This window comes from Tenacibaculum tangerinum, from assembly GCF_029853675.1.
Classification (GTDB): domain Bacteria; phylum Bacteroidota; class Bacteroidia; order Flavobacteriales; family Flavobacteriaceae; genus Polaribacter; species Polaribacter tangerinum_A.
This window is the reverse complement of sequence record NZ_CP122539.1, coordinates 985,001-1,215,686: the sequence shown is the minus strand read 5'-3', so window position 1 is coordinate 1,215,686 and position 230,686 is coordinate 985,001. Positions and strand designations below refer to the sequence as shown.

General features: G+C 32.9%; 191 protein-coding genes, 3 tRNA genes, 2 rRNA genes and 6 pseudogenes (2 of these 202 cut by a window edge). 101 read left to right on the top strand and 101 right to left on the bottom strand.

Annotated features, from left to right (window positions below; genetic code table 11):
- Both P8625_RS05170 and P8625_RS05165 read left to right on the top strand, forming a co-directional pair.
- Positions 1-1,804 carry the 3' portion of a DUF349 domain-containing protein gene (locus P8625_RS05170; RefSeq protein ID WP_279652415.1) on the top strand. 41 nt of this gene lie to the left of the window's left edge, so 1,804 of the gene's 1,845 nt are visible here — the last part of the coding sequence; its start codon lies off the left edge, out of view; its stop codon occupies positions 1,802-1,804.
- Between the two features lie 286 nt (positions 1,805-2,090).
- Complete coding sequence (locus tag P8625_RS05165) at positions 2,091-3,218, top strand: DUF2914 domain-containing protein (RefSeq protein ID WP_279652414.1); 1,128 nt, start codon at positions 2,091-2,093, stop codon at positions 3,216-3,218.
- A gap of 103 nt (positions 3,219-3,321) precedes the next feature.
- Here P8625_RS05165 and P8625_RS05160 read toward each other — a convergent pair whose 3' ends face one another.
- Complete coding sequence (locus P8625_RS05160; RefSeq protein ID WP_279652413.1) at positions 3,322-5,001, bottom strand: helix-turn-helix domain-containing protein; 1,680 nt, start codon at positions 4,999-5,001, stop codon at positions 3,322-3,324.
- A 318-nt stretch (positions 5,002-5,319) separates the two neighbouring features.
- Here P8625_RS05160 and P8625_RS05155 point away from each other — a divergent pair, with 318 nt between their 5' ends.
- The 3 genes from P8625_RS05155 to P8625_RS05145 all read left to right on the top strand — a co-directional run bounded on the left by P8625_RS05155 (position 5,320) and on the right by P8625_RS05145 (position 8,391).
- Complete coding sequence (locus tag P8625_RS05155) at positions 5,320-6,165, top strand: transketolase (RefSeq protein ID WP_279652412.1); 846 nt, start codon at positions 5,320-5,322, stop codon at positions 6,163-6,165.
- A gap of 145 nt (positions 6,166-6,310) precedes the next feature.
- Complete coding sequence (gene bshA / locus P8625_RS05150) at positions 6,311-7,441, top strand: N-acetyl-alpha-D-glucosaminyl L-malate synthase BshA (protein WP_279652411.1); 1,131 nt, start codon at positions 6,311-6,313, stop codon at positions 7,439-7,441.
- A 56-nt stretch (positions 7,442-7,497) separates the two neighbouring features.
- On the top strand, positions 7,498-8,391 hold the full coding sequence (locus P8625_RS05145) for a mechanosensitive ion channel family protein (protein ID WP_279652410.1): 894 nt from the start codon (positions 7,498-7,500) through the stop codon (positions 8,389-8,391).
- Between the two features lie 113 nt (positions 8,392-8,504).
- On the opposite strand, the gene P8625_RS05140 is transcribed toward P8625_RS05145, so the two are convergent.
- The gene (locus tag P8625_RS05140) at positions 8,505-9,761 is read right to left on the bottom strand and encodes an exo-beta-N-acetylmuramidase NamZ family protein (RefSeq protein ID WP_279652409.1); all 1,257 of its coding nucleotides are present in this window, start codon (positions 9,759-9,761) and stop codon (positions 8,505-8,507) included.
- A 135-nt stretch (positions 9,762-9,896) separates the two neighbouring features.
- Here P8625_RS05140 and P8625_RS05135 point away from each other — a divergent pair, with 135 nt between their 5' ends.
- Together P8625_RS05135 and P8625_RS05130 are read left to right on the top strand one after the other, a co-directional pair.
- Complete coding sequence (locus P8625_RS05135; protein WP_279652408.1) at positions 9,897-11,132, top strand: ABC transporter permease; 1,236 nt, start codon at positions 9,897-9,899, stop codon at positions 11,130-11,132.
- Between the two features lie 22 nt (positions 11,133-11,154).
- Positions 11,155-12,513, top strand: coding sequence for a pyridoxal-phosphate dependent enzyme (locus tag P8625_RS05130; protein WP_279652407.1), 1,359 nt, complete (start codon positions 11,155-11,157; stop codon positions 12,511-12,513).
- 233 nt (positions 12,514-12,746) lie between these two features.
- On the opposite strand, the gene lipA is transcribed toward P8625_RS05130, so the two are convergent.
- The 4 genes from lipA to P8625_RS05110 form a co-directional block, all read right to left on the bottom strand.
- Complete coding sequence (gene lipA, locus P8625_RS05125; protein WP_279652406.1) at positions 12,747-13,616, bottom strand: lipoyl synthase; 870 nt, start codon at positions 13,614-13,616, stop codon at positions 12,747-12,749.
- Between the two features lie 37 nt (positions 13,617-13,653).
- Positions 13,654-14,874 carry an Nramp family divalent metal transporter gene (locus P8625_RS05120; protein ID WP_279652405.1) on the bottom strand — a complete coding sequence of 407 codons (1,221 nt, stop codon included), beginning with the start codon at positions 14,872-14,874 and terminating at the stop codon, positions 13,654-13,656.
- 89 nt (positions 14,875-14,963) lie between these two features.
- Complete coding sequence (locus P8625_RS05115; protein ID WP_279652404.1) at positions 14,964-15,524, bottom strand: RNA polymerase sigma factor; 561 nt, start codon at positions 15,522-15,524, stop codon at positions 14,964-14,966.
- A 257-nt stretch (positions 15,525-15,781) separates the two neighbouring features.
- Positions 15,782-15,985 (bottom strand): membrane or secreted protein, encoded by a 204-nt coding sequence (locus P8625_RS05110; protein ID WP_279652403.1) that lies wholly within the window; start codon positions 15,983-15,985, stop codon positions 15,782-15,784.
- A 135-nt stretch (positions 15,986-16,120) separates the two neighbouring features.
- Here P8625_RS05110 and aqpZ point away from each other — a divergent pair, with 135 nt between their 5' ends.
- Complete coding sequence (aqpZ, locus tag P8625_RS05105; protein WP_279652402.1) at positions 16,121-16,807, top strand: aquaporin Z; 687 nt, start codon at positions 16,121-16,123, stop codon at positions 16,805-16,807.
- A 181-nt stretch (positions 16,808-16,988) separates the two neighbouring features.
- Here aqpZ and htpG read toward each other — a convergent pair whose 3' ends face one another.
- Together htpG and P8625_RS05095 are read right to left on the bottom strand one after the other, a co-directional pair.
- Complete coding sequence (htpG, locus tag P8625_RS05100) at positions 16,989-18,905, bottom strand: molecular chaperone HtpG (RefSeq protein ID WP_279652401.1); 1,917 nt, start codon at positions 18,903-18,905, stop codon at positions 16,989-16,991.
- Positions 18,906-19,039: 134 nt separating this feature from the next.
- Positions 19,040-21,459, bottom strand: a pseudogene (locus P8625_RS05095) (prolyl oligopeptidase family serine peptidase).
- 264 nt (positions 21,460-21,723) lie between these two features.
- Here P8625_RS05095 and P8625_RS05090 point away from each other — a divergent pair.
- The gene (locus P8625_RS05090) at positions 21,724-23,526 is read left to right on the top strand and encodes a sodium:solute symporter family protein (protein ID WP_279652400.1); all 1,803 of its coding nucleotides are present in this window, start codon (positions 21,724-21,726) and stop codon (positions 23,524-23,526) included.
- 283 nt (positions 23,527-23,809) lie between these two features.
- Positions 23,810-24,820, top strand: coding sequence for a 3-oxoacyl-ACP synthase III family protein (locus P8625_RS05085; protein ID WP_279652399.1), 1,011 nt, complete (start codon positions 23,810-23,812; stop codon positions 24,818-24,820).
- A 93-nt stretch (positions 24,821-24,913) separates the two neighbouring features.
- Here P8625_RS05085 and P8625_RS05080 read toward each other — a convergent pair whose 3' ends face one another.
- The 3 genes from P8625_RS05080 to P8625_RS05070 form a co-directional block, all read right to left on the bottom strand.
- Positions 24,914-27,283: a TonB-dependent receptor domain-containing protein gene (locus P8625_RS05080; protein ID WP_279652398.1), complete on the bottom strand. Its 2,370-nt coding sequence runs from the start codon at positions 27,281-27,283 to the stop codon at positions 24,914-24,916.
- 86 nt (positions 27,284-27,369) lie between these two features.
- Positions 27,370-28,659 carry an outer membrane beta-barrel family protein gene (locus P8625_RS05075; protein WP_322790516.1) on the bottom strand — a complete coding sequence of 430 codons (1,290 nt, stop codon included), beginning with the start codon at positions 28,657-28,659 and terminating at the stop codon, positions 27,370-27,372.
- Positions 28,656-29,795 carry a TonB-dependent receptor gene (locus tag P8625_RS05070; RefSeq protein ID WP_279652397.1) on the bottom strand — a complete coding sequence of 380 codons (1,140 nt, stop codon included), beginning with the start codon at positions 29,793-29,795 and terminating at the stop codon, positions 28,656-28,658. Before P8625_RS05070 ends, P8625_RS05075 begins: the two co-directional genes overlap by 4 nt.
- 98 nt (positions 29,796-29,893) lie before the next feature.
- On the opposite strand from P8625_RS05070, the gene P8625_RS05065 reads away from it, so the two are divergent.
- Positions 29,894-30,256, top strand: coding sequence for a CoA-binding protein (locus P8625_RS05065; RefSeq protein WP_279652396.1), 363 nt, complete (start codon positions 29,894-29,896; stop codon positions 30,254-30,256).
- Here the strand turns inward: P8625_RS05065 and P8625_RS05060 are convergent.
- Genes P8625_RS05060 through pyrR form a run of 5 tightly spaced genes read right to left on the bottom strand, consistent with a single transcriptional unit; the run spans position 30,253 to position 33,413 of the window.
- Positions 30,253-31,188, bottom strand: coding sequence for a ribonuclease Z (locus P8625_RS05060; RefSeq protein ID WP_279652395.1), 936 nt, complete (start codon positions 31,186-31,188; stop codon positions 30,253-30,255). The two genes, P8625_RS05065 and P8625_RS05060, sit on opposite strands and share 4 nt — an antisense overlap.
- Before the next feature lie 6 nt (positions 31,189-31,194).
- On the bottom strand, positions 31,195-31,515 hold the full coding sequence (locus P8625_RS05055) for a T9SS type A sorting domain-containing protein (RefSeq protein ID WP_279652394.1): 321 nt from the start codon (positions 31,513-31,515) through the stop codon (positions 31,195-31,197).
- 46 nt (positions 31,516-31,561) lie between these two features.
- Positions 31,562-31,894: a hypothetical protein gene (locus P8625_RS05050; protein ID WP_279652393.1), complete on the bottom strand. Its 333-nt coding sequence runs from the start codon at positions 31,892-31,894 to the stop codon at positions 31,562-31,564.
- Between the two features lie 7 nt (positions 31,895-31,901).
- Entirely contained in the window at positions 31,902-32,834 is a 933-nt protein-coding gene (locus tag P8625_RS05045; RefSeq protein WP_279652392.1) for an aspartate carbamoyltransferase catalytic subunit, read from the bottom strand.
- Between the two features lie 24 nt (positions 32,835-32,858).
- Positions 32,859-33,413 carry a bifunctional pyr operon transcriptional regulator/uracil phosphoribosyltransferase PyrR gene (pyrR, locus tag P8625_RS05040; protein WP_279652391.1) on the bottom strand — a complete coding sequence of 185 codons (555 nt, stop codon included), beginning with the start codon at positions 33,411-33,413 and terminating at the stop codon, positions 32,859-32,861.
- Between the two features lie 143 nt (positions 33,414-33,556).
- Here pyrR and P8625_RS05035 point away from each other — a divergent pair, with 143 nt between their 5' ends.
- Entirely contained in the window at positions 33,557-35,431 is a 1,875-nt protein-coding gene (locus P8625_RS05035; RefSeq protein ID WP_279652390.1) for a SulP family inorganic anion transporter, read from the top strand.
- A 296-nt stretch (positions 35,432-35,727) separates the two neighbouring features.
- Here the strand turns inward: P8625_RS05035 and P8625_RS05030 are convergent, their stop codons facing one another.
- Both P8625_RS05030 and P8625_RS05025 read right to left on the bottom strand, forming a co-directional pair.
- Positions 35,728-36,507, bottom strand: a complete 780-nt coding sequence (locus tag P8625_RS05030; protein ID WP_279652389.1) for a hypothetical protein — start codon at positions 36,505-36,507, stop codon at positions 35,728-35,730.
- 166 nt (positions 36,508-36,673) lie between these two features.
- Positions 36,674-37,213, bottom strand: coding sequence for a hypothetical protein (locus P8625_RS05025; protein WP_279652388.1), 540 nt, complete (start codon positions 37,211-37,213; stop codon positions 36,674-36,676).
- A gap of 359 nt (positions 37,214-37,572) precedes the next feature.
- Here P8625_RS05025 and P8625_RS05020 point away from each other — a divergent pair, with 359 nt between their 5' ends.
- From P8625_RS05020 to P8625_RS04980, 9 genes are all read left to right on the top strand, one after another.
- Positions 37,573-38,790, top strand: coding sequence for a site-specific integrase (locus P8625_RS05020; RefSeq protein ID WP_279652387.1), 1,218 nt, complete (start codon positions 37,573-37,575; stop codon positions 38,788-38,790).
- Positions 38,791-38,793: 3 nt separating this feature from the next.
- Positions 38,794-40,137: a hypothetical protein gene (locus P8625_RS05015; protein WP_279652386.1), complete on the top strand. Its 1,344-nt coding sequence runs from the start codon at positions 38,794-38,796 to the stop codon at positions 40,135-40,137.
- An 85-nt stretch (positions 40,138-40,222) separates the two neighbouring features.
- A complete protein-coding gene (locus P8625_RS05010) occupies positions 40,223-40,507 on the top strand; it encodes a helix-turn-helix domain-containing protein (protein ID WP_279652385.1) in 285 nt (94 codons plus the stop codon).
- 5 nt (positions 40,508-40,512) lie between these two features.
- Complete coding sequence (locus tag P8625_RS05005) at positions 40,513-41,328, top strand: hypothetical protein (protein WP_279652384.1); 816 nt, start codon at positions 40,513-40,515, stop codon at positions 41,326-41,328.
- A gap of 179 nt (positions 41,329-41,507) precedes the next feature.
- A complete protein-coding gene (locus P8625_RS05000) occupies positions 41,508-44,819 on the top strand; it encodes a helicase-related protein (RefSeq protein ID WP_279652383.1) in 3,312 nt (1,103 codons plus the stop codon).
- The gene (locus P8625_RS04995) at positions 44,819-48,334 is read left to right on the top strand and encodes an Eco57I restriction-modification methylase domain-containing protein (protein WP_279652382.1); all 3,516 of its coding nucleotides are present in this window, start codon (positions 44,819-44,821) and stop codon (positions 48,332-48,334) included. Before P8625_RS05000 ends, P8625_RS04995 begins: the two co-directional genes overlap by 1 nt.
- Position 48,335: 1 nt before the next feature.
- Positions 48,336-50,054 (top strand): AAA family ATPase, encoded by a 1,719-nt coding sequence (locus P8625_RS04990; protein WP_279652381.1) that lies wholly within the window; start codon positions 48,336-48,338, stop codon positions 50,052-50,054.
- Entirely contained in the window at positions 50,054-50,632 is a 579-nt protein-coding gene (locus tag P8625_RS04985) for a hypothetical protein (RefSeq protein ID WP_279652380.1), read from the top strand. The genes P8625_RS04990 and P8625_RS04985 overlap by 1 nt, the downstream gene beginning before the upstream one ends.
- 6 nt (positions 50,633-50,638) lie before the next feature.
- Positions 50,639-51,100, top strand: a complete 462-nt coding sequence (locus tag P8625_RS04980; protein WP_279652379.1) for a hypothetical protein — start codon at positions 50,639-50,641, stop codon at positions 51,098-51,100.
- Between the two features lie 669 nt (positions 51,101-51,769).
- Here P8625_RS04980 and P8625_RS04975 read toward each other — a convergent pair.
- Positions 51,770-52,102, bottom strand: coding sequence for a helix-turn-helix domain-containing protein (locus P8625_RS04975; protein ID WP_279652378.1), 333 nt, complete (start codon positions 52,100-52,102; stop codon positions 51,770-51,772).
- A 467-nt stretch (positions 52,103-52,569) separates the two neighbouring features.
- Between P8625_RS04975 and P8625_RS04970 the strand changes: the two genes are divergently transcribed.
- The gene (locus P8625_RS04970) at positions 52,570-53,211 is read left to right on the top strand and encodes a DUF6266 family protein (RefSeq protein WP_279652377.1); all 642 of its coding nucleotides are present in this window, start codon (positions 52,570-52,572) and stop codon (positions 53,209-53,211) included.
- Positions 53,212-53,408: 197 nt separating this feature from the next.
- On the opposite strand, the gene P8625_RS04965 is transcribed toward P8625_RS04970, so the two are convergent.
- The 8 genes from P8625_RS04965 to P8625_RS04930 all read right to left on the bottom strand — a co-directional run bounded on the left by P8625_RS04965 (position 53,409) and on the right by P8625_RS04930 (position 60,372).
- Positions 53,409-54,263 carry a hypothetical protein gene (locus tag P8625_RS04965; RefSeq protein WP_279652376.1) on the bottom strand — a complete coding sequence of 285 codons (855 nt, stop codon included), beginning with the start codon at positions 54,261-54,263 and terminating at the stop codon, positions 53,409-53,411.
- A 155-nt stretch (positions 54,264-54,418) separates the two neighbouring features.
- Positions 54,419-55,162 carry a hypothetical protein gene (locus P8625_RS04960; protein WP_279652375.1) on the bottom strand — a complete coding sequence of 248 codons (744 nt, stop codon included), beginning with the start codon at positions 55,160-55,162 and terminating at the stop codon, positions 54,419-54,421.
- A 151-nt stretch (positions 55,163-55,313) separates the two neighbouring features.
- A complete protein-coding gene (locus tag P8625_RS04955) occupies positions 55,314-55,937 on the bottom strand; it encodes a toxin-antitoxin system YwqK family antitoxin (protein WP_279652374.1) in 624 nt (207 codons plus the stop codon).
- A gap of 147 nt (positions 55,938-56,084) precedes the next feature.
- A complete protein-coding gene (locus P8625_RS04950; RefSeq protein WP_279652373.1) occupies positions 56,085-56,765 on the bottom strand; it encodes a hypothetical protein in 681 nt (226 codons plus the stop codon).
- A gap of 158 nt (positions 56,766-56,923) precedes the next feature.
- On the bottom strand, positions 56,924-57,835 hold the full coding sequence (locus P8625_RS04945) for a hypothetical protein (protein WP_279652372.1): 912 nt from the start codon (positions 57,833-57,835) through the stop codon (positions 56,924-56,926).
- Positions 57,836-58,271: 436 nt separating this feature from the next.
- Positions 58,272-59,126 (bottom strand): IS3 family transposase, encoded by an 855-nt coding sequence (locus tag P8625_RS04940; RefSeq protein WP_322790515.1) that lies wholly within the window; start codon positions 59,124-59,126, stop codon positions 58,272-58,274.
- A 41-nt stretch (positions 59,127-59,167) separates the two neighbouring features.
- Complete coding sequence (locus P8625_RS04935) at positions 59,168-59,479, bottom strand: transposase (RefSeq protein WP_279650915.1); 312 nt, start codon at positions 59,477-59,479, stop codon at positions 59,168-59,170.
- Positions 59,480-59,523: 44 nt separating this feature from the next.
- Positions 59,524-60,372, bottom strand: coding sequence for a hypothetical protein (locus P8625_RS04930; protein ID WP_279652371.1), 849 nt, complete (start codon positions 60,370-60,372; stop codon positions 59,524-59,526).
- Between the two features lie 609 nt (positions 60,373-60,981).
- Here P8625_RS04930 and P8625_RS04925 point away from each other — a divergent pair.
- Positions 60,982-61,876, top strand: a pseudogene (locus tag P8625_RS04925) (IS982 family transposase).
- Position 61,877: 1 nt separating this feature from the next.
- Here P8625_RS04925 and P8625_RS04920 read toward each other — a convergent pair.
- The 8 genes from P8625_RS04920 to P8625_RS04885 form a co-directional block, all read right to left on the bottom strand.
- Positions 61,878-62,270, bottom strand: a complete 393-nt coding sequence (locus P8625_RS04920) for a hypothetical protein (RefSeq protein ID WP_279652370.1) — start codon at positions 62,268-62,270, stop codon at positions 61,878-61,880.
- 147 nt (positions 62,271-62,417) lie between these two features.
- Entirely contained in the window at positions 62,418-63,050 is a 633-nt protein-coding gene (locus P8625_RS04915) for a hypothetical protein (protein WP_279652369.1), read from the bottom strand.
- 161 nt (positions 63,051-63,211) lie between these two features.
- Positions 63,212-64,039 (bottom strand): hypothetical protein, encoded by an 828-nt coding sequence (locus P8625_RS04910; protein WP_279652368.1) that lies wholly within the window; start codon positions 64,037-64,039, stop codon positions 63,212-63,214.
- 155 nt (positions 64,040-64,194) lie between these two features.
- Positions 64,195-65,013 (bottom strand): hypothetical protein, encoded by an 819-nt coding sequence (locus tag P8625_RS04905; RefSeq protein ID WP_279651640.1) that lies wholly within the window; start codon positions 65,011-65,013, stop codon positions 64,195-64,197.
- 94 nt (positions 65,014-65,107) lie between these two features.
- Positions 65,108-65,614, bottom strand: coding sequence for a DUF6624 domain-containing protein (locus P8625_RS04900; protein ID WP_407704770.1), 507 nt, complete (start codon positions 65,612-65,614; stop codon positions 65,108-65,110).
- 197 nt (positions 65,615-65,811) lie between these two features.
- The gene (locus P8625_RS04895) at positions 65,812-66,090 is read right to left on the bottom strand and encodes a hypothetical protein (RefSeq protein WP_279652366.1); all 279 of its coding nucleotides are present in this window, start codon (positions 66,088-66,090) and stop codon (positions 65,812-65,814) included.
- A gap of 952 nt (positions 66,091-67,042) precedes the next feature.
- Positions 67,043-67,567 carry a hypothetical protein gene (locus tag P8625_RS04890; RefSeq protein ID WP_279652365.1) on the bottom strand — a complete coding sequence of 175 codons (525 nt, stop codon included), beginning with the start codon at positions 67,565-67,567 and terminating at the stop codon, positions 67,043-67,045.
- 51 nt (positions 67,568-67,618) lie between these two features.
- A complete protein-coding gene (locus tag P8625_RS04885) occupies positions 67,619-68,092 on the bottom strand; it encodes a nucleoside deaminase (RefSeq protein ID WP_279652364.1) in 474 nt (157 codons plus the stop codon).
- A 243-nt stretch (positions 68,093-68,335) separates the two neighbouring features.
- Between P8625_RS04885 and P8625_RS04880 the strand changes: the two genes are divergently transcribed.
- Together P8625_RS04880 and P8625_RS04875 are read left to right on the top strand one after the other, a co-directional pair.
- Positions 68,336-69,841 carry a hypothetical protein gene (locus P8625_RS04880; protein WP_279652363.1) on the top strand — a complete coding sequence of 502 codons (1,506 nt, stop codon included), beginning with the start codon at positions 68,336-68,338 and terminating at the stop codon, positions 69,839-69,841.
- Positions 69,842-70,313: 472 nt separating this feature from the next.
- Positions 70,314-71,237, top strand: coding sequence for an EamA family transporter (locus P8625_RS04875; protein ID WP_279652362.1), 924 nt, complete (start codon positions 70,314-70,316; stop codon positions 71,235-71,237).
- A gap of 60 nt (positions 71,238-71,297) precedes the next feature.
- Here the strand turns inward: P8625_RS04875 and P8625_RS04870 are convergent, their stop codons facing one another.
- Positions 71,298-72,812, bottom strand: coding sequence for a hypothetical protein (locus tag P8625_RS04870; protein WP_279652361.1), 1,515 nt, complete (start codon positions 72,810-72,812; stop codon positions 71,298-71,300).
- A 150-nt stretch (positions 72,813-72,962) separates the two neighbouring features.
- Between P8625_RS04870 and yiaA the strand changes: the two genes are divergently transcribed.
- Positions 72,963-73,454: an inner membrane protein YiaA gene (gene yiaA / locus P8625_RS04865; RefSeq protein ID WP_279652360.1), complete on the top strand. Its 492-nt coding sequence runs from the start codon at positions 72,963-72,965 to the stop codon at positions 73,452-73,454.
- A 74-nt stretch (positions 73,455-73,528) separates the two neighbouring features.
- Here the strand turns inward: yiaA and P8625_RS04860 are convergent, their stop codons facing one another.
- From P8625_RS04860 to P8625_RS04810, 11 genes and pseudogenes are all read right to left on the bottom strand, one after another.
- A complete protein-coding gene (locus P8625_RS04860; RefSeq protein ID WP_279652359.1) occupies positions 73,529-73,912 on the bottom strand; it encodes a hypothetical protein in 384 nt (127 codons plus the stop codon).
- A gap of 35 nt (positions 73,913-73,947) precedes the next feature.
- Complete coding sequence (locus tag P8625_RS04855; RefSeq protein ID WP_279652911.1) at positions 73,948-74,772, bottom strand: DUF1853 family protein; 825 nt, start codon at positions 74,770-74,772, stop codon at positions 73,948-73,950.
- Positions 74,773-74,779: 7 nt separating this feature from the next.
- Positions 74,780-75,283, bottom strand: coding sequence for an OmpH family outer membrane protein (locus P8625_RS04850; protein WP_279652358.1), 504 nt, complete (start codon positions 75,281-75,283; stop codon positions 74,780-74,782).
- Between the two features lie 58 nt (positions 75,284-75,341).
- Positions 75,342-76,244 (bottom strand): tRNA (adenosine(37)-N6)-dimethylallyltransferase MiaA, encoded by a 903-nt coding sequence (gene miaA, locus P8625_RS04845; protein WP_279652357.1) that lies wholly within the window; start codon positions 76,242-76,244, stop codon positions 75,342-75,344.
- A 200-nt stretch (positions 76,245-76,444) separates the two neighbouring features.
- Positions 76,445-77,272, bottom strand: coding sequence for an ion transporter (locus tag P8625_RS04840; RefSeq protein ID WP_279652356.1), 828 nt, complete (start codon positions 77,270-77,272; stop codon positions 76,445-76,447).
- 51 nt (positions 77,273-77,323) lie between these two features.
- Entirely contained in the window at positions 77,324-78,403 is a 1,080-nt protein-coding gene (locus P8625_RS04835; RefSeq protein ID WP_279652355.1) for an exonuclease domain-containing protein, read from the bottom strand.
- Positions 78,404-78,438: 35 nt separating this feature from the next.
- Positions 78,439-79,106, bottom strand: a pseudogene (locus P8625_RS04830) (YggS family pyridoxal phosphate-dependent enzyme).
- A gap of 24 nt (positions 79,107-79,130) precedes the next feature.
- Positions 79,131-80,369, bottom strand: a complete 1,239-nt coding sequence (locus P8625_RS04825) for a DUF1015 domain-containing protein (RefSeq protein ID WP_279652354.1) — start codon at positions 80,367-80,369, stop codon at positions 79,131-79,133.
- A 3-nt stretch (positions 80,370-80,372) separates the two neighbouring features.
- Positions 80,373-81,326, bottom strand: a complete 954-nt coding sequence (locus tag P8625_RS04820) for an NAD(P)-dependent oxidoreductase (RefSeq protein WP_279652353.1) — start codon at positions 81,324-81,326, stop codon at positions 80,373-80,375.
- Positions 81,327-81,420: 94 nt separating this feature from the next.
- Positions 81,421-82,485 (bottom strand): 3-phosphoserine/phosphohydroxythreonine transaminase, encoded by a 1,065-nt coding sequence (gene serC, locus P8625_RS04815; RefSeq protein ID WP_279652352.1) that lies wholly within the window; start codon positions 82,483-82,485, stop codon positions 81,421-81,423.
- A gap of 52 nt (positions 82,486-82,537) precedes the next feature.
- The gene (locus tag P8625_RS04810; RefSeq protein ID WP_279652351.1) at positions 82,538-83,599 is read right to left on the bottom strand and encodes an acyl-CoA reductase; all 1,062 of its coding nucleotides are present in this window, start codon (positions 83,597-83,599) and stop codon (positions 82,538-82,540) included.
- Positions 83,600-83,669: 70 nt separating this feature from the next.
- Here P8625_RS04810 and P8625_RS04805 point away from each other — a divergent pair, with 70 nt between their 5' ends.
- The 3 genes from P8625_RS04805 (at position 83,670) to P8625_RS04795 (ending at position 86,084) form a co-directional block, all read left to right on the top strand.
- Positions 83,670-84,020 (top strand): 4Fe-4S dicluster domain-containing protein, encoded by a 351-nt coding sequence (locus P8625_RS04805; protein ID WP_279652350.1) that lies wholly within the window; start codon positions 83,670-83,672, stop codon positions 84,018-84,020.
- Positions 84,021-84,133: 113 nt separating this feature from the next.
- Entirely contained in the window at positions 84,134-85,225 is a 1,092-nt protein-coding gene (gene ychF / locus P8625_RS04800; RefSeq protein ID WP_279652349.1) for a redox-regulated ATPase YchF, read from the top strand.
- A gap of 184 nt (positions 85,226-85,409) precedes the next feature.
- Positions 85,410-86,084, top strand: coding sequence for a DUF2461 domain-containing protein (locus P8625_RS04795; protein ID WP_279652348.1), 675 nt, complete (start codon positions 85,410-85,412; stop codon positions 86,082-86,084).
- 136 nt (positions 86,085-86,220) lie between these two features.
- Here the strand turns inward: P8625_RS04795 and P8625_RS04790 are convergent, their stop codons facing one another.
- Positions 86,221-88,041: a hypothetical protein gene (locus tag P8625_RS04790; protein ID WP_279652347.1), complete on the bottom strand. Its 1,821-nt coding sequence runs from the start codon at positions 88,039-88,041 to the stop codon at positions 86,221-86,223.
- A 476-nt stretch (positions 88,042-88,517) separates the two neighbouring features.
- Here P8625_RS04790 and P8625_RS04785 point away from each other — a divergent pair, with 476 nt between their 5' ends.
- From P8625_RS04785 to P8625_RS04775, 3 genes are read left to right on the top strand one after another with little or no spacing between them, the layout of a single operon-like run.
- Entirely contained in the window at positions 88,518-89,636 is a 1,119-nt protein-coding gene (locus P8625_RS04785; protein ID WP_279652346.1) for a DEAD/DEAH box helicase, read from the top strand.
- Positions 89,637-90,257, top strand: coding sequence for a trimeric intracellular cation channel family protein (locus P8625_RS04780; RefSeq protein ID WP_279652345.1), 621 nt, complete (start codon positions 89,637-89,639; stop codon positions 90,255-90,257). It abuts the gene before it with no gap.
- A gap of 5 nt (positions 90,258-90,262) precedes the next feature.
- Complete coding sequence (locus P8625_RS04775; RefSeq protein WP_279652344.1) at positions 90,263-90,724, top strand: MaoC family dehydratase; 462 nt, start codon at positions 90,263-90,265, stop codon at positions 90,722-90,724.
- A 413-nt stretch (positions 90,725-91,137) separates the two neighbouring features.
- Here P8625_RS04775 and P8625_RS04770 read toward each other — a convergent pair whose 3' ends face one another.
- The gene (locus P8625_RS04770; protein WP_279652343.1) at positions 91,138-92,349 is read right to left on the bottom strand and encodes an RsmB/NOP family class I SAM-dependent RNA methyltransferase; all 1,212 of its coding nucleotides are present in this window, start codon (positions 92,347-92,349) and stop codon (positions 91,138-91,140) included.
- Between the two features lie 61 nt (positions 92,350-92,410).
- On the opposite strand from P8625_RS04770, the pseudogene recG reads away from it, so the two are divergent.
- Positions 92,411-94,526: pseudogene (gene recG, locus P8625_RS04765) on the top strand (ATP-dependent DNA helicase RecG).
- 443 nt (positions 94,527-94,969) lie between these two features.
- Here recG and P8625_RS04760 read toward each other — a convergent pair.
- The 5 genes from P8625_RS04760 to smpB all read right to left on the bottom strand — a co-directional run bounded on the left by P8625_RS04760 (position 94,970) and on the right by smpB (position 98,623).
- Positions 94,970-95,596, bottom strand: a complete 627-nt coding sequence (locus P8625_RS04760) for a porin family protein (protein WP_279652342.1) — start codon at positions 95,594-95,596, stop codon at positions 94,970-94,972.
- Between the two features lie 98 nt (positions 95,597-95,694).
- Positions 95,695-96,645: a transketolase family protein gene (locus tag P8625_RS04755; protein WP_279652341.1), complete on the bottom strand. Its 951-nt coding sequence runs from the start codon at positions 96,643-96,645 to the stop codon at positions 95,695-95,697.
- Positions 96,646-96,700: 55 nt separating this feature from the next.
- Positions 96,701-97,282, bottom strand: coding sequence for a Maf-like protein (locus P8625_RS04750; protein ID WP_279652340.1), 582 nt, complete (start codon positions 97,280-97,282; stop codon positions 96,701-96,703).
- Positions 97,269-97,910 (bottom strand): UbiA prenyltransferase family protein, encoded by a 642-nt coding sequence (locus P8625_RS04745; protein WP_407704762.1) that lies wholly within the window; start codon positions 97,908-97,910, stop codon positions 97,269-97,271. Before P8625_RS04745 ends, P8625_RS04750 begins: the two co-directional genes overlap by 14 nt.
- Positions 97,911-98,164: 254 nt before the next feature.
- On the bottom strand, positions 98,165-98,623 hold the full coding sequence (smpB, locus tag P8625_RS04740; RefSeq protein ID WP_279652338.1) for an SsrA-binding protein SmpB: 459 nt from the start codon (positions 98,621-98,623) through the stop codon (positions 98,165-98,167).
- Between the two features lie 155 nt (positions 98,624-98,778).
- Here smpB and P8625_RS04735 point away from each other — a divergent pair, with 155 nt between their 5' ends.
- Positions 98,779-99,507, top strand: a complete 729-nt coding sequence (locus P8625_RS04735; RefSeq protein ID WP_279652337.1) for a DUF6503 family protein — start codon at positions 98,779-98,781, stop codon at positions 99,505-99,507.
- 78 nt (positions 99,508-99,585) lie between these two features.
- Here P8625_RS04735 and P8625_RS04730 read toward each other — a convergent pair whose 3' ends face one another.
- Together P8625_RS04730 and clpB are read right to left on the bottom strand one after the other, a co-directional pair.
- Positions 99,586-100,014: an Hsp20/alpha crystallin family protein gene (locus P8625_RS04730; protein WP_279652336.1), complete on the bottom strand. Its 429-nt coding sequence runs from the start codon at positions 100,012-100,014 to the stop codon at positions 99,586-99,588.
- A 140-nt stretch (positions 100,015-100,154) separates the two neighbouring features.
- Positions 100,155-102,758, bottom strand: a complete 2,604-nt coding sequence (gene clpB / locus P8625_RS04725) for an ATP-dependent chaperone ClpB (protein ID WP_279652335.1) — start codon at positions 102,756-102,758, stop codon at positions 100,155-100,157.
- A 155-nt stretch (positions 102,759-102,913) separates the two neighbouring features.
- On the opposite strand from clpB, the gene ytxJ reads away from it, so the two are divergent.
- The gene (gene ytxJ, locus P8625_RS04720; RefSeq protein WP_279652334.1) at positions 102,914-103,306 is read left to right on the top strand and encodes a bacillithiol system redox-active protein YtxJ; all 393 of its coding nucleotides are present in this window, start codon (positions 102,914-102,916) and stop codon (positions 103,304-103,306) included.
- Positions 103,307-103,376: 70 nt separating this feature from the next.
- Entirely contained in the window at positions 103,377-104,933 is a 1,557-nt protein-coding gene (locus tag P8625_RS04715; protein WP_279652333.1) for a DEAD/DEAH box helicase, read from the top strand.
- Positions 104,934-105,012: 79 nt separating this feature from the next.
- Here P8625_RS04715 and fahA read toward each other — a convergent pair whose 3' ends face one another.
- A complete protein-coding gene (gene fahA, locus P8625_RS04710; RefSeq protein ID WP_279652332.1) occupies positions 105,013-106,290 on the bottom strand; it encodes a fumarylacetoacetase in 1,278 nt (425 codons plus the stop codon).
- Positions 106,291-106,458: 168 nt separating this feature from the next.
- Here fahA and P8625_RS04705 point away from each other — a divergent pair, with 168 nt between their 5' ends.
- The 3 genes from P8625_RS04705 (at position 106,459) to P8625_RS04695 (ending at position 110,934) form a co-directional block, all read left to right on the top strand.
- Complete coding sequence (locus P8625_RS04705; RefSeq protein WP_279652331.1) at positions 106,459-107,733, top strand: serine hydroxymethyltransferase; 1,275 nt, start codon at positions 106,459-106,461, stop codon at positions 107,731-107,733.
- Positions 107,734-107,874: 141 nt separating this feature from the next.
- The gene (locus tag P8625_RS04700) at positions 107,875-109,749 is read left to right on the top strand and encodes a CBS domain-containing protein (protein WP_279652330.1); all 1,875 of its coding nucleotides are present in this window, start codon (positions 107,875-107,877) and stop codon (positions 109,747-109,749) included.
- A 12-nt stretch (positions 109,750-109,761) separates the two neighbouring features.
- Positions 109,762-110,934, top strand: a complete 1,173-nt coding sequence (locus P8625_RS04695; protein ID WP_279652329.1) for a succinylglutamate desuccinylase/aspartoacylase family protein — start codon at positions 109,762-109,764, stop codon at positions 110,932-110,934.
- Here the strand turns inward: P8625_RS04695 and rmuC are convergent.
- The gene (gene rmuC / locus P8625_RS04690; protein ID WP_279652328.1) at positions 110,931-112,307 is read right to left on the bottom strand and encodes a DNA recombination protein RmuC; all 1,377 of its coding nucleotides are present in this window, start codon (positions 112,305-112,307) and stop codon (positions 110,931-110,933) included. The genes P8625_RS04695 and rmuC overlap by 4 nt on opposite strands.
- A 105-nt stretch (positions 112,308-112,412) precedes the next feature.
- On the opposite strand from rmuC, the gene P8625_RS04685 reads away from it, so the two are divergent.
- From P8625_RS04685 to P8625_RS04655, 7 genes are all read left to right on the top strand, one after another.
- The gene (locus P8625_RS04685; RefSeq protein WP_279652327.1) at positions 112,413-112,979 is read left to right on the top strand and encodes a 1-acyl-sn-glycerol-3-phosphate acyltransferase; all 567 of its coding nucleotides are present in this window, start codon (positions 112,413-112,415) and stop codon (positions 112,977-112,979) included.
- Between the two features lie 62 nt (positions 112,980-113,041).
- Complete coding sequence (locus P8625_RS04680; protein ID WP_279652326.1) at positions 113,042-113,596, top strand: DUF4251 domain-containing protein; 555 nt, start codon at positions 113,042-113,044, stop codon at positions 113,594-113,596.
- A gap of 45 nt (positions 113,597-113,641) precedes the next feature.
- Entirely contained in the window at positions 113,642-114,241 is a 600-nt protein-coding gene (locus P8625_RS04675; RefSeq protein WP_279652325.1) for a Crp/Fnr family transcriptional regulator, read from the top strand.
- A gap of 121 nt (positions 114,242-114,362) precedes the next feature.
- Entirely contained in the window at positions 114,363-114,704 is a 342-nt protein-coding gene (locus P8625_RS04670) for a hypothetical protein (RefSeq protein ID WP_279652324.1), read from the top strand.
- Positions 114,705-114,725: 21 nt separating this feature from the next.
- Complete coding sequence (locus tag P8625_RS04665; protein WP_279652323.1) at positions 114,726-115,598, top strand: pirin family protein; 873 nt, start codon at positions 114,726-114,728, stop codon at positions 115,596-115,598.
- Between the two features lie 111 nt (positions 115,599-115,709).
- The gene (locus P8625_RS04660) at positions 115,710-115,886 is read left to right on the top strand and encodes a hypothetical protein (protein WP_279652322.1); all 177 of its coding nucleotides are present in this window, start codon (positions 115,710-115,712) and stop codon (positions 115,884-115,886) included.
- Between the two features lie 34 nt (positions 115,887-115,920).
- Positions 115,921-116,079 carry a hypothetical protein gene (locus P8625_RS04655; RefSeq protein ID WP_279652321.1) on the top strand — a complete coding sequence of 53 codons (159 nt, stop codon included), beginning with the start codon at positions 115,921-115,923 and terminating at the stop codon, positions 116,077-116,079.
- Between the two features lie 330 nt (positions 116,080-116,409).
- On the opposite strand, the gene P8625_RS04650 is transcribed toward P8625_RS04655, so the two are convergent.
- Positions 116,410-117,408 (bottom strand): helix-turn-helix transcriptional regulator, encoded by a 999-nt coding sequence (locus P8625_RS04650; protein ID WP_279652320.1) that lies wholly within the window; start codon positions 117,406-117,408, stop codon positions 116,410-116,412.
- 126 nt (positions 117,409-117,534) lie between these two features.
- Between P8625_RS04650 and P8625_RS04645 the strand changes: the two genes are divergently transcribed.
- The 9 genes from P8625_RS04645 to P8625_RS04605 all read left to right on the top strand — a co-directional run bounded on the left by P8625_RS04645 (position 117,535) and on the right by P8625_RS04605 (position 125,339).
- Positions 117,535-118,950, top strand: coding sequence for an RtcB family protein (locus P8625_RS04645; protein WP_279652319.1), 1,416 nt, complete (start codon positions 117,535-117,537; stop codon positions 118,948-118,950).
- A gap of 17 nt (positions 118,951-118,967) precedes the next feature.
- On the top strand, positions 118,968-119,669 hold the full coding sequence (locus tag P8625_RS04640; RefSeq protein ID WP_279652318.1) for a DUF434 domain-containing protein: 702 nt from the start codon (positions 118,968-118,970) through the stop codon (positions 119,667-119,669).
- A 41-nt stretch (positions 119,670-119,710) separates the two neighbouring features.
- Positions 119,711-120,376, top strand: coding sequence for a hypothetical protein (locus P8625_RS04635; RefSeq protein WP_279652317.1), 666 nt, complete (start codon positions 119,711-119,713; stop codon positions 120,374-120,376).
- Positions 120,377-120,417: 41 nt separating this feature from the next.
- Complete coding sequence (locus P8625_RS04630; RefSeq protein ID WP_279652316.1) at positions 120,418-121,779, top strand: SDR family oxidoreductase; 1,362 nt, start codon at positions 120,418-120,420, stop codon at positions 121,777-121,779.
- Positions 121,780-121,788: 9 nt separating this feature from the next.
- Positions 121,789-121,861 (top strand) — tRNA-Gly (locus tag P8625_RS04625).
- Between the two features lie 103 nt (positions 121,862-121,964).
- The gene (locus P8625_RS04620) at positions 121,965-122,189 is read left to right on the top strand and encodes a hypothetical protein (protein ID WP_279652315.1); all 225 of its coding nucleotides are present in this window, start codon (positions 121,965-121,967) and stop codon (positions 122,187-122,189) included.
- Positions 122,190-122,191: 2 nt separating this feature from the next.
- On the top strand, positions 122,192-124,138 hold the full coding sequence (locus tag P8625_RS04615; RefSeq protein WP_279652314.1) for a hypothetical protein: 1,947 nt from the start codon (positions 122,192-122,194) through the stop codon (positions 124,136-124,138).
- Positions 124,139-124,447: 309 nt separating this feature from the next.
- The gene (locus P8625_RS04610) at positions 124,448-124,714 is read left to right on the top strand and encodes a hypothetical protein (protein WP_279652313.1); all 267 of its coding nucleotides are present in this window, start codon (positions 124,448-124,450) and stop codon (positions 124,712-124,714) included.
- A gap of 292 nt (positions 124,715-125,006) precedes the next feature.
- Entirely contained in the window at positions 125,007-125,339 is a 333-nt protein-coding gene (locus P8625_RS04605; protein WP_279652312.1) for a hypothetical protein, read from the top strand.
- Between the two features lie 374 nt (positions 125,340-125,713).
- Here P8625_RS04605 and P8625_RS04600 read toward each other — a convergent pair whose 3' ends face one another.
- The 5 genes from P8625_RS04600 to P8625_RS04580 all read right to left on the bottom strand — a co-directional run bounded on the left by P8625_RS04600 (position 125,714) and on the right by P8625_RS04580 (position 132,527).
- Positions 125,714-127,333: an ArnT family glycosyltransferase gene (locus P8625_RS04600; protein ID WP_279652311.1), complete on the bottom strand. Its 1,620-nt coding sequence runs from the start codon at positions 127,331-127,333 to the stop codon at positions 125,714-125,716.
- A 41-nt stretch (positions 127,334-127,374) separates the two neighbouring features.
- Positions 127,375-128,016 (bottom strand): lipid-A-disaccharide synthase N-terminal domain-containing protein, encoded by a 642-nt coding sequence (locus P8625_RS04595; RefSeq protein ID WP_279652310.1) that lies wholly within the window; start codon positions 128,014-128,016, stop codon positions 127,375-127,377.
- Positions 128,016-128,735, bottom strand: coding sequence for a glycosyltransferase family 2 protein (locus P8625_RS04590; RefSeq protein WP_279652309.1), 720 nt, complete (start codon positions 128,733-128,735; stop codon positions 128,016-128,018). Before P8625_RS04590 ends, P8625_RS04595 begins: the two co-directional genes overlap by 1 nt.
- 100 nt (positions 128,736-128,835) lie before the next feature.
- On the bottom strand, positions 128,836-130,674 hold the full coding sequence (yidC, locus tag P8625_RS04585; RefSeq protein ID WP_407704769.1) for a membrane protein insertase YidC: 1,839 nt from the start codon (positions 130,672-130,674) through the stop codon (positions 128,836-128,838).
- Positions 130,675-130,907: 233 nt separating this feature from the next.
- Positions 130,908-132,527, bottom strand: a complete 1,620-nt coding sequence (locus P8625_RS04580; protein WP_279652308.1) for a CTP synthase — start codon at positions 132,525-132,527, stop codon at positions 130,908-130,910.
- A gap of 228 nt (positions 132,528-132,755) precedes the next feature.
- Between P8625_RS04580 and rpmH the strand changes: the two genes are divergently transcribed.
- The 6 genes and pseudogenes from rpmH (at position 132,756) to P8625_RS04550 (ending at position 142,103) form a co-directional block, all read left to right on the top strand.
- Positions 132,756-132,917 (top strand): 50S ribosomal protein L34, encoded by a 162-nt coding sequence (gene rpmH, locus P8625_RS04575; RefSeq protein ID WP_028891113.1) that lies wholly within the window; start codon positions 132,756-132,758, stop codon positions 132,915-132,917.
- Between the two features lie 103 nt (positions 132,918-133,020).
- The gene (gene carB / locus P8625_RS04570; protein WP_279652307.1) at positions 133,021-135,873 is read left to right on the top strand and encodes a carbamoyl-phosphate synthase large subunit; all 2,853 of its coding nucleotides are present in this window, start codon (positions 133,021-133,023) and stop codon (positions 135,871-135,873) included.
- A gap of 133 nt (positions 135,874-136,006) precedes the next feature.
- Complete coding sequence (locus P8625_RS04565; RefSeq protein WP_279652306.1) at positions 136,007-136,462, top strand: MarR family winged helix-turn-helix transcriptional regulator; 456 nt, start codon at positions 136,007-136,009, stop codon at positions 136,460-136,462.
- 10 nt (positions 136,463-136,472) lie between these two features.
- Positions 136,473-137,603 (top strand): efflux RND transporter periplasmic adaptor subunit, encoded by a 1,131-nt coding sequence (locus P8625_RS04560; RefSeq protein WP_279652305.1) that lies wholly within the window; start codon positions 136,473-136,475, stop codon positions 137,601-137,603.
- Positions 137,604-137,606: 3 nt separating this feature from the next.
- A pseudogene (locus P8625_RS04555) lies at positions 137,607-140,767 on the top strand (efflux RND transporter permease subunit).
- 13 nt (positions 140,768-140,780) lie between these two features.
- Positions 140,781-142,103 carry a TolC family protein gene (locus tag P8625_RS04550; protein ID WP_279652304.1) on the top strand — a complete coding sequence of 441 codons (1,323 nt, stop codon included), beginning with the start codon at positions 140,781-140,783 and terminating at the stop codon, positions 142,101-142,103.
- Positions 142,104-142,276: 173 nt separating this feature from the next.
- On the opposite strand, the gene P8625_RS04545 is transcribed toward P8625_RS04550, so the two are convergent.
- From P8625_RS04545 to P8625_RS04525, 5 genes and pseudogenes are all read right to left on the bottom strand, one after another.
- A complete protein-coding gene (locus P8625_RS04545) occupies positions 142,277-142,615 on the bottom strand; it encodes a hypothetical protein (protein WP_279652303.1) in 339 nt (112 codons plus the stop codon).
- 413 nt (positions 142,616-143,028) lie between these two features.
- Positions 143,029-143,751 (bottom strand): YebC/PmpR family DNA-binding transcriptional regulator, encoded by a 723-nt coding sequence (locus P8625_RS04540; RefSeq protein ID WP_279652302.1) that lies wholly within the window; start codon positions 143,749-143,751, stop codon positions 143,029-143,031.
- Between the two features lie 58 nt (positions 143,752-143,809).
- Positions 143,810-145,801 (bottom strand): DUF3352 domain-containing protein, encoded by a 1,992-nt coding sequence (locus P8625_RS04535; protein WP_279652301.1) that lies wholly within the window; start codon positions 145,799-145,801, stop codon positions 143,810-143,812.
- A 15-nt stretch (positions 145,802-145,816) separates the two neighbouring features.
- Positions 145,817-147,460 (bottom strand): acyl-CoA carboxylase subunit beta, encoded by a 1,644-nt coding sequence (locus P8625_RS04530; protein WP_279652300.1) that lies wholly within the window; start codon positions 147,458-147,460, stop codon positions 145,817-145,819.
- 58 nt (positions 147,461-147,518) lie between these two features.
- Positions 147,519-148,996 (bottom strand): annotated as a pseudogene (locus P8625_RS04525) (helix-turn-helix domain-containing protein).
- 152 nt (positions 148,997-149,148) lie between these two features.
- Here P8625_RS04525 and aceB point away from each other — a divergent pair.
- Entirely contained in the window at positions 149,149-150,744 is a 1,596-nt protein-coding gene (aceB, locus tag P8625_RS04520) for a malate synthase A (protein WP_279652299.1), read from the top strand.
- Between the two features lie 80 nt (positions 150,745-150,824).
- Entirely contained in the window at positions 150,825-152,456 is a 1,632-nt protein-coding gene (locus P8625_RS04515) for an isocitrate lyase (protein ID WP_279652298.1), read from the top strand.
- 317 nt (positions 152,457-152,773) lie between these two features.
- On the opposite strand, the gene hemH is transcribed toward P8625_RS04515, so the two are convergent.
- The 3 genes from hemH to P8625_RS04500 form a co-directional block, all read right to left on the bottom strand.
- Entirely contained in the window at positions 152,774-153,811 is a 1,038-nt protein-coding gene (gene hemH, locus P8625_RS04510; RefSeq protein ID WP_279652297.1) for a ferrochelatase, read from the bottom strand.
- Between the two features lie 13 nt (positions 153,812-153,824).
- The gene (locus P8625_RS04505; protein WP_279652296.1) at positions 153,825-154,340 is read right to left on the bottom strand and encodes a TrmH family RNA methyltransferase; all 516 of its coding nucleotides are present in this window, start codon (positions 154,338-154,340) and stop codon (positions 153,825-153,827) included.
- Positions 154,341-154,468: 128 nt separating this feature from the next.
- Positions 154,469-155,353: a helix-turn-helix transcriptional regulator gene (locus P8625_RS04500; RefSeq protein ID WP_279652295.1), complete on the bottom strand. Its 885-nt coding sequence runs from the start codon at positions 155,351-155,353 to the stop codon at positions 154,469-154,471.
- A gap of 213 nt (positions 155,354-155,566) precedes the next feature.
- Between P8625_RS04500 and hemA the strand changes: the two genes are divergently transcribed.
- The 11 genes from hemA to hemF all read left to right on the top strand — a co-directional run bounded on the left by hemA (position 155,567) and on the right by hemF (position 165,917).
- The gene (gene hemA / locus P8625_RS04495; RefSeq protein WP_279652294.1) at positions 155,567-156,838 is read left to right on the top strand and encodes a glutamyl-tRNA reductase; all 1,272 of its coding nucleotides are present in this window, start codon (positions 155,567-155,569) and stop codon (positions 156,836-156,838) included.
- Positions 156,822-158,408 carry a hydroxymethylbilane synthase gene (gene hemC, locus P8625_RS04490; RefSeq protein ID WP_279652293.1) on the top strand — a complete coding sequence of 529 codons (1,587 nt, stop codon included), beginning with the start codon at positions 156,822-156,824 and terminating at the stop codon, positions 158,406-158,408. Before hemA ends, hemC begins: the two co-directional genes overlap by 17 nt.
- 1 nt (position 158,409) lies before the next feature.
- A complete protein-coding gene (locus P8625_RS04485; protein WP_279652292.1) occupies positions 158,410-158,919 on the top strand; it encodes a hypothetical protein in 510 nt (169 codons plus the stop codon).
- Positions 158,916-159,737: a tetratricopeptide repeat protein gene (locus tag P8625_RS04480; protein WP_279652291.1), complete on the top strand. Its 822-nt coding sequence runs from the start codon at positions 158,916-158,918 to the stop codon at positions 159,735-159,737. The genes P8625_RS04485 and P8625_RS04480 overlap by 4 nt, the downstream gene beginning before the upstream one ends.
- Positions 159,738-159,759: 22 nt before the next feature.
- Entirely contained in the window at positions 159,760-160,722 is a 963-nt protein-coding gene (hemB, locus tag P8625_RS04475; protein WP_279652290.1) for a porphobilinogen synthase, read from the top strand.
- Positions 160,723-160,780: 58 nt separating this feature from the next.
- Positions 160,781-162,073: a glutamate-1-semialdehyde 2,1-aminomutase gene (gene hemL, locus P8625_RS04470; RefSeq protein WP_279652289.1), complete on the top strand. Its 1,293-nt coding sequence runs from the start codon at positions 160,781-160,783 to the stop codon at positions 162,071-162,073.
- Between the two features lie 48 nt (positions 162,074-162,121).
- Positions 162,122-162,481: a four helix bundle protein gene (locus P8625_RS04465; RefSeq protein ID WP_279652288.1), complete on the top strand. Its 360-nt coding sequence runs from the start codon at positions 162,122-162,124 to the stop codon at positions 162,479-162,481.
- 26 nt (positions 162,482-162,507) lie between these two features.
- A complete protein-coding gene (gene hemE / locus P8625_RS04460) occupies positions 162,508-163,539 on the top strand; it encodes a uroporphyrinogen decarboxylase (RefSeq protein ID WP_279652287.1) in 1,032 nt (343 codons plus the stop codon).
- 19 nt (positions 163,540-163,558) lie between these two features.
- Complete coding sequence (locus P8625_RS04455) at positions 163,559-164,161, top strand: TlpA family protein disulfide reductase (RefSeq protein WP_279652286.1); 603 nt, start codon at positions 163,559-163,561, stop codon at positions 164,159-164,161.
- A gap of 79 nt (positions 164,162-164,240) precedes the next feature.
- A complete protein-coding gene (locus P8625_RS04450; RefSeq protein WP_279652285.1) occupies positions 164,241-164,987 on the top strand; it encodes an EI24 domain-containing protein in 747 nt (248 codons plus the stop codon).
- Positions 164,988-165,014: 27 nt separating this feature from the next.
- The gene (hemF, locus tag P8625_RS04445) at positions 165,015-165,917 is read left to right on the top strand and encodes an oxygen-dependent coproporphyrinogen oxidase (RefSeq protein ID WP_279652284.1); all 903 of its coding nucleotides are present in this window, start codon (positions 165,015-165,017) and stop codon (positions 165,915-165,917) included.
- A gap of 643 nt (positions 165,918-166,560) precedes the next feature.
- Here the strand turns inward: hemF and P8625_RS04440 are convergent.
- On the bottom strand, positions 166,561-169,197 hold the full coding sequence (locus P8625_RS04440) for a DEAD/DEAH box helicase family protein (protein ID WP_279652283.1): 2,637 nt from the start codon (positions 169,195-169,197) through the stop codon (positions 166,561-166,563).
- 249 nt (positions 169,198-169,446) lie between these two features.
- On the opposite strand from P8625_RS04440, the gene P8625_RS04435 reads away from it, so the two are divergent.
- From P8625_RS04435 to P8625_RS04410, 6 genes are all read left to right on the top strand, one after another.
- The gene (locus tag P8625_RS04435; protein WP_279652282.1) at positions 169,447-170,754 is read left to right on the top strand and encodes a dihydrolipoamide acetyltransferase family protein; all 1,308 of its coding nucleotides are present in this window, start codon (positions 169,447-169,449) and stop codon (positions 170,752-170,754) included.
- A gap of 98 nt (positions 170,755-170,852) precedes the next feature.
- Positions 170,853-171,617, top strand: coding sequence for a DUF6263 family protein (locus tag P8625_RS04430; protein ID WP_279652281.1), 765 nt, complete (start codon positions 170,853-170,855; stop codon positions 171,615-171,617).
- Positions 171,618-171,815: 198 nt separating this feature from the next.
- Positions 171,816-172,556, top strand: a complete 741-nt coding sequence (locus P8625_RS04425; RefSeq protein ID WP_279652280.1) for a DUF6263 family protein — start codon at positions 171,816-171,818, stop codon at positions 172,554-172,556.
- Between the two features lie 455 nt (positions 172,557-173,011).
- Entirely contained in the window at positions 173,012-173,884 is an 873-nt protein-coding gene (locus P8625_RS04420) for an OmpA/MotB family protein (RefSeq protein ID WP_279652279.1), read from the top strand.
- A gap of 130 nt (positions 173,885-174,014) precedes the next feature.
- A complete protein-coding gene (locus P8625_RS04415) occupies positions 174,015-174,218 on the top strand; it encodes a hypothetical protein (protein ID WP_279652278.1) in 204 nt (67 codons plus the stop codon).
- A gap of 22 nt (positions 174,219-174,240) precedes the next feature.
- A complete protein-coding gene (locus P8625_RS04410) occupies positions 174,241-174,849 on the top strand; it encodes a hypothetical protein (RefSeq protein WP_279652277.1) in 609 nt (202 codons plus the stop codon).
- 145 nt (positions 174,850-174,994) lie between these two features.
- Here the strand turns inward: P8625_RS04410 and P8625_RS04405 are convergent, their stop codons facing one another.
- The 3 genes from P8625_RS04405 to P8625_RS04395 form a co-directional block, all read right to left on the bottom strand.
- Entirely contained in the window at positions 174,995-175,882 is an 888-nt protein-coding gene (locus tag P8625_RS04405; protein WP_279652276.1) for a TIGR01777 family oxidoreductase, read from the bottom strand.
- A gap of 87 nt (positions 175,883-175,969) precedes the next feature.
- On the bottom strand, positions 175,970-177,298 hold the full coding sequence (locus tag P8625_RS04400) for a M28 family peptidase (RefSeq protein WP_279652275.1): 1,329 nt from the start codon (positions 177,296-177,298) through the stop codon (positions 175,970-175,972).
- A 105-nt stretch (positions 177,299-177,403) separates the two neighbouring features.
- Complete coding sequence (locus P8625_RS04395) at positions 177,404-177,787, bottom strand: DUF6249 domain-containing protein (RefSeq protein WP_279652274.1); 384 nt, start codon at positions 177,785-177,787, stop codon at positions 177,404-177,406.
- Between the two features lie 137 nt (positions 177,788-177,924).
- Here P8625_RS04395 and P8625_RS04390 point away from each other — a divergent pair, with 137 nt between their 5' ends.
- Together P8625_RS04390 and P8625_RS04385 are read left to right on the top strand one after the other, a co-directional pair.
- Positions 177,925-178,509, top strand: a complete 585-nt coding sequence (locus P8625_RS04390) for an RNA polymerase sigma factor (protein ID WP_279652273.1) — start codon at positions 177,925-177,927, stop codon at positions 178,507-178,509.
- Positions 178,496-178,909 carry a hypothetical protein gene (locus P8625_RS04385; protein ID WP_279652272.1) on the top strand — a complete coding sequence of 138 codons (414 nt, stop codon included), beginning with the start codon at positions 178,496-178,498 and terminating at the stop codon, positions 178,907-178,909. The genes P8625_RS04390 and P8625_RS04385 overlap by 14 nt, the downstream gene beginning before the upstream one ends.
- Positions 178,910-178,960: 51 nt before the next feature.
- Here the strand turns inward: P8625_RS04385 and P8625_RS04380 are convergent, their stop codons facing one another.
- Positions 178,961-179,404, bottom strand: coding sequence for a type I restriction enzyme HsdR N-terminal domain-containing protein (locus tag P8625_RS04380; protein WP_279652271.1), 444 nt, complete (start codon positions 179,402-179,404; stop codon positions 178,961-178,963).
- 297 nt (positions 179,405-179,701) lie between these two features.
- Between P8625_RS04380 and holA the strand changes: the two genes are divergently transcribed.
- Positions 179,702-180,703: a DNA polymerase III subunit delta gene (gene holA, locus P8625_RS04375; RefSeq protein ID WP_279652270.1), complete on the top strand. Its 1,002-nt coding sequence runs from the start codon at positions 179,702-179,704 to the stop codon at positions 180,701-180,703.
- Between the two features lie 165 nt (positions 180,704-180,868).
- Here the strand turns inward: holA and P8625_RS04370 are convergent, their stop codons facing one another.
- The 15 genes from P8625_RS04370 to P8625_RS04300 form a co-directional block, all read right to left on the bottom strand.
- Positions 180,869-181,762: an ExbD/TolR family protein gene (locus tag P8625_RS04370; protein WP_279652269.1), complete on the bottom strand. Its 894-nt coding sequence runs from the start codon at positions 181,760-181,762 to the stop codon at positions 180,869-180,871.
- A 359-nt stretch (positions 181,763-182,121) separates the two neighbouring features.
- Positions 182,122-182,805 (bottom strand): hypothetical protein, encoded by a 684-nt coding sequence (locus P8625_RS04365; RefSeq protein WP_279652268.1) that lies wholly within the window; start codon positions 182,803-182,805, stop codon positions 182,122-182,124.
- A 131-nt stretch (positions 182,806-182,936) separates the two neighbouring features.
- The gene (locus P8625_RS04360) at positions 182,937-183,452 is read right to left on the bottom strand and encodes a hypothetical protein (protein ID WP_279652267.1); all 516 of its coding nucleotides are present in this window, start codon (positions 183,450-183,452) and stop codon (positions 182,937-182,939) included.
- 144 nt (positions 183,453-183,596) lie between these two features.
- Positions 183,597-183,992 (bottom strand): hypothetical protein, encoded by a 396-nt coding sequence (locus P8625_RS04355; RefSeq protein WP_279652266.1) that lies wholly within the window; start codon positions 183,990-183,992, stop codon positions 183,597-183,599.
- Between the two features lie 240 nt (positions 183,993-184,232).
- Positions 184,233-185,204 carry an alpha/beta fold hydrolase gene (locus tag P8625_RS04350; RefSeq protein ID WP_279652265.1) on the bottom strand — a complete coding sequence of 324 codons (972 nt, stop codon included), beginning with the start codon at positions 185,202-185,204 and terminating at the stop codon, positions 184,233-184,235.
- 143 nt (positions 185,205-185,347) lie between these two features.
- A complete protein-coding gene (locus tag P8625_RS04345) occupies positions 185,348-185,707 on the bottom strand; it encodes a hypothetical protein (protein WP_279652264.1) in 360 nt (119 codons plus the stop codon).
- 598 nt (positions 185,708-186,305) lie between these two features.
- The gene (locus P8625_RS04340) at positions 186,306-187,202 is read right to left on the bottom strand and encodes a hypothetical protein (RefSeq protein ID WP_279652263.1); all 897 of its coding nucleotides are present in this window, start codon (positions 187,200-187,202) and stop codon (positions 186,306-186,308) included.
- A gap of 157 nt (positions 187,203-187,359) precedes the next feature.
- Positions 187,360-188,205, bottom strand: a complete 846-nt coding sequence (locus tag P8625_RS04335; RefSeq protein WP_279652262.1) for an IS3 family transposase — start codon at positions 188,203-188,205, stop codon at positions 187,360-187,362.
- A gap of 34 nt (positions 188,206-188,239) precedes the next feature.
- Positions 188,240-188,566 carry a transposase gene (locus P8625_RS04330; protein WP_279652261.1) on the bottom strand — a complete coding sequence of 109 codons (327 nt, stop codon included), beginning with the start codon at positions 188,564-188,566 and terminating at the stop codon, positions 188,240-188,242.
- 218 nt (positions 188,567-188,784) lie between these two features.
- Positions 188,785-189,884, bottom strand: a protein-coding gene (locus tag P8625_RS04325) for an IS3 family transposase (RefSeq protein ID WP_279651524.1) whose coding sequence is annotated in 2 segments (ribosomal slippage) — positions 188,785-189,623 and positions 189,623-189,884 — 1,101 coding nt in all. Because the reading frame shifts where the segments join, the coding sequence is not laid out codon by codon here.
- 294 nt (positions 189,885-190,178) lie between these two features.
- Positions 190,179-190,895, bottom strand: a complete 717-nt coding sequence (locus P8625_RS04320; RefSeq protein WP_279652260.1) for a hypothetical protein — start codon at positions 190,893-190,895, stop codon at positions 190,179-190,181.
- Positions 190,885-192,057: a DUF262 domain-containing protein gene (locus P8625_RS04315; RefSeq protein WP_279652259.1), complete on the bottom strand. Its 1,173-nt coding sequence runs from the start codon at positions 192,055-192,057 to the stop codon at positions 190,885-190,887. Before P8625_RS04315 ends, P8625_RS04320 begins: the two co-directional genes overlap by 11 nt.
- Positions 192,058-192,479: 422 nt before the next feature.
- Complete coding sequence (locus P8625_RS04310; RefSeq protein ID WP_279652258.1) at positions 192,480-193,613, bottom strand: OmpA family protein; 1,134 nt, start codon at positions 193,611-193,613, stop codon at positions 192,480-192,482.
- 164 nt (positions 193,614-193,777) lie between these two features.
- The gene (locus tag P8625_RS04305; RefSeq protein WP_279652257.1) at positions 193,778-195,508 is read right to left on the bottom strand and encodes a hypothetical protein; all 1,731 of its coding nucleotides are present in this window, start codon (positions 195,506-195,508) and stop codon (positions 193,778-193,780) included.
- A complete protein-coding gene (locus P8625_RS04300; protein ID WP_279652256.1) occupies positions 195,505-196,593 on the bottom strand; it encodes a dsDNA nuclease domain-containing protein in 1,089 nt (362 codons plus the stop codon). The genes P8625_RS04305 and P8625_RS04300 overlap by 4 nt, the downstream gene beginning before the upstream one ends.
- Before the next feature lie 810 nt (positions 196,594-197,403).
- Here P8625_RS04300 and P8625_RS04295 point away from each other — a divergent pair.
- The gene (locus tag P8625_RS04295; protein ID WP_279652255.1) at positions 197,404-198,231 is read left to right on the top strand and encodes a GLPGLI family protein; all 828 of its coding nucleotides are present in this window, start codon (positions 197,404-197,406) and stop codon (positions 198,229-198,231) included.
- A gap of 32 nt (positions 198,232-198,263) precedes the next feature.
- A complete protein-coding gene (locus tag P8625_RS04290) occupies positions 198,264-200,978 on the top strand; it encodes a carboxypeptidase regulatory-like domain-containing protein (RefSeq protein ID WP_279652254.1) in 2,715 nt (904 codons plus the stop codon).
- Positions 200,979-201,184: 206 nt separating this feature from the next.
- On the opposite strand, the gene P8625_RS04285 is transcribed toward P8625_RS04290, so the two are convergent.
- Together P8625_RS04285 and P8625_RS04280 are read right to left on the bottom strand one after the other, a co-directional pair.
- Positions 201,185-201,967, bottom strand: coding sequence for a hypothetical protein (locus tag P8625_RS04285; RefSeq protein WP_279652253.1), 783 nt, complete (start codon positions 201,965-201,967; stop codon positions 201,185-201,187).
- A gap of 31 nt (positions 201,968-201,998) precedes the next feature.
- A complete protein-coding gene (locus P8625_RS04280) occupies positions 201,999-202,760 on the bottom strand; it encodes a DUF4272 domain-containing protein (protein ID WP_279652252.1) in 762 nt (253 codons plus the stop codon).
- Positions 202,761-202,962: 202 nt separating this feature from the next.
- On the opposite strand from P8625_RS04280, the gene P8625_RS04275 reads away from it, so the two are divergent.
- Complete coding sequence (locus P8625_RS04275) at positions 202,963-204,594, top strand: ABC-F family ATP-binding cassette domain-containing protein (protein WP_279652251.1); 1,632 nt, start codon at positions 202,963-202,965, stop codon at positions 204,592-204,594.
- 248 nt (positions 204,595-204,842) lie between these two features.
- Here the strand turns inward: P8625_RS04275 and murB are convergent, their stop codons facing one another.
- Together murB and P8625_RS04265 are read right to left on the bottom strand one after the other, a co-directional pair.
- A complete protein-coding gene (murB, locus tag P8625_RS04270; RefSeq protein WP_279652250.1) occupies positions 204,843-205,850 on the bottom strand; it encodes a UDP-N-acetylmuramate dehydrogenase in 1,008 nt (335 codons plus the stop codon).
- Positions 205,851-207,041, bottom strand: a complete 1,191-nt coding sequence (locus P8625_RS04265; protein WP_279652249.1) for a pyridoxal phosphate-dependent aminotransferase — start codon at positions 207,039-207,041, stop codon at positions 205,851-205,853.
- A 154-nt stretch (positions 207,042-207,195) separates the two neighbouring features.
- On the opposite strand from P8625_RS04265, the gene P8625_RS04260 reads away from it, so the two are divergent.
- Complete coding sequence (locus P8625_RS04260; protein WP_279652248.1) at positions 207,196-208,536, top strand: aspartyl protease family protein; 1,341 nt, start codon at positions 207,196-207,198, stop codon at positions 208,534-208,536.
- Between the two features lie 54 nt (positions 208,537-208,590).
- Here P8625_RS04260 and P8625_RS04255 read toward each other — a convergent pair whose 3' ends face one another.
- Positions 208,591-208,992, bottom strand: a complete 402-nt coding sequence (locus P8625_RS04255) for a DUF1573 domain-containing protein (RefSeq protein ID WP_279652247.1) — start codon at positions 208,990-208,992, stop codon at positions 208,591-208,593.
- Between the two features lie 187 nt (positions 208,993-209,179).
- Between P8625_RS04255 and P8625_RS04250 the strand changes: the two genes are divergently transcribed.
- Entirely contained in the window at positions 209,180-211,819 is a 2,640-nt protein-coding gene (locus P8625_RS04250; RefSeq protein WP_279652246.1) for a valine--tRNA ligase, read from the top strand.
- Between the two features lie 102 nt (positions 211,820-211,921).
- Here P8625_RS04250 and P8625_RS04245 read toward each other — a convergent pair whose 3' ends face one another.
- The 4 genes from P8625_RS04245 to P8625_RS04230 are packed head-to-tail and all read right to left on the bottom strand — an operon-like array spanning position 211,922 to position 214,818.
- Complete coding sequence (locus P8625_RS04245) at positions 211,922-212,650, bottom strand: head GIN domain-containing protein (protein ID WP_279652245.1); 729 nt, start codon at positions 212,648-212,650, stop codon at positions 211,922-211,924.
- A gap of 18 nt (positions 212,651-212,668) precedes the next feature.
- Positions 212,669-213,739, bottom strand: coding sequence for a DUF4097 family beta strand repeat-containing protein (locus tag P8625_RS04240; protein ID WP_279652244.1), 1,071 nt, complete (start codon positions 213,737-213,739; stop codon positions 212,669-212,671).
- Complete coding sequence (locus P8625_RS04235; RefSeq protein ID WP_279652243.1) at positions 213,726-214,259, bottom strand: hypothetical protein; 534 nt, start codon at positions 214,257-214,259, stop codon at positions 213,726-213,728. Before P8625_RS04235 ends, P8625_RS04240 begins: the two co-directional genes overlap by 14 nt.
- On the bottom strand, positions 214,249-214,818 hold the full coding sequence (locus tag P8625_RS04230) for an RNA polymerase sigma factor (RefSeq protein WP_279652242.1): 570 nt from the start codon (positions 214,816-214,818) through the stop codon (positions 214,249-214,251). Before P8625_RS04230 ends, P8625_RS04235 begins: the two co-directional genes overlap by 11 nt.
- 209 nt (positions 214,819-215,027) lie before the next feature.
- Between P8625_RS04230 and P8625_RS04225 the strand changes: the two genes are divergently transcribed.
- The 13 genes from P8625_RS04225 to P8625_RS04165 form a co-directional block, all read left to right on the top strand.
- Positions 215,028-215,885, top strand: coding sequence for a hydroxymethylglutaryl-CoA lyase (locus P8625_RS04225; protein ID WP_407704760.1), 858 nt, complete (start codon positions 215,028-215,030; stop codon positions 215,883-215,885).
- A 3-nt stretch (positions 215,886-215,888) separates the two neighbouring features.
- Positions 215,889-216,695, top strand: coding sequence for a hypothetical protein (locus P8625_RS04220; RefSeq protein ID WP_279652241.1), 807 nt, complete (start codon positions 215,889-215,891; stop codon positions 216,693-216,695).
- Between the two features lie 35 nt (positions 216,696-216,730).
- The gene (locus P8625_RS04215) at positions 216,731-218,281 is read left to right on the top strand and encodes a bifunctional metallophosphatase/5'-nucleotidase (RefSeq protein WP_279652240.1); all 1,551 of its coding nucleotides are present in this window, start codon (positions 216,731-216,733) and stop codon (positions 218,279-218,281) included.
- A 133-nt stretch (positions 218,282-218,414) separates the two neighbouring features.
- Positions 218,415-219,614 carry a DUF4856 domain-containing protein gene (locus P8625_RS04210; RefSeq protein ID WP_279652239.1) on the top strand — a complete coding sequence of 400 codons (1,200 nt, stop codon included), beginning with the start codon at positions 218,415-218,417 and terminating at the stop codon, positions 219,612-219,614.
- A gap of 84 nt (positions 219,615-219,698) precedes the next feature.
- Positions 219,699-220,802 carry an imelysin family protein gene (locus P8625_RS04205; RefSeq protein WP_279652238.1) on the top strand — a complete coding sequence of 368 codons (1,104 nt, stop codon included), beginning with the start codon at positions 219,699-219,701 and terminating at the stop codon, positions 220,800-220,802.
- A gap of 99 nt (positions 220,803-220,901) precedes the next feature.
- Complete coding sequence (locus P8625_RS04200; RefSeq protein WP_279652237.1) at positions 220,902-222,266, top strand: HTTM domain-containing protein; 1,365 nt, start codon at positions 220,902-220,904, stop codon at positions 222,264-222,266.
- Positions 222,256-224,763: a TonB-dependent receptor family protein gene (locus P8625_RS04195; protein ID WP_279652236.1), complete on the top strand. Its 2,508-nt coding sequence runs from the start codon at positions 222,256-222,258 to the stop codon at positions 224,761-224,763. Before P8625_RS04200 ends, P8625_RS04195 begins: the two co-directional genes overlap by 11 nt.
- 457 nt (positions 224,764-225,220) lie before the next feature.
- The gene (locus P8625_RS04190; RefSeq protein WP_279652235.1) at positions 225,221-226,474 is read left to right on the top strand and encodes an aminotransferase class I/II-fold pyridoxal phosphate-dependent enzyme; all 1,254 of its coding nucleotides are present in this window, start codon (positions 225,221-225,223) and stop codon (positions 226,472-226,474) included.
- Between the two features lie 104 nt (positions 226,475-226,578).
- The gene (locus tag P8625_RS04185; RefSeq protein WP_279652234.1) at positions 226,579-227,298 is read left to right on the top strand and encodes a DUF4294 domain-containing protein; all 720 of its coding nucleotides are present in this window, start codon (positions 226,579-226,581) and stop codon (positions 227,296-227,298) included.
- 907 nt (positions 227,299-228,205) lie between these two features.
- Positions 228,206-229,723: ribosomal RNA gene (locus P8625_RS04180) — 16S ribosomal RNA — on the top strand.
- Positions 229,724-229,881: 158 nt separating this feature from the next.
- Positions 229,882-229,955 (top strand) — tRNA-Ile (locus tag P8625_RS04175).
- A 234-nt stretch (positions 229,956-230,189) separates the two neighbouring features.
- Positions 230,190-230,263, top strand: a tRNA-Ala gene (locus P8625_RS04170).
- 268 nt (positions 230,264-230,531) lie between these two features.
- A 23S ribosomal RNA gene (locus P8625_RS04165) occupies positions 230,532-230,686 on the top strand; it runs 2,719 nt beyond the window's last position.
- Together the 16S and 23S rRNA genes with 2 tRNA genes alongside form the textbook arrangement of a ribosomal RNA operon.

Here is a 230,686-nt window from a genome sequence, read left to right as displayed (position 1 = left end):
AGAAGAACAAAAAGTATCAAATAAAGATACCGAAAACGCAGTTAATGAGGTAGAAAATGAGGTAGCCAACGAATCTGAAAAAGCAGATGAAAAACATCAAATACCTATGCTTGATTACGATTCGATGGAGTTGGAAGAATTGGTAGATGAATTAAAAAAGCTATTAAAAAACCATCCAATTCAACAACTGAAATCAAATATAGATGTAATAAAAACAGCATTTAACTCTAAGTTTGGCGCCCTGTTAGCACAAAAAAAAGAAGCATTTTTAGCTGATGGAGGAAATTCTATAGATTTTCAATTTTCTAGTCCAGTAAAAACAGAATATAACAAGTTACTAGGCGAGTATAAAAATAAGAGAGATTCGTACTATTCTCAGTTAGAAAAACAATTAAAAGAAAACTTAGAGCGAAGAAATAATTTAATTGAAGAGCTGAAGTCTTTAATTGAAAATGCTGACCCTAAAACGATGTATAATGATTTTCAAGAAATTCAAAACCGTTGGAAAAGTGTTGGGGCAGTACCAAAAACAAAGTATAACGATACTTGGAGAACATATCATCACCATGTAGAACGTTTTTACGATTTACTACACTTAAACAAAGATTTTAGAGAGTTAGATTTTAAGCATAACTTAGAGGAAAAATTACGATTAATAGAGCGAGCCGAAGCCCTAAATGATATAGAAGATGTTAATGTTGCGTTTAAAGAGTTGCAAGAGTTACATCGTATGTGGAAAGAGGATATAGGTCCTGTATCAAGAGAACATAGAGAAGATGTTTGGGGTAGATTCAGTGAAGCAACTAAAAAAATTCACGACAAGCGTCATCAGCACTACAAAGAATTGAAGTCGAAACATCAAGAAATGATTGAGGCAAAATTAGCGGTTGCTGCAGAAATAAATGCGTACGATACTTCAAATAATAAAACCCATAACGACTGGCAAAAAAGTATTGTAGAAATAGAAAAACTACGTAAAAAATACTTTGACATAGGAAAGCTGCCTTACAGTAAAAGTGAAGCTGTGTGGCAAGAATTTAAAACAGCTACAAAAAAGTTTAACGCAGCAAAAAATGCGTTCTATAAACAAGAAAAAAGTGCTCAAAATGAGAACTTAAAAAAGAAAATGGAATTGGTAGAGTTAGCTGAAAGTATAAAAAATAGCGAAGACTGGAGCGAAACGACCAATACCATGAAGCGTATTCAAGCAGAATGGAAAAAAATAGGACATGTACCTAGGAAGTTTTCTGATGATATTTGGAAACGATTCAAAAATGCTTGTAATCATTATTTTGACAGGTTGCATGACCGTAAAAATGAAGAAAACAAAGAACAACTAGCAGTTGTAGAAGCTAAAAAAGACTTTATAGAGCAAGTAAAAACAGCCGATATCTCAAACGAAGAAGATGTACAAAAAATAGTAAATGACTGGAGAGATTTAGGATCGTTACCAAGGAACGCACGTTACTTAGACGAAAAATTCAACAAAGCAATTGAAACTCATTTAGATACATTAGATATGAGTAAAATTGATATTGAAATGATAAAGTTTAAAGGTATTATAGATACATATTTAACACAAGAAGATTATAGAAAGTTAGATAGTGAGCAGTTTTTTATTAGAAAAAAAATAGATGAAACTGTACGTGAAATGCAACAGCTAGAAAACAACTTGAGTTTTATTTCAAATGCTACAGAAGATAACCCTTTTGTACAAAATGTTCGTAAAGGAATTCAAGAGTTTAAAGATCAATTAGACCTTTGGCAGGAGAAGTTAGACTACTTAAAAAAGTTAGATTATTAATACACTTTCATATACTTATTTAAAAACTCGAACTTCAACAAAGTTCGAGTTTTTTTAGGATCAAAAGAAGTATAGTTAACTCATTATGATTTGTTGTCTTTCTTTCTGTCTTAAACAATATAAATCATATCTTTATATAAAAAGTACTAGACTTTATTGTTTTCAGTTTTTGTGATTCGAAACCTACTACTTTTACTATCTTTAGTCCTTTATTATTATAACTCATGAGGTTAAAAAAAGCAAACGATACACAAACTTTTATGCCTTAGGCTTAGCATTATAAGTTATGAAAAGATTAATCGCAAAATATAGAATAAAATACAGGAACAGTCCATTAAGGTATTTTATCGAAAGGCATCAAAAAGCAGCCTTGATCTTGTTTTTTATAGGAGGTTTTACTTTTGATACCCTTACACTTGCACGAATCGATAGACTTTATGATTTGTCTGTTTTATGCATACACATGATTAGTTTAACCATTACGCTCTATTTATTTAATATGTCTAAAGACGGTAAGTGGAAAGGCACTTTCTTAGAGCGGTTTGAAGACTATTTTCCGTTTGCTATACAATTTTTCTTTGGTGCTCTAACAAGTGCTTATGTTGTTTATTTTTCTAGAAGTGTATCCCTATCTAGAACTGCTTCCTTTTTTGTTATTTTAATCTTTTTGCTTTTTGCCAATGAATTTCTAAAAGAACGTATTTCTAACAAATATTTGCAATTCAGTGTCTACTTTTTTATAAGTCTAACATTCTTTTCGTTCATGATTCCAGTATTCCTTCGAGATATGAACAATAACATATTTATCCTTTCTGGTTTAGTTAGTTTAAGTATCACACTGTTACTCATTATTATCATATACAAGTTAAGTCCGAGCACTCGCACAGAAATACATCTAGGAAAATTATTAGGACTTATTTTTTCTATTTATCTTATAATTAATCTTTTTTATGTGCTTAAGCTTATTCCGCCTGTACCTATGGCTCTACAAGAAGGTATTGTAGCTCATGATGTATCTGTGGTAGATGGCAATTATGAAGTAACGTATGAGGCCAACGATAATTATATGTTTTGGAAAGATTACCGTTCTAAATTTGTTTTTAAACCAGGAGAACGTGTTTACATTTTCTCTTCCGTGTTTGCCCCTACCGCTTTAGAAAAATCTATTATTCATAGATGGGAGTGGTTCAATCCAAAAACTGATGAGTGGCAACATATTGAAGATATTAACTATGAAATCACTGGCGGGAGGGATGACGGTTTCAGGGGCTACAGCTATAAAAGTAATATCATAGAAGGCAAATGGAAAGTAAAAGTCATTACTATTGAAGAACTTATCTTAGGTGTTATTAAATTTGAAATTGTGGTAGATGCCAATAAAGAACCTAAGCATTTAGTAAAAAGGAAATTTTGATTTTTTTGAGTTCTTCAGCATATTAAAAAAAGTAGCCATTTAGACACTTTCTAAAAATTAACAACTATTTTGATGTCATTACATTGATTAGGAGGCTTATTTATTACTGTTTTTCTAATTCTTTGATAAAATAAGAAGGTTTAATCCCTGAAAACTTATAAAAAGCTTTCGAAAAAGCTTCCGCATTTTTAAATCCTACTTCTTCTGCAATGGCTTTGATGGTGTATTTTCTCCATAAAACATCCTTTTTCAATTTCTCTACAGCATAGTCAACTCGAAGTTGATTGATATAATTAGAGAACGAAGCTTTTTTGTACTGATTTACCACTTTAGAGAGGTAACTCGTATTGGTATCTAATCGGTCTGCTAACAATTGTAAGTTGATTTTTGAGTCTAAAAAATCTGTGTTTTTTTCAAAGTCTTGGAGCCCTTTTAACAGTGTTTGAACGAGTTCATCGGCAAGTTCGTGTTTGTTAGTCGTTTGTTGCAGAGGGGGTGTCTCTTCTTTATTGGTAGTTTCCTTTTGATTTACCAATGCCATAAAACGTTTTTTAAAGGTTCTTTTCCGTTGAATTTGGTAACCAATCAATACTAGAGAAAGTAGCAATAAGGAGATATAAATAATTCTGTTTCTTTTAGAATTATGTACTTCGTTTTCGAGTTGTGCTATAATTCGTTTTTTTTCTGAGAGTAAGTTAGGGATGTCGTATTCTTCCGTAAGAGTCTCTTTAATCTTAGTTTTTTCTTGGAGTCTAAATTCTTTTACTTCTAACAACTTATTCAAATACAATAATTGTTTTTCAAGGTTATTATTCTCCTTACTGTTTTTGTATAAGTATTTATAGGTTTCTACTAGGTTTCGATGATACTTTTTTCTTGAATTATATAATGAGTCTGCTTTTAAATGATATAGTAGTGTGTTTTTTGTATCCCTTAAAGAATCGTATTGTACTGCTATAGTGGTATAAATACTTGTTAAGAGGCGATAGTTTTCATCATCGATAATATAGGGGATAGATTTTTTGTAGGATTGAATTGATTTTAAATAGTTTTTTATCTTTTTTTCTATACCTCCTAGTGTAAAAAAAGAATATCCTAACCTGAGGCTATCTCCCATTTTTTTGTACAACTCTACTGCTTTATGACTATAAAAAAGAGCAGAATCAATTTCGTTTAGGCTTATATAAACAGAAGCTATGTTTATTGGAAGAGTTGAAAAATCGTCATGTTTAAAATTAAAATAGCTTTTTTGTTTTGCGAAAGAATACACTTTTTTATTGAGAGCTAATGCTTTTTTAAATTCCCCTATATTATTATAAGCTAAGGCTAAATGATAAAACAACAGATGTTTCAGACTATCATTATCTTTCAAATTCTGTTTACCTAAAGTTAATTCTTTTAATACTTTACTATTTTCACCTCTATGAAAGTAAAACACAGCTTTATTAAGATATATGGCTGTTGGAAAATTTTTAGTAGGTCTTTTTTTAGTTACTTCAATCAACGAATCACAAAAATTTAGATAAATATGTTTATCTTTTAAAATGTCTGCTAATAAATATTTTCCATCTAACATTTCTAGAGTATCTTTTTCTTTTAACGCTTTAGAAAAATACTTCTTAGCATACATAACTGCTTTTAGCGTGTCGGGCTTACTGGCATAAAATAATTCAAATAATTCTTGAAAACTTTTTTGAATTAAGGAGTCTTGCGTTGTATGATTTTGAGAAAAAGTGGTTACACAGCATCCGATAAAAAGGAAGATAAGGACTATTCTTTTCATAAAAATTAATTAGCTAGGCATCAAAAGTACCAAAAAAATGCGATTTACTGTTTTTTTTAAACCGTTAAAAATGAGTTGTCTAATTGTTTTAAGTAGTCCGTTTTTATAAAAACGGACTACAACTAGTTGTAAATAAAGAAAAGATATTGGTTCTTTGAATCACGTAAACAAAGGGTTCGAAACTATAACTTTAATCGAAGGGAAAATTTAGCGAAAAAGAAAACACATCAGATAAAGAACCCTTTTTTCTTTTTTATCAAAAGTAATTGCTCATTTTTTTATAATCAATTACATTTGTGGGTATAAAACAAAACAATAATGCCAACAACACAACAATTAGAAGACTTTACACAACAAGTTCGTAGAGATATCGTGCGTATGGTGCATGCGGTAGATTCAGGACATCCAGGAGGTTCTTTAGGATGTGCCGAATTTTTAACCTGTTTGTACCAAGAAATTATGGACTATTCGACCAATTTCTCTATGGATGGTAAAAACGAAGATTTATTCTTTTTATCGAACGGACATATCTCACCAGTTTATTACAGTGTTTTAGCACGTAGCGGTTTTTTCCCTGTAGCTGAGTTAGCTACTTTTAGAAAATTAAATTCTCGCTTGCAAGGACACCCAACGACACATGAACACCTACCAGGAGTTCGCATTGCATCAGGTTCTTTAGGACAAGGAATGAGTGTTGCTATCGGAGCTGCACAAACAAAAAAGCTGAATAACGATGCAAAAATGGTGTATTCGTTACATGGTGATGGAGAGTTGCAAGAAGGTCAAATCTGGGAAGCTGTGATGTATGCTGCAGCTAAAAAAGTTGACAACTTGATTGCTACGGTAGATGTAAACGAAAAACAAATTGACGGTGCTACCGACGAAGTATTGCCAATGGGAAGTTTAAAAGCGAAGTTTGAAGCTTTTGGATGGGATGTTGTGCAAATCGAAGAAGGAAACAATATAGAAGCCATTTTAACAGGTATCGCTGAAGCAAAATCACGCACAGGAAACGGAAAACCAGTTTGTGTATTGTTACGTACTGAAATGGGTAATGGAGTTGATTTTATGATGCATACACACGCATGGCACGGAAAAGCACCCAACGATGAACAGTTAGAAGAAGCCCTAGCGCAGAATCCTGAAACCTTAGGAGATTACTAAGAAACTCAAAAACAACTGATAATAGTACCAGCGCCATTCCTTTAGTAGGAATGGTGTTTTTTTATGATAATCTTTACAAAAAAGAGTAAGTAATCTCGTAAATTTACGTCTGCAACAATATTTAAAAAATAATCAAACGATACAGATGAGAATAGGAATTGTATGTTATCCTACCTTTGGAGGAAGTGGCGTAGTGGCAACTGAATTAGGAATGGCATTGGCAGATAAAGGACACGAGGTACATTTTATAACTTACAACCAGCCTGTACGATTGGATTTTTTTTCGCACCGCCTGCATTTTCATGAAGTAGTTTTAGAAGAATATCCCTTATTTCAATACCAACCTTACGAATTGGCTTTGTCTAGTAAAATGGTAGAGATAGTGCAAAGATATGAATTAGAGGTACTGCATGTACACTATGCTATTCCGCATGCCTATGCCGCTTATATGGCAAAAAAAATGTTAGAAGAAAAAGGGATTGATATAAAGGTAGTAACAACATTACATGGTACAGATATTACCTTGGTAGGGAGCCATCCAACATATAAAACAGCAGTAGAATTCAGTATTAACAAATCAGATGAAGTTACTGCCGTATCTAACAGTTTAAGAGAAGATACATTACGACTGTTTAATATCGAAAAAGATATTAAAGTAGTATATAATTTTATTGATGGAGAAAAGTACGACAAAGCACATGAAGATGACTGTAAAAGAATTGCTCTAGCGCAGCCAGAGGAGCGGATTTTAACCCATATAAGTAACTTTAGACCCGTAAAACGCACCGATGATGTAATTCGAATTTTTAATAAGGTTCAGAAAAAAATTCCCTCAAAATTATTAATGGTTGGCGATGGTCCTGAGCGATTGAAAGCAGAAAATTTAGTCAATGAACTACAAATAGAAGATAAGGTGTTATTCATGGGGAATAGTACAGAAGTAGCAAAAATTTTATGCTATACAGATGTTTTTTTACTACCCTCTGAGACAGAAAGTTTTGGATTAGCAGCTTTAGAAGCTATGGCGGCAAGTACACCAGTTATTTCTACCAATACAGGAGGCCTGCCTGAAGTAAATATAGAAGGGAAAACAGGTTTTTTGAGCGATTTAGGAGATGTTGATCAAATGGCGGAAAACGCAATTAAAATTTTAAAAGATAAAAATACCTTAGACGAGTTTAAGAAAAATGCAAAGGAGCATATACAACTTTTTTCAATAGATACTATTTTACCTGCGTATGAAAAACTTTATAAAAAATGTTATGTGAACTTATAAAAAGTAGTAAATCATAACTTTATTATATTTTTTAATTAATAAACATATACAATAAAATGAGCTTTCGTGACACAATAGTTAAGTTAAAAGAATCTGCAGAAATACAATGGAATGAGTTTGTAGAACAAATTCCTGAAATAATAGTGGCGATACTTATTATAGTTTTAGGACTGTACATTTCTAAAACCATAGCAACTTTTTTTAGAAAAGTAATTTTCAAAAAAACAAGTGATCCATTAATGACTAATTTTTTGGCAAAAACAATTAAAATTAGCTTAACTATTTTTGTAATAATGATAGCCTTAAAAGTAGCAGGGTTAGGAGGAATAGCAGCAGGGTTATTAACAGCAGCGGGAGCGTCGGCAATTATTTTTGGTTTTGCCTTTAGAGATATTGGCGAGAATTTTATTTCGGGAGTTATTCTCTCATTTAACCGACCTTTTGATGTGAACGATACAGTAATGATAGGAGATATTTTTGGTAGAGTAAAGATGATGGAATTTAGATTTACTAAGTTAAAAACGTTTGATGGTAGAGATGTTTATATACCCAATAGTGACATTATAAAAAAAGCAGTATACAATTATACAGAAGATGGTTATTATCGACTAGATTTTGTTGTAGGTATCGATTATGAAGATGATATAGATATTGCCAAAAAGGTAATTATAGATGCAGTAGTTAGCACAACAGGGGTTATGAACACTGAAGAACATCAATGTTTTGTTACTGTAGATAGTTTGGGAGTTAGTACTGTAAACTTAAAAGTTATTTTTTGGACAAAAACAAAAGAATATAAACGAGGTGCACTAGAAGTTAAAAGTGATGTTATAAAGAATGTTAAAAATGTAATTATTAAAAACGGTTTAAATATGCCAGCAGATATTACAGAAATTAAGCTTTATGGCTCTCAAGATAGCATACCTGTTACTGTAAGTACTACCTCTTAAAAGAAAGGTTTCGTTATAGTTTTAACGTGATTTCAGAATAAGAAAATTCGACGTTGGCTAATAAAAAAAATCAGGGAATTCAGTACATTAAAGTACTTTTTTAAATCTCCCTGTTATTTGTACAACACATACTTTTCGCGCACTTTCTTAAAACTCTCTAAATCCTGCTGCCAACTCGTTTTGATTTCTTTTTCTGATAATCCTTGTTCTATTTGTTGTTGCAGTTTTTTGGTGCCTGCTAATTTGGTAAAAAAAGCATTGAAAAAGTCTTTTTTAGGAGACTGTTTGTAAGCTTTTAACAACCAGCTAAGATTTAGGTTAGCTAAGCGTTGGTGTGTGCTTATATCTTCTCCATAGCACAGTTCTCCCTTATATTTAGGATATTTTGCTCCCTCATTGGGCTGTGGAGTAAAACTAAAATTAGTTTTTTCTAAAAATGGCGAACCATAAATTTGAAATTGCTTGTCAGTGCCCCTCCCAGCAGACACGTTGGTTCCTTCAAAAAAGCACAAACTAGGATATAAATTAATCGAAATATCGTTCGGTAAATTAGGCGATGGTTTTATGGGTAAACTATAAATTGATTGGTGCGTATAATTTTCTAATGGAATTACGGTTAAATCACACTGAACACCATTAGCCAACCATTTTTCTCCGTTAATCATTTGTGCGTATTCACCTATAGTCATTCCATATACCACAGGTACAGGATGCATGCCTACAAAACTTTTGTGTTCAGGCTCTAAAATTGGTCCGTCAATATAGTGCCCATTAGGATTCGGTCTGTCTAGAACAATTACAGGAATAGTTGCCTCGGCACAAGCTTCCATTACATAATGTAGGGTAGAGATATACGTATAAAACCGAGCTCCCACATCCTGAATATCAAAAACAACTACATCTGTGCCTTTCAATTGTTCTGGTGAAGGTTTTTTGTTTTTTCCGTACAAAGAGATAATTGGAATGTTTGTTTTTACATCTTTTCCATCAGCTATGGCTTCACCAGCATCTGCTTTTCCTCTAAAACCATGCTCAGGTGCAAATACTTGTTGCACGTTAATGCCATCGTAATGGTGTAAATAATCTACTAAGTGATGAGTTGTCGTTGCCGACCCCATTACATTAGGTGCGACCTCCGCTCGCTGTAATACGTGTAAAATAGAAGTTTGATTCGCAACAATAGCAATGTTCTTGTTTTTTAAGAAAGGAAGATATTGGTCGATTCTATCAGCCCCTGTTTTAATGGTTTTTGGTTCCTTTGGCTGTATAGTTTCTTTCGTGGTCGATTTTTTTTGCTGGCGTGCACACGAAGAAAGTTGAAAACTGAGTACTAAAAAAAGTAAAAAAACATAAGTAAAGGAAAGCTTCATCTATAAAAAATTAAAAGATAAAGGTACAGATTTCTATTTTTTAAGAACAAAAAAAGTTAATGGTTTAAAACCTGTGTATTCTTCTCTTTCTTTACATAAGAATTGGTTACTTTTGGTTTTGTAAAAATACAACCATTGAACTTCGAATTATTTATAGCAAAACGAATCATTGCTGGCAAGCAATATAAAAGTAGTATTTCTTCACCAATCATTACTATTGCAACGATTGCTATTGCGCTTGGTGTCGCAATTATGTTAATTGCAGTGTCAATTACCTCGGGCTTTCAAAATAAAGTACGTGATAAAATGACGGGGTTTAAAGGGCATATTCAAATTGTTAATTACGATAATAATAATTCCGATGTTTCCACGGTTCCAATAGATATAAATCAAGAGTTTTACCCAGAGTTCAAGAACATTCAAGGAATAAAGAAAGTACAACCTTTTGCAAATGTGGGGGGAATAATTAGAACGCCAACCGATTTTGAAGGAATCATTTTCAAAGGAGTTACTGCCGATTACGATTTTACTTTTTTTAACGAATGCTTAGTCGAAGGGCGTTTACCCAACTTTACGCAAGATAGAAATCGAGAAATTCTAATTTCTGAATCCATAGCAAACCGATTGCATTTTAAACTCAACGATACCATTCAAACCTGGTTTGGATCAGAAAATAGTACCTTAAAGTTTAAATCTCGAAAACCCATTATTGTAGGAATATATAATACTGGTTTTGAGCAGTTTGATAAGATCATGGTGTTAGGTGATTTAAGAGAAGTGCAAAAAATAAACCGTTGGAAAGACAATGAGGTAGGAGGGTTTGAAGTGTTGATTGATGAGTATGACCAACTTCAAGAAAAAGGAAATGAAGTATATACAAACATAGGAGCAACACTAAACAGCATTACAATTGTAAATAACTATCCCACTATTTTTGAGTGGTTAAAATTGTTAGATAACAATGTATGGTTTATCATAGGAATTATGGTGTTGGTGGCAGGAATAAATATGGTAACAGCATTGTTAGTACTCATACTAGAGCGTGTACCAATGATTGGAATACTCAAAGCATTGGGAAGTGTAAACTGGAGTATTCGAAAAATATTTTTATACAATGCCTCTTATTTAATTTTAAAAGGATTGTTTTGGGGAAATCTTATCGGGCTCAGTATACTACTCTTTCAAAAATATACCAAGTTAATAGGTCTCGACCCTGAAACCTATTATGTATCGAAAGTACCTGTAGATATAAATGTATTGGCAATCTTTTTATTAAACCTTGGTACCTTAGTATTGTGCTTTTTAATGCTCGTAGTTCCTTCCTATATCATCACAAAAATCCGCCCTTCAAAATCCATTCGATTTGCTTAGTTTTGCATAACATTTATAAGATATGAAGTACGCAAAAAATATATTAGAAACTATTGGTAATACCCCCTTAGTAAAATTAAATTCAGTAACAAAAGATATAGATGCTTTGGTCTTAGCCAAAGTAGAAACCTTTAACCCTGGTAACTCTGTTAAAGACCGTATGGCATTGAAAATGATTGAAGATGCCGAAGCAGATGGTCGTTTACAACCAGGCGGTACCATTATTGAAGGTACTTCTGGAAATACAGGAATGGGCTTAGCATTGGCAGCAATCGTAAAAGGATACAAATGTATTTTTGTGATTTCAGATAAGCAATCGAAAGAAAAAATGGATATTCTACGGGCAGTAGGAGCAGAGGTAGTAGTATGCCCTACGAATGTAGAACCAGACGACCCTCGTTCGTATTATTCTGTATCGAAGCGTTTAGGAGAAGAAACCCCTAACTCTTGGTATGTAAATCAATACGACAATCCTTCGAATGCACAAGCACATTATGAACAAACAGGACCAGAGATTTGGGAACAGACCGATGGTAAAATTACGCATTTTGTAGTAGGAGTAGGAACAGGAGGAACAGTTTCGGGAACAGCGAAGTTTTTAAAAGAGAAAAATCCAAACATTAAAATTTGGGGAGTTGATACCTACGGTTCGGTATTTAAAAAATACCACGAAACAGGTATTTTTGATGAAAATGAAATCTATCCCTACATTACTGAAGGTATTGGAGAAGATATTCTCCCTAAAAATGTCGATTTTTCTTTGATTGACGGATTTACCAAAGTAACCGATAAAGATGCTGCGATTTATACACGAAAAATAGCGAAAGAAGAAGGTATTTTTGTGGGGAATTCAGCAGGCTCTGCCATTAAAGGATTGTTACAATTAAAAGACGAGTTTACCCCTGATGATGTAATCGTGGTACTATTTCACGACCACGGAAGCCGTTACGTAGGAAAAATGTTTAATGACGATTGGATGCGCGATAGAGGTTTTTTGGAAGAAGAGATTACTACTGCAGAAGATTTGATTAAAGATCATATAGACAAACCTCTGATAACGGTTCAAACAGAAGAACTAGTATCGCATGCCATCGAAAGAATGCGTGCATTTAAAATATCACAAATTCCTGTAAGAGATGCTAACGGATTTGTGGGTTCTGTAGATGAATCGGCGTTATTGCACAGTTACTTAGAGGACAAAAATATAGCAGAAAAGCCTATTAAGGAGGTAATGGGTAAAGCATACCCTACAGTTAAAAAAACAGCTTCTATAGACGAGGTATCGAAGTTAATAACCAAAGAGAATCAAGCAGTTTTAGTAGATTTAGATAACGGAAAGCATCATATTATAACCAAGTACGATATAATTAGAGCTATTTAGCAGCCATACAATGAAAGTATAAAAATCAAAACCCACTCAAACGAGTGGGTTTTGTTAATCAACTAATTCAAATAATTTACACAATGAAAACAATGTTATTTGCTTACAAAATATTCTTTTCAATATCTGTGCCAAAATTATGAATAGTAAGAAATACTTTTCTGCATTTTTAACTATTTGACATTTTTTTAACGTTAAATAGTTAAAAAGTTAAGAATTATCTAATGTTAAAATTAGCTGGCATGCTTATGTGCTTTATAAGAAGAGCGTACCAAAGCCCCGCTTTCTACGTACATAAAGCCCATTTCTAAGCCCAGAGTTTCGTATTTTTTAAATTGTTCTGGTGTTATGAATTCTTTAACAGGTAGGTGTTTTTTACTAGGTTGTAAATATTGACCTATAGTTATAATATCTAATCCTACACCACGTAAATCTTTCATTGTTTGTATGACTTCGTCTTCCGTTTCTCCTAAACCAAGCATAATACCCGATTTGGTACGCATGCCGTTGTCTTTTAAGTATTTTAAAACACCTAAACTGCGATCGTATTTTGCTTGAATACGAACTTCACGAGTTAAACGGCGTACCGTTTCCATATTGTGAGAAACTACTTCTGGAGCTACGTCAATAATACGGTCTAATAATTTTTCATTTCCTTGAAAATCAGGAATTAACGTTTCTAGAGTTGTGTTTGGGTTGGCTCTACGAATTGCTTGAACTGTTTCAGACCAAATAATAGAACCTCCATCTTTTAAGTCATCGCGATCTACCGAAGTAATTACAGCATGTTTAATATTCATTAATTTGATAGAGCGAGCTACTTTTTCGGGTTCATCCCATTCAACCGTGTCGGGTCTACCGGTTTTAACACCGCAAAATCCGCAAGAACGTGTACAGATATTTCCCAAAATCATAAAGGTAGCAGTACCTTCTCCCCAGCATTCACCCATGTTTGGGCAGCTTCCGCTAGTACAAATAGTATTCAACTTATATTTGTCAACAAGACCTCTTAATTCTGTGTATTTTTTACCAACGGGTAATTTTACACGTAACCATTTTGGTTTTTTTGCTCTTTCTGGTGTTGCTAAAGTTTCGTTTGCCATTCCATAAAATTGAACTGCAAATTTACGAAGAAAAGATTTATAAACTAAGTAAAAACCAAATACTAAACCCGAACAAAAAAACAATACCTACAATACTTAAAATACGTAAACCCATATGAGGCCTGTATCTTTTAGGTGTATGTTTTCCTGTAATTAAAACATAATTTAAAATGGCATAAAAAGGTGCTGTTAAGAAAGATAATACAGTAGCTACACGAACGAGAAAAACCATGTCACTCATAAAGAAATATAGAATGATGGTGGTACCTATAAATAGCAAAATTAGCCAAAACCAATACCCTAATTTTCTTTTTTTAGGTAAAAGTAACGTGTACGATTTTGCCATTGCTCTTGGTGAAGCATCTAAAGTTGTAATAGTAGTACTAAACATGGCTGTAAAAGCAGCAGCTCCTATAAATATTGCCGAGAAATCGCCAAGGTTTTTGGTGTATAAATTGATAAGCTGCGAAGCAAAAACAGTCCCTCTGTTAGAGAACGATTCACCAGATTGATACATTACCAAAGCTCCAAGCATCACAAAACAAACACCGAGCGATAGCGCTCCGATATAACCAATATTAAAATCGAAAATAGCTTGTTTAGGTTTTATTCTTTCAAAAGTGGTTTTATCTTTTTCTACCGACCATAACGAATGCCAGATTGAAATATCGAGCGGAGCAGGCATCCATCCAAGAAAAGCAATTAAAAAAGTTACTTGCACAGTTCCGCTAGGTATTATTTGTTGAAAACTAAAGCCTTTGTCTGTTTTAAACAAGGCGATACTCACAGCGACTATAGTACTAATAGTTAAAATAACTATAATATACTTCATTATATTGTCTAAAAACTTGTATTTGCCAACCCCTAAGAATACAGTACTAACAAGCATAATGATAATCGACCACGTAACCAAATCGAAAGAGAGTCCAAAAAGATTAGAAGCTAAGCTAGCAGTAACAATAGTAACTGCTGCCTGTATGGTAAACATGGTGGCAAAATTTAAAATAAAGTAGCTTATTAAAACTCCTTTACCTAGTTTTCTGTAACCATCTAGCAGTGTTTCTCCTGTTGCGCTTGCGTATCGAGGTCCGTATTGAAAAAAAGGATATTTAATAATGTGTACTAATAACAATGCCCAGAGCAGACCAAAACCGAAATCGGCACCAGCTCTGGTAGATTGTACTAAATGAGAAACACCTATGGCTGCTCCGGCAAACAATATTCCAGGACCTAATAGGCTTAAAAAAGATTTTTTCATTGAGGGGAATGGAGTTTAATTGGCTAAGATTAGCTGTTTAAAATATAATTTCAATGCTATAAAAATCTGAATTTTATAGATTTCGCAATTTATGATTTCTTTATTATTTCAGCTAATAATTTTTTTGCTCGTAGTAATTTTACTTTAACATTGTTTATTGGTTCGCCTATCTGCTCAGAAATTTCCTTGTAACTTAACTCTTGAAAATAACGAAGATTGATTACTTCTTGGTATTTTGGTTTTAGTTTTTTAATATCTTTTAAGAGTTTTGCTAAATTTTGTTCGGTAATTATTTTGTCCTCTGGCGAAGGAGCATCGTCAGCAACTGCATAAACCTCTTCTTGCGCCTCTGTTGTTTGAGTGTAAATAGCAGATTTTTTTTTACGAAGTAAATCTATATACACATTTTTTGAAATAGCAATTAACCAAGTTTTAAACTGATAGTTTTCATCGAATGTTTGAATTTTATCAAAAGCTTTAGAAAAAGTTTGAATGGTAATATCTTCAGCATCGTTATCATTTTGAGTTTTCTTTAACTGAAAACCATATACACTTGACCAAAAGGTATCTAACAAATAATTAAAAGATATTTGATTTCCTTTTTTTGCTTGTTGAATATGATAAAGTACTTTTTCTTGATCTATTTCCAATATTAAGGTTTCAAAAGTTTAGTTAAAGATACTAATTTATAATAATTTTGAGTATATCTAAATTAATACAACAACATACGAATATTGATTATAATAACAACTAAAAGTATTTTACCAAAACATACACACTATTGTGTGCCCCAATAAAAAGATGTTTAACATATTGTGTGTACAAAGCAGGAATTCTAAAACTTTCATAACATGTTACTTCTCTGTCAGAATCCCAAGTACAAAAAGTTTACAAGTATAAATATTCCTTATTGGTGTTGAGGTTCGTTACACGTGTCGAACTGGTCTGGAGTTTTGCCACAAAATCCACAAGCCTCACCGCTTTCGTTCAGCATTGGGTTTTGACTAGCACAAGTACCTGCAAATTTACCATCTTTTTTTGCCCAAATTTTAATAGCAATTCCGGCAAATGCTAGTGCTAATAATCCTATGGTAAGAAAAATTAATTTCATGATATAGTGTTTTGTGCTGCAAAGATACAAACTTCCTGTTTTTTCTATATAAAATAAACAGAGAATTGTATGATTGTGACTTTTATAAGTTTAAGTGTCTTAATTGTATAATCAATTAATTTAAAAAACATAGATATGAAAAAATATTTTGCTGAATTATTAGGAACATTTTGGTTAGTTTTTGGAGGTTGTGGTAGCGCTATTTTTGCTGCAGGTTTCCCTGAACTAGGAATTGGTTTTGCAGGCGTTGCATTAGCATTTGGATTAACAGTTTTAACCATGGCGTATGCTGTCGGACATATTTCTGGAGGACATTTTAATCCTGCAGTTACTATTGGTCTATGGATAGGAGGAAAGCACACTGCTAAAGAAGTGGTACCTTACATTATTTCTCAATTAATAGGTGCTTTGTTAGCGGCTTCTTTTTTATATTTAATAGTAAGCAATAGGAGTGGATTCGAATCACTTGGTGGGTTTGCAGCCAATGGTTATGGAGCATTATCGCCAGGAGGTTATACTATAACAGCGGCTTTTGTGACAGAATTTTTATTAACAATGTTTTTCTTGTTAATTATTTTAGGGAGTATACATAAAAATGCACCTAAAGGTTTTGCACCTATTGCAATTGGGTTGGGGTTAACATTAATTCATTTAATTAGTATTCCGATTACCAATACTTCTGTAAACCCTGCACGTTCTATGAGTCAAGCTTTATTTGCTGGTGGTGGATATATATCGCAAGTGTGGTTGTTTTGGGTGGCACCAATTGCAGGAGCAGTTGTAGGAGGTTTTATATATAAAGCGTTGTTTGATAAAGAATAGAATGACATTCAGAAATAGCTAAAGCTTTTAAAAGCTGTATCATTCTCTTTGAATTAAAGGAATTTACACAGTTTTTTGATACTACTTTCTAGCGTTTAATTATTAGTTGTTGCATTGACTAAAAAACAAAACCTCTTTGTTTTTACAAAGAGGTTTTTGCTATGCTTATGGTAATTTACCACTATTTAATTAACTCGTACGAACGTTTAATAAAGTTGGTTAACTCTTCACCGTGTAATAGGTTTTGAGATAGTTTAGCCAAATCAAAAGCTTGTTTTACCAAACGTTGTTGTTTTTTCTCTGTTTTAGTGTTTAAAATCTCAGAAACTAACGTATGATTGGTATTCACTACCAAATTATACATTTCTGGCATGTTGCCCATGCCCATCATACCACCGCCTCCAGTAGCGCTCATTTCTTTCATACGACGCATAAATTCTGGAACAGTAATTAAGAAAGGAGTAGCACTAGAGTCCATCGCTTCTAACTGAACGGTGTAACTAGAATTGTTAACGGCTCCTTCAATAATTGGCTTCAATTTCTCTTTTTCTTCATCAGAAAGTTTAGAAATTACCGTGTCGTCTTTCTTAATCAAGTTGTCAATATGGTCAGCATCTACACGTTTGAACTGTACTTTAGCATCGCCAGACTCCATTTCTAATTTCTGCATTAGATGTGAAACGATAGGAGAGTCTAGTAACAATACTTCGTATCCTTTGGCTTTAGCTTCTTCAATATAACTATGCTGAGCGTCTTTATTGGCAGCGTATAAAACGATGTGGTTTCCGTCCTTATCCGTTTGAACATCTTTGGTTTTTTCAACTAATTCGTCAAACGTAAAGAAGGTATCATCTACAGTTGGATATAAGGCAAATTTCTTTGCTTTCTCAAAGAATTTTTCTTCCGACAACATTCCGTATTCAATAATCATCTTAATATCGTTCCATTTTTGCTCAAAATCTTCACGATTGTTTTTGAATAATGAAGAAAGTTTATCGGCAACCTTTTTCGTGATATAGCCTGAAATTTTCTTAACGGCACCGTCTGCTTGTAGGTACGAACGAGAAACGTTTAACGGAATATCTGGAGAATCGATTACTCCTTTTAACATTTGTAAAAAATCAGGAACAATTCCTTCAACGTTATCTGTTACAAATACTTGGTTTTGGTATAATTGAATCTTATCCTTCTGCATGTCTAAATTCTGCGTTAACTTAGGGAAGTATAAAATTCCTGTTAAGTTGAAGGGATAGTCTACATTCAAATGAATATGAAATAGAGACTCTTCAAATTGCATTGGATATAACTCACGGTAGAAGTTTTTATAATCTTCATCTTCTAAATCTGCTGGCTTTTTAGTCCATGCAGGCTCTGTATTGTTGATGATATCATCTACCTCAATTTGTTTGTGAGGCTCGGTAACTTCTTTACCGTCTTCGTCTTTGGTAGTTTTTGGAGTAAAATCAGGGTCGTTTATTTTCTTCGTTCCAAATTTAATAGGCACTTGGTTAAAACGGTTGTACTTCGTTAGTAATCCGCGGATTTTACTTTCTTCTAAAAACTCGGTAGAATCTTCTGCTATGTGCAGTACAATTTCGGTACCTCTGTCAGCTTTGTCATGCTCTACTAGGGTATATTCAGGAGAACCATCACACGACCAATGCGCTGCTGGTTCATCTTTATACGATTTGGTAAAGATTTCTACTTTGTCGGCTACCATAAAGGCAGAGTAAAAACCTAACCCGAAGTGTCCAATAACACCTGTTTCGTTTTTATCGTCTTTATACTTTTCTAAGAACTCTTCTGCACCTGAAAAAGCAATTTGATTGATGTACTTTTCAACCTCCTCCATAGTCATACCAATACCTTGGTCTTTTATAGTTAAGGTTTTGGCATCTTTATCAATGCTAATTTCAATTTTTGCGTCGCCTAATTCGGTTTTAGCTTCTCCAATAGAGATAAGATGTTTTAATTTTGTAGTGGCATCTGTTCCGTTAGAAATCAGCTCTCGTAAAAAGATTTCGTGGTCAGAATATAAGAATTTCTTAATCAGTGGAAATATATTTTCAACCGATACATTAATGTTTCCTGTACTCATAATGATATATTTTTATTTGATAGTTTTTTCTGTGGATTGAATTGTCAAAAAAAATACCAAAGAAGTATTAATGACAAGATGGCATAAAAAAAACGCCTTCACTAGGAGGTAAAGGCGTTTTGCTTTTTTATGAGTTAGTCTGTTTTTTTGTTTTTCACATACTTTTCTAACCATTCATCTTGTTCCCAAAGCATGTGCATAATAGATTCTTTTGCTCTATATCCATGACTTTCTTTCGGTAGCATAACAAGTCGTACAGGAGCTCCGAGTCCTTTTAGTGCGTTGAAATAACGTTCACTCTGCAAGGGGTAGGTTCCAGAGTTATTATCGGCTTCCCCGTGAATTAACAGAAGAGGGGTTTTCATTTTATCTGCATGCATAAAAGGAGACATACTATAGTATACTTCTGGAGCTTCCCAGTAACTACGTTCTTCACTTTGAAAGCCAAAAGGGGTTAAGGTTCTGTTGTAAGCGCCACTTCTTGCAATTCCAGCGGCAAACAAGTTAGAATGTGACAATAGGTTTGCAGTCATAAATGCGCCATAAGAATGTCCGCCAACAGCAACCTTATTACGATCGATATATCCCAATTCATCAACGGCATCAATCGCTGCCTTAGCATTTGCAACCAACTGCTTTACAAAAGAGTCGTTAGGTTCTTCTTTTCCTTCACCAACTATTGGGAAAGAAGCATCATCTAATACCACATAACCTCTCGTTACCCAGTAAATAGGAGAACCATACCAGGGGTATGTAAACTCATTTGAACTAGATGTGCTTTGCCCTGCACTACTTTTATCTTTAAATTCTCTTGGATACGCCCACATAACCATAGGATATTTTTTTCCTTCTTCATAATTTTTAGGCAGGTATAATGTAGCAGATAATTCTAAGCCATCTTCTCGCTTGTATTTGATAACTTTTTTATAAATATTTTGAAGGCTTTTAAATGGGTTTTCAAAGGTGGTTAACGGAGTAATAGGGTTGGTTTTCTTTTTAATATTCCTTATGAAGTAATTTGGAAATTCATTTTTAGATTCTAGTGCAACTAAAATTTCTCCATTTTTCATATCCAACGAAGTTAAGATACTTTCAACTTTATTGGTTAATTTAGATTGATATAACCTCGATGTTTTTTGAGTTTTTAAGTTTAACTTGTCAACAAAAGGAAACTTTCCTTTTTTGCTATAACCGTCTCCGATTAGAAAAACATCATTATCAATCATTTCTAGCGTCGATTGCCCATACTCATTACGTTTGGTAACAAACGATCCAGGATCACTATACTGATCTTGATAATTTCTGTCATGAAGAATAATAGGTTTTGAGGCACTGCTTGAAGGATTGAATAGATAGGATTTTGTATTTCTAGTATTCCACCAGTAATCTTGTGCTATAGCAAACTTATCGTTACCCCATCGTATAGTACTAAAACGACCAACGGTTTTGAGTAACGATTTTCCTTTACCGTTAAAAGGAGCTTCTAGCTCAAAAACTTCATCTCTGTAAGGTACATTGTTGTCAGGGTTTCCTTCGTCTAAAGCTTCAGCCCAAAAAATAGTCGCTGGTTTATCTCTACGCCAACCCAAACTGCGCTTTCCTTTTCTAACAGCCATAAATCCTTTAGGTAAATCTTCGATTAAAGGAACTTCAAGAACCGGACTAATTAGATTAGCATTGGTATCATAAATATTGGTTTTAGCAGGAAATCTATAATAAGGAACTAAATAAGAAAATGGTTTTTGAATACTGCTAATCATAACATAATTACCATCAGGAGAAAAAGAGATATTTCTGTACATATCATCTTTCATCCAAAGAGTTTGAGTTCCGTTTAAGTCTACTTTTTGCAGTTCAGATAAAGCTAACTGCTCAAAATTATGCTCATCGGTTTTGTTTTTTAGAAGGTCTTGATAGGTTCTGTTTTGTGCTTTTTTTCCTTGTTGATTAACTGAAACAGTTGGTCCATAAGGAATACTGGTTTTTGAATCAATTAATTGTTTTCTTTCTTTAGAAATAGATTTTACTAACAAGGAGTTGCTGTCTTTAAACCAAGAAAAAGGGATTCCCATATTAGCGTTAAGAATAGCCGAGGTAAGCTTTTTAGCTTTTTTTCTTTAATGTTTAAAACCCACAATTCTACACCCGTAGTAGTCGTATTTGTGAAAGCCATTTTTTGTTGGTCTGGAGACCATGAAAAATTAGCAAAGCGACCTTTCGCGGGTAATCCATTTACAACACTTTCAGTTCCGTTTTTACCAATTCTAACTTTTATGTTGTTGTAATAGCTTTGTCTGCTATTAATATTGGTTTTAGGATTAATTCTCAACCCTCCCAAACGCATTTCTGTTTCCGATAAAGTTTCAATACTCTTATAATTGTTAGCGTATAAAAAAACAATATTTTCGGCATCATCACTCATTCTAATTCTAGGAGTCGAAGGAGCGTTAGCGAGTTCTAAAATTTCTTTCGGTGGTTCTTGATATCCTATATTCTCTTGAGAAAAGCTTAAAAATGAGATACCAAGTAACAATAATAAACTGATTTTTTTCATATTAAAGGTAATGTTTAACCCCAAATATAGAACCTTAGTACGTAGACAAAAATTTACACGTGTTAAAATAAACTTAAGGTTTGTAATAGAGGGTTTTGTTCTTTAAATCTTTTCAATTGAAGTAAAGTGGGTGAATGGCTTGTTATAAATTGTGTTGTAAGTTTTGATAAATACACAGAATTAGTAAGGTCATCATATTTATTTTGAAAAGCCTAATATAATTTAATATGATTCATTATTTTGGTCAGCACTAAACTTTATTTCATGAACTTAACAACAATCGATTATACGTTTATCTTTATTTTTTTCAGTATTACCTTAGGAATAGGGATTTGGGTTTCAAAAAAATCGAAGCAAAGTACTTCTGAATATTTTTTATCGGGTAGAAATATGCCTTGGTGGTTGTTAGGAGTTTCGATGGTCGCCACTACTTTTTCTACCGATACACCCAATTTAGTTACCGATATTGTGCGAACAAATGGTGTTTCTGGAAATTGGGTTTGGTGGGCATTTTTGCTCACAGGAATGCTAACGGTGTTTATTTATGCGAAACTATGGAGAAAGAGTGAAGCGACGACAGATTTAGAGTTTTATGAGCTTAGATATGGCGGAAAACCTGCTCGATTTTTAAGAGGTTTTCGTTCGTTGTATCTCGGCATATTTTTTAATGTATTGGCAATGGCGGGTGTAACCTTGGCAGCCATTAAAATAGGAGAGGTGATGTTGGGTTTAACACCCATTCAAACCATTGGTATTGCATCGGTGGTTACGGTAATTTTTAGTGCTATTGGCGGATTTAAAGGAGTGGTATATACCGATTTTTTATTGTTCTTCGTAGCCATGATAGGAGCTATTGGCGCGGCGGTAGTTTCTGTAAATCATCCTGAGGTAGATGGATTGGGAAATTTGTTAACACACCCTAATGTGGTCGATAAATTGTCAATTCTACCAGATTTCAACAATAAAGAATTATTAATTTCAATTTTTATTATTCCGCTAGCGATACAATGGTGGAGTGCATGGTATCCAGGAGCAGAACCTGGAGGCGGAGGCTATATTGCGCAACGAATGTTAGCCTCAAAAAATGAAAATCATGCCATCGGTGCTACTTTCTTCTTTAATATTTTACATTATGCATTGCGGCCTTGGCCATGGATTATCGTAGCGCTGGCATCACTAGTAGTGTTTCCAGATATAGCCAGCATCAAAGAGGCGTTTCCTAATATTTCAGATAGTAAGTTAGGGCATGATTTAGCGTATCCAGCAATGCTCACTTTTTTACCTAGTGGATTGGCAGGTATTGTGCTTACTTCTTTAATAGCAGCATATATGAGTACCATTTCTACGCACCTAAATTGGGGTGCGTCGTACATAGTGAACGATTTTTACAAACAGAATGTAAACCCAAAAGCGAGTGAAAAAGCATTGGTCAATGTAGGAAAAACAGCTACGGTAGTTTTAATGGTGTTGAGCGCTGCGTTGGCGTTGTCTTTTACCAATGCCTTAGAAATTTTTAAATTCATCTTAATGTTTGGTGCAGGTACTGGACTTATTTTTTTGCTACGTTGGTTTTGGTGGCGAATCAATGCTTGGAGTGAAATTTCAGCGATGGTAGCATCGGGAGTTTTTTCTTTAATTTTTCACTTTAATGCTGAATATCTATTCGGTGAAAATGGGGTGTTTGAAAGCTATTGGCAGTTTCCGTTAGTGGTGTTATGTACCACCATTGTTTGGATATTGGTAACTTTGTTAACAAAACCAGAAGACGACGAAGTACTCATTAACTTTTATAAGAAAATTCAGCCTAAAAAAGCAGGTTGGTTGTATGTATTAGAAAAAGCCAAAGAAAAGAACATTGTAATAGATGAGCAAAAAGAAACCGTAAATTTAGGAAATGGTTTATTGGCAACATTTGTGGGCTGTGTGTTGGTATTTAGTTGCTTATTTGCAACGGGTAATTGGATTTATAGAAACTATACTGTTGCCATTGTCTTAACAATTATTTCATTAATATCAGTATACATACTACTTGGATTATGGAAGAGGATTAAAGTTAATTTTTTGTAATTAGCTTTTCAGTGGTATTTGGTATTTTAATTGCGTATGCTCTGTTGTTATTTTTAGTTTTTAATACTTTTCTAAAGTGTAGTAATGAGGCTTCACAAGTAGCCTAATTTATCAGTTATTTTCTAAAAAGAGGTGGATATGAACCAATCAACAAAATAAGAATTACAGCTTTATTGACGAAGCAGTTAAGGTTGGTAGTTTTGGTGTTTTTGTAAAGGTAGTATTTAATTACTACTTTTACAGGCTGGAATTGACAATAATAAAATAATCAACATAAATAAATATGTATAGTTCAAAAATAACAGGATTAGGTTATTATGTTCCTGAGAACGTAGTGACTAACGACGACTTGACTCAGTTTATGGAGACAAGTGATGAATGGATTCAAGAGAGAACTGGTATTAAAGAGCGTCGTTGGATCGATCCAAAAACCTCAGATGATTCTACATCAGTAATGGGCGCCAAAGCGGCAAAAATAGCGATTGAACGTGCTGGTTTAACTAAAGATGATATCGACTTTATTATTTTTGCTACGTTGAGTCCCGATTTGTATTTTCCAGGAGGAGGTGTGCAAATACAAGAGTTATTAGACATGCCCACAATTGGAGCACTAGATGTACGTAATCAATGTTCAGGATTTATTTATTCGCTTTCTGTTGCCGATCAGTTTATTAAAACTGGAATGTATAAGAATGTCCTTGTAATAGGTTCTGAAAATCACTCAGGAGGTCTAGAACGTTCTACGCGCGGTCGTGGAGTAACTGTTATTTTTGGAGATGGAGCAGGGGCAGCAGTATTGTCGAGAAGTGAAGAAAAAGGAAGGGGAATTTTATCGTCTCATTTGCATTCTGAAGGAAAGTATGCCAAAGAATTAATGTTAGAAGGACCTTCAACTGCGCGTTGGGTACCTGAAATTATGGACGCAAACGATCCTGATGATACTTCATACTATCCGTATATGAACGGTCAATTTGTATTCAAACACGCAGTAGTTCGCTTTTCAGAGGCGATTGTAGAAGGTTTACAAGCAAACGGATTGCAAAAAGAAGATATTGATATGTTAATTCCGCATCAAGCGAATTTACGTATTGCACAGTTTATTCAAAAGAAGTTTCAACTGTCTGATGATAAAGTGTATAACAATATTATGAGGTACGGAAATACAACAGCAGCTTCGGTTATCATTGCATTGACAGAAGCTTGGGAAGAAGGAAAAATAAATGATGGTGATTTAGTAGTTTTAGCTGCTTTTGGTAGTGGATTTACTTGGGGGTCGGTAGTGATTCGCTGGTAATAACTATAGATAAAAGAATAAAGACCACTTCTTTGTTAGAAAAAAGAAGTGGTAAAATTAAAAAAATCCGAAGTGCTTGCTTCGGATTTTTTATTAAAATAGACCTCCTTCAGATTCATTACTGTCTCTATATTTTCTGCCTTTACTTTTATTTTTACCGCTTCCGAAGTGGTATGAAAAACCAAGATAAACAGAGTTATTCTCTAAAATATATTTTCCTTTTTGTGGGAACGGATTATTGGAGGTATAGTCTAAGTTTACATTGTTAAAAATATCAATCCCTCTTAAGGTAATAGTTCCTTTACTATTGAAAACTTTTAGTCTAGCTCCTGCGTTAATCATTGTATAGGGTTGTACGGTGTATTGTATGTTTTCACTTTTACCCCTATAAGTTCCAGATAATTGAAAGCTTAACTTTTTAGAAGCTTTAAAGGAATTGCTTATTCTTCCTTTTAAAAGGCGGTTTTCAATAGATTCTAAGTTTCCATTTAAAATTCCTTGAGAATCTTGAATGTAAGTTTCAAAAGAAGTTCCTAGAGTCCACCATTTCATAGGTTTAAAACTTGCTGATAATTCGATACCATAACTATCGGCATAATCGTAATTGGTAAATGAAATAATGGTTCTGTCTGGGTTTTGTTCATCTTGTTGTAATAAACGCCCAATTTTATCGCTTGTTCTTCGGTAAAATGAACCGAAAGAAATGTATCCTTTGGTAAGGTTTCTGGTATAACTCAACTCTATAGAATTGGTAAATTGAGGGGTTAAGTTGATGTTTCCCCTAGATATTGTCAAAGGAGAAAACCATTCTTGAATAGGAGTTACTTGGTATGCAGAAGGTCTGTCAACTCTTCTACTGTAAGCAAATTGTAATTTGTCTTTTTCAGTAACGCTATATAGAACTGACGCTGAAGGATACCAACTAAACAGCGCATCTTTTAAAGCAGTATTTCCTTGCTCGGTGTTTTTAAAAAGAGCGTCCAAATTAAACTGTTCGACCCTAATGCCTGCCTGAATAGAAAATTTGTTAATTTCTTTATTAAAATTAGCGTATCCTGAATAGATAGTACGGTCGTAATTCAAATTTGTATTTCCAACAGGTTGTAAGGTATTAGATTCATTTACGGTTTCTCTATTGGTAAGTATGAGGTTGTAAAAATCTTGTTTTCTAAATTCAACTCCGAATTCTAGTTTTCCAGAGGTTATAGGTTTTACATAATCAATATTTAACAACCAAAGTTTTCGTGTATCTTTAATATCGTTGGTGTAGTTATATTCTTTTGAATTAGGATTGATGAGTTCTTTATTCCTAGTTTTTTCTGGGTTTCTCGTAATCGAGTGATTGAGTTCAATTTCTAAATTCTGTCCCTTGTCATCAAAATTATACACATAGTCAATATTATACGTTTCATCTTTTTGATTATAGTCAGAGAAACTTCTGTTATCGAAGCTTACAGTGTTGTTTTCTTTTACTATGGTGTTCGTTGCTAAACTGTTATCGTCAAAATTTTGAAAAGTATACATTGATAATATACTTTTTGGAGTAATATCTATATCTATCCCAAATTTTATATTGTGATTCATAGAATTATTTAGAAAATAAATATTTTGATCTAAATCCTTATCCAGTCTTTCCAAGTTATTAAACGTTTCATAGTCTCCCCAACTGGTATTGTAGTTAAGGTAAAAATTAGTAATACCAACTTTATAGTTGGTATTTAGGGCAATATCGGGTCTGGTATTTCTACTTCGCTTCACACCAGCAGTCAGATTTCCGTTAAATCCAATGGTAGTATTTTTTTTAAGAATGATGTTGATAATACCACTCATGCCTTCGGGCGTGTGTTTTGCTGAAGGGTTTGTAATAATCTCCACACTTTTTACCGAGTTTGAGGGTATCTGTTTTAATAATTGAGTAGTATTTAAGTTAGACGGTTTTCCGTTCACTAAAACTCTAACATTTTCATTACCGCGCAAACTTACTGTTCCTGAAAGTTGATTGACATCTACAGAAGGAATGTTTTCAAGCATTTCTAAAGAAGTAGCGCCAGTAGCTATTAAATCGTTTCCTACATTGATAATTTTTCTGTCAATTTTTTGAAGGATAATAGAAGTTTCAGCAGTTACTTCAACTTCATCTAACTCGGTAGTATTTTCTTTAAGATAAATTGTACCTATGTGGCTATTCTTTGTTAAGTCTATCTTTTTATCGAGCGTTTTATACCCAATAAATTGAAAGGTTACTGTAGTTTTCCCTTTTGGAAGTTTTTTAACAGTAAACGCACCTTTTTCATCAGAAATACCGCCTGTAAGTATTTTATTGGAATCATTTTTACAAGTAACTGTAACGAAAGGAATTGGTTGATTGTTTTTTTTATCTAAAATAGTTCCTGTAAGCTCTAAATTTTGTGAAATACAAAAATAGGAGCTAAGAAGCAACAAGAAGGTTAGCAATCTTTTCATGTATTCGGGGGATTAAATTTTGCTAAAAATAAAAAAAACGAAGCAGCTAACTTCGTTTTTTTTCAAATAATTAATAAAAACTAATCCTATAGGAAGCCTCCACCTCCTTGTTTCTCATTAGTATCACGTTGTTTTCTAGCACGAGCCTTGTTTTTACCCCCGCCGAATCTGTAGTTAAACCCGATATAAGCCGTTCTACTTTCCCATTTAAAACGCCCATTTTGAACGAAAGGTCTTTCAGAATCAAATTTGAACCTCATTGTATTAAAAATATCGTTTACTCTAAAGTTAAGATCTCCTTTGCCCTTCAATATGCTATAATTAGCACCTAGGTTAACCATTTTCATATGGGCGACATTCCATTGAATATCTTCGTTTGCGCCTCTATACATGGCAAATAATTGTAAACGTAATTTTTTAGATACTGTAAAACTATTGCTAATACGTGCATTGAAAATATTTGTTTCAACTTCGATAGTAGGGGCATTAGGATTACTTAAATCGGTAGTTCCAAATTGTTTTTGAGAGTAGTAATCCATACTAGCATTCGCACGCCACCATTTGGCAATTTTATAGTTTAAAGAAAACTCTAAACCATAGGCATCGGTGTCATCGAAATTAGCAAAAGTTAATATTTGTCTTACATTGTTTTCATCGCTAGGATCTTTATAGGTAGCTCTATTAATTACATCATTAATATTTCTGTAAAAACTACCTAAAGTGAAAGAACCGCCTTTTATTTTTCGAGTGTAATTGAATTCAACCGAATTGGTAAATTGAGGAACAAGATCGGGGTTACCTACCGAAGTAATTAATGGAGTACTCCATTCTCTAATAGGGTTTACTTGTTGTATACCTGGTCTGTCAACACGTTTGCTATAGCTCAACTGAAATTGATTTTTCTCAGAAGGATTAAACGTAAAAAATGCAGATGGATATATGGTGAAAATATCGTCGGTAACAGTTGCAGTAGCTTCACCCTCTTGATTAAATACTCCTTTAATTTTATATTGTTCTAAACGTGCACCCAATTGCATGCTTAACTTGCCAAAGTTGTGGTTGTAGTTCGCATAAGCAGAATAAATATCTCTATCATAGCTAAAAGAAGAGTTGCCTAAATCGGTATAAATATCTGGTTCTTCTACTAAAATTTGTTGATTTGTTAGGTTCGTATTGTCAGAGTCATCAACTCTATATTCCAACCCTAACTCTAATTTTCCATTTTTAGCAATAGGATTTGTATAATCTAAATTTAGCAGTGTACTTTTCCTGTTGTTATGAATGTCATTAAAATAATCTGGTTGAGAACCTTCTTTAAAGCTGTTTTCTAAAAAGATAGGAGTATTATTTTGAGAGAAGTTTCCTTCAAACTCTATCGAATGTCCCTTTTTTCGAAATCGTGTTTATAGTTTATGTTATACGCCTGATTATGACTTTCATTGGTTTGAGTATTTGGTGAGTTCTCAATTAAATCACCATTACTGTCTGTGATAATGGCACGCCCACTAGCATTACTATCGAACCAATTTTGAGTGGTGTAAAGAGATAAGGTGTTTTTATCATCTAAATAAATATCAGCTCCAATTTTGAATAGGTGAGATTCGTTATCATTTACAAAAATAAAATCTTGGTTATTAACTCCAGGTCTATTCACATATCCGAAGTTATAATTATCACCACCTCTAAATCCATAATTACCAAAGAAGTTAACTTTTCCTGTTTTGTAATTCATGTTAGTAGACGCATTGTAACGAACATAATGTCCAGCTTCAATACCAGTATTTACAGAGCCATTGAAGCCCATATTGGCATTTTTATTCAAAATAATATTAATAATACCACTCATTCCTTCAGGATTGTATTTTGCTGATGGATTGGTAATTAACTCTACACTTTTAATAGACGAAGAAGGAATTTGTTTTAACAATTGAGAAGCAGGAATATTAGTAGGTTTACCGTCAACCAATACTCGTACGTTTTCGTTACCACGTAAGCTAATGTTACCTGATTGGCTATCTACACTTACCGATTGTACATTGTTTAACAAGTCAGAAGCGGTAGCTCCTGCCGAAGTTAAATCTTTACCAACATTAATCACTTTTCTGTCTACCTTTTGAGTTACGGAAGAAGTTTCTGCACGAATTTCTACTTCATCTAAGGTGGTGGTATCTTCTTCAAGAGCAATGGTACCAAGATTAATTTTGTTCGTTTTACGATTTACTGAAATAAGCTTGGCAAAGGTTTTATATCCTATAAACTGTATTTCTACAGTGTTTTTTCCTTCAGGAATATTTTTTACCGTAAACAGTCCACTATCGTCGGAAATTCCACCAGTAATAATTTTTTTGGCAGCATCTTTGATAATAATATTTACATAAGGTAATGGTTGTTGCGTTGTTTGGTCGATCACCTTACCAGAAATAACCCCAGTTTTGGGAAGTATGTCTTTAGGCATTTGGGCATGAATATTTGAAGCAAGTAAGACTAAAAATACGAAAATTATGTTTTTCATTTTGTTTTGTTTTTTGAACAGTTTCTATGCCTAAGAGACTATTTATGCTTTATCTTTGTTACCTGGTTTAACAGGGTTTAACGTAATATTAACAGGAAATGAAAAAACGTACTTTGGTTTTAGGGGCTTCTTTAAACCCTAATAAATACTCGAATATCGCTATTAAAAGATTGATAGAAAGAAATATAGAAACCTTAGCCATTGGTATTCGAAAAGGAAGTATTGGTAACGTTATAATTGAAACTGAAAAGAAACCATTTACCAATATCGATACAGTAACTCTTTACCTTAATGCAGAACGACAAAAAGCGTATTACGATTACATTATAAGTTTACAACCTCGTAGAGTTATTTTTAATCCAGGTACTGAAAACCCAACATTCATAAAGTTATTAAAGGAAAATAATATTGATAGTGAAATCGCTTGTACCCTCGTACTTTTATCAACAAAACAATATTAGTTTAGAATTTCAACAGGAAAAGCATCGGTAGTATACCGTTTTCCTACTTCTGCCAATTCGGTATTGTTAAAAACTGTTTGAGCCTCTGCTTTAAAATCGTCTATATTTTTATACCTGTTAGAATAATGACCAATAATTAATTTACCAGCATTTGCTTGACTAGCAATTGAGGCTGCTTGTTCGGCCGTTGAGTGTTTTGTCTTTTCACATAAATCTTCTCTATCTTTTAAAAATGTTGCTTCATGGTATAGCAAATCTACATTTTTAATAATAGGAATAATGGAAGGTTTGTAGGCAGTATCGCTACAAAAAGCAAAACTCAAAGGTTTTGGAGGGTCAATAGTTAATTCATCATTAGAAACAATTTCTCCTGTAGAAAGAACAAAGTCTTTCCCTGCTTTTATATGGTGAAAATCACACGTTTCTATTTCGTCATATTGTTGAATATTTTCAATATGTAATTTTCTTGGTTTTGCCTTTTCGGTAAATAGAAAACCATTTGTATACACTCTGTGGTTTAGAGGAATAGTTCTAACAGATACTTTATTATCTTCAAAAATTAGTTCACTTTCGGTAGAAGTTAATTCATGGAAAACAATAGCATATTTAGTCCAAGTCTTAGAAAATTTTAATTGTAACGTGGTTACTTCTTTAATGCCTTTCGGACCATAAATATGGAGTTCTTTTTCTCTGTTTAAAATTCCGAGAGTAGCAATAAGGCCTACTAAACCAAAAAAGTGGTCACCATGTAAATGAGAAATAAATATATGGTCGATTTTTGAAAAACCAACTTTGTACTTACGCATTTGTCGCTGCGTACCCTCGCCACAGTCGATTAAAAAATGGCGGTTGTTAATTTCTAAATATTGAGAAGTAGGGTAAGCATTAACTCTAGGAGTAGCAGAATGACAACCCAAAACGGTTAATTGCATACTGATTTATTTAATAACAAAGCGTTTAGATATAATTTCTTTATTACTTTGAACAGCATAAATATACATTCCAGACTTTAAATCGTTTCGCTGAAAAGGAAAAGAATTACGTCCTGAAATCACCTTAATTTCTTTGCTAAATACAGTTTTACCCAATACATTTCTAACGGTTAAAAGTACCGTTTGGTTATGCTTGGCATTAAAGTAAATAGTAGTGCTATTTGTAAAGGGGTTTGGAGATGCAGATAGCTTTTCTATTGATTTTTCTTGGGAAAAACCAACCGAAATAACCAAAAAAAATGCTATAAAAAGTAGTTTTTTAATCATGAATTATCTTTTAGGGGATGATGGATAATTGTTTTAAAATACAGGGTTAAAAACCCAAATCTCGCTGAATATCTTCCATTTCAACAACATCTTCTGCTTCTACTAAAGTAGGCACGATGTTAAAGTCTTCAGGAAAATCATCAATCGTAACATCTCTTGAAACAACCACAAAAGATATGCCATTATTTTGATGCTTATGAGCGTATTCCAAAAATAATAAAATATTTTCGTTAGAAACCTTAAAATTTTCTGAAATTTCAATTATCAAGTTTTTATCCTTGTAATTAACGTACGCTTCACGAAAATTTTTTACAAAATCGAAGAAGTTTTCTTCGTTTGAAGTAATTAAAGTATAGGCTGATTTTTCTGTTACATTCATAAGTAAACTATCTCTTAATTTGCTGAGCTAACAAATAGATAACAGCCATACGAACAGCTACTCCGTTTTCAACCTGATTTAAAATTATTGATTGATTGCTGTCGGCTACATCACTTGTTAGTTCTACGCCTCTATTAATAGGTCCTGGATGCATGATAACAATCTTCTTGCCAAGATTGTCTACAATTTCTTTATTAATTCCAAAAAGTTGGGTGTATTCTCTAGTCGATGGAAAATATTTAATATCCATGCGTTCATGTTGTACCCGAAGTACATTGGCAACATCACACCACTCCAACGCTTTTTTAAGATTTGTTTCTACTTCAACTCCTAAGCTAGAAATATATTTAGGAATTAATGTAGTAGGTCCACAAACTTTAACTTTAGCTCCTTGTAATTGTAGAGCAAAAATATTAGATAAGGCTACACGAGAGTGCAATACATCGCCAACAATTACAATTTTCTTACCTTTTAAATTACTATTCAAAGCTTCTCGCATAGAAAAACTATCGAGTAAAGCTTGGGTAGGGTGTTCATGCGTGCCATCACCTGCATTGATAATTTTTGCATCTACATGGTTCGATAAGAAAATTCCTGCTCCTACATTCGAATGGCGCATTACCACAATATCAACTTTCATTGATAGAATGTTGTTCACCGTATCAATAAGTGTTTCTCCTTTTTTTACTGAAGACTGTCCGGCAGAAAAATTAATAACATCTGCCGATAAGCGCTTTTCAGCCAATTCAAAAGAAAGTTTTGTACGGGTACTATTTTCAAAAAATAAATTAGCAATCGTAATATCGCGTAAGGATGGAACCTTTTTTATAGGGCGGTTAATGACTTCTTTAAAATGAGCAGCAGTTTCAAAAATAAGCTCAAGGTCATTTTTGGTAAGGTATTTTATTCCTAATAAATGTTCAACACTTAACTGCTTCATTTTAAGTTGTTTTTTTAATCATAACTAATCAGGCTTTGAGACCTTAGATTCAAGATAAATTGCGTCTTCTTTATGAGTTTCTTGCCAGTAAACAACAACTTTCTCTTCGTTAATGGCATCTACTTGTCTTCCTCGATAATTGGGTTGAATTGGTAAATGACGACTAAAACGACGATCAATCAACACCAACAATTCAATATTATCTGGTCGTCCATACGATTGTAAGGCGGTTAAAGCACTTCGTACGCTTCTTCCTGAATACAAAACATCATCAATAATCACGACATTTTTAGACTCAATTAAAAAATCAATTTGTGTAGAAGTGGCTTCTAAGGGTTCTTCTCTTCTGCGAAAATCATCACGATAAAAGGTAATATCTAACAATCCTAATTGTAAATCTTTAATCCCATAATCGTTTCGTAGTAATTCAGCCAATCTGTTAGCTAAATAAGTACCTCTTGGTTGTAACCCAATTAAAACAGTATTAGAAAAATCGTTGTGATTTTCGATTAACTGACAGGCTAATCGATGCAGAATGATTTCAATTTCTTTCGAGGTAAGTAGTATTTTTCTGCTCATTTGTTGCTACCAAAATTGGTTTGATAGTTCAACGCTCAAAATTAAGGTAAAAATCAATGCGAGCAAAATTAAACTTAAAGAAACCAATAAACTCTAAAATATGGCTATATTTGCCCACTTTTTAGCAAAGATATTAACAAATTATGACTGAGTTTATTAGAAAGAGAATGGGCAATGTAAGAAACGATATTTTATCGGGAATTACCGTTGCTCTAGCGTTGGTGCCAGAGGCAGTAGCCTTTGCTTTTGTGGCAGGTGTAGATCCGTTGGTAGGGTTATATGCCGCTTTTATGATTGGATTGATAACGGCTATCTTTGGTGGAAGACCAGGTATGATTTCTGGAGCTACAGGTGCCTTGGCAGTCGTGATGGTAAGCTTAGTTAGCCAAGGAAACGCAATGGGTGCTGAAGGAGAAAACTTAGGACTGTATTATTTGTTTTTAACAGTAATGTTAATGGGGGTCATACAAATGTTGGCAGGAGTTTTTAAGCTCGGTAAGTTTGTAAGATTGATACCGCATCCTGTAATGATGGGGTTTGTAAATGGGCTGGCGATTGTAATATTTATTTCACAGGTCGGAATGTTTAAAACATTTGATAAAGACCCTTACGGAAATACATTGAAAGAAACCGAGAAAACAACAAAACACTTTGCTATAAAAGATGGAAATGTAATTGATGTTTCAACCAAAATACCCATGTTTAAAAAGGAAGGGAATCAACTTTTTAACATAACAACCAATCAACTCGCTTACGAAATTCACGATGGTAAGGTGTACGATGCGACAACTAAAAATGTACAATTTTCAGTAGAGAATGACTTTATTTACGACATCAACATTAAAGGAGATTCAAAATCTTTTTTACCAACACCAAAACTAGTAACGATGCTATTTTTTGTAGCACTTACCATGTTAATCATGTGGGGACTTCCTCGAATAAAGGCAACTAAAAAATTACCAGAAGCATTAATTGCGATTTTAGTAGTTTCTGCCATTGTAATTTTTTCAGGGTTGAATATTTCAACTGTTGGGTCTTTTATACGAGAAGGTGGAGGAGAAGGATTGAAAGGAGGTTTTCCTGTGCCAGTTTTAGAAACCTTTTCTAAAATACCAATGAATTTCGAAACGCTTCGATTTATTTTTCCGTATGCATTGATATTGGCAGCCATTGGTTTGATAGAATCGTTAATGACTCTAAACTTAGTAGACGATTTAACAGAAACTCGCGGAAATTCTAACAGAGAGTGTTTAGCGCAAGGAGGTGCCAATATTATTACTGGTTTGTTTGGCGGTATGGGAGGTTGTGCTATGATTGGGCAATCTATTATCAACATTAAAGGTGGCGGACGAGGTCGTTTGTCGGGTATTACGGCAGCCGTATTTTTACTTATGTTTATCCTTTTTGCTTCCTCTTTAATAGAGCAAGTTCCTATCGCTGCATTAGTAGGAGTAATGTTTATGGTGGTTATAGGTACTTTTGCATGGTCTAGCTTTAGAATCGCTGATAAAATTCCAAAAACCGATTTGTTTGTACTTATTTTAGTATCGGTATTAACCGTAATATTCGACTTGGCAATAGCTGTAATAGCAGGTGTAATTGTAAGCGCATTAGTGTTTTCTTGGGAAAATGCAAAAAAGATTAGGGCAAGGAAACGATTTAAGGAAGACGGAACAAAAATATATGAAATTTGGGGACCTTTATTCTTCGGAAGTATTGCCGCATTCAATGAAAAATTTGATGTTAAAAACGATCCAGATACCATTGAAATTGACTTTGTAGAATCGCGTGTTTCAGATCATTCAGCCATTGAAGCAATTTTTGCAATAGTTGAAAAATATCAAGCCGTTGGAAAAAAAGTAACCCTAAAACATTTAAGTGAAGATTGTAAGTTGTTGTTATACAAAGCAAGTCCTATTTTTACTGAGGTTATCGAAGAAGCAGTAGACGATCCTCGCTATCATTTAGCAGCAAATCCAGAAGATTTTCCGAGACCGCTATCTGAGTATAATTTATAAACAAAAAGTCTCGCTAAAATCGAGACTTTTTGTTTTTTCTTTCACTCGTAAAATTCAAGAATTTCAACTAAACTGTGTTGACTTCTATAAAACAAGAGTAAATCTACTAAAACTGAGGTCAAAGCTGTTGCTTTTGTGTTTTGGTTAAAAATGTACCTTATTACTTAACATCTTTTGTTTTAAGCTTTCTAAAATAACAAAATCAGAAGTTAAAAATTTTGGCTTCGTTCTAAATAAAGCCTTTACATAGCTTTAAAATGAATTCCTTTTTTTGAAATTTGAGGGTTGTACATCAGCTACCGTTGTTGGCTGTTGTTATTTTTAAACAACTCTTTATTTTCTAACATAAAATCTTCAATATCAGACAATATATTCAATCTGCTTTTATTTATATCTTTTTGGATTTTTTCTATCTCATTTGGAAATAATTCATCTTTCTTATTTACAAACATTTTCATTGGCTCAAAAATATTCATAGTAGTATCTTTTGAAATTTTTAAATAGAGGGTTTCTAATTTTTCAAATAATTCAGTTTCGATATTCATTTTAGATTTACTTACAACTTCTCGATATTTCAATATTGGCAATAATTTTAGTGTTCCAAATTTTTGTAAATCCACATCCATTCCTCTATTGTAATAATCTCTAACTGAATTTAATGAATTCCAAATTATAAGATAAGTCATACTCACTTCTTTATTGCCCAAATTTTTAAGAATTTGTTTGGTGTCAACAATAATCTCATCAACTTTTTCTGATTGCTTCTCAACATTCTTTGAAATTTTAGTAGTTTCATCTTTTATTGCTTTAGTGTTTTCCAATATTTGTTTTTCAGCTCCTGGAAAAATGAAATTCGTAATGTAGTTTGAAATCCATCCCTTAATAATATCTCCAATGAAAGCAATGAAAATAAATATTATAGTAATAATTGTAATATTACTTATTGTCTTATCAATTTTATTGTAGACTAAATTTAAATTATTTGTAAAATATAAAATTGAAAGAATCAAAATAGTTGTTATGAGAAATAGAATTACACTAATTATCCATTTATGTTTAAGTATAAAATTTTTCATTTATTGAATTTAGACTCCCTTTAATAACAGCTAACGTTTTGTGTATAATTTGTGGCGTGTTTCAGCAACTAACTTAGCAAATACAAACCGAATAGAAAATCCGCGAGGATTTTCAGAAGTAGGCAAGAACCAGCAATTACTTATAGCCATTGTTGTGTGTAGTTTTTTAATAACCTAAACGTGAGTCAAATCTTCCGTTGGTTATTGTTATTATATCTCCAAATTCATTTTCAGCTTCAAATTCAAAAGTTCCGCTTATTGTATATTCTTCATCATCATAATGTAAAATGGTTAGAGTTCCATTTCGGACTGAATTTGTTGAGTAATTTCTTCCTTCGACATTAAAGTTACCTTTAGTTACCCTCCCATAGCTCTCTTCATTGTCAGCGGTATCCATTCCAATTAAATCAAAAGTTTGTCCAACAAAATTATCTAAATCAATATCATACGCAATTGCCCTAACACTTGTAAAATCAAATTGGTCAGTAGTAAAACCTACTGCGAAAAACGTTATTTGTTCGTCTGGAATATAATCAATTCTACAAGTCTTGTTTCCGCCTATTCCACCACCACTTGGATTCAATATTGTTCCATTCATAACGCAGGACATTCCACCACTTCCGTCTCCATTGATATTAGTTAGTTCTTCGTCTTTTTCGCAACTAAATATTAAAATTGATAATAATAAAATTAATGCTTTTTTCATACTTTATATTAGTAGATTGGTTTTGTTCAGAATGGTTGCGTTAAATTACACACAACGTTTGGTATAACCGCAGTTACGGTTTTAAAGTTAATGCTTTTCGGCTTAAAAACTGACCTTTAGCAATTCCGAGTGGATTCAGACGTAGTCGAATCCGCCGTAATTGCGGTTATACATTGTTATATAGCATTATCACTCTTTTTCATTAAATTACTCTTAAACCCTTTAAATATACGGGTTATGTGTTTTAGTTCAATGCTAAATAATGCAATAAAATACGACTAAAAGTTAGGTTTGTTATACCTAATGTTGTACCTTAGTATTGCGTTGCGCTAGTTTGCATAGCTTAAAACCAGAGTTTTATGTCATCAATAAAAGTAGTTTTAAGAAAAGATAAAATAGATAAAGCAGGAGAAGCACCTCTTTATTTACGTGTAATCAAAGACCGTAAAACTAAATTTATTTCATTAAGTCTAAAATTACAACTTAATGAATGGGATGAAGATAAACAAAAAGTAAAGAAGAACCATCAAAATTCTACTAGGCTTAATGCGTATCTTTCTAAAAAGGTAGCTGATGCAACAGGAGAGGTTGCAGACCTTGAAAGAAAAAATAAAGCCACATCAGCCAGAAAAATTAAAGAAGCTATTAAAGGGAAGCCTTTAACTAATTTTTTTGACTATGCCTATAATCGTTGTGAGCAGTTAAAAGATACCGTTACGCTATCTACTTACAGAAGTTACAGAAACAATATAGAAAAGTTTGAAAGGTTTATAGGGCATCGTGAATTAATGTTTGATGATATTACAGCTACTACCTTAAAGGATTATGCAGCATATTGCAGTTCAAGGCTAGGTAATAACAATACAACTATTAATTACGCTTTCAGAATCCTAAACCTAATGTTTAGAGAAGCAAAGAAAGAAGATTTAATCTCCAATGAACTTGTACCTTTTACAAAGTTTAAAGTAAAGAAAAACAAGACTACAAAGCGTTATTTAAACACAGAACAGTTTGAAGCCTTTATCAATTTAGAAGTACCACAAGAACATAAAGCACAGGTTATTAAAGATATGTTTATCTTTTCTGTTTTTTCTGGTGGGTTACGATTTGGAGATATTATTGAGCTACAATGGAAACATTATGATAGCAAAAACCATAGAATTACAAAAACGATAAGAAAAACGAAAAGACAGCACAGTATTAGAATAGGTCAAAAAGCGGTTGATATTTTAGAGAAATACAGAACCCAAGACCAAAAGCAAAACGATATAATTTTTCCTTTTGCTAAAGTTGAAGAGTTGTATTTTAAAGATAGAGAATACAGAAGCTTAATAACTAGCAGAGCAATTTCATTAAGTAATATGTATTTAAGTAGAATGGGGAAAGAATTAGAATTGCCCTTTAATTTATCGTTTCATATAAGCCGACACACCTTTGCTACTAGAGCTTTAAATAATGGTATGCGAATAGAACACGTTTCAAAACTAATGGATCATTCCGATATAGGTATAACCCAAGTATATGCAAAAATAATTAGTAGTGAATTAGATAACGCAGTAGATAAATACATAAACTAAATTATGGAAAGGAAGTTAAATTTTTTTATAGACAATATCAAAAAAGTACAAGCATGTGGTAGTGAAATAACAGTGTATCAAGGCTCAACTTATGCACCACCTTTTGAGATAGAGCATACAAAAAGTGAAACACATAATTTAGATAATTGTGAAAATTGTCGTTTCTCACACGAACAGATTATAATTCAAATTCAAAAATACCATACAACTTTCCCTTATTGTTGTGATCATCATGTTAAACTAATAAATAAGTCTTGGTTTGATATTAGAGTTTTTAAAGACTTACCAAAAATGGTAGCTGATAAAACACTTTACTCACATCACCATATATTAAACAATTTAGATAAAGAAAACTGGAAAGATGAAATTATTGATTATTTAGAATATGTTATTGAAAGTTTTGGTATGTTTCCTAATGATTGTGGAGAACCTGTTGCTTTAAGTAAATACATATCTTTTTTAATTAAATTACAAGAAGGATTTAAGCTGCCTAAAGAGGTAAGGAAATATGAATTCAGAAAAAAATATGTAATGAATTATATTAAAAGTTATCTTGAACCTCCTGCTAGAGTAGAAAAAGACCTAGGTTTATTAATTAGTATCTATGATAGATGGTATACTACATTTCCGTTTGATATACCTTTGTTTTCAAATTTGAAGAATCGTTTTTCAAAAAGTATTTCCATTTTAGAAGAAAAATTTAAATATAATCCCTATTTAAAAATATCAAGAGCTAAATTATTAACCACCGATAGGCTTTGTGAGCAATTGAGCAATATTACACATCAAATTTTAAATACAGTAGATACTACTAAGTTATTGGATGAAGAATATATAAATGATAAAACAAAATATAAAATAGATTTAATAAAAGAATCTCATAAAGTAAAGCAAAAAGTGTTAGTTAAAGTTTTTACAAAAAGGGAAAAAAAGTATATAAAAACAATAAAAGAGTGGTTGGTAAATGAAGAGAAGTTTATAACCGAAATACTGCCTTTAATCAAGAGTGTTAAAATACCTTTTGAAGAAGAGATAACTTTTAAAACAATCCTTTCAACGCCCCAAAAACAAACCTACGTACTACAATTACTAGAAGATTTAAGTATTACAGTAAATGGTAAGTATGCATTAAGCTCAAAACGTAAAGGAGCTATAAGAGGAGTGGTAGAAGTACTTAGGGAAAAAAATATTGTGCCAAACTTGAGCTTAGAAGAGCTAAACAACGCAATAGCTTCTAAAATAAATCTAGAGTTAAAATCTAAACTAGACTGGTCTAAAACTTCAGATGATTACAAAATGAAAACATTCAAATACATAGAAAATAAATCATTTCAAAAAGAAACATAAGGTCTTAAAAGGCTAAATAAGGTCAACCTTATAATAACTAAAAACAGGTGCAATCTTGCGGTATAATTTCAAAATATATCAGTAAATGAGCGCAATTATTTTAACAGAACAACAGTACAAAGACCTTGTAAGTCGTTTAGACGAACTAAACAAAAAACTAGAAACACAAAACCAAAAACCTCAAAATACTTTTTTAGATAACCAAGAGTTTATCCAGCTAATGAATATTAGCAAAAGAACAGCGCAGACTTGGAGAGACGAAGGTAAAATATCATTCTCTCAAATAGGTAGTAAAATTTACTATCAAATGAGCGATGTACAAAAGCTATTAGATAAAAACTACAACAAAGCATTTAATAGTAGAAGGTAATTAAGTTGTACGATACATTAAAAATAAAGTATCAAGTAACCCATTTACCTAAAGAAGTTATAGAAAGTACTGAACAATCTTTTATATGGAAAGGATTAACTTGGAATCCTACTTTTAACGATGCAACTCAAAAAGTAAACGGTTACAAAACCAGAGTAAACAATTTAGATTTACGCTTAAAAGGAAATACTATATTTTGTAATAACTCATTACAAAAATGGTATATGGATAATAATTACGAGCCTTTTACCTACACAGAAGTAGTAAAAGCTATAGAAAAATTAAACCAAACGCTACCTTTTAATGTGTACGAAGCTAAAGTGATTCTTTTAGCAGTTGGTATAGTTATAGAAGCAGAAGCAAAACCAATTCTAGATACTTGGTTAAGCTTAAACGGTAAACAACCAATACCAATGCTAGGCGCAAATAAACAATACGGTAAAAAATTCTATCTTACAGATTATAACGTAAAAGGCTATGATAAAACGTATGAGGTTAAAACGCATGACCGTATAAAATTAAACAGGCAACTATTTCGATTCGAGTTAGAAATCTATACACGTAACTTAAATAAGCGTAAAAACGCTATAGGTATTTATAGTGTTAAAGACTTGACAGATAAATACAAATATCAAATGTTACTCGATGAGTTACTGAATAAGTATGAAAAAATAGATAAACAACAAGCTATTCCATTGTCAAGGCTCAATAATAAAGAAAAAGAAATACTAGCCTTGTTTCAAAATAAAGAAATATTACAACAATATAAAGTAGATCATTACGAGAGTTATCGAAAAAAAGAAACACTTACAATAAAATAAATAAACAATCTAATAGTCAGTTTTTAAGTTATATAAAGCAAAAATTAAAAGCAAGCGTACAAGCTCTTTTTTAATACTTGTAATATAACCTAAAACAGGGGTATAAATACTTATTATTATTCATAATTTTAAGTCAATTAATATTTATATTTTTATGGTTTTATAATACCAGCGATTGAATGTCAACAAAGTTTTTTACTAATAAATCAAATAACAGTCTTTTAAAAAAATTCGAAGGAGTTTTTAAGAACTTACCTAACATACATAATTTCGATGCTTTAGTAGGTTATTTCAGAGCCACAGGTTATTTCAAGTTGAGACCTTATTTAGAGAATATACCTGAAATAAGAATTTTAGTAGGTATTAATGTAGATGTAATTTTAGAGAAATACCACTCATTAGGTCAGCAACACATCATTGATCCAAAAGAAACTAAAGATGAGTTTATAAAAAAACTTAAAGAAGATATTCAAAGTGCTGATTACTCAAAAGATATTGAAGAAGGGATCATGCAGTTTATTAAAGATATTGTAGACAAAAAGATAACTATCAAGGCACATCCAGAAAAAAACCTGCACGCTAAAATATACATATTCAAACCCAAAGACTTTAATGAATATTCAACAGGAAGTGTTATTACAGGATCATCAAACCTTACCGAAAACGGTTTAGGCTCTCGAGAAAAATCAAATTATGAATTTAATGTTGAGTTACGAGATTATGATGATATTCGATTTGCTTCCGAAGAGTTTGAATTGTTATGGAGTGAATCAGTAGATATTTTACCTGTTGATATTTCGGGACTAAAAGAAGATACTTATCTAAATGATAAATTTACCCCGTTTGAGTTATACATCAAATTGCTTATAGAATATTTTGGAAAGCGTATTGAATATGACCCAACCAATATCGATTTACTCTTACCAGACAAATACAAAAGATTGACATACCAATCAGAAGCTGCGATTGAAGGGTATGAAAAACTAATGAAATACAACGGTTTCTTTTTAGCCGATGTAGTAGGTTTAGGTAAAACTATCGTAGCCTCAATTATTGCCAAAAAGTTTGTTTTTGAAAATGGTTACCATTCAAAAATATTAATTGTTTATCCACCTGCATTAGAAGATAACTGGAAAAAGACCATTAAAGATTTTCATATTGATAACAATACCTATTTTGTTTCAACTGGAAGTTTACACAAGGTATTAGATGGTACAAATAGAAACTACCCAAACCCTAATGAATATGATTTAATTGTAATAGATGAAGCTCATAAGTTTAGAAACGACACATCTAATATGTATGAGAAACTACAAACTATTACTAAAACAGATAGAAGAATACCAGGATCTAATGGCGACACTCGAAAAAAAGTGATGTTGCTTTCTGCGACACCACTAAATAATCATCCTGCTGATATTGAGAATCAAATCTATTTATTTCAAGATAAAAGAAATGCTAATCTACCAAGTGTGAAAGATTTACAAGCCTTTTTTCAACCTCTGAAAGATGAATATGATGAGTTAAAAAAAGATGATATTCTTGATATAGATAAAGTAAAAGCAATATTCGATAAAATTAGGGATAAAGTCATTGAGCCTCTAGTAATTCGTCGTAGTCGTACAGATATTGTAAACAATGAAGACTTTAAAAAAGACATTGAGGAACAAGGTATTGTATTCCCTAAAATTAATCCACCTAATGAAGTAAAGTATAAATTTGATGACGCATTAAGTGTTTTGTTCGATAGTACAATTACAATGCTTACTTCAATGGATGAAAACAGAAATCCAGTTGATGGTTTAGGGTTTTATAGATATAGAGCTATAGAATATCTTATTAATGAAGAGGACAGAAAGAGATATGGTGATGTTACTTCTATTTCCAACAGGCTATCTGCTATTATGAAAACCTTATTGGTTAAGCGTTTAGAAAGTAGTTTTTATGCTTTTAAAATGTCACTTTCAAGGCTACATAGAAACACCAAACATATGATTAAAATGTTTGAAGATAACAAAGTCTATGTTGCACCAGATATTGACGTCAATAAATACTTAAATGAGGGTAACGAAGAAGCATTAGAGGAAAAGATAAATGAAAAAGGTGGGAATAATCAAATATATGTAGCCGAAGACTTTAAAGAAGATTTTATTGAGTTACTAAAGGATGATGAAAAGAAAATTAAACAATTAGTTGAAGATTGGAAAAAAATCGATTACGACCCTAAATTAGACAAGTTCATAGCCGATTTAAAATCTAAATTCCTAAATAAGAAAAACAATCATTCTGGTAAATTAGTAGTATTCTCTGAATCAAAAGAAACTATTGAATATGTTAGTGATACGCTACACGATATAGGCATAAATAAAATATTGACCATTAGTGCAGACAACCGTAAAGATAAGTTTCCAATTATATTAGAAAACTTTGATGCTAATCAAGAAAAGGCAGATTGGAAAAACGATTATAATATCATTTTTACTACCGAAGTATTGGCAGAGGGTATCAACCTACACCGCTCAAATGTTATTGTTAACTATGATGTACCTTGGAACTCTACTCGTTTAATGCAACGTATAGGGCGTGTTAATCGTATTGGTACGGAAGCCGATGAGATACACGTATTTAATTTCTATCCATCAGACAAATCAGATAACCAAATTAAATTAACCAATACTGCAATTAAAAAGTTACAGGCGTTTCACTCTGCTTTTGGAGAGGACAGTCAAATTTATTCGCAATTAGAAGAAGTTGGTGAAGCTGGTTTATATGGCTCTAAATTAAAAGAAGATATTAACGAGACTTTATTGTTTTTACAGGAATTAAGAGATTTTAAAAAGAATAACATCACAAAGTTCAACCAAATCAAAAACATTCCTAAAAAGTCTCGTATTGCACGTAAAACAAGTAATATAGATTCATTTATCAATGTAGATAACGCATCCATCACCTATATAAAAAGCGAAGGTCACCCAGGTGTTTTCTATAAAACAGATGAAAACAATATAGTTCACGAACTCACCTTTGTTAATGCGGCTAAAATTTTCAAAGCAACCACAAAAGAAAAAGCAGTTAAACTACCAGAGTATCATCATAAACAAGTATCAAAAGCCTTAACGCATTTTAAAACGATTGCCAAAAACATCGAAACTAAAAATGTGACCAAGGCACAACTATCGGCTACCGAAAAGAAAGTAATAACACAATTAGAGTTTTTTATTGGTGTAGCCGAAAACGAATTTATAAAACATCAATTACAAAGAGCATTAGACGAAATTTATAAAGGTTCTCACAGACAACTACCTAACAAATTAAACAAGTTCTTTAAATCTAATACAGAAAACGACCCTCAAAAGGTTGTTGAGAATGTATTTAACGATGTTTTAAAATCAATGAACTTTAGCGATACAGCAAGAATAAAACAACAAAGAGCTTCACTATTTAGTAAACCTCAAATTGTCATTTCAGAATCTTATATCGAAGCTAAATAATGGAAAGCACACTATATCAAATATTCAAAAAAAGTTATAATAGAGATTCATTTGAGAAAAATGTACTAACGCCTATTTTCAACAAATCTGTAAAAGATTATATAATTTATAACAAAGAAGGTGAACAAGAAGTAGCATTAACCGATACCGAAAAACGTACAGCTAAAAAAGTGGTAAAGTATGGTGAGTTCAAAACGCACGACAACCGCAAAATAGAATTGTATGAGGTAACCGTTGAAGACTTCGGACAAGTTAAAATTGCTCGTGTAGGTTTAGGCGCATTAGTAAAAAAACTAATTATTGGTAACAACGCAGTATTTGCAACTTTTAAATATGAAGATGTTATAGACAAACATTGGCGTTTCTCTTTTATAGCGTATGATAGTTTTTTTGAAGATGGTCAAGTACAAACCAAAGAAACCAATCCAAAACGTTATACTTATGTGTTTGGTGATACAGAGGAAACCTACCGTACAGCAATAGACCGATTTCAAGAGTTAGATAGCAAGTTTCAAATAAAAGTTAAAGACATACAAGAGGCATTTGCTGTTGAGGCAATGTCTAAAGAGTTTTTTGATGAGTATCGAGAAACCCACTATGCGAAGTTCGTTAAGTATCTTACTGGAGAAGAATTTCAGAAAAAAGGTGGCAAATATGAGTTAGTTAAAGCACATAAACCACCGAAATTTTTGAAGGAAGTTTTTAATGAGAATAAAGACTTTGTAAATGATAATGAATTAACGATTGCAAAGAAATATGCGAGAGATTTTTGTAAGAAACTTTTAGGACAAATTGTATTTCTTTATTTTTTGCAGAAGAAAGGTTGGATGGCATCACCAACTGGTGATTATGAAAAAGCTGATGGTGATAAAAACTTTTTAGAAAATTACTTCATTGAATCTGGTAGTAGCAATAATTTTTACAAAGATTGGCTTTCGAAGTTGTTTTATGAAACTTTGAACAAACCTCGTAAAAATGATGACTTTGAAATGCCAAAAGGGGAAATAGTTAAAATACCATATTTGAATGGTGGTCTATTTGAAAAAGATTATGAGAATTTAAACCTGTTAGAATTTCCAAATGAATACTTTTCAAAACTATTTGAGTTTTTTAATCGCTTTAATTTCACGATTTACGAAAACAGCCCAGAGGAGCATACTATAGCGGTTGACCCTGAAATGTTAGGTCATATTTTTGAAAACCTACTGGAAGATAATAAAGACAAAGGTGCTTTCTATACGCCAAAGGAAATTGTGCAGTATATGACTCAAGAATCCTTAATTGAGTATTTAGTAACACATTTAGGAGATAACGTTAAAGACGGAATCAGTCTATTTGTAAAGCAAAAAAATAAAGAAGGATTAAGAGACACTCAACTTAAAGAAATAGACAATCTTTTAGATAAAGTAAAAATATGCGACCCTGCTATTGGCTCTGGAGCATTCCCAATGGGGTTACTTCACGAAATATTTACTTTAAAAGAGCGTATTGCTTTCGATTTAGGCTTTAAAGTATGGAGTCCAGCTACAGTAAAAGAAAATATCATACAAAATTCTATTTATGGAGTAGACATAGAAAAAGGTGCTGTAGATATTGCGCAATTACGCTTTTGGTTAAGCCTAATTGTAGATGAAGAAAAACCGAAACCATTACCTAATCTGGTTTATAAAATAGTTGTAGGTGATTCATTAGTAAGTAAGTTTGGTGATGAAATTATAGAAATTGATTGGGAAGTTGAAGAAGGAACACAAAGTAATTTATTTGGAAACCCTCATCAAGAAAGAATACAAGACTTATTGAAACAAATTTCCGAAAAACAAAAGGAATACTTCAAGGCTAACAATAAAACTAAACCAAGGTTAGCTAAAGAAATTCGCTTACTCAAACTAAATATTTTAAGTGAGCAGTTAGAGTTAATGATTAGCTCAAATCCATTTCATAAACAAGACGGTAAAAAGCTAACAAAAGCGCAAAATGAGAGAATTAATGAAATCAAAAGTTGGAAAAAAACTTTAGAGGAAGTTGATACATTAAAAAATAATGAAGAACCTTTTAATCATTTTGATTGGCGATTAGATTTTCCTGAAATATTGAATCCTATAGTTAATGAAAACACTGGTTTTGATATTGTAATAGGTAATCCACCTTACGGTGTATCAATCAAAGGCAACTATAGAGAATCTGTCTTAAAGTCATTGGGTAAAGTACCAGACTTTGAAATTTACTATTATTTTACGGAAAAAGCGCACGAATTAGTAAAAGATAACGGTGTTTTGTCGTATATAATACCTAACACTTATTTATTTAATACGTTCGCTGCTTCTTATAGAATAGAACTCTTTAATAAATGGGAATTGACTGAAATTTTAGACTGTACGAAATTTAATATTTTTCAAACAGCTACTGTAAAAAATACAATTAATACGTGGAAAAAAGGCTCAAGTCAATTTGTAGGTTATAGAAAAACTAAAGACCAAGAAAATTTTTCCGAATTAATTCAAAAACAAAGAACTTCTCTATCAATTAATGATTTAATAGAGATGAATCAAAACTGGGGTTTAGCATTTATGCTTGATTCAAAAATCATTGATATTGTTTCTACTATAAATGAAGGCAAAAATGAACTTCAAGAATTTTATGAAATTTCTCAAGGTTATATTCCATATAGAAGAAGTGATTTAATAAAAGTTTATGGGAAAGAGGAAGGTAATCAGATTGTAAATGAAAGATTATGGCATTCAGATTATCAAGTAAATTCTGATTATTTGCCTGAAATATTTGGAAGGGAATTAGATAAATATGGAAATATCAATAAATCCAAAATATCTTATATTAAATATGGTAAGCATTTAGCAGGTTATATTGATTTAAAATTCTTTAATCAAAAAAGAATACTTGTTAGGGAAATAACCAATCCAAGAATAATAGCAACACTTATAACTGAAACATTTGTTAATGACCCCCAATTAATTTCAATAATTGAAAAAGAGGATTTGTTTACTTTAGAGTTTTTATGGGCAATCTTAAATTCAAAATTAGCCACATTCTATCATTTCAATTATTCACCCAAAGCTACGAAAGGGGCATTCCCAAAAATTTTAGTAAAAGATATTCGTGAATTTCCATTGGTTTATCCAAATGGAAATAGATTGTTGGAGACATTGGTCGCAATAGTATTCCAAACAAACAAAAGACTTTCTTTATCAATAAATAAAGAAGTTAAAAATGAAATTATAGCAAAGCATTTTGAAGAGATTATAGACGGCTGTGTTTTTGAACTCTACTTCAAAGAACATATGGAATCTAACGATATTGCGATTACACAATTAGTTGAGAAAGAAATTAATAATGTTTTTGGTGATAGTACTTTTGATAGTTTAGATGATGATAAAAAAGGGAAACTCATTTGGGAGCTATACGAAGTTTTAACACATCCAGACCATCCTGTTAGAAATAAAATACTAAAATTCCCTATTGTTAGCCCTAATATTCTTAAACCTATTTTACAAAGTTAGTATGGCAAATAAAACTATCGAAAAAATAACATTTAAGAACTTCAAGGCATTTAGAGAGGAACAAACTATAGATTTCAAAAATAAAAATGTATTAATCTATGGTAATAATGGAGCTGGTAAGTCATCAATATTTTGGGGTATTTATACCTTTTTGCAAAGCAGTATAAAAACAAAGCCAGAAGTAGAAAAATACTTTAGGTTTTTTGATAGTGCAGATGCTACAACGCACCAATCTTTACGTAACATTTTTGAGGCACAAGCCGAAGATGCTTATATAGATTTAACAATAGCACAAGGCACTCAAAAAACAACAATGCGTATCTCGGAAGCCAGTATAAACACAACTGGTAATACAGACATAAAACTTTTAAATACAACAAGTGATTTCATTAATTACAAACTGTTAAGCAATTTCTACAGAGATTCTCATAAATACGATGTAAATCTTTGGCAAGTATTTGAAAGGGATATTTTTCCTTATTTAACAGATAACGTTACAGATGAAACCATTTTAGACAAAATAAAAAGAATCACAAAAGACGTTCCGAGGTCTAATAATGGTCATCCTACAAGGAATAATAGTGCAAGAAAAAATAATTATGTTGCTTCTGTAAATACTCTTAATCAAGAATTAGAAGTCTTAATTTCAGATATTCAAAGATTTGCTAATGCCATAATCAAAGAACATTTTTTTAACAATGAAGATGTAGTTCGAGTTAATTTAAATTTTGACAAACAGTTCAATTTTGATTTAATCAAAAATAAAATATGGGAAGAGGATAAAATAGCTGAAAGACAAAGTAAACTTCGCATTAAATTAGTAGTTGAGCAATTCAACCCTGATACTTCAGATTGGATTTCAATTCAAAGAGTACAATCGCTATTAAATGAAGCGCAATTAACAAGAATAGCTATAGCAATTCGTATAGGTGCATTAAGAACTCGTATTCAGGATTCAGATTGTAAACTATTGGTGTTAGATGATATGCTTATTAGTTTAGATATGGCAAATAGAATTGAGGTAATAAAAATGATTCTAAACAAACATAATAAACCAAGTTTGAGGTTTTTTGATAAATTCCAAAAAGTAATACTAACACACGATAAAGGTTTCTATAACATTTTAAAAAATTATACCAATGCTAACAGTTGGCAATATTACAATTTAAGCAAAAAAGAAAACACTAACGAAGCACCCAAATTGCGTAATGACAGGTCGCATATAGAAAAAGCTCAAAAGTTTTTAGCAGATGGTGAGTTTGATTCTTGTGGCAATGAATTAAGAAAAGAATTAGAAGCGATTTTAAAAAATTACACAGATCCTGATTTTAGTAAAGATTTTAGACCTCTATCAGAAAGGTTGGAAAGTGCTTATAAAAAGTTCACTCAAAATGAAAGACGTAATTTTGAAAAGCTATTTGTAAACAAAGATATTTCTGTTGAAACACTAAAAAAGATAGAAACAGACTATCAAGCTGATGGTACTTTATCTGATGATGATAAAAGAAAGTTAGATATTATAAAACGAGAATTAAACAGATACATCATCTCACAATACGAAATTCAGGAAAGCAAAGATGCTCTGTTTGCAGATTTGAAAACAATAATGGATAGAATTTTAAATCCATCTTCTCATTCGTCAACGACACCATTGTATGAGCGTGAATTAGAAGAAGCTATAGTTACAATTGGTAGAATTAAAGCTCTATTAAAAACGTAATGAAGTTGCCAATTATAAATAACGCTATTGCTAATAATTTTAAGGGTTTCGTAGATAGTTGGTCAAAATTATATTCTTTCTCAAACGAGCCTATTTATAGAGCATCAATTAGTAAAAAAACATTAACCAAAACAGATATTCAAAACTTATATGAATGGAAAAACGGTATGCGTTTAAGTGTTCAAAAGCAAAAGTCTTTAGATACTAAAATTATAACCAAACTAACAATAATTAATAAGTTAAAGAATAATGATGTTTTAGATATTAAAGTATTTAAAAAGGAATTTATAAACCTATCTGCTGTTTGGAAGATATTTTTACTACACATCATAAAACCAACTAAATACCCTATCTATGACCAGCACATACACAGAACATTTTTATTTATCCATAAAGAAGATTGGTTAAATATTTCAAACACCTCAATAAATAACAAAGCTAAAGAACAATTCTATTTTGAACGGTATTTACCACTTATAGCCTCACAAAACATAAAAGACATAAAAAAATTAGATGAAGCCTTTTTTGCATTCGGTCAATTTTTAAACACACGTAACTACGCATCATTATTACAATAAAATATTATGGTAGAAAAGTTTACAAATTGGGTGAAATGGGAAGATAGAAATAGTTTAGATGGTATTAAGTATCCTGGTATTTATTTTATTGCTGTTTCATCTAAACTTCTTAATACTTTTGACTTTATTCCAGAATTGGAATATATTGGAATGACTAACTCAAAAGGTGGTTTAAGAAGTCGTTTACGTCAATTTGATGCGACTATTAAAAAGATTAGAACACATCACGGTGGTGCGGATAGATTCTTATATGCTTATCAAGACTATGATGAGGTAAAGAGCAATATCTATGTTGCAATAAGACCTTTTGAATGTAACATTAAAAACCCATTACCTAAAGATTTAAGAATAATGGGCGAAGTAGCAAAGTGTGAATATGATTGTTGGGCAATTTACATTGAGAAAAATGGTAAATATCCAAAGTTCAATGATATGAGTAACGCACCAAAATTTAGTAAGATAAAGTAGTAATTAAAAGTCCGCACAACCCAAAACCCAGTTTTTTGCGAAAAAGCAAAAACCCTCTGTCTTTTGTGTTGTTCCGCTCACCCCTACAAGTTTAGCGTTTTTTTGTCTTTAAGGTAATAGCATATTACGGCTTTGGTTTTTCATAAAATCAAACCAAACTGCAATAAGCTATAAAGTATTATTTTATCATAAAAACCCTAAACTCACCCAAGCTATATATACATAACAGGTAGTTATAGCCCTCTTTCGTAAACTACAGGGTCTATAACCTAATTATGTAAAATAGCCGCTATTCCAACGCTCAATTTACAACTACAAAGAATAATTAGTTATCTCATTCAAGCTGCACAAAACCATCGTTAAGTCCATGTATTCCTTATCTCAAGTCTTTGTTTGTTTCATTTCGTTAACAAATATCATAGTCCACTTTTCCCCACCACCCCAGTCAGCGGTTATAAAAAAATAGGTTTATAAAGTGTAGTAATACGCCATAGCACATTACTTTTTATCGTACCTCAAAAAAGCAATAAGCTATTGTCTAAAAATCCTGTATAAGTAGCTCGTTTAAATGCTGTTTTATCAAACAACTATTTAAAACGCTACCCATACAAATGCTTCATCCTACGCTCAATACGGTACTAAAACCTGTTTTTTTAAGTGTTAATTCCCCTAAAAGTGTTTCCCTTTTTTAATCAAATAATCAGCAGCTTGTTTTTTAATGTCATCTTGTGTCCAAATTTTATGCTCTAACACCCAAGTATTAATAGTTTCTTTATCAAAATAAAGTCTTTTACCTCTTTTGGAATGAGGAATATTATGAGAACTCGTTAATTTGTAAATATGTGATTTCGATAAACCTAAATAATCAGATAATTGTTCAATATCCATAATTTTAGAAGTGATAATATTAGTTTCACTTCTTCCAATATTAGAATAGATGTTTTCAAGTAAATTTTCAATGTTTTTTAATCTCTCGTTAATAATTTCAAAAGGGTTTTCCATAGTATATAAGTATTAAAATAAAAAAAGGCAGCAAATATATGTGGCTACCACAGCCAACGCGTTAGGCTATAAAGGTCAAGCCCTACGGGTTTTGAATAAAACTTTTTTTGACAAACTTTTTTTGACAAACTTTTTTCTTTTTTATTAAACATATTAACTCAAAAAACTTTTATCCAAAAACCTTGACAGCCTCATCCACGCCACAATAATAGAAGCTCTCATTTTTTTCTTTTCAAAAAATAAATAGAAGAAAGAAGACTAACAAAAGGTAATTGAAAAATAAATGATTTGAAGGTGTTTTATATTGAAGATAACGCAAACAAAAGAAGTCTAAAGCAAAGGCAACGTAAACTTAAGAATACTAGTAGAATGGTGCTATTTTCGTTATATTAATAGTAATAAAAGTTTAAAGTAGTGCCAAGTCCGTACCAAATCCGAAGGAGTATTAATTTTAAATAGTAATAAAAATGGGAAAGATTTCACAAGGTATTTTAGGAGGATTATCAGGTAAAGTAGGTAATATTATAGGTGGTAATTGGAAAGGTATTGACTATATAAGAATAAAACCATCTAGTGTAGCAAACCCTAGAACTGAAGGGCAAGTAAATCAACGTAATAAATTTACTATCACGCTGGAATATTTACAAGCAAACAAAGATTTTGTAAAAATTGGTTACAAGTCTTTTGCAACAAAAAAAACAGAGTTTAATGCAGCGATGTCTTATGTGTTAAATAATGCGGTAGGAGGTACGGCACCTAACTTTACGATAGATTATTCATTAGCTCTTTTAAGTAGGGGTTCTTTATCAGGTGTTTTAAATGGCACTACAGATTTAGCAACACCAGGACAAGTGGATTTTGGTTGGGGAGATAACTCGGCAGAGGGTAACGCAAATGCAACAGATAAAGTAATGGTGTTGGTTTACAATCCAAGTAAAAAAGAATCTGTCTATATTTTAGATGGTGCAGACAGAACAGCAGGTTCTCAATCGGTAACAATTCCAAATACCTATGCAGGGGACACAGTAGAGCTATTTATGGCGTTTGTTTCTGCAGATGGTAGTCAAGTATCAAATAGTGTGTATTTAGGCTCTGGTACGGCTGCTTAATAACTTTAAGTTTAAATACAATTTGAAAACTGTTTCTATTAATTTAGAAGCGGTTTTTTTATGCCTTTAGATCACTTCTAATTATAGGTTAAAATGTTATACCTATGTTGTACCTTTTTTAAATTAATCTTTTTAATCCCTTTATTTATAAGGTTTTTTTAAGTAATTAATATAATACATTGTTGTGCATAGTGCTTTTATTTCCATTTTGTTCTTAACTCAGTTCCGATTGGGAATTTTTTTGGTGTAAAATCATACATATAGGTCATTCCAAAACTTCTGTTAGTCAAAACAGAATCGACTTCGATAAAAAACTCGCCATCTTTTGTTTCCAAGGTCAGCCTATTATTCATTCTGTCATTTTTTCCTTTGTCCAATTCTATTAACCAAGAGATATTTTCTTCATCGTTTGGGTCAATAACTTTTTTGATGTATTTAATTTTCGCAGATACAGGTTCTTTTAAAAAATAACTTTGCCATTTTTCAGGTATTTGTTTTAAATCAAATTCAGACGTAATTGAATCCTTGGTTTTTCGAACTAAATACATTCCACTCGTTTCTGGTTCTAAACCACTGTTTATATAGTCCGCAAATCGGATATAGTCATTTTCTTTTTCCAAGCTCCAACCAAAATCAAAGTATTCTGAAAACAGATATTCATTATTTTCCCATTTTACAACTTGAAATTCCGTTTTAATTTTTAATGAGTCAATCCCATAATTTATTTTGGTTGTTTTCGGTTTTAATTCCATATCCTCAGGATATTCAATAAATTCAATTCTTTCGGGATTCAAGGTCAGTTTCAGGCTGTCCATTTTATATGTTCCGAATACTCTTTTCCTTTCTCCGCCACCAAAGCAACTGAATAGATAATTTTCGTTAATAAAACGTCCATCACTTAATAAGTCCAGTTGTAGCCCATTATTAAATCCGTTATATCCATATCTCAGTGTGTCTATTTTCTGCGAATCAAATTCTTGGTCATTCGAATTGGTTTTATTATTCGAACAACTAAAAATGAAAATTAATATGAGAATTTGAATATATTTCACGGTTTTTATCAAATGTTTGCTAACGTCTCGGCTATGAGTAGTTGCGTGGGTTATCACTCAACTTTGTAAGTACGCACCGAGTTGGAAATTCCTGCGGAATTTCCAAAGTAGGCGAGAAAAAGCAATTACTTATAGCCATGGTTGTGTTTAGTTTTTTATATAAAATTTAAAATCATTTTTACTATTGCATTTACATTGTCACGTAAATAAATAGCAAGCCATTTTTCGGCTCTATTTCCACTGTGTGAATCACTAAAATTATTTCGAGCATTACAGACAGCATTTGTTACTGTAGAAATCAAAATAACTGTTTGTTCGGGATATGCGATTCCATTAGCATCCAATTGAGTTCTAATATAATTTCTAATTTGAACAGCCATTTGTGTTAAGTCATTCAAATGTGCTTGAGCAGGAATTTTTTCCCTTATAAATGATTTATAAAACCCCTCTAAACAAGTATATGCCAATGTTAAAGTGTATTCATAATTTTCTTCATTAATGGAAGTGTCTAAATTATCTAAATATTCCATTAGCCTTTCTGCATTCCATAAGTCAGCAGGAATTACAGCCTCTGGTCCAACTATAGTTTGTGCAGGGTTTACAATTGCTCGAATTGCTTCCGTTTTCTCTGTTTCGATATGTTCAATTGAATCCAGAATACTATTGACAACTTGAATTCTTTCATTTTCTGGCTGTTCCATTAATAATTCAAAATAGTAATCTCTCCGACTTGTACTTTTTCCTTCCGCTCTTCTTTGCTCTATATAATTCATATATGAAGGCGTTCCATAATTAACTTCTCGTATTGCAGTTAAGAATCGAGTTCCGCCATAATAAGCGTCATTTCCTTGATTATTAATTATTTCAAATAATCTATTAAATATTACTATCCAATTCATTTTTTTCAAATTAAACACAACGTGTTTGGCTATGGTTTCGTTGCGTGAAAATCCGCGAGGATTTTCCGCCGTAAACCGAAGATAGCAAATTTGCGAGGACTTTCCGAAAGGAAAGTTGGAAGCAATGAACTATAGCCGGTGTTGTGCATAGTTATTTATTCCGTTCAATATATTTTTTTTCGGTTTCCGTTTCAGTTAATTGTCCGTTTTTATCAAATGTTTTGATTATCGTTTTCCTCTTTTTATTCTCATAAATTTGATATTCTTCCAAATCGCCATTTTCATCGTAGTAATCAACACGACTATAGTTAAGAGTCAGATTTTCATAAAAGTATTGAGCTCTTAAAGTTCCGTTTTCTCGGTACTCTTTGATTTCTATCGGTTTCCCATTTTTATACGTTCCTTCAGTCCGCTTATTTCCGTTTTCATAAAAATCTGTTTCTTTTCCATCGCAAACCTTCTCGCAATTCAAATAAGTCCAAAGTTTTGAATGTAATTCGTTTCCACCTGCAAAAAGAATTTTTGGAATTCTAATGGTGTCATTTTTGGTTTTTATTGATGTTGTGTATTGAAGTACCCAATCGTCGATTTCCTTATAGACTGTAATGTAATCATAATTCAATTCCGACATTGAGAAAACTTCAAATTCAGGTTCAATTATTTTATCAGAACAGACATCATAAAATACTAAATTCAAGTTTTTATTTCCGCTGTTTTGGCTAAAACACGAGAAGCTTATAATTAGCAGAAAGATTGATTTTAGTACTGTTTTCATAATTATGCACAACGGTCTCGTATAACCGTCAGTTACGGGATTAAAGTTAATGATTTTCGGTTAAGCACTGACGTTAGCAATTCCGAGTGGATTCGCACGTAGTCGAATCCGCCGTAATTGCGGTTATGCATTGTTACCTGCAGTTTTTTATCCACCCATTATTAATTTTTTAGCTAATTCAGTTGTAAATTCAATTAGCAATTTTTGTCCAATTTCAAGTCCAGCCTTAAAACCCTTTGCAATAATCTTTCGGATATTCTTAACTACTTTTTTCTTTGTAGATTTAGAAATATTAGCTTTAGTTTCCTTTATTAATTCCGAAGCTTCTTTTATTTCTGGGTCATTTTTTCTCTTTTGACGGTTTAATATTTTTTGTGCTTTATCAAGGAATTCAACTATTCTTTGTTGTTGTTCAATTGAGTATGGTTTTATTTCCGCATCTTCATCTAATATCTCAAATTTTGGCTCTAATTCATCATAGTAAGATTGTGTAAATACATCATCGAATAATGGACTTTCTTTATTGGCTTCAATTAATAATTTTTTCCACTTGTCGAAATGACCTCTGAAATTAGAAAGGTTAACACTCGTGTGATGTGGTGATAAAGTTTCCTCATTAGAAGGTTTATATCTTATGGTATACGAAACTATATTATTTCCTTGAGCTGCGTTAATTTTCTGAATTTCGAAGAAAAAATCACTTTCAGAATCAGAATCCTTGAATCTTATAACGCAATCTTCTGTAAATTCAGCTTCGAAAAGCCCATTGTTGCCAGATGATACTTGGTCAAGAATTTTTCTTGATCCGATTGGTATTTTTTTCTTCATTGTCTTTTTTTAAATTGCAGGTAACGGTCTTGTATATGAAAAGTAGCGGATTTTTAAGTACTAACTTTTCGGTTTTATATTGACCTTAAATTTATAAAATTACTTTGTGTTAGGCAATTAAGCCGCTATTTTTTATATACGTTGTTACCACACGTATTTTATCTCAAGTAGCCTAATTCTCTCAATTCCTCATGTCTTTTTGGAATTTCAGAAATAGCTTGCTCGCTTAACAATTCGGAAGTGTTATTATCATAAATTTTAAACGACCCTGTTCCGCTTTTACAAGTACTTACTTTTTGGTTACTATCTCTTAATTCATATATTTTTTCCCATTCTGCTTTGGTCAACAATTCGTCTTTCAGATACTTTATCATTTCACGAGCAGTTTTGTATTTCCTATTTTCTTTATATTCCTCTATCATTTGTTTGTCCCTAAAATCAGAATAAATTAATGCATCCGCAACATAAAGTTGAACGTGTACGTTTGGATATTCCAGAAGTTGCCACAATAATTCTTCTCGACCTAATAATTCGATAACAGCCATTCTTCGGTCAGTTGCTCTTCCAACTGTTGAATATTCGCAAATCCAGCCATATTCATCATAAGTTCCAACTACTAGTAGTTCGTAATAGGCTTTTAAAATTCTTTTAGGTTCGTTAATACTCAACTTCAAACCATCTGTAAGATTTGGTAAATAAGTATGAGCATATTCTAACCACAGTTTTTTGTCAAAATAATTTGTGTTAGTTTCTTTAGACGTATTCGATATTTGAGATCTATATTCTAATACTTTATCGTTAAAACTTATTATTTTAAAATCAGCTACTCGACCTTGCTGAACATATTCATACTTTATTAATAAGCTGTCTTTCCTTTCATAAGTGTAATGACCTTCGTTTGATTTACTAAATTCTTTTAATTTTTCCCAATTTAATGACTTTAGTAAGTCAGAAGTTAGAATAGGTTTCTCATCATTGTTTTCGGATGGAAAATTTCCAAAATCTATATTTTGAGCATTCAACATTAAATTGAAAGCTAAAGTTAAAATGATGAAACTGGTTTTTCTCATATGTGTGGTAACGTCTCGTATAAGAAACGTAGGGCAGGTGATAAGCACTTTCGTTTCGGTTTGTTACTTAGCTAAATATAAATATTTTGCTTTTATCTTTTCTACTATAAACGCCAAATTTTATATTTAGCGGACTTGGTTAATAAGCAAAAACCTTTCAGTTTAGCACAAATGCCCTATGTTTTTTATACATTGTTGGCATTAGTACTTTATTCAGGAAAGTTTCCAATGGATTCTTTTATTTTCTTGCTAAAGAACTCTAAGGTTACTTTTTTCAGTTTGTTAGTAGTTCTGTTCAATATTAGATTCTCAACTTTTTCATTTAGATTCTCTAAAAATTGTTTTTCAGGGTAAATACCTTCGAAAACATTTATTCGATACCTTCCTGTTTTGACCCCTATAAAACAAGAGTAATCTTTCAAATTTCGATTATTAGTTAAGCTGTTAATTTTTTCATAGTAATTAGATGTTCATCTGCATTCCATTTTTCCATTGGAGTTATGCGTCCCAATAGGCCGTGAAGTCTTCTATTGTTATAAAATTTCAGGTAACGCTTTAGTATCTGTTCTATTTCACCAAAGTATTGATAATCGAACCTTTTAAAAACTTCTTTTTTTAATATGCCGTGATAGGCTTCAATATGTGCGTTCTCTTCTGGTGTGGCAATATGTGTAAACTCTTGTTGGACTCCGATTAAACCTAAATATTCACGTACTTTTTTTGCTATAAATTGACTGCCATTATCACTTCTAATGACCACGTTATTAGGATATTCATAATCTTCAAATAACTCTGATAGCAGTGCTATTACATTGTTTTGTTTAATAGTAAATGAAAAATAATCCTTTAATATTCTGCGTGTGTGAACGTCAATTACAGAGAGTAAGTAAGCGTTTTTGCCTTCACTAGGTATCCAAACCATCTTTATATCCATTTCTAAGCATTCTAATGGTCTATTGGTTTGAACCTTTCTGAATTTTACAAATTTACGTCCAGAACCACTTCTATCTATTCTGTTGCAAAGCTTTAACAATCCTTCTTCTTTCATAATTCTGTATAGCTTTTTATGGTTGATAGTGTAACCATCTCTATTCAAATAGCTAGTCATTAATCGATATCCACAATCTATAAACTCGTGCTGTAAGATCTCCTTTATAGAAGTTACTAGGACATCTTGTGACACAAAACCTTTTGTATTGTGAAAGGTTTTTCTAGATGGCTTATTTCCTTTTTTGCCACCGCTAGGAACTCTATAATAACTACTCTCAACAATACCCACCATTTTTATAATTTTTGTCTTGCTACACTTGTGCTTTTCATAGGTTACATCTACTAAATCTTTCTTGGATCTGATGTCCCAAACTTTTTTTTTAAGAGTTCTCGCTGTACCTCTAGTTCTATTTCTTTATCACTAAGTAACTTTCGCAATACACGATTTTCTTCCTCTGCAGCTTTAAGCTCTTTACTTTTGGTATCGTAGGTAACCTTCAATCCAGCTTCTCCTTTATACTCAAACTTCTTTTTCCAACTATAGAAAGTGCCAGTACTAACACTATATTTACGACAGGCTTCTACTATACCTATCTCTTCAGAACTAGCTAATATTTCTAACTTCTGTTCTAAGGTCCATTTCTTATATCTCATAATTTCAAATGTATTAATTTGAAATTTAAAATAGTACTCCGAACTTATTGGGGGCTAAAATACCTTCCCTCAAAATAGAAACCGAAATTTACAATTTGTGTATTATCCAGCTTTTTAATTACTCTCCAAATTTTGTTGAAATCATATTTTGTGAAATAAGGTGTAAACATAAACTCGTTATTCATCTCTTCAACTTTTTCTAAATAAGCGTTGAAGTCAGATGAAAATAAATCAAATATATCAGTCAATTCTTTTAATTCTTGACCTTCTTTAATGCCTTTGTTTATCTCCACACAGTATTCAACAATTTCTGTCAAATCATCATAAAATTCACTTGTTCTATCAACTGATAGTCGAAAATGAATACTTCTGACATATTGGTAATTATTCTTACCCTTAAGTATTCCTTTTTTAAATCTTTTTTTGAGGTTTTCAATATTGTAATTAAGTAGATTATTAAATCTAGTCGTATAGTGAAATATAGTAGGGTATTGTTCTAAAGAAAACTCTCCTTTGTCTACATATTTTAAAAGAGAAGATGTGAATGAGCGATATTCAGAGTGCTTTAAATCCACACAATCCCAATAATTTAATTTTGAAATTAACTTTTCTCTTTCGGGAATTGTGTTGTCTTCAAACTTGTATAATAAATTTAATTCATCTGATAATTGTACAATTTTAAATGATGTTTTTCCCGTTATGTAATTGAATATGGATTCAAAATATATTCTTTGGACGTTGTCGTCTGGCGAATACTTTTCTTTAAATAATTCAGCGTAAGTTTTAGGTGCTTCTTCTTTATTAGAATTTCCAATTAACTGCGAAAGTTTAAACGAAAAACCTTGATAAATTTCCTTTATTTCAGAAAAATTCGAGGTGTTTAATTTTCCCATCTTGTACTCGATTGATATTGGCAAAGTGAAATTTAAAATACCTTCTAGTACATCTTTTTTTATTGTATCAAATTTGCTTTCTGTTGAAAGATAATTACTTGTTTCGTTAAAGACTATTTTGAAATGTTCTAAGAAGAATAATAAATTTCTAAGGTTGTCTTTATTTTGAGAAATTCTATTGACTATGTTTTTCTTATGCTCAGTTAAAAAATCAAAATATGATTTATTTTCAGTTTTATATTTTGCTTCAATAATTCTGTCGAATGTTGAAGAAACATTAGTGTTAAAACTTACAGAAATACCAATTACCTTTTCTCTTAATAATGAGTAATGGTCTATGTCGTCAGTATTTATTTCCTTTCTGAGTTCATCTTCATTAGCGATAAGTAAGATTTTTGCATTAAGATTTTCTACAAGATTATTTACAAAACCAAATACTTCTTTTAAATCAAGTTCGGAACTTTTTCGGTCTATATCATCAATGCAAATTAGAATTTTACTGTAATCACGTGAGTTCGGGATAAAAAAGTTTTTTAATTACACGAAAAAAAGCGAAAAATTTAGTAAATTAAAGTACTGATTTTTAATTGTGTAACTAAATTTTCCACTATGATTTCTGATTTTAAAATTACTGAATTTTTCTGTTTAATTGATGATTTTTGTACCGAAATTAATCAAGTTATTGATAAAAATGCTTTAGAAACCTGTTCAAAGATAGTTAGACGAAGAAAGCCTAAACTCACCCAAAGTGAAATAATCACAATTATGGTGCTTTTCCATTTTAGTGGTTTTAGGTGTTTTAAACACTTTTATATCGAATATGTTAGCAAACACTTGTCAAAAGAATTTCCAGATTTAGTTTCCTATAACCGATTTGTTGAATTGAAAAAGCGTTGTTCAGTGCCTATGATACTGTTTCTTCAAATGCACTGTTTAGGTCAATGTACAGGGATCTCCTTTTTAGATTCTACCACTATTAAAGTATGTCATTATAAAAGAGAAAAGCAGAACAAAGTTTTTAAAAACACCGCAAAAAAAGGGGAAAGGAACCATGGGGTGGTTCTTTGGTTTTAAACTTCATATTATTATCAATGAAAAGGGCGATATCGTTGACTTTTTAATTACGCAAGGTAATATAGATGACAGGCAACCACTTAAAGATAAAGCCTTTCATAATCGTGTGTTCGGAAAAATATTTGCCGACAGAGGGTATGTAGGTAAAGAACTGTTTGAACAGCTTTTTGTAGATGGAATACATTTGGTTACAAAAATTAGAAAGAATATGAAAAATACTCTTATGCATATCTATGATAAAATTATGCTTAGAAAAAGGGCTGTTATTGAAAGTGTGAATGATATTTTGAAAAACGTATGTCAAATAGAGCATACAAGACACAGAAGCTTCGATAACTTTATCTTAAATTTAGTCGCAGGGTTAATCGCTTATTCGTTTTATCCAACTAAACCTAATATCAATATCGATAACTTACAAAGAATAGGATAAACTATCCCGAACTCACGTTGTAATCAGTTAAACTTTCGCTTGATGTTCCTGTTTCAGATAATAAATCTTTAAGATTGCTTCCAAAATATTTCAAAACAGTATTACCTAAACCTGCTACTATTTTTATACCTCTTTTTTTTAATATTGGATATAACTCAACAAATATTTGATTTTGAATATCTTCTATAGATTTAGCTCCAAATAGAGAAATTAGAATGGGAATATAGGTTTCGTCCTTTTCTGAATTAGGGATTTTTAATTTGGCAATTTTAGGAAAAAGTTGATTCTTTATATAATGAGTCTTTCCAATTCCATAATCGCCATTAATTATGATGGCATAATTTGTATCTAATTCAAGATATTGTTCAATTCTGTCTGTTATTTCCTCGTTCATTTCGTATTAATGCCAACGTGTAGTGTATGGTTAGTTGCGTGTTTCAGCAACTAATTTAGCAAATACAAACCGAATAGAAAATCCGCGAGGATTTTCGTAAGTAGGCGAGTACTAGCAATGAATTATACACGGTGTTGTACGCTGGCTTTATCTTTCTTTTATAATATCAAATGGTGTTCCGAACATGCCGATTTTTTTTAATCGCTCCTTTTGGGATTCAGTCAATTCATTTGTTCCCAAAGCAATATCTTCTGTTGCTTCTCCATTTACTTTTTTAAGAGCAAACTCTATTGATTCGATTTTCGGTTTGCAATTCATTCCGAGCATTGTTAAATCGATAAAGTTTCCAATTTCTATATTTCCGTTTCTTATTTCTCCAAGCAAATAAAATTGTTTTCCTGTTAGCTGAAAAGAACTATTTAGCTTAAAATCCGCAACTTTAATATTGTGCCAATTATTTCCGCAATTTCTGCATTGCCTAGATTGAGGCGTTCTAGCTAGAAATTCGCAATTTGGGCATTTATTTAGAAATAAATCAGCTCCACGTTCCTCCAATATTCTTTTCGCAACATTTAATCGGAAGCTTTCAGAACCCTTTTTAATCAATTCCAATCCGTTTTCACTAATCGATAAATCCCCTTTACTCTTTAGAATTTTTTCCATTTTCGGATTCCCTTGAGTTTTGGATTTTAGCCTTAAATATCTCAAAGCATTCCATTCCTCATTAGTCATAAGATTTGGAAAATAGTCAATTATATATTTTGCAGTTTCTAAATTCACGTAATGTTTTTTCAGCTTGCGTACAACGTCTCGGCTATGGGTAGTTGCGTGGGTTAGCACTAAACTTTGCAAGTACACACTAAACTGAAAATCCGCTAGGATTTTCAGAAGTAGGCGAGAACAAGCAATTACTTATAGCCATTGTTGTGCAACGTATTTTTTTATTCGTAATATTCAATTTGTCTTTCCCAAACCATTCCTAATTCTCCATTAGAACTTCTCCTTTTAGAAATCCAATTTCCATTTTCGTCATATACATATTCGAAAGAAGTTTGGTGTGTTCGTTCGTCTTGTTCGTTAAACCAGTTCTGAATAGTCATATTATTCATTTCGTCATATTCGGAAACAAACTTCATAAAACTTCCATCAGGATTGAATTTGAACTGTAAATTCTCATTTCCGTCTTTACCGTAAGAATATGTTCTTCGGTCTTTTAAACTTCCATCTGGTTTATATCTAAATCTCTCAACTAATTTATTGTCAAAATTATATTTATAGAGATATTTCCAGCCGTTTTCACTTTCAGGACTTTTTAATATCATCTCTACATTATTACCTTTTTCATCGTATTTGTTTGATTGTATTTTAACCAAATTATCGTTTGAGTCATAGGTTTTAACTTCAATCATATTATCGTTGTCATCATATGTATAAGTCCAATAACCTTTTAATTCTCCAGAAGAATTCTTTTGCATAGCTTTTAATGCCTTGCCATTTTCATCTCTCTCATAAAAATTCGTTTCGTAAATAGAGCCATCTATTTCATATTGTCCCAATTCGATTATCTTCTCATTTTTATCATAAACCTTATAAGAGCTTAAATCAGTTTCAAATAGATTTTCTCGGCTTTTTAATTCGCCATTTTCAGGTTTATACAAAACTTCTTTTACCATTTTCATTTTTGGTTTCAGACTGTCAGAAGTCGATTGAGCGATAAGATTTGTTCCGGAAAATGAAATCAGAATTCCGAGTAATAATATGTATTTCATAGGTTTGCTTTAATGACTTACAACGTATTTGTGTATGATTTTTTGCGAGAAAAAGACGCGAGTCGTTTTCCGATGTTGCGGAAAGATAATTAATAAGATTGAATTTCGGGCGAGGAAATTCAGCCGCAATTAATTATACACCTTGTTATAGCCAGTTATTTATTTTTCATCAATTTTGAGATCGCTCTCATAAGTCTACAAGATTTATCTTTCAGACAGTAAATTGTATTAGTTCCTTTTATTCTAAAAACATAATCATCTTCGGAAGAGCATAAGTTTTCATCGTTTTCATCTAGCTCTTTAAGACTATTGATAAAATTATTAAGATTTTCTTTATAGTCTGAGTTTTCAGAATATAACCAAGTTTGAAATCTAGATTCATCAATAATTCTTTCCTTGTAAACTATTTCATTTTTTTTGTTGAAAAAAAACTCTATTAAAGTAGGAGGAGATCCACCAAAACAACCTTTGTTTAAAAAAAGAAATTGTAATGTGTCATTTTTTGAGAACATACCCATTTCAAAATCTTTGATTTTCTTTTTCTTATAATATTTTTCTAGCTTAGCTGGAAATTCTAGTCTTATACTTTGATTAAAATCTATTATTTGTTCAATAGTATCATTCAATTCAGACAAATATTTAACATTATATAAACCAACAGTTAATGAATCGTATATGTAACTATGATTTACCCTATCTTCATGAAAGAATATGTCAGGTTCTATATTTTTTTCGGTATTATTGATTTGTAGTCTTTGCCAAATTCCATATTCTGGCTTTATAGCTTGTATATAATATCCATTTGGAGAATATTTTGTGGGAGAAGAGTTTTCTCCGATATAAAGATCTCCATATAATGTGTCACTTGGTGATATGACTTTGATGTTTTGGTTCGAATAATTATTACATGAAATCAATAAGGTCAAAATAGAAAGCAGAAATATTGAATTCAATAAGTTTTTTTCTTTTTTCATATTTATAATTGTCTGTAATTGGCTATAACGTTTAGTATAAGCGTAGTAGCTGACGATAGGAAGCAATTATCGCTTATACAGTGTTAGCATTTCGTTATTCTTTTTTCTCTGATTCTATTTCTTTCGTTCTTTGTTTGTGTTTCTCTAAATCCCAAGTCATATTCCAATTCTTGATATAATCTTCAATCGTTCCAAGCCCAACTTCTGCACGTCTTTCATTTACTTTTTCAGGCTCAATAAGTGGTGACACATAATATTCACCTGTTTCTTGGTCTCTTCCTATTTGACTACCATAAATTTGTCTTTTCCCTTGTCGTAGAGCAACTCTATCTTCCAATAGTGCCAGGCTACTTGCACTTGCATTCCCAATCTTAACTGCTTCACGCATCATTGGTAAATATTTGAGTTGGGTTTCCAAATCAGAATGTTGAATTACTAAAAATAATGTGCTGTTTCCCTGATTACCTATAACTTTTTGACCTAACCAACCACGTTCGTCCAATATTTTTTTGATTTTTATAAGGTTAATTGAATCGGTTTCATTGATTAACTTCCAATGTTCTTTCATCTCAGCAGATTCTCGGCCATACTTTTCTTCGATATCTCTTATTTGCCTTCTATATCCTTGGTCAGATTGATAAATTGTATCAAGAATTGCGACTAAAGGCTTATCTAAATCTTTCTCATATTCATCTTTGTTTGCCTTAATTTCAGAAATTAGCTTTTCCCATAAAACATTCTCGTGAAGTGAATTTAAGTCAGGGTCAGTTGTTATATGACCATAATTTTTATATTTTATTAATGGTGAGTTGAAGAATACAACAAATGATAAAATGCCTTTTCAGTTTCTCCTGCTAATGCAAATGAACAAGTAGCGTTATATCTATCATTTGGAAATGCTTTGCCATTATTTGAATCAAATGCCTTTTGATACTCGATTGCCGAGTTTTTGTAATCTTTTGCGTCATACAAAGAATCCGCTTTTTGAACATATAATTTGTATTCGGTCATATCTTTTTGACCAAAAGCAGAGCCTGATATTATTCCTATTAGAGCGATTAAAATTATTTTTTTCATAGGTTTCGTTTTTTAATGAATGCTAACTTGTTTATATAAATACCTTTAGCACTCTTATACAACCTATTTGGAGGTATAAAGATACTTTTTGTTAATTTTTAGTGCTTTTATTTTTTAATAAATATACTGTTCTTTCTAAACTATTACAAGGGTTTTTAATTTCTGAGTTCTAATAGTTTTTAACTCGTTATAGTTAAACGTTCATGCTTTTATTTCAACAAAAGCATGCGATATTATAAAGTTCTTAAAACAAGTTACTATTAATTATACTGTTCCTACAAACTTACTACATAACGTGCATACATTCTTACGGAATCCCATAAGCTCAGTTATATAAGTAATAAAAGTAGTTTTTTTGTCATAAACGATTTTATATCGCTGTGCAGGTTGCAGCTATTTGAGCATGTTTAGTTGTTGTCACTTTCGCATCAACTACTTCTTTAAGTAGCATAAGCCGACGGTTTTACGACCGTATATCCTTCCAAATATAAAAAATAAACATAAAAAGTAACACATTTTTTATCGGGATAATGCCCCAAGCCTCATTATAACGACACACGAAGCCTAATTGGAGTGACACCCTAACGGTAAGGGGAGCGGCACTCCTATAGTAAGGGGAACGATACTCCCATTATAGGGGAGTGATACTCCCTCGGTAAGGGGAGTGGTATTCACTACCTAAAGGGAGTAATAGCAAACCATAAAAAAGATAAAAGTATGTATCTGTATAGAAAAATGTTTGTTGGGTACGGTGAAGTATGGATGCACGAGTAAAAAACGCTGTTGCTATAATGCAACAGCGTTTTTAGGTTTTTATAACGTATTTGTGTATGATTTTTTGCGGGAAAAGGACGCAAGTTCTTTTCCGATGTTGCGGAAAGATAATTAATAAGATTGAATTTCCGACGAGGAAATTCAGCCGCAATTAATTATACACCCTGTTGTAAAACGTTTAATATATTCTTACGTTAGATTTAATTTCATTAACACCATGAATTTCATTGATCTCTAAATCAATCTCATACTTCTTTCCATATTTGTTTAGAGTGTCATTAAGAATTTTAATTTTCTGATCAGCCACCTCTTTTTTAGCTCTGTAAGTTTTTAATGCTCCAAAAGCTTTAGGCAATGCTAATAATCCAATTCCCATTAGGACTAGAGTAGCTGTATGAAAGATTCCAAATCCAAATATTTTATTTGTCAAGAGCGCTCCACCAACAATAAAAGTTAGACTTATAATCAGGAACATAATAAAAGTACCTATATAATTAAATCTTGCCTTGTTAACTAATTCTTTTTCTACAGATATCTCAGTAATGTAGTTCTCAGCTTTGTCTCCAAAGTCTATTTTTCCACAACGAATTTCAAAGTCTGGTCGCTCATTAGTCAATCCACATCTTGTTCCATAGCTTATATCAAAATCTAAATTTTGACATATTTTACAATGTCTTGATAATTCCAATAAATTTTTATTCATTCCTTTCTATAGTAGTTTTTTGTATGTTTTACAACTGAGAATAATCCTATTTTAATACTCGATTTTATCTTCTTTCTCAGACCATTTCTCAAAAGGTTCTAAGGCAATATCACGCCCTATTTGTTCAAAAGGAATGCTTCTTTTTTCGTAAGGGAGTGGAATTTCTTTATAAATAAAGGCATCATCAAAACCAATATTGGCTGCATCTTGTTGGTTGCTACCATAAAAAACTTTATCAGGACGTGCCCAATAAATAGCACCCAAACACATAGGGCAAGGTTCGCAAGAAGTATACACAACACAACCTTCTAACTGAAAAGAACCAATGTTTTTACAGGCATCACGAATGGCAGTTACCTCTGCGTGAGCTGTTGGGTCGTTGGTAGAAGTAACCTTATTGTTTCCTCGACCAATAATTTTTCCATCTTTTACTACAATACAACCAAAAGGACCTCCTTCGTTATTTTGCATTCCTTTTAAAGCCGCTTTAACAGCTTCACTCATATATTCTTCGTGTGTATTCATTGTTTCATTTTTTATCAAAAAAAGGGATACAAAACTAAGTCTTTTCTTCGGTATACATTGCTAAATAAGTTACTATTTTAAAAATAGTATACTTAGCTATTTATGAAAAGTTGGAAAATGAAACTACACTTGGTCTCAAAAAACAGCTTTTTGTAACTGCAATTTAAGAGCTTGTGACATTATTTTAAAAACTTTTGTGCAAAAGGATCTAATTTGTAGGATACTATTAAAAATAAATCAACCATGAAATTAGCAACCAAACTAATGTTAAATACAATGCTTGTAATGAGTGTTGTGTTTTTTAATTCTTGTAAAAAGAAAGAAAAAGAAAATACAAAAGCAGAAGAAGTGGCTGAGACGGCCTACAACAAAACAACAACCCAAAGTTTATGTGAAAGCGATTGGTTTCCTCACACACAAACCCCAGCTCCAGCAGAAGGAAAAGGAAGTCCGTTTGATGTATCGAGTACGACCAATGCAATTTTTCACCAATGGTCATGGCAAAAGTTTTTATGGCTAACCAAACCCGAATATCAAATAGAAAAATTAGTTGTAAAACAAGAAGGGAAAGAAGTTCCTTTATATGTAGGTGAAATATTACCATTATTTCTAAACCCTAAGAAAATGTACCAAGTAACATCACACATGGAAGATGTAGCACCCCAACCAGGAGCTGCTGTAGTATTAGAAGATACAGCCCAAGCAGGATCAGGAGGAATATTAAAAACAAACCCTAGCTACAACAAAGCAGGCGTGTCTGAAACCGTATTTTATTCAATTCACGTAAGCCCTACAATGAAAGAAGCATCAGAAAAGTATAGAGATTCCATAATAAACGGAACATTAGGTAAAGATAATCAAGCATCGTTTCCTGTAGGCTCGTTAGAATTAAAAGTATCATGGACACCAGTAACTGCTATCGCAGAAGAAGAGATTGATAACTATTACACAACAGTAGCGGCCTTGAGCACAGACGGAACAACATACACCAATACCGAAGTAGCGTTATTAGGAATTCACGTTGTAGGAATTGTAGAAAATCACCCAGAATTTATTTGGGCTACTTTTGAGCATGATGATTTAGCACCAAATTATAATTGGAAAGAAAACAAAGCAACTTCAGCTACCAGTAAAGTATTATTTGCTGAAGGAACTACCACTGGAATTGACGGAATTAAATGGGGTAAAGACAGTGCGAAGTTACCGTATAAAGCATACGATTTATTTCAATATGGAATTCCAAGAGACAGTGTAGGAAACTTCATGCAAACAAGTCAGCCAGAACCTATAAACTTTAATAATATAGAGAACCTAAATACCTGTGTAAAAGAAAATTTAACCGATGTATGGAAAAATTATTTTTACAATGGCTCTCTTTGGATTGATACAGACGGATTGACTCCTGAACAACAAACAGCAACAATAAATAGTTTAGGAGAAAATATAGGGAAAGCTACACCTGAACCTACTTCGCTAGCAAGAGGCTCAGTAAACTGTGCTAATGTGACCATGGAAACATACACACAAACTTTTAAAAGTAGTTTAAAAGATATCAAAGCAGACAATTTGGCGAGCTGCTTTAGCTGTCATAACGCAGTAAACTTTTCAACAAATAAGAAATCACCACTATACTTAAGTCACGTGTTTAATGCTTACCTATTAAGAGGAGCAGGAAAAACATTTAATGAAGTAGAAGCCTTAAAGGCAAAGCAAGAAGTAGATGACTTTATGAAAAACAGTTTAAAGTAACGTTTTAAGATTGACTTTACTTAAAATCCTCTCTAGTTTATTTATTACTGGGGAGGTTTTATTTTATTAGTTATTGCACGTTTTACTCAAAGTGAAAGCATTCGAATGATATAGGGGGAATCTTTTAAAAGGTTTAACAAGCAATTTTAAGACCACTCTCATACGTTCGAGGTGACAGAATAGAAGATTAAAGGCTAATAGAAATGTTTCTATTCCAAAAGTAAAAGTGATCTTTTCTTGGTTCTAAAACAATTAACTATCGATTCCGACGAGGTAGGGAGGACGCACATAAATTAAAAACCAACACTTTAAGATGCTTTATTTTCTCATTTTTATAACTGTTTTTTACCCCAAACTCATGTGAAAGAATGATGATTAATCAAAATTGCTTCAAATAGTTTAAATGATTTTGATTTTTTAAGAATAGGCAAAGAGGTTTTACCGTACTTTTGGCTCATTACAATACAAAAAGATGAAAGAATCTAAACCGCTGATTATAGCTGCTTTTATAGCCATTTATATTATCTGGGGCTCTACTTATTTACTTAATAAAATTGTGGTGACAGAAGTACCACCATTATTATTAGCGGCTACTCGATTTTCTTTATCGGGTATTTTAATTATGCTCATTGCTATATTTTTAAAAGTACCTATTAAAGCAACTAAAAAACAATTAGTAAACGCTGCCATAGCAGCTTTTCTTTTTTTAATATACGGAAACGGTGTATTTGTTTGGGCTTTGAAGTATGTTGATAGTGGTTTTGCGGCTTTGTTAGCAGCGACGCAACCTTTATTTGTATTGCTGCTATTGCGTTTGGTTGATGGAAAAAAAATGCAAGCACAATCAATTATTGGGGTTGTTTTAGGAATTACAGGAATGTATTTATTAGTGAGTCAAAATGAAATAACAACTTCAAAAGATACGCTAAGAGGTGTTTTAATGATTTTTTCGTGTATTTTGAGTTGGAGTTACGGAAGTATTTTCGTAGCAAAAGCGAGGCTTCCAAAAAACTTTTTTGTAAGTACTAGCTATCAAATGCTCATAGCAGGAATATTTCTTTTTATAGCATCACTTTTGTTAAATGAACCATGGTCTTCACCAATAGATTGGTCGTTAAAAGCGCAGGGTTCGATGGTATTATTAATTGTTTTTGGAAGTATCGTAGCCTTTACCTCATTTAATTATTTGCTAAAAGTGGTTTCTGCCGAAAAAGTATCAACATCAGCTTATGTAAACCCTGTTGTAGCCTTGTTTTTGGGGTGGTGGTTCTTAGATGAAACCTTAACAACACAATCTATCATAGCATCTATAGTGTTGTTGTCGGGAGTGTATTTTATTACTTCTAGAAAACGAATTTCTAAGTTGAAAGTTAATTCAAAACCACAAAAGGTGTAAGGAGTTTAGTTTCTTTTTTACAAAAGACTAACAAGTATATCATTTTGCAAACACTATTTTTTAATGTGTACTTTGAAGTTGTACTTTTTCTATCAATGCCAAAGTAACCTCATAAATGGGTTGTTGTATCATTTTACTTTTTAACCAAGCGTAAAAACTCATCACAAAAATATCTTCTTGTTTGGCTTCAACAAAAACAAATGAACGCTCTACCAAATCAAAAAAATCAGAAGTAGTTGCACTAGCTGGATTTTTATAGTATTGTTCTACTAATTTTAAAAATGTGATTACTCTCTTTTGATTAATTTCTAATAAGAACTGAATATGTTTTCGTTTAAAACTCAATAATCTAGATTCAAATAAATCTATATTTTGTAGTTCTAAGTGTAATAGAATTTCGATTAGATTCTTTTTTATCGTCCACTCAACCCCAGCTTTATCAATATACCATTGGTCTGAGTGGTAAAACTTGCTATACAATTGCATGGCTTTCTTAAATTCATTGCTTTGAAAGTAAAAAGTAATTAAACTTAATTTTATTTCAAGAATAGTTTTAATGTCAGAATGCTTTTTTTGCAAAACAGTTTCTAACAACTTAATAGCGGTTTCTTGCTTATTGGTATAGTTATAATTTAAGGCCAATAATAAATTGTAGTTCAAATAAAAGCGATTAAAGTACTTTTTTTTATGCTGTAACATATACCCATGCATACTATCTAAGTACGTCAACGACTCGTTGAATTTCTTATTTCTAAAAAAGGTATTGGCTATTACAAACAAAACCCTAATATGGTAAAACACTTGTTTTTCTTTTCCTTTCTTTTTAGTAAGAATGTTATACGTCTCAGTTAAAAACACTTCTGTTTTTAAATAATCATTATGAATAAAAGCAGAAATGTTAACAATAGCAATGAGTTGATAAAGAGATTTGAATGATAAGTCTTGTTGTATATTAATTCGGTGTTCTTTAAAGAGCTTGTTAATAAGTGATTCAAAATCTAACGTATGTTTATGTGTGTTTATTTTTAAAGCATGCCTAACTTTTGCATATACAATGTTCAGTTCTTCTTCTAAAAAAAGAGCTCTTTGGTTTTCTTTAAAATACGCAACTGTTTTATTAAAATCAATTGATGGAATAGTGTGTGCGTATTGAATTTTTGTGTGGTATATTTCATTTAAAATAGGAAACAGTTGATGTTCTTTTGCAATTATTTCAGCTTTGTCTAAAATTTTATAACCCGCTTTGTTATTTTTATGAAGCAAAAAGTCTCTGGCAGCCAAAACATACTTAATCAAAAGCATGTCTACTGAATTTTCTCCTTGAATTTTATTATTGGCTACAAAATCAATTAACGATTCATACAAACGTTGTTTAAGTGTATAAAAAGCTTCTCTTTTTTGAGCACCGTATAGCGCTTCACAAATAAGCTTGGTAGAAGTTTCTCCTTTTTGAGCTAATTTGAATAATTGAATATTTTTGGTGTCTACTCGTTTGTTTCGCTTTTCTAAAAACACGATAAAACGCTGTTGCTCTTCCGCAGAAAAAGAAGAAATAATACTGTTCAGTCCATTCATTTAATCGTTAAATTTATGTATGATTTTAGTAGTAAATATAAAGATAATTAAAATTGTAATCTTAATTATATCGTTAGGTTTTTGTTGATAATGTTTTGAACAATCACTCAAGAAGAAGCATTTTTGGAGCATAATTAAAAATCAAAGCTTATGAATACTCAATCAGAATGTTCGTTAGAACAAATTAAGAAAGCTCAAAAAGAAACAAAGAATACACTAAAAGAATACAATCAAAAGCCAACTTCAGCCTATGTAGGTGCTTCGTGGGTAGCTTTATTAATAGGAATTTCTTCTTACTGTATTGGTTTATGGAATGTAAACATGGAACTTAATGAAAAAGGGTACTATTTTACGGTTTTACTTTTTGCCTTATTCTCAGTAATATCGGTACAAAAATCTGTTAGAGATCGGTTGGAAGGAATAAAAGTAACTGAGATTTACTACAGTATAAGCTGGTTTACAACCATTATTTCGATACTTTTATTAATAGTTGGTTTGTGGAATGCAGACTTATTATTAAGTGAAAAAGGGTTTTATGCAATGTCTTTTGCATTAAGTATTTATGCCGCAATTTCTGTGCAAAAAAACACGCGCGATATAGAATTTATAAACAAAAGAGAAGAAAAAGTAGATGAGGAATAATAGTTGTTTAAAGTAAAAAGAACGCTTGGAAAATTATTTCTAAGCGTTTTTGTTTTAAAAGAAGCACATGTAAATCATACTCCTTCTGCGGAAAGATTGATGACAATTTCTCCTACATCGTGTATGATTGAAATAATTACGTTCCTGGTACCGAGTTGAGTAGGTGTAAAAACAATAGTAAAATCCGTGTTTTTTGTAATGTTTGTTCCTACTGATAGTCCTTGTACTTTAAAGTCTTCAGCATGCTGTCCGCCAACACTTATTTTTGTAACTGTTACGGCAGTATCGCATTCATTTGAAAGTGTTGCTTCGATAGACTTACTTGTGTAAATTTCTGCTTCCGAATTATTACTTATGTTAGGACTTACACAAGAAAAGGTGTTGTCTTCATCTTGAAAGCACGAGGTAAGGGTAATGAATGCAAATAATAATAACAAAGAAATCTTGCTGATTTTCATGGATTTTTTGTTTCAAATATACTATTTTTTGGTTGTTATTTGTTATTCCACCAAACTACAAAAAACTTATAAAGCTCGCCATTGGGTTTCTTTAACCAACAAAGTGGAGCATTTTCTTCCTCTAAAAATTGTTGAAGTTTGGTTGTGTACTGCTCGAAGTTTAACCAGTCAACGTTAGTATGTGGATTTATCAACCAGCCATGCTTGTTTGGAATATAGAATTTACTATCAGAAAATTGTGCTAATTCCTTTGGATAGATATAAAATCCATAAATACACTCATTATTTACTTGTTTAACACTTTTACCGTAGCTTTTTAAAGGAACAAATAGCTGTGCCTTAAAATATACTTGCTGTACGATGTTAGAAACATCTAAGCCTACTTCTTCTAAATAGGTTTTGGTATGATTGGAGTAGAGTAGTGGCAGTTGTTTTTCTTGAAGTTTTGTTATTTTATGAATGAGAGAATCACGGCGATTAGGTCCGATCCAATGGGCTATTTCAGTAGCTCCAACTGTGGCATCGTACAAGTAAAACTTATATATAATTTCTAAGTGAATGGGTGTTTCATTGTGCAAGAGTAAACAATCTAACTCACCAACCGTTATTTTTCCTTGCTGAATTTGAATGTTTTCAGCGAGAATTGAAATGGAGCTTTCTTGATTCAATTCAAAAGAAACAAAACGCTCTACCAGTTTTCCCAGACGTAGTTTTTGGGTAATTTCTTGGTTATATGAAGCGGATTGAGTTGTTAAAGCAGGAAATTGCTCTAAATTAAAAACACCTTTTCCATACCATAGAAAAGGTGTTTTTAAAAATCCTTCGTATTGTAACTGTATCTCTTTTTGTTTTTGATACATCAAAGAATTACTCTTTAATTCCTAATTTGTCTAGTACTAATTGCGTAATGTCAAAACGTTCATCTATGTACGCAAATTCGTTTCCGGTAGTTGTTAAAATTTGTGTATATCCGTTTTCTTTCGCAACTTCTGCGATAACTTCACTCAATTTTTTATATAAAGGGCGTAAATTTTCTTCTTTTTGTAATTGCATCATGGTTGCCCCATTTTGACGAAATTTTCCCATCTCTTGCTCAAGTGCTCTTAATTCTTGTATCCTCGCTTTCTTATCGTCTTCTGTCATAAGCTTTTCTTCTGCTTTAAAAGAGTCTACTTTTGCTTTGTATTGAGTGGTTTTTATTTGAAAACTAGAATCTAGTCTTTTACCATAATTTTCTACTCGCTGTAAAACACCTTTCATTTGCGGCATTTTACTAATTATGAATTCGCTGTTTACCGTTCCGACTTTGGTTTGTGCATTAGAAAATCCGATACAAAATAAAGCAAGTATAAAAGTGATTTTTAGTTTCATGTATTTTTGTTTTTTGACAAATATAAAAAAGTGATGTATGTGATGTTCTTAAAAAGCGTTAAAGTTTACTTTCAATCGTTTTTATAATATGTTGAACGTCTTCTTGAAAGTCAAACCATATTATAGTAGGGTCTTTACGAAACCATGTTCCTTGTCGTTTGGCAAATCTTCTTGAGTTTTTCTTAATTTCTTCAATGGCAAAATCTTTGGTAAAATTACCTTCAAAATAGTCAAACAATTCTCTGTATCCTACGGTTTGTAGTGCGTTTAGGTTTTTATGTGGGTGTAGCTTTTTAGCTTCTTCTAACAAACCATTTTCAATCATTATATCTACACGACGATTAATGCGGTTGTACATAAGGGGTCTATCAGCTTTTAAACCGATTTTTATTGTTTGAAAATTACGAGGTGTTTTCGGTTTGTTTTTAAATGAACTGTATGTTTTTCCGCTGCCTATACAAACTTCTAGTGCACGTATTAGTCGATGCGGATTGTCGATGGCAATCGTATTGTAAGCTTCAATATCAAGTTCTTTTAATTGGTTTTGCAGGTATTCTATTCCTTTATTTTCTAATTCTTCGGTTAAATTGCTTCGTATTTGTGAATCTACCTCAGGAAATTCATCCAATCCTTTTAAAACGGCATCTACATACAAACCGCTTCCGCCTACCATGATTTGAATTGGATTTTTAGTAAACAGTTTATCTAATGTTTTTAAGGCATCTTTTTCAAATTGCCCAACTGAATATTCTTCAAAAATACTTCTGTTTTGAATAAAATGGTGGGGTGCCGAAGCTAGTTCTTCAGCATCAGGAACAGCGGTACCTATGGTCATTTCTTTGTAAAACTGACGAGAGTCGCACGAAATAATATCACATTTAAAATGTTGCGCTAGTTTTATGCTTAAGGCTGTTTTTCCGATGGCGGTAGCCCCAACTATGGTTATTAGCGTGTTTTTCAAGTTACTGTAGTTTAAAAAGTGTAAAAGTTTGTAAAGTTTGAAAGTTTGTGAATTAATTTGTGTTTTAAAAGTAAAAAACGAACTTTCCTTATTCCTTATTCCTTATTCCTTATTCCTTATTCCTTATTCCTTATTCCTTATTCCTTATTCCTTATTCCTTATTCCTTATTCCTTATTCCTTATTCCTTATTCCTTATTCCTTATTCCTTATTCCCCTTCAATTTATTTCCGCAATTATAGCAAAATTCTGCATCGTCTTTGTGCCCACTATAAGAGCAATTAGAACAAGATTGGGTATTTAGGTGTACTTCTTTTTTAGTCATTTCAGAACTTACGATCCCTGTAGGAATTGCGATAATAGCGTAACCGATAATTACTGTAATACTTGCAATAAATTGACCTAAAGCAGTTTGAGGAGCAATATCTCCATATCCAACAGTGGTTAGTGTTACGATAGACCAATAAATACTTCTGGGGATACTAGTAAAGCCATTTTCTGCTCCTTCGACAAAATACATTACAGAGCCTAAAATAATACAGATTATCAATACAAAATAAAGGAATACTCCAATTTTAGCCTTGCTAGCATTTAAAGCTTTTATTAACTGATTAGACTCCCCAATATATCTTGATACTTTTAAAATTCTAAAAACTCTTAATAAACGCAATGCTCTTAGTGCAATTAAACTACTATGGCTCCCCACAAAAAAGAAAGTTAAGTACATGGGTATCGTAGAAAGCAAGTCTATAATACCATAAAAGCTAAAAATATATTTTGAGGGTGTTTTTATTGATATAATTCTCAGGATATATTCAATAGAAAAAAAGATGGTAATGATCCATTCTGATACGTATAAAATATGGTGATATTTATTATCAATTGTTTCTACACTTTCGAGCATTACCAATACAATACTCATCAAAATAGCAAAAAGCAGTGCTATGTCAAATAATTTGCCGGCTGGGGTATCGGCTTCATAAATTACTTCATGTAGTTTATCTCTCCAATTTAGTGTTTTATTATCCAAGAAAACAGGTTTTTGAATGCTTTATAGCAATATTACAAATTATTTTTCAACTTATAATCGTACTATTTTAGACACTTTGTTTTTTAATAAATAGTTTTTAATAATGGTTTTAGCTAATTCTTTATTTTCAATAGGGGTAAGCATTGATTTTAGAATAGATAACTGATTTTCTTGAAAAGCAAGGTTGGTATACGTATAGCCTATTACTTCATTTTCTTCGATTAAAATCACAGCATGTTCTCCAGAATCTCTTCCTTTATCTACAATTAGCATGTGGTCGTTATTAAAATCTCTATCTGTAGTTCTTCTTTTTCTAATAACATTATATTTAGGCTGTAATTTTTCTAATTCTAAATGGTATTTTAAGCGTGTAAAAAGCAGATTTCCAGTTTCTTCATAGCTTACTTTGGCTACTCTTTTTGTTACTTTTAACGCTTTTTTGGTTTCTTTTAAAAAGAGTTTGTTGGTTTCATGCTTTATATTTTTACCTCTACCAATAAAAATAATAGTACCCTCGTTATTGTGTACATAAAAAACTCCTTGCTTTTCAGGCAAACTATCTAAAATTTTTTGAATGTGGAATTTAACATGCCTGTTGTCAAAATATTTTATAGATTGTTGAATAATCTTCTTCTCAACGTCTTTGTCTATCAACAATTTAAAAAGTTGTACTGTGGCTAGAGCATCACCATTCGCTCTGTGACGGTCTGCCATAGGAATACCTAAAAACCTGCATAATTTACCAAGGCTATGAGAGGGGGCTTCGGGAATTAATTTTTTACTCAAAGTAACGGTACACAGGGTGTTGCGTTTGTAGGTGTATCCCAATCGATTAAATTCGGTACGAAGAATACGATAATCAAAATTAGCGTTGTGTGCTACGATAAAGCAATCTTTAGTGATTTCGACAACTCTTTTCGCTATTTCGTAAAACTTGGGGGCATTTCGCAACATTTTATTGTTAATACCTGTAAGTTTTACCACAAACTCCTGAATTTCTCTTTCTGGATTTACCAGACTAATAAACTGATCTACAATTTGATGTCCGTCGTATTTGTAGATGGCAATCTCAGTAATTCCCTCTTCGTTATATTTTCCTCCTGTAGTTTCAATGTCTAAAATTGCGTACAAATCTATCTTTTTAAAAGCCTCCTACTTATGTAAATCTAAACAATATAATTTCTATCTCCAAAAATAGCGCTTCCTATTCGTACCATAGTACTGCCATTTTTGATAGCCAACTCATAATCACCACTCATGCCCATGGAAAGGATTGATAAGTTGGAATATTTTTCCTGATTTTTTTAAAAAAGGTAGCTAGTGATGAAAATTCTTCTTGTAGTTGTTCTTGGTTATCTGTAAAAGTTGCCATTCCCATCAAACCGACAATCTGCACATTTTTGAGTTCTTTTAATTCTTCTGAAGCTAAAATCGCTTCAATATCTTTAAAATGCAATCCAAATTTAGTGTCTTCTTTGGCAATGCGTGCCTGTAATAAACACTTGATGGTTCTATCGTGTTTTTTAGCTTGCTTGTCTATTTCTTTTAATGTTTTAAAACTATCTACACCATGAATTAAATCAACAAAATGCGCCATGTATTTTACCTTATTCCGCTGTAAATGACCTATCATGTGCCATTGTATGTCTTTGGGTAATGCATCATATTTAGCCACCATTTCTTGTATTTTATTCTCGCCAAATACTCGTTGACCAGCGTCGTAGGCTTCTTGTAAATCGGCAATAGGTTTGGTTTTAGAAACAGCTACTAGGGTTACATTTTCTGGTAGGTTTGCTATTATTTTTTGAAGATTTTCTTTAATTCCTGTAATCATAATACTTGTTTATCAGCTCTTAAACTAAAACTCGTAAATAGTTAAAGCACTTCTTAGTTTAGGTTCTATATACGTTGTTTTTGGTGGCATCATTAAACCAGCATCAACAATAGTTTTTAGTTCTTGAATATTGGTAGGTAGCATTCCGAAAGAAACTTTAAACTCACCACTATCTACCTTTGTTTTTAGTTCTAATCCGTCAGATTTATCTTGAGAATATACAATTTTAGAAGCATTTCTAATATCTTTAATTCCTAAAATGGGTTCTAAAACGGTTGTGTATAAAATATACGCGTCTAATTCGCTTAAACTATCGGTAAACTTATAAGCTGATTTACGCAAGTACAACGCATAAAACTCCCCATTCAAATACATACTAAAGTGATGCTTTTCTTTGGGTCTGTACAACTCTTGTCCACGGTTTTCAATTCTAAAGTGGGTGTCTAATTCTATTAAAAGCTCATCTGGAGTTAATCCGTTTAAATCTCTTATGAACCTATTGAATTCATAAATTTTTACTTGACTTTCTGGTAACAAATAACTCATAAAAAAATTATAGTCTTCTTTCCCAGTATGTTCAGGGTTCTCCTTGGCTAAATCTTGTGCCAATAAACATGAAGATGTTGAACGATGATGTCCGTCAGCAATGTATAGCGTATTCACTTCCTTGAAAGCTAGTGCTATTTGCGCCACATCCTTCTCATCGTTTATAATCCATAAAAAATGTAAATTCTTATCAGAGGTAGTAAACTCGTATTCAGCTCTTTCTTTCTGATATTTTGCCACAATAGCATTAATCACATCATTGTCAGGATAGGTAAGAAGTACAGGTTCTGCATTGAACCCTGTGTTTTTTAAGTAATTTTCAAATAGTAATTCGCGTTCTTTTAACGTGTCTTCGTGTTTTTTAATTACTTCATTATGGTAATCATCAGCAGAGGTAGCAGCAATGATTCCGCAGAAATTATCACTTGGAGTTCTCTTTTGATATATATAATAGGCTGGAATTTCATCTTGTTTAAAGATTTCATTTTCCTTAAATTCTAAATAGCGATTGTGTACCAACTTAAAGCGTTGTTCTCCTGTTACATCTTGTTTATGGTATTTATAGCCTGGGTTGATTACGTGTAAAAAAGTATAGGGATTGAAATCGAGTTTTGCTCCGATTTCTGCAGGAGTATAAATTTCATACGATTTAGAAGATACTAAAGCAACTTTGTCTCGGGTGGCTCTAACAGCTTTAAATGGTTTTACAATTGCCATAGATTATTCGCTTAGAAATTCAATAATTTTGTTAGCAAGCTCAACCCCGGCTCTTTCTTGGGCTTCAATTGTTAGGCTTGCAATGTTAGGTGTCATTGATATTTCAGGGTTCATTAATAGTTGAATTTCTGGTGTTGGCTGACTTTCAAAGACGTCTAATCCTGCGTATTTTACCTTTTCGTTTTCAATAGCTTTCACCAAATCAACTTCATTTAAAACGCTTCCATGTGAAGTGTTTATAATTCCGACACCTGTTTTCATTTTATCAAATAAAGAGGCTTCTATGATATATGCTTCTTGAGCGGGAAGGTGTATGGTTATAAAGTCTGATTTAGACACTATGGCATCTATGGTTTCTGTTTCGATAAAGAAATCTACCGATTGTCCATCGAAAAAAGGAATGGTAATGGTGGCACTATCTATTTCAGCATCTGTAGCTATTACTTCCATACCTAAAGCGATTGCCGTTTTTGCCACTTCTTGCCCTACGGTGTTAAATCCAATAATTCCTAGTGTTTTGCCTCTCAACTCAGTTCCTTGTGAGTACTGCTTTTTTAAGGCATTAAAACGCATTTCTCCTTCTAAAGGCATTTCACGATTTGACTGATGTAAAAAGCGAACCATTCCGAATAAGTGTGCAAACACGAGTTCTGCAATGGATGTTGCAGAAGCATCTTCACTATTCACAACGTGCACTCCATTATCAATAGCATAGGCAACATCAATAGTATCCATCTCGGTTCCTAAGCAAGCAATAAGTTTAATACTCGGACAGGCATCTATTAATTCTTGTTGTATTTGTGTTGTATTCCCCACTACAATCGCATCGATAGTATGCTCATTTATATAGTTTTCTAGTTGTTCTTGGGCAACTTTTGTGTGTATCACTTCAAAGCCTTTGTTTTCTAAAGCTTGTATTCCGCTGGCGGAAATTCCATCATTCACTAATATTTTCATCTTTATATTGTACTAGTTGTGTCATTATAAGAAATGAAATGACGTGATAATCTATTGAACAGATTCGTTCATTTCGTTCAGAATGACGTTGTATCTAACTTGTTCTTTCTAATTCTTGCATTACATCTACCAAAGCCTGCACGCTGTATAGGGGTAGGGCATTGTACATACTTGCACGGTAACCGCCTACACTTCTATGCCCATCCAATCCGTTGATATTGGCTTCTTTCCATAGTCTATCAAACTTAGCTTGTAGGTTTTTATCGGTTAGAGTAAAGGTTGCGTTCATATGACTACGGTCTTCTATAGCTGCGACTCCTTTAAATAAAGGGTTTCTGTCTATTTCACTATATAATAGGTTTGATTTTTTCTCGTTTACCTTTTCGATAAATTCGATACCGCCTAAATCTTTCAACCATTCTAATGTTAGCATAGAGGTATATACTGCAAATACAGGTGGAGTATTGAACATGCTATCTTTATCAATCATTACTTGATAATTAAGCAAAGATGGTATTTGGCGCTCTACCTTTCCTAAAATTTCTTCTTTTACCACAACAAGTGTCGTACCTGCTGGTCCCATATTTTTTTGAGCACCTGCATAAATTAAATCAAATTGTGAAAAATCTAACTGACGAGAAAAAATGTCAGAGCTCATATCGCATACCATTGGAACTGAAGTTTTAGGAAAACTTTTTAGTTGTGTTCCGTAAATGGTGTTATTGCTCGTACAGTGAAAATAATCTACATCGGTAGGTATTTCATATCCTTTAGGAATGTAACTAAAGTTTTGATCTTTTGAAGAAGCGACTTCTACCAATTCGCCAAATAACTTGGCTTCTTTTATAGCTTTATCACTCCAAGTTCCTGTGTTTAAGTAAGCAGCTTTTTTATGTAATAAATTGTAGGCAACCATTAAGAATTGCATACTAGCTCCACCTTGTAAAAACAATGCTTTGTAGCCTTTATTCTCCAAACCTAATAATTCTAAGGCTAAACTTCTTGCTTTTTCAATGACCTCTTCAAAAGGTTGGCTTCTGTGTGATATTTCTAGTAAAGACAGGTTGTCATTATTAAAATCAATGACTGCTTCTGATGCTTTTTTAAGCACCTCTTCAGGTAGAATACAAGGACCTGCACTAAAGTTATGTTTTTTCATGTGTGTTGTTGTGTTTTGCTACACAAAGGTGCAAATTTATCTAGAGACTCTTTTATATTTTAGCTAAAAATTCTAGGGTGTTTACACCATCGGCATAGTCCCATAAGGTTGGGTGTTGCGTTTGTCCGAATGCTACTTCATTTTCAATAAAATTATTGGCGACTATACACTGAATTTGCGCTCTATCTTCCCACAGTTTTATTTTTAAATCATCAGTATTGTCATAATACTCGTAAAAAACCGAAGCGATAGGAGAGGCGTAGCTTTCATCTTCTTTAATCATTAAAAAACCGTTTTCTAAAATATCAAACTCGCTCATTAAATACACTGCTTTGTTGTAATCGTAATTATTAGCGTATTTCGTATTGTGTATAATTTCGTGTTGTTGATACATTCCTTTAAAGAACGCATTGAAATCGTAGTTCTGAGGAACAAAAATTTTTGAAACCGAACGGCACCCCAATCCGAAATAACGAAAAACATCTTCGCTCAAATCTTGTAATTGTTCTTCAGATTCGTTTCCTGTTAACACAGCAACAGAGTTTCTGTTTTTTCTTATAATACTAGGTTTGTCTTTAAAATAGTATTCAAAATAACGTGCGGTATTGTTACTTCCTGTAGCTATGACTGCATCAAAATCGGTAAGTTTTTCTTCTGTGAAGGTTATTTTTCCTTTTAATTCGGGTGCCACATATTCTAAATACTTGGCTAAAAAAGGAAGCAAATGTTTGTCATTAGACGATTGTTTGACTACTACCGAATGCCCTAAAATAAGAACGGATAAAAAGTCGTGAAATCCTACTAGCGGAATATTTCCTGCCATGATAACGGCGACTACTTTGGGTTGATTGTTACCTAAATTTTCTTTAGAAACCCACTGAGTTAAATTAGCTACGGTTAGTGCTTTTGCCCAATTTTCTACAGAAAACAGCAGATTTTCTTTGGTAAACCAAGTATTGTGTTCACCAGCTATTTTGAGTTGGTGTTTAAATCCGTCAAAAAATAACTCATTGTGTGCTATGTGTTCTTTTTTCTCAATTTTTTCTTGAGAAAACTGGCTTAAAAATTCTCCTAGTTTATGAAAAGCGTTAATTCTACTTTTTATACTATCCATTTATTTGGTTCTAAATTAAATTGGAACTATTTTTGCGATTGCAAAGTTACAAAACAGAAAGAGATTAATTATGGCAATTATAATAACTGATGAATGTATAAACTGCGGGGCTTGCGAACCTGAATGTCCGAATACAGCAATTTATGAAGGTGCAGACGACTGGAAATATGCTGATGGAACCGATTTAACAGGTAATATTGTTTTACCTAATGGAAAATCTGCCAATGCAGATGAAGATCAAGAGCCAGTTTCAGATGAAATTTATTACATCGTTGTAGATAAATGTACAGAGTGTAAAGGTTTTCATGAAGAACCACAATGTGCTGCTGTTTGTCCTGTTGATTGTTGTGTTCCTGATGAAGATAATGTAGAAACAGAAGAAGAGCTATTGGCAAAACAACGTTTTATGCACAACGAATAGTAACTGTAGTAGTACTATAAGTATAAGAAATAATAGAACCTCGATATATTTCGAGGTTTTTTTATGAATAATAATCTATATTTGCACTCGCAAAATTTCAATAAAATAAAAGAATGAAAGCTGGAATTGTAGGATTACCAAACGTAGGGAAATCAACCTTGTTTAACTGTTTGTCAAATGCAAAAGCGCAGAGTGCAAACTTTCCGTTTTGTACCATTGAACCTAACTTAGGGGTGGTAAACGTACCAGATGCTCGTTTAGAAAAGCTAGAAGAACTAGTAAACCCTGAAAGAGTTTTACCTGCAACTGTTGAGATTGTGGATATCGCAGGATTGGTAAAAGGAGCGAGTAAAGGAGAAGGTTTGGGAAATCAGTTCTTAGCAAACATTCGTGAAACAGATGCTATTTTGCATGTGTTGCGTTGTTTTGATAATGATAATATTGTGCATGTAGATGGTTCTGTAGATCCTATTCGTGACAAAGAAACTATTGATATTGAGCTTCAGTTAAAGGATTTGGAAACTGTTCAAAAACGATTAGAGCGTGTAAAAAGAACGGCTAAAACGGGTAACAAAGAAGCCCAGGTAGAATTAGAAGTGCTATTGAAAGTAGAAGCGACTTTGTTAGAAGGTAAATCGGTACGCTCTATTGAGTTTACAGAAAAGGAAGAAGAGTTTGTGAAACCATTACAATTCATTACTGCAAAACCAGTTTTATATGTGTGTAATGTTGATGAAGATGCAGCAGTTTCAGGAAATGCGTATGTTGATAAAGTAAAGGAAGCAGTGGCACATGAAAATGCTGAAGTTATTGTATTGGCTGTTGGCACTGAAGCTGATATTACAGAATTAGATGACTACGAAGAGCGTCAAATGTTTTTGGCTGATATCGGATTAGAGGAAGCGGGAGTTTCTCGTTTAATTCGTTCAGCTTATACATTATTAAACTTACAAACCTATTTTACTGCTGGTGAAAAAGAAGTAAGAGCTTGGACGATTCCTATAGGAGCGACGGCACCGCAAGCTGCAGGGGTTATTCATACAGATTTTGAAAAAGGATTTATCCGTGCTGAGACTATTAGTTACGATGATTATGTAGCGTATGGTAGTGAAGCTAAGGTAAAAGAAGCGGGTAAAATGAGAGTAGAAGGGAAGGAGTATATTGTTAAAGATGGCGATATTATGCACTTTAGATTTAACGTGTAACTTTCTTCAATATTAAAACATAATATACACTCCACTAAAATTTGGTGGAGTTTTTTTGTGCCTTAGAATTCTGAGATGCTGTCTTATACTAGTCAATTTTAGTTCAATAAATCGTATTTTTAAAATCAATAACGTATTTTCAGTTTTTTAAAATTTATACTTAACAATTTAAAACTGTCGTACTATGCAAGTAGACAAACAAACATTTCAGTTTTTAAAAGACTTAAAAGAAAACAACAACCGTGAATGGTTTACAGCGCATAAATCTCGATTTATAGAAGCTCAAAATAATGCGAAAGCAGTTTATAAAACCATTCAAGATAACTTAAATAAACACGATGAAATAGATAAGCTAAAATTGTTTAGAATATACAGGGACGTCCGTTTTTCAAAAGATAAAACTCCTTATAAAACACATTTTGGAGGTTCTTTTCATAGAAAAAAGCCCGAACTAAGAGGTGGATATTATTTGCATATTTCTCCTGGAGATAGTTTTGTAGCTGGTGGTTTTTGGCAACCTGATGCAAAAGATCTTTTGCGTATTCGGAAAGAGTTTGAAGCCGATGCTTCTGAAATTAGAGAAATTTTAGAAGAAAAAAAATACGTACAACATTTTGGAGGTAAGTTAGAGGGAGAAGAGCTTAAAACTGCTCCTAAAGGGTTTGATAAACAGCATCCAGATATTGATTTAATTCGTAAAAAAGGCTATGTAGCTATGCAACGTTTCACAGATGAAGAAGTATTGGCTCCCGATTTTTTAACAAAAGTGGATGCTGCTTTTAAAGCACTACGCCCGTTTTTTAATTATATGAGTGAGGTACTTACTACAAATCTAAACGGAGAAAGTATGTTGGATTGATAAAATAGATCTCGAAATTACGGTAAAAAAATATAGTGAGTGATGCGTTCTAATTTTATCTTTCAGAGTCATCGTTAGAAATTACTACCGAATCTAAAAAACAAAAATAGCTTAGGAATTCGCCGAAATTACGGTATTATAATTTATTTAAAAATTCCGATAAATTATCTTCCGTACCCAAATTAAGCTTCCGTTTTAATCGATATCGAGCTGTTTCAACACTTCTTGGAGAGATGTTAATTAAAGTAGCTACTTCTTTAGTTTTGAGATTCAGTGATATATAAGCACAATGTTTTAAGTCGTTTACAGAAAGGTTAGGAGATATGTCTAATAATTTCTTAAAAAAACTAGGACGCGTTCTTTCAAATTGTAATTTAAAGTCTTGCCAAATTTCATCCTCATTCAAAATAGTTTTTAGCTGCGTTTTCACACCTCTAAGTTGTTTGGCACTCATAGAGGTGTCTTCCTCCAGTGCGTTAGAAATTTCTTTTACTACATTATCGATCGCATCTTTGTAAGTAGATACTTTAAAAGTTTTTGTAAATAGAGACCGCTGATTTATTTCTAGTAATTTTAAATTCTCTTCATTCTTTTGAGTGAGTTCTTCGTTTCTAGTTTCAATAGTAGTAATACTTTCTTTAAGTTTTACATTTAACTTTTTGATAGTTTTATAGTTTTTAGCGTTTTTGTAAGAAAGCATTAAAATCACAAGCATTAGTAAGGTAAAAACAACCAACGCTATAATAGCAAATCGTTGTCTTTCAATTTGAACCGCATTTAATTCGCTTTTTTGCTGAAGTTTTTCCAAGCGATTGTTCTTCGATTTTAAACTTAATAAATAGTTTATTTTAAAATCTTCAAATCGTTTTTTACTGCTTTTGTTTTCGACGTTTGCTCTTGCTTCCAGGACTTTTACTTTCATGGCAGCAGCTTTCTCTTTTTCTCCAATCGCATCTAAAGTCCACATTTTTCTCTCAAGAATAAGTTTATATCCTATATGATTTTCATTATTGTAGGTTAAACCTTTGTTATAATACTCCATAGCTTTGGGAGCATTTTTCTTCTTGTCAATATGAAAATATGCCCAACCCAAATAGGCGTAATCTACACTTTTAGAAGCGATATCACTTCCCTCGCTTTCAACCGCCAATTGATAGTACTTAAAAGCATCTTCATAAAGTTCTTTGTTAAAGTATCGATGACCAATTGTACGATAATTTATAGATAAGTATTGGTTTCCATATTCTTTTTTGTAGTCTGCACTCAGTAGTTCATAAGCAATATACTTCTCAAAATCGCCACTCAATTGAGATTCGACAACAGATAAAAGTGTGTAATTTCTAGATAATTCTAAGTTAAACGATAATGCTTTATTTTTTTCAATGGTTTCTAAAAGTATTGTTTTGGCAGTTTCATACTCTCCCGAGTAATAGTACGTAATTGCTAAACTCGAAGCTATTCTAGAATGATAAATACTCCATGGGTATTTTCTAGTTATACGCTCTAAAGTATAGGTTATTTCCTCTTTCTTTTCTTGAGGTGTATTTACAAGTACGGTTGGAGAAATACCATATATGAGAGCCTCACGCTCTAATTCTAACGAAGGCTTAAAACAATATTCTTCACTTCGCTTTACTTTTTTAGCTGCTTTATCAAAGGCGTTGTAGGTGTAATGAAAATAAGTTGTTAGTAAATCTATTTCAGCCATTAACGAATAACACTCCATGGCTTCTAAGGTTTTATAAAAACTCTCAAAAGCTTCCATTTTTTCGTAAGTATAATATTTTAAAAACTCTCCTTTTGCCATGTAATAGTCACTGAGATGTTTTGATAGGCTATCGGTTTGCTCTTGTAATTTTTTAGCCTCACTAATTAGTAAATCGCCGTTTGTGTATTCTACTTCTTTGATAGCCTTTACGAGAGTTGTTGTTTTTTTAGGAAGAGGAATACCTAACAAGTGCTTAGTAGATTTATCTGTTTTATTACAAGATAAAAACGTAATAATTATATAAAAAAAACAACAAATTAAAAACTTGCTGCCAATTGTTTTTCGATCGTACATAACATTGAGAAGTACTAAATAAGGTATACTAGTAATTTTGCATGTAATATAGACAATAATAGTAAAACTTGAAAATATTTTTATAGGAATAGCAGCACAAAATCATAGTTTTTGCTTACTAATTTTTCTCAGATAATTACTATAAGCTATTTTAAGTGTTTTAGCTTTAACTAAATTCAACACAATTTTCATTATAATAGCCTAGTTTCGGACAGTATTTCTAGTTCTTTTTTAAAATTATGATTGAAAGTAGCGAAGTTGTTGTGTACAATGACGTATTTTTGATACTACCACAACATCATAAAAGAAACTGAAACTACCTATCAACACATTAAAAGAAACAATATCTTTGCACTTCATAAATTTATAGAATGACAACATTTACCGCATTAGGAGTACGAAAAGAATATGTTAAGGGATTGAAAGAGTTAGGAATAATAACTCCTACTGAAGTACAAAAAGAAACCATCCCGTATTTACTAGAAAACAATTCAGATTTTATTGGATTGGCGCAAACAGGAACAGGTAAAACTGCTGCTTACGGCTTACCAATGCTCGATAAAATAGATGCCTCAAAAGCTACTGTTCAAGCCTTAATTTTATCACCAACAAGAGAACTGGTGCAACAGATAAAGAAGCAACTATTCAAATTTACGAAATATGTTGACGATAAAATTTTTATCGAAGCGGTGTATGGTGGAGAAAAGATTGAACGTCAAATTAATAATTTAAAAAGAACTACCCACATTATTGTGGCTACACCCGGACGCTTGATTGATTTAATTGAAAGAGGCGAAGTAGATTTGAAAAATATTAAAACCTTAGTACTTGACGAAGCTGATGAAATGCTGAGTATGGGTTTTAAACTAGAACTGAATCGAATTTTAAAGTACACTTCAGGTACTCGTAAAACATGGTTGTTTTCTGCTACCATGCCCGATGAAATACGAAGTATTATTAAAAAATACATGAATGCATCAGCAAAACAAGTTGAGGTAAACAAAAATGTATTGGTAAATGCCAATATTACACATCAGTTTGTAACCACAACGATTCCTGAAAAAACAGGTATTGTTGTTGCGTTTTTAGAAAAAAGACCTGCTGAAAGAGGTATTATTTTTTCAAGAACCAAAGCAGGAGCCCAAAAACTAACAAAAGAGTTAAAAGAAGAAGGTTTTTCGGTTGAAGCGTTGGAAGGAGATATGCAACAAAAAGAGCGTGATAAAGTAATGCGCGCTTTTAAAAACGGAAACCTTCAAGTATTGGTATCTACCGATGTTTCTGCCAGAGGTATCGATGTGCAAAACTTAGCGTTCGTGATTCATCATCAATTACCAGAGCAATTAGAATATTACACACACCGTAGCGGTAGAACAGCAAGAGCAGGAAAAAGAGGTGTTTCTTTAGCGTTAATTCTTCAAAATGAAAGAAATCGTTTAGCTGAAGTAGAAAGAACCTTGCAAATACAATTTTCTGAAATATCCATATAAATGGAAGTAATTTACGCCATAGACATTGCCGGAACCTTTGCTTTTGCCATTAGTGGAGCATTGGTAGCGATTCGAAAAAAGTTTGATGTTTTTGGAGTCATCATCATTGCTTTCGTGACCGCAGTAGGTGGTGGAATGATGCGAGATGTACTAATCAACGCACATCCTATTAACTGGATTGGAGATATTAATTATATCTGGACAATATTAACAGCCGTTGTGGTAACTTTCTTATTTAGAAGCAAGATAGCCCCTTTAAGAAAAACGATGTTTTTATTCGATACCATTGGTATCAGTGTATTTACTCTATTAGGTGTTCAAAAAGGACTTAATTTTAACCTACATCCATTCATAGCATTGGTAATGGGAATGTCCTCTGCAGTTATGGGAGGTGTAATTAGAGATGTGCTCACCAACGAAATTCCGTTGATTTTTCATAGAGAGATTTATGCCTCTGCCTGTTTAACAGGAGGGGTTGTATATTTACTTTTACATTCACTTAATATAAATGAAGATGCAGTGTTTGTAATTTCTGCAAGTATTATTATTCTTGTAAGAACGATAGCCGTACAATATAAATTAGAACTTCCGCGAATTAAAAAGGATATTTTTGGTAAATAATAACGATGGAAAAATTAGTTTTTGAAAATTTAGAACAACTTTCTAACATAGAAGGAAAACAATTGCCAGTAGGAGCGTGGTATACTGTAACCCAACAAATGATTAATGATTTTGCCAATGCTACACTCGATAAACAGTGGATTCATATTGATGAGGAAAAGGCAGCTAAATATTCTCCGACAAAAACAACCATAGCACATGGATTCATGTCTGTTTCTATGTTATCAGAACTAATCTCTAAACAATTTGAAGTTAAAAGTGTAACCATGGGCTTAAACTACGGATTGAATAAAGTTCGTTTTCCAAATCCGGTACCTGTAAATAGTGAATTGCGTCTAATGAGTTCTGTTAAACAAGTACAAGATTTTCACAGCGGTAAAAAGCTAACTTTTGATTGCACGATAGAAATAAAAGGACAAGAAAAACCAGCTTGCGTTGCAGAGTTTATTTTTGTGCTATTTGAGTAAAAAATGCTGCCTTGAAAAGACAGCATCAAATTGTATCGTTCTTAGTACTAAGACAGCTAACTTTTGGCTATTGCCTTTTTCGAATGTATTAATAAAAATACTCCAATAATGAGTACCATTATAGGTAAAAGAACGTTTCCTGGCCCGTATACTTCAGCCGCTTTACTTATAAATAAGTTACACAACATTTGAACAACAATAGTTGTTAAAGAGGTGAAAAAGTAGTTATACTTTCATCTTAAAATAATGTTAAATACAGGTAGTCGCTGTAACAACATTGGTAAACAATCGTCGTATATATACAAATTACTTAACAAGTATTGTTTAGTGATTCGTTAGTTTTTAATAGTTGATTGAAAGGAAAGGCTCGAGATATTATCCCGAGCCTTTTTTACTATAGTTACTTTTATAGCCTACTTTCTTTCTAGAAGAGCCATGTAAAAACCGTCGTAACCAGATACATGCGATAGTACTTTTTTATCTTTTACAAAGGCAAAATCTTTACCTGCATCAGAAGCTAAAAAGAAGGCTACTTGTTGTTGGTTTTCAGAAGGCAATACCGAGCAAGTGGCATACACCATTTTACCCCCTGGTTTTACCATTTTCGAGTACTGTTGTAATACCTCTTGTTGTGTACCACGAATCTCATCTAAAAACTCAGGTTGTAATTTCCATTTGCTATCAGGGTTTCTTCGGATGACTCCTAAACCAGAACACGGAGCGTCAATTAAAACTCTATCTACTTTTTCGTGTAGCTTCTTAATTACTTTCGTAGAATCAATTACACGAGTATCGATATTATGAGCACCATTTCTTCGAGCACGCACTTTTAGCTTTTTCAATTTACTTTCGTAAATATCCATGGCTATAATTTGTCCTTTATTTTTCATTAACGAGGCTAAGTGCAAGGTTTTACCACCCGCACCTGCACAGGTATCGACTACTTTCATTCCTGGTTCTACCTCTAAATAAGGTGCTACCAACTGCGATGAGGCATCTTGTACTTCAAACAACCCTTTTTTAAAAGCTTCCGTTTTAAAAACATTGGCCCTTTCTACTAATTTTAAAGCATCGTCATAGCCTTTGATAGTTTCAGTGTCAATTCCTTCAGAAGCTAATTGTTTTTGTAAATGAGTTTTTGTAGTATTTAACGTGTTTGTACGTAAAATAACCTCTGCTTGCTTATTCAATGCAGCTATTTCTTTCGTCCAAACTTCTTCTCCTAATTCTTGTACGCCTACTTCGTCCATCCAATCAGGAATAGACTCTCTGAACTTTCTTATTTTTAGTAGCTCATCAAATTTTCCTTTGATTCGTCTGGTAGGGGTAGGCTCAATTTGATTCCAATCAGGTAATTGAATTCCTTTTAACACGCACCAAACAGCAAACATTCTCCATAAATCAGGACGAGAATAGGGTGCTTTTACGTTGGCTATTTCAGCATACAAACGTTTCCAACGAACGATTTCGTAAATCGTTTCAGCAACGAACTTTCTATCACGTGCTCCCCAGCGTTTATCTCTCTTCAATGCTTTTTCAACAGCTTTATCGGCATACACATCTTCATTAAAAATATCGCGTAAGCTATCAATAACCGCGAAAACCAAGTTTCTATGTAATCTCATTTGATGAATTTAAGAGTGCAAAGATAGTTGATTTTAATGGCTTTTTGTATTTTCGTTCTTAATGAATTTAAACCATCCTGTAACATATATAAAAGGAGTCAGTACAGCTAGAGCAGCGTTGTTACATACCGAACTAGGAATTAAAACGTGTAATGACTTGTTGCATCTTTTTCCGTTTAGGTATATTGATAAAACACAGTTTTATACGATTAATCAGTTGCAACAAAATTCTGCCGAAGTACAAATTGTAGGAAAAATAACAGGTGTAAAAACTGTAAAGCAAAAAAGAGGCAGTAGGTTAGTGGCTACTTTTTCAGATGCTACAGGTACTATGGACTTGGTTTGGTTTAAAGGTGTAAAATGGATTAAAGATAGTTTACAGGTTAATGTTCCGTATGTAATTTATGGAAAACTCAATTGGTATAATGGTATTCCTAATATGCCACACCCAGAAATGGAAACAGTCAAAGAGTACAAAAGCAAGCTGCAAATGGCGATGCAACCCGTGTATCCTTCTACTGAAAAATTAAGTACAAAAGGAATAACTAATAAAGTCATGCGTACGATGATTCAGAGACTTGTTTCAGCAAGCGTATAATCAAATTGAAGAAACTTTTCCAGCTTATTTTATAGAGGAACATCAGTTTTTGGGTAAAAAGGAATCGCTATTAAACATTCACTTTCCGAAAAATCAAGAATTACTAGCCAAAGCACAATACCGATTGAAGTTTGAGGAGTTATTCTTTATTCAGTTGCAATTGCTACAGAAAAAACTCATTCGAAAATCAAAGCTCAAAGGTTTTGTTTTTGAACAGGTAGGAGATGAGTTTACCAACTTTTATAACCATCATTTACCTTTTGATTTAACCGAAGCTCAAAAAAGAGTATTGAAAGAAATTCGTAAAGACGTAGGGTCTGGTGCACACATGAATCGCTTGCTACAAGGTGATGTAGGTTCTGGTAAAACGATTGTAGCATTGTTAACGATGCTGTTAGCGATTGATAACGGTTATCAGGCGACAATCATGGCTCCCACCGAAATTTTAGCCATACAGCACTATAACGGAATAGTAGAATTATTAGAAAATACCGCTATTAAAGTTGAATTGCTTACAGGTTCTTCAAAAGTTAAAAAACGTAGAGAAATACATGAAGGCTTAGAAGATGGTTCGTTACACATTCTTATAGGAACGCATGCTATTTTAGAAGATAAAGTACAATTTAAAAACCTTGGTATTGCGATTATTGATGAGCAACATCGGTTTGGAGTAGCACAGAGACGAAAGTTATGGGAAAAAGGAAGCCCATCGCATGCAGGGGCTATTCCTCCACATATTTTGGTAATGACTGCGACACCGATACCGAGAACCTTGGCAATGTCGGTTTATGGCGATTTGGATATTTCTGTAATTGATGAACTGCCTCCTGGTCGTAAAGAAATTAAAACAGTACACCGTTATGATAGCAATCGGTTAGGTGTTTTTAAGTTTTTAAAAGATGAAATCGCTAAAGGACGGCAAGCCTATGTGGTATATCCTTTAATTCAAGAATCAGAAGCGATGGATTATAAGGATTTAATGGATGGTTACGAAAGTATTTCTCGGGAGTTTCCTCCTCCGAACTATCAAATAAGTATTGTTCATGGGCAAATGAAACCTGCTGATAAAGATTATGAAATGGAACGCTTTGCCAAAGGTGATACTCAAATTATGGTAGCCACTACGGTTATTGAAGTAGGGGTAAATGTACCCAATGCTTCTGTTATGGTAATTGAAAGTGCTGAACGTTTCGGATTAAGTCAATTGCATCAATTACGAGGTAGAGTGGGGCGTGGAGCAGAGCAGAGCTATTGTATTTTATTATCGAGTTATAAATTATCTTCTGATGGAAAAACGCGCTTACAAACCATGGTAGAAACTACCGACGGATTTAAAATAGCAGAAGTGGATTTAAAACTTCGAGGTCCTGGAAATATTATGGGAACGCAACAAAGTGGGGTGTTAAATCTTAAAATAGCAGATGTAGTTAAAGATAGTCCGATATTGCATAAAGCGCGTAAAGTGGCGATAGGCATACTACAAGAAGACCCTAACTTGTCAGAAACAAAAAACTCTAGTCTGCGAAAAGCTTATGAAAAACTTCGGAAAACAAGTGGGATTTGGAGTAATATTAGTTAGAGATATTGTTTTCTTTTAGTGCGTCTTATAACTAAAATAATATATAAAAGAAATACAACCTATCTGATTACTATTTATGTTTGTAATGTATGCGTAGTAACGCAGGTATCTATTCACTAACCTTCTAGTTTTTCAATTATACTATTTCAAAAGCAAAGGTCAAGATCATTCTAAAAGCTAGATAGTGCTTCAAACCTATACAACCATCTTAATTTTTTAAGTAATACCCAGTTTTCAATTTAAAAAATGTGCAGCAAAGTATTGTTATTCACAATATTCAAAATACTACACACTTCTTGTAGAATATTAGCATTTGAGCAAATACGAAAACAATAAGAAATCACAATAAAAAAAAGTCTCTCAACAAACAACTGTATTTTGAGAGACTTTTATAGCTTTACTTCTAATAAAAACTGTAGTGGTTATTTGATACCATTCATGCTTTAAAACCTGTAAGAGAGTCCTAAAATAATCTGATCTACTCGGGTGTCAAAATTAACAGTTCCAAATGTTGAGTCTACAAATTCAGCTTCGGTATCTGACAAAGCTCTTTCCCAGCGAACATCAATCCCTAGTTTACCAAACTCTACACCAGCACCAAGCTGTAAACCAACAGAAAATCCGTCAGAATTTATTTGTTTTAACTGTTCTATATCAAAATCAGAGTCTAAAATATACTGAAAGGAAGGACCAGCAAAAGCGTGTCCTACTTCTAAAAAATTAATTCCTAATAAGACAGGAATATCTATTTTTTGAACTTCATAAGTTACCTTTTGATTGTTTAAAGAGTTAACTAGTTTACCTTCAGGATAATATATTACTTCATTGTTTAATTGTGTGTATACTAACTCAGGTCTAACATACAGACCAGTAGTAGGAATTTTTATTCGCATCCATGCTCCTGCATGAAAACCGGTTTTACTTTTTGCTCCATCAAACACATCATCTTTTACATCAGAAAAAGAATCGGAGTTATAATTGATACCTCCTTTAATACCTCCTTGTAGTTGACTTTGTGCTAATTGTAAACCTCCTATTAGAAGGCACAATATAAAAATTGTTTTTTTCATTTATTATTATTTATACTTAGGTTAAACATTTTTTCTTATACAAAAACACATCACTTTTAACCAAAAAAGTGATGCATTTATTGTTTTGTGAGTGGTATTTATTTTCTTGAAATTACTTTTTCTACTGCTTTAATAATGGCTGCATCATCTAAACCATATTTTTCCATCAACTGATCTGGTGTAGCAGATTCACCAAAACTATCATTTACAGCGACAAACTCTTGCGGAGTAGGGTTGTTAGTGGCTAAACAACGAGCAACACTTTCACCTAAACCTCCATATTTATTATGTTCTTCGGCAGTAACGATACATTTTGTTTTAGCAACAGATTTCAAAATTGCTTCTTCATCTAAAGGTTTTATGGTGTGAATGTTTATCACTTCTGCGGTAATGCCTTTAGCTTCTAGTGCTTCGGCAGCCTCTAAAGCTTTCCATACCAAATGTCCTGTAGCTACAATAGTTACATCGTTTCCTTCTGTTAGTTGAATAGCTTTTCCTATTTCAAAAGGTTGATCGGTCATGAATACAGGTACTTTTGGTCTTCCAAAACGTAAGTAAACAGGCCCCTTATGTTCAGCAATTGCTAATGTTGCTGCTTTGGTTTGGCTGTAATCACAAGTATTAATTACGGTCATTCCTGGTAGCATTTTCATCAATCCAATATCTTCTAAAATTTGATGAGTTGCACCGTCTTCTCCTAGAGTTAATCCTGCATGAGAGGCACAAATTTTCACATTTTTGTCAGAATAAGCGACTGATTGACGAATTTGATCATAAACTCTACCAGTTGAAAAGTTAGCAAATGTACCCGTAAATGGAATTTTACCTCCAATGGTCAACCCAGCAGCAATTCCTATCATGTTTGCCTCTGCTATTCCTACTTGAAAAAAGCGTTCAGGATGATTTTCAGCAAATTCATTCATTTTTAAAGACCCTGTTAAGTCAGCACATAAAGCTACCACGTCAGGATTTTTTTGTCCTAACTCTGTTAAACCATCACCAAACCCAGAGCGGGTATCTTTTTTTTCTGTGTAAGTATATTTTTTCATTTAGTTTGTGTTGTGTAAATACGTGTCAAAAATAGTATTTTATAAAAAGGTAAAGTTACAATTTTGATAATTCTTTATAAAGTTTATGAACAGGAAATCCCATCACATTAAAATAACTTCCTTCAATTTTAGTAATTCCAATTTTTCCTATCCATTCTTGTATACCATAAGCACCAGCTTTATCGAAGGGTTTGTATGTTTGTATATAATAATCAATTTCTTCATCTAACAACTTTCTAAAGTGAACAATAGTGGTATCGTTCAAAGTATGTTGAAAAAAACTGCTAGTTATGCATATAGAAGTAATTACTTCATGAGTTGTTCCAGACAATTTTTTAAGCATTTGATAGGCTTCTTCATAGTTTTTTGGTTTTCCAAGTGCTTTGTTATCTATCCAAACAATGGTGTCAGATGTGATTAATAAATCATTTGATTTGAGTTCTTTTTTAAAAGGAATCGCTTTTAAATCTGCTAAATAATCAGTTATCTCGCTGTGCTTCAATTTATCTGGATACAGTTCTTCTACCTCTTTAGTATCAACTGTAAAGGAAATATCTAAACTTTTAAGCAGTGTTTGTCTTCTGGGTGATTTAGAAGCAAGAATCACATTGTATTTATGTAACTTAGCTGATAACATACTTAAAGTAATAAGCTATTATAGGAATACTTAATAATGCCAAAAATAAAAGAACTTTACCTGTAGCATATAGTTTTTTATAATCTTTTAGTTCTGAAGCATTCATAAGGCGGTAAATAAAATAAAGTTCTGGCAAGGTGCCCAGAAAAATAATAGTTTTTAAAATAAATTTATTTTCCATACAAGCAATAGCAATAGAAAGCACAAAAACAAAAACTATAATAGAAAGCATAAGTGCTATGTTTTTTGCTCTTTTTCGACCCAATACGATGGGTAATGTGTTTTGTTTGTTAAAGTTATCTTCATTAATATTAATAATATCTGTAATGATGCCTAAAACAATATTACTCAAAAAAGATATAATAGCATAGATGATGGTAATTAATTGGAGGTAATAAAGCAAATCCCATTGTTCTTTAGATAAATTAACAGGAGAATCAAACCACCACAAAGTAATAATAGCAAAAGGTTTTAAAAAAGAGGTAACGATATTGCTAAAAAAACTTTTTTTAGTATTATTTGTAGAGTACAGATATACTAAAATAGGACAAATAATAAATATAAGGCTATAGTGTATTTTATCTATTTTAAAAGATAATAAGACACCTATTAAAATACCGATAAGCATCAAGTAAATAGAAACCTTCTTTACTTTTTGTAAAGAAAGATTTGTTTTTTTCTGCGGAGTTCTAAATAGAAATCGTGTTAAGTAGCCAGAAGCTAAAAAGAAGATACTTGATAATGATAATAAGCCTAAGTCAAAAAATGAAAGTGTTGTTTCAAAACCATAACCATATAAAAAACAAAACTTAAATAAAAAGAGGATAAAAACAAAGTATACTATTTTTTTCCACTGAATTATATTTAGAATAGAGTCACTCATTAATTAAAAGACTTTTTTATTCTAGCTAAATCTCGTTTGTTATCACGATCTTTAATAGTTTGTCTTTTATCATGAGTTTTCTTTCCTTTGGCAAGAGCGATGTCTAATTTAGCCCATCCGTTTTCGTTTATAAATAAGCGTAAAGGCACAATAGTACTTCCTTTAGCTTCAACTTCTTTCTCAAGTTTTTTTAATTCTCGTTTGTTTAATAACAAACGGCGCTCACTCTTAGGTTTATGGTTATAATGGTTTCCGAAAGCATATTCTTCAATATACATGTTTACTACAAAAAGTTCTCCGCGATCATTAAATTCACAAAAACTTTCGGTAATTCGAGCTTTGCTTTGCCGAATAGATTTAATCTCTGTACCTGTAAGTTGAATACCCGCAGTATATTTATCTAGTATCTCGTATTCAAATCGAGCTTTTTTATTCTGTATGTTGATCTTTTTTTGCATAAATAGAACACAAATATAACTATATTTTTAAGTTGTTAAATAAAATTATTAAGCTATGATTTTAATACTATTTTTTGTGTTAAACTTAACAAGTTAAGTTCATAAATACTCCTAAATTTGTTTGCTAAACTAAAGATGAATACAAACCAAAATCTATGCGATATTTATATATTTTACTACTTTTACTAATAGTTTCATGCAAACCAAAATTCACTGCTCAAGAAATCATAGATAAGTCAATAGAGTATTCAAAATTGAATACCATAGAAAATGCGACAATTTCTTTTAACTTCAGGAAAAATCATTACATAGCTACTAGAAACAGAGGTGTATTTGAATTGATTAGAGTGATAAAGAATGATTCTTCAGAGATAAGAGATATAGTATCGAATGATGGTTTTAAACGTTTTGTAAACGATAGCTTGGTAGAATTATTGGAAAAAGATAAAAACCGTTATAGCAATTCGGTAAATTCAGTTCATTATTTTTCAGTAGTACCATTTGGACTAAATGATAAAGCGGTTCAAAAGAAGTTGCTAGAACCTGTTACAATTAAAGGAAAAGAATATTATAAAGTTAAAATTACCTTTACAGAAGAGGGTGGAGGAGAAGACTTTGACGATGTATTTATCTATTGGTTTGCTAAAGATAACTTTCAGTTAGATTATGTAGCATATAAATACCATACGAATGGAGGCGGAGTGCGTTTTAGAGATATAAAAGAAGAAAAAGTAGTGAATGGAATCCGTTTTGTAGATTATAATAATTACAAACCTTTAAATAAGAATGTAGATTTTTATGCGATTGATAAGTTGTATGAAGAAGATAAACTGAAAAAGCTTTCTGAAATCATTTTAGAAGAAATTGCAGTTACTGGCTCGTAGTTATTTATAACGATAGAAATATAAAATATCGAGTGTTTTAAATAAAAACACTCGGTATTATTGTTTAACTGTCTCAGTTTACTCAACCGTAATTAGTTTTGCTGGCTTGGGTTTTACTACTTCTAATTTAGGAATGCTAATTTTTAGCTCCCCATTTTTGTAGGTAGCTGTAATTTTTTCACTATCAACAATTCCTTTAGGTAATGTAAAACTTCTTTTAAACGACATGTAACTGTATTCTTTTCGAGTATAGTTATCGTTTGTATCTTCTTTATTCTCTTGTTTTTCAGAAGAAATAGTTAATACATCATTTTCAAGATTTACTTGAAAATCTTCCTTGTTCATGCCAGGGGCAGCTACATCAACTGTAAATTCATTTTCATTTTCTTTTATGTTTACAGCTGGTAAGGTAGTATTTGTATCTGAGAAATTTAAAGTTGACCAGTCTCTAAAAAAATCATTAAAGACATTTGGTAACGTTGGAAAATCAGTTCTTTTTAATAACATAACTTTACATTTTTTAAATTAAACATTAATTTGAATGCTATAGTTCAAAAAAAATACCAATTCAAAAAAGTGACATTTTTTCACTAATTCTAATGAAAAAATGTCACTTTACTTATTGATTAACAATTATTTAAGTGTTTTTAATTGTTAACTAAATCAGATTGATTTCTAAATACCAGTTCGTCATCAAAAGCATCGAGTAAAATAATGCTATCGGTAGTTACTCTTCCTGATAGAATTTCTTTAGACAATTGATTTAAAACCTCTTTTTGAATAACCCGTTTTACAGGGCGTGCACCAAACTCTGGTTGATACCCTTTTGCCGCTAAGTAATCTATAGCTTCATCGGTCGCATCAAATGTAATATTTTGCTGCGCAATCATCTTTTTAACACTATTCAGTTGTAGTTTTACAATTTCTTTAATGTTATCTTCTGATAATGGAGTGAACATGATAATATCGTCAATTCTATTCAAGAATTCAGGTCTTACCGATTGTTTCAATAGCCCTAAAACTTCTGTTTTTGCTAAATCAAGGGTCGTATAAATATCTCCTTTCATATTATCGAACTTCTCTTGAATAATATGGCTTCCCATATTAGAGGTCATGATAATAATAGTGTTTTTAAAATCGGCAACACGTCCTTTATTATCAGTCAATCTACCTTCATCTAATACTTGCAATAAGATATTAAATGTATCGGGATGTGCCTTTTCAATCTCATCTAATAACACTACTGAATAGGGTTTTCTTCTAACAGCCTCTGTTAATTGTCCACCTTCATCATAACCAACATATCCTGGAGGTGCTCCCACCAATCTACTTACTGAGTGACGCTCTTGATATTCACTCATGTCAATACGCGTCATGGCATTTTCATCGTCAAATAAATACTCAGCAAGCGCTTTCGCTAATTCTGTTTTACCAACTCCTGTTGTTCCCAAGAACAAGAACGAACCAATAGGCTTATTAGGATTTTGCAAACCAGATCTTGAACGACGAACGGCATCTGAAACCGCTTCAATAGCTTCTTCTTGACCAACGACACGTTTGTGTAGTTCGTCTTCTAATTTTAATAACTTTTCACGCTCTGATTGTAACATTTTAGTCACAGGAACCCCGGTCCATTTTGCTACAACTTCAGCAATATCGTCATAGGTAACTTCTTCTTTAATTAAAGAGTTTTCTTGTTGACTTGCTAAAATTTCTTGTTGTTTGTCAAGTGCTTCTTGCGCTTCTTTTATTTTTCCGTAGCGCAATTCAGCTACTTTACCATAATCACCATTACGTTCCGCTTTTTCAGCTTCGTGTTTGTAGTTTTCAATATCCGTTTTTAAGTTCTGAATCGTATCTACTACACTTTTCTCAGATTGCCATTTTGCATTGATTTCATTACGCTCTTCTTTTAAATTAGCTAAATCAGCATTTAAAGATTTTAACTTAGTTTCATCATTTTCACGTTTAATTGCTTCAATTTCAATCTCTAGCTGCATAATTTTACGGTCAAGTACGTCTAATTCTTCTGGTTTAGAATTAATTTCCATACGTAATTTAGAAGCAGCTTCGTCCATTAAATCAATCGCCTTGTCTGGCAAAAAACGGTTGGTAATATAGCGTTGTGATAATTCTACGGCGCCAATAATAGCTTCGTCTTTTATACGAACTTTATGGTGTGTTTCATATTTATCTTTAATACCACGTAAAATAGAAATAGCACTTTCTGTATCCGGTTCATCTACCAGTACTTTTTGAAAACGACGCTCTAAAGCCTTATCCTTTTCAAAATACTTTTGGTACTCATCTAAGGTAGTAGCTCCAATAGCTCTCAATTCTCCACGAGCTAAAGCTGGCTTTAAGATATTCGCAGCATCCATGGCTCCTTGCCCGCCTCCAGCACCTACTAGCGTGTGAATCTCATCAATAAATAATACGATGTCTCCTTCGGATGTTGTAACTTCTTTTACGACAGATTTCAAACGCTCTTCAAATTCACCTTTATATTTTGCACCTGCAATCAATGCCCCCATATCTAAAGAAAAAATTTGTTTATCCTTTAGATTTTCAGGAACATCACCACGGATAATTCGATGAGCCAAACCTTCAGCAATCGCCGTTTTACCTGTACCAGGTTCACCAACTAGAATTGGATTGTTCTTGGTTCTACGAGATAAAATTTGTAATAAACGTCTAATTTCTTCGTCGCGACCAATTACGGGGTCTAATTTTCCGTCTTGTGCTAATTGGTTTAAGTTTTTAGCATACTTGTTTAAAGAGTTGTACGTTTCTTCGGCACTTTGCGATGTTACACGGTTTCCTTTGCGCAACTCTTCAATGGCTGCTTGCAAATTTTTCTCAGAAACTCCTTGATCTTTTAATACCTGTGCTATTTGACTTTTCGATTTGAAAATAGCCAAGATTAGGTGTTCAATAGATACGTATTCATCGTTCATTTTTTTGGCGATGATAGCGGCTTCATTCAGTGTTTTATTTGCTTCACGAGAAAGCATTAAATCAGCACCCGTAACTTTAGGAAAACTCTCTAATTGCTTATCTACTACTTGTTGTATAACCTCAATATTAATATTGAGTTTCTTTAAAATGAAAGGAAGCACATTTTCATCGACTAAAAATAAAGCTTTAAAAATGTGTTCATTTTCTATAAGGTTGTGACCATAACTTTGCGCTAATTGTTGCGCTTGTTGTATGGTTTCTTGTGATTTTATTGTATAATTGTTAAAATTCATATCGTTTTTATTTTTTTATCTCTAAAAGTCAAATTCAATACCAATTGATTTTTTTTCTAAATAAGCGACATTTTGTCTTTAAAATTTAAAAATAAGTGACTTTTTGACTGTTTTGGAGTGGTTAAAAATAATAGTGCTATTAAATTAAGTAATTTATGGGAGTTTTTGATAGTTTTTTTGGAAAGAAAAATACTAGTAAAAAAGAGGAGGAATCATTTATTAATTGGATTCCATTAACCTCGTTGGAGCAGATAGAAGAGATAAAAAAAATATCTGAGAAAGAACCAGTTGCTATTTTTAAACATTCAACAAGATGCGGTATAAGCAGTATGGTAATTAAACGTTTTATAAGTAGTTTTGATGAGGAGCTTAAAGATTTTAAAGTATATTATCTCGACTTGCTTAATTATAGAGATATTTCTAATGAAATCGGGTATACATTTCAGGTTTTACACCAATCTCCTCAGTTGTTGGTAATTAAAAACAGAGAAGTAATTTCGCATGCTTCTCATTATGATATTGCCCGTATTGATCTGAAAAAAATCTAAAAAAGATGCCAATTTTAATGGAATTTCCTTAAATACCTCGTATTTTTGCGCATTTCAAAATTATAGAGATTTGAGTAACGACACAACCACTTCACAACAAAAGAAAGGGAAAAATCTATACGATTATCAAAAAGAAGCATTGCACAAAATTTTTAAAAGTTTTGAGAATGCCCCCGAAAATTACCACCTACTTTATCAACTACCTACAGGAGGAGGAAAGACAGTTATTTTCTCTGAAATCACCCGTCAATATTTAAAACATTATCAGAAAAAAGTGTTGATAATGACGCACCGAATAGAACTGTGTAAACAAACGGCAAAAATGTTGAAGGAGTTTAATGTGGTGAATAAAATTATCGATAGTAAGGCAAGCCTAGACGATCAAGATGAATTTGATTGCTTCGTAGCGATGGTAGAAACCTTAAACAATCGCTTGAATGACGATATGTTAGATATATCTGACGTAGGTTTGGTAATTATTGACGAGGCTCACTACAATTCGTTTACGAAACTGTTTAAGTTTTTCGATAGTTCTTTTATACTTGGAGTTACAGCTACCCCTTTAAGTTCAAATATTAAGCTTCCTATGAAGGATAACTACGATGAACTTATTGATGGAGAAAGTATTGGAGCCTTAATTAAAAATGAATATTTAGCTAAGGCAAATATTTACTCTTATAATGTAGGGTTAACTTCGTTAGAAGTAGGAGCAAATGGAGATTATACCGTAAAATCTTCAGAAGATTTATATACAAATACAGATATGCTTTCTAAGCTTTTACAGGCTTATGAAGAACGAGCAAAAGGAACTAAAACGCTAATTTTTAACAACGGTATCAATACCTCATTGCACGTATTTGATACGTTTAAGAGAGCAGGATACCCAATTGCACACTTAGATAACACAAACACTAAAAAAGAACGTGATTTTATTTTAAAATGGTTTCATAAAACGCCAAATGCCATTATTACGTCGGTTAGTATTTTAACAACAGGGTTCGACGAGCCAACTGTAGAGTCGATTATACTGAATCGAGCTACGAAATCGCTAACACTTTATTATCAGATGATTGGTAGAGGTTCTCGTATTTTACCTGGAAAATCTGAATTTAATGTAATTGATTTAGGAAATAACTTCCATCGTTTTGGTCCTTGGGGAGCTGATTTAGACTGGCAAAAAATGTTTAGATCCCCGAATTTTTACTTAGATAGTTTGTTATCGGATGAAGAAATTGAGAGTGACTTTAGATATGAGTTGCCAGCAGAAATAAAGGCTGAATTTTCGAATACTGAAGATTTGTATTTCGATATTAAAAAAGTATACAGAGATACGATTCAAAGTGGTGAATCTTCAAAAAGAGTCTTAGAAAAATCAATTGAGCATCATGCTAAGATGTGTGTTGAAAACAGTGAAGATGTTTTTGATGCATTGATTTTAGCAAAAAAACTAGGAGGGGAGATTGACGATAGGATTTTTAGGTATTCTAAATGTATCGCGAAAAGTACACACAACTTCATTGAGTGGTTGCAAGACGATTATCGTAAAAAGTTGAATAGTTATTTACGTAGTAATTTTGATGAAGTGTATGAGCAGATTCATGGACATCCACCTCCAGAAGAAGATTAAAATGGCTATGATGCCAAAAATAAGTATAATAAAAAACCAGTTCTCGAGAACTGGTTTTTTATTATACTATACTTAGTGCTTATTTGGCGGGTAATATTTTACCAGAACATTCACCAAAACCAATACGAACTTTTTCGTTTTTACAGTAACCACGCATAATAACGGTATCGTAATCATTGATGAATTTACGCTCACTACCGTCATTCATTTTGATAGGGTTCTGACCTCTCCAAGTTAATTCTAACATTGACCCAAAGCTATCTTGAGTGGGTCCAGAAATAGTACCACTACCCATCATATCGCCTGCATTTACAGGACATCCATTTACCGTATGATGCGTTAATTGTTGTACCATAGTCCAATACATATACTTAAAGTTAGAGTTACAAACCACAGTTTCTTCTTTTCCTTCTGGTTGAATAGCCATTTGTAAATTAATATCGTAACTGTCTTTTCCTTCTTTTTTCAAGTAAGGTAATGGTTCATAAACTTGCTTAGGGTTGTCAACTCTAAAAGGCTCAAGTGCGTCTAAAGTTACAATCCAAGGAGAAATTGTTGAAGCGAAACTCTTCCCTAAAAAGGGGCCTAAAGGCACGTATTCCCAAGCCTGAATATCGCGAGCAGACCAATCATTAAACAATACCAATCCGAAGATATATTCTTCAGCTTCCTCAATAGGAATTCGTTCTCCTAAATCGTTAGCAACGGTAGTGATAAATGCCATTTCTAATTCAAAATCTAATAATTTTGAAGGACCAAAGTTTGGGGTAGTTTCTCCTTCGTTAGGGCGTTGTTGCCCCATTGGGCGGCGAATAGGAGTCCCAGACGGTATGATTGAAGAACTTCTTCCGTGGTATCCAATAGGAATTTGTAACCAGTTTGGCAGCAAGGCATTTTCAGGGTCTCTAAACAAGCTTCCTACATTAGTTGCATGCTCTTTACTAGCATAAAAATCGGTATAATCTCCTACAGAAACAGGAAGTTGCATTTCAACTTCATCCATTCTAAAGATTATCTTTTCTTTATGTTCGGCATTATCTCGTAGCTTACTATTTTTTACATCAAAAATATCGGCGATTCTATTACGAACCAAGCGCCATGTTTTGCGACCATCAGCAATAAAATCGTTTAAGGTATCTTGTAAGAAAATATCATCGGTTAACGGAATTCCATCAAAATATCCTAATTGATGTAAGGCGCCTAAATCAATCGCATAATCACCAATTCTTGTACCAATCGTTACAATATGGTCTTTAGTAAGAAAAACCCCAAAAGGTATATTTTGAATAGGGAAATCTGAGTTTTCAGCTACGGTTAACCAAGACTTTCTATTCGGGTTATTAGCAGTTATTTCCATTTATCGTTTTTGTTATATTTTCATCAAACCTACATATTTTTTTCAATTTACCCCAAAAAGATGAGTAAAAAAAATGCTAAAGTATTTTTGTAGGTACTTCTTGTAAAATACATATAATTTCAATAATAAAATTAGTACTTTTGGCTACTTTATGTAACAACACACAACATGCAAAAAGATCATCAAATATTTGATTTAATTCAAGAGGAAAAAGAACGTCAACTACACGGTTTAGAGTTGATTGCTTCTGAAAATTTTGTTAGCGACCAAGTAATGGAAGCACAAGGATCCGTTTTAACTAATAAATATGCCGAAGGATACCCAGGTAAACGCTATTACGGTGGTTGTGAGATAGTTGATATCGTTGAGCAAATAGCTATTGATAGAGCTAAAGAATTATTTGGAGCTGAGTATGTAAACGTACAACCACACTCTGGTAGCCAGGCAAATACAGCAGTTTTTGCGGCTTGTTTACAGCCTGGAGATACTATTTTAGGATTCGACTTATCTCACGGGGGACATTTAACCCACGGTTCACCAGTAAATTTTTCAGGTAAATTATACAATCCCGTATTTTATGGAGTACATAAAGAAACAGGATATATCGATTATAACCACTTAGAGCAGCAGGCCAAAACGCATAAACCTAAGCTAATCATTGCAGGAGCTTCAGCGTATTCACGTGATATAGATTTTAAAAAGTTTAGAGAGATTGCCGATAGCGTAGGAGCTATTTTAATGGCTGATATTTCTCATCCAGCAGGTTTAATAGCAAAAGGAATTTTGTCTGACCCGTTACCACACTGTCATATTGTAACTACAACAACGCACAAAACCTTGCGTGGACCTCGTGGTGGTATGATTATGATAGGAAAAGATTTTGAAAATCCATTCGGAGAAAAATTAAAATCAGGAAAATTAAAGAAAATGTCAACCTTGATTAATTCTGCGGTATTCCCAGGAAACCAAGGCGGTCCTTTAGAGCATGTTATTGCAGCTAAAGCGATTGCTTTTGGAGAAGCGTTGACTGATGAATTTCTAGAATATCAAATTCAAGTAAAGGAGAATGCACAGGCAATGGCAAAAGCTTTTGTAGCTAAAGGATATGAAATAATCTCTGGAGGTACAGACAACCATTGTATGTTAATTGATTTACGCAATAAAAAGATTACGGGTAAAGCTGCTGAAGAAGCTTTAGGAAAAGCAGAAATTACCGTAAACAAAAATATGGTTCCGTTTGATACAGAATCGCCATTTGTAACTTCTGGTATTCGTGTGGGTACTGCAGCAGTTACTACACGTGGTTTAAAAGAAGACGATATGGAAACAATCGTTAATTTAATCGATGAAGCATTGCTAAACGCAGAGAACGAAGAAGCATTAGAAGCAGTAGGAGAGAAAGTATACGATTTAATGCATAACAGACGTTTATTCGTAATGTAAATAAATATTCACATAGTATTGCATGAGGCTGAATTCGTTGTTAAAAACTAGGTAATTCAGCCTCTTTTTTTGGAATGATTTATATCATTTTTAACAGGTAATAAATTTGTTTATCTTAGTGAGGTCTAAAAAATAACACTTATGGGATCACAGTCTGTTAAAGCTATTACTACACAAAAAGAAAGAAAAAAATTTGTTTATCATTTATTAAAAGATGTAGATGCTTTTGAAAGAATGATTAGAGACGATTTGTTTGAAAAAGGAATACAACGAGTCGGAGCAGAACAAGAACTTTGTTTAGTAGATCAATACTTTAGACCCTCATTAAATGCACTAAAAATACTAGAGAATGTCAATGATCCACATATAACTACAGAATTAGCGTTATTTAATTTAGAAATAAATTTAGACCCATTTGAACTAAAAGAAGACTGTTTTGTTAAGCTCGAAAAGCAACTAGAAGAATTGTTAAATAAAGTAAACAAAGAGGCGAACAATATAGAACAAAATCAAGTTATTTTAACAGGAATTTTACCCACTTTAAAAAGAAAAGATTTAGTATTTAAAAATATGACACCTTTTCGGAGGTACAAAACCCTAAATAAAGTTATAAAAGATTTAAGAAAAGACGATTTTAAGTTACATATTCAAGGAGTAGAAGATTTAATTTTAAAACACAATTCGATACTTTTTGAAGCCTGCAATACTAGCTTTCAAGTACACTTACAAATTGATGTTGACAACGCTATCGATATGTACAATTGGTCACAAGCCATTGCTGGCCCTATGCTTTCTGTAATGTGTAATTCACCTTTGCTTTTGGGGAGAGAATTATGGAAAGAAACGCGAATAGCTCTTTTTCAACAAAGTGTAGATTTAAGAAATCCGTCTTATTTATTGCGAGAACAAAAACCTAGAGTATCTTTTGGCAACAAATGGGTAAAACATTCGGTGTTAGAATTATTTACCGATGATATTTCCAGACATGCTCCGTTGGTTACCTCTGACTTTGAAGAAGACTCTTTAGCATTGTTAGAAAAAGGAATTATGCCAAAACTCCAAGCATTGAATTTACACAACGGAACCTTGTATAAGTGGAACCGTTTGTGTTATGGGGTTCATAACAATGTGGCACATTTAAGAATAGAAAACAGGTATATTCCGTCTGGTCCTAGTATAAAAGACGAAATAGCGAATGCTGTTTTTTGGGTAGGAGTAATGCAAGGTATGCCTAAGGAATACAAGAAAATTTGGAAAAAAATGGCTTTTGAAGATGCAAGAAGCAACTTTATGAATGCTGCCAAAACAGGAATAGATACCTATTTTAATTGGTGTGGAAAAGGAATCCCTGCTAAAAAACTCATCAAAAAGTTCTTTCTTCCCATTGCCAGAAAAGGTTTAGAAAAATCGAAAATAGCTACCAATGATATTGATTATTTTTTAGGAATTATTGAAGAAAGAATTGATAAAAATACCACTGGCGCAAGTTGGCTGATAAAAAATAAGCGACTGTTAAATCGAAAATTACCAAAATTTGATACTAAAATAGTGTTGACTGAAACCATTTGTAAAAATCAACAACAAAACATTCCTGTAGCTCAATGGGAAGATGTCGATTTATCAAAATCTCGTATTTCAACCCAAAAAAATAAACTCTACAAAGCGATGTCAACGGAATTATTTGTAGCAAACGAACACGATTTGGTAGAGTTGGTATTGAGAGTGATGAAGTGGAACAAGGTAAGCCACATTCCAGTAGTTAACAATCTTAATAAAATTGTAGGGGTAATCTCTAAAAAACAACTCTCAAATTTTGATTTTTCAAAACCCATAAACAAACAAAAAACCGCAAAAAGAATGATGGACACTGGTTTTATTTCTTTAACACCAGAAACGTCTATAGATACTGCTAAAAAGCTAATGAATAGAGGGGAAAAAACCTGTGTTTTAATTATTGAGGCAGACGAATTGGTGGGAATTTTTACACAAAACGATTTATCTTCAATTCAAAGTTAATTAGAAATTTACATGAAAGAAAATAAAATTTATAGTTCACATTTTAATAAAACGATTACCATAAAACGTGTATTAGGTAGCATTAAAGGAGCTCATGAAACTCCAACTGTTATTTTTTTTGCAGGAATTCATGGTAACGAAATAGCAGGAGTTATTGCATTAAATAGCATAATTTCTCATGTAGAAAAAGAAGCGATTCACTTTCGCGGAAATATGTACGCCATTTGTGGTAATATTGCTGCTATTAAAAAAAATGTACGCTATAATAAGGTAGATTTAAATCGCATTTGGTCACAAGAACTTATGCATCAACAGCAAGGTGAAGATATTCCAGAATTTGAAGAACAAACAGCAATTTATAACGCAATAAAAGACATCGTAAATCATAATCAAGGTCCTTTTTACTTTATAGATTTACACACCACATCATCAGACTCCATTCCTTTTATTACCATAAGTGACTCGCTGAACAATAGAAAATTTTCATCCAATTTTAAAATTCCCACTATTTTGGGAATTGAAGAGTTTTTAGAAGGTCCTTTATTAACGTTTATTAATGAATTTGGTCATGTGTCAATAGGTTTTGAAGCGGGGCAACATTTTAAAGAATCTTCCGTAGATAATTGTATCGCTTTTGTATGGCTTGCTTTGGTCGCTTCGGGTTGTGTTGCAAAAAAAGACGTAGAAAAAATGGCTTTTTATGAACATTACCTTTCTATGTATAATGAAAACCAAGAATTTTACGAAATTAAATACCGATATGTGATCAAAGAGGGAGAGCTATTTAATATGTTAGAAGGTTTTTCAAACTTTGATAGAATTAGTGTAGGAGACGCTTTGGCAATGAGTGAGTCAAAAACGATTACAGCTGAATTTGATGGTAAGATATTTATGCCTTTATATCAAAAACAAGGCGAAGATGGTTTTTTTATTATCAGAAAAATCTCAACATTTTGGTTATCCCTTTCTAGAATAGTGAGAAACTTACACTTACATACCCTCTTAAAAATATTACCTGGAGTAAAAAGTGATCAGAATAACTCGTATACCTTAATTGTAAACCCTAAAACAGCAAGGTTTTTAGCTACAGAAATATTTCACTTATTCGGGTACAGAAAAACCGTTAAAAAGAACGGAAAATTATATTTCTTTAAACGTGATAGAAAAGTAACCATGATAGCCTAGTCTTCTTCTTTGGCGCGCTGCAAAATATTTTCAGGAAGTGCTTTTTTAGTTTTAGCTCCCATTTTTTTCAACTTTTCTACGCTGTTAATTAAGTTGCCACGACCTTCTACTAACTTGTTCATAGCGGCGAGATAATCGCTTTTCGTTCCCTCTATTTTTTTGCCAATATTTACCAAATCGATTAGCAAGCCGTTAAACTTATCGTATAAAGCACCAGCTTGACGTGCAATTTCTATGGCATTACGTTGTTGCTTTTCGTTATTCCACATAGTATCAATGGTACGGAGTGTGGCTAAAAGCGTCGTTGGAGTTACGATTACAATATTTTTCTCAAAAGCTTTGTTATATAGCGTATGGTCTTCATTTAGAGCCACCGCAAAAGCAGGTTCAATAGGTACGAACAACAATACAAAATCGGGCGATTCGATTTTATAAATATCTTCGTACTTTTTTTCTGAAAGTTGCTCCACATGTCGTTTTAAAGAACTTACGTGTTCTTTTAAAAAACGTTCTTTTTCAACATCCTCATCACTGTTAACAAACTGCTCATACGCTGTTAAAGACACTTTAGCGTCGACGACCATTTTTTTATTGTTGGGTAGGTGAATTACCACGTCAGGCAGTAGTCGTTTGCCCTCATTATTTACAAAAGATTGTTGCACAAAATATTCTCGATCTTTTTCTAATCCAGATTTTTCCAAAACACGCTCTAATACTAATTCTCCCCAATTACCTTGTGTTTTGCTGTCTCCTTTTAGCGCTTTAGTAAGATTGAGAGTTTCTTTGCTCATTTGTGCGTTTAACTCTTTTAACCCTAGCAATTGCTCTTTTAAGGCAGAGTGCATTGAAATGCTCTCCTTTTGTGTGTCTTCTACCTTTTTTTCAAAAGTTTGAATTTTTTCTTGAAGCGGATTTAAAATATCCTTGATATTTTTCTTATTTTGTTCTGTAAACTTATTTGATTTCTCTTCTAAAATTTTATTAGCTAAGTTTTCAAACTCTTTGGTAAACTTATCTTGTAGTTTTGTTACTTCCTCTTTATTCTCATTCAGTTTTACCTGTAAATTTTTTAACTCTTCATTTTTGCGTGCCAATTCAAGAGCATTGAACTCTTTTTCACGACGTAGTTCGCTATTTTCTTTAGTTTTTTCGTCTAATCGCGTTAAAAAATCTTCTTTTTGTTGAATAAACGACTCTTCTTTTTCTCTTTTTTGAATTTCAAAATTAGCTTGATGGTTTTGTAAAACTGAAATTTCTTTCTCTAAATCAGCAGTTTGTTGCTTGAATTTTAATTTAGATAAAAGATTTCCAATAATAAAGCCAATAATTAAGGTACTAACAGCAGCTAAAATGATTAAAAGAGTGGTGTTCATTAGAATTAACAAAAATTTATTAGGGAAACAAATATAGGACAAGATAGGTTAAATTTATTTGTTTTTTATAAGGAAAACCGTATCATTGACCTTTATACCTAGTAAATGATATCTAAATTTATATTTCAAAAAATTTTAGGCTGGAAGATTGTTGGAGATTTCCCTAAAGAATTAAAAAAGTATGTGGTTATAGGCGCACCGCATACAAGCTGGAAAGATTTTCCGATTGCTATTTTAGCCAGAAATACGATTGGTGTAAAAATCAATTTTATAGGAAAAGCCTCGTTGTTTAAACCACCTTTTGGATTTCTTTTTAAAGCCTTAGGAGGTGCACCAGTAGATAGAAGTAAAAGTTCTAATAAGGTCGATGCAATTGTAGCACTTTTTAATGAACACGATGAATTTCGTTTGGCATTATCACCTGAAGGAACTCGTGACAAAGTGACTGAATGGAAAACAGGGTTTTACTACATCGCTAAAGGAGCGAATGTGCCTGTGGTAATGTTTGCCTTTGATTTTAAAAATAAACGAATTATAATAGCACCTCCGTATTATTTAACGGAAGACATGAATGCCGATATGAATCATTTTTATGATTTTTACAGAGATATTCAAGGAGCAAAACCTGAGCTGTTTTCTGTGCCAGAAAAGAGTAAAACAAGTGTTAAATAGCGTTGTTTTCTTGAAACTTTCACTTGATTTCAGTAACTTGTCGTACATAAAAAAGGTACAAAATGAAAAGATATGTTATTTTAATTAGTGTAGTTTTTATCTTATTTGGCTGTGCCGCTTCAAAAAAAGTAACGCAGGCAGAAATAAATTATTTAGATACGCTTATTAAAAGCAAATCTTTCACCATAGACTCAGAATGGGCAGAACCCCAAGTTACCAATGCAATAATGCAAATAGCCAATGCAGGGATGTTACCTGTTGGGAGTAATGCAGGAAGCATCAATCTAGTAGGGAACAGTAATTTTTTTAAAATGAAAAAAGATACCGTTGCTGCCTATTTGCCGTATTTTGGTGAGCGCCATATGGGAGGCTCGTATGGAGGTCGTAATACAGGCATCGAATTTGAGGGAATTCCTGAAGAATTAACCATATCTGAGGGGAAAGAAAATAGTTATAGAATTCGATTTAGAATAAGCGATAAAAACACACCGACTGAAGCTTATACTGTTTTAGTACAGGTATTTCCTAGTTTATCAAGTACAATTTACATAAATAGTTCGCAAAAAAACTCAATTCGATATCGAGGAAAAGTCATAAAAACATCGGAAGAAAAGTAAAATACCGTGTAGAATATTGTATTTTACAAATGTTTAACACACTATATGGAGCTGCCCAATTTAAAAAAACACCTAATAGAAAAAGGTGGACTGTCTGAAAGCGATTATCTTCAAATACAACCGTTTATCCGTGTAAAAAAGATACCTAAAAACAATTTTTTATTAAAGCAAGGAGAGGTGTGTTCGCATTTCTTTTTTGTAGAAAAAGGATTGTTGCGCTTCTATGCTTTAAATGAAGAAGGAAAAGAAAATATTTTGCAGTTTGCTACCGAAAATTGGATAGTAAGTGATCGAGGAAGTCTGTATTTTAAAGAACCTTCTACTTATTATATTGATGGAGTAGAAGATACACTTGTAGTGATGTTAGATGAGAACTTCATCAATCAAGTATCAAAAATAAATACTGATTTTAGAAAAAATAACGAACAATTATTGCAAAATCATATTCGTCAACTTTACAAACGCATTAGTCAGTTGCTCGGTGCTTCAGCAAAAAATCGTTATTTAGATTTTGTGAGTATGTACCCAGATATCATGTTGCGCGTTCCACAGTGGATGATAGCCTCTTACCTAGGAATTACACCCGAAAGCTTAAGCCGAGTTCGCAAAGCTTTAGCTGCAGAAAACTTCAAACCCAATAATTAATGTACGAGTTATAATTGTTTACTTACGATGGTTGAGTAATAGCAAATCGTTCTTACCATAGGTCAATGCACAGCTTTTTTTGTTGTCGTAATTTTGTAGCAATCAAAGAAAGGAAACTATCATGAAACATTTAAAAACATTAGTTGTAACTAAAAGTAGCGCAGTGCCTAAAATTTTAAATTGGCAGGTTTCAACAGTTGTTACTATAGAAACTGCCATTGAAAAATTATATGAGCAGACATATAGTGTCGTAGCTATTTCAAAAGAAACAAATGAAATAGATAAAAATAAATTACAGAAAATTGGTACCCTGCTATTTCCAGATGTTACCATAGTAGAGTTTGCCAATGAGTCTAAACTTTCTGAAAGTGTTAAAAATGGATATTGGTCTAAACACAAACCGTTATTACAACGCAGTTATCTCGACAATTCATTTGAGATAGAGTTAGCCAATAGTTTATAAGAAATCAAAAAAGAAGTAACAATGAAAACAAGAAGTATAGAAAAAATAGTAAAACCAGGAAATCCACATTTTGTAGGAGACGGATTTAGAGTACACAATTTTATACCCGGAGCATCTACTATGCAACGAATGGACCCATTTATTATGTTAGATTACAATTCTAAATATAATTTTCCTCCTACCGACAAACCAAAAGGAGTGGGTGTACATCCACACAGAGGTTTTGAAACCGTTACCATAGCTTATAAAGGTCGTATAGAGCACGGTGATAGTGCAGGTGGTGGTGGAGTTATAGGAGAAGGAGACGTACAATGGATGACAGCAGCATCGGGTGTATTGCATAAAGAATTTCACGAAACGGAATGGAGTAAAACAGGAGGGGAGTTTCAAATGGTGCAATTGTGGGTGAACCTTCCTGCAAAAGATAAAATGAATTCGCCTAGATATCAAGCAATACCTAATACTGAAATAACTAAAGTACCATTACAAGACGGGGGAGGAGAAGTAGAAGTGATTGCAGGAGAATACCAAGGAAATAAAGGACCCGCTTTAACATTTTCGCCTATTAATATGTTTAATGTAAGGTTAAAAAAAGGAGCCAAAACCCAGTTAACCTTTCCAGAAAACTATACTACCGCCATTTTAGCCGTTGAAGGTGGTGTGAATGTGAATGAATCAAATAATGTTTTACAAGATTGCTTTGCTTTGTTTAAAAATGATGGAGCTACTTTTACTCTAGAAGCCTTAGAAGATGCGGTAATTCTCGTATTAAGTGGTAAGCCTTTAAATGAACCCATTGCAGCACACGGTCCGTTCGTTATGAATACTCGACAAGAATTAATCGAGGCTTTTCAAGATTTTAACACAGGAAAGTTTGGATACTTAGAAGATTAAAATTACGGTTTTTCCTTACTTAAATTATGGTTTTTAAGTTAGTTAAGTGTTTGTTTTAAACTATTTTGGGTACGTTAAAAACAAATAACAATTAATTTAAAAACTTTAAAGATGAAAAAAGTAGTATTAAATGTAAATGGAGCACAAGAATTGCCAAAAACAACCTTACAAAAGATTAATGGAGGTGGTAAATTTATTGAAGAATGTGGAGGCGACGGCTCTTTTATTTATCAAAATGGAAGAAGAGTGTGTTGTTATCAACCGTCAACTGGATATTATATCTGTTAATATTTAAAAACTTATTAAATTAAAATTTATTCTTATGGTAAAAAATATTCACAACATTGGTTCTATACTAAGTAAAACAGAACAAAAATCGGTACACGGGGGAGATATAATTTTAGGAGACCCAGATTGCCCATTCGGACAATGTAGAAACTTTTTTGGACGATGCTCTACACTGGCTTGTAACAGAGTCTAAATAGATAACTTATTAAAGTATCTTAAGAGGCTGTATAAAAGGTAAAACAGCCTCTTTTTTTATTAAGAAATATTCAATAAGCATTTACAAACCCTAAAATTTATTAGTATGATAAAAAGAATTTCAAATTTTGGCAAAGCGTTGAGCAAAGTAGCACAACGCTCTATTCATGGAGGCTTACCATTATGTACCGACCAGTGCACTGGATGTTGCAAAGGTCCTACATGCATTCCTAAAGGGCATGAATGGTATCCTTTTTATTGTGGAATCTAATTTAAATAACTCTAGAAAAGAGTCATGTTTTGGTTAAAATTAAGGAGTTAAATACCTTTAAAGGTAAGAATCATAAGCTTCTTTTAGTTGATTTTTAATTCTATTTTGTAAGCTCAGAGGTTTGGTTACTTTTATAGAATTCCCATAGCTGAGCAATAAACGTTCTAATTCAAAATTAATTTGAACTAAAATATGAAAAACTATCCAATTGTCCGTTTCCCTAATAAGGCGTTGCGTATGGTGGAAAGGTTTAGTAATTACATAAGGAGCCAATCTTTTTTCTATCCAAAATTCTACTTTTCTAACTCGTGAGTTTGATACGGTAACCCCAATTACATTTTTAAAGTACTCGTCTCCATTTATATTTTTATCTACATAATTAAATTCAGTTTTTTCTTTAATGGTAACAATTCTATCTAGAGCCAAATTCATAAACTCTGTTTTATGATAGACAATTAAAAACCATCGGTTATTAAATTCTTTTAATAATTGAGGGTGTACAATTAAAAGACTTTCTTTTCGAGCTTTAAAAGATTTATAGGTGATTTCAAGAACTTGCTTTTTCTGAATAGCGTTATACAAAGAATCAATAAAATGTAATCCTTTTAGTTGTTCATTTTTATCTAAATGTATAATAGCTCTTTTGTTTTTTTGCTTAGAATATACAGAATCTTCCAAACGCTGTAAAACACCGTCCATTTCTTTAAAAAGAGAAAAGTCTTTAAACTGCCGTAGTACTTGTATGGCATCATTCATTACCCGAACATCATTTTCAGTTACAGGTATATTCATAATCGAATATCCCTCTTCAGTATAGTGATAATATTTACGTTGATATACTTCTATAGGTGCATTGTACCCCAATTTATCACTACGCATCATTTGAATATCTAGTTGAACAGTTCGTTTACTTACATACACATCTTTTCCTTCGTATTCATACAAGGCATCAGAACAAGCATCAATCAAATCCTGTAAAGTCCATTTTCGCATGGTATTGCGTAAACACAAATCAATGGTTTTATAGCGAATAAGTGCATTTTTATTAGAAGCCATTATATTTATTGAATTATTTTCATAAAAATAGAAAATAAATTAAACTACGCAAAAACATTGCGTAATACTACAGCACATTTGCATTGTAATTAAGAAAAAGAAAACGCCGTAAGTGGGAAAAATGCTATGAAAAAACAAAACAATTTAAAACAAAAGAAAGTGGAAATTACAGGAAAAGATTTAATTGAAATGGGTTTTAAACCCGGGAGATGGTTTTCAAAAGCAATTGAGTATGTGAATTCGAACGAATTTACAAATCAGGAGATAGTAGAATATTTAGAACAATTTAAACCAGCTCCTGAAATACCATTATTAGAAGAACCAGCAAACTTTAGTATAAATATTAAAGCTGAAAATGAGTTGGAAGAAACCAATGTAAATGCTGTAGTTAACTCGATGGAAGTGCTAATGAAAACACCAACACTGGTAAACGGAGCTGTGATGCCAGATGCTTGTCCAACAGGTCCAGCAGGAAATATTCCAGTAGGTGGAGTTGCAGTAGCAAAAAATGCAATTCATCCAGGAATGCACAGTGCAGACATTTGTTGTTCAGTAATGTTAACAGATTTCGGAAAAGCAAATCCTAAAGAAGTTTTAGATGCTGCACATAGTGTTACGCATTTTGGTTTCGGAGGAAGAACAAGAGAAGAGCAGTTTAGATTTCCATCTGATTTATTAGAAGAGATTGAAAATAATAGCTTCTTAAATAGTCAAAAAAGTATTGCAGCAGCACGCTCACATTTAGGAACACAAGGAGACGGAAACCATTTCTTGTTTGTAGGGATATCTAAGAAAACAGGAAACACAATGTTAGTGACCCATCATGGAAGTAGAGGTTTTGGAGCTGGATTATATAAAGAAGGTATGAAAGTGGCTGAACGTTTTAGAAAAGAGTTATCGCCACAAACATTGAAACAAAATGCGTGGATTCCTTTTGAAACACAAGAAGGTTTAGCATATTGGGAAGCATTACAAATTATAAGAAAATGGACTAAAAAGAATCATGAGGTTTTACACGATGCTACTTTAGAAAAAGTAGGAATCGAAAAAGAAAACAGATTTTGGAACGAGCATAATTTTGTATTTAAAGATGGTGATTTGTTTTATCATGCAAAAGGAGCTACACCGTTAGACCCTAAGTTTATGCCAGATATAACTGGGCCAAGATTAATTCCGTTAAACATGAGTGAGCCAGTATTAATCGTTGAAGGAAAAACAACGGATTCTAATTTAGGATTTGCTCCCCATGGTGCTGGTAGAAATGTGAGTAGAACACAACATAGAAAAAGTAAAACAGGAACTTTTGAAGAGATTTTCGCAGAAGAAACAAAAGGTTTAGATGTGCGTTTTTTCTCAAATGAAATTGATATTACTGAATTACCATCTGCTTATAAAAATGCTGAAACTGTTCGTAACCAAATGGAAGAATTTAGCTTAGGAGAAGTAATTGATAAAGTGATGCCCTATGGTTGTATTATGGCAGGAGACTGGCAAAAAAATGCACCATGGAAGCGTAGAAAGAGAAGTAAAGAAAATAGTTAGATTAAAAAAGGATACAAATGCCTAAAAACAGAGGAAAAGAAGGAAGAGACAGTTATTTATTTGGAAAAAACTTTATGCAGGATAAAATTAAAGAGGCAGTCTTCGATATGTCTTTTTTATTGGAACGCGGTTATGGAGAATCTTCTTCTTGTGAGTTGGTTGGAAATCGCCATAAATTAAATAAGCGTCAACAACAAGCTATAAAAGGAATGTCTGCTGCCAAAACAGCAGTTATAAGAAGAAAAGAAAAGGCGTTATTAAAAGAAAGTCTATCTGGCAAAGAAATAATTGTAGATGGTTTTAATCAAATTATACTGTTAGAAAGTATGCTATCAAATGCGTATTTATTTGAAGGAAAAGATGGTGCTATTAGAGATTTATCCTCATTACATGGAACGTATAAAAGTGTTAATCAAACCGAAGAAGCAATATCTTTAATTGGAGATTTTTTCAAGAATCATAACTCTGAAAAAATAATATGGATATTTGACAAACCTGTTTCGAATAGTGGAAGAATGAAAGCCAAATTACTTTTAATAGCTAAAGAGTATGGCTATAATTGGGAGGTTATTTTAGAAAACAACCCCGATAAGTTAATTGCTAAGAGTAACTTGGTAGCCATAACGTCAGATGCATGGATTTTAGATAGGGTAGAGAGCTGGTTTAATTTAATGAAAGAATTAATGCCTGATGATTATGAGTTTGTAGTAACTTCTTAATTTTCAGTTTGGTTTATTTATAAAAAATACTTTGTAAAAAAATGAAAAAAGAAGAGTTATATAGCAAGCTATTGTTTATTAGAGAAGAATTAAATAAAGGTAAAAGCGAACATTATTTAGTAAAATGTAAAAATGAACATTTAAAAAAGTTTACCAAAAATTTATATGAATATCATTTGAATGAAACAGTTTTAAATAAATACACTTTACCAAACTTTGAAGAAGAAGTAAAAGTCGATAGAAATAAGACTTATAGAAAGTTTTTATTCATGCTAGAAGAGGAAGAATTGTGTAATAGTCATCATAAATTCGACAAAACGAAGATTGAAGATTTTTTAGTTGTGCTAGGACAACGTTTAACTTCAGCGAGTGCTAGAAGCGAAGAAGCAATTCCACCGCTAGATAGCGATTTGTTAATAGCGAGTTTTCAATCATACAATACACAAATTAGTAAAGCAGCAAGAGCCTTAGAAAAACATTCAGAGAGATCCACTCAGAACTTCTGGGGAATAGTGAAAGGAAAACCAAAAGAAAAGGAAGAAAAAGTCAGAGAAATATTGAATTACATTTTTAAAAATAAAACATGGTGGAATGTTTATTGCCACTTTCAACATGAGCTTGTTTATGAAATTAGAATTCCGTCTGGTCATGGTATTCGATGGAAAATGAAAAATTTTGATTTTATTGGTTTCGTAGAGCCGTTTTAAAATTCAAAAAAATAGAAACGTAAAAATAAATTGATTACCCTATGGAGGCATATGATTTTACAAAAGAAGAATGGGAACATTGTATAAAGGTTTTAAAGGCTTTAAAAGAGAATCCCTATAACAACCCAAACAATCAGTTATTTTCGGGGCTGATAACTAAAGTGTATAAAAAAGCCAAAAAGCTGAAATCACGAGAACTTTATGAGAATAAGAGAGAAGAAGATTTAGAAACATTAAAGTCCTCCATAATCACAAAGAATGCTCTAAACAATAAAACGCTATTTTCAGATGAAAGTATTGATTTCAATCATAAATACCAAGAGTTAAAAATTCCAAAGAACTGTTATTCTTGTAATGAGAGTTACACCAAAGTACATTTTTTTTATAACAGAATGTGTCCTAAATGTTCCGAAGAGAACTATCGATTTAGGTTTAGTACGGTTAATTTAAAAGGAAGAAATGTTATTCTTACAGGAGGTAGGGTAAAGGTAGGCTATGCAACAGCTCTTAAAGTTTTGAGAAATAAAGGTAATTTGTTAGTAACTACTAGATTTCCTGCACTGGCCTTAGAACAGTTAAAGAAAGAAAAAGACTATAAAGAATGGAAAGATCGGTTAACCATATACGGGCTAGATTTAAAAAACCTTAAAGCGGTTGAAGAATTTATAAGTTATTGTAAATTAAAATATACATCCTTAGATATTTTAATAAATAATGCGGCTCAAACCATCAAGTATAATGATTCGTATTATCAACCCTTGATACAAAATGAAACTAAATTGTTAGCTGAATCAGCAGATTTAAAATTAGTTCCCAATCACACTCCGATAGTGCAAGAGAGGCTCATGATAGAAAAGAATGAAGAATATCAATCGTTTGCCATGAACAGATTTGGACAGCCAATTGATCAACGAATTAAAACTAGCTGGAACTCAACTTTAGAAGAAGTATCTATGTATGAACTTTTAGAAGTAAACATTATTAACCAAATAGCCCCTTATTTCTTAATAAAAGAGCTAACACCTCTATTTAAAGAATCTAGTTTTAAGGAACAGTTCATTATTAATGTAACTTCTTCAGAAGGAATTTTCAGTTATTATAACAAAACAAAATTTCATCCACATACTAATATGACCAAAGCAGCTTTAAACATGATGACAAGAACGTCTGGCGAACAATACGCAACTGAATATGGCATTTATATGTATGCGGTGGATGTGGGTTGGATATCGACAGGGGCAAAAGAATCTTTGAGGGAAAAACAATTTGAAAAGGCATATGTACCTCCTTTAGATTCTGTAGATGGTGCTGCAAGAATTTTACACCCCATTGTTGAAGGAATCAAAGAAACTCCTATATTAGCAGGAACATTGCTAAAAAATTATAAAATAGAGAACTGGTAAAAACAAAATAGAGTAGTAGCTCAATTGGAAGAGCATATGCCTACCACGCATAGGGTTACCAGTTCGAGTCTGGTCTGCTCTATATACAAACATATAAGAAAAGGGTAGCTAATAGGAAGGCAACGAAATGCCAATTCGTAGGTGTTGGTTCGAGTCCAACCCCTTTTCTTTAAAATATAAAAAATATGAAACATTTTTTAGAAGAAACAACCAATACTCATGTATTAGAAGCATCAAAAATTAGGGTTCTAAAAACCATAGATAGTACTCAAGTCTTAAAAATTGAGGGAGAGGCTGTATTATCTCATGGAGAACACGGTTGTATTAAAATTGAAGGTGAGAATGTAATAAAATATGTACAACAAGAATTTAACCCTATTACAAGAGCCGTTGAAAATGCATATGATTAAGAATGGAAATACCTACACTAAAAATAAGGAAGAAAGAAGATCTTAAATTGCTTAATGAACAAGATGCGTTTCATTTAGAAGTTTATATACATAACAGTACTATAGAGATACAAGAGGTTAAAGGAAGCTTAATCGTAAGAGCTAAAAATTGCACTTTCCCTAATTTAACAGAAGTCAACGGCAATTTATCGGTTGATGCAAAAGAGAACGTTTTTAGAAAATTAAAAATAGTAAAAGGGAATTTAAACATTCATGAAAAAGCAATTAATTTACCAGAGTTAGAGGTAGTTTTAGGTAAATTGAAAATGCTTCATAAAACACCTTTAAACAACTTGTCCATTGTAAATGGAATTAAAATAAATGATGCACAAGAAGGCTGGATAGAAATTCAAAAACCTTCAGAATTAAATAAAATACCAAACTACCAATATTGTAATATTAGAATAAAAAATCTTTCCTTATTTAAATCGAGGGAATTAGTTTTTGAAATAGAAGAACATTTTGGTTCTATAGAAATTATAAATACCAATTGTTATTTTCCAAATTTAAGAAAAATATGGGGTGATTTTTTTATTGAAGAAAATACTAATCGAAAAGTCAGAACACCCAAGCTAGAAGTCATTTATAAAAAATGTGTAATTAATTCAAGTAACCAAGTAATCAATGTATCTCATATCAAAGGGAAGCTCTTTATAAAAAAAGGAACAAACAATTTATTTCCCATATTAAAAGAAGTAGAAAAACTTACACTTAGTAGAGATGGTTCAGAATTGATAGCTCCTCAATTAAAGAGCATAAGAAAACAATCGGTGCTGCTAGGATCTTTTAAAGCCGTGTCTCTAGAGGTATTAAACGTAGATTATGATTATAAATACAATCATTACTTGCCTAATTTAAAACAGATTAATGGAACCTTGAAAAAACCAGGTTCTGTAGAGAAACTGTATTTTAAAAAATTAGAAATTATTAATGGAGATTTTGAACTTAGCAAAGCTATAGAAACTCCAAACATACAGCACGTGTATGGTAGATTGATATTGAAAGAAGGAGTTTCTAAGAAATTTAACCAACTAAAAACTATAGGAGAGCTAGTTGGAACAAGAGCATTAAAAGAAGTATTCGTCGATAGCAACCCTACCATTGTTCAAATTAAAAAATCAGAATATTTTAATATAGAAAATTCACAAATAGTACAAAATTTCTATCATACAATAAGTGAAAATAATCGATTGTCAAAAACACACTTTTATATAGGTTCTAGGTGGAGTTCTCAATATGTACCAGTTCCTATTGAAGAGTTTATTCGTATAATAAAAATGAGACATCAATCATTTCAAAATTTTTATACCAGAGAAGTATTGAGAGAATGGGATTGTGAGTTAAATGAACATTTTGTTTTCATTTTACATAAAATAGAGAAGCAATGGAAACAGATAGTTTCCTATAGTTATGAGCAACTTTTTAGTATTAATAACCTGAACATTCGAAGATTTTCGTTTAACTATGTTGGAGTTGCACAGATGATGAAAGCACTAAATGCAAGAAGGGTTGCGACTAAGGGAATTTTAGTTGATTATTACAAATACGATTTAGGAGGAAAGAAAGCTAAGTGCCAAAAACATAACATATTTGAAACTTATCAAGTTGACTTTAACGAAATTGAAGATTTAAAAACGTGGAATTCTCAAAAAGCGTACGCCGTTAAATGTTGGTGTACTTCAACCAATAAAGAACATTGGCTTTGGATAGAAGAACAATATAAAGATAAACCTTTAGAAGCCATAGCATCAACTTTTAGAGTGCACGAGAATGTAATTCCGTATATCAAATGTTTAAAAAGACAAGGAGATATATTGATTTGTGAAATGAAAAACGAAGTAATTCCACAAGGGAGTGTACGTCCTTTAACCAAAGAGGAATATTTTGGATTATTAGTAGCTGAATCATAACATAGTTAAAAATTTATTTTACCTAATTTAAAATCAGATAATGCGGACATGTAATCCGTGCAATAAGTTTACTATATTTCTTAATATTGTTCTATATTTAAGAGCTATTAAATTAGCTCTACAAAACATTTTGTATTGTAGTTTTATAGATTATGCAGAAGAAAAAAGATCAGTTAGATACTGTTATTGTATGTAGGTTGTATTAACCAATACATGTACCACACGATGCAATCGTGCGTTAGCTCGGGAAGTGGGTAAGATATAATTAATCATATTACTATAATTATAATGGGTATAAAAAGGAAAGAATTGGAAATTAAGGTAGATAATATTTTGAATAGTTTTTATAATGTAAAATATTCACCAGAACAGATAGCCCGAAAGGAAACAGATTATTATGTTTTAGTTGATGCTTTAAAAAAATATAAAAATACTGGAGGTGATTTAGACGCATTCAAGAGTGAATTTTTATTTCCTCTATTTAGGGAAAGAGTGTTGAAAGAAGAACAAGAAGATTTTATATTTGATTTAATTAATATAATAGAAGGTATTTGTTCGGTTGATGAAAAAATTTAAAATCCCCAGCTCCCGCTAGTTTGCAACTAGTGGCGAGTTAGATAGAGTAAGAAAAACAGGAATGAATATAAAAGCTACTTTACATTAAATTGTGAGGTGGTTTCGCCCGATGGCGCGGATTTGTAATCCGTGCCGAATAAAAAATAGTAATAAATAAACAAGCTACCTTAATTTTAGATAAGCAAGGTAGTTTTTTTTAAATAACAGTAAGCGCGTTGTTTCAGGGGCTTATGTTAAATGGTATAATGCCGATAAGCAGTGGCAAATCTTGTTTTCTAAATAATATTTTATTATGAATGGTAAATTCAACAACTTGATACAGAATGAAAAATTTAAGGAACTTGTTTTCTCGAATATTATAGTTTCAAGACCTATACCAGTTTCTAGATTTTTAGAAATATATAAATTAAGAAAAATTGGATTTGAAAAGAAAAAACTAAAAACACAAGTAGAAGAACTTGAATACATAATAAAGTCTGTAGAATCTCTTAGTGAAAAAGAGACTCAAATAGTAGGTGTAACTATAAAATTTAGAGAAACAATTATATATTATTATAATCATGATTTAACTAAGTTTTTAGGTCAGTTATCAAGGTCTCTCGATGATGCTAGTATACCGGAATAGCTACCGCTAGTTTGCAACTAGTGGCGGGCAGGTTCAATCAAACACAATGATAATATATAGGCTATCTTAATTTTATACCCCCCGCTGCCGCACGATTGCATCGTGTGGTAAATAGTTAATAAAGACAAATTAATAAAATAGTTTGTAATTACAATATCCTGATAAGAACTACTTAGAGAACTCAAAGTAGTTTTCTACTTCTAAAGAAAAAGTTGTTATGAATAGGAATTACAAATTTTAAAAGCACTATAGCACGACTTGTAGTCCGTGTAATAAATTGTAGGTAACGGTGCCAAAAATAGTTGGTAAAATCATTTGAATAGCTGGCTATTATTGATCTGATCGAAAGTTTATTGAAGCAGATGTTGCTTAACTTAGTAGTAAACAACCCACTTTCCCATTACTTTTTTATGAGCATATTTTTCAGCTAACCAGTTGAGTTTTTCAGGAAGTTGTTTTTTGTACAATAGTAAAACCGTAGGTTTTGCGACCAATTGCTCTAATTTTTCAAATCCTTCAGCATCTTTGAGGTTCAGTAAGTGTTTTTTCCACGCTGCATCTGTTTCAAATTGCGTTTCTCTGTTTAAAGAATGATGTCCGTCATATAGCGAAATGATAGATTTATTCAACCCAAATGCAATCGATGGTTTTCTTGTATTGTACACTAAAATATCTCTTGAAGCCAAGTCTTCTTCAATCAGGAAATCGGTTACAGGTTTTGAAGCATTTACTTTTAATTCGTTTTTAGCCAAAATGGTGGTAGCACTTATCAATAGAAATGTTGTAACAACGAAAGAAGCAATGATAGGTTTAAATTTAACTTCGTCTTTTAATGAGGTATACAGTAAAAAAATAAAGATAGCGACCAAGCAGCTCGCAATTGCTAAATAATACGGAATGTTCATTCCTGTATCCACAAAAGGAGCGACCATAAAAGCGAGTAGGAGTAATCCATAAAAACCAAGTACGATACCGTTGATGATTTTTGTTTTTTCAACCGTAATTTTTGAAAATAAATCAGCAATTAAAACAGCAAGCATGCTGTATAAAGGCAAAATATATAAAATTCGCTTAGAAGAAGAAATCGAAAAGAATACTAACGGAATTACAAATGCCATGAATAAAGCAAAGTGAATGGTTTTTGTTTTGAAGAGTTGTTTTTGCTCTTTTACCAAATACACAGCGGCTAAAAACCACGGTAATCCCACCAAAGGAGCAAAGGCTAAGAAGTACCAAAAAGGTTCTGTTCTTCCGAAGGCATTTTTAGAGAACCTGTCGGCGGTTTGTTTTCCTAAGAAATAATCTAAAAAAGCAGGATTGTGATATCCTAAATACACAAACCAAGAAGCTGCTATGACTAAAAAAAAGGTCCAAGCAGCAATATGATGGAAAGAAAAACGATGCTTTGCTTTTTCAGTACGATTGTAAAAAAGGATAAAAATTACGGGAACAATGAATATCACAGGACCTTTGGTTAAAAAGCCAAGAGCCAAACTTATAGTGAAGGCATAAAGCCATTTAATTACGCCAGATTTGCGGTATCGCACCCAACTATAAATGCTTAACAGGGCAAAGGTTGCTAAAAAAGCATCGGTCGTTAAGTTACGTGAGGATACGAGCACCAAAGGAAAACTAAAATAAATAATGGCAGACCATAACGCCGTTTTTTTGTTGTCGAATAATAAAAAACTCAAGCGGTATACTAAAACAAGTTGTAGTAAAATGGCAAGCTGTAAAAAGAAGCGAGCACCAAAAGCGTTCGTGCCAAATATTTTATAACCTAACGCTGTAATTTGATAGGTAAAAGGAGGTTTATGGTAATGATGCACGTCTAGTAAGTTAGGATGCATAAAATCACCCGAAGCATGCATTGCTCTACCAATTTCGGCATACCTGGCATCACTACTTTCAATAACACCATAAGATCCTACATTGATAAGTAAGCTAATAGCAGCGATGATTAAAAAGATATTAAAAGTCAGTTTGCTTCTCATTTTTAACAAGATTTAGTAGTGATAAGTTATACGTTGGTGTTTTATGATTTTTGATGTTTTAATAAGATATACACATTTCTACAGTAAATAACAAAGCCGAATAATTGTCCGACAAATAAAACAGGGTCTTTTCTAATAATAGCGTAACTTAAAATCATGAGCGAGCCTATAAGACTTAGCGACCAGAAACCTAAAGGTAAAGACGATTCTTTTTTACGTTCGGAATAAATCCATTGATATACAAATCGTAAGGTAAAAATAATTTGCCCAATACTTCCCCAGATTAATAAATTCATAGGAATGTTTTCATTACTGAATAAGCGTTCAGCATCGATTTGGTTGTTTTTTAAAGAATACATAGCGATTAGAAAAGGGAAAATAAATAAAAAACCACGTAGTATTTTTGGTAGTTTTTTCCAAGACCCTTGCAATTGCATGTTTCTTATGTAAATAAAGTAAGTAAGCGATTGTCCTAACATAATAGCAAAATCGTCTCGTAACCAGCCATATACAAAGAGTAAAAAAGAAGCAATTAAACTCAGTTGCCAAAACAACACAGGAGTTAACACTTTTTTTACTTTTTCAGATTGAATCCATTGCAACAACAATCTTGCTGAAAACAAAATTTGTGCAGCAAAACCAATGATATACACAAAAGAATTATATGAAAGCCAGTCGCTCATTAGCTAATTTTAGACTTTTCTATGGTGTAGTTTATGTAGCGCTTTCGCATCCAGCGGTAGGCAAAAGTGTCTCGTAATGCCTTGAAAGACCGGTTGAAAATGGTATACTTTGAAGTTCCTGCAATACGTTCAAAATGCTGCACTTTTACTTGTTTTATAGTGCCCTCTTGTAATTGAATTAAGGCAGGAATAAAACGATGCATTCCTTTAAAAAAAGGAATTTTCTTAGCAGCATCAGTATGTAATACTTTTAACGGGCATCCCGTGTCAATAACACCATCATTTATCAACGCACGTCGAATACTATTGGCTATTAGCGATTGTATTTTTTTACTGAGAGTGTCTTTTCGTTTACCTCTATATCCAATAACAGCCTGATAGTTGTCGATGTCTTCTAGCAAAAGGTCAAAATCATAAGGAGTTGTTTGCAGGTCGGCATCGATATATCCTATCAATTCGGTATTAATATGGTCGATCCCTGCTTTAATCGCAGCACTTAATCCGCAATTCTCTTTAAATTTCAGGTATTCAAAATCAGGATTTTTTGTGCATATTTCATCAATTTTATCAAAACTACCATCGGTAGAACCATCGTCTACAAATAAAACTTTGCTTTTGGTATTACTTTTAGAAAAGTAATCGGTAAACGTACTGTGTATTCTATCTAAATTATCAATTTCATTAAAAACGGGAATGATAATAGTCATTCTATAATCCATATACTTGTCTGTTTTTGGATAACCTTGCGAAATTACAAATAATAAAAAAATCCAACGGTATAAGTCGTTGGATTTTAGTTTTTTTATAAAATAGAAGTTGTTATTTCTTATTTTTTGTCTTTTGTTGCGCTGCTTGCTGTTCCTGAGCTTGCTTCATGGCTGCATCTAAACGCTCACGGAACTTACTTTTTTTAACAGGTTTCTTCTTGTTTTCTTCAATTTTAGCATGAATCTTATCCTCATCTATTACGTAATTTTTAATTACAAACATAATAGCTATGGTTAACAAGTTAGAAATGAAATAGTACAAACTCAATCCACTTGCATAATTGTTAAAGAAGAATAACATCATGATAGGAGAGAAGTAGATCATCCACTTCATCATCTTACTCATATCAGGCATTCCTTCTTGCGTAGGAGCTTGCATATTGGCTTGCTGGCTTTGGTTCATTTTCATGTAAAAGAAAATTGCGATAGAAGCCAAAATTGGAAACAAACTTACATGGTCTCCGTAAAAAGGAATTTTAAATGGTAATTTAAAAATGGTATCATACGAAGATAAATCGTTCGCCCACAAGAAACTTTTTTGGCGGAAATCTATATTGGTAGGGAAAAACTTAAATAATGCAAAGAACACAGGCATTTGCATCAGGGCAGGTATACAACCCGACATCATACTTACTCCGGCTTTTCGTTGTACCGCCATGATTTCTTGCTGACGCTTCATTGCATTTTCTTTGCCTGGGTACTTTTTATTGATTTCTTCCATTTCTGGACGAATCACCTTCATTTTAGCACTCGATAAGTACGATTTGTATAATACTGGCGACATTATGATACGTACTACGATGGTCATTAAAATAATAATCAATCCGTAGTTACCAATAAACCCTTTTAGCATATTAAATACAGGGTAGAATATGGTACGGTTTAAGAAACCAAAAATACCCCAACCTAAATCAGCAATTTCATCTAGGTTTGTTCCTTCATAAGTCTTTAACAAATTATAATCGGTTGGTCCGTAAAACCACTGCATGTTGTAATTTAATTCCCCATTTGTTAAAGCTAACGGAGTTTTAATTCCGTAGGTTTTCGTGTATACGCTATCTTTATCTTCTCCAGCAAAGTCAACAGATTGTAAACTCGCATTGTTAAACGGAGTCTCTGAAGTTAAGATAGAAGAGAAGAAGTGTTGTTTATAAGCAACCCAATCAATATCACTTACAACTTCATCATCAGTCATTTGCAAGTAATCAACTTCGTCGTCAGCTTTGTAGTAATAATACGAGTACATGTTTTCAGTTTTCAAACTTTTTTCATGTCTGTACCCTTTTAAATTCCAGTTTAAATTAATTTCCTGAGAACCATTAATAGTATTGTTTAATCCTTGCGAACGCACTGCAAAACCAACTCTATAATCACCCTCTTTCATTTCATAGCGATATTCTAAGAACTTTGCTTCCGAAACTTTTAATTTCATAGAAAGTACTTGTACATCTCCATTTTTAGTAAGAGTAGGAGTAAATAATAAATCTTGAGTGTTTAAAATTCGGTTATCAGTAGTTCCGAAATTAATATTAAAAGAAGCATTATTATCTTTAACTAAGTATACAGGTAAAGAGTCGTATGTTTTATAGTTTTTAACTAAAGCCTCAATAATTTGTCCTCCTTTATTGTCGATAGTTAACTTTACAAGATCATTTTCAAGAGTTGTGCTTCCTTCTTTGCTTGTAGAAGCTGCGTAAGCAAAAGCCCCTAACTTATTTTGTAGTGCAACTTGTTGCAACGAGTCACTTACAACTACAGTAGTATCGCTTCCATTGTTTTGAGTGTCGGTAGTTGCATTGGTAGTTTGCTCTGTTTGAGTAGTCTTTTCAGGAGTCTCTTCTGGCTTTTGTGTGTTCATCCACCAAAGCATAATTCCTCCTAATAAAAGCATTCCTATAAAGGAATTCAAATCAAATTTTTTTGTTCCATTGATATATGTTAAAATGTCAATTTGTCATTTAAAGTTTTTCTTGAAAGCTGAAAAACCCGACAAATGTAGTAAAACCCTATAGATTTTTTGAGGTTTTACGATGAATAATTTTGTGAATGATAATAGCTCAAACTGTATTCCAATTTTGAGTAATCGATAAAAAATCCTGTAATGTAGATTACAGGACTTTTAATTTATTTTTTTGATTGCTTTAAAGCTGCTTTGATAAAACTTACAAACAAAGGGTGCGGATTTAACACGGTACTTTTATATTCAGGGTGGTATTGAACTCCAACAAACCAAGGATGCGAATCGATTTCAACAATTTCTACCAATCCAGTTTTAGGGTTCACACCTGCAGTTTTCATCCCAGCATTTTCTAACTGCTCTTTATAATCGTTGTTGTACTCGTATCTGTGGCGGTGACGCTCACTAATGAGTTCTTCTTTATATGCCTGATACACTTTAGAGTCTTGGGCTAATTGACAATCCCAAGCACCTAAACGCATTGTTCCACCTTTTTCGGTAACCTCTTTTTGTTCTTCCATTAAGTTAATTACCGGATGCGCGACATTCGGATCCATTTCAGTAGAGTTGGCATCTTTAAGTCCTAATACATTTCTGGCAAATTCAATAACAGCCATTTGCATTCCTAAACAAATTCCTAAGAAAGGAATGTTATTTTCACGCACATACTGTACTGCGGCAATTTTACCTTCAATTCCTCTATCACCAAACCCTGGGGCTACTAATACACCGTTCAAACCTTCTAGTTGTTCAGCAGCATTTTCTGGAGTTAAATCTTCCGAATGAATCCAACGAACATTCACTTTTGTTTTATTGGTAGCTGAAGCTCCTGCATGGATAAAGGCTTCAGTAATAGATTTATAAGAATCGTGTAATTCAACGTATTTTCCTACCAAACCAATTTCTATAGAAGAAGTAGGATTTTTATGACGCTCTAAAAACTTATTCCATGTTTTTAAGTTAGGTTGTTTTCGTGTAGATAAGTTTAACTTATCTAATACCACATAATCTAACCCTTCTTTAAACATTAAGTTCGGAACATCGTATATGGTTTCAGCATCTAACGATTGAATTACATTTTGAGGTTTCACATTACAAAATAGGGCTAGTTTACGTCTTATATCACTAGAAATTTCATACTCAGAACGACACACCAATATATCAGGACTTACCCCACTTTGCATTAATGTTTTTACAGAGTGTTGTGTAGGTTTTGTTTTCAATTCACCAGCAGCTGCAAGATACGGAACTAAAGTAAGGTGTATAACAATGGCATTGTCTTCTCCTAAATCCCATTGCAATTGACGAACAGCTTCTATATAAGGTAACGATTCGATATCACCTACAGTTCCTCCAATTTCAGTAATTACAATATCATAATCGCCTGTATTGCCTAAAATTTGAATTCGATGCTTAATTTCATCGGTAATATGAGGAATTACCTGAACTGTTTTTCCTAAAAACTCTCCTTTACGCTCTTTGTTTATTACAGATTGATAAATTCTTCCTGTAGTTACATTGTTCGCTTGCGAGGTTGGAATGTTCAAATAACGTTCGTAATGCCCTAAATCTAAGTCGGTTTCTGCTCCATCATCGGTAACATAACATTCACCATGTTCGTATGGGTTTAATGTTCCTGGATCGATGTTAATGTATGGGTCAAGCTTTTGAATAGTTACTGAATATCCTCTTTCTTGTAATAATTTGGCTAAAGAAGCGGCTATAATTCCCTTCCCTAATGATGAAGTTACGCCTCCGGTTACAAAAACGTATTTTGTGTTGTTCATGGTACTGTTAGGTTTGCGCAAAAGTAAGAAGTCTGGCTATTACCACAAATAAAAAAGAGAAAAAACATATAGAAAGTTGATGTATTTTTGTTAGACATACTTTTTTTTAAAAAAATAAATGTAGGATTTGCCAGACCGAAAAACTGTTGTATATTTGCCCACGCTTTTAGCAGACGGAATTTCACAAAAGCAAAACATATTTAAAGAAGATATTTAAGATATACTGTAATGAGTAAAAGAACGTACCAACCATCGAAGAGAAAAAGAAGAAACAAACACGGTTTCCGCGAAAGAATGGCTTCTGCTAATGGACGTAAAGTATTAGCTAGAAGAAGAGCAAAAGGAAGAAAGAAATTGTCTGTTTCATCTGAATCAAGACCAAAGAAATAATGATTAACAATTGTTAATATTTTAAAGGCGTTACTATTCAGTATCGCCTTTTTTTATAACCAAACAATTTTTATTTTTACATCACAACACAACACCAACTAAAATGCCTAAAAGACAAGACCTTAAATCGATTTTAATTATTGGATCTGGACCTATTGTTATTGGTCAAGCATGTGAGTTTGATTATTCAGGATCCCAAGCATTACGATCGTTGAGAGAAGATGGAATTGAAACCATTTTAATTAACTCGAATCCGGCAACAATTATGACAGACCCCTCAATGGCAGATCATGTATACTTGTTACCGCTGAATACAAAATCTATTTTACAAATTTTAAAAGAGCATCCACAAATTGATGCTGTTTTACCTACCATGGGAGGGCAAACAGCCTTAAATCTTTGTATTGAAGCTGATGAAAAAGGGATTTGGGAAGACTTTGATGTTGAAATTATAGGAGTTGATATTGATGCAATTAATATTACTGAAGATAGAGACAAGTTTCGCTTGTTAATGGAAAAAATAGGAGTGCCAATGGCGCCTCAAGCTACAGCGACTTCATTTTTAAAAGGAAAAGAAGTAGCACAAAAATTTGGTTTTCCTCTATGTATTAGAGCCTCTTTTACACTTGGTGGGGCAGGAGCATCTATCGTATATGATGAGAAAGAATTTGAAGAATCATTATCTAGAGGATTAGAGATTTCTCCAATTCACGAGGTGATGATTGATAAAGCAATGATGGGATGGAAAGAATACGAGTTAGAATTGTTACGCGACGATAACGACAACGTGGTAATTATCTGTTCTATCGAAAATATGGATCCGATGGGAATTCACACAGGAGATTCTATTACTGTAGCTCCAGCCATGACACTGTCTGATAAAACATATCAGAAAATGCGTGATATGGCAATTAAAATGATGCGTTCTATCGGTGAGTTTGCAGGAGGATGTAACGTGCAATTTGCGGTTTCTCCAGACGAAAAAGAAGATATCATTGCCATTGAAATAAACCCACGTGTATCTCGTTCATCAGCATTAGCATCGAAAGCAACGGGGTACCCAATTGCTAAAATTGCCGCTAAATTAGCTGTAGGATATACCTTAGATGAGTTAGATAACCAAATTACGAAATCAACTTCAGCGTTATTTGAACCAACATTAGATTATGTAATCGTAAAAATACCTCGTTGGAATTTTGATAAGTTTGAAGGTTCTGACAGAACTTTAGGCTTGCAAATGAAAGCAGTTGGAGAAGTTATGGGAATTGGACGCTCGTTCCAAGAAGCCTTGCATAAGGCAACCCAATCGTTAGAAATTAAACGAAATGGTTTAGGAGCCGACGGTAAAGGGTATAAAGATTACAATCAAATTATAGACAAATTAAAATATGCTTCTTGGGATCGTGTATTTGCAATCTACGATGCCATTGCTATGGGAATTCCTCTAAGTAAGATTTACGATATCACAAAAATAGATATGTGGTACTTAAAGCAATATGAGGAATTGTTTAATTTAGAAAAAGAAATTTCTAAATATACAATCGATACCTTAAATAGAGAATTACTATTAGAGGCTAAGCAAAAAGGATATGGCGATCGTCAAATCGCTCATATGTTAGGATGTTTAGAAAGCGAAGTATATAAAAAACGTGAAGAATTAAAAATAAAACGTGTTTATAAGTTAGTAGATACTTGTGCTGCTGAATTCAAAGCGCAAACTCCGTATTACTATTCTACCTTTGAAAGTGAGATAGAAACTGCCGACGGAGAAGTGTTGGTATCGAATGAAAGTGTAGTTTCTGACAAGAAAAAGGTAATTGTATTAGGGTCTGGACCTAACAGAATTGGTCAAGGAATTGAGTTTGATTACTGCTGTGTTCACGGGGTATATGCCGCCAAAGAGTGTGGTTATGAAACCATTATGATTAACTGTAACCCCGAAACTGTTTCTACCGATTTTGATACGGCCGATAAGTTGTACTTCGAACCAGTTTTCTGGGAACACATTTACGATATCATCAAACATGAAAAACCAGAAGGTGTTATTGTACAGTTAGGAGGACAAACAGCTTTGAAATTAGCTGAAAAGTTAGAACGTTACGGAATTCCAATTATAGGTACCAGTTTTAAGGCACTAGACTTAGCTGAAGATAGAGGAAGTTTTTCTACCTTATTAAAAGAAAACAACATTCCTTATCCACAATTTGGAGTAGCAGAAACCGCTGATGAAGCTTTAGCTCTGGCAGATGAATTAGATTTTCCAATCTTGGTGCGTCCATCGTATGTATTAGGAGGTCAAGGAATGAAAATTGTAATAAATAAAGAAGAGTTGTTAGAGCACGTGGTAGATTTATTACGTAAGATACCAAACAACAAATTGTTATTAGACCATTACTTAGAAGGAGCCATTGAAGCAGAAGCAGATGCCATTTGCGATGGTGAAAATATATATATAATCGGAATCATGGAGCATATCGAGCCTTGTGGAATCCACTCTGGAGACTCAAATGCTACCTTACCAGCGTTTAACTTAGGAGAATTAGTTTTAGAGCAAATTAGAGCCTATACGAAAACCATTGCCTTGGCACTAGATACCGTTGGATTGATTAATATTCAATTTGCGATTAAAGATGATAAAGTATACATTATTGAAGCAAATCCACGTGCCTCACGTACCGTTCCATTTATAGCGAAAGCCTATAAAGAACCGTATGTAAACTATGCAACAAAAGTAATGTTACGAGATAAAAAAGTAACCGATTTTGATTTCAATCCGCAATTAGAAGGTTTTGCAATTAAACAACCTGTATTCTCATTTAACAAGTTTCCGAATGTAAATAAAAACTTAGGGCCTGAAATGAAATCTACAGGAGAAAGCATTTTATTCATCGATTCTTTAAGAGACGATGCTTTTTACGAGTTATATGCAAGACGTAAAATGTACTTGAGTAAATAAGTTTAAAGCATTCATAAAATATAAGTCCGGAGTAGAAATACTTCGGATTTTTTTTAACAAAACCTTAACTAGTTGTATATGCAACTAAATAATGTGGATAGTCTAATTTTGTTTCCATGTTGAAATTACAACAATGGGTATAGATAACACATTAGCACCTTGGTTAGGGAAAACCATGAAAATGATTGACAATCATATTCACGACGTATTTCTCGACAAAAATATCTGTCTTACCAAAATACAGTGGATTGTCTTAAAAACACTTCATAAAAAAAATGGTGTTGCGCAGCAAGAACTTGCTTTTTTAACAGATAGAGATAAAACTTCGTTAACTAGGTTAATCAACACCATGGAAAAGAAGGGCTTGGTTACAAGAATTTCTTCAAAATTAGATAGAAGAATAAAAAATGTTCATGTCACAAAAAAAGGAGAGTTGCTATTTAACGAAACCTTGCCCGTAATTGAAGAAATAGCAAATTCATTACAAGAAAATATTTCAGAAGAAGAAATAAAAAAAGCCATTAGTGTTATCAAAAAAGTACAAAATAACATAAACCAAAAATCAACTACAAGTTGTGAATGCAGCTAAAAACATATATATGAGAAAACTAAAAATCGTAGGGGTAGCAATTGCTGTGTTAGCGATAGCTTTTTTAATAGCTAGGTATTTTAAAAACAGTAAGAAGCCCCCTGTGCAAAAGCTAAATAAAATAGAGAAAACTGTTTTTGTACAAGAGGTAAAAAACGGAGAAATACCTGTAAACATTTCAGCGAATGGTAGTTTGGTGGCTAAAAATAAAATAGCTCTTTTTGCCGAAGTACAAGGAGTTTTGCAGGCAACAGGAAAAGATTTTAGAGCAGGAGTTAGGTATAAAAAAGGACAAACGCTGTTGAGAATTAACAACCAAGAGTTTTATGCTTCTATACAATCGCAAAGAAGCTCACTACAAAACTTAATAGCTTCCATCATGCCAGATATTCGATTAGACTTTCCTGAAGACTTTGAAAAGTGGGATACTTACTTGAAAAATTTTGATATCAATAAAGCTGTACAACCGTTGCCAAAACCTAGTTCTGACAAAGGAAAGTATTTTTTAACAGGAAAAAATATATATACGACCTACTACAATATCAAAAACTCGGAAGTAAGGTTAGGAAAGTATCGTATCAACGCTCCTTTTAACGGCGTGTTAACAGAAGCATTGGTTACTAGCGGAACTTTAGTAAGACCTGGGCAAAAATTAGGTGAGTTTATCGATGTTTCAGTTTTTGAGCTTCCTTTATCTGTAAATGCAGCGTTTGCGGCAATTTTAAAAGAAGGAAAGACAGTAACACTGCACGACCTAGAAAAAACAAACAAATGGACAGGTAAAGTTTCTAGAATAAACAGTAAGATAAATCAAAACACCCAAACAGTTCAAGTGTTTATAGAAGTGAAAGGGCAAGAGTTGAGAGAGGGAATGTATTTAGAAGCGAATGTACCTGCAAAAACAGCAACAAATGCGTTTGAAATTAACAGAAAACTATTGGTAGATAACAATGCAGTATATGTAGTAAAAAACAATACCCTAGACTTGGTTGAGGTGACTCCAGTACATTTTAACGAAAATACCGTTATCATCAAAGGATTGAAAGATGGAGAACAGTTAGTTTCCAAACCCGTACCAGGGGCATATATAGGAATGCCTATAAAAATATTTTCTGAAACTCAAGAACAAACAAAAAAGTAGGGGATGAAGAAAGTTATATCATATTTTATAAAATATCCAGTAGCAGTAAACATCATCATCATTGCCTTTCTTATTTTAGGTTTTTTTGGTTATTCTTCATTAAGATCCTCTTTTTTTCCTTTAACAGACGCTAAGTTTATCGCAATAAATATTGCATATCCAGGAGCATCACCACAAGAGATTGAAGAAGGAGTCGTTTTGAAAATTGAAGATAATTTAAAAGGATTGGTAGGAGTCGATAGGGTAACCTCTACCTCTTCAGAAAATACAGCAAGTATCTCTGTAGAAATTATCAAAGGATACGATATTAACGTCGTATTGGCAGATGTAAAAAATGCAGTAGATAAAGTACCCAACTTTCCTACTGGAATGGAGCCGCCGGTAGTATCTAAAATAGAAAGTATAGCCGAAACCATTAGTTTTGTAGTTACGGGTGAAAGTATTCCGTTGGCATCGTTAAAAAGTATAGCTAGAGGTATTGAAAATGACATTCGTAGAATTGATGGAATTTCTCAAATAGAGATTTCAGGATATCCACAAGAAGAAATAGAAATAGCTGTTAGAGAAAACGATTTACTAGCCTATAACCTTACCTTTAATGAAGTAGCAAATGCAGTATCGACAGCAAATATTTTAGCAACAGGAGGTACGGTTAAAACAAAAGAAGAAGAGTACTTAATTAGAGCAAGAAATAAATCGTATTACGGAGATGAGTTAGTTAATTTAGTAGTGAAAGCTGATGCTTCTGGAAGTATTATAAGATTAAAAGATGTTGCGACCGTTAAAGATACTTGGAGTGAAACACCCAATAGAAATTATTATAACGGTAATACAGCAGTACGCGTACAAGTAAGTAATACCAACAGTGAAGATTTATTAACCACAGCAGCAAGTATTAATGAATATATAGAAAAGTTTAATAAACAACACGACAATGTACAAATAGCAATTACCAGAGATTCTTCCATTACCTTAAATCAACGTACAGAATTGCTATTTAAAAATGCTTGGCAAGGAATGTTGTTAGTCATGCTATTCTTGTCGCTATTCTTACGTCCAAGGTTAGCATTTTGGGTTGCAGCAGGGTTGCCTGTAGCTTTTTTTGGAATGTTTATGTTTGCTGGCTATTTTAATATTACAATCAATGTATTATCACTTTTCGGAATGATTATCGTTATTGGAATTTTGGTAGATGATGGAATTGTAATTTCTGAAAATATTTATCACCATTACGAAAAAGGAAAAAATCCCATACGAGCTGCGATTGATGGTACGATGGAGGTTGTTCCGCCGATTATTTCGGCAATTACAACTACGGTTTTAGCATTTTCAGTTTTCTTTTTTTAGATGGAAGAATAGGAGAGTTTTTTAGCGAGGTAGCCACAGTGGTTGCTCTAACATTAATTCTTTCCCTGGTAGAAGCCCTAATTATTTTACCAGCACACGTAGCACATTCAAAAGCATTAAATAGAGAGCAAAAACTCTACAAGTTCAATAAGTATGCAGAAGATGTGATGGATTTTATGCGTGACAAATTATATGCGCCAGTTTTAAAATTTGTACTCGAAAATAAATTCTTTGGGATGGTAATACCTATTGCTTTTTTAGTAATAACCATAGGAGCTTTTCAAGGAGGGATCATAAAGAAAACTCTTTTCCCATCTATAGCGAGCGATAGAGTGTCGGTAAACTTAACCATGCCACAAGGAACGAATGAGAAAATAACCGATAGTATCATTTCAATTATCGAAGAAAAAACATGGGAAGTTGAAAAAGAATTTACCAAAAAGTACGGAGTAACAGAAGAGCCAGTAGTTGAAAACGTATTAAAACAAATTGGACCAGGTACAGCGAGGGCTTCTTTAAGAATTAATTTGTTGCCAGGAGAAACAAGAACCTTTAGTTCAAGGGAAATAACCAATGCGATTAGAGATAGGGTAGGTGAAATCTACGGAGTGGAAACCTTAACCTACGGTTCTGGAGGTAATTTCGGTGGAAGTCCAGTATCAGTATCCTTATTAAGTAACAACATTGAGGAGTTGAAAGCTGCGAAGGCTGAATTAAAAGCGGAACTTATTAAGAACCAACAATTAAAAGACGTAACCGATAGCGACCCACAAGGAATTAAAGAAATTAAAATAAAATTAAAAGACAATGCGTATTTGCTAGGGCTTAACTTAAACGGAGTGATGTCGCAAGTACGAAGTGGTTTCTTTGGTAGGCAAGCACAACGTTTTCAACGAGGTCAAGATGAAATAAAAGTATGGGTACGTTACGATAGAAAAGAGCGTTCTTCGATTAAAAATTTAGACGATATGCGTATTGTAACCCCTACGGGCAGTAGGGTTCCTTTTTCTGAAATAGCTACGTACGAAATTGAACGAGGAGAAATAGCTATCAATCACCTTGAAGGACAACGAGAAATAAAGGTAGAGGCCGATATGAAAGAATCTCAAGCGAGTGTTACCGATATTTTAGAAGATATCAAAACAAGAATAATGCCTATGATAACTGCCAAATATCCATCGATTACGGCATTGTATGAGGGGCAAAATAGAGAAGCTTCTAAAATATCAAGTTCAGCAGGAGTGGTAGGTCCAGTAATTTTACTATTAATATACATTGTTATCGTATTTACTTTCAGGTCTTATGGTCAACCATTTATGTTACTTCTTATGGTGCCCTTTAGTTTAATAGGGGTTGCATGGGGTCATTGGTTTCATGGTTTTGCAGTCAATATTTTATCCTTATTAGGAATCATTGCCTTGATAGGAATTATGGTAAACGACGGACTCGTACTGATTAGCAAATTCAATACCTATTTAAAACAAGGGATGGAGTATGAAGAAGCACTATTTGCTGCAGGGAAATCTAGATTCAGAGCCATTTTTTTAACAACCATTACTACCGTAGCTGGTTTAACACCTTTAATTTTTGAAACGAGTAGACAAGCACAGTTTTTAATTCCAATGGCAATATCTATAGCGTACGGAATTATAGTTGCTACGTTCTTAACACTACTTACACTGCCTGTTTTGTTATCTATAGCAAACTATTTTAAAGTATATGTAAAATGGTTGTGGGAAGGAAAAAAGCCAAGAAGGGAAGAAGTAGAAAGAGCCATTAAGGAATTGGCATCGGAGAAGGAAGAGTTACAAGGTTAAAATGAGACAACAAATGAGTACAAAGTTTTTAAGTATAGGATTTCTTTTGGTAAGTATGTCATTTTACGCACAAGAAATATTAACCAAAGAAAAAGCTGTAGCCATTACGCTAGAGAATAATTACAATATCAAAATCACCAAAAACAATCTAGAAACGGCAAAAAATAACCAAAGTGTGTACAATAGTGGTTATTTACCAACGGTAACAGCCAATGCAGGAGCTAATTATTCTAATAGAGATACAGATTTAGAGTTTCAAGACGGTAGTGTAAATTCTGTAGTAGGAGCACAGTCTAAGTCATATAATGCTTCTGTAGGTCTCAATTATACTATTTTTAACGGTTTTAATAGAAAAAATACATTTAAAAAATTAAAAGAAACGTATAACCTTACCGAGTTACAAGCACGTCAGGTAATGGAAAATACTTTAACAACACTATTTTTTGCCTATTATGAAGTAGCAAGATTAACAGAAAACGAGGTAACACAACAGCAAACACTTAGCATTTCAAAAAAACGCTTAGAAAGGGCCAAATATAGTTTTGAGTATGGACAAAACACCAAACTCGATATTTTAAACGCAGAAGTTGATGTTAATAACGATAGTATCACTTATATAGATATTAATCGGCAGCTAGCAAATGCCAAACGAGATTTGAACGTGGTATTAGGAAGAGCAGTAAATACCACGGTAAAAGTAGATACAGTGGTTACCTATGCTGTAAATTTAAACCTTCCTGAAATTTTAAATAAAGCAAAAGAAAACAATGCCAATTTATTACAAGCGCAAAAAAATATAGCACTCAGAGCATTAGACGTAGAAATTAACAAGGCCGGCTGGATGCCGAACGTAGGTTTAACGAGTTCGTATGCGTGGAATCAAAGTGCCAACGACCCTACGAACCGATTCAGTCCTATAAACAATACGCAAACAGGTTTCAATGCAGGAGTAAACCTATCGTGGAATATTTTTGACGGAGGTACGACCAAAACCCGAGTAGCGAATGCTAAAATAGTGTTAGAAACACAAGAAATACAAAAGCAGCAGTTAGAAGAACAGTTAAAAAGAGATGTTCATAATGCTTGGGCTACCTACCAAAATGCCCTGTTTTCACTACAAGTGCAAAGGAAAAATGTAGCGACCAACAAACGCAATTTTAACAGAAGTACCGAGCGTTATAAATTAGGGCAAATTAACTCGATAGACTTTCGACAAGCTCAAAATAATTTAGTGAATGCTGAATTAAGTTTAAGCAGAGCTAAATACACTGCAAAAAATGCTGAATTGAGTTTGTTACAACTAGCTGGCGTTATATTAGACACTGAAAATTTTTAGATTGACCTCAAATAGTAGTGCTATGTGTGACCAAAAATTGCACATGTAAAAAATACTTATTTTACTAGGTAGAATTCGGAATTCACAAAACTTTATTCGGAAACACATACTCCGATCTTACATTGTTTATCGCTGCTGCCTATTTAGTTGCAGGTCTTTCTTATAATTCTAATTTATTTAGAAGAATTAAACACTCCTCTAAAAAACTGAACTGCACCAAACACAATTGCTCCCCAAAAAAAGTAACCAAAGTCAGCCACGGTAGCTATGAAACCGCCAATACACCAAAGTGCTCCGTATAGCATATCTTTATGGGCTTGCCCCTTCTTAGCATCTTTTATTTGCTGTTCAAGATTCGTAACTACGGCAGCTGCACTTTCTTCATCCAATCCGTATTCTATAAGAGCAGTTTTTGTTTCAGCTGCACTTTTATTCTGTTCGACTAAAAGGTTAGCCGCATATTTATAAATTTGATTTACAACCTCTTCCTGATTGTTGCTTTGATTTTCCATAAAATTTAAGGCTTAATATAGTATATGCAATATTTTTATTTAGCAATTCATTTTTAAAGTTCCTGTAAAGGCTCGCTGTGGAATTGTTCCGCAGTGCTATTCTTCATAGAAATTAATTTTTTAAAAATACAAAAAAAATTGAATTGAGTTATAAATCATGTAAAATTAAACTCGAGGATAGCCAGCATATACATCGAAAAAGGTATAATGAAGTTTGTTGAAACTAGCCAAGCTCTTGTGTTGTTAGTGGTTAAAGGTATATAGAGATTTTCTAGGACAGATAAAAAAATCGAAGACCTGTATGCAAACAAATCTTCGATTCTTTTAATCTTGAAATATCTTATTAAATCAAGTTATTTTTTGAACACGCTAGAGCAAATTTTGTTACTATAGTAGTATGTCACAAATATCATTTATTCCTCCATACTGTGGTACACGTTATTCACATCGTCATCTTCCTCTAGTTTTTCTAAAAGCTTGTTTACCTCTTCTTTTTGTTCCTCTGAAATTGCTGTCGTTGTGGTTGGAATTCGTTCAAATTCAGAAGAAAGAATTTCAATATTGTTTTCTTCTAAATACTTTTGAATGGCACCAAATTGCTCAAAAGGAGCGTATAACATGATTGAGTTATCTTCATCATCAGTAAAAACTTCTTCCACCTCAAAGTCAATCATTTCCATTTCAAACTCTTCCAAGTCCATTCCTAAAGAATCTTCCTTTACTTTAAAGTTTACCACATGGTCAAACATAAACGCTACAGAACCCGAAGTTCCTAAATTCCCATTACACTTATTAAAAGCGGCACGAACATTGGCAACAGTACGGTTGTTATTGTTAGTAGCAGTTTCTACCAACACTGCAATTCCGTGAGGTGCATATCCTTCAAACAATACTTCCTTATAGTTTTCAGTATTTTTGTCAGAAGCTTTTTTAATAGCACGCTCAATATTGTCTTTTGGCATATTGGCTGCCTTCGCATTTTGAATTACAACACGTAAACGAGAGTTGGTTTCAGGATTTGGACCTCCTTCTTTTACTGCCATTACAATTTCTTTACCAATACGAGTAAAGGTTTTAGCCATGGCTGCCCAACGTTTCATTTTTCTTGCTTTCCTAAATTCGAATGCTCTTCCCATGTGTATGCTGTTTTAATTTTTGCTTGGCAAATGTAACTAATGCTATAAAATATTGCAATTAAAAATGTTTTTTGAAAATTAAATTGCCTTTTTGTTCATCATACGCTTTCCAGGTTCCGTCTTGCGTATCGTTTTTAAAATATCCTTTGATTTTTAGATTTCCGTTTTCATAGTACGATTTATAAGAACCCTCTTTTAAACCATCCTTTAAATCAACCTCAAACTTTAGTTGTCCGTTTTCATAATACTCTTTGTACGATTTAGCACTTAAATCGGAAGGATGAATTGGAGGAAGCTCAAAAAAAGATGTTGAATTTTCAGTAGTGGTAGTTTCTCTATAAGGAGTTAATTGTAAAAGAAGTTTTTCTCTTGCTTCTTGTTCTTTTTGAATCTGTATTTCAATGTCTTTAGGATGCTCAAAAACAACAGAAATAGCACTCTCAAATAAGTCGTCAGAAGGAATTAATTGTATGCCAATTTGAGAAAAACACGTTATAAAAGGCTTGTTTTTTTGAAGTTCAAGTCGAGTTTTGTAATCAACCAAACTTACGAGGTCTTTAAATGAATAAGGGGTGTTTACATACGCAAAAACACTAGATTTCTTTTCAAATTGATAATTAAAATCATCAAATTTTTCTGAGTTTTCGAGTGTGTATCCTATTAAGTGGTTGTTAATAATTTCTTTAAGGGTGTTAGGACTGGTGCTAAACACTACAAAATCATCAATGATGGTAAAATACGGCTTTTCCATTTTAGAAAACATATTTCCAGCGAGCATTTTAAAGAATCCTTTTAAATCAAAAAAATGAATAGGATAACCTCTATAATTGATTTGCTTGTACTTTAAAGGGGTGTTTTCTTTGATTTTAGAAAGCACCAATTGTAGGTTTTCTTTAGCATCGTCAATATCGTCAGCTTTAATAATGGCAGCGATATCTTTTTTATTTTTTGAGAGTTCGGTGTTAAAGTGAATCAACGCAATCTCACTACCAATCCAACTATAAATATGTTCAGAAATACTAATATCTAGTTCATTCTCAATCATTGCGAGTTGCTCAGAGTATTGTTTAAAATCAGCAGGATTTTCTTTTCGAAGTTGTTCTAAGTTGCTATGAAATGTTTCAAAATCATCAAAAGCAACGCTGAGGTATAAAGACGTGTTTTTCGGAGCTATTTTAGCAACGCTCCGTTTGCCAACTCCAGATTGTTGTGCTACTTTTAAATAGGTTTCCGAACTGCTATCGACGTTTGTAAAACCTGTGGCTTGAACGATAACTCCTTCTACAATTGAGATGTCTAATCCTGTATAAAAAAACGCCTCTTTATTTAAAAAATCTAAATTACTCGAACTGGTAAAACAGTTCAAATAGTCTTTTAGATACTTATGCTGCAGGTATATGTTGAAAAAGCCATCGTTAGCTGTTTCTCTTTTTATTTCTAAAAAGTTAAGATCGCGTCCAATAACAGGATGCAAGTATTGATCGATTGATTTTTCAACTAGAAGGTGCGTATAAGAGGCTATAACTTGATTTTTTATAAAGGAAAGATGCAGGGTTTCTCGGGTTTCTTTATCGTACAACTCGATAATTTCATGCTCTTTGTATACTCGTTTGGTTACTTTATAATCTTGACCAGCTAAATTGCTAATAGCCCTTTTTAAAAAAATGAGTTTAGAGAGTTTTTGTAAATCAGCAACATACAACAATCCGTATTTTTTAGGTTTGAACACATGTGCCGAAATAAGAAGATTACGCTCTCCGATAAGGTCGAGAATTTCTTTTTTAGCTTGAAATGTTTCATCTAAACTAGTCAAACTTTTTGATAGTTCATTGAATTGTTGATTGGTTTGAAGATGTGTCCAGATTTCACTAGCACTTATTTCATCCCAAGTATCAATAGGTCTTTCGGTATCGATGATAAAAACAGCATCATCAGGAACTAAATATATAGATTTGATGTTGTCATTTTCGGATAAGGTAAAAACATAAACTTGGTAGCCAACAAAACCAATTACAAGGATAATGATGCTCCAAAATACCTTCCTTTTCATACTGTTTTCTATATATTAAACCTGTAAAACTCCTAAATTAAAAGGCTTTTCAATAGGGGCGTGATTTGCGGCTTCGATTCCCATAGAAATCCATGTTCTCGTATCTAATGGATTGATAACCGCATCGGTCCAAATTCTTGCAGCAGCATAGTAAGGAGATATTTGATTATCGTATCTCGATTTTATGTTGTCGAACAATGCTGCCTCTTTTTCAGGAGTAATCTCTTCTCCTTTTTTCTTTAACGCAGCCGTTTCAATTTGTAGCAATACCTTGGCAGCAGACGCTCCACTCATCACTGCTAGTTCAGCACTTGGCCATGCAAAAATAAGGCGTGGGTCATAGGCTTTACCACACATCGCGTAATTTCCTGCTCCGTAAGAGTTACCAATAATTACGGTGAATTTAGGTACTACCGAATTACTTACGGCGTTTACCATTTTAGCTCCGTCTTTAATAATACCACTATGTTCCGACTTACTACCCACCATAAACCCAGTAACATCTTGTAAGAATACTAACGGAATTTTCTTCTGGTTACAGTTAGCGATAAATCGGGTAGCTTTATCAGCAGAATCGTTATAAATAACCCCACCGAACTGCATTTCGCTTGGTTTGGTTTTTGCACCTTTCGATTTTACAATTTTACGTTGGTTGGCTACAATACCTACTGCCCATCCATCAATACGAGCGTATCCTGTAATAATAGTTTGACCGTATCCTGCTTTGTATTCTTCAAATTTAGAATTGTCAACCAAACGTTTAATGATTTCCATCATATCGTATTGCTCGTTACGAGCTTTTGGTAAAATTCCGAAAATATCGTCTTCATTTTCTTTTGGAGGAAAAGCCTCTTTACGATTAAATCCAGCTTTGTCGTAATCTCCAATTTTGTCGAGTAGGTTTTTAATGGTGTCTAAAGCATCTTTGTCATCTTCCGCTTTGTAGTCGGTAACGCCCGATACTTCACAGTGCGTTGTTGCTCCACCTAAAGTTTCATTATCAATTGTTTCGCCAATAGCAGCTTTTACCAAATAGCTACCTGCTAAGAAAATGCTGCCTGTTTTGTCTACAATCAGAGCTTCATCACTCATAATGGGTAAATAAGCACCACCAGCAACACAACTTCCCATAACGGCAGCGATTTGAGTAATGCCCATGCTACTCATTACAGCATTGTTTCTAAAAATTCTTCCGAAGTGTTCTTTGTCAGGAAAAATCTCATCTTGCATTGGTAAATACACACCCGCAGAATCTACGAGATAAATAATAGGTAGTTTATTTTCTATAGCTATTTCTTGCGCTCTTAAATTCTTTTTACCTGTAATAGGAAACCAAGCACCTGCTTTTACCGTAGCATCGTTTGCAACTACGATACATTGCTTACCGCTAACATATCCCATTTTTACCACCACACCACCAGAAGGGCAACCTCCGTGTTCTTCGTACATTCCTTCACCTGCAAACGCAGCAATTTCTATTGATTTGGAGTTATCGTCTAACAAATAATCGATACGTTCACGAGCGGTCATTTTTCCTTTCTCATGATGCTTGTCGATGCGTTTTTGTCCGCCGCCTAATTTTACTTTGGCTAAACGTCTGCGTAAATCTGATGCTAAAAGTTTGTTGTGGTCTTCGTTTTTATTGAAGTTGAGATCCATAGTTAGTTGTTTGTTTTTGCAGGCTAAAATAAGAAAAACTAGATACAATACAAGGTGTTTAAGTGTACAATTGAATGATCTTTTTAACAGCGTTTTCTATTTCTTTATTTCTAGATTGTTTTGTTAAAACATAAGGTTCTGCTACCCGTTCATTACAACTTTGCAATGCGCAAGTTTCACAAGTAACACCTACTGTTTTTTTTATAAAAGTATCTTCGTTAAAAAAATGAAGTTTACGTTTTAAATGCGGAGAAAGTAACATGCCTATAGTAACACTTCGATTGATTTTTTCTTTAAAAGGATCTGCGGTAGCCGCAGAAAGTACTAAGTATTCTTTTTGAGAATTTCCGTACGATGATATTTGAATACCATAGGTAGATTTTTTTTCGTTGAGTTCTCTAAATCTTGAATTGTATTGATTGATACCCATCTTCTGCAATAATGTTCGTTATTGCGATTTGCATGCGGAGACTGTTGTTGTGTAATATGCAACTCTTTTGATAGTCTGTATACAGAAGAGTTTTCTTTGTGTGTAAAACGTAAAAAGAACAGATTTTTAATGTTAAAATGTTTAGGTAAGATATTGGTTAAACGCTGATAAAATGTTTCGTCAGAACAGTTATAACTTCTTATAATTTTATGTAACTGTATAGGTTGCCATGTTTCTAAAGAAAAAAGCTGTGTTAGTTTTTGAATTAAATCATCTTTCTGAATAATTAAAGCCCCTGCAAAATAAGACGCAATAAAATTATGTAATACTTCATCAAAACTCTCAAACTTTATCCATGGAAATGTGTATAACCTATTTTCTATTTGTAAATAATTATACGCTATTTCTTTGGCAAAAATAAATGTTTTTTGCGCTTCGTTGATGTCATTATATATTAGGAGTGTTTTGTTCTTTGGAATATAAATATTTCTTAGTTCAGATAATTTTTGATGTTTTGATAGTTCTTTGCTATCAATAGTATATCCGTACTCTTCAATTAAAATTTCTTCTAAGTCCTTTGAAGTAATCGGTTTATTTGGGTGTATTTGATAGGCTTTACTAAAATCGGCAACCTTTGTTTCAATATCTTCAAAATAGTTGTTATGTGCCTCTTGGTACGAACGCAGTGCAGCTAAAAAAAAGCTTTCTCTAGTTAAGTTATAATTTTGAGATATTTTTATAATGGTACTAATAAACGCATTTACCTTAGCAGGAGCATTGGCAATGATATCAATTAAGTTGTTTTCTTTAATGCCAAATAAGTCAAGCGGAATTTCTTTTAAAATTTTCGACTGTAAAATTTCTCCAATAGGTGCTAGGTTTTTATCTAGCTTTAGAGATACTAAATGGTCATAAGGCACATCTAACTTCTCAGAAAGTATCACAATTTTATCAGTTTTTGGATATTTTTTTCCTTTCTCAATTTCGTTTAAGTACGATTTTGATAATCCTGTAAGTTTCGCTAAACCAAAGAGCGATAAGTTTTTATCGGTACGTATTTGTTTGAGTTTTAAACCGAAAACTAGTCTAATGTATTCTTCTTCCAAAATATATTTATTAAAATATTCGTAATTCAAAGGTATAAAAATTAGCGAATTAATAAAAATTAGTAAATATTGCATTTTTAGCGAACGTTCGCTTTTTTGTTTGAATTCTTTTTGTTACTATTGAAGTGTCAATCAATAAAAATAAAAAGAGTATGAATCAAGATGTTTTAGCAAAAGAAATTCAATGCATAGGTTTTAATCAAACCGAGTATGAAAGTGTTTTGACTAATGAAGCCAAAGATTTTTTAATTCAACTTCAAGAAAAATTCAACAATCAAAGACTTCAATTGTTAGCAGAACGAGAAATTGAACAAGCGTATTTTGATGCAGGAAACTATCCAACCTTTCCTTTAGAAACAAAAGACATAAGAGAGGGCGATTGGGTCTGTGCTGCGCTGCCCGAAGATTTGTTAGATAGAAGGGTTGAAATTACAGGACCTGTAGAACGTAAAATGATAATCAATGCGTTGAATTCTGGAGCAAAAACGTTTATGGCAGATTTTGAGGATAGCAACTCTCCAACCATTCAAAACATTCTTGATGGTCAGATAAACTTACGAGATGCTGTTAAAAAAACAATTTCGTTTTACAATGCCGCAAAAGACAAAACATACCAGTTGAATGAACAAGTAGCTACCTTATTGGTAAGACCTAGAGGGTTGCACTTAAATGAAAAACATTTGTTGATTGATGGTGTAGAAATGTCGGGTTCGTTGGTTGATTTTGGGTTGTACTTTTTTCATAATATCAAAACTTTACAAGCGCAGGGAAGTGCGACCTATTTTTACTTGCCTAAACTAGAACATTATAAAGAAGCACGTTGGTGGAATGATGTTTTTGTGTTTGCACAAGAGTATGTAGGAGTGCCACAAAAAACAATCAAAGCAACGGTATTAATCGAAACCATTACGGCAAGTTTTCAGTTAGATGAAATTATGTATGAATTAAAAGATCACATGGCTGGGTTAAACTGTGGTCGTTGGGATTATATTTTTTCATACATTAAAAAGTTTAGAAATCACTCTAATTTTATAGTACCAAACCGTTCACAAGTAACCATGAGTAGTCCGTTTATGAAAGCCTATTCGCTAAGTGTTATTCAGAAGTGTCACAAACGTGGTGTGCATGCCATGGGAGGAATGGCAGCGCAAATTCCAGTAAAGAATAACGATGTGTTGAATAAAGAAGCGTTTGCAAAAGTAAAGAACGATAAAGAGCAAGAAGTGAAAAATGGTCATGACGGAACTTGGGTTGCACATCCTGGACTAGTAGCGGTTGTAATGGAGATTTTCAATGAAGCAATGCCCAATGCCAATCAGATAGATAAAAAGTTAAAAGACTTGGTAATCACCGAAGAAGAGTTGGTTGAAATACCTAAAGGAACGATTACCGAAAAGGGTATACGAGAAAACATCAACGTAGGTATTTTATATATCGAGTCTTGGTTAACGGGACAAGGAGCTGCCGCTTTGTATAATTTAATGGAGGATGCAGCTACCGCAGAAATCTCCAGAACACAAGTCTGGCAATGGCTGCATAAAAGTGTAATGCTAGAAGACGATAGAACATTTACTGAAGGAATGTATCATCAATTCAAAAAAGAAGAACTAAAAAAAATAAAAAGTTACGTAGGGGAAGACAGATACAACAACGGAAAGTTTGAATTAGCGACTCAATTATTTGACGAGTTAATTTTAAATAAAGAGTTTGTAGAGTTTTTAACCTTGCCAGCGTATACCTATTTATAAGAAAAAGCCCTCAAAAATGCGGCAACATTAAAGAGGGCAAGCTATCAATAAAAATTAATAACCTTATCAATTACAAAATTATGAAAAATTTGGCACACGCTAATTATAGTTCTGCGCTACAAACGGTAAAAGAGTTGAAGAAAAAGTACGGAACTACATGGAATTCGGTTTCTCCTGAAAATGCTGCCAGAATGGTGGTGCAAAACCGATTTAAAACAGGGTTAGATATCGCTAGATATACCGCTACAATCATGCGAAAAGATATGGCAGCCTACGACGCAGATTCCGCTAATTATACACAATCGTTAGGGTGTTGGCACGGATTTGTAGCGCAGCAAAAAATGATTGCGGTTAAAAAACACCACAAAACCACCAGCAAGCGTTATTTATATCTTTCAGGATGGATGGTCGCTGCATTGCGCTCAGAGTTTGGACCTTTACCAGACCAATCCATGCATGAAAAAACAGCAGTACCTTCATTGATTGAAGAGATTTATGATTTTTTACGTCAAGCAGATGCTATTGAATTGAACGATTTATTCCGAAGATTAGAAAACGGAGAAGATGTTCAAGATGAGATAGACAATTTCGAAACACATATTGTACCTATTATTGCAGATATTGATGCTGGTTTTGGAAACGAAGAAGCTACCTATTTATTGGCTAAAAAAATGATACAAGCGGGTGCTTGTGCTATTCAGATAGAAAATCAAGTTTCAGATGCGAAGCAATGCGGACATCAAGATGGAAAGGTAACCGTGCCTCATGAAGATTTTATTGCCAAATTAAATGCAATTCGTTATGCGTTTTTAGAATTAGGGGTGGATGATGGAGTTATCGTGGCGAGAACAGATTCAGAAGGAGCAGGGTTAACACAAAAATTACCTGTAAGTCAAGAACTAGGAGATTTGGCTTCTCAATATTTAGCATTTGTTGAAGCAGAAGAGATTGCTATTGACGACGCAAGAGAAGATGATGTATTGCTAAAACGCGATGGAAAGTTAGTACGTCCTGTACGTTTGCCAAACGGACTCTACAAGTTTAGAGAAGGTACGAATATTGATAGAGTGGTGTTAGACTGTATAACGAGTTTACAAAATGGTGCAGATTTACTTTGGATTGAAACGCCTACACCTCATGTTGGTCAAATAGCAAACATGGTAAATAGAATCAGAGCCGTAGTACCCAACGCGAAGTTGGTATATAACAACTCGCCCTCGTTTAACTGGACGCTGAACTTTCGCAACCAAGTATACGATGAAATGCTTGCCGAAGGAGAAAATATGACAGGGTACGACAGAAACGATTTAATGAATGTAGCTTACGACGGCACAGAACTGTGTCATAGAGCTGATGAGAAAATCCGCACCTTTCAGATAGACGGAGCTAAAGAAGCAGGTATTTTTCATCATTTAATCACGTTGCCAACCTATCACACTACAGCATTACACATGAACGATTTAACCGAAGGTTATTTTGGAGAAGAAGGAATGCTAGCGTATGTAAGGGGTGTTCAACGACAAGAAATTCGAAAAGGAGTTTCGTGTGTAAAACACCAACGAATGGCAGGTTCTGATTTAGGAGATGACCACAAAACGTTTTTCGCAGGAGAAAAAGCGTTAAAAGCAGGAGGCGAAAAGAATACCTCTAATCAATTTGAAGCAAAAGCAAAGGAAGCGGTAAGAAAGTGTGAAAAAGCGATTGCAATATAAAGAGTCTTAGTTGTTTGTAAATTTTCCCGCTTATGTTGGTTTGCTAAAGTTTTTTAGTAACATATACATAGCGGGAATTTTAATTGTAGAATTATTGATTTGAATTCTCTATCTGTTGTATGAAGATTGATACCTATGTGTTTTAAGATTAAAAATATACTAAACCTTACAGAAATTTAGCAATAAATTAGTGGATTTTAGATTGCTGAAAAGTATGTATTGTTACAGGAAAACCATCTTTTATCTTAATTTTCAACAAATAAAACACTTCGACTGTCTCGACTTACATTCAAGATAAATCAAAACGAGGTTACGAGTTAATCGTTTGCTTGTAGTTGAAACTCTTCAATCCAGCTCACCAAAACATTTACCCATTCCTCATTATCATTAATACAAGGAACGGTGTGAAATTCCTCTCCACCTGCTTCTAAAAATTCATGTTTTCCTTCCATTGCTATCTCTTCTAGAGTCTCTAAACAATCTGAAACAAAAGCAGGAGTAACGATGGCTAGTTTTTTAATGCCTTCCTTTTCAGCTTTGTTAACAATAGTTCTGTCGGTATAAGGCTGCAACCAAGGATCAACACCTAAACGTGATTGGAATGATGTTGAAACGTTGTTTTCATCCAGTCCTAATTCAGCAATCACATTTTTAGTAGTTTGGTAGCATTGGTGTCGGTAACAAAATTGGTGCGCTTTAGAAGGAGTATTACAGCAATGCAAATTACCTGCTTTAGGGTTGCAATGCGATTTTGTGATGTCAGATTTTCTAATATGACGCTCAGGTACACCGTGGTACGAGAATAAAATATGATCGTAGTCTTTATCAGCTAAATAATCTTTAATGCTGTTAGACAATGCTTTGATGTATTCTGGTTTGTTGTAAAAAGCAGGAACATCGGTAATTTTCATGTTAGGAAAGAACTCTTTTCTCAATTCTTCAGCTAGCACTAAAATAGTCTCAGTAGTTGCCATAGCAAACTGAGGGTATAGCGGGACTAATAAAACTTCTGTAACCCCCTTATCATGTAGTTCTTGTAATCCGCTTTTAATTGAAGGATTTCCGTAACGCATAGCCAAAGCGACAGGAAGTTTTGTTTTTGCTTGTACTTTGTTTTGTAAGCGTTCAGATAAAACAATTAAAGGAGAACCTTCTTTCCACCAAATTTTTTGATATGCCTCGGCAGATTTTTTTGGTCGTGTATTTAAAATAATACCCTTAACAATAAAGGTTCTTAACCAATAAGGAACGTCAATAACACGTTCGTCCATTAAAAACTCTCCTAAGTATTTTTTTACGTCTTTAGGGTTTGTACTATCTGGTGATCCAAGATTTACTAATAAAACTCCTTTCATATTGTGGCTGAATTTATTTCAGGTTCTTTTTATTTAACTGGTTTGTTGTTTCGTACAGCGCAATGGCTAAACTATGAATTACATTCATGCTAGAATTACGCCCATACATAGGTATGGCTACTGTTGCATCTACTAAATTTACATTTGATATGCCGTTTCTTTCGCTACCCAAAAGTAACACAATTTTAGCATCTGATGTAAAATCATAATCGCTAATATTTATACTTTCATCGGTAATTTCAATTCCAATAATAGTATTTCCTTCTTCTTTTAATTGTTCAATTAGTTGCTCAAAGTTACTATAGGTATCGTATGGTATTTGTTGAATGGTGTTTCGAGCCGTTTTCTTAACAATTCTATTGTCTACAGTAGGAGAACTCTCGTGTAAATATATTTTTGATACTCCAAAACTCTCTGAAATACGAAAACACATTCCGATATTCTCAGGAGTACGGATAGCATCACAAACAATAGTTATCGGAAAACTTTGTTGATGGTTTTCTATGTCGTAATGAGTGAGTTGTTTCATTTTTTTAGTTAGAAAGTTAGAAAGTTGATTTTTTTTAGTTTTACCAACAGCCAACAGCCAACAGCCAACAGCCAACAGCCAACAGCCAACAGCCAACAGCCAACAGCCAACAGCCAACAGCCAACAGCCTACTGCGTCAAACTCATTACATATTGTTTAGGAGTCGTGCCAAATTTCTTTTTAAAAGCAGCAATAAAGTGACTAGAAGTGCTGTAGCCAACCTGTAAACCAACTTCGTTTACATTGTATTGGTTGCTTTCTAAAAGTTTACGGGCATGATCCATTTTATAGTCAAACAAAAAGCTGTATACAGTATCGCCATAAATTTGTTTGAAGCCCTCTTTTAACTTTTTTAAGTTCAAACCTACTTCATTTGCTAAATCTTGTAAACTTGGTGGTTCACTCATTCTAGCAATAATAATGTCTTTTGCTTTTCTAATTTTTAAAACTTCACGGTCATCTACTAAAAAAGGACAATATTCTTCATTTGTGTTTTCACCACTATCAAAATGCAAACTCAATAGTTCGTATGTTTTCCCTTTTATATAAAGGTTGCGCATCGAGCTTTGGTTCTTTGCGGTTAAAATTTGTTGCAGTACCAATAAAACATTAGCGTTTATTTGCGTGTTATCGTAATACTTTTTGTTTTTATTATTCTCACTTAAAAAAGGAATATAGCTAGCTTCTTTAGAAAAAAAAGTATGAAACTTTTTAATAGAAATTAAAACTGAAACCAAAGAGGTTCTAGGTAGTATTTCTAAGTTAATTGGTAAATCTTGTTGTGGATTATACAAGAAGATAGCATGTTTGTCTAAGACGTTAAAAGTGTAATCATTGTTGTTAAAATGAAATTTACAATTACCTTTAACACAGTAGTGTAGTTGTATGTAAGAGTTGTTAATATCTCTTTTAAAAAACGTTGTTTCGTCAGAGTTATTTTGAAATTTTATTATAAAAAAACCTTCTTCAATAGGAACTTCTCTAAATGTACTTTCTGCGATGTTTTTTGACATGGATTCAGTGGTTTTAATAAATTTTGTTATTTAGAATGATTCTAAAATAAATTATTTCTCCTAGTCTATTTTACTGCAAAAATACACTTTTGCGTAAGTTTTTAAGGTGTTTTTAAACGAAAAAACAAATAGCGACATTAAAAGTTCTTTGAGCGATACTTTTTTTTATTCAATATTTATATTTTTGACCGACCTTTTTTTGAAGAAGACTCAATGATAGTAGAAAATAAACATCATAGTAATTTATACAACATAGGCGTTAGTTATAAAAAAGCGGATGCTGCGATTAGAGGGAAGTTTAGTATTTCCAAAGAAAATCAAATTCGACTTTTAGAAGAAGCAAAACAAAAAGGAGTAGATGGAATTTTCGTGCTATCTACTTGTAACAGAACTGAGATTTGTGGTTTTGCTGAACACCCTTTTCAGTTAATAAGTATGTTGTGTAAATACTCAAATGGTTCTGTAGAAGAATTTGCAAACGTATCAAACGTATACAAAAATAAAGAAGCGATTCAACATTTGTTCAGAATGGGAACAGGGTTGGATAGCCAAATTTTAGGAGACTACGAGATTGTAGGGCAGTTACGCAAGGCATTTAAACAAGCCAAAGAAGTAGGAACTACCAATGCGTACTTTGAGCGTTTGGTTAACCATGTAATGCAAGCAAGCAAGCGAGTTAAGAATGAAACGAGATTAAGCTCAGGTACTACCTCAGTGTCGTATGCTGCTGTTCAATACCTAATTAACAACTTACCCGACTACAACTCGAAAAATGTTTTAGTATTTGGCTTAGGTAAAATGGGAAAACATACCTGTAAAAACCTATCAGAATACACCCAAAACAAATCGGTACGATTAATTAACAGAACAGAAGAGAAAACAGAAGAATTTGTAAAAGACCATAATGCTATTAGTAAAGCGTCGTATGCAAACTTAGCAACGGAGGTTTCAAATAGTGATGTGCTAATTGTTTCTACAGGAGCGAGTTTTCCTACAATAACGAAAGAACATGTTCCAGCTGATAAAGAATTGTTGATTTTAGATTTATCAATGCCAGCGAATGTGTCAAAAGAAGTGGGAGATTTAGAGAATGTAACGATAGTAAATGTTGATGATCTTTCAAAAATTACCGATGAAACTTTAGCAATCCGTCAAGAAGAAGTACCTCTTGCAGAGGCGATTATTCAAACACATAGTCAAGAATTTCAAGAGTGGTTAAACCACAGAAGATTTACGCCTGCAATTACCGCTTTAAAAGAATCTTTACAAACGATTCAACAAGACGAAATAGCTTTCCACAAGAAAAAAATAAAAGATTTTGATGAAGAGCAAGCAGAAATACTAACCTCAAGATTTATTCAAAAAATAACGACACAATTTGTGAAGCACTTAAAAGACGAAGAAACTTCGGTAAATACGAGTATTGAAGTAATGGCTAAAGTGTTCGGAGCAAATTTAGAATCCATCCATGCAGAAGATAATTAGAATAGGTACGCGCGATAGCCAATTGGCTATGTGGCAAGCAAAAAAAGTTCAAAAACTTTTAGAAGAATTAGGTCATCAAACTCAATTAATCCCCGTTAAAGCAACGGGTGATTTAGTTTTAGACAAGCCCCTTTACGAATTAGGAATCACAGGAATTTTTACTAAAAATTTAGATATCGCTATGTTAAATGACGATATCGATATTGCAGTACATTCCATGAAAGATGTTCCAACCGTATTACCACAAGGCATTATACAAGCGGCAGTTTTAAAACGTGCCAACTACAACGATATTTTATTATTGAAAGATAATGAAGAGTTTATGGCGCAACCTAACGGAGTAATCGCTACAGGAAGTTTACGTAGAAAAGCACAATGGCTAAATCGTTATCCAACACATACAGTAGAAGGCTTACGCGGAAATGTAAACACCCGCTTACAAAAGTTAGAAGATAACGATTGGAACGGGGCTATTTTTGCAGCAGCAGGATTAGAACGTATCGGTTTACGACCTAAAGGAGCCGTAAATTTATCATGGATGATACCAGCACCAGCCCAAGGAGCTATTATGATTACTGCTTTAGAAGAGAATGAAGAAATTAAAGAAGTATGTGCTCAGTTAAACGATAAAGATACAGAAATTTGTACTGGAATAGAACGTGAGTTTTTAAACCGTTTAGAAGGAGGGTGTACAGCGCCCATTGGAGCTTTAGCTTTTATAAATGAAAAGGAAGAAGAAGTCAATTTCAAAGGAATTTTACTAAGTAGAGATGGTAAAAAGAAGATTGAAGTTAGTAAAAAAGTAAAAGTAGGAAGACATAAATATGTAGCAAAAGATTGTGCAAACTATGTAATAGATAAAGGAGGAAAGCTACTCATGATGGAAGACGAAGGAATTGAAAAACAATTTTCAATTTATTCAACAAAAAAACTATCTGAAGCACAAAAAAAACTACTACCAACACACATGGATGTTCAAGACAGCGACTTTATTAAAATACGTTTTAATAGAATTGCCCCTAAAGTAATTAAAGAAGAAATTGAACATGTAATTATTACCAGTAAAAATGGGGTAGAAGCGATTTTAAACTCCTTTTCTTCAGACGAATTACAATTCAAAAATATTTATTGTGTAGGTCGAAGAACCAAGAAGCTAATCGAACAACGTATCGGAAAAGTAACGCATTCAGAAAGAAATGCGAAAAAACTATCTAAGTATTTGTCAAAAGAATTAAAAGGGCAAGAGGTAACCTATTTCTGTAGTAATTTGCGTTTAGAAACCTTACCACTTATTTTAAAAGCAAACGAAATTACGGTACATGAAGTTGAAGCTTATAAAACCATGTACAGTCCAGCAAAAGTTGACGAAAAAGTAAACGGCGTATTATTTTACAGTCCGTCAACTGTTGAAAGTTACATGAAAAAAAATACAGCAGATACAATTGCCTTCTGTATTGGAGAAAGTACCGCTAACGAAGCAAAAAAGTATTTTAAAGAAGTACAAATAGCGAAGATGCCAACCGTAGAAAGTGTTTTAGAATTGGTAAATCTACATTTTGTAAAAGTATAAGATGAAGAAGTTATTTTATGTTACCTGTTTTATCCTTCTTTTTAGTTGTGAAAAGAAAAAGGTTGAAAAGAACATATATCCACGTCAAGTTGGAGATATTAGTTATGATGTAAAATTAGACAGTCCAAACTTTATTCTTTGTAATGGAGAAGATAATATATTTCAATATTTTAATAAAGGTAAGGGGTTAGAGTATAAAGGAGGTAAAAAAGAAATAGAACAGTTATTTGAGAAAAAGTATAGTCATATAAAAGTGGATGAAAGTGGACTGATACGGATTCGGTTTATTGTTAATTGCAAAGGAGAAACAGGGAGGTTTAGAGTTATACAAATGAATGTTAACTACGAACAATTTACTTTTGATGATAGAATTATTAATCAGTTATTGATGATAACTCAAAGTTTAGATGGTTGGAAAATAAAAGACGACAGTCGAGGTAATAAAATAGATTATTATCAATACTTAATCTTCAAAATAGAAAAAGGAAACCTTATAGAAATTTTACCATGAGATTTATTATAACATATTTTCTAATTTGTTTTGGAAGTAAAATTTTTGCTCAAAATTGTGAGTCCTATAAATGGAAGGGCAATTATAAAAAATATGAAGCCTGTAAAAAACAAAAAGAAGCATACCAATTTTATCAATTCACTAAAGAATATCAAGAATTATTAGATGAGGTTATACAGATAGATTCTACTTATGATGACGCTTATTGGGCTAAATCAATAGCGTATTTAAAAAGTGGTGATTTTTTATCATGGAAACCCTTAATTGATAAAGCTGTTGAATTGAACCCAAAAATGCACCTTGGTTATAGAGGTTGGTGCCGATATCAATTTTTTAGAGACTATAAAGGAGCTATAAGAGACATTGAAGAATATGAAAAAATAATAAAAGGAGATATAGGGTATTGTCAAAATGGAGATTATCATTTGTTAATAGCCAAAGCGATATGTTACAAAGCGATTGGTAAAAAAGATGAAGCAATTAAAATAATTGAAGATTATTTAAAAAATAACAATGAAGAATCAGATTTGTTTAACTATTATCACCTTGGGGTTTTGTACTTTGAAAAAGGAGAATACCAACAAGCTTTAAAGAATTTTAAAAAGCAAGAGGAGAGTAACAAATTAGCAGATAATAAATATTATATAGCAATGTGTAACAAGCATCTAAATAATATTAAAGAGTATAAAGAAAAGATAATACAAGCTGAAGAAATGGCAAAAGAAGGGTTTTTTATGCAAGACCCATATACGCATCATTATGATAAAGTGTATAGATCTCAAATAATAGAAGAATTAAATAGAAGTAAAAAGATTTGAATTTTTACTGTTATAAAGTATTATGTTTAGAACACGCAGACTAAGAAAAACAGAAAACATCCGTCGATTAGTGAGAGAAAACAAACTATCGGTAGACGATTTTATATACCCATTATTTATAGAAGAAGGAACAGGCATTGAAACCGAAATTCCTTCTATGCCAGGAATCAACCGTTATTCATTAGATACTATTTCTAAAGAATTAGACGAAGTAGTAGCCTTAAAAATTCCAGCAGTTTTGTTATTTGGAATTCCATCTAAGAAAGACGACGAAGGCACCGAAACTTGGAATGATAACGGAATCATGCAACAGGCGATTCGATTTATTAAAAAGAATTACCCAAGCTTGTATGTAATTACCGATGTATGTTTTTGCGAATACACCTCACACGGTCACTGTGGCGTGATACATGAAAATGATGTAGATAACGATGCTACTTTAGTGAATTTAGCCAAGCAAACCGTATCGCATGCCAAAGCAGGAGCAGATATGGTCGCACCCTCAGGAATGATGGACGGTACGATAGCGATGATGCGCGAGGCATTAGACAATACAGGTTTTGCAAACTTGCCCATTATGGGGTATTCTGTAAAATATGCGTCAGCATTTTACGGGCCTTTTAGAGAAGCGGTAGATTCAGCACCCTCATTTGGAGATAGAAGAACTTATCAAATGGACCCTTCCAACAGAGATGAAGGACTGCGTGAAGCAACTTTTGATGACGAAGAAGGAGCCGATATTTTAATGGTAAAACCAGCACTATCGTATTTAGACATCATCAGAGATTTAAAAAACAATTTCGACAGACCCATTGCCTGCTATAATGTAAGTGGAGAATACGCCATGGTAAAAGCAGCAGCAGAAAAAGGATGGATAGACGGTGAAAAAGTAATGATGGAAAGCTTACTTTCGATGAAAAGAGCAGGAGCCGATATTATTATTACCTATTTTGCCAAAGAAGCTGCAAAAGTTTTAATGAGATAATTTGAAAATGAGTTAATCAACTAAAAACTCATAACTAACAACTAATAATTAGCGAAGAATGAGCTTTAAGAAATCACAAGAATTATATCAAAAAGGATTAGAAAACTTAGTAGGTGCGGTAAATTCACCAGTACGTGCATTTGCTTCAGTAGGAGGGAATCCTTTATTCATAAAAAGAGCGAAAGGAAGCAAGATTACAGACGTAGATAATAATTCGTATATCGATTTAGTATTGTCTTACGGTCCAATGATTTTAGGCCATCGCCATAAAAAAGTAGAAAAAGCGATTAGAAAAGCCTTAAAAAAAGGATATTCTTTTGGAGCATCTACCAAAGGAGAGATTACATTAGCAAAAATTGTTTGCGACGCGTTCCCAGGAATGGACAAAGTGCGTTTTGTAAATTCTGGAACAGAGGCGGTATTAAGTGGAATTCGTTTAGCAAGGGCCTATACCGGAAAAGATAAAATCATCAAGTTTGCTGGTTGTTATCACGGTCACCAAGATGCATTGCTAGTAGCAGCAGGTTCTGGTTTAGCAACCTTGAGTTTACCAGGAAGTAAAGGAGTACCAGAAGGAGCCGTAAAAAATACCTTGATAGCGAATTACAACGACTTAGAAAGTGTAAAAGCACATTTTGAAGCGCACGACGATATTGCAGGAGTTATTATAGAGCCAGTAGCAGGTAATATGGGGGTGGTAACACCACAAAATAATTTCTTAAAAGAATTAAAAGAGTATCTAAACACAAAAGGAGCCTTGTTGATTGTCGATGAGGTAATGACAGGTTTCCGCTCTAAATTTGGTGGCGCACAAGAGTTGTTTAATGTAGAGGCAGATATTACCTGTTTAGGAAAGGTAATCGGTGGAGGTTTTCCAGTAGGAGCCTACGGTGCTCGTAATGAAATTATGGAAATGGTGGCTCCGTTAGGAGGCATGTACCAAGCAGGAACGCTGTCGGGAAATCCAATAGCCATGGCAGCGGGAATTTCAACATTAACAGAGTTGAAAAAACAAAATCCGTATGAAAAATTTAATGAGATAGCTCAAATTATAGAAGTATTCTTGTTAGAATCAGCAAAAAAATACGACATAGCAATTACGGTAAATAGATTTGGATCTATGATAAATCCATTTTTTACCAATGTTACCGTAACCAATTTTGAAGAAGCACAAACTTCTGATACAAAGAAATACGCTACTTTTTTCTGGGAAATGACTAAAAACGGGATATTTTTACCACCAAGTCAGTTTGAAGCATGGTTTTTATCATCAGCATTAACAGAAAAAGATATTCAAAAAATAGCAAATGCCATTGATAAGTCGATGGAGAAAGTAGCTCTTAGTTGTTAGCTTTTGGCTGTTAGCCTATGGTAGATTATAACAAAGAGTTTGAAAAAGATGAGAAATTTCAGAAGTTTAGATATTTGGAAGGAAGGAATTGAGATTGTAAAAGAAGTTTACAGTCTTTCAGAAAAATTACCTCCTGAAGAAAAGTTTGGGTTAAAAAGTCAAATAACAAGAGCAGCTGTTTCCATTCCTTCTAATATTGCTGAGGGAGCTAGTAGAAATAGTGAAATTGAATTTAAAAGATTTTTAGAAATTTCTATGGGCTCACTTTTTGAAGTAGAAACCCAACTTGTAATAGTACAAGAGTTAGGTTTTGTTTCCTCAGAAGAATTAAGGCTTATCTTTGAATTGTTAGAAAAAGAAGCTAAGATGATAAATTCATTAATAAACAAAATAAAAGCTAATAGCTAATAGCTAATAGCCAACAGCTATAAAACATGATAAAAAACGATTTATTTTTAAGAGCGTTAAAAGGAGAAACCGTAGACCGACCACCAGTGTGGATGATGCGTCAGGCAGGAAGATATTTACCAGAATTTATGGAGATTCGTAAAAAGTATGATTTCTTTACACGTTGTAGAACTCCAGAATTAGCCTCAGAAATTACGGTGCAACCCATTCGCAGATACGGAATGGATGCCGCTATTTTATTTTCAGACATTTTAGTAATTCCACAAGCAATGAATATTGAAGTGGAAATGAAACCTAATTTTGGACCTTATTTACCAAACCCGGTAAGAGATAAAAAGGGACTAGATAGCGTCGTTATTCCTGATATACATGAAGAATTAGGCTATGTAATGGATGCTATTAAAGCAACGAAAGAAAAGTTGAACGACGAAATACCTTTGATAGGTTTTGCGGGGTCTCCGTGGACTATCCTATGCTACGTTGTACAAGGTCAAGGATCTAAGAATTTCGACAAAGCAAAAGAATTTTGTTTCACGCAACCAGTTTTGGCACACGAATTGCTTCAAAAGATAACAGATACCACTATTGCTTATTTAAAAGAGAAGGTAAAAGCAGGTGTGAATGCTGTACAAGTTTTTGATTCTTGGGGAGGGATGTTATCTCCAACAGACTATCAAGAGTTTTCATGGCAATACATCAATCAAATAATAGAAGCATTAAAAGAGGATGCACCAGTAATAGCCTTTGGTAAAGGATGTTGGTTTGCCTTAAATGAAATGGCACAGTCGAATGCCTCAGCTTTAGGAGTAGATTGGACGTGCTCGCCTAGAAATGCTCGTTATTTAACAGGAGGAAATATTACCTTACAAGGTAATTTTGACCCCTCAAGGTTGTTGTCTCCACCAGCAGAAATAAAAAAGATGGTACACCAAATGATTAATGAGTTTGGTAAAGACAAATATATTGTTAACTTGGGGCATGGAATTTTACCCAATATTCCGTTAGAAAATGCAAAAGCATTTATCGATGCGGTTAAAGAGTATAAATCCGACAGATAACCCCTTTAAATGATTGAAAATGAATAAATTATTTTTTGTTTTAATGTGTTTTTTAACAGGCATTACTTTCTCACAAAATAAAACGTATTACAATTTTGCAGTTAATAATTGTGTAGAAGAAAGTGCAGAAGTTTTAATTTACAAGTGTATTAAAGGTTCTTACTTACTAAATTACAATTTTACTACAATGGAAAGTGAAACAGTAAGTACAGACAAGATTAAAAAGCCAATCGTACTTATTGCTAATGCAACTTGGTCTGCTCCTTGTTGGGGAGATGTACCAACGTTAAATAAAATGGTAGAAAAATACCACAATAAACTAGAATTTATCGTAATATTCTGGGATAAAGAGGCAAAAGTGAAAAGAATGGCCGAAAAGTTAGATGACAGAATTAAGTTGATACCCGCAAGAGAAATTGATAAAGTAAAGAAAGGATATTTAGATATTAGTGGTTTTGTTCATAAGCTAGATTATCCAACAGCCTACTTAATTGATAAGCAGAAGCAATTCGTAAATGTTAAAAGAGGAGCCGCAACCCCAACAAAAGAAGTAGGTTGGGATGAAGTGAATGAAATAAATACAAAGAATTTTGAAGATTTCTTATCTCCAATATTAAACTAATACATTACGATATAATACAGAAATATTTTTAACCTCTTTCATAGTTGAAAGAGGTTTTTTATTTTCACATAAAAAATAAATGGTACAAAATATAACAAGAGGAATTCAAGCTTATTTCGGAGCTTTTAAGATGATTTCAAAATTAAAGTTATGGAAGTATTTCGCAATTCCTATGCTTATAAGTATACTCACAGCAGTTTTCATCTTTTCTATGGCATATTCTTTTTCTGATAACATTGGTCATTACATAGCTAACTTCTGGAAATGGGAGTTTGGAAAAGAAACCTTTGAGTTTATCAGTACTTTTTTAAGCGGATTGATTATCGTAGTAGTAGGGTTGGTTTTATACAAACACATTGTCATGGCATTATCAGCACCCTTTATGAGTCCAGTATCAGAAAAAATAGAAGATCATCTAAGAGGAGAAGACCACACACACAGAACAACTTCTTTTCAAGAACAACTTATAAGAGGTATACGAATAAACCTTCGAAATTTAATAAGAGAACTCTTACTAACCATTCCTATCTTATTATTAGGATTGATTCCTGTAATTGGTATTATTTCAACCATATTACTGTTTTTAATGCAAGCATATTATGCAGGATTCGGGAACATGGATTATACACTCGAACGCCATTTTAAGTACCAAGAAAGCATCGATTTTGTAAAAGAACATAAAGGGTTGGCAATAGGAAATGGAATCGTATTTATGCTATTTTTATTAATCCCTGTAATTGGAGTAATTTTGGTACTCCCTTTATCGGTAACAGCTGCCACTACTGAAACCGTTAAGAAAATTCAGTTGAAGAAATTACCAAAATAAGTACTTTTGCACCACAACTCAATCAATATGAAAGAACAGTTTTACGCCTATATAGAACAATTACAAAACACCATCACTTCAAAATTAGAAGAAGTTGACGGAAAAGCAAAATTTCAAGAAGATTTATGGAAGCGTGCTGAAGGAGGAGGAGGTAGAACCCGTGTAATTGAAAATGGAGCTATTTTTGAAAAAGGAGGTGTAAACATTTCTAAAGTTTTTGGAGAATTACCAGCAGCATTACAAAAACAATTCGGAGTAGAAAGCGGTGATTTTTTTGCTTGTGGATTGAGTTTAGTAATACATCCGAAGAATCCATTTGTACCAACCGTACACGCTAACTGGCGTTATTTTGAAATGTATGACGGTAAAGGAAATATAGTAACACAATGGTTTGGTGGCGGACAAGATTTAACTCCGTACTATTTATTTGAAGAAGATGCCATACATTTTCATACGGTATGTAAAGAAGCCTGTGATAAGCATCATCCAGATTTTTATCCGAAATACAAAGAAACCTGCGATACTTATTTTTGGAACACACACCGAAATGAAGCACGTGGTTTAGGAGGTTTATTTTTTGACTATTTAAAAGAAACAGAAGCGTTTTCAATGCAAAATCGATATGATTTTGTAACAGAAGTAGGAAATAGCTTTTTAAATTCCTATGTGCCAATTGTTGAAAGAAGAAAAGATATAACTTACACGCAAGAGCATAAAGATTGGCAAGAAGTGCGTCGTGGACGCTATGTGGAGTTTAACTTAGTTCACGATAGAGGTACGTTGTTTGGGTTGAAAACCAACGGACGTATCGAAAGTATTTTAATGAGTTTACCACCAACGGTACAGTGGAAATACAACCACCATCCAGCAAAAGGCTCAGAAGAAGCGAAATTATTAGAGGTGTTGGCTAGGCCTAAAAATTGGGTGTAATACGATTTGCGAATAGTTTTTCTTGTACTTTCAGTTCGAGACAACAGACAAAAAAGCTTCAAGCAAATGTAATGCCAGTTATAGAATTATTTTTGAAAGGCAAATTGTTTTGATTAAGGAGACTATTAAAAAGTACTCCGTCATAAGCAGACAAGCAAAAAATAACACCGCAAGAGCCGTTAAAATTGAAATCTGTTTGATTAATAGCGAGTTATTTTAATTTAGGTTCGAGGATGATTATTTTTGAGTGCAGGCTGGTTTAGACTAGATTTTTTGTTTCTTTTTCATCAATGGAAAAAGAAAAATAGCTTAGAAAAAGAGTATTCTATATCAAATCTAAGTCATTAAGAAAAGATGTCAATGGTAGTGGTTTTTAAGAATGATGATGAATTAAAAATAGTACTTCGGCGGTCACTGAGAAATATAATATCACTTCTCGATACAAAATTATTTCCATTTCATTTAAAATAATTTTACTCGAAGAGACAATAGACGAAAATGCGAAATAATAAACCATAAATCGTATAATACCATTTGCGATAAAGAAATACATATTATAAAAAGTACAACTTGTTTGTTAGTTTACCAATAGCCAATAGCCAATAGCCAATAGCCAATAATTCATAATTTAAAATCATATCGATTATTTCCAAATAATATTTTTCTTAGTAAGCTTATTATTCACATTATGAATATGGAAAAGACGTGCTTTTAGTAACAGTTTCCTTCCCTCTATAGTTCGAGTATATACCAACTTAGAGGAACCAAGATACTTGTTCCAATTAGAATGAAAAACTTGACATTCTTTTTTACGAACACCAAAAATTTCTGGAACAGGAAAAAAGTGATGTAACTTTAATTTTCTTCGAAACCAATTTGATTTGATTAGTAAATATTTAGGGTTGTCAATTGGTTGTAGCAACTCATTTAAAGCCTTTATGAATAAGCTGCTTTCATACCTGTTCGCTCCGTGAATAGTACAAGAAACATTTCCCATAGCTAATAAGTTGGTTTCAATTTTTATCTCGTTTAAAGGTGTATTTACGTGATTTAACGTATAAAGAGACTTTAAAACTGCTGTGGCCATTTTATCTATTTTCTTGTGAATCAATCCGAAGTATGCATATAATTGAGCAGATTTATAAATTTTGTAGCCGAAAGTCAATCCCAAGGTAGATAGTAGAGCAAATAAGAAGTACACCACTCCTTTATGTAATAAGATATTCAAGTTTCTAATGATAAACTCAGGGATAAAAAAAGACAATCCAATAATAATTTCACCAATGGTATACTTTACAATATCTTGATAATAGACCCTTTTTTGTTTTGGAAATTGTTTGTTTCTTTTAGTATAAAAAGTCAACTCTTTAACGATTCCTTTTCCATTGCTGATGGCACTTTTCCATCGTTGAGCAATGAGATTTCTGTTTTTAGAAAGTTCTAAAGTCTTGTTGTTTTGTTGTTGAATATCCTCATCAATAAAATTTGAAGGAAGATGTAGACGCTCAATTCCATTAGAAATAATAGCTTCATCGTCATTAGAAATCCCTAAAAAAGCATTGAAACGACGAGCAAGAATCTCAAAATCTCGTCCTCCAGATTCATCCGAAGTATCAATACATGCCAAATGCCAAATTAAGCCCACTTTATTAGGGTTTTTTCTATCTACTCTAATTGCACGACCGCGCATTTGATTAGAAGTAACAAATGAGCCCACAACCGAAGCCAAAATTAAACTGTTGATTGACGGGGCATCCCACCCTTCACCCAGTAACGATTGTGTACCAACTAAAACCTTGATATGGCCAAGCTCAAAAAGTTGCGTAATAGTTTCTACTATAGTGCGTTTAGCAGCATTTGTATTGGAAAGAATTACAAACTCAGTATCCGACTTTAAAGGAGTATAATTGTAATTGTCAATAGCATCAATCAAACCAAGTTTGGCAATCGTACTGCTATGAATAATAACTAAACTACCAGTAAGTACCGCTACATTATTTTTGTTTTTTAAAGCGGTTCTAACATGATGAAAAATAGGAACAACCCCTAGTTTTTTAATTTCTTTGATTTCTGAATGAGAACAATTCAAATATTCCTTTCTAATATAGTCAGATAAAATAACACAACGCAGATCGTCTTGTAAATTGTGTTGCTCTTGTTGCACTATGGTGGTAATACTTTTTAGTTTACTTGGACTATTGCTTAATGATTTGTACAAAAGGTCATTTCCTACTAAATTGACTTTATTCTTACTGAACACAGCTAATTTTCGAAGTCTTTTTTCTAAAATATCAAGATAAGCTTCATGTTCTATAAGGTTATTGCGATCAGTCACTAACAAGTATTGGAACAAAATTTGAATCCATTCATTCGTAATTGAAGGAAATTCAATAGTTTCATTTGTATCAAAACCCAATACTTCTAACTTTTCAAAAGGAATGGTTTCTTTTGCTTCGTGTAAGAAAATTAATAGTGAAGAAAAGAAATCAGTATCCTTATAGATTTCTTCTAAATTTTCTTCAGTTTTAGCGTAAAACCGATGTTGCTTCAGAAAAGATATGAACTCTGTATCGTTTAAAATATCAGCAACAAACTCAGCTATTTTTAATCGAAAATGGGTAATGAAATTAATTTCTTGGTCTTCTGGCTTCGACAGAAAAACGACATCTTGATGCGGACAAAGATTGTGTTCTTTTACTAAATCAGGAACTACAATTTCATCGTCAATTTCTCCACATAGTTTAAAATACTTCTGAATTTCTGCGTTTTCACTATCGTATGGTGGAGTAGCGGTTAAAGCAACAACGGTTTGTAGGTGCTGCTCTTTCAAATCAAACAAACATTTCCACCAAGCATTTTTCAAATGATGCGCTTCATCTAATAACAAAACTTCTATTTGATGCTTTTTAAAGAAGTTGTAATAAGCTTCTTTAGTTTCAAAAGACTTATAAAAACTGTGTAAAGCCTGGTATGTAGAAAAGGTAATATCAGAAGGATGCTTAATGTCAAATGAAATTTGTGTGAAATTACAATCGGTAGTAAAAAAGTTTTGTAATCGGTCTTCCCACTGATTTCTAATAGTTAAAGTAGGGGCTAAAACCAATGTTTTTTTACCGATTCTTTTAACAATTTCTATCCCTAAAATGGTTTTTCCAGAACCAGGTGGCGCAACGATATGAAAATGATTATCATTTATATGTATAGAAAAATTTTCTAACACCTTAGCTTGATAAGGTCTCCAGTCGAATAAGAAATCAAGATTAGCAATAGTGATGCTCAACAATTTTTAATAGGTTAACGAGTTCAAAAATAGAACTTTGAATTAACAAACAAAAGTTTAATTCAATATTAGGTTATTCTTAAAAATACTTGATTTTTATAGAGATAACAATAATCTACATGTGTTTTTAGATGGCTGAATTGAGGATAGTATAATTAATAAAGAAAACCACCAAAATATTTAACGGATAAAATCATGAAAAAATCGTTGCTTTTTAGTAACTTCGCAAGCGTTTAAAAATTATAAACCATGGCTAGATACGAATTGAAGTTGCCTAAAATGGGCGAAAGTGTTGCAGAAGCAACGATAACTTCTTGGGTAAAAGAAGTTGGAGAAACTATTGATATAGATGATACCGTTGTGGAAGTAGCTACAGATAAAGTAGATAGCGAAGTACCTAGTGAAGTAGAAGGAACCTTAGTTGAAATCTTATTTGAAAAAGATGCTGTCGTACAAGTAGGTGAAACTATTGCAATTATAGAAATAGAAGGCGAAGAAGGAGCTACAGCAGAAGCCCCTAAAAAAGAAGAGGTTGCGCCAGCAACTGTAGCAGCAGTTGAAAAAACAGTTGAAGCAGCTAAAGATACTGTGGCGACTACTATAGATACTTCATCAAGCGACCGTTTTTACTCACCATTAGTAAAGAGTATTGCAGAAACTGAAGGAATCTCTGCACAAGAGTTAGAAACCATTCAAGGAACAGGTAAAGAAGGTAGAGTAACTAAAAATGATATTTTATCCTATCTAGAAAATAGAGGAAACCAGCCAAAAGTTGTCGTACCTCCTTCAACAGAAAAGAAATCGGTACCTCAATCTGCACCAGCCCCAGCTCTGGTTTCATTAAGTGGTAAAGATGAAATTATAGAAATGAGTCGTATGGGGAAATTAATTTCCAAGCACATGGTCGACTCTGTTCAAACATCGGCACACGTACAATCGTTTATTGAAATTGATGTAACGAATATTGTTAATTGGAGAAGCAAGGTAAAAAATGCTTTCCAACAAAGAGAAGGAGAGAAGTTAACATTTACACCAATATTTATGCAAGCTGTGGCTTCTACCATTAAGAAGCACCCTATGATAAACATTTCTGTAAACGGTGATACCATTATTAAAAAAGGAAATGTAAACTTAGGAATGGCAGCAGCCTTACCTGACGGAAATTTAATTGTACCAGTAATTAAAAATGCTGATATGTTAAATTTAGTAGGTATGACCAAACAAGTAAATGATTTGGCAGCTAGAGCCCGTGCAAATCAATTAAAACCAGATGAAATTCAAGGAGGAACGTATACCGTAACAAATGTTGGTAGCTTTGGAAGTATAACAGGTACTCCAATTATAAATCAACCCCAAGTTGCCATTTTAGCTTTAGGAGCTATTGTTAAAAAGCCAGCTGTTATTGAAACTCCTGAGGGAGACTTTATAGGTATTCGTCACAAAATGATTGTTTCACATTCGTACGACCATCGAGTAGTAAATGGTGCTTTGGGTGGAATGTTTATTAAAACTTTAAAAGATATTTTAGAATCTTGGGATGTAAACCAAGATTTTTAAAAGATAGAGTATAACTTTTGAAAGGCTTAGGGTATTTTCCTAAGCCTTTTTATTTTTACTTATATTAGCTTTTTTAAACATTAATAGAAATCAAAAAAATGAAAAATTTTTTAATAGCACTTTTGTTAGGTGTAACAATGATAAGTACAGCACAAGAAAAAGTGCTACTTCGTTTAAACTATGAAAAAGGACAAAAGTACATGATAGATATGAAAATGGATCAAGATGTAGGTGCTGGGTTTATGACAAATAATATGCACATTCAAATGAAATATACTATAACTGAAGTTTCAGATGATACCTTTGAAAGTAGCTCTAGAATTACCAAAATGGTAATGGATATGAATCAAGCAGGAATAAGTGTGTCATACGATTCAACTAAAAAGGATGAAGAATTAGATGAAACAGGTAAAATGATGAGTTCTAAAATGAAGCCTATGCTATCTGCTACAATCATAACAAAAGGAGATAACCTAGGAAATGTTATAGAAACTAAGGTTGAGCCTAGTAACGTTGAAGGTGCTGATAATTTTACAAAACAAGCAGGGAGTATTGTATATCCGAAAGAAGCTGTTGGAGTGGGAGACACCTGGACAGCGACTAAAAGTGAGGGAGGAATGGACTTTGTTTTTAACTACAAAGTAGCATCTATATCATCAAAAAATGTTTTCATAGACATATCGGGAGAAGTCAGTGGCATTGCAACTGGAGATATTAATGGTTCAATGAATATTGAAAGAGATTCAGGGATGGCATTAGAATCAAAAATTAGTATGACAATGAAGATTCAAGGGCAAGATGCAACAACCAATATGATAGCGAATTTAACCAAAGAACAGCATATCAAACAACATTCTAAATAGATGCTTTTGATGTTACTGAGTAGAATTCATTCATAACAATGATATAAAAGTAAAAAACCTCTGTTAAAAACGGAGGTTTTTTTACTAAGAATTTCAACCTTTTTAGATGCATGTGCCCCAAACGGATTAGGGTATTTTCTTAAGCCTTTTTATTTTACTTATATTAGCTTTTTTAAAACATTAATAGAAATCAAAAAAATGAAAAATTTTTTAATAGCACTTTTGTTAGGAGTAACAACGATAAGTACAGCACAAGAAAAAGTGCTACTTCGTTTAAACTATGAGAAAGGACAAAAGTACACGATGGACATGAATATGACCCAATCAATGGGAGATGGTTTTATGACAACTGATAACGATATACAAACGAAATTTATCATTACTAATGTCTCTGATAGTACGTATGAAAGTAGTTCAAAAATTACTAAGATGGCAATGGAAATGAAGCAAGGAGAAATGAACATTTCTTTCGATTCTTCTAAAAAAGACGAAGAATTAGATGAAATAGGAAAAAGAATGAAATCTAAAATGCAGCCCCTATTATCAGCTACTATTATAACAAAGGGAGATAAGTTAGGAAATATTTTAGAAACGAAAATAGAACCTAATGATATTGAAGGTGCTAATAACTTTACAAATCAAGCAGGGAGTATCATATACCCTAAAGAAGCTGTTAAAGTGGGAGACACCTGGACAGCGACTAAAAGTGATGGAACAATAGACTTTGTTTTTAACTACAAAGTAGCATCTATATCATCAAAAAATATTATAATAGATATATCGGGAAAAGTCAGTGGAATGGCAACTGGTGATATTACCGGTTCAATGGATATAGACAGAGATTCAGGGCTACCTATAAAGTCAAAAAATAATATGACAATGTACATTAAAGGACAAGAAACTACAACCAGTATAACAACGAGTTTAACAAAAGAATAGCATATCAAAGAATTTTCAAATCGATGCTTTTTAATGTTACTGTATAGAATTCTATAACAATTATGTAAAAACGAAAAGTGTGGTTTTTTGTAAAATCAGCTTGACTCTCTGTACACTAACTCTGTAGGAATACTATTTTTTGGTAGCATTATCTAATAAAACTTCGATAAGAAAGGTGAGAATACAACAAAATAAAGTGTTTTTTTCTCTAGTGAACAACGCTGGTTTAAGACTGAATGAAACACTTCTATTTCAATATGTATAGCTTGTTCTTTTAAGTATATAAAGTTAAAAAACAATACGGGTTTTACTTCTCAACACTACTTTATAAAGAGAACCAAAAAAACTATTTTAAACGTATTTTTTTATACCATAAGTAAAATATAACGCAATTTATTAAGTTATATAGAACTATAACTTATATATCATTTTAACTTAAATTACATTATTAAATTATGAGAAAATTATTTATCCCCTTACTGTTATTGTTAATATCAATTACAACTTCTTGTGTATCAAAAAAGAAGTATGTAGAACTAGAAGAAAGGTATAACGATACCCGAGGAAACCTTCAAAAAACCACACTAGAAAAGCAACAATTAGAAGCCAAGTTTGCTAAAATTGAGAAAAGAGTAGATGCGTACAACGAAAAGATCAACTCGTTAAAAAGCGTTAACGAATCACTTTCTGAAGAGAACAATGTTAAATTAGAAGTCGTTGGAAAATCAGCCGTTATTTCTAACAGCCTGAAAGAGAAAATGAAAGAAACGTTAAAAAATGTTGATCCAGCAAAATTAGCAACAGCAAAAACTTTAAAAGACTCTATGAATTTAGCGGTTGCTTACAACCTTCAAAAGTCATTAAAAGCTTCGGAGTTAGAAAATAGTGACGATCTTAATATTGATATTGATCAAACTGTGGTAATGATTTCTATTTCTGATAAAATGTTGTTTAACACAGCAAGTTATAAGGTTAAAAAGAATGCATACAAACTAATTAATAAATTAGCAGATGTAATTCAATCAGAGCCTAGTATGGATGTGATGATCGAAGGTCACACAGATTCAAGATCATATAATAGTGGAGTGCTACAAGATAACTGGGATTTAAGTGTTAAAAGAGCCACTTCAATCGTTCGTCTTTTAGAGAAAAAATATGGAGTAGACTCGAACAGATTAATTGCTTCTGGTAGAGGTAGTTCGATGCCATTGGTAGAAAATAACACTGCAAAAAATAGAGCAAAGAACAGAAGAACTCGAATCGTTATTTTACCAAACTTAGATAAGTTTTTTGGTTTATTAGCAAAAGAAGAAAACATAACACCTTAAAATAATTTAGCTTTAAAAGAAACCAGTAGATTAGGTACTGGTTTCTTTTTTTCATTTAAAAAATAGTGACTTTTTAATCACAAAAGTGTCAAAACTAACAGAGTAAGTATAAAACTAATCATTTAACATTATGAAAAAACTATTAATTGTAACATTTGGATTCCTTTTAATGATTTCTTGTACAGATAAGAAGAAACAAGAAGATGAAAAGAAAATAGAGGCGGCTATTCAGAAGATAGATTCTATTGAAAGTCAAGTAAAAGAAGGTATGGAAAAATTAAACGAAGCAACAAAAAAGCTTGAAGAGCAGTTGCAAAAGATAGATAGTATATAATCAACCAATAAACATCGTTATTATGAAGAATATAAAATTAATAGCATCAATTGTAATGCTTTTTGCCTTTATAGGTACACAACAAACATTTGCGCAAGGAAAAGGTAAAGGAAAAGAAAAAAGTATAGAAGCAAAACAGAAAAAAGAAGCAAAAGAAGAATTAGAAGAACTAGATGAAGTAAAGCAAAAAGGAAAAAAGAAAGCTAAAGAGGATAAAGAGTGGTCTAAAGAGAAAGAAAAAAAAGCACATAAAAAAGAAAAAAGCTTTAAAGAAAATAAGGGAAAAGGAAATGCCTATGGTCGCGATAAAAACGGAATGACGGGTAGAGAGTTTGGAAGAATGAGATCGGAAGAAGCGAGAGAAAAAATAGAAGAGCAAGAACAAACTATTCTCGAAAGTGAAGATGTTTTTAGAAGAGGAAAAGAAAAAGTTAAAAAAGCCAAAGAGAGAATAAAAGAGGCAAAAGAAAATAACCAGATGTCTGAAGAAGAAGCTAATGAAAAAGAAGAAGTACTTCGTAAGACTAATGAAAAATTAAATGAACTTGATAAAAGAATAAAAGAGCAAAAAGAAAAATTAAACAAAGACAAAGAGGCTCTAAACAAGATATTATTTCCAGAAGAAAAGTAATACATCTTCGTAATTACACAACAAGCCGTCTTAATAGTGCTATTTAGACGGCTTATTTTCGTTTTATCTTTTTTCTATTCTGAAATAATGTACTGTTAAGATTAGAGTATCAAGAAAAGTAGTTGTTTCACAACATCTACGTATGTCAGTCATTATAAATTGCATTCAAAGCAGTTCGTAAATCAGGAAATTTAAAATTGTAAAACTCACTCGTTTTTTCTGCAGAAATACGACTTCCTTCAAGTAAAATACACGCCATTTCTCCTAAAACTAGTTTTAAAATAAAAGAAGGAGCATTTATAGGAAGTACCCATTTATCGATCACTTTTCCTAATAATTTTGTAAAGCTCTCATTGGTTTGGTGTTCAGGAGCAACGGCATTATAAGCTCCTGTAAATTTTTCATCTTCAATCGCTTTGATATAAAGCTCGCACAAATCATCAATATGAATCCAAGGCATGTACTGTTTACCATTTCCCAAAGCAGCTAAAAATAAAGGAGTATTCATTTTTGGCAAAGCTCCACCATTTTTTGTTAGTACCACACCAGTTCTTAAAATTGTCACAGGAATATTTATATGTTCAAATTGTCGAGCAGCATTCTCCCATTGAACGCAAGTTTCAGAAATAAAATCACTTCCTGGGGCATCATTCTCTGCAAATATTTTATCACTCGTAACAGCTCCATAATAGCCAATACCTGATGCCGAAATAAACTTTTTAATCGAAACTTGATATTCTTGTACTTTATGAAATAATAAATTTGCCGTTTTCACGCGGCTGTCGACCAACTCTTGTTTTCTCTCATCAGTCCAACGCTCGTCTGCAATACCTGCGCCTGCCAAATGAATAATATAACGCACGTTCGCAAAGGCATCTTTATCAATGTAACCCTCTTTGATATCCCAACGAAATTCGTTGTTCTCTTTAGGGCTTCTGGTAAGAATATGTACCCTGTACCCTTTGTCGTTCAATTTTTTGGTGAGTGCACTTCCGATTAAACCAGTACCTCCTGTAATTAAAATAGTGTTCATTATCGTTGTTTTTTAAAGGTTGAGTAAAAACCAAGTACGTCACTCTTTATCGGTTTCAAAATATAAATGAGGTTTGTGCTCCATTTACTAACGTATAATTTTTGAAGGGAATGCAACAATGCTTTCATGTCCGTCTTTACCTACAGCACTTACTCCGAAGAAGTAATTATCAACAACAATTCCTTCCAGTGTAAATTCAGTTGTATTTTCTACATATTTAAAGTTGTCCCAAGTAGGCGAAGTGGTATCTCTCCAATAAATTTTATAGCCTTTAGCACCGCCAACGGCATCCCATTGGAGTTTTGCAGAAGCTTCAACAATACCGCCAATCCCTACATTTTTAGGTGAAGGAGGAGCAGAGGCTATACTCGCCAAATTAATGGCATTTACAGCGGTTAATTTTTTAGCATACTCGAAATTTACAAATTCTAAGCGGTCTCCATATTCAATACCATCTTCGGTTCGAATATCTTGATGTTGTTGCGTGTAGTTTTCATGCGCTTCCATAATTCGAATACCTGCAAAGCCAGCATCGTTAAAAGGTCTATGATGTCCGCCACGACCAAACCTATCTAAGCGATAGATCATTTTCGGATTCATTTCTGGCATGTACGTTTTGGTAGTGTTGTAAATGTAACGTGCTAGTTGACGTGAAATTCCATCGACTTCGCCACCGTAAAAGCGACGGGCTCTTCGTTGACGTTCTGTTTCGTTGGGAGGTACAGGTTCAGAAAAAATTCTAAAAGTTCGATTATCTATGACTCCGTCGACACCTTTAATGTTTCCAATCATGTCATTATTCAGTACTCCAACAATATTCCAGTTTTTTTCTTTGGCATAGGCAGCCAATCCTTTTCCGCCAAACAATCCCTGTTCTTCACCAGACAAACCAACATAAATAATACTGTTTTCAAAAGTATACTTGCTCAACACACGGGCCGCTTCGATAGTACCCGCCATACCGGAAGCATTGTCGTTGGCACCAGGAGCATCATTCGTATAATCATTGGGGTCGGAAATTCTTGAGTCGATATCGCCACTCATTACAATATAATTATTCGGATATTTTCTTCCTTTTTGAATAGCCACCACATTCACCACCCATACATCTTTCGGAATTCTTTGATTCGTTTCTTTTTTTACCAAATCTTTTTGATAAAACACCTCCAAGCAACCATTACAATCAGAAGAAATTTTGTCGAATTCAGCCTTAATCCAACGACGGGCCGCACCGATTCCTCGTGTGTCAGAAATGGTATCGCTCAGCGTATGTCTTGTACCAAAATTAGCAAGAGTGGTAATATCAGCTTTAATCTTATCTGCAGAAACAGCATGGATAATATCGTATATTTTAGTGTCGGTCTGTGCGATGATTGTCGCAGAAATAAAAAACAATAGTACTGTGAGTTTTCTCATGTTACGGAATTTAGTTTACTAAATTACAAAACAAAAAAGAGAATAAAATCAGCTTTATTCTCTTTTAACATATTAGGGTAAAGAAACCTCTATTTTAACAAGTAACTACTCCTTATCTAATTTTTTTGTGAGGTTGAATCCTATAAGCAAGGCACCACCCGCACAAATAAAAATAGAAGCAACATAAAAAACTTCAGAACTAACAGCATTTGCTGGACGCATTTCCCATGAACCATTGTAGCCCAACCAAGAACCTAAAATCGCTCCTAATAAAACACCTACACCGATTCCCATGGCCAATAAAGCTAAATTTAAAACGATGATTCTTCCTGTTAAGGTTGAACGTTTTTTTTCTCCCTGCATAAAAATTTTGGCATCGACCCCTTTTTCAATTAAAGCCAAACGTTCTTTATTTCTTGTTGAATAAAATAAATAAAAGATTCCGAATACTACTGCAAATAAGAACATAAATACAATTGCTACTTCCATATTTTTAAGTTTAAAATGATTATTTTTAATGTGTTTGCAAGTATGACAGTTGCACTTTGAAAAAGGTTACAGAAAATTTTTATTTTTTTTACGCAATACTTGTAACCTTTTTTTAAAAAATTCAGTCATAGTATAAAATGACTATTATCAACGATCAAATTTATATAGATAAAATTCTTAAAGGAGATACCAATGCTTATGCTTTTTTAGTTGAAAAGTACAAAGGAATGGTTTTTTCGTTGGCGTTAAAAATGGTCAGGAGTAGTGAAGAGGCAGAAGAGATATCACAAGATGCTTTTATCAAAGCGTATAAGAATTTGAGCACGTTTAAAGGAGCATCGAAGTTTTCTACTTGGCTATATAAAATAGCGTACAGAACGTGTTTAGATAACTTAAAAAAGAACAAAGAAAAGTACCATACCGATACGATCGACGAGATTACCATTAATAAAATACAATCGACAGATAGTATTTTAGAAGGAATTGAACGCAAGGAAAGAGCACACATAATACGTCATTGTTTGCAAAGTTTGCCAGAAGAAGAACGTTTGGTATTATGGATGTTTTATTTTGAAGAGTTAAGCTTAAAAGAAATTACAGAAGTAACCGATATGTCTCAAACGAATGTAAAAGTAAAGCTACACAGAGCGAGAAAAAGGTTACTGAGTATCATAGAGCAAAAAGTAGCACCTGAATTTATTGATCATTATGGGAGAAAATAAAAATAGAAAAGAGTTGGATGCTTTTGCAAAAAAGTATATCGGTGAAATAGAGGAGGCGTCACCGTCTGTTAATTTTACCGCAAATACGATGCATGCCATTTTAAAAGAAGAGGCGTCATCTATTTACAAGGCACAGCCGTTGATTTCTAAAAAAGTATGGGTTGTTTTGGCAGCAATAGCAGTGGTTAGTATGTTGTTTGTATCAAAAGGAACGTCATCAACTTGGCTGAAAATACCATCGCTAAAAATGGAGTATATACCGAATATACAACTCCCAAATGTATTTGAAAACATTACCATATCGAATCTCATGCTGTCTGCATGTTTCTGTTTTACGCTAATGGTCTTTGTACAAATTTATGTTTTGAAAAACCATTTTACCAAACATTTAGAAGAATAAAAAAATCTGCTTTGAATTTTTAAAGTGGGTTTTTACGTTGCTCTTTTTGTTTCAACCGTACTCGGGAATATCTCTTAAAAACACATATGTCTCTTGTTCTTTATCGAGTCTACAGAAAAAGTGTTGCAATCCGTTGGTAACAATCAAGTAGTTGGCATTGAGTGTTAGGTTATAGCGTGCAATTTGGTCAAACGTGTCTTGGGTGATTTTTACCTGCGGTGCTTTGCATTCCACAATAATATTCGGATGCCCACTAGATGCAAAAACGACAATATCGGTACGTTTTTTTAGGTTGTTGATTACCAGTTGTTTTTCAATAGCAATGAGCGAAACTGGATAGTTTTTTTCTTTAATCAACCAGTGTATAAAATGCTGACGTACCCATTCTTCAGGAGTTAACACGACATACTTTTTTCTCAAATTATCAAAAATAAGCGTCTTATTTTCGTTACTTTTGAGCTTGAATGTATAGCTGGGAAGATTGAGTTCTTGCATAGCCCAAAAGTAAGAAAATTATCAGTCATTGCGACCGGACACTGAGCTTTTCGACTTCGCTCAAGATAAATTAAAGTCGAAGTGAAAAGTGAAGCAATCTGTATATCGAGCGTAAGATTACTTCAGTCGTAACCTCCTTCGTAATGACGAAAACAAGGTCATTGCCAACTTTTCGAGGGTTGCTCAAGATAGTGAAAAGTGAAGCAATCTGTATCTAGAAAAGAGATAGTCACGTAGTTCATTACTACTTAGCTATACCATTTTTAATAACAACACCAAAAAGGTAGAAGAACGAACATGAACGAAATTAAATCCATCATATCCGATATTCAAGAAGGCAATATTAAGCCCATTTATTTTTTAATGGGGGAAGAACCCTATTACATCGATAAAATTTCTGATTATATAGAAGAGAATGTGTTGGAGGAAGCTGAAAAAGGCTTCAATCAAGTAGTGATGTACGGTCGTGATGTGTCGATAGAAGAAATTGTGTCGTCGGCAAAGCGATTTCCGATGATGGCAGAAAGGCAGGTCATCATTGTCAAAGAAGCCCAAGACCTAAGCCGTTCGATTGACAAAATTGAGTCCTATGCCGAAAATCCGCAACCGAGTACGGTGTTGGTGTTCAATTACAAGTACAAAAAACTTGATAAACGCAAAAAGGCGTATAAAGCCATTGCTAAAAACGGACTCATCTACGAGAGTAAAAAGCTATACGAAAACCAAGTTTCGGATTGGATTCGTAGGGTATTGTCGGGAAGAAAATTTAATATCGAACCCAAAGCAGCACAAATGCTCGTCGAGTTTTTAGGAACTGACCTTAGCAAGATTAGCAACGAACTCGATAAACTCACTACAGTATTGCCTGCACAAACCATTATTACCGATAAGCATATCGAAGAAAATATTGGGATTTCTAAAGATTTTAACAATTTCGAGTTACGAAAAGCGGTAGGACAGCGCGATGTGGTGAAAGCGAACAGAATTATCAATTATTTTGCACAAAATCCGAAGAACAATCCCTTAGTCATGACCATTTCGTTACTGAATAGTTTTTTTACGCAGTTACTCATGTACCATGGATTACGAGACAAATCGAAATCTTCAGTAGCCAGAAGCTTGGGGGTGAATCCGTATTTTGTAGACGAGTATGTGGTTGCGGCTCGTAACTACCCGATGCGAAAAGTATCGCAAATTATCACCCTATTACGCGATGCCGATGTAAAAAGCAAAGGAGTAGGTGCCAACCAAACCCATGCCGATATTTTAAAAGAATTATTATTTAAGGTGTTGCATTAATGGTTGATTAAAAAGTGCTTGTATTTAGGACGAATCATGTTAAAACAAGCCTTTACAATTATAAAAAGTGGTTTACCTTATGGTATAAACTATCAAAGTAGCTTGGATTGAAAAAGTATAAAAATTAGTTGTTTTTACCTCAGTTCTTTGTTGCGCAATGTATTTTTATTCATCAATTATTGATTTTGGGTAGTGTTCATTTATTAATTTTTGTTCTTTATCAGTTAAATCAGCGTACTTTTTTCCAAACTTTTTGTTAGATGAATTATCTCTAACTAAATTAAGTGCAGACTGTATTTCGTTTTGAACAGTAATATATTCTGAATACATTGTTTCTTCATCTGTTTTTATTAAAATTACAGATTTAGATTCATTGTCTTTGTAGTATTTAACTATTTTAGATTTCAAACTTTTAAGTGGAATCTCTGTATTATTTATAAATATTTTGTTCTCCTTGTTCAAGTATATTCTAAAGGCGTTTTTTAAGTCGTAGTTCTTTTTAGGTAAAGCCAGATTTATTCCGTTATATGGACGCAACATATCGAATAGCAAAAATGCCTTCATTTTGTAAAAGTCAAGTTCAAAATCTTTTTCGGATAATGTACTCGAAAATTCCGTTGCTAATAATTCTATTCTTAAATCTCTAGCATTTCTGATGGCATTCTCTAATGAGTTTTGAAATCTCAAAAACTTTTTAAAATCATACTTTGTAGAGTCTGATAATACCGTTTGTAAGCAAGTGTTTGATATAGAATTTTGATTTTTTTCAATTCCGTTTAGCTTTTCTCCGAATGAATAATAAGGTTTTTCTTTAGGTTCAATACCATTGGATATTTGGTTTATTATTTTTAAATAACTTTTACCTGTATTATCTGAAATAATGTTTGCCTTTATCAAATTGGACTCATAGTCCATTAATAATTCCTTTAGTTGTTTTCCACCATCAACAAAACTTTGATTATTACAATCCATTAATTTTTCTTCTATTCTTTCGGTTTGAATGCCACAAGAATAGAGTAATGATATAAATAATAAGGTAATTGCTGATATTTGTTTCATATGTTGCACAACGTTTGGTGTATGATTAGTGGCGTATTTTGGCATCTAATTTAGCAAACACAAACCAAATAGAAAATCCGCAAGGATTTTCGTAAGTAGGCTTGCACTAGCCATTAATTTTATAAGTTGTTAGCCACTGATCTTATTAAGATCTACCTATTTTTTTATTTTCTGAATTTTCAAATAATCTTCGTTATCTAAACACTGGCATATTTGATATGTTTTAAGCCCTCAAAAAAGCAACATAAGGAGTTAAAATTTTGGCTTCGTTCTAAATAAAACCCTTACATAGCTTTAAAATGAAATCCATTTTTTGAAATTTGGGGTTGTGCATCAGCTACTGTTGTTGTAACCAGTTTTTATTTATTGAACTTGTCAAGATTATTAATCCAATAATTATCTATGAAATCAAATTTTTCTTGCCCAAATCCATCTTCATTTTTTACATATTCTATTAGTAATGTATCTTTTTCAGCAAACTTGTAAATGTAAATTCCGTTTTTCTCATTTTTTAAGCACCCAAATCCCTTTATCAATCCTTTATCAATAATTTTATAATTATTTATCAAATACAAGTGACTAAGCCAATCATTTTGGGCACAGCCAGTTCCTTGATAAGAGTAATAAAATCCACTAGATTCAATTTTTTGAGAATTAGGATAATTAGTAAAATTATCTATAAGAATAAACTTTTGCAAACTGGAGTTGTAGAGCAATAAAGTTTCCAAAACTCTATTTGAAGGATGAATAATAATTACATCCTTATACCCATCTTTATCAAAGTCTTTTATTTCAAAATCCGTTACATTTTCAGTCTGTGAAAACTGTATTTCTCCTGATGTATCTTTGATTTTAAATTCTCCATTTTTGTCAATGAAAAACTCAAATTTGATTTTATCTATTGTTGCACTTTCATATTTGTAATATATGGAGTCGTTTTCTTTTTTTAAATCCTCGGCTTTATCAATATTTGATTTTTTTAGATTGCAGGAATTTAAAATTAGAAATGTAATTATTGTCGATATTTTTATGATTCTACTCAAATTGTATACATCGTGATTGTGTATGATTAGTGGCGTGTTTTAAGCACCTAATTTAACAAATACAAACCGAATAGAAAATCCGCGAGGATTTTCAGAAGTAGGCGAGAACAAGTTGTTGTACTTAGTGTTTTTTAGTTTTCAAATTTCACATATTTGGTTTCTACGTCAAAGTCAGACCATTTAATTTTTAATGTGTCGTTTTTTGTTGATGTAATTATTCCTTTTTGAATAAAATCATTGTAAAAAATCGTGATTTTATTTTTGTCCAAAATATAAGGCATCGCGCCTTCTCCGTCATAGTCTACAACATAGAATGATTCTGAAGTCAACCAAAAGTCTGCGTGAGGTCCGTTTGGGTCTTGAGTCCAAATTCCAAACGCTTGAGTTGTGTCAATTTCTAAATTTCGTATGATAGTTTTTTCAGGTCGTTTTATATTTTCAATTTCTGGATTGTCTGTATTATATTCAGAAATCGTAAACGTTTCTTTTTTGTCAGGATTAGCCAATTCGTTGTAAGCATTTATAGAATCAGTTTTTAATTCCGATTCCGCATTTGAATTCAGTCCGTTATTTTTCTTTTCGTTTTTGCACGAAATACAGGTTAAAATCAGAACGAAAATTGATATGTAATTCAGTTTTTTCAGCATTATGTACAACTTGTTTGTATAAGATTAGTGGCGTGTTTGAGCCACTAATTTAGCAAATACAAACCGAATAGAAAATGCGCGAGGATTTTCGTAAGTAGGCAAGAACCAAGCAATTATTTTTACACGGTGTTGTGAAATCGGTTTTTAATTCCATTCTACATTCAGTTTATTCAATTCCGTATTTAATTTCGATAGCGATTCTTCTGCTATAATTTTCGTGTCAATTGTAAATTTTCTTAAATCTGTTTTCAGAATATACTTTTTCGCTTTTTTTTCAATCCGTTTTATTTCTGACACTTTTAACGGTTTGTGAAATAAAGAGTTTTTTGAAATCACACCATTTTCCAAAGTCAGATATTGTTTCTTTTTTCGATAAAAAAGCCCATAAATAAAAATAATAGCTAATATTAGAAACCATGTATTTGTCCATTCAAATTTTTCAGGTACAAATATTTTTAATAAACCCATAATAATCCAAACGATTCCAAAGAACAAGCCTATGGTTTGTCTTTCACGTTTGTTTTTAAATTCTATAGTCATTGATTCAATTCGTATTTGTTTTATTCGACTTCAATTTCAGTTTTAAATTTCTTTAGAAAGATTGAGCTTTAATTATATTTCTATTTTTTCTTGGTTTGTTCAACTGTTTGCCAACGGTAAATTTCATGAGTAGTGGCAGATTGCGTGGTAGTTCCCTTTCAAACCGCCACCCTGTTCGAGCTGGCTACAAACCTTGATGTTTTGTACTTTTCCTGCCATTACTTATATAAAATGATGGGCTTAGTTATTTTTCTTCTTTTGAATAAATTCTTCCATTATTTCATTAAATTCCAGTGGTTTGTCAATATTAGCACAATGTCCTGCATTCTCAATCATATAGTATTCACTATTATCAATTTCGGAATGCCACTCTTTTGCCATTTTCTTTGCTAAATCAATGTCAAACTCACCTGTTAAAATCAAAGTTGGATATTCTGTTATTACATTCTCTCTATCTTTAATCACATTTTGAAGTCCTTGCATTACCATAAATGATTTTCTTTCATAAAGACTTGCAGTTTTGTAAAACAAAGCCTGTCCACTCTCAGTATGACAAGTTATTTTAGCAGTTTTCTTTCTAAATGAGTTCATTGAAAAGATAGCTCTAAGAACCAATGCAAAATTAGAAGAGCTTTGAGCTTTGGTAACTTCTTTATTTTCCTTATTAATATTGTAACCGCCCAATGCTGTAAGAGATAAAATCTTTTCTGGATATTGAAGAGCAAAATATTGTGCAATCAAAGCCCCCATTGAAACACCAACAATGTGCACTTTATCAAATCCTTCGATTTCAAGAATCTTTTCTATGTGTTTTGAGGAAGCATCAATTTTGTCTTTTGACTTATTTGCTTTTGATAATCCATGCCCAATAAAATCAATAGTTATTACTCGATAATTCTTAGAAAAATAATCTACTTGCAGGTCAAATGCTCTGTGGTCTGAAAATGCAGGATGTAAAAACACAATCAAATCGTTATGTTCTTTTCCTGACACGAAATAATGAATGTCATAACCATCCATTTTCAACGTTTTATGCTCAATTGGGCTTTCAATCTGGTTGCTCTGCATATTCATTTTTTCAATTCGACTTTCATAAATAATATTATCTATTTCAACGTAAGCTTTTAAACCCAAAACAGGTACTATAATTATTGATAAAATAATCAGGAATATCTTTTTTCGGTTATGTTTTATCTGTTTAATTAAAGACAACTTTTTGTATAAGATTAGTTACGCGAAAATCAGCAAGATTTTTCAGCCGCAATTAATTATACATCTTGTTGGCATTTCGTAATTTAGAGGGAATTCAAAATTAATAATTTCCGTTTATAATTCTTTATAATGATTTCTTTTATTCAAAATATCCATTTTTTTGGTAAATACTTTAAAATTCCAACTTCATACGCTTTCCAATATAACAATTCATTATTACTCCAAAAAAGTTCAATCTTTTCACCTTTGTTAAAGCTCTTAGCCAATTCATTATTAAAGTTCAATTTAAAAGTTCCACTTTCACCATTATCAAGATAGATTTTGACAAAAGGATACACCGTAGTATGGTATTCATTTCTCATAACTTTTCGGGTCACTAATTCATATTTTATGAATTCTCCAATTATTTTTTCCTTTCCATTCCTGTCATTATAAAAATTTACTTTTTTATTCCAGAAATAAAATAAAGTCCCAACACAGATTAAGAGTATTATTATTCCCATTTTAAATTAAAGAGATGTTCTATATTTTCTTTTGAGTTAAATTTTGTTATGAATGCCAACGTGTTTGGCCATGGTTTCGTTGCGGATAAATCCGCGAGGATTTTCCGCCGAAAACCGAAGATAGCAAATTTGCTAGGACTTTCCGCAAGGAAAGTCAGAAGCAATTAACTATAGCCAGTGTGGCTGTTGCACAACCCCAATATACGATTTATTTTTCACAATACGGAAGAGGTTTTTCATGTTAAGTTATTGTTTTTCAAATGTATAAATCGTGTATTTAATCATGCAAGGCAAAAAAGCGTATCAAGAAAAACTGTTCACTTCCTTTCAGTTGAGTGCGCATGTACCCCAAGAAAGCTTTTATCGCATATTAAAAGAACTTTTAGATCTACAATTTGTAAGTGGAGTAACTACTTTTGTGTTTTGGTTAAAAAACGTACGATATCACTTAATAAATTTCGTTTTAAGCTCAGAAAAAAAGCAAAATAAGGAGTTAAAATTTTGACTTCGTTCTAAACACAACCCTTACATAGCTTTCAAATAAATTCCTTTTTTTGAAATTTGGGGTTTGTGCATCAGCTACCATTGTTGGCAACAGTTATTTATTATTTACAAAATTGTCAAGTCCGATTTGTGGTCCGAATTCTTTATGCGATTTCCAAATTGGAAATGAATTAAATTCTTTTTTTATTTTGTCCGCATTTTTCTGTCTTAAAATCAAACAGTCCACTTTGTTATTGTCAAATTTTTCAAATTCTTTGGCGAATTTTGAAACAATATCCTCATATTTTACGATTCCGATTTCTTCAATTTTCTTGAATAGCTTTTTATAGTTTTTAACAAGAATGACAAAGTCAACTTTTGGCAAAATCAGAGGGATACTTTGGCTCCAAACTATATATGAAAAAACACCTTTGGTCTTTTCATTCATAATCATAAAAAGATTCGGAATGTAGATGTCTTCTTCTATTTCATTTTCCAATGTGTCAATCATACTTGTGTATTCCCAAATTTTGTCAGACTTGTCCTTTGGATAATATTTTAGTTCTAATTTCTCAAACTGCTGTTTTGATACTTGAGCGTTATGGTCAGTCCAATGTTTTATAAGTTCGGTTGCTGTCCATTTTAAAGGTCGCTCTCTTGTCTCATCGGACTCCTGTGGATTGAAAACGTATAAGTCCAATTTTTCGCAGATTTCACCAAGCATTGGAAAGATTTCACGTCCAAAATAATCTGGTCGAAGAAAGTTTATTGAAGCACTTATATCAGTATTTTCAAATCCCTCAAAGCTGTCGAAAAGTTCAATATCTTCTTTTTCTTTATTCGGCTCGTTGATATCTATTAAGAAATAAACTCCTGTTCGTTCATTTTCGTAATGGATTTGGGTGTCGACCTCACTAATATCAATCGTAATCATTTCTTTAAATTCCACTTGAATTTTCTCCTTTGTAATAGGACTCGCTTTTTTTCTATAAAAGTATAGGTCGTAACTCATTCGGGTATATTTGCTAACGTGTTTGTATAAGATTAGTGATGTGCTTCAAGCATCTAATTTAGCAAATTCAAACCGAATAGAAAATCCGTGAGGATTTTCGTAGGTAGTGTTTTGACCCCTATAAAACAAGAGTAATCTTTCAAATTTCGATTATTAGTTAAGCTGTTAATTTTTTCATAGTAATTAGATGTTCATCTGCATTCCATTTTTCCATTGGAGTTATGCGTCCCAATAGGCCGTGAAGTCTTCTATTGTTATAAAATTTCAGGTAACGCTTTAGTATCTGTTCTATTTCACCAAAGTATTGATAATCGAACCTTTTAAAAACTTCTTTTTTTAATATGCCGTGATAGGCTTCAATATGTGCGTTCTCTTCTGGTGTGGCAATATGTGTAAACTCTTGTTGGACTCCGATTAAACCTAAATATTCACGTACTTTTTTTGCTATAAATTGACTGCCATTATCACTTCTAATGACCACGTTATTAGGATATTCATAATCTTCAAATAACTCTGATAGCAGTGCTATTACATTGTTTTGTTTAATAGTAAATGAAAAATAATCCTTTAATATTCTGCGTGTGTGAACGTCAATTACAGAGAGTAAGTAAGCGTTTTTGCCTTCACTAGGTATCCAAACCATCTTTATATCCATTTCTAAGCATTCTAATGGTCTATTGGTTTGAACCTTTCTGAATTTTACAAATTTACGTCCAGAACCACTTCTATCTATTCTGTTGCAAAGCTTTAACAATCCTTCTTCTTTCATAATTCTGTATAGCTTTTTATGGTTGATAGTGTAACCATCTCTATTCAAATAGCTAGTCATTAATCGATATCCACAATCTATAAACTCGTGCTGTAAGATCTCCTTTATAGAAGTTACTAGGACATCTTGTGACACAAAACCTTTTGTATTGTGAAAGGTTTTTCTAGATGGCTTATTTCCTTTTTTGCCACCGCTAGGAACTCTATAATAACTACTCTCAACAATACCCACCATTTTTATAATTTTTGTCTTGCTACACTTGTGCTTTTCATAGGTTACATCTACTAAATCTTTCTTGGATCTGATGTCCCAAACTTTTTTTTAAGAGTTCTCGCTGTACCTCTAGTTCTATTTCTTTATCACTAAGTAACTTTCGCAATACACGATTTTCTTCCTCTGCAGCTTTAAGCTCTTTACTTTTGGTATCGTAGGTAACCTTCAATCCAGCTTCTCCTTTATACTCAAACTTCTTTTTCCAACTATAGAAAGTGCCAGTACTAACACTATATTTACGACAGGCTTCTACTATACCTATCTCTTCAGAACTAGCTAATATTTCTAACTTCTGTTCTAAGGTCCATTTCTTATATCTCATAATTTCAAATGTATTAATTTGAAATTTAAAATAGTACTCCGAACTTATTGGGGGCTAAAATAGGTAGGCTTGCACTAGCTATTAATTTTATAAGTTGTTAGTCACGGGTTTTATTAATGTAGGCTTCCCTATTTTAGAACTGTTTGTTAATCCAAATATATGGTTTTCCGTTTTAAAATAGATTGGCTTTCCTTTCATATTATTGCTTAAAAGCCAATTTATTTTAAAATGAGCCTAGCGGCAGCGTCATGTTGCTTTTGAGCATATTTTACAGGTGGAATTTTACCCAAAGCATCGTGTGGCCTATGATTGTTATAATCATCCATCCATATCTGTGTTTGTTCTCTTACTTGATCTATATTCTCAAAAATATATTTATTGAGTACACCTCTTCGATAGGAACCGTTGAATCGCTCCACAAATGCATTTTGAGTTGGTTTTCCAGGCTGTATGTACTTAAATTCAATATCGTGCATCCTACTCCATTCATTGGTTATATGTGCGATAAATTCAGGACCATTATCCATTCTGATCTTTGTAGGTTTTCCTTTTTTATTGATAAGGTGATTAAGTACCCATACAATACGATTACTGGTTAAGGAAAAGTCGATCTCTATATGCAGCGCTTCTCTGTTATAATCATCGATAATGTTAAATGCCCTAAAACGTCTTTTATTTTCTAAAACGTCTGTTACGAAGTCCATACTCCAAGTATGGTTGATTTGTTGAGGAACTTCAAGTGGTTCTTTTATTCTTGCTGGTAATCGTTTCTTTGCTTTTCGTCTTAAAGGAAGCCCTAATGCTACATATACTCTGTGCATACGCTTATGATTCCAAGATTTCCCTTCATTGCGTAATCTGTCGTAAGCTTTCCAAAACCCTTCTTCTGAATGTTGTTCTGCTTTTTGCTTCAATGCCTGTTCTACTTCAGAATCGTCCTTAACCAATGGCTTATAATAGTAAACGCTCTTACTCATTTTAAGAACACGGCACGCCCTGCTGATGCCGTAATGAATAAGTTCTTTCGTAATACTTCGCTTACGACAAGGCTTTATAGCTTTTTTTCTATAATCTCCTTTGCCATTTGATGGTCAAGAGCAAGTGTGGCATACATTTGCTTAAGTTTACGGTTTTCTTCTTCCAATTCTTTTAAACGCTTAAGCTCCTTGGAGTTCATACCTGCATACTTACTTCTCCATTTGTAAAAGGCCGCAGCACTTACACCATGTTCACGAGTAATCTCTGGCACTGGCTTACCGTTATCAAACTCCTTTAAAATCTTTGCGATTTGTGTCGGACTAAATTTACTTTTTCTCATAATTACTGTTTAAAATTAAGCTTTTTATTCTACTTTTAAACAGTTCGGTTTTTAGGGAAGCTTACATTAAGATCTACATATTTTTTTATTTTCTGAATTTTCAAATAATCTTCGTTATCTAAATACTGGCATATTTGATATGTTTTGAGCCCTCAAAAAAGTAAAATCAGGTGTTAAAATTTTGGCTTCGTTCTAAATAAAGCCCTTACATAGCTTTCAAATGAATTCTATTCTTTGAAATTTGGGGGTTGTGCATCAGCTACCATTGTTAGCGGTTGTTTTTTCTTTTTAATTTCATTCCGTTACTTCCAAGTATTTGTTATAGAGTCCAATGAATATCTTATCAATCAGCATTAATAATGAGAAGTATGTGAAATAATTGTCGTATTGATAATCATCTTCAATTAACGTTCTTAATGTTGGCAAATTTTGTTGATATGAAGATGTATTATGAGCAATTCTATTACGTTGTTTGTAGAGTCGTTTTTCATAAATCTTCTTTAAATAATTATCAGAAAACAAAGTGCCTTTATGACTAGCAAAATGATTAATAGCTACCCTGTTGAAATTTTTGTGATTATTAATAAAATCTCTCTGTGCCCAAATTGCAAGATTGCTAGACTGAAAAATTTCTTCAACCTCAATTTTGATTGATCTTAAAATTTCCCTTTTATCAATGTCAATTTCATCAAATCTTAACCCATTTTTCTCAATTTGATTTATCAAGTCCCTATAAATTTTCTGTTTCTCGGAATAGCTTGAACATTCTCCCAAGGGTGCTTTTGTAAATTCATATCTGTACTCAAAGTCAACAGAAGCCATTTCCCAACAAATACATTTCATTTTCTGCTCTTGGAAACCTGTAAGTTTTAATAAAACAGATTGCATTACATAATCGTACAGCGGATAGGTCTCAATTCCATTACCTATTCCTGAACTTGCAGTAACAGCGTCTTGCAACAAACTTGAAATTGGTGTTATAATAAAATCTGTGTGGAGATTAGGACGCATATTCAGAGTAGATTACAATTGAAGAAGATATTCTTGACCTTAAATGTCCTAAATTACTAGGTGCTTTAACGTGTGAAGGGTTTTCCTTAAATTCTTTAATTTTCGATTCAATTCTTCCTTTCAATTCATCTTTATCTTCAGTTTTGATGATTTTTTTCTGAAATAGAATTGTGTGTACAAGACCAAAAAAGTATATATCCATATCAATAATTGAGGGATACTCTTTTGGAATTTCGAGCGACACTAAGTGTTGTTCTAGTTTAGTGAAACTTTCGTTGAAATCTTTGTTTGGAAAAATATCAGTGAACTTCCCATACTTACTTTCATCATCAGAAATAACAGAGTAAATAAACTCTTCATAATACTTTTCCATTTTAGGTTTATAGCTTCTCGCAACCTTGTTCGCGGCTTGGTCTTTGTTATACTGTGCCACACAAGCTAGGTACCTTACAAAGTCAACTTTTGTTTTGCCACTTACACTTTTAACTACATATTCTTTAGCAAAATTTGGTTTAAAAAATGGAGCTAAGTCTTTATCTAGAAAATATAATGAGGCTCTGCTTTCTTGAGGCAACAACACTTGACCTTGAATATTAATATTCCTGAAAACAGATGAGTAATATTTCTGTTGTTCATTGTCATTTGAAACTGCAGGTACTAAATAAGAGAAACCAAGAAAATTTGTTTCAAGAAACGATTCATCAATTCCAAAATCTATCTTCTTGTAATTACCTTCTACTATATTCTTTAAAATATCATTTCGACTGTTTCCTTTCTCTGTGAGTTTGTCAAATTTCCATTCAAGTACATTATCTAGTTTCTCTTCAGGTTCTTCTTCATCGTCATTTTCATCAGCAAATGTTTCTATCGCCTTCTTGTATGTCGCTTCATCAGGGAATAGTCCTAAATATGTCAAAAAGATACTTGTTAACCTTTGTTGACCATCAAGAATAAGATTTTGATTATTCTCATCACTTTTAAATGCACCGATTGTTATTGGTGGGATAAACTGTTTATCCTTGAATGTCCTTATAAGTGTTTTGACTTTTTTTTCGTCCCAAACAAAGAATCTCTGATATTCTGGAAGAATAATGTTCTTTTTCAAGATTAGGTCTATCCAATGTTTTAAAGAATACTCTCCATAATAAACTCTATTCTCCATATTCGTTTGTCTTATTTAGTTGTAGTCATTTTGAATGTCTAGTCCTGAAATATTGCTACAGGTTAAAAATTGATTTAAGCTGTTTTTAAATATACCATATTTGATGTTTGATAACCTAAAGATACAGGTAATATTATTGGATTGTATAGCTTAATTAAACTTTTTGTTGCTTTTCAGAATTACCGTTTGTATTTTACGTTCGTCAATTCGAATTAATAGTTGTCCTTTTTTTGAGGATGTTTAAAATAAACTATACCCTATTACTTAACATCTTTTATTGTAAGCTTTCTAAAAGAACAAAATCAGGAGTTAAAATTTTGGCTTTGTTCTAAATACAACCCTTACATAGCTTTAAAATGAATTCCATTTTTTAAAATTTGGGGGTTGTGTATCAGCTAACATTGTTAGCAAAAGTATTTTTTTTAATTGTTTAATTCATACAATTCAAGCAAAATCAATGTTGGTGAAAATGTTGTTTTTTTTGAGACTATCCCTTTTCTTAAGTCTAAGTAATCTTTTACAAAAATATTGTAATTACCATATTCTTTTACACTAAAAGTAGATAGGTCAAAATCGATATTCATTTCATCACTGTATAAACCTTCTCCATAAATCCTTCCACTTACCGTGGAACGTCCTAAAGTTACAGAAGCACTAACTATATCAAGTGCTGAAAGTTTTAGCTCTCCAGATTTGTTATTAATATTAAGACTGCTTATAACTCCGTAAAACCAAGCCAAGCCCACAGTATAATCTTTACCTTCAATTTTGCACTTACATTCTACAGGTTGATAAAAACCATTTAAATTTGATATTTTCAAATTATCAAATTTCCCTTTTGGGGAAAAAAGTTTTTTAAAGAATTCTAAATCTACAGAGCCATCAATTTTTTCATAAGCGTAAAGTTGAATTTTATTAAATTTCCTGTGAGAAGATGGAGCTGTACTCAAAGGTTTACATTGTGATAATATCTTACGACGATTTTCGGATAGCAACGAAATTCGTTCTAACTTTTTTTCGTCAACGCTCAAGGTTTTAATTTCTGGTTTAAAACTTTCAATTTTTGAAATTCTTAAATCTTCATCGTCTCGTTCAATTGTTGCAATAGAGTATGATGTGTAGACATCCATTAGTGTTATTCCATCAGTTTCCTCTAAATTAGATAATATTGTTTCGCTTTTAGAATTGCTCTCGCCGTAACCTGTAGATATTAATCGTTCAGAGTTTACACCTTTAGAAGTAAGATAATTAATTATAGATTGTTCTCTGAGTTGAGATAAGTTTTGAGATGGATTTGTGTTTTTTGAATAACTCGTAAACGCTAATTTAAATTTTCTATTTTTTGAAAAAGTTGGTAAAATAATGCTATCAATATATTTTTTTTGGTCAGCTGTAAGCGATGCAGAATTATTATTCCAGTCTATTTTAGCATTTTCTAACTGAATAATAAAACAATCCACAAGTACCCATTCGCCACTAATTTTTTTATAACATTCGTTGTTTGCAACTCCAATAGAGGTTTGAATAAGAATAAGAATAAATAATAGATTTTTCATTGTATGCTGGTTTGGTTAATATTTTTGCTAACGTTTCGTATAAGAATAGTAGCGGATTTATACACACTGACTTTTCTGTTAAACACAGACTTTTTTATATTTACTTACTTTCGTTTTAGGTATTAAACCGCTATTATTTTTATACATTGTTGGCATTAGTACTTTTATATTGTCTCTAATATTTCAAAACTATTTTCAATCAATTCCTTTTGAGAATCATCGTTATCTTTTAAAAGAGCTTTTTCTTCCGTTCCATTCCCAATGCAAATCATATGAGCATTATCTTTAAATATCTCATTTTTATAGTCTTCAATTTTAGAATCAACATTTTTATCATCAGCTATTGATAAAATAGTTTGAGTATCTTTTGGAAAGTTTTCATTGATAAACTTCAATATTTTATTTTTATTCCCTTGTTCTATGTCTTCTTTAAATACGCTATCAAGTATAAAGGGTAGTCTATGAATATCACTGGTTTCGGTTAACAAATTATTGAAAGCAAAATGATAACTTAAAACTGCTAGATGTAATTGAACACCTTGAAATGGAAAAGATGATATTTCATATAATTGATAAAACCTTTCTTCATCTAATGACGGTAAACCCAGACTTGCATTATAAGTAAAGTATTTGTCCTTAAATATTTTACTCTTCTTACTTCTTTCAATAAGTATCTCTTCGTCTGTTTTATACTCCTTCAATTTTTCTTTTTCGATTTCTAAATCAATCGTTAATTGTCCTATTTGTTTGGTTAAATTCTCAAATAATTGAATGTTTGCTTTACTATCAAGATACCTTTCAAGTGTTAATCCATTTTCAGAGTATTTATTAAATGTTAAGTAACAAGATTTTATGTCAGCACGGTGTGATTCAATCTTCTTGTTTAGAGAATTTAACCTTGACTGTAACTTTTTGATTTTATCTTTTAATTCTCTTTGTAAATTAATCGTATCATTTTCTTCTTGAAAAAATGAATAAACATCTTCGATTTTTGAAGGCAAAATTTGAGTACAAGTAGGACAGTTATCTTTTCCTGGTTCCTGATTTTTATGGTTTCGCTTAACTTTAGAAACTACGGATAAACGTTGATTTAGGAAAGTCAATTTATTAGAGTCTGAAACATAAGTATTTTCTAAATCAAGTAAATTGTTCTTTCTCTCGGAAATGTTAGAAATTAGTTCATTTGCTTTACCTTCAAGAGTTTGGTCGATTACGTTAGCAAGTTTTAAGTCTTGGTTTTCTTTTTCCACATCAGCGTAGAACCGAATCTGTTGCTGAAGCCTATTTATTTCTTTTTCAATTTTTCGTTTTTCTCCTCTATCAATAACATTCTCTATTCCTAAATAATAATCAAGAAAGTCTTCTTTGAAATTTTTGTAAAAATTGAGATTACTAAAGGATTTACGCAAGTAAACCCAACCCACTTCTTGTGAAACATAATAGGGCAAGAAAATGGTCTCTATTGGTGCTTCTGATATTCCACTATTTGATTCTAATAACAAACTGAAATTGAATAAGTTATTAAGGTATTTTTTTAATTTCACGTGTTCAGCAGAATTATCACTACTGATACCATTAAATCTTAAAACTTTTTCATTATCGTCTTTAATTAAAAGAGTTTCATCTTGTCTTATAAAAACATAATTCTTTTCTTCTTGTTCATATCTAATTGTACAATCAAGTCTAACAAAAATCTGTTCAGCTAGAATTTCGGCAAGCTTAATCTTATTATCATTTATCCCAAATGCAAAAAGAATTAGTTGAATTAGAGTACTTTTCCCTGCTGTATTTTTACCGTAAATAACGTTTAGCTTGCTTTTAAATTCAGTTTGAAAAAATTTATTGTTCTCTTCGCTGTAAACAAGAATACTATTTATATCTAGGGTTGTTTTCATAAAGTATTTTTAACTTCAATATATGCTGCTGCAATTACAGCTTTCAGTTGTAATTCAGATAAGGTTGAAGATTTTTCTTTGTTAAATTTGGAATGATAACTTGCAATACAAGCTCTATCTGTTACGTGTGCTTTAAATGTAGCTTTATTGTTTATTACGAAATCAAAAATTTTATTATGTTCACTTTCATTAATGTCTTTAAATTTATCAAAGCTATTTTCATAGTGAAGTTCAAACATTGTGACATCAAATAGATTAATATTTAGTTCTTCACATAATTCATCCTTTTTTTCTCTCCAAAAGTCAAATGCTTTTTTCTTATTAGTTAGAATATTGATTATTGAATCGATTTGGTTAGAGTCAATCCTTTTTTTATTATCACTTAATTTTGCAATGTTACCTTGATTTAACTCTTTTTCTATTTCCATCAAAGCAAAATAAAATGAGTATAGAGCAGCTTTGTGGTCAGCTATGTTTTCACCAAACACAGTTCTAAATTTCCCCTCAAGTTGTTCTAATTGTGCTTTTGGCGTTCTAGCTAAATCGATGAATCTAAAGTTTAAAGTATCGAAATTGGATATATTTTCTGATGTAAAATACACATCTTTCGACCCTTTTTGAATTTTATTCTTAATGTTTTGATCTAAAGCAGAATATTTATAATGTTCGTTAGCCTCATTTACAAGACAAGAATATTGCTGTTTATCAACTTTGCAATTAAGTTCTATTGTATTATTTGTTGCAAAATAGTTGTCTTGACTAAAATCTACTGCTTTAGGGTGTGGGTCATCCAATACTGATTGACTGGTTTCAGCGATTTTTTTTATAATTTCTAATAAACCACTATTTGTCCATTTTGAGGATGATTTTTTTGCCTGATAAGTCTCAATTTTTGAAAGTTCAGTTTGATTATCAAGGTATCCAAAAATTACGTCCTCTAAATGTTCTAATATTATAAAATACTTTTGATTTTGTAACTGATTGTATTTTTCGAGAAACAAGTAAATAGTACAGTTCTTTTGGAAATCCATACCAATATTAGTATGAACTCCAGCATTCACTTCCGAATTGTAATTATTTGTCATTTAGTTCTTTCTCGTATTAATGCCAACTTGTTTATATAGATACAAAATACACCATTATACTACCATTTCAGTCGGCTAATGATGGTATGCTATATTTTTTTGGATGTTACGAATTTAACAATAATAGTTTAATTTTTTTTACGGCATCCCATAAGACTCCTTATTTAGGTACTAAAAGTCGTTTTAAGGGGCACCAAAGGTTGTACAGGTCTCAGCTATCACGGCGTGCTCCGCTAATAACACGGCATGGGTCGCAGCTATCACGGCGTGCTCCGCTACTAACACGGCATGGGGCGCAGCTATCACGGCACGCTCCGCTAATATCACGGCATGGGTCGCAGCTATCACGGCGTGCTCCGCTAATACTACGGCATGGGTCTCAGCTATCACGGCACGCTCCGCTAATAACACGGCATGGGTCGCAGCTATCAAGGCATGCTCTGCTAATAACACGGCATAGGTCGCAGCTACTACGGCACGCTCCGCTACTAATACGCCATGGGTCGCCGCTATCACGGGGGTGGAAAAGTTTATAACAGTTGTACAATTCTTAGCGACGGAAACAGCCTTGCCCTTAAATCTCTATGGATGCCTGTTAGAGCGTTTTTTGGTGTCGGTATTGCAATGCGAAATTTTCTGACTATCTAACGTTTAATTTATAGGTCAGGGTAGTTTACTAAGCGAACTTTCCGTAAGTTTGTAAGAGCTGTTTTGTAAGAAAAATACCTTGTGTTAAAAACAGTTAAAAGTAAGATAAATAACAGTCATGTTTAATAATTATGTATATTTGTTAAACAAAAAAATAAACGTATGAAATCATTAGTATATACACTTAGCGGAGTTCTTTTGTTCGCTTTGGTGTCTTTTAAACCTAGCTCTCAAGAATTTACAGGGCAAGCGGTGTACTACTCAAAATCGAAATTAGAATTGGGTAGATTTGGTGCTAGAATGAGCGAAGCGCAAAAAAAGCAAATTCAAGCCCGTTTAAAAAACAGGTTAGAGAAAACGTATGTATTGAGTTTTAACCTTAAAGAATCTTTTTTTGAAGAAGAAGAAAAGCTCGACGCCATTTCGGGAGCAACCGATTCTTGGGGAGCAAACTTTTCACAGGGCGATCAGTACAAAAATGTCAAAGAAAACGCCTTAGTACAAAGCCAAGAATTTTACGGAAAAAAGTTTTTAGTGAAAGACGAACTGCTAAAAATTGACTGGAAAATAGGGAAGGAGTCTAAAAAGATAGGAAACTATTTGTGTTTTAAAGCGACAGCAGAAGTACCTAGTTCTCAACTCGAGTGGTATAATTTCTCATGGAGAGACCTTAGAAGAAAAGAAGAGAAAAAAGACAGCATTGCTTCAGAAACACCAGCTGTAGAGATGACAGAGATTGAAGCATGGTACACGCCACAAATTCCGGTTAGTCACGGTCCTTCAGAGTTTGGAGGCCTACCAGGACTTATTTTAGAAGTAAGTTATGGCAATACCATTATGTTGTGTTCGAAAGTAACCATCAATCCAAAAGAAGAGATTGTCATCGAAGCTCCTAAAAGAGGAAAAGAAATTACGAAAGAGGCGTATCAACAAACCATCAGAGAAAAAATGGTGGAAATGAGAAACAATAGAGGGCGTCGTCGTCAATAATTTTTCGGGAATCAACCGTAGCCACTACCTATATGAAAAGATATCTATATGCTGTTTTGCTTTTTTTAGGAATGAGCAGTCATGCACAAATTACCTTGAAAGGAATCGTAAAAGACAGTTTAAACACGCCACTTGAATTAGCCAACGTAGTGGCGATAGACAAGGCAACAAGCTTGCTAGAATCCTATGCTATTACCGATGCAAAAGGTGAATACAAACTCTCGTTAAAAAAGAAAACCACCTACCAACTGCAAGTAAGTTATGTAGGGATGAAAACCTTAGAGCAGGAGCTTACTACTACCGAGAGTAGTATGGATAAAGATTTTGTATTGCAGCTAGATAATGCTTTGGATGAGGTAGAGGTGACCTACGAAATGCCCGTGATTGTAAAAGGAGATACCTTGGTATACAATGCCGATTCTTTTAAAAACGGTACCGAAAGAAAGTTAGAAGATGTTTTAGAAAAATTACCCGGAGTAGAAATTAATGAAGACGGTCAGGTAGAGGTAGAGGGTAAGGTAGTGAATAAGTTGATGGTGAATGGAAAAGATTTTTTTGATGGCGATACCAAATTGGCTACCAAAAACATTCCGTCGAAAGCGGTTGATAAAATTCAGGTGTTGCGTAATTATGCAGAAGTAGGACAATTGAGTAGCGTACGAAATAATCAAGATAATATCGCTTTAAATATCAAACTTAAAGAAGGAAAAGAGAATTTTTGGTTTGGTAATGTTACGGCTGGGGCAGGAGTAGCCGATGAAAAAGGACTTTATTTGGTGCAACCCAAACTGTTTTATTACAGTCCGAAATATACCGTTAACTTTATTGGTGACCTGAATAATATAGGAGAAACGGCCTTAAATAGAAGAGATATTCGTGGCTTTGGTGGGGGCTTTAGAACGCCTAGCAGAAGTAGCGGTACAGATATTAGTATTGGCGACAACAGTCTGAACTTTTTAACCAATCAAAACAATGCGATACAAATAACCAATAAGTTAGCAACAGGAAATTTTAGTTATTCTCCTAAAAGAACCTTAGATCTTAGTGGTTTTGTAATACTAAATAACAGTCAAATACGTTCACAACAAAAAAGTTTTATACAATATACCAACCCGAATCTCGGTATTCCCGATGAAGCGATCAACCAAAATACAGAAGAAGAATCAAATCAGGGAATTCTAAAATTGAGTGCTTCTTTCAAGCCCAATGTAAACAATCAACTCGATTACGATATCATCGGAAAAGTCGCAGGTGATGAGCAATACCAGAATGTTTTTTCTAATGTCGTAGGAACAACCAATCAGATAGAAGAAGTAACGACCTACAATATCAATCAAAATCTGAATTACTATTACACCCTAAACGACAATAATATTTTTGCCTTTGAAGCACAGCACCTACTCAAAAAAGAAGATCCTTTTTACAATGCTGTTTTAGATAACGACCCCAATAATAACGATCCGTACGATAGTACTGCCGAAGCTTTGGGATTAGATACTTCTTCGACCGAGTATGACATCAATCAAAATAGGCAAATTAAATCCAATCAGTTAGATGCGAAGGTAGATTACTACAACATCATCAATCAAAAAAGTAATATCAATCTTACGTTGGGAACAATTCTGAGTCGTCAAGAGTTTAGCTCGGATATTTTTCAGTTTTTAGAAGACGGTTCTCAATTCAATCCCACCCCAACTTTTAACGATGGAAAAATAAGCAATGCGATTGAATACAATTTTAGCGATGTGTACTTAGGAGCACATTACCGCTTTAAAAAAGGAAAGTTTACCGTCACTCCTGGTTTTTCATTACATGCCTATGGAAATAAAAATATACAATTTGGTACGGTGTATAAAGATAACTTCTTTAGAATTTTGCCAGATTTTGAAACCAGAATCCAGTTTAAAAAGAATGAGGCATTAACCTTTCGATATGAAATGCGAAATCAATTTACCGATGTAACACGATTGGCAGCGGGATTGGTGTTGAATAATTATGATAATATTCAGTACGGAGCACCAGAACTTCAAAATGCACTTTCTCACAATATCAATCTTTTTTATAGCAGTTTTAATTTGTTCAACTATACGAATGTATTTGCCAGGGCTGCGTATTCAAGTAACATAGACCAAATAAGAAACCTAACAAATTTCGATAATGTAATTAGAACCAGTACCTTTTTCAATTCCAGTTTTGCTGATGAAAACGTGAATGTTTTTGGACGTGTTCAAAGAACGTTTGGTAAAATAAGAGCTAGTTTTAACGCTAGTTTTAATTACAGTAAAATCAACCAGTTTATTCAAGGATCGCAATCGTTAAACGAACGCTATACACAAACTTATACACCAGGAATTCGCACCAACTATCTTAAAGCACCTAATGTGAGTTTGCGTTATCGTTACAGTATTTCAGATAACAATCAGGGAGGACGTAACACAACTTTTACGACCAATGCTCCGTCTATAGAGTTTGACGCGTATATGTTTCAGTCGCTTACTTTTCGCACCAATTATTCCTATACAACTCAAAGTTTAGGAAACGGAGAGTCGCAATCGTTTCAAACCTGGGATGCTAGATTTTCTTACAGAAAAGATAGAGACGCTAAGTTAGAATACGAACTAAAGGCAACCAACATACTCGATATTGACTCACAAGTTAGAAATAACGCCAATAACTTTTCGGTGTTTACCTCGCAAACATTCATCCAACCTCGTTTTATTACGTTTCGAATGGTGTACAATCTATAACGATATACGTTTAAATTATGAATTTTTAGTTTTTAGTAAATACATGGCAGATTCAACTAGCGAATGCAATTTAATTGTACGAAAAACAAACAAAATTCTATGTTGTATAGAGGGGCTTCCAGTAACTACAAAAAATACTGAAATAGACTAAGAAGAAATAAATACTCTTTCAATATTTCTTATTACATATTATCTACTCATAGTTTTTATTTCATTAACTCTATTTGAAATTTTGTTGCGTCAAAAGCCATTTTTAAACCTCTAAGATTATGTTTCGATTCGTTGTTTTTAAATAGCGTGTTTAAGTACTCAGTTTGCTTACTTATGTTTTCGGTATCTCTTTTAAAAAGGTGATATTTCAAAAGAATTAAATTAGTCTTGATATTTTCTGATACGCTGATATCATTATTATTTAAAGTTTTATTTATTGTACTTTGTATTTTAATATCGTTATCAAGTTGTTCATCAAACAAAAAAGCATTTGCTAAATCTGAATCAGTCATGTTTGAATAATCATTTTGATTAGACATATCTTTTCTGTAAGTCATTTTGTTTTCATTAAGAAAATACCATCGTGCATAGGAATTATTTTCTAATTTTATTTCTTTTTCAAACATTCTTTTTTTTACACTCCAATTTGTAAAAGCGATTAAAAGTTCTGTACCATCATCTTTTTTTAGAATAGCCATCCGAATTAAATAATTTCTTTTTCCTGGTTTTTCAATTTCAATATCTAATTTATTTTCTACTGAAACATATTTTTTTATTGCTTTTAAAACAGCAGAAACATCTTGTGGACTTGCTTCCGGAAATAAATTCTCTCTCAAAAATAAATCAATATACAGGTAATGAGTCAAATAAAAATCGTCTATTTTTAGATAATTGCCCTCATTTAAATGATTCGTTCTTATTTTAATTTTCTCAGATTGAGAATATCCAAAACTTGTGAATATAGTTAAGGTTAGGAGTATAAAGGTTTTTCTATTCATTTTATGATTTTTGTATTTTTTTACAATTACTTTAGGTACTTAAATCAGTGTCTTCCCAGCTGATATTTTTCGATAACATCCAAGTTAAGGAATGTCTTCGTTCATGGATTACTCCTCCATTTCCCATTGGGTCAAAACCTTTAGGAACCGTTTCTCTTCCTAATTGTGCACTTCTTACGGCATTATGTAGACAATAAAACAAATCTTCTTTTTGTAGTAGGTATTTTTCAGAGAGAATTTCTTGGTGTTTCACCCATTCTTCTATGCTTTCGTTTATAGGACAAGTATATTCCATTAAAATTTCTTGCATTTGTTCTCCTGACATCATTTCTCCCATAATATCAGGTTCTTTATATCCAAAATACCAAGCTAAAGGCCAAGCGTTTTCAAATTTCCAACCAATAGCATTTCTTGCTTGTTCATCATCTCTTGATGTGTTGAGAATTTCTTTTTCCTCTTCATCCATAAAATTATTAAGGTTATTTTTATGAATGAAAGTTAGAACTTTATCACTTTCTAAATTTTCTTCAGGAATCATCAACCAGAGAACGAGTGCCTTTATAGCATTTAATCTTTGGGCGATTTCAACTGTAGGCCGTAATTCTCGCTCAAATGCTGTTGGTAGAGAACTAGCAGGTTTGAATCCTGCATCAAGACAAATAGCTATGTTTTCAAGTCTCAGATCTGTCATCCAAGGAATGTTTTTGTAAGTCTCCAAACGATTCTTATCTTTTGTTCCTTGTTGAGATTTTTTAGTTTCTTTTGAACCAAATAATTTTTTGAAAAAACTCATATTTATAATTTTTTGATTAAAGCTAGCTTGCATGTACCAAACTTAAATATTTTTATTCTGAAAAGATTGTATATAGTTATAATGAAGTTCTAGCAATTTTATATGTTCTCAAATATAAAAAATAGCAATAGCTTATCCAAGTAAAATTATTTCTCAAAGGTATTCATAGTTTTTACTAATTTCGCCGCTTAAAATATTTTGTATGATTACGGTAGATCAATTAACGGTTGAATTTAGTGGTAACACCTTGTTTAGTGACGTGTCGTTTGTAATAAATGAGAACGATAAAATTGCCTTAATGGGTAAAAATGGTGCAGGAAAATCTACGATTATGAAAATTATTGCAGGAGTTTCTAAAGCTACTAAAGGAAGTGTTCGCAGCCCGAAAGATACCGTAATTGCCTATTTGCCACAACATTTGTTAATGGAAGACAATTGTACGGTAAAAGAAGAGGCATCCAAAGCATTTGCATCGGTTTTTGCTATGAAAGCCGAAATGGACGATTTGAACAAACAGCTAGAAACCCGTACCGATTACGAATCGGACGAGTATATGAAAATCATCGAACGAGTTTCTGATTTAGGAGAGAAGTACTATGCGTTGGAAGAAGTAAACTACGAAGCCGAGGTAGAAAAAGCCTTAAAAGGATTGGGCTTTAAGCAAGAAGATTTTGATAGAGCAACGTCTGAATTTAGTGGTGGTTGGCGTATGCGGATTGAGTTGGCGAAAATCTTATTACAAAAACCCGATTTAATTTTGTTAGACGAGCCTACCAATCACGTAGATATCGAATCGGTAATTTGGTTAGAAAATTTCTTGTTAAACAAAGCCAAAGCGGTGGTAGTAATTTCACACGATAAAGCGTTTATTGATACCATTACCAACCGAACTATTGAAGTGACGATGGGAACGATTCACGATTACAAAGCGAACTATTCGCACTATTTAGAATTGCGTAAAGAACGTCGTGCACATCAGTTAAAAGCCTACCAAGAACAACAAAAATTTATTGCAGATACTAAGGCATTTATCGAGCGTTTTAAAGGAACCTATTCGAAAACGAATCAGGTAGCCTCTCGAGAGCGTATGTTAGAAAAATTAGTACCTGTTGAGATTGATGAGGTAGATACTTCAGCCTTAAAGCTGCGTTTTCCTCCTTCTCCACGTTCAGGAGATTACCCTGTGAAAGTGGAAGGGTTGACTAAAAAATACGGAGATATAACCGTGTTTAAAGATGCGAGTTTTTCCATAGCTCGTGGAGAAAAAGTATCGTTTGTAGGAAGAAACGGAGAAGGAAAATCGACGATGATTAAAGCAATCATGGGAGAAATTGATGTGGAAGGTGTATGTGGCTTAGGACACAATGCCAAGGTGGGGTATTTTGCGCAAAATCAAGCATCGTTGTTAGACCCTGAATTGACGATTTTTCAAACCGTAGATGAGGTTGCCGAAGGAGATATCCGAACGCAAATAAAAAACATCTTAGGCCGCTTTATGTTTTCGGGCGACGATTTAGAAAAGAAAGTAAAAGTGCTTTCTGGAGGGGAAAAAACACGTTTGGCGATGGTAAAACTCTTACTTGAACCTGTAAATGTGTTAATTTTAGATGAGCCTACCAACCACTTGGATTTAAAATCGAAAGAAGTGATTAAAGAGGCGTTGTTGCACTTTGACGGAACCTTAATTTTAGTATCGCACGATCGTGATTTCTTACAAGGTTTGTCTCAAAAAGTATTTGAGTTTAAAGACCAACGTGTAATTGAACATTTTGAAACGATTGATGCGTTTTTAGAGCGTAATAATATCAAAGCGTTAAAAGAAATAGATTTGTAATACAAGTATAACTTTTAATTAGTAGTTGGAGTAGCAAATAAAAAACTAGGTAAATTGAGATTTAGCCACAACTTATTTAGGTGCACAAAGTCTCTGAAATTACAGTAATAATAAACTTTTAAAGAATCACTAATATGGTTCAGAAAAGGGATTTGTTTTTTGAGTCTACCCCAATAGTTTTACCTTAGAATATATAAAGTTAGGCTTACTTTGAAATACGAAAAAGCAGAATTGTACTCCTTTTTTTATTAAATGACGTTCACTTCTATTTCAAGAGGAATGTCAAATATATCTTTAACTGTATGCTGAATTTGTTGTGCTAGTTCGTAAATTTCTTTTCCCGAAGCACCCCCATAATTAACCAAAACTAAGGCTTGTTTTTCATGAACTCCGTAGTTTCCAAAACGCTTTCCTTTAAATCCGCTTTGTTCAATTAACCAACCGGCAGGAACTTTAACTTCAGTAGCCGAAACCACATAGCTTGGTATGTTAGCATACTTTTTCTGAAGCTTTTCAAAATGTTCTTTTGAGATTACAGGGTTTTTAAAAAAACTTCCGCTGTTACCAATTTCTTTAGGATCTGGTAATTTTGATTGTCGAATGGCGATAACCGCATCAGAAATATCTTTAATTGTCGGATTTGTAATTCCTTTCAAAGATAATTCAGCTTCAATTGCTCCATAAGAGGTGTTAAGCTTATGATTGTTTTTAGTGAGTTGAAAACTAACCGAAGTTAACACATACTTTCCTTTGGCTTTGTTTTTAAAAATAGAGTTTCGATATCCAAACTCGCATTCTTCAGCAGCAAAAGAGACTAATTTTCCTGTTTCAATTTCAACAGCTTCTACTTTGGTGATAGTGTCTTTTACTTCCACACCATACGCTCCAATATTTTGGATAGGACAAGTACCCACATTTCCTGGTATAAGTGACAGATTTTCTAATCCGCCATAACCCTGAGAAACACACCACAAAACAAACTCATGCCAGTTTTCGCCAGCATTTGCAGTAATGTAAACATCGTTATGATTTTCTCTATCAATAGAAACTCCTTTCATATCAATATGCACCACTAAGTTCTCAATGTCTTTAGTAAGTAACATATTACTACCTCCTGATAGTAAAAAAATAGCTGTTTCTTGTTTTAAAAGTTGTTGTAGTTGGTATAAGGAAGTAACAGAAACAAAACGTTTGGCATTTACGTCAATACCAAACGTGTTGTACTCTTTTAAAGATATGTTTTCTTGAATGTTCAATTAGCTGTTGTATTTTTCTAAGGCTATTTTTAAGATTTCAACCGAACGTTTTAAATCGGTTTTGTTTAAAACATAAGCAATACGCACTTGGTTTTTTCCTTCACCTTCGGTAGAATAGAATCCACTTGCAGGAGCTACCATTACTGTTTCGTTTTGATCGTTGAATTTCTCAAGCATCCATTGTGCAAAATCGTCGCTGTCTTTTACTGGCAACTCAGCTACACAGTAAAAAGCGCCTTTAGGGTTTGCTACTTTTACTCCTTTGATTTTTTCTAGTTCACTAATCAACGTATTTCTACGATCTTCATACTCTTCAATAACTTCATCGAAATAACTTTTAGGAGTGTCTAGAGCAGCTTCGCTAGCTAGTAAAGCATAGGTAGGCGGACTTAAACGTGCTTGAGCAAACTTCAAAGCCGTATTCATAAATTCTTCATTTTTAGAAACGATACATCCAATTCGTGCTCCACACATACTATAGCGTTTAGATACAGAATCTATCATAATCGCGTGTTGCTCCAATCCTTCTAAAGCCATTACCGAATTGTGTTGCTCACCATCGTATGTAAATTCACGATATACCTCATCGGCAATTAAAAACAAATCGTGTTTTAATACAATTTGTTTTAATTTTTCAATTTCTTCTTTACTATATAAATACCCAGTTGGGTTCCCTGGATTACAGATTAAAATTGCTTTCGTTTTAGGAGTAATCAACTTTTCAAAATCTTCAATAGCAGGTAAGGCGAAGTTGTCTTCAATTTTAGAAATTACAGGAACTACTTTTACACCAGAAGCGGTTGAGAATCCGTTATAATTAGCATAAAACGGTTCAGGAATGATAATTTCGTCGTTAGGATCGGTAATACTACCGATAGTAAACAACAGCGCTTCCGAGCCTCCTGTAGTAGCAATAATGTTGTTTGCAGTTACATGAATATCATTTGTAGCATAGTAATTGGCTAGTTTGGTTCTGTATACTTCTGAACCTTCAGATCGAGCATACGATAATACTTCAATGGTGTTATTTTTTACAGCATCTAAAGCAACTTGAGGTGTTTTAATATCGGGTTGCCCTATGTTTAGATGATAAACCTTTGTTCCATTTTTTTTAGCAGCCTCGGCAAAAGGAACCAATTTACGAATTGGTGATTGAGGCATTGCACTTCCTTTACTAGAAATAGATGGCATTTTAAATTGAATTGTTGTTTGAGTAGCAAATTTGCAAAATATATTTGATAGTAGTAGAATCTTTGTAAGGAAAAAAACGGTTAAAAAAATCATAAAAAGAAAAATATGTAAAATGAAGATTGTATATTTCAAAAGATTAAAAAATAACTTTCTTTTGAATAAACGATTCATATACCTCTTAACACTTTTCTTTAGTTTGTCTGTCGTCGCTCAGCAAAAATTTCAGTTTTTTGGAAAAGAAATAGACAAACAATCCATAAAATTTCAACTGATTAATAATTTGATAGTAATTCCCATAGAAATTAATGGAAACCAGTTGTCGTTTATTTTAGATACAGGAGTGAATAAAACAATTTTATTCAACTTAACTTCAAGTGATAGTATTGGGTTACATAACGTGAAAAAGGTATTAATAAGGGGGTTAGGAACCGGAGAGCCAGTTGAGGCATTGTTTTCTAGAGGAAATAATTTTAGAATAAAGAATATTGTAAGTTCAAATCAAGGATTGTACGTTATTTTGAAAGACGCTTTTGACATTTCTGCAAAAATGGGAACAACTATTCATGGCATTATTGGGTATAATTTGTTAAAAGATGTAATTATTAAAGTAAATTATTCCACTAAGAGAATCGATTTTTACAATCCTAAAACGTATAAGAAATCTACTTGCGGTAGTTGTGAAAGTTTTCCGCTGCACTTTCATAGAAATAAACCCTATATAAATGCCAAGGTTCAGGTTGATACAGTCGGTACCACCATGGTACCAGTAAAATTATTGATAGATACGGGAGGTAGTGATGCCATGTGGCTTTTTGAAGGAACTAAGAAACAGTTAAAAACGCCTAAAAAATTTTTCAAAGACATCATAGGAGAGGGGTTTAGTGGAACTATATATGGGAATCGTAGCAGAATACCAAAAGTTGCCATAGGAAAGTTTGAAGTAGAAGAACCAACAGTTTCTTTTTTAGACTCTTCGTCTACATTTAATGCTAGGAAGTTTAAAAAAAGAAATGGTAGTATTGGAGGAGGAATTTTAAAACGTTTTAAAGTTTGGATTGATTATCCGAACAAAAGAATTGTACTTAAAAAGAATGCTTCATTAAAGAAAGGTTTTTACTATAACATGAGCGGTTTACAAATAGTTTATGACGGTCAAGAGTTAATCAGAGAACAAGCCGTAACGAGAATTGCAGATGATTATAATATGAATAGTCAAGAGTCTAATAAGAATGTAATTTCGTTTGTAAACACTTATTTTTATCGTTTTAAGCCCACGTATAAAATAAACAGAGTGGTAGAGAATTCCCCTGCATTTAAAGCGGGTCTTTTAGAGGGAGATATTATAAAAAAAATAAACTTGAAGCCTGCACATGAATATCATTTAAACGATATTTTAGATATGTTTCACAGAAAACCAGGTAGGAAAATAAAAATAGAAGTAGAGAGAGCCGGTGTAAGCTTAAAATTTGGGTTTAAACTAGAGCAAAGAATATAAAAAAAGAGGCTGTTTTATTTTTTAAACAGCCTCTTTTTTATAGAACATATTTTTTTAGCTATTGCTTTCGGTTTTCTCATTAGCAGGGGTTGCATCTTTAGCAACAAAACCTTTAATCTTAATCATTTTTCTTTTTACCTTAGCATTAGAAATAATAGTAATTGCTTTCGAAAAACCTCCTAGTCTCTTCGTATCATAAGAAACTTCAATTTGTCCTTTTTCACCAGGCATAATAGGTTTCTCTGGTTTTGTAGGAACTGTACAACCACAAGTTGACTTTATATCTTGAATGATTAAAGGAGCATCTCCTACATTAGTAAATTCAAATACACGTTTTCCTTCAGAACCAATGGCTACTTTTCCGTAGTCAATAGTTTCAGTTTCAAATTTGAATTCTTGTGCGCTTACTGTTAGCGTAATAAAACAAACAGCTACAAATGATAAAATTGTTTTCATAATGTTACAAATTAATTTTTTAAGGGCATTAACCTTTACAAATTTAGTATTATTTATTTAAGTTCTAAAAAAACAACCTCTAATTTTCTGTACCTCACAGATAGTTGTATTTTTGCTAATTGAATTTCAAAAACAATGCCAAAGGTTAAAAAGTGTTAAATTTTAGCCATAAATATACATATAATAAATGAATATTCCATCAAAATACAGTTCTAAAGAAGTAGAAGGAAAATGGTACGATTACTGGATGAAACACAATTATTTTCATTCAGAAGTAGACGAACGCGAACCCTACACTATTGTGATACCTCCACCAAATGTTACAGGAGTATTGCATATGGGGCATATGTTAAACAATACGATTCAAGATGTATTAATACGTCGTGCCCGTTTACAAGGAAAAAATGCCTGTTGGGTGCCAGGTACCGATCACGCTTCTATTGCTACAGAAGCAAAGGTGGTAGCGAAGTTAAAAGAGCAAGGTATTGATAAAAACGATTTAACTCGTGAAGAATTTTTAGCACACGCTTGGGAATGGAAACATGAGTATGGAGGCATTATTTTAGATCAGTTAAAAAAATTAGGAGCTTCTTGCGATTGGGAGCGTACGGCATTTACAATGGACCCTGCACTGTCAGAATCGGTAATTAAAGTATTTGTCGATTTGTACAACAAAGGGTTAATTTACCGTGGATATCGTATGGTAAACTGGGACCCTGAAGCAAAAACTACCCTTTCTGATGAAGAAGTAATTTACGAAGAGCGTCAAGGAAACTTATATTATGTACAATACAATATTGTAGATTCTGATGAAAAAGTAACGATTGCAACTACACGTCCTGAGACAATTTTAGGAGATACAGCTATTTGTATCAATCCAAACGATGAACGTTTTACCCATTTAAAAGGTAAAAAAGTCATAGTTCCTCTATGTAACAGAGAAATTCCAATTATTGAAGATGATTATGTAGATGTGGAGTTTGGTACTGGGTGTTTAAAAGTAACGCCTGCACACGATGAAAATGATAAAGTTCTAGGAGATAAGCACAACCTAGAAGTAATTGATATTTTTAACGAAGATGCTACTTTAAATTCTTTCGGATTGCATTATGAAGGAAAAGACCGCTTTGTGGTTCGTAAAGAAATTTCTAAAGAGTTAGAAGAAAAAGGCTACTTGGTAAAAACAGAGGTTCACACGAATAAAGTGGGCACATCAGAAAGAACCAAAGCAGTTATTGAACCAAGATTGTCAGATCAATGGTTTTTAAAGATGGAAGAATTGGTAAAACCAGCCATTGAAGCTGTATTAGGAGAAGATAGAGAAGTGAAGTTATTCCCTAGAAAGTTTGAAAACACCTATCGCCATTGGATGGAAAACATTCGTGATTGGAATATTTCTCGTCAATTATGGTGGGGACAACAAATCCCTGCGTATTATTACGGAGACGGAAAAGAAGACTTTGTAGTTGCTGAAAATAGCGAAGAAGCAGTTAAGCTAGCTCAAGAAAAAACAGGGAACTCTTCGTTGTCTGCTTCTGACTTAAAACAAGACCCAGATGCTTTAGATACCTGGTTCTCTTCTTGGTTATGGCCAATGTCGGTTTTTGACGGAATCCGTAATCCAGAAAATGAAGAAATAAAGTATTACTATCCAACCAACGATTTAGTAACAGGACCAGATATTTTATTTTTTTGGGTAGCACGTATGATTATTGCTGGTTATGAATACAGAAACGAGCGTCCGTTTGAAAATGTGTATTTAACAGGATTGGTACGTGACAAGCAGCGTAGAAAAATGAGTAAATCTCTTGGGAACTCACCTGATGCCTTAAAGTTGATTGAAGACTTTGGTGCCGATGGGGTGCGTGTAGGATTGTTATTGAGTTCTGCTGCTGGAAACGATTTGTTATTTGACGAAGACTTATGTCAACAAGGAAAAGGATTTGCGAATAAAATATGGAATACCTTCCGCTTAATTAAAGGTTGGGAAGTAGATGAGAATTTGGCACAACCAGAAACAGCTAAAATAGGGTTGACTTGGTATGAAGCGAAGTTCAATCAAGTGTTATCAGAAATTGAAGATCACTTTAGTAAATACCGTTTGTCAGATGCTTTAATGGCAATTTACAAGTTAATTACCGATGATTTTTCATCGTGGTTATTAGAAATTGTAAAACCAGCATACCAACAACCGATTGACGCAAAAACATACCAAGCTGTTATTGAAGTATTGGAGAATAACTTAAAAGTACTGCATCCATTTATGCCTTTCTTAACAGAGGAAATTTGGCAGCACATTACCGAAAGAATTCCACAAGAGGCTTTGATTATAGCTACATATCCAACTGTTAGAGCAGCAAACGAAGAATTGATAACCAATTTTGAGTTTGCTACAGAGGTGGTTTCTGGAATTAGAACGATTAGAAAAGACAAAAATATTTCGTTTAAAGAAGCAATTGAATTAGCTGTTGTAAACAACGAAAATTTTACCAAAGAGTTTGATGCAGTCATTCAAAAGTTAACCAATGCTTCAGAAATTAGTTATGTTACCGAAAAGGTAGAGGGAGCAGCATCGTTCCGTGTAAAATCGAATGAATATTTTGTTCCGATTGCATTAGACACGATTGATGTTGAGGCAGAACTTACGAAGTTAAATGCAGAATTAAAACGCGCAGAAGGTTTCTTAACAGGAATTCAAAAGAAGTTGTCTAACGAACGTTTTGTGAGCAACGCACCAGAACAGGTAATTGCACTAGAACGTAAAAAAGAATCAGATACCTTGGCAAAGATTGAAACGATTAAAGCGAGTTTAGCTTCTTTACAATAATAAAAGTACATTTAGATAAACTAAAAATCCGCCATAAGTCAACGGCGGATTTTTAGTTTATGTACTTGTCAGGGAAGATCCCCCTAAAGCTTAGAGCGTACTTTAGTTTTTATTAATGACATCACCAGAACCGATAGCACTGCTGTCGATAGTTGGAGGATTTCCTTTGTAATACACGCTTCCAGAACCTACAATACTTGCTTTTATTTCATTGCTTACCGAAGTTTGTACATCTCCAGACCCAGCAATACTCGCTTTTACTGAACTGGTGTTTAAATCGTATGCCTTTACATTTCCAGACCCTGCAATGGCACATTTAAGATTGTCAGTTTTTCCTTTTAATTCAATGTTTCCAGAACCCCCAATAGAAGTTTTTACAGTATTGGCATCAACGCTGGCAATAATATTTCCTGAGCCTCCTATAGCAAAAGAAACTTCATCGGCTCTTATGCGTTTTTTTACAACGATATTTCCAGACCCACCTAACGCCAATGATTCAATTTTTTCAAAGGGAATGGTTACCACTAACTTTTTAGTAGTTTTTATATTGGTGTTTTTTTTGAACTGTACATTAAGTATTCCTTTTTTAACCTCGGTTTCTATGTAGTTTACAATATTCTCCTCTCCTTCAATGGTAAGTTGTCCTTCAGTACCTTCAATTAAATACACATCAAAAGAGCCTCCGATGCTAACTTTGTCAAAAGAACCTATTTTTCTAGTTTCAGTAATGACTTTACCATTACCTCGAATTTTTTTTGAATTCCACCAACTTTGTCCTAATGATGGTACAATAACACTAAGCGTAAGTAATATGGTTGCTAATTTTTTCATGAAATAAAATTTTATTGATTAGTTATTTAATTTTAAGGAAACACCTCCGTAATTCGATTTTATAGTAATGGTAGCGTTTGGATTTTCTTTACCAAAAGTACCTTCATAATATTTTTTTGTGGTCTTTTTAATACTTTTAACCATGTTTACATACTCATCAGGATATCCGAATCCTCCATAGCTTAAATCAACAGTAAAATTGAAGCTGTTATCACTACTGGTGCCGAGTCTTATTCCAGCATAATTTCCGTCAATAACAATGCTTTCAAACCCTTTTTCAATATTTCCAACTCGAATACCACCATAATTGGTATCTACCTTTAAGTTTTTTCTCAGAGTTCCTATTTTTATACCAGCATAATCAGAATTACCATTAATAGTTGAGGCATCGTCTATAGCAATACTTCCATAATCACTGTTAAAATCAACGTTCGTAGCAGTGCCAATTTTTAGGGTAGAATAATCGGCGTTTACCTTTAAGTTTTCTGACTTTACAATGGCCAGTTTAGAGTAGTCGACACTCAAACTTCCTGATTTCATAAAGTTAATTTCAGAAGTACCACAATAATCTAAATTAATGGTATTCGTTTCATTTAATAGCTGATCAATTTGTATTTTACCGTAATCGCAATTAATGTTAGATTTACCTTCTAGTTTATCTAATTCAATAGTTCCATACTTGTTATTTATATCGGCATTATTCGTAATTGGCATTTTTACAAAATAGTTAATTTTATAATTTGTATCATTGCTACCCCACCAAGACCAGCTCGATGTTGTTTTCTCTATTATCGTTCGAGCTTCTACTAAACTAGTTGTAGCTTCGAATTCAACATCAATTGCTTTTAACTTACGTTCAACATTAGATAAGTCATTGCCTTTTACGGTTATTTTGACGTTAATCTCTATGCTATTCTTATTCCAAGTAGTTACACTTACATTACCATATTTGTTGCTAATGTATAAGGTTGCATTGTTGTTAACAGAAAAAGTTTTATGTATGTTTTTACTTTTTTCGTGTTTTTTATCATTCGCCATTAAAAGCGCAGGAATGAAAAGGATTAGGTAGAATAGTTTATATAATTTCATCTTCTAATAATTCTAATTTTGCTGGATTTTGTTGTAGTTCTAATCGTAAAAGAAGTTTTTCTAAAATAGTTAATCGTTGTTGGTAGTTTTGTATCATTTCTCTGATTATTTGATACCTGTTTTCTCTTTTAATTAACTCTTTTGTAAGAGTTTTGTATTGATCTTCTAACTCTTCAATTTCATTTAAAGAATCTTCAATAATTATCTCGGTATCTATATTTCTATATTGTTCAACCTCTTTTAGTTCTTGATTGATAGTAGTTACGAAAAAGTTTTGAGCTTCTGCCATTTTAGGAGAAACATCGGCTAGGTCGTAGTAAGTGTTTTTTTGCTGATAACTGCCAAGATAAAAACCTAAAATCAATACGATAGACGCTGCAATGCTCATCCAAAAATAAGATGGCTTTTTAGGTTGCTTTGGGTTTTCTAGCTTTCGTTGAAAGCGATTCAAATGTCCTTGATTGGGTTCAAAAACATCAAAATCATTTTCTTTAAAGAACTGATGTAGTTTATCCTCCATATACTTGTACTTTATTAATATTAGCTACTAATACTTGTTTCAATTTCCTTTTTGCTCTAGATACGGTTGCTCGTACATTCTCATTTGTATAATTTAGTATTTGAGCGATTTCTTCATAATCATAGCCTTCAATAAGATTTAATGTTAAAACAATTCTGTAATTATCCTTTAAACTTTGTAAACAGTTTATAACTCTTGTAACTTCTAAAGAACTATAATCTATTTCAGTAGTTTCTTCTGTTTCATAGTTAGGAATTACATCCATTCTCACTTCATCATATCGAGTCACTTTTTTTAATTGGGTTAAACTTTTGTTAATTACAATTCTCTTTAACCAAGCACCAAAAGTAACTTCACCTTTAAAAGTATGTAATTTCGTAAAGGCAGTTAAAAACGCTTCTTGAATTATATCTTCTGCCTCGAACTCGTCTTTTAAAATACGATACGAGGTATTATACATAGCTTTGTAATAGTTTTGATATACCTGCATTTGTGCAGAATTATCGTTCTTTTTACAGCGTTCAATTAGTTGGTTAATATTTGTTTGTTGCGCGACCAATGAAATAATTCTATACTAGAGACAATTTAACTTTTAAATTGTGACAGTTTGCATTAATGAAAGTAAGAAAAATAAAAATATTTTTTAGTTTTTAACTTTTGAAGTTTATATTTTATTGATAATTAATTTGTTGAGTGTTTGTATTTTTATTGAAGTAGACTAAGTAATGCTAGGTAAAAAAATGAATCAAAATATGTATATTTGGCACAATGGTGAACAGTGTAAAAATTATTGAATGTCCAAGAGATGCAATGCAAGGAATTAAAAGCCGTTTTATTCCCACTGAGGCAAAGGCAAAGTACATCAATTCACTGTTAAGAGTGGGGTTTGATACGATAGATTTTGGAAGCTTTGTGTCGCCAAAGGCAATTCCGCAGATGAGAGATACTGCCGAAGTTTTATCAAAATTAGATTTATCAACAACACAAAGTAAACTTTTAGCAATCGTTGCAAATGTTCGTGGTGCTAACGATGCTTCTCAATTTGAAGAAATTGATTATTTAGGATACCCTTTTTCAATATCGGAAAACTTTCAAATGCGTAATACACATAAAACGATAGAACAATCTATCGATACGCTAAAGGAAGTACTAGCAATAGCAAATAGAAGTAATAAAGAGGTGGTGGCTTATTTATCCATGGGGTTTGGAAATCCTTATGGAGATCCGTGGAGTGTTGAAATAGTAGGAGAATGGACAGAAAAACTCTCGAAGTTTGGAGTTAAAATATTATCTTTGTCTGACACAATTGGGAGTTCAACCCCAGAAGATATAAACTATTTATTTTCAAATTTAATCCCTAGTTATCCACAAATAGAATTCGGAGCTCATTTACATACCACACCAATAAAATGGCATGAAAAAGTTGATAGTGCATTTAAGGCAGGTTGTCGACGTTTTGATGGAGCTATAAAAGGATATGGAGGGTGCCCAATGGCTAAAGACGAATTAACAGGAAATATGCCAACAGAAAAAATGGTGTCTTACTTTACCGCAAATAAAGTGGTAACCAATATTAAACCAATGAGTTTTGAAAGCGCTTATAATAAAGCATTAGAAGTTTTTTAGAAGATGACGAAATTAAATATTATTTTTCTTTTTTTCTTTTTTACAGCTTTTTCACAATCTACAAATAGTGAAAGAATAGGGGCGTGGGACGTAAGAGGAGGTAAAATAATTAAAAATCAGTCAGTAAGTGATGAGTTAGCAATGTATTACTGGGAAGAATTTAGTAGAATTTTTCCAAAAGAGTTGACTCAGAAGTATATAAAACGTATTGTTTTAATGACAGATGGGGTAGATGAAAAAACAGGAGCTTTAGTTGCATTAAACTCAAAAAATGACAAGTGGCAATTAGAAATTGATATTAGAGATGTTAATTTTGAGACTAAAGACAAAAGAAGATTGCATGAATCTGTGTATACTCTAGTGCATGAGTTTGGGCATTTACTTACCTTGAATAGAACCCAAATACGACCCACTAATAAAAATGAGCAAGAAGAAGGAGAGTTGTACTTAACTCTCGAAGGCGAGGCTTACAAAGATAGCTATCTTAACAGGTTTGTTACGTTGTTTTGGAAAGGAGCATTGTTAAATCGTTGGGATGTTATTCAAAGAAAATATTGTTATACAGAAGCGAACTGTGTAGAGAAGCTATACGACTTATACTTAAATAATAGTTCAGAATTTCTTACAGATTATGCTGCTGAAAGTCCTGAAGAAGATATTGTAGAAAGTTGGACAGCCTTTGTATTAAGACCGAAGATAAAAAGACCCAAAACCATAGCACATAAGAAAATTAATTTTTTTTACCAGTTTCCTGAGTTAGTCGAGTACCGTAGAATTATTAGGAAAAATACCAGCATGTATCTTCATTAGAATTTGTAAATTTGAATTCGATTAAAGAAATTCAAATGAAGCAAATTAAACTTACACTCACCTTATGGGCAGCTTTACTTTTTGTAGGGTGCAGTTCTTCAAAAAGCATAAATACTTCAACAACAAACAATCAGCAAAAAAGTAAAACTAATAAAGTTTATTTCACGCTGTTACAATTAAATGACGTGTACGAAATTGCTCCAATACAAGGAGGCGAGTACGGTGGAATGGCAAGAGTGGCAACCATACACCAAGAGTTACTAAAAGAAAACAAAAATACCATGCTCGTATTGGCAGGTGATTTTTTATCACCCTCTTTACTAGGAACGATGAAGTATAATGGAGACCGTGTACGAGGAAAGCAAATGGTAGAAGTGATGAATGCGATGGATTTTGATTTGGTAGCATTTGGAAATCATGAATTTGATTTAAGTTATACACACCTTCAAAAACGTTTAAATGAAAGTACATTTGAATGGATTTCAGCCAATGTCTTGCATGCTATTGATGGTAAACATGCTAGCTTTTACAAAGTTGTAAATGGTAAAAAACAACCTTTAAAAGACTCTTATATCAAGGAATTTCAAAATACCGACGGTACAATGTTAAAAGTAGGTTTTATAAGTGTTTGTATACCCTCTAATCCAAAAAGTTATGTATATTATAAAGATATGTACAAAGAAATTGTACGCTCTTACAATGATATAAAAAATAAAGTTGATGTTGTAATAGGATTAACCCATGCATCTTTGGCACAAGATAAAAAGATAGCAGCGCTGTTGCCCAATGTTCCTTTGATTATGGGAGGGCACGAGCACACGAACAGTTACGACAAAGTAGGAAACGTAGTAATTACCAAGGCAGACGCCAATGCAAAAACAGTTTATATACATAAATTTGAGTACAATCCGAACACAAAAGAAGTACACTTTAAGTCTGAATTAAAGGAGGTTAATAAATCTATTCCATTTAATGCCAAAGTAAAAGCAGTTGTAGATACATGGCAAGTTGTATTAGAGAATCGAATAGGGGAAGTAGTAACTACCCCGTACGAAGTAATATACAAAACAAAAACCCCTTTAGACGCAAGAGAAAGTACTATTAGAGGTAGACAAACCAATATGGGAAAACTCATAGCAGCATCGATGAGCTCAGCATATAATAACGAAGTTGATTGTGCGCTAGTAAATGGAGGGTCGGTAAGAATAGATGATGTATTAGCAGGAGAGATAAATACCGTAGATATTTTTAGGGTATTGCCCTACGGGGGAAAGATTTTGAAAGTAGAAATAAATGGGAGTTTGTTGAAAAGAGTACTAGATTTTGGAGTCAACGCTTCAGGAACAGGAGCCTATTTACAACGATTTAATGCCACCAAAGAAAATGGAGAATGGATACTTAAAAACGGCAAACTTCAAGAAAACAAAAACTATACAGTAGCATTTTCAGATTACTTATTAAAAGGTTTAGACATACCCATACTTTCTAATAAAAGCAAAGAAGTTTTACATATTTACACACCTAAAAAAGAAGAAGTAGCCTACGATATTCGGAAAGCAGTTGTTAATTATCTAAAAAATAACTAAATTTAAGTATCTGTATATCAGTAAAATAAAATAAATAAATTTCCTTATTTAAAATAAATCTTAATAAACTTTGTTAGATTGATAAACTCTATTAAATTTGCAACAGAAACAATTTAAAATCAATCTAAATAAAATGAAAAGAGTAATCCTTTCTACAATAGTTATATCAGCGTTACTATTTACTTCATGTTCAAGTGATGATGAACCAGTAAATTCAGTAAAAGCACCAGCAACGTATAAATTTGAAAGAGAAGGTAGTTCTACCGTTAGTTTTTCAGGGCAAACAACACGTATTAAAATGGCTACTGAATTAATAACAGCATTAAAGAATTCTGCCAAAACAGAAGCAGATTTAGATAATATGTTTGCACATACTGAAGGAGCTACTAATTTTTCTGATGCTACATTAAACGCTTCTAGTAAAAATGTACGCAGTAAAACAGCAGCCTCAACCGATTTCTATTCAGCAAACACAACAGAAGCCAATGAAATTAAATCTCAATTTGATGCTTGGATAAAAGAACAAGTAGATGTTGTTTATCCAAACTGGAATACAGATGCGGTTGCAGGAACAGCAGGTAAAATTCAAGAAAATGGAGGAGGAGCTACTAGATATGTAAATGGAAAAGGAGTCGAGCTAAATCAAATTTTTGCAAAATCACTAATTGGCGGTTTAATGGTTGATCAGATGTTAAACAACTACTTGGGTACTGCTGTATTAGACGCTGGAAGTAATGTTGCAAATAACGATAAAGAGGTAGTTGAAGAAGGTAAAAATTATACTACAATGGAGCACAAGTGGGATGAAGCCTACGGTTATTTATACGGTAACGAAGCAAATCCAGCCGAACCAGCATTAGAAGCAGATAATTTTTTAAACGAATACTTAGCAAAAGTGAATAGCGACACTGATTTTGCGGGTATAGCAGAGGATATTTACAATGCCTTCAAATTAGGAAGAGCAGCAATTGTAGCTAATAATTACGAGGTACGTAACGAACAAGCGGAAATTATTCGTGAAAAAATTTCAGATGTAATTGCCATTAGAGCGGTGTACTACCTACAGCAAGGTAAAAATAGCTGGGCAACCGATAAAGCAGCCTCTTTTCATGCAATTTCAGAAGGACTAGGATTTATTTACAGCTTACAGTTTACTCGTAAAAGTAATACCAAAGAAGCATATTTTACCATGGCAGAAGTAGAAGGGTTGTTACAAGACTTAATAGGAACAGGAAATGGTTTATGGGAAGATACCACACCAACAACATTAGATACGGTTTCTAAAGCCATAGCAGCTAAATTTAATTTTACTGTTATCGAGGCAGGAAGCTAAAAGAATTATTATAAAAAGTGGCGGTAATTTCAGTGCTACTTTTTATATTTGCAAAACATTTATTTAGAATAAATAGAAATAAAAATGATTAAAAAGTTTTTACAATTATTCCTACTTGTAGCTATAATTTATGCCTGTGGTTCAGACAGTTCAGATAACCCAACACCTTCAGATAATTTCGATAGAGGAGCAATGCTAGTACATTTAGCAGATAATGTGATTATTCCCTCTTTTGAAGCGTTTGACAATCAATTAACTACATTAAAGGCAAAAGCAACGGATTTTACAAATGCGCCCAATGCAGCAACTTTAGTAGAAGTGCGTACCGCTTGGCTAAATGCGTACAAAGCGTGGCAACATGTAGAAATGTTTAATATAGGTAAGGCTGAAGAAATAGGTTTTGTAAACTTTTTTAATATTTATCCTCTTACAGTTTTAGATGTTGAAACGAATATAAGCAACGGAGCGTATGACCTAAATAGTTCTAACAACCACGATGCACAGGGCTTTCCTGCATTAGATTATTTATTGTACGGAGTGGCAGAAAACGATACGGCTATTTTAGAAAAATATACAACAGATGCAAACGCAGCCAACTATAAAAAATATGTAACTGATGTGATTGCTCAAATGAGTACCCTAACAACTACAATTATAAACGATTGGAAAGGAAGTTATAGAGATCAGTTTGTTGCCTCTGCAGGTAATACAGCAAGCTCATCATTAAACAAGTTGGTAAACGATTTTATTTTTTATTACGAAAAAGGAGTAAGAGCGAATAAATTTGGAATTCCAGCAGGAAATTTCTCATCAACACCTTTGCCAGAAAAAGTCGAGGCATATTATAACAGAGTATCATCAAAAGTATTAGCACTCGAAGCATTAAATGCGGTTCAAGATTTTTTCAACGGGAATAATTTTAATGCAGCAGGTTCTGGAGTGAGTTTCAAAAGTTATTTAGAGTATTTAAAAAGAAGTGATTTGGTAAGCTTAATCAATACGCAGTTTAATGTAGCCGAAACACAAATAAATACCTTAAATGATGATTTCTACCAACAAATAAATACAGACAATACCAAAATGACAGCAGCTTATGATGAGTTGCAGAAAGGAGTTATATATTTAAAAGTAGATATGCTTCAGGCATTTAATGTTAGTGTAGACTATGCAGATGCTGACGGAGATTAGTCACTAAAACAAAATAACAAAGCTGTCTATGAAAATAGGCAGCTTTTATTAAAAACAACCGTATAGTCACACTTTTTTGTTGGTGAAGTACTTCATAAAATGATGTCAGAAAATTACCTTTCAAAGCAAACAAATTCAGCCCCTTTGGCTGTCTTTCGTATTTTTTTTGGAGTAATGATGCTCTTTGGTATCATCCGATTTTGGTACCATGGTTGGATAGAAACTCTATATCTACAGCCAACCTTCCATTTTTCATATTACGGCTTTGAATGGGTAAAACCTATTGGAAATTACACCTATATATTATTTGTTATTTGTGGTCTATCAGCAGCATTAATAGCTGTAGGTTTTAAATATAGGTTAGCCATCATAACATTCTTTCTAAGCTTTACCTACATAGAGTTAATGGATAAAACAACCTACTTAAACCATTACTACTTTATTAGCCTATTAAGTTTTGTTTTGATTTTCTTACCCGCAAATGCTCGTTTTTCAGCAGATGCCTACCTACGCAAAAAAGAGTATATGAATGTACCTAAGTGGACTATAGATAGTATAAAGCTACTCTTAGGTATAGTTTACTTTTATGCAGGTTTGGCAAAATTAAATTCCGATTGGTTATTTAGAGCACAACCACTTAAAATATGGTTACCTTCAAAATACGATTTACCGCTTATCGGAAACAATGTAATGCAGCAAGAATGGTTTCACTACGCAATGAGTTGGGGAGGAGCTTTGTATGATTTATCCATTCCTTTTTTATTACTCTATAAAAGAACACGTTTACTAGCTTTCGCATTGGTAATATTCTTTCATGTGTTTACTAGAATTTTATTTCCTATAGGAATGTTTCCTTTTATCATGATTGTGGCGACACTCATTTTCTTCGATGCCTCTTTTCATGAGAAAATTATTCAGTTCATACAACGAATATTTTCAATTTCATCAAAAAAAGTTGAGCAAGTGAAAGCATATACATATGCGAAGTTAACAAGGAAAGTAACTCTAGTAACTTTAGGTATTGTTTTCACACTTCAAATTCTATTACCATGGCGTTATCTATTGTATCCAGGAGAATTATTCTGGACAGAAGAAGGGTTTCGTTTTTCATGGCGTGTGATGTTAATGGAAAAAGCAGGCTATACAAATTTTAAAATTGTTGATGGAAAAACAGGAAACTATTTTTATGTGAATAATGCCGATTTTTTAACGCCTTTTCAAGAAAAGCAAATGAGTTTTCAGCCCGACTTTATTTTAGAATATGCCCATTACTTGGGAGACCATTTCAAAAAAGACGGTCATAAAAACATCGAAGTCTATGTAGAGAGTTTTGCCGCATTAAACGGACGGTTAAGTAAGCGATATATAGATCCTACTGTAGACTTATATCAACAAAAAGAAAGCTTTAAACACAAAGACTGGATACTACCTTTTACCGATAAAATTAAAATTTATGGACTATAAATATATGTTCAACTACGCAAAGCTAGCCCAAAATATATACAAGTTATTAGGGGTGTTCTTGTTTTGTGCTGTTTCAACTTTTGCACAAAACAACATTTCAGGAGTGGTAACTTCAGAAACAAATGTAGCCTTGCGAAATGTAAAAATATACAATAAATCGGGTAATTTGTTGGCAGAAACGAATAACAAAGGATTGTACCAGTTTTCTACAAAAGAAAAGCAGTTAAAGTTACTGTTTTATGTAGAAGAATACCAATTAAAAGAGGTTGAAGTTACCCTTACCAAAGACCTAGTGTTAAACGTTCGTTTGTACTCTTTTTCAGAAGAGCTATCAGAAATAGAAATCAAAGCACAACGCAGAAAAGTATTTGAATTAAAGCGTTTAAAAGACGTAGAAGAAACGGCTATTTTTGCAGGTAAAAAAACCGAAGTTGTTTTAGTAAATCAATCTACAGCAGCGTTAGCCTCTAACAATGCACGCCAGCTATACAGTCAAGTAGCAGGATTAAACATTTTTCAAAACGACGATGCAGGCCTGCAGTTAAATATTGGAGGTAGAGGACTAGACCCGAACAGAACATCTAATTTCAATACCCGTCAAAACGGATACGATATTAGTGCAGATGTATTAGGATATCCTGAAAGTTATTATACCCCACCAGCAGAAGCGCTGGATGAAATTCAAATTGTAAGAGGGGCTGCTTCACTGCAATACGGAACGCAGTTTGGAGGCTTGGTGAATTTTATAATGAAAAAACCAAACCCTAACAAACCCTTAGAAATTATTACAAGAAATACCTTAGGAAGTAATAATTTATTTACCAATTTTACCAGTGTTGGAGGCACTAAAGGCGAATTTAGCTATTACGGATATTACAACTATAAACAAGGAGAGGGCTTCCGACCAAACTCTGAGTTCGATTCAAAAAATGCTTTTGCACATGTAGGGTATGAAATTTCAGACAACACGAAACTAACAGCAGAAATCACCTATCTAAAGTACCTAGCACAACAAGCAGGAGGATTAACCGATGCAATGTTTTCTGAAGATATTTTCCAAAGTAACAGAACACGTAATTGGTTTGAGGTTAATTGGTTACTGTATAACTTTAAGCTGATACATGATTTTTCTAAAAAAAGTAAGTTATCAGTTAACTTTTCTGGTTTAGATGCATCAAGAAACACAGTAGGGTATAGAGGAAATTATAAAAACTCACAATCCAATCCAGTAAGTGATTTAGATATTCAAGACCCAAGAACTGGAGAATATGAAATTAGAGACTTAATTAAAGGAAATTTTAAAAACTGGTCTGTTGAAGCAAGATTTTTATCAGAGTACAACTTGTTCAATAAAGAGAATATCTTTTTAATAGGAACAAAATACTACAAAGCGAACAATAAATCTCGACAAGGAGCTGGTTCTAGAGGTATTGATGCAGACTTTAATTTTGTACCAACCAATGATTATATAAGTTCAAACTTTACATTACCTAATGAAAATGTAGCTGTTTTTGGTGAAAATATTTTTAAGTTTTCTGATAAGTTTAGTGTAACACCTGGTTTTAGGTTAGAGTATATTAATACTCAAAGTGAAGGGATTTATACAATCATAAATTATGATGCAGCTGGAAATCCGCTACCCAATGATGATAATGAGTTCGAAGATAATAGAACTAAAGAAAGAAGTTTTGCGTTATTTGGTTTAGGAGCAAGTTATAAACCTACCGATAATATTGAGTTTTACGGTAATGCATCTCAAAACTACCGTTCCGTTACATTTTCTGATATAAGAACAGTAAGTCCAACTTTTATAGTTGATGAAAACATTAAAGACTCAAAAGGTTATACTACCGATTTTGGAATTAGGGGAGCGTATAAAAAGTTTTTTTCTTATGACATTAGTGGATTTGGGTTGTTTTACAATGACAGAATAGGTATTGTATTAGAATCTAATGGGCAAAATAAAGGAGATAGATTAAGAACAAATATAGGAGATGCTTTTATTTACGGTGTTGAAAGCTTAATTGATTTTAACATGATTAAAATATTAAAAATAGAAAATACAAACTACTCTTTTAACATCTTTAATAACTTTTCTTTTATAGATTCTGAGTACACTAAATCAAACAAATCAGGTGTAGAAGGAAATAAAGTGGAATTCATACCAAATATAAACTTAAAAACAGGAGTAAGGTTTGGATACAAAAACTTCTTGTCTAGTCTTCAATATTCATATTTATCAAAACAATATACCGATGCTACCAATTCAGCAGCAGATATAGGAGGAGTAAGAGAAGGAACGATAGGAGAAATTCCCGCCTATAGAGTGCTAGATTTCTCAACTTCTTACAAATACAAAATTTTCAAACTAGAAGCAGGGGTCAATAACTTGTTAGATGAAAAATACTTCACACGTAGGGCAACAGGGTATCCAGGACCAGGTATTATACCATCTGCCCCAAGAAACTGGTATGTAACATTACAGTTTAAAATTTAATATAAAAGAGGAAGCAACAGTAGCTGTTTTTGGGGGCATAACGCAAGCGTAACATAACTTTTGTTTTAAGAAATAATTTTATACAATCCTAACTGAACCCCTAAAATAACAAATAGAGAATATATAAAAAAAGAAAATGAATTGACATTATTTTATAAGTTCAAAAGTTGTGTCTTATGGTAGTTCATTTCGACTTCTAATTTTTAAAACGATATTACCTAAATGAATAACAGGTAAAAGAGAACTAAAATCAACACTTATTTATCAAAGAATTCACAAAAACGAAGCCAACTGTAAAAATCTATAATTAAGAACAATATACCACAATACAATTAAGTTATAGTACGATGATGCATGTAAATAACTTAGTGTTAAATTAGAATAAACAGTAAGAAAGTTGTTTTGAAATACCCACAAAAAAGGTTACTTTCGCAGCGTATAAAAACAAAAAGTAAAAATGAGTAGAGATTTATTTGAAAGAATCAAAGGAGATAAGGGACCTTTAGGAAAATGGGCAGATAAAGCCGAGGGGTATTATGTGTTTCCAAAGTTAGAAGGACCAATATCTAACCGTATGACTTTCAATGGAAAAAAAGTAATTACTTGGAGTATTAACGATTATTTAGGATTAGCAAACCATCCAGAAGTTTTAAAAGTAGACGGAGAATCTGCGGCAACTGACGGAATGGCGTATCCTATGGGAGCACGTATGATGTCAGGTCATACAACATACCATGAACAATTAGAACAAGAATGTGCTGAATTTGTAGGAAAAGAAGCAGCCTATTTAGTAAACTTCGGATACCAAGGAATGGTATCAGCAATAGATGCCCTAGTAGGAAAAGACGATATTATAGTATATGACATGGATACACATGCATGTATTATTGATGGAGTTCGTTTACATTCAGGAAAACGCTTTGTATACCGTCATAACGATATAGAAAGTTGCGAGAAAAACTTGAAGCGTGCTACCAAGATGGCAGAAAAAACAGGTGGAGGAATTTTGTTAGTTTCTGAAGGAGTATTCGGTATGAGAGGAGAGCAAGGACGCTTAGCGGAAATTGTTGCTTTAAAAGAAAAATACAACTTCCGTTTGTTGGTAGACGATGCACACGGATTTGGAACCCTGGGAGAAGGAGGAAGAGGAACAGGATTTGAACAAGGGATACAAGACGAAATCGACGTATATTTTGCTACATTCGCCAAATCAATGGCAGGAATAGGAGCTTTCTTTGCAGGAGACAAAGATGTAGTACAATACCTACAATATAACATGCGATCACAAATGTTTGCAAAATCCCTACCAATGCCAATGGTAAAAGGAGCATTGAAACGATTAGATATGATTCGTACCATGCCTGAGCTAAAAGAAAACCTCTGGAAAATAACCAATGCCTTACAATCAGGTTTGCGAAACGCAGGTTTTGACTTAGGAACCACGCAAACATGCATTACACCCGTATACCTTAAAGGAGAAATACCAGAAGCAATGGCAATGGTAAACGATTTACGAGAAAATCACGGAGTTTTTTGTTCCATAGTAGTCTACCCAGTAATACCAAAAGGATTAATAATATTAAGATTAATACCAACAGCACGTCATACAATTCAAGATGTAGACGAAACAATTGAAGCATTTTCAGCAATCCGAGAAAAATTAGAAAACGGAACCTACAAGAAAATAGCAGCTTCAATTATGGCAGGATAATAAGTGATTAAAAAATAAATAAAAACTCATGAAATCAATCATGAGTTTTTTGGTTTTAAAGAGAAATGATACATTTGGAATTCTTTTTGCTGATAAAAAAATAAATGAAAACACTATTATATATATACCTACTAGTAATAAGCGGAACAATAAGTGCGCAGATAAAAGATACGTTGCCAAATTTCAATGACGAATACATTCTAGTCAAAGAAGGAGATAGCTTGATGATAAGACTAAATGAAGTTACGATACTGCCCAAGCATAAGTTTAAAGAAAAAAAAGACATATTATACTATTACTGGCTTCGTAAAAAAGTATTTAAGGCATACCCCTATGCAATTTTAGCAGCAAAAAGAGTAGACAGTGTTAACTCACGATTAGCTAGAATAGAATCAAAAAGTAAAAAAAGAAAATACATAAAAAGAATTCAAGAATACTTAGAAGAAGAGCTAACAGCCCCTTTAAAGAAATTAACAAGAACTGAAGGGAGGATTTTATTAAAGCTAATTCATCGACAAACAGGAAAAACAGCTTTTGACAATGTAAAAGAACTAAGAAGCGGATGGAAAGCTTTTTGGTATAATACCACAGCCAATATGTTTAAGTTATCTCTAAAGTCCGAGTACAAACCAGAGACTGAGAACGAAGATTACCTGATAGAAGATATTCTACAGCGAGCATACATAGAGGAGAAATTAGAATACCAAGAACCAAAATTAGACAAAGACTATTTAACAATCGTCTCAAAAAGTCGAGGATACATAGACGTTTCAGAGTATAAAAAGATGTTTGCAAAGATGCAAAAGAAGAAAGGCAAGAAGTAAGCAGTTATCAGCAATTAGTTATTAATTCATTGCTACATTGCTACATTGCTACATTGCTACATTATCTCATTGCAAATAGCCAAGAGCCGAGAATTCATTTAATAATTATCGATGAGCAATTTCTAGTTTTCAGTAATCAAACCAACCCTTATAACGAGGAGTGATAGCGACGTAGTTATCTCATGATGGTAATCAGAGAACAATTATCAGTAAGCAGTTGTTAGAAATAGTTATAATTATTAATCATTCCTACATTTCCTCATTTCCTGATTATTTCATTACCTCATTATTCATTACGAATAGCCAAGAGCTAACAGCTAACAGCCAACTACCAACAGCCAACATCTTTATATATAAACAGTTACAAAAAGGTTTAAAAAAAGTTAAAAAAACTCATTGTTGATAAGGAAAAGGGTTCTTATATTTGCACCCGCAAACGGAAAAGCGGTATGCATAGAAGTTAGCGGGAGTTCATAGAAATAGGGTATAGAAAAAGGATAAAAAAAGTTTAGCATTTTCTTGCATAGTAGTTTGTAAAGTAAGTATCTTTGCAATCCTGTTTTTTTAGGGAGTGAGTTCATTAAAATAGTGCGGTAGTATAAACGAAAAAAAACTTAAAAAAGTTTTTGTCAGAATAAAAATAGTTTATATATTTGCATCCGCTTTTAGGGAGCGATATAGATAGAGAAATTTTGGAAGGCGATATGCCACTAGTTCGATTCTAGTATTTCTACAAAAGGTTTAGTTAAAGATACAAATTTAAGTTTGTTATTAGCGACGAGCCAAGTTCATTGAAAAATATTGAAATTGACAGCGTAATTAAAGAGTAGAATTACCACAGAAAGTTTAAGAGATTAGATTTTCGTAAATTCTTTTGGAACTTAACATTTATAATATTAAAGATTATACAATGAAGAGTTTGATCCTGGCTCAGGATGAACGCTAGCGGCAGGCTTAACACATGCAAGTCGAGGGGCAGCATTTCTTTCGGGAAGATGGCGACCGGCGAACGGGTGCGTAACGCGTATAGAATCTGCCTTGTACAGGAGGATAGCCTTTAGAAATGAAGATTAATACTCCATGGTATAGAGAAGTGGCATCACTTTTTTATTAAAGATTTATCGGTACAAGATGACTATGCGTCCTATTAGCTAGATGGTAAGGTAACGGCTTACCATGGCAACGATAGGTAGGGGGTCTGAGAGGATTATCCCCCACACTGGTACTGAGACACGGACCAGACTCCTACGGGAGGCAGCAGTGAGGAATATTGGTCAATGGAGGCAACTCTGAACCAGCCATGCCGCGTGCAGGAAGACTGCCCTATGGGTTGTAAACTGCTTTTATACGGGAAGAAACGTAGCTACGTGTAGTTATTTGACGGTACCGTAAGAATAAGCACCGGCTAACTCCGTGCCAGCAGCCGCGGTAATACGGAGGGTGCAAGCGTTATCCGGAATCATTGGGTTTAAAGGGTCCGCAGGCGGTCAATTAAGTCAGAGGTGAAATCCCATAGCTTAACTATGGAACTGCCTTTGATACTGGTTGACTTGAGTTATACGGAAGTAGATAGAATAAGTAGTGTAGCGGTGAAATGCATAGATATTACTTAGAATACCGATTGCGAAGGCAGTCTACTACGTATATACTGACGCTCATGGACGAAAGCGTGGGGAGCGAACAGGATTAGATACCCTGGTAGTCCACGCCGTAAACGATGGACACTAGTTGTTGGGTTTAGGCTCAGTGACTAAGCGAAAGTGATAAGTGTCCCACCTGGGGAGTACGATCGCAAGATTGAAACTCAAAGGAATTGACGGGGGCCCGCACAAGCGGTGGAGCATGTGGTTTAATTCGATGATACGCGAGGAACCTTACCAGGGCTTAAATGTAGAGTGACAGGGGTAGAGATACCTTTTTCTTCGGACACTTTACAAGGTGCTGCATGGTTGTCGTCAGCTCGTGCCGTGAGGTGTCAGGTTAAGTCCTATAACGAGCGCAACCCTTATCGTTAGTTGCTAGCAGGTAAAGCTGAGGACTCTAGCGAGACTGCCGGTGCAAACCGCGAGGAAGGTGGGGATGACGTCAAATCATCACGGCCCTTACGTCCTGGGCTACACACGTGCTACAATGGTATGGACAATGAGCAGCCACTATGCGAATAGGAGCGAATCTATAAACCATATCACAGTTCGGATCGGAGTCTGCAACTCGACTCCGTGAAGCTGGAATCGCTAGTAATCGGATATCAGCCATGATCCGGTGAATACGTTCCCGGGCCTTGTACACACCGCCCGTCAAGCCATGGAAGCTGGGGGTGCCTGAAGTCGGTTACCGAGAGGAGCTGCCTAGGGTAAAACTGGTAACTAGGGCTAAGTCGTAACAAGGTAGCCGTACCGGAAGGTGCGGCTGGAACACCTCCTTTCTAGAGAAAGATGGTGAGTTACAATAGAGGTACATTTTACTCTTTTGCTGTTAATTTTAAAGAAATAGACTAAGATCTTAAGTTAGTTGTTAGTTGATAGTTTTTGGTTGTTAGTATTGGTACTAATATCTGAGAATTACAAGCTAAAGGCTAAAAAAAGTCTCGTAGCTCAGCTGGTTAGAGCGCTACACTGATAATGTAGAGGTCGGCAGTTCGAGTCTGCCCGAGACTACTTAATAGTCGAGACAGACGAGAAGTTTATCCCGAGCGTAGCCGAGGGGAGTCTGCCCGAGACTACAATTTATTGAAGGATTTAAAGATTTAAGAATTCAAACATTGAAATATTAAAGGATTTAAAAATTCAAAGATTGAGAGATAGATTAAGATATTTAGTTAAGAAAGGAAATTCTAGGAGCTAGGGAATTCTAAATTCGTAATTCTGAATTCATAATTCTGAATTTCAAATGGGGGATTAGCTCAGCTGGCTAGAGCGCTTGCCTTGCACGCAAGAGGTCATCGGTTCGACTCCGATATTCTCCACGAGGCAGTGCCTCGAGACAATATACATTGTTTCAGAGTACTGCACGAATTGCGCTGATAATACTTATCAGTGGCGATTCGCCACGTTCATTGACATATTGGTAAAATGATATCGTAAAGAATCAAGATAGAGCGTTAGATTAATAATCTAACAAGATATTTTTTATAAGAATCAAGATTTAAGATTTTAATTATTGAATAGTTCAATTTTTAAATTTTTAAATATATAAAAGAGCTCGTTGTAGTAGAGATACTACAGCAAAAAGTACAATAAGCTAAATAAGGGCGTATGGAGGATGCCTAGGCTTTCAGAGGCGAAGAAGGACGTGATAAGCTGCGATAAGCTACGGTGAGGGGCACATACCTATTGATCCGTAGATTTCCGAATGGGGCAACCCAATACATTGAAGATGTATTACCACG

Bases quoted from the DNA above. Each gene is read 5' to 3' on its own strand.
- P8625_RS05165 (WP_279652414.1), top strand. From the start codon at position 2,091: ATGAAAAGATTAATCGCAAAATATAGAATAAAATACAGGAACAGTCCA.
- P8625_RS05160 (WP_279652413.1), bottom strand. From the start codon at position 5,001: ATGAAAAGAATAGTCCTTATCTTCCTTTTTATCGGATGCTGTGTAACC.
- P8625_RS05155 (WP_279652412.1), top strand. From the start codon at position 5,320: ATGCCAACAACACAACAATTAGAAGACTTTACACAACAAGTTCGTAGA.
- bshA (WP_279652411.1), top strand. From the start codon at position 6,311: ATGAGAATAGGAATTGTATGTTATCCTACCTTTGGAGGAAGTGGCGTA.
- P8625_RS05145 (WP_279652410.1), top strand. From the start codon at position 7,498: ATGAGCTTTCGTGACACAATAGTTAAGTTAAAAGAATCTGCAGAAATA.
- P8625_RS05140 (WP_279652409.1), bottom strand. From the start codon at position 9,761: ATGAAGCTTTCCTTTACTTATGTTTTTTTACTTTTTTTAGTACTCAGT.
- P8625_RS05130 (WP_279652407.1), top strand. From the start codon at position 11,155: ATGAAGTACGCAAAAAATATATTAGAAACTATTGGTAATACCCCCTTA.
- lipA (WP_279652406.1), bottom strand. From the start codon at position 13,616: ATGGCAAACGAAACTTTAGCAACACCAGAAAGAGCAAAAAAACCAAAA.
- P8625_RS05120 (WP_279652405.1), bottom strand. From the start codon at position 14,874: ATGAAAAAATCTTTTTTAAGCCTATTAGGTCCTGGAATATTGTTTGCC.
- P8625_RS05110 (WP_279652403.1), bottom strand. From the start codon at position 15,985: ATGAAATTAATTTTTCTTACCATAGGATTATTAGCACTAGCATTTGCC.
- aqpZ (WP_279652402.1), top strand. From the start codon at position 16,121: ATGAAAAAATATTTTGCTGAATTATTAGGAACATTTTGGTTAGTTTTT.
- htpG (WP_279652401.1), bottom strand. From the start codon at position 18,905: ATGAGTACAGGAAACATTAATGTATCGGTTGAAAATATATTTCCACTG.
- P8625_RS05090 (WP_279652400.1), top strand. From the start codon at position 21,724: ATGAACTTAACAACAATCGATTATACGTTTATCTTTATTTTTTTCAGT.
- P8625_RS05085 (WP_279652399.1), top strand. From the start codon at position 23,810: ATGTATAGTTCAAAAATAACAGGATTAGGTTATTATGTTCCTGAGAAC.
- P8625_RS05080 (WP_279652398.1), bottom strand. From the start codon at position 27,283: ATGAAAAGATTGCTAACCTTCTTGTTGCTTCTTAGCTCCTATTTTTGT.
- P8625_RS05070 (WP_279652397.1), bottom strand. From the start codon at position 29,795: ATGAAAAACATAATTTTCGTATTTTTAGTCTTACTTGCTTCAAATATT.
- P8625_RS05065 (WP_279652396.1), top strand. From the start codon at position 29,894: ATGAAAAAACGTACTTTGGTTTTAGGGGCTTCTTTAAACCCTAATAAA.
- P8625_RS05060 (WP_279652395.1), bottom strand. From the start codon at position 31,188: ATGCAATTAACCGTTTTGGGTTGTCATTCTGCTACTCCTAGAGTTAAT.
- P8625_RS05055 (WP_279652394.1), bottom strand. From the start codon at position 31,515: ATGATTAAAAAACTACTTTTTATAGCATTTTTTTTGGTTATTTCGGTT.
- P8625_RS05050 (WP_279652393.1), bottom strand. From the start codon at position 31,894: ATGAATGTAACAGAAAAATCAGCCTATACTTTAATTACTTCAAACGAA.
- P8625_RS05045 (WP_279652392.1), bottom strand. From the start codon at position 32,834: ATGAAGCAGTTAAGTGTTGAACATTTATTAGGAATAAAATACCTTACC.
- pyrR (WP_279652391.1), bottom strand. From the start codon at position 33,413: ATGAGCAGAAAAATACTACTTACCTCGAAAGAAATTGAAATCATTCTG.
- P8625_RS05035 (WP_279652390.1), top strand. From the start codon at position 33,557: ATGACTGAGTTTATTAGAAAGAGAATGGGCAATGTAAGAAACGATATT.
- P8625_RS05030 (WP_279652389.1), bottom strand. From the start codon at position 36,507: ATGAAAAATTTTATACTTAAACATAAATGGATAATTAGTGTAATTCTA.
- P8625_RS05025 (WP_279652388.1), bottom strand. From the start codon at position 37,213: ATGAAAAAAGCATTAATTTTATTATTATCAATTTTAATATTTAGTTGC.
- P8625_RS05020 (WP_279652387.1), top strand. From the start codon at position 37,573: ATGTCATCAATAAAAGTAGTTTTAAGAAAAGATAAAATAGATAAAGCA.
- P8625_RS05015 (WP_279652386.1), top strand. From the start codon at position 38,794: ATGGAAAGGAAGTTAAATTTTTTTATAGACAATATCAAAAAAGTACAA.
- P8625_RS05010 (WP_279652385.1), top strand. From the start codon at position 40,223: ATGAGCGCAATTATTTTAACAGAACAACAGTACAAAGACCTTGTAAGT.
- P8625_RS05000 (WP_279652383.1), top strand. From the start codon at position 41,508: ATGTCAACAAAGTTTTTTACTAATAAATCAAATAACAGTCTTTTAAAA.
- P8625_RS04995 (WP_279652382.1), top strand. From the start codon at position 44,819: ATGGAAAGCACACTATATCAAATATTCAAAAAAAGTTATAATAGAGAT.
- P8625_RS04990 (WP_279652381.1), top strand. From the start codon at position 48,336: ATGGCAAATAAAACTATCGAAAAAATAACATTTAAGAACTTCAAGGCA.
- P8625_RS04985 (WP_279652380.1), top strand. From the start codon at position 50,054: ATGAAGTTGCCAATTATAAATAACGCTATTGCTAATAATTTTAAGGGT.
- P8625_RS04980 (WP_279652379.1), top strand. From the start codon at position 50,639: ATGGTAGAAAAGTTTACAAATTGGGTGAAATGGGAAGATAGAAATAGT.
- P8625_RS04975 (WP_279652378.1), bottom strand. From the start codon at position 52,102: ATGGAAAACCCTTTTGAAATTATTAACGAGAGATTAAAAAACATTGAA.
- P8625_RS04970 (WP_279652377.1), top strand. From the start codon at position 52,570: ATGGGAAAGATTTCACAAGGTATTTTAGGAGGATTATCAGGTAAAGTA.
- P8625_RS04960 (WP_279652375.1), bottom strand. From the start codon at position 55,162: ATGAATTGGATAGTAATATTTAATAGATTATTTGAAATAATTAATAAT.
- P8625_RS04955 (WP_279652374.1), bottom strand. From the start codon at position 55,937: ATGAAAACAGTACTAAAATCAATCTTTCTGCTAATTATAAGCTTCTCG.
- P8625_RS04950 (WP_279652373.1), bottom strand. From the start codon at position 56,765: ATGAAGAAAAAAATACCAATCGGATCAAGAAAAATTCTTGACCAAGTA.
- P8625_RS04945 (WP_279652372.1), bottom strand. From the start codon at position 57,835: ATGAGAAAAACCAGTTTCATCATTTTAACTTTAGCTTTCAATTTAATG.
- P8625_RS04935 (WP_279650915.1), bottom strand. From the start codon at position 59,479: ATGAGATATAAGAAATGGACCTTAGAACAGAAGTTAGAAATATTAGCT.
- P8625_RS04930 (WP_279652371.1), bottom strand. From the start codon at position 60,372: ATGGGAAAATTAAACACCTCGAATTTTTCTGAAATAAAGGAAATTTAT.
- P8625_RS04920 (WP_279652370.1), bottom strand. From the start codon at position 62,270: ATGAACGAGGAAATAACAGACAGAATTGAACAATATCTTGAATTAGAT.
- P8625_RS04910 (WP_279652368.1), bottom strand. From the start codon at position 64,039: ATGAAATACATATTATTACTCGGAATTCTGATTTCATTTTCCGGAACA.
- P8625_RS04905 (WP_279651640.1), bottom strand. From the start codon at position 65,013: ATGAAAAAAGAAAAAAACTTATTGAATTCAATATTTCTGCTTTCTATT.
- P8625_RS04895 (WP_279652366.1), bottom strand. From the start codon at position 66,090: ATGAAAAAAATAATTTTAATCGCTCTAATAGGAATAATATCAGGCTCT.
- P8625_RS04890 (WP_279652365.1), bottom strand. From the start codon at position 67,567: ATGAATAAAAATTTATTGGAATTATCAAGACATTGTAAAATATGTCAA.
- P8625_RS04885 (WP_279652364.1), bottom strand. From the start codon at position 68,092: ATGAATACACACGAAGAATATATGAGTGAAGCTGTTAAAGCGGCTTTA.
- P8625_RS04880 (WP_279652363.1), top strand. From the start codon at position 68,336: ATGAAATTAGCAACCAAACTAATGTTAAATACAATGCTTGTAATGAGT.
- P8625_RS04875 (WP_279652362.1), top strand. From the start codon at position 70,314: ATGAAAGAATCTAAACCGCTGATTATAGCTGCTTTTATAGCCATTTAT.
- P8625_RS04870 (WP_279652361.1), bottom strand. From the start codon at position 72,812: ATGAATGGACTGAACAGTATTATTTCTTCTTTTTCTGCGGAAGAGCAA.
- yiaA (WP_279652360.1), top strand. From the start codon at position 72,963: ATGAATACTCAATCAGAATGTTCGTTAGAACAAATTAAGAAAGCTCAA.
- P8625_RS04860 (WP_279652359.1), bottom strand. From the start codon at position 73,912: ATGAAAATCAGCAAGATTTCTTTGTTATTATTATTTGCATTCATTACC.
- P8625_RS04855 (WP_279652911.1), bottom strand. From the start codon at position 74,772: ATGTATCAAAAACAAAAAGAGATACAGTTACAATACGAAGGATTTTTA.
- P8625_RS04850 (WP_279652358.1), bottom strand. From the start codon at position 75,283: ATGAAACTAAAAATCACTTTTATACTTGCTTTATTTTGTATCGGATTT.
- P8625_RS04825 (WP_279652354.1), bottom strand. From the start codon at position 80,369: ATGGCAATTGTAAAACCATTTAAAGCTGTTAGAGCCACCCGAGACAAA.
- P8625_RS04820 (WP_279652353.1), bottom strand. From the start codon at position 81,326: ATGAAAATATTAGTGAATGATGGAATTTCCGCCAGCGGAATACAAGCT.
- serC (WP_279652352.1), bottom strand. From the start codon at position 82,485: ATGAAAAAACATAACTTTAGTGCAGGTCCTTGTATTCTACCTGAAGAG.
- P8625_RS04810 (WP_279652351.1), bottom strand. From the start codon at position 83,599: ATGGATAGTATAAAAAGTAGAATTAACGCTTTTCATAAACTAGGAGAA.
- P8625_RS04805 (WP_279652350.1), top strand. From the start codon at position 83,670: ATGGCAATTATAATAACTGATGAATGTATAAACTGCGGGGCTTGCGAA.
- ychF (WP_279652349.1), top strand. From the start codon at position 84,134: ATGAAAGCTGGAATTGTAGGATTACCAAACGTAGGGAAATCAACCTTG.
- P8625_RS04795 (WP_279652348.1), top strand. From the start codon at position 85,410: ATGCAAGTAGACAAACAAACATTTCAGTTTTTAAAAGACTTAAAAGAA.
- P8625_RS04785 (WP_279652346.1), top strand. From the start codon at position 88,518: ATGACAACATTTACCGCATTAGGAGTACGAAAAGAATATGTTAAGGGA.
- P8625_RS04780 (WP_279652345.1), top strand. From the start codon at position 89,637: ATGGAAGTAATTTACGCCATAGACATTGCCGGAACCTTTGCTTTTGCC.
- P8625_RS04775 (WP_279652344.1), top strand. From the start codon at position 90,263: ATGGAAAAATTAGTTTTTGAAAATTTAGAACAACTTTCTAACATAGAA.
- P8625_RS04770 (WP_279652343.1), bottom strand. From the start codon at position 92,349: ATGAGATTACATAGAAACTTGGTTTTCGCGGTTATTGATAGCTTACGC.
- P8625_RS04760 (WP_279652342.1), bottom strand. From the start codon at position 95,596: ATGAAAAAAACAATTTTTATATTGTGCCTTCTAATAGGAGGTTTACAA.
- P8625_RS04755 (WP_279652341.1), bottom strand. From the start codon at position 96,645: ATGAAAAAATATACTTACACAGAAAAAAAAGATACCCGCTCTGGGTTT.
- P8625_RS04750 (WP_279652340.1), bottom strand. From the start codon at position 97,282: ATGTTATCAGCTAAGTTACATAAATACAATGTGATTCTTGCTTCTAAA.
- P8625_RS04745 (WP_407704762.1), bottom strand. From the start codon at position 97,910: ATGCTTATCGGTATTTTAATAGGTGTCTTATTATCTTTTAAAATAGAT.
- smpB (WP_279652338.1), bottom strand. From the start codon at position 98,623: ATGCAAAAAAAGATCAACATACAGAATAAAAAAGCTCGATTTGAATAC.
- P8625_RS04735 (WP_279652337.1), top strand. From the start codon at position 98,779: ATGCGATATTTATATATTTTACTACTTTTACTAATAGTTTCATGCAAA.
- P8625_RS04730 (WP_279652336.1), bottom strand. From the start codon at position 100,014: ATGTTATTAAAAAGAACTGATTTTCCAACGTTACCAAATGTCTTTAAT.
- clpB (WP_279652335.1), bottom strand. From the start codon at position 102,758: ATGAATTTTAACAATTATACAATAAAATCACAAGAAACCATACAACAA.
- ytxJ (WP_279652334.1), top strand. From the start codon at position 102,914: ATGGGAGTTTTTGATAGTTTTTTTGGAAAGAAAAATACTAGTAAAAAA.
- fahA (WP_279652332.1), bottom strand. From the start codon at position 106,290: ATGGAAATAACTGCTAATAACCCGAATAGAAAGTCTTGGTTAACCGTA.
- P8625_RS04705 (WP_279652331.1), top strand. From the start codon at position 106,459: ATGCAAAAAGATCATCAAATATTTGATTTAATTCAAGAGGAAAAAGAA.
- P8625_RS04700 (WP_279652330.1), top strand. From the start codon at position 107,875: ATGGGATCACAGTCTGTTAAAGCTATTACTACACAAAAAGAAAGAAAA.
- P8625_RS04695 (WP_279652329.1), top strand. From the start codon at position 109,762: ATGAAAGAAAATAAAATTTATAGTTCACATTTTAATAAAACGATTACC.
- rmuC (WP_279652328.1), bottom strand. From the start codon at position 112,307: ATGAACACCACTCTTTTAATCATTTTAGCTGCTGTTAGTACCTTAATT.
- P8625_RS04685 (WP_279652327.1), top strand. From the start codon at position 112,413: ATGATATCTAAATTTATATTTCAAAAAATTTTAGGCTGGAAGATTGTT.
- P8625_RS04680 (WP_279652326.1), top strand. From the start codon at position 113,042: ATGAAAAGATATGTTATTTTAATTAGTGTAGTTTTTATCTTATTTGGC.
- P8625_RS04675 (WP_279652325.1), top strand. From the start codon at position 113,642: ATGGAGCTGCCCAATTTAAAAAAACACCTAATAGAAAAAGGTGGACTG.
- P8625_RS04670 (WP_279652324.1), top strand. From the start codon at position 114,363: ATGAAACATTTAAAAACATTAGTTGTAACTAAAAGTAGCGCAGTGCCT.
- P8625_RS04665 (WP_279652323.1), top strand. From the start codon at position 114,726: ATGAAAACAAGAAGTATAGAAAAAATAGTAAAACCAGGAAATCCACAT.
- P8625_RS04660 (WP_279652322.1), top strand. From the start codon at position 115,710: ATGAAAAAAGTAGTATTAAATGTAAATGGAGCACAAGAATTGCCAAAA.
- P8625_RS04655 (WP_279652321.1), top strand. From the start codon at position 115,921: ATGGTAAAAAATATTCACAACATTGGTTCTATACTAAGTAAAACAGAA.
- P8625_RS04650 (WP_279652320.1), bottom strand. From the start codon at position 117,408: ATGGCTTCTAATAAAAATGCACTTATTCGCTATAAAACCATTGATTTG.
- P8625_RS04645 (WP_279652319.1), top strand. From the start codon at position 117,535: ATGAAAAAACAAAACAATTTAAAACAAAAGAAAGTGGAAATTACAGGA.
- P8625_RS04640 (WP_279652318.1), top strand. From the start codon at position 118,968: ATGCCTAAAAACAGAGGAAAAGAAGGAAGAGACAGTTATTTATTTGGA.
- P8625_RS04635 (WP_279652317.1), top strand. From the start codon at position 119,711: ATGAAAAAAGAAGAGTTATATAGCAAGCTATTGTTTATTAGAGAAGAA.
- P8625_RS04630 (WP_279652316.1), top strand. From the start codon at position 120,418: ATGGAGGCATATGATTTTACAAAAGAAGAATGGGAACATTGTATAAAG.
- P8625_RS04620 (WP_279652315.1), top strand. From the start codon at position 121,965: ATGAAACATTTTTTAGAAGAAACAACCAATACTCATGTATTAGAAGCA.
- P8625_RS04615 (WP_279652314.1), top strand. From the start codon at position 122,192: ATGGAAATACCTACACTAAAAATAAGGAAGAAAGAAGATCTTAAATTG.
- P8625_RS04605 (WP_279652312.1), top strand. From the start codon at position 125,007: ATGAATGGTAAATTCAACAACTTGATACAGAATGAAAAATTTAAGGAA.
- P8625_RS04600 (WP_279652311.1), bottom strand. From the start codon at position 127,333: ATGAGAAGCAAACTGACTTTTAATATCTTTTTAATCATCGCTGCTATT.
- P8625_RS04595 (WP_279652310.1), bottom strand. From the start codon at position 128,016: ATGAGCGACTGGCTTTCATATAATTCTTTTGTGTATATCATTGGTTTT.
- P8625_RS04590 (WP_279652309.1), bottom strand. From the start codon at position 128,735: ATGGATTATAGAATGACTATTATCATTCCCGTTTTTAATGAAATTGAT.
- yidC (WP_407704769.1), bottom strand. From the start codon at position 130,674: ATGCTTTTATTAGGAGGAATTATGCTTTGGTGGATGAACACACAAAAG.
- P8625_RS04580 (WP_279652308.1), bottom strand. From the start codon at position 132,527: ATGAACAACACAAAATACGTTTTTGTAACCGGAGGCGTAACTTCATCA.
- rpmH (WP_028891113.1), top strand. From the start codon at position 132,756: ATGAGTAAAAGAACGTACCAACCATCGAAGAGAAAAAGAAGAAACAAA.
- carB (WP_279652307.1), top strand. From the start codon at position 133,021: ATGCCTAAAAGACAAGACCTTAAATCGATTTTAATTATTGGATCTGGA.
- P8625_RS04565 (WP_279652306.1), top strand. From the start codon at position 136,007: ATGGGTATAGATAACACATTAGCACCTTGGTTAGGGAAAACCATGAAA.
- P8625_RS04560 (WP_279652305.1), top strand. From the start codon at position 136,473: ATGAGAAAACTAAAAATCGTAGGGGTAGCAATTGCTGTGTTAGCGATA.
- P8625_RS04550 (WP_279652304.1), top strand. From the start codon at position 140,781: ATGAGTACAAAGTTTTTAAGTATAGGATTTCTTTTGGTAAGTATGTCA.
- P8625_RS04545 (WP_279652303.1), bottom strand. From the start codon at position 142,615: ATGGAAAATCAAAGCAACAATCAGGAAGAGGTTGTAAATCAAATTTAT.
- P8625_RS04540 (WP_279652302.1), bottom strand. From the start codon at position 143,751: ATGGGAAGAGCATTCGAATTTAGGAAAGCAAGAAAAATGAAACGTTGG.
- P8625_RS04535 (WP_279652301.1), bottom strand. From the start codon at position 145,801: ATGAAAAGGAAGGTATTTTGGAGCATCATTATCCTTGTAATTGGTTTT.
- P8625_RS04530 (WP_279652300.1), bottom strand. From the start codon at position 147,460: ATGGATCTCAACTTCAATAAAAACGAAGACCACAACAAACTTTTAGCA.
- aceB (WP_279652299.1), top strand. From the start codon at position 149,149: ATGAATCAAGATGTTTTAGCAAAAGAAATTCAATGCATAGGTTTTAAT.
- P8625_RS04515 (WP_279652298.1), top strand. From the start codon at position 150,825: ATGAAAAATTTGGCACACGCTAATTATAGTTCTGCGCTACAAACGGTA.
- hemH (WP_279652297.1), bottom strand. From the start codon at position 153,811: ATGAAAGGAGTTTTATTAGTAAATCTTGGATCACCAGATAGTACAAAC.
- P8625_RS04505 (WP_279652296.1), bottom strand. From the start codon at position 154,340: ATGAAACAACTCACTCATTACGACATAGAAAACCATCAACAAAGTTTT.
- P8625_RS04500 (WP_279652295.1), bottom strand. From the start codon at position 155,353: ATGTCAAAAAACATCGCAGAAAGTACATTTAGAGAAGTTCCTATTGAA.
- hemA (WP_279652294.1), top strand. From the start codon at position 155,567: ATGATAGTAGAAAATAAACATCATAGTAATTTATACAACATAGGCGTT.
- hemC (WP_279652293.1), top strand. From the start codon at position 156,822: ATGCAGAAGATAATTAGAATAGGTACGCGCGATAGCCAATTGGCTATG.
- P8625_RS04485 (WP_279652292.1), top strand. From the start codon at position 158,410: ATGAAGAAGTTATTTTATGTTACCTGTTTTATCCTTCTTTTTAGTTGT.
- P8625_RS04480 (WP_279652291.1), top strand. From the start codon at position 158,916: ATGAGATTTATTATAACATATTTTCTAATTTGTTTTGGAAGTAAAATT.
- hemB (WP_279652290.1), top strand. From the start codon at position 159,760: ATGTTTAGAACACGCAGACTAAGAAAAACAGAAAACATCCGTCGATTA.
- hemL (WP_279652289.1), top strand. From the start codon at position 160,781: ATGAGCTTTAAGAAATCACAAGAATTATATCAAAAAGGATTAGAAAAC.
- P8625_RS04465 (WP_279652288.1), top strand. From the start codon at position 162,122: ATGAGAAATTTCAGAAGTTTAGATATTTGGAAGGAAGGAATTGAGATT.
- hemE (WP_279652287.1), top strand. From the start codon at position 162,508: ATGATAAAAAACGATTTATTTTTAAGAGCGTTAAAAGGAGAAACCGTA.
- P8625_RS04455 (WP_279652286.1), top strand. From the start codon at position 163,559: ATGAATAAATTATTTTTTGTTTTAATGTGTTTTTTAACAGGCATTACT.
- P8625_RS04450 (WP_279652285.1), top strand. From the start codon at position 164,241: ATGGTACAAAATATAACAAGAGGAATTCAAGCTTATTTCGGAGCTTTT.
- hemF (WP_279652284.1), top strand. From the start codon at position 165,015: ATGAAAGAACAGTTTTACGCCTATATAGAACAATTACAAAACACCATC.
- P8625_RS04435 (WP_279652282.1), top strand. From the start codon at position 169,447: ATGGCTAGATACGAATTGAAGTTGCCTAAAATGGGCGAAAGTGTTGCA.
- P8625_RS04430 (WP_279652281.1), top strand. From the start codon at position 170,853: ATGAAAAATTTTTTAATAGCACTTTTGTTAGGTGTAACAATGATAAGT.
- P8625_RS04425 (WP_279652280.1), top strand. From the start codon at position 171,816: ATGAAAAATTTTTTAATAGCACTTTTGTTAGGAGTAACAACGATAAGT.
- P8625_RS04420 (WP_279652279.1), top strand. From the start codon at position 173,012: ATGAGAAAATTATTTATCCCCTTACTGTTATTGTTAATATCAATTACA.
- P8625_RS04415 (WP_279652278.1), top strand. From the start codon at position 174,015: ATGAAAAAACTATTAATTGTAACATTTGGATTCCTTTTAATGATTTCT.
- P8625_RS04410 (WP_279652277.1), top strand. From the start codon at position 174,241: ATGAAGAATATAAAATTAATAGCATCAATTGTAATGCTTTTTGCCTTT.
- P8625_RS04405 (WP_279652276.1), bottom strand. From the start codon at position 175,882: ATGAACACTATTTTAATTACAGGAGGTACTGGTTTAATCGGAAGTGCA.
- P8625_RS04400 (WP_279652275.1), bottom strand. From the start codon at position 177,298: ATGAGAAAACTCACAGTACTATTGTTTTTTATTTCTGCGACAATCATC.
- P8625_RS04395 (WP_279652274.1), bottom strand. From the start codon at position 177,787: ATGGAAGTAGCAATTGTATTTATGTTCTTATTTGCAGTAGTATTCGGA.
- P8625_RS04390 (WP_279652273.1), top strand. From the start codon at position 177,925: ATGACTATTATCAACGATCAAATTTATATAGATAAAATTCTTAAAGGA.
- P8625_RS04385 (WP_279652272.1), top strand. From the start codon at position 178,496: ATGGGAGAAAATAAAAATAGAAAAGAGTTGGATGCTTTTGCAAAAAAG.
- P8625_RS04380 (WP_279652271.1), bottom strand. From the start codon at position 179,404: ATGCAAGAACTCAATCTTCCCAGCTATACATTCAAGCTCAAAAGTAAC.
- holA (WP_279652270.1), top strand. From the start codon at position 179,702: ATGAACGAAATTAAATCCATCATATCCGATATTCAAGAAGGCAATATT.
- P8625_RS04370 (WP_279652269.1), bottom strand. From the start codon at position 181,762: ATGAAACAAATATCAGCAATTACCTTATTATTTATATCATTACTCTAT.
- P8625_RS04360 (WP_279652267.1), bottom strand. From the start codon at position 183,452: ATGCTGAAAAAACTGAATTACATATCAATTTTCGTTCTGATTTTAACC.
- P8625_RS04355 (WP_279652266.1), bottom strand. From the start codon at position 183,992: ATGACTATAGAATTTAAAAACAAACGTGAAAGACAAACCATAGGCTTG.
- P8625_RS04345 (WP_279652264.1), bottom strand. From the start codon at position 185,707: ATGGGAATAATAATACTCTTAATCTGTGTTGGGACTTTATTTTATTTC.
- P8625_RS04340 (WP_279652263.1), bottom strand. From the start codon at position 187,202: ATGAGTTACGACCTATACTTTTATAGAAAAAAAGCGAGTCCTATTACA.
- P8625_RS04335 (WP_279652262.1), bottom strand. From the start codon at position 188,205: ATGGTGGGTATTGTTGAGAGTAGTTATTATAGAGTTCCTAGCGGTGGC.
- P8625_RS04330 (WP_279652261.1), bottom strand. From the start codon at position 188,566: ATGAGATATAAGAAATGGACCTTAGAACAGAAGTTAGAAATATTAGCT.
- P8625_RS04320 (WP_279652260.1), bottom strand. From the start codon at position 190,895: ATGCGTCCTAATCTCCACACAGATTTTATTATAACACCAATTTCAAGT.
- P8625_RS04315 (WP_279652259.1), bottom strand. From the start codon at position 192,057: ATGGAGAATAGAGTTTATTATGGAGAGTATTCTTTAAAACATTGGATA.
- P8625_RS04310 (WP_279652258.1), bottom strand. From the start codon at position 193,613: ATGAAAAATCTATTATTTATTCTTATTCTTATTCAAACCTCTATTGGA.
- P8625_RS04305 (WP_279652257.1), bottom strand. From the start codon at position 195,508: ATGAAAACAACCCTAGATATAAATAGTATTCTTGTTTACAGCGAAGAG.
- P8625_RS04300 (WP_279652256.1), bottom strand. From the start codon at position 196,593: ATGACAAATAATTACAATTCGGAAGTGAATGCTGGAGTTCATACTAAT.
- P8625_RS04295 (WP_279652255.1), top strand. From the start codon at position 197,404: ATGAAATCATTAGTATATACACTTAGCGGAGTTCTTTTGTTCGCTTTG.
- P8625_RS04290 (WP_279652254.1), top strand. From the start codon at position 198,264: ATGAAAAGATATCTATATGCTGTTTTGCTTTTTTTAGGAATGAGCAGT.
- P8625_RS04285 (WP_279652253.1), bottom strand. From the start codon at position 201,967: ATGAATAGAAAAACCTTTATACTCCTAACCTTAACTATATTCACAAGT.
- P8625_RS04280 (WP_279652252.1), bottom strand. From the start codon at position 202,760: ATGAGTTTTTTCAAAAAATTATTTGGTTCAAAAGAAACTAAAAAATCT.
- P8625_RS04275 (WP_279652251.1), top strand. From the start codon at position 202,963: ATGATTACGGTAGATCAATTAACGGTTGAATTTAGTGGTAACACCTTG.
- P8625_RS04265 (WP_279652249.1), bottom strand. From the start codon at position 207,041: ATGCCATCTATTTCTAGTAAAGGAAGTGCAATGCCTCAATCACCAATT.
- P8625_RS04255 (WP_279652247.1), bottom strand. From the start codon at position 208,992: ATGAAAACAATTTTATCATTTGTAGCTGTTTGTTTTATTACGCTAACA.
- P8625_RS04250 (WP_279652246.1), top strand. From the start codon at position 209,180: ATGAATATTCCATCAAAATACAGTTCTAAAGAAGTAGAAGGAAAATGG.
- P8625_RS04245 (WP_279652245.1), bottom strand. From the start codon at position 212,650: ATGAAAAAATTAGCAACCATATTACTTACGCTTAGTGTTATTGTACCA.
- P8625_RS04240 (WP_279652244.1), bottom strand. From the start codon at position 213,739: ATGAAATTATATAAACTATTCTACCTAATCCTTTTCATTCCTGCGCTT.
- P8625_RS04235 (WP_279652243.1), bottom strand. From the start codon at position 214,259: ATGGAGGATAAACTACATCAGTTCTTTAAAGAAAATGATTTTGATGTT.
- P8625_RS04225 (WP_407704760.1), top strand. From the start codon at position 215,028: ATGGTGAACAGTGTAAAAATTATTGAATGTCCAAGAGATGCAATGCAA.
- P8625_RS04220 (WP_279652241.1), top strand. From the start codon at position 215,889: ATGACGAAATTAAATATTATTTTTCTTTTTTTCTTTTTTACAGCTTTT.
- P8625_RS04215 (WP_279652240.1), top strand. From the start codon at position 216,731: ATGAAGCAAATTAAACTTACACTCACCTTATGGGCAGCTTTACTTTTT.
- P8625_RS04210 (WP_279652239.1), top strand. From the start codon at position 218,415: ATGAAAAGAGTAATCCTTTCTACAATAGTTATATCAGCGTTACTATTT.
- P8625_RS04205 (WP_279652238.1), top strand. From the start codon at position 219,699: ATGATTAAAAAGTTTTTACAATTATTCCTACTTGTAGCTATAATTTAT.
- P8625_RS04200 (WP_279652237.1), top strand. From the start codon at position 220,902: ATGATGTCAGAAAATTACCTTTCAAAGCAAACAAATTCAGCCCCTTTG.
- P8625_RS04195 (WP_279652236.1), top strand. From the start codon at position 222,256: ATGGACTATAAATATATGTTCAACTACGCAAAGCTAGCCCAAAATATA.
- P8625_RS04190 (WP_279652235.1), top strand. From the start codon at position 225,221: ATGAGTAGAGATTTATTTGAAAGAATCAAAGGAGATAAGGGACCTTTA.
- P8625_RS04185 (WP_279652234.1), top strand. From the start codon at position 226,579: ATGAAAACACTATTATATATATACCTACTAGTAATAAGCGGAACAATA.